The sequence below is a fragment of the Streptomyces sp. NPDC087422 genome (assembly GCF_044744145.1).
In the GTDB taxonomy this organism is placed as follows: Bacteria; Actinomycetota; Actinomycetes; order Streptomycetales; family Streptomycetaceae; genus Actinacidiphila.
Map to the genome: position 1 here is coordinate 226151 of NZ_JBIUXT010000005.1, position 226958 is coordinate 453108.

The window sequence follows — 226958 nt, forward strand, 5'->3', positions numbered from 1 at the left end:
GAACAGGCCACGGTGGACGCGCTGTTCGCCGAGCCCGCCCACCCGTACACCCGCGGGCTGCTCGACTCGCTGCCCCGGCTGGACGACGCGGACGACGCGCCGCTGCGTACCGTCCCGGGCTCACCGCCCTCGCTGCTCAGCCTGTCCGAGGGCTGCGCCTTCCTGCCCCGCTGCCCCCGGGCGGCGGTCGCGTCCGAGCCGGAGCGGGAGCGGTGTGCCACCCGGCGCCCGGCCCTGGAGGCGGTGCGCGGCGCGGGGTCGGCCCCGCCGGGGAAGGGCGGCGGGGGAGCCGCCGGGGTCCCACGGGTCCCCGGCGACGGGGGAGAGGCCGTCGCCGCCCCGCCCGGCCCGGCGCATCTGACCGCCTGTCATCTGACGACGGCGGCGCGGTCCGCCGCCGATCCGCCCGCGGACGCCCGGAGCGGGCCGCCCCTCACCGTCAAGGAAACGCGATGAAGCGCACGGACCGAGCACGACCGGCGACGGGATCAGGCCCCGGTACGGGGGCGGCCGTCGCCGATACGAACGGACAGCGCGCCGGGACCGCCCCCGACCGGCGACGGCACCTCGAACCCGTCGCCGCCGCGGACGGCGGACCGCCGCCCGCCCTGGAACCGGGCGGCGACCCGCCCTTGCTGTCGGTCCGCGGCCTGGTCAAGACCTTCCCCGGACGACGGCGGCTGGGCAGGGCGACGGCCCCGGTGCGCGCGGTGGACGGGGTCGGCTTCGACCTGGCGGCCGGTGAGACGCTGGGGCTGGTCGGCGAGTCGGGATGCGGCAAGTCCACCACCGGACGGATGGTGGTGCGGCTGCTCGAACCCACGGCCGGCAGTATCCGGTTCGCGGGACAGGACATCACGCATCTGGGCCAGCGGCGGCTCCGGCCGCTGCGGCGGCACATCCAGATGGTCTTCCAGGACCCGTACTCCTCGCTCAACCCCCGGCAGACCGTGGCCCGTATCGTCACCGACCCGCTCCTGGCGCAGGGCACGTCGGCAGGCCGGGCCAGGATCCGCGCCGCCGAACTGCTCGACCTCGTCGGCCTGTTGCCCGAACACCTCGACCGGTATCCGCACGAGTTCTCCGGCGGGCAGGCGCAGCGGATCGGCATCGCCCGCGCCCTGGCCACCGAACCGCGGCTGGTCATCGCGGACGAACCCGTCTCGGCGCTCGACGTCTCGGTGCAGGCGCAGATCGTCAACCTGATGGAACGTCTCCAGGACGAACTCGGCCTGGCCTACGTGTTCGTGGCCCACGACCTCTCGGTCGTCAAGCGGGTCTGCGACCGGGTGGCGGTGATGTACCTCGGCCGTGTCGTCGAGATCGGTGACAAGTCCCAGGTGTACGAGCGCCCCGCGCACCCGTACACCGCGGCGCTGCTGTCGGCGGTGCCGGTACCCGACCCGGCGGTGGAACGCGTGCGGAAGCGGATCGTGCTGCGCGGCGATCCGCCCAGTCCCGCGGCGCCGCCGTCGGGCTGCGCCTTTCACCCGCGCTGCCACAAGGCACAGGAGATCTGCGGCGTCACCCGCCCCGAACTGGCCGGTCCGCCGCGCCGACAGGTCGCCTGCCACTTCCCGGACGCCGATTGAGGGAGCCGATTGACGGGGCCGCCTGACCGGAAGCACGGGTCCGGTCGGCAGGGCTGCTCCGTGCGCCGGACAGCGGGGTCGAGCGGCTCCGCCGCGTCCGCCTGCGCGCGGTCCGGGCGCGGTCCGGGCGCGGGGAATTCCCGGGCGCGGGGGAGCGGGGAAACGGCCTGGGGCCACCGGAATTCCGGTGGCCCCAGGCCGTTTTCGCGAGTTCCCCACTCTGGGTTCCCAAGCGATGTGACATGTGCAATGGTACATGGCGCACAACCTGAAAGCCGTGCTCATGCCAAAAGTTGAGGCACGGCTCGCGGTCCGTCCGGGACCGCACCGCCCACTCCCCACAGTGCCGGGCGGTCCCGGACGGGTGCACCGCGAATCCCCCCTCGCCGCGCAACGGAGCGCGGCACACACCGCTGGGAGGCGGCACGTGAACACCCAACCGGTACGACGAAGTCTCACCGGGTTCCTGATACTCGCCCTGGCCATGTGCCTGGGCATCGGCATGCTGATCCACCCGGAACGGGCCGCGGCAGCGCAGCCGAAGCCCGCCGGGACCGCGGCCACCCGCCCCGGCCCGGCGGCCCAGCCCGCCACGGTCGCCGCGGCGAAGTCCGACCACACCGGAGCCGGTTCGCTCAGCGCGGCCGACCGGGCGCCGCTGCCCGCGTCCAAGGACGCACTCAAGCAGGACTACGACGCGCCGACGGCGCCGGTGGTCAGCCACTCCGCGCCGTCCATGAAGGCCGCGGCGCGGGCCAAGGCCAGGGCCAACGGCCTGACCGCGGCGGCGACATGCAACGCCTCGGACTTCACCGGCCGGACCGGCAGCGCCCTCGTCGCCCAGATCAAGGCGTCCACCACGGACTGCGTCAACACGCTGTTCAACCTGACCGGCACCGACGCCTACAACGCCTTCCGCGAGGCGCAGATGACCACCGTCGCCTACGCCATGCGCGACGGCTCAGCCGCCTACCCCGGTGACAGCAGCACCGGCATGCCGCAGCTCGTGCTCTACCTGCGGGCGGGCTACTACGTCCAGTACTACAACTCCTCGGCGGTGGGCAGTTACGGCACCGCCATGGTCACGGCCATCCGCAGCGCCCTGGACGCCTTCTTCGCCAGCGCCCACTCCGGCGACGTCACCGACGCCAACGGCGAAGCCCTCGCCGAGGCCGTCACCCTGATCGACAGCTCCGAGCAGGACGCCCGCTACCTGTACGTCGTCAAGCGGCTGCTGAACGGCTACAACAGCTCGTACGACGCGTCCTGGTACATGCTCAACGCCGTCAACAACGTCTACACCGTGCTGTTCCGCGGCCACCAGTTCCCGGACTTCGTCGCGGCCGTCGTGGCCGACCCGAGCGTGCTGGACACGCTGTACAACTTCGCCGGCTCGCACCTGGCGCTGCTGAGCACCGACCAGGCGTACCTGACGTCCAACGCCGGGCGTGAACTGGGCCGGTTCCTCCAGGAGTCGGCCCTGCGCGCCAAGGCCAGCCCGCTGGTGGCCGCGCTGCTGAGCCGGACCGCCATCACCGGACCCACCGCTGCCCTGTGGGTCGGCCTGGCCGAGATGACCAGCTACTACGACGCGTCGAACTGCTCGTACTACGACACGTGCAACCTCGCCGACCGGCTCAAGAGCTCGGTGCTCACGTCCAACTACACGTGCAGTTCCAGCATCCGCATCCTCGCCCAGGACATGACGGCCGCTCAGCTCAGCTCCTCCTGCGCCAGCCTGCGCGCCCAGGACGCGTACTTCCACGGCCTCGTCCACGACAGCGGGCCCGTCGCCAACGACAACAACTCCACCATCGAGGTGGTGGTCTTCAACTCCAGCACCGACTACCAGACATACGCCGGGGCCATGTACGGCATCGACACCAACAACGGCGGCATGTACCTGGAGGGCGACCCGGCCGCGGCCGGCAACCAGCCGCGCTTCATCGCCTACGAGGCCGAGTGGGTGCGCCCGGACTTCCAGATCTGGAACCTGAACCACGAGTACACGCACTACCTCGACGGCCGGTTCGACACCTACGGCGACTTCACCGCGAGCACCGCCACGCCGACCACCATCTGGTGGATCGAGGGCTTCGCCGAGTACGTCTCCTACTCCTACCGCAACGTGGTCTACACCGACGCGCAGAACCAGGCCGCGACGCACGGCTACACCCTGCGGTCGATCTTCGGCAACACCTACGACTCGGGCCAGACCCTGGTCTACAACTGGGGCTACCTCGCGGTGCGTTACATGCTCCAGTCGCACCCGGCAGACGTCACCGCGCTGCTCGCCGACTACCGCAGCGGCAACTACGCCGCCGCGCAGACCCTGCTCACCAGCACCATCGGCACGCGCTACAACAGTGACTGGGACGCCTGGCTGACCAAGTGCGCGGTGGGGAACTGCGGCAGCATCGGCGGCGGCAACCCGCCCGGCAACCAGGCGCCCACGGCCGCCTTCACCTCGGCCGTCAGCAATCTGACCGCCGCCTTCACCGACAGGTCGACGGACAGCGACGGCACCATCGCCTCCCGCGCCTGGAACTTCGGTGACGGCACCACCTCCACCGCCGCCAACCCGTCCAGGACGTACACGGCCGCGGGCACGTACACCGTGACACTGACCGTCACCGACAACGGCGGCGCCACCAACACCACGTCGCAGACGGTCACGGTCGGCAGCGGCGGCGGCACGGCGCCCGAGTGCACCGGCGCCGACGTCAACCAGCTCGGCAAGAACTGCAAGCGCGGCAATCTGTCGGCGCCCACCGGCGACTACGCCTACCTGTACCTCTACCTGCCCGCGGGCACCACGACCCTGAAGATCACCTCGGCCGGCGGGACCGGCAACGCCGACCTCTACTACAGCAACACCGGGTGGGCCACGACCGCCAGCTACACCAGCAAGGCCACCGGCAGCGGCAACGCCCACACCCTGACCGTCACCAACCCGACGGCCGGTTACGTCTACGTCAGCCTCTACGCCGTCCAGGGCTTCAGCGGAGCCTCGGTCACCACGTCCTACTGATCCCGGCCGCCTGCCGGTAGCGGGCGCACGGAACAGGAGGCACCACGGTCCGAAGGGGCGGACAGCGGTCACCACCGCTGTCCGCCCTCCGGGCCGCCCGTACCCCGGAAGCGGGGCGACCCCTCGCTTCCGGCCGGTCGGTCAGTGGGTAAGTCGGTCGACAAGGCGGTCGTTCAGCCGGTCAGTCGTCGACGGCGCACCGGAAGCCGCCGTGCGCCGTGGTGCTGTCCGGAGTGTTGGAGGTACGGGCGGCGACCCGGTAGCGGTTGCAGTAGGAGTGGTGGCACAGATACGAACCGCCGCGCAGCACCCGGTTGTCGCCGTCGGGAGGACCCACCGGGTCGACCCGCGTCTCGGGCCGGGGCGCGGCGTGCCAGTCGGGGGAGAACCGGTCCGCGCACCACTCCCAGACATTGCCCGAGGCGTTGTGGAGCCCGTAGCCGTTGGGAGTGAAGGCGTTGGCGGGCGCGGTGCCCAGATATCCGTCCTCGCGGGTGTTGCGGACCGGGAAGTCGCCGCGCCAGATGTTGCAGCGGTGCCGCCCGTTGGGGGTCAGCTCGTCCCCCCAGGGGAAGCGGGCCCGTACCAGTCCGCCGCGTGCGGCCTTCTCCCATTCCGCCTCGGTGGGCAGCCGCTTGCCCGCCCAGGCCGCGTAGGCGACGGCGTCGTGCCAGGAGATGTGCACCACGGGGTGGTTGCCGCGCTCCCCGATCGAGGTGCCGGGGCCTTCGGGCGAGCGCCAGCAGGCGCCCGAGACCGCTCGCCACCACGGCGCGCCCGGCACGCGGCCGGGAAGCACCGCGTGCCGCGCCCGCGGAGGCACGAAGCCGCCGAAGACGTAGGACCAGCCGCTCAGTTCGGCCTGGGTGCGGTAGCCGGTGGCCTTGACGAACACGGCGAAGCGGGAGTTGGTGACGCATGTCGCGTCGATGCGGAAGGCGCTGACCGTCACCTCGCGCACCGGCCCCTCGCCGTCGTCGGGGAACGCGTCCTCGTCGTCGCCGCCCATCAGATAGGGGCCGGTGGGCACGGCGACCATGCCGCGCAGCACCTCCGCGCGCGGGCGGTCGGGAACGGCGAAGTCCCGTGGCGGAGGCGCGAGTTCGCTTCCCGTCCCGGCTCCGGCCTCGGCCGTTCCGCCGTGACCGCCGGGGCCGCAGCACGCCGTCACCGGGCACCACCGGCGTCACCCGTGCCAGCGGCCGGATCACCGCGGCGTCCCGGCGGCGGCGCACCGCCGTCCACGAGGACGTCGACCCGCTCGCCCGCCGCGTGCAGCAGCATCGCGACGGCGCCCTGGGCCGCGGCGTCGTCGCCGAGCGTGGAGGCCCTGACGGGGATGGTCCGCGCGGCGGCCGGCAGGGAGAACGCCGTGAGCTGCTCGCGGACCGTGTCGAGGACCGGAGCGCCGAGGGCGGCGAGTTCACCGGCGATCACCACGCACGCGGGGTCCGTCTGGGCGGCGAGCGCGGCGAGCACACGGCCCGCCGCCGTCGCGGCCCCGGCCACGACGTCGGCCGCCAGTCGCTCGCCGGACGCGGCCCGCGCCACCAGTTCGCGCGCGTCCCGGACTCTCGCCCCCCTGGCGCGGCACTCGGCCAGCAGCGCGGGGATGCCGATCACGCCCTCCAGGCAGCCGCGGCCCCCGCAGTAGCAGTCCGCTCCGCGCGGGTCGCAACTGGTGTGGCCGATCTCGCCCGCCGCGCCGTGCGCGCCGCGTACCAGTCGGCCGTCCACCACGAGCCCGCCGCCGACCCCCTGCGACCAGTGCAGGTACACGATGTCGGACAGGCCGCGCGCCGCGCCCCAGGTGATCTCGGCCAGCGCGGCCAGCCGCGTGTTGTTGTCCGTGACCACCGGCGCCTCGAAGTGGTCGCCGAGCCCGGCGACGATCCGGGCCGCGGAGGCCGCCCGGTCCGCGGGGTCCGGCGGACGCTCGTCGTCCGGGCGCCGCACCGGCCCCGGCAGGCCGAGGCCGACGCCGGTCACCGGGGCGAGGCTCACCCCGCGCTCCGCGACCAGTTCGCCGACGGCGGCGACGACCGCGGCCACCCGCTCGTCGGGTCCGGCCTCCGCCCGCAGCGCGGTGCTGGACCGGGCGACGACCTCGTGGGCGTGGTTGGCGATCACGATCTGCAAGCGGGTCGGAAGCAGCCCGATGCCGATGAGCTGCGCGCCGCGCGGGTTGAGGGAGACCGCCATGGCCGGGCGGCCGGGACCCCTCGGCGGCCTGGTGCCGGTGCGGGCGCCCGTGTCGGCGGTCGGGTCCGGGGCGCCGTCCGCCGCGGATGCGGTCGCGGCGGCCGTCCCCGTACCGCCGCCGGAGCCCGCCGCCCAGGTGCCGTCCGGCGCGGTCATCGGCCGCTCGACGACGGCCTCACGGGCGAGCAGGTCCGAGACGATCGTGAACAAGGTGGTGCGGGAGAGCCCCAGCCGCTCGATCAGCTCCGCGCGGCTCAGCGCTCCCGCGCGCCGCAATTCGCCGAGCACCGCCGCCTCGTGGGCGGCGCGCAGTCGGTGCAGTGCGGCTCCGCGTCGGTCTGGCATGTCCGCATGATCGGACCGCGCCGTGGATTCTGTCAAGTTTCGGGACTAATCCATCCGTGCTGGTCAGTGCCTTCGGCGGGAATGTGCTTGCCGGATTCGGGGACCATCGGCAGTGATTAGTCCCGAGGGTTGACCAAAATACCGGGCCGTCCTTACGGTGCACGGGAGCCGACCAAGCGACGACAGCGCCGCCAGCGGCGGGAGCGGAGGGGCGGCGGCCGGTGAGCCCGCACAACATCCTTTTTCTGATGACCGACCAGCACCGGGTGGACACCCTCGGCGCGTACGGCAACACCGTCGTCGAGACCCCGGCCCTGGACGGACTCGCGGCGCGGGGGACGCGGTTCGACCGGTTCTACACCCCGACGGCGATCTGCACACCGGCACGCGCGTCGCTGGCCACCGGCCTGCACCCGTTCCGGCACGGCCTGCTCGCCAACCCCGAGCGCGCCGCCGGCGGCCAGGACGAGCTGAACGAGAGCCAGCCACTGCTCTGGCCCCAACTGCGGGCGGCCGGTTACCAGGTCGGCCACGTCGGCAAGTGGCACATCGGCCGCGAGCACGGCCCCGAGCACCACGGCCTGGACGGCGAGCACCTGCCCGGCGCGCTCAACCCCGTACGCCACCCGTCGTACCAGCGATGGCTGGCGGACCGCGGCCTGCCGCCGTTCGCGGTGACCGACCCCGTCTTCGGCACCGCCGCCAACGGCGTCGGCCGGGGCCACCTCATCGCGGGTCGGCTGTGGCAGCCCGTCGAGGCCACCGTCGAGGCGTTCCTCACCGACCGGACCCTCGCGCTGCTGGAGCGGTACGCCACCGGCCGGCGTACGTCAGGGCGGCCGTTCATGCTGTCCTGCCACTGGTTCGGACCGCATCTGCCCTATCTCGTGCCCGACCACTACTACGACCTCTACGACCCGGACGATGTCGTGCTGCCCGAGTCGATGGCCGAGACCTTCGCGGGCAAGCCCGACGTACAGCGCCGCTACAGCGAATACTGGTCGGCCGACGCCTTCGACGCGGACGCCTGGCGCAAGCTGATCGCCGTCTACTGGGGCTACGTCACCATGATCGACCACCAGATCGGCCGGATTCTGCGCGCCCTGGAGGAGTACGGCCTGGGCGACGACACCGCCGTGTTCTTCACCGCGGACCACGGCGAGTTCACCGGCGGCCACCGGCTGAACGACAAGGGCCCGGCGATGTACGAGGACATCTACCGCGTCCCCGCCATCGCGCGGGTGCCGGGCGGGCCCGCCCAGGTCTCGGACGCCTTCGCCACGCTCACCGACCTCAACCCCACCCTGCTGGACATCGCGGGCCTGCCCGCCCCCGAACCCTGCGACGGAGACAGCCTGTTGCCGCTGCTGACCGGCGACACCGGGGGAGCGCGCGCGGTCCTGGACCGGACCGAGGTCGTCGCCGAATTCCACGGCCACCACTTCCCGTACTCCCAGCGCATGATCCGGGACCGCCGGTACAAGCTCGTCCACAACCCGGAGAGCGTGCACGAGCTGTACGACCTGGACCGCGATCCGCACGAGTTGCGCAATGTCCACGGGTCCCCGGCGTACGCCGACGTCAGGCGGGAGCTGACCGGGCGGCTCTACCGAGAACTGCTGCGCCGCGGCGACCCCGCCCACAGTTGGATGGGCTACACGGCCGACATCGGCGGCCACCGCGCACCGGACCTCGACGGCGTGGCCGACGACCTCGGCTGAACCGGCCGGTCACCCGGGCCCGGCCCTCCCGCACCGGCCCGCCCCCGACCGCCGGGCCCGTCCGCCCGCGCCCCACCTCACCTCACCTCACCTCACCATCAGCCCACCAGGGAGACCCACCATGGCAAGCCACGACCCGCGGCGCCCGAACGTCCTGCTCATCCTCAGTGACGACCAGGGCCACTGGGCCCTCGGCTGCGCGGGCAACGACGAGATCCTCACCCCGTCCCTCGACGCGCTCGCCGAGAGCGGCACCCGGCTGGAGAACTTCTTCTGCACCTCCCCGGTCTGCTCACCGGCCAGGGCCAGCCTCTTCACCGGCCAGATCCCGTCCCGCCACGGGGTGCACGACTGGCTCTCCGGCGGCCACGCGGGCCCGGACGGCCAGGACTTCCTCGCCGGACAGCGGCTGTTCACCGACGAGTTCGCCGACGCCGGCTACCGGCTGGGCCTGTCCGGCAAATGGCACCTCGGCGCCAACGACCGGCCGCGCCCCGGCTTCACGCACTGGTACGCGCACGAGAGCGGCGGCAGCGCCTACCACGACGCACCGATGTACCGGCACGGCACGAGGGAACCGGCCGCCGGATACCTCACCGACGTCCTGGCCGACGACGCGGTGGACTTCCTGAACGGCGAGGCCGGACGGGAAGAGCCCTTCTACCTCTCGCTGCACTTCACCGCCCCGCACAAGCCCTGGAAGGGCCAGCACCCGCCGCAGGTCGAACGCCTCTACGCGGACTGCGCGTTCGACACCTGCCCGCAGGAGGAACCGCACCCGTGGCAGCCGCTGGTCGACGGCGTACCGGTCGGCGGCGAGGCCGACGTCCGGGCCGCCCTCGTCGGTTACTTCGCCTCCGTCACCGCCATGGACACCGCCGTCGGACAGGTCCTGCGGACCCTCGCGGACCTGGGCCTCACCGACAGCACGCTGGTGGTGTTCTCCAGCGACAACGGCTTCAACTGCGGCCACCACGGCATCTGGGGCAAGGGCAACGGCACCTTTCCGCAGAACATGTACGACAGTTCGGTCAAGGTCCCGGCGATCATCGCGCAGCCCGGCCGGATCAGCGCGGGCTCGGTGCGCCACGAACTGCTGTCGGCGTACGACTTCGCCGCCACGCTGCTGGAGTGCGCCGGGCTGGACGCGGAACCGTTCGAGACCGGACCCGGCAGATCCTTCGCGCCACTGCTGCTGACCGGCCGGCCGAGCCAGCCGCCGCCGCCCCGGCCCGTGGTCGTCTACGACGAGTACGGTCCCGTCCGGATGATCAGGACCGCCGAGTGGAAGTACGTCCACCGGTACCCGCACGGTCCGCACGAGCTGTACGACCTGGCCGCCGATCCGGGCGAGCGCGTCAACCTCGTCGCCGACCCGGCGCACCGCGAACGCGTCGGCGACCTGCGGCGCCGGCTCGACGCGTGGTTCACGGAACACGGGGACCCGGCGCGGGACGGCAGCCGCCTGCCGGTCACCGGAGCCGGGCAGCGCGCACCGCTGGACGCCGGACGGGGCGGCGCCGACGCTCCGGACGCGGACCCGCTCGGCGCCTTCGACGACCCCGAGTGGCAACCGCCGTATCCGCCGTTCAGTCCTTCTTGAATCGTTCTGTCCCCGGCCGCTGTGATGCAGGCGAACCCCTCCCCTCACGGGAACCCGGCGAGGGAGTACCGGAGGACAGACCATGCCAGAGCAGCCCCAAGGATTCACGCGACGCAAGGCGCTGATCGGCGCCGCACTCGGATCGGCCGCCGCCGCGCTGCCCGTCGCGGCCGCACCGGCGGCGGCCGACAGCCCGGCGGCGAACGGCGCCGCGGCCGGCCCCCCGGGGCAGGCCGCGCACGCGCCGAGCGTCGAGGACCAGGCACTCGCCCTCGACCCGCCGGTGTTCCTCTTCGAGACCCGGATACCCGAGCACCTGCGCACCGGGCCCGGTTCGCGGGTGAGCATCAGCGCCGCCACCGCCCGGATCGGCCCGCACTCCCTGCGCTGGGACTACCGGCCGGGCGCCGAACTGGAGATCCGTACCCCGCTGCGCTACGCACCCGACGCGTATCGCGACGGCGACGACCAGGCGACCATGGGGACGGTCGACACCTTCGCCGTGTGGATCCACAACGACCGGGCCCTCGACGACGTGCTCCGGGTGGAGTTCGGGCGCGGCCGGCGCGCCGACGCGTGGTGCGAGATCCACCTCGGCTTCACCGGCTGGCGGACCGTGTGGATCCGCTACGGGTACGACCTGTCGGGAAAGCCGCGCGCGGGCATGGACACCCTGCGGTTCGTCGCGCCCCGGCGCTCCGGCGCGGGCACCTTCCACCTCGACCAGCTCATCGTCAACACCGAGCTGCGCCCCGACCACCCCACCCGTGACCGGCAGGTGCCGTTCGTCAACCGCGAGGGCGACCGGGCCGCCAACGCCCATTGGCTGGCCCTGCTCTCGTACGCCGACCGGCTCGCCGCGCACCCGCTGCCGGAACCCGAGCCCACAGCGGGGGAGAGCGCCTCGCTCGCCGAGGTGACCCGGCGCTATCACGCGGTCCTGCGCAAGTCCCTCACGGTGGACGACGCGGCGGTCGCGGCGCTGGCCGCCGCGACCGACGGCCTCGGTGTGCCGTACCCCGGTGAGCGGGTGCCGGGCCGGGCCGTCGACTCCTACCAGACGGAGATCTACCCGCCGCGGATCGCCGCCGCGCTCAACGCGTTCGTCGCCGGCAGCCCGCTGCGCCAGGTCACCGACCTGATGTACCAGATCGCCTGCGCGTACGACGCCGCGTCGTACGACGCGCACCGGACCCGGCTCACCGATCTGTACGTACGGATCCTGGACCACCTCCGCGAACAGGGCTGGGCGGCGGGGAGCTGCCAGGGCACGATCCACCACCTCGGCTACCAGTTCCGCGGTTTCTACGACTCCGTCCACCTGATCCGTGACGCCCTGGCCGAGCGGGGGCTGCTGGACGGTGTCCGGGAGGACCTGGCCTGGTTCACCGGACTCGGCCGACTGCTCCAGGACTTCGGCGACGCCGAGTCCTACGGCGGCATCTTCGACATCCTCAACACCAACCTCCAGGGCATGCTCGGCACCGCCCTGCTCATGCCGACCCCGGCCGGGCAAGTGGCGCACCTGCACGCGCTGCGGCGCTGGCTGGACGCCGCCCTGACCGTCTCGCCCGGCATCATGGACGGCTTCAAGGCCGACGGCTCCGTCTTCCACCACCTGGGCATGTACCCGGACTACGCCCGCGACGGCTACAAGGGGTCGGCCCCGACCGTCGACATCCTCAGCGGCACCGCCTTCCGGGTGGGGGAGGCGGCACACGGCCGCTACAAGGACGCGTTGCTGCGGATGCGCGTCTACGCCAACGCCTCCGACTGGCCGCTGTCGCTGGCCGCCCGCCACCCCACCGGTCTGACCGCGCTCGCCCTGCCGCCCTACCAGTCGCTCACCACCGCCGGGTCCCCGGACGGCTCGCGGGAGCTGGACCCCGAGGTGGGCGCGGCGTTCCTGCGCCTGCTGCCCGCCAAGCCGAGTTCCGTGCAGAAGGCGCTGGCCCAGCGGTTGGCCGCCGCGGGCGTCACGGCGGAAGCCGCGCCGACGGGCAGTTGGGCGATGAACCACAGCGCGCTGGCCCTCCACCGACGCGACAAGTGGCTGGTCGCGGTCCGCGGCCACAGCCGCTACCTGTGGAGCACCGAGATCTACGCCACCGACAACCTCTACGGGCGGTACACCACCTACGGCCAGATCCAGGTCCTCGGCCGCGGCGACCCGGTCGACAACCTGGCCAGCGGATTCCGGCAGCCCGGCTGGGACTGGAACCAGTGGCCGGGCACCACGGCCATCCGCCTGCCCTACGAAGAGCTGCGGTCCAACCTCGCGGGCGCGATCGAGCAGATGCCGCTCACCGAGTCGCGGTTCGGCGGCGCGGGCACCATCGACGACCGGCACGCCGTCTTCGCGATCGACCTGCGCGAACACCCCGTCTTCAACCCCTCGCACCGGGCACGCAAATCGGTGTTCCTCTTCGACGAGCGGGTCATCGCCCTCGGCTCCGGCATCCGCAACGACGACTCCGTCCACCCGACGCGGACCACGCTCTTCCAGTGCCACCTGGCCGAGCCCTCGGAGCCGGTGATCCACAGCGCCCTGGGCGCGGTCGCCGACTTCCCCTACGCCGTCGACCGCACGCCGTCCGACCCGACGTGGCTGATCGACCCGGTCGGCAACGGCTACTGGATACCGCCGGGCCAGCGGCTCGCCCTGACCCGCGCCTCCCAGACCGCTCCCGACCAGAGCACGGGCACACCCGGTACCGCCGACTTCGCCACCGCGTGGCTCGACCACGGGAGCGCGCCGCGCGGCGGCCGTTACGCGTACGCCCTGATCGTGGACGCCACACCGGAGGACATGAGGGACTTCGCGGCGCGGATGGCCGACCCGACGATCGCGCCGTACTCGGTGCTGCGCCATGACGACGGCGCGCACGTCGTGCACGACCGGGCCACCGGGATCACCGCGTACGCCGTCTTCGAGCCGCAGCGCACCCTGGCGGCGGGCGGCCCGATCGCGGCGGTGGACACGCCCTCGCTGCTGCTCGCGCGCCCGGACTCGGGCGGCCTCGTGCTGTCCGTCACCGATCCCGACCTGCGCCTGTACGAGGGCCGGGACCGGGACCAGTACGACCGGAACGGCGCGTTCGTCGGTGTGCTCAGCCCGTTCTCCAGGCCCTGGCGGGACAGCCGGGGCGGCACCCACCGGCTGCGGCTGGTCCTGCGTGGCGCCTGGCGGACCGCCGAGCCCCACACCGAGGTCCGCACCGCCGTGCACGGCGGCCTGACCTCGGTGGACGTCCGGTGCCACCTCGGCCTGGGGGTACAGATCCGGCTGCGGTCCGCGTGAAGGCGCCGGGTGGCGGATGAGCGGGAGACGGGAAGGGCCGGTGCCCGGGGGTTTCCCCCGGGCACCGGCCCTTCCGGCCGTCGGCGTCAGACGCTCTGCGCGGCGCCCAGCCCGACCGGCTCTCCGGTCGCGGCCGAGGCGTACGACGCCAGGACGAGTTCCACGATGTGGCGGCCGTGTTCCGGGGTGACCCGGGGGGCGGCGCCGCCGACGGCCGCGACGAAGTCGGCGAGCTGCTCCCGGAAGGCGTCCGGGATGTCCGTACCACTCGGGGTGTGGATCTGCCGGGTGCGGCCGTCGATGCGCAGAAACGTTCCCGCCCGCGGGTCGGCGACCACCGAGCCGCGTTCGCACACCACGGTCAGCTCGTCGACCTTGTGGGGCGGGTCGGAGATCACCGAGACACCGGCCAGCCCGCCGTTGGCGAGCCGCAGCGCGACGGTGCCGTCGGTCTCGACGGGCGCGCCGAACCGCTCGGTGACGGCGGCGGTCAGCGAGACCGCGGGCGCGCCGCCCAGCCAGACCGACCGGTCCAGGCAGTGGGCGCCGATGTTCATCAGCGCGCCGCCGCCCGCCAGTTCACGGGAGAAGAACCAGGGGGAGCGGGTGCCGGGCCGGTAGTCCGTGCTGCGGTAGTCGTGCACGGCCAGCGGCGCGCCCAGCACACCGTCGGCGATCACCCGCTCGGCGGCGCACTTGTCGGGCAGGAAGTGCTGGATGTGCCCGACGGCCAGGGTGACCCCGGCCTGCGCGCAGGCCGCGGCCATCGCGTCGCAGTCGGCGAGGGTGGTGGCCATCGGCTTCTCCACCAGCACATGCAGGCCGTGCGCGGCGGCGTCCAGGACCATCCGGCTGTGGAGCGCGTGCGGGGTGTTGACGATGACCGCGTCGACCGAGCGGCAGGCGAGCAGGTCGCGGTAGTCGGTGAAGGTCGCGGCCCCGTGCGGGGCGGCGACCCGGCGGGCCGCCGATTCCTCCAGGTCACAGACCGCCGTCAGGCGGGTGTCCGCGATCCGGTCCGCGGCCAGGGCGTGCAGGTCCGCGACCGCGCCCGCGCCGATCAGTCCGATACGCATGGAACTCCTTGTCGGTGGGATTCAGGACATCTCGGGGAGCGGTCGCGGCTCCGCGCGGAGCGCGGCGGCCCCGCAGGAGGCGCGCACGACGATCCGCGGGCGGAGCAGCACTTGGTGCAGGGGACAGGCGTCGCCCTCGGAGAGCCGGCGCAGCAGCACCTCGGCCGCCATCCGGCCGACCCGGTACTTCGGCGGGGAGACCGCGGTGAGCGGCACCTCCGCTATGTCCGCGGTCTCGTCGTCGTACGAGACCAGGGCCAACTGCCCCGGGATCTGCGTGCCGTGACGTCGGGCGGCGGCCTCCAGCAAAATCGCCTCCCGGTCGCCGAAGACCAGGGCCGCGGTCGTCCTGGACTCCATCAGGTCGGCGATCATCCGGTCCGCCAGCGCGGCGGTCCACTGCGCCTTCTCGGCTTCGTGGCGGAAGCTCCCCGACAGCCCGAGGTCGTCCATCGCCCGCCGGAAACCCAGCGCGACGGCGACCCCGGTCGGATTGCGGCTGCGGGTGATCAGCGCGATCCGCTCGTGCCCCAGCCGGTGCAGATGCAGCACCGCGTCGTACGCGCCGCCCAGATGGTCGGAGCAGACGTGCTCGGTACGGTCACCGGGACCCGCGTCGATGAGGCGGCGCTCCAGCAGGACCGCGGGCACCGGCAGCGACATCAGCTCACCGGCCCGGACCCCGGGGTCCTCGATCCCGGTCAAGGTGGGCACCAGCAGCAGCCCGTCGACGCCGGACTCCAGCAGGAAGTCCAGGTCGCGGTCCTCCTCGGCGCGGTCGTAGTGGTACGTGGCGAGTTGCAGGCCGACACCGGCCGCGGACAGCGCCTCCTCGATGCCCTGGAGCACCCGGGGGTAGTACAGCTTGGTGTCGGGGACGAGCACGCCCACGGTCCGCCGGGTGCGCGGCGCCTGCTGCCGGGGGCTCGCCACGAAGCTGCCCGAGCCCTGCCGCCGTACCACCAGACCCTCTTCGACCAGCAGGTCGAAGGCGCGCCGCACCGTGGTCAGCGACAGGCCGGTCTCCTGGGACAGCCCGCTCTCGGTCGGCAGCTTCGCGCCGGTGGGCCAGTCGCCGGCCAGGATGCCGCGGCGCAGTTCCGCCGCGAGCGACTGGAACTTGAGGTTGCGCGCGGCGGTGTCCCGCACCGAGCCGGTCCTGCGGCGGCTGCCACCGGAACGGGATGAATCGGCCATGTCGTCCCTCTGCTGGAGTGTCGCCGAGCGTGGTCCGCTCCGATTGTCGCGCCCGGCAGGAGAGCAATAAAGGACTAATCAGGGACGGCTTCATGACGGACCGGCGGACTTCTCCGGTGACGGCGGAGCATCCGCCGACTACCAAGCGGATTCGGGACGCAATACGTCTTGAATGCTCTCTTCCGCGCTCGTGACAGTGGGCCGCACAGAGCAGTCATCCACTGCCCTCATCCAGAGGCGGGAAGTATGGGCACGCATATCTCAGGTCATCGCTGGCAGCTCCCGGTCGCGCTGGGCGCCGTGGGCGTCCTCCTGTGCGCCGCGACGGCGTGCTCGGGCGCCACCTCCTCGTCGGGCTCGTCCCGGCAGTTCACCTACTGGTCGATGTGGAAGGAGGGCGAGCCGCAGCAGAAGGTGCTCGCCCTGGCCGTCACCGACTTCGAGAAGCAGACCGGGATCAAGGTCAAGGTCCAGTGGCAGGGGCGGAACAACCTGCAGAAGCTGGTGCCCGCGCTGAACACCAACAATGTGCCCGACCTGGTCGACGGTCCCTATGTGAAGCTCGTCCCCGCGCTGGTGGCCACCCAGCAGTCGCTCGGCCTGACCTCGGCCTTCGACACCGAGGTCGACGGCTCCACCGCGGGCAAGCTGATCCCGGCCAAGTACCTCAAGACCATCGACATCGACGACGCGGCGGGCCGGCCCTGGATGGTGCCGTACAGCATCACCTCCGACGCCGTCTGGTACGACGCCGCGGCCCACCCCGAGCTGAGACGCGACCCGCCCCGCACCTGGGACGAGTTCATCGCCCTGCTCGACCGGATCAAGAAGGACGGCCGGACCCCGCTCGCCGCGGACGGCGACGTGACCGGCTACAACGCCGCGTTCCTGTCCACCCTGATCGTCCGCAACCTCGGACCCGGCGGGCTCAAGAAGGTCGCCTCCGACCGGACCGGCAAGGCGTGGCTCGACCCGGCCGTGCTGGACGCCGCCAAGAAGGTCGAGCAACTCGTCCGCGGCGGCTACCTGATCGACGGATACAAGGCGAGCAAGTGGCCCGCCGAGCAGCAGAAGTGGGCGAACGGCAAGGCCGAACTGATGTTCAACGGCTCGTGGCTGCCCACCGAGTCCGCCACCTACGCGGCCAAGGGCTTCGCGTACGCGGCCTTCCCCTTCCCGGTCACCGCCGCCGGTCACTCCAGCATGCGCGCCGACTTCGTGGGCTTCGCCGTACCGAAGAAGGCCGACGACGCCAAGGACGCGCAGCGGTTCGCCGCCTTCCTGCTCGGCAAGAAGTACCAGGACGCGATGGGCCGGCAGGCCAAGGTCATCCCGGTCCGCGCGGACGCGGCCACCTCGCCCGAGATGGCCGACGTGAAGAAGGCACTGGACCAGGCGGACTCCTTCCACCAGCAGAACGACGGCGTGGCCTTCCCCGGCTACAACGAGAAGCTGTTCTGGGCCAAGGACGACGAACTCTTCTTCGGCAAGATCTCCGCCGAGGAGTTCGTGCACCAGATGCAGGGGGCCCAGGCCACGTACTGGAAGGACCAGCCGCAGTGATCAGGACCGCACCGGCCGGTCCCGACACCGGCCCGGCCGCCGACTCCGCGACCGGCCAGGAGCCAGGACCGGTGCGGCCCGAGCGGGCCCGTCCGGGCGGCACCGCGGCGGGCGGAACGCTCGCCCGGCAGCGACGGCGGCTCTTCGTGCCGTTCGTCGGCCCGGCCCTGCTGCTCTACACCGTGGTCTTCGTGGCGCCGATCGGCGGCGCGGTCTGGATCAGCCTGCACAACTGGGCCGGCTCCGGGCCCATGACCTGGGCGGGACTGCGCAACTACACCCGGCTCCTCCACGACGACCTGTTCATGGAGTCGCTCGGCAACACCCTCAAGCTGCTCTTCCTCGTCGGCATCGCGGTCTTCGCGATCAGCTTCGCCCTGACCCTGATCCTGCGGGACATGGCGGGCCGCAAGGTCGTCCGGTCGATCATCTTCTTCCCGCACCTGGTCAACGCCCTGGTCTACGGAGTCCTGGTCGGATTCATCTTCAACCCCGACGGCCTGGCCAACTCCCTGCTCGCCCACCTCGGCATCCACTCCCCGCCGCAGTGGCTGTCCCAGGACAACATGTTCCCGCTCATCATGGTCACGATGACCTGGATGACGACCGGTTACTTCACCACCATCCTGATGGCCGGTGTCGACCGCATCCCGGTCAGTTACTACGAGGACTGCGCGCTGGCCGGCGCCGGCGCCCTCCAGCGGCTCCGCTACGTCGTCCTCCCGCTGACCTGGGACGTCTTCGGAGTCTGCGCGGTCCTGTGGACGATCTCCTCGGTGAAGATCTTCGAGATCGTCTGGATCTTCGGCGGCAGCAGCGGCAACGGCATCCCGCCCACCAAGACCTGGACCTCCGCCGTCTACACCTACGCCACCGCCTTCTCCGGCGACTCGGTGCCCTCCTACGGGGCGGCCACGGCGTCGGCGATCCTCTCCCTCCTGCTGGTCACCGTGCTCGTCGTGCTGTTGCGGCGCCTGATGCGCAGGGAAGCCGTCGAGTTCTGAAAGGCGCGTACCCCATGAGTTCCCTCTTGCAGGTCAGACGGCCGGCCGGGCCGCGCGGCCGGACACCGCTCGGCGGACGCAGCCCGCTGCGCACCGCGGGCGTGGCCGTGACCTGGCTGTTCGTCGCCGCCAACGTCGCCGGACTGGTCTGGCTGGTGCTCCAGTCGTTCCGCGACACCCGGTCCATCCTCTCCTCGCCGTGGGGTCTGCCGCACGCGCTGTCCGCGCACAATTTCGTGCACGCCTGGACGGTCAGCGGATTCGGGCGGGCGGCGTTCAACTCGGTGGTGGTCACCGGGATCTCCTCGGTGCTGACCGTCGCCGTCGCCGCGCCCGCCGGGTACTACCTGTCCCGGCAGGACACCCGACTGAGCCGCGGACTCACGCTGTTCTTCGTGCTCGGCCTCGGTGTGCCGGTGCAGGTGATCCTCATCCCGCTGTTCGTCATGCTCAACCGCGTCTACCTCACCGACAGCCTGCTCGGCCTCAATCTGGTCTACATCGGCGTCTCGCTGCCCTTCACCGTCTTCCTGCTGACCGGCTTCTTCCGTTCGCTGCCGAAGGAGTTGGAGGAGGCCGCGGCCCTGGACGGGGTCTCCCCGGCCGCCACCTTCTGGCGGATCATGCTGCCCGTCGCCCGCGGCGGCATCGTCACCGCGTTCGTTCTCCAGGTCATCGCGCACTGGAACGAGACGCTGCTCGCCCTGACCCTGCTCCAGTCCACCGACAACTACACGCTGCCGATCGCGCTGATCTCCTTCGTGCAGCAGCAGACGTACAGCGGCGCCGACTGGGGCGGCCTGTTCGCCGGGCTGTGCATCGTCGTCCTGCCCATGCTGGTCGTCTACATCTGGCTGGGACGGCGGCTCACCGAAGGTCTCACCCTGGGGATGGGCAAATGACACCGGGGGAGGACGGTTCCGTACGGCGCCCCAATCTCGTCCTGGTGATCGCCGACCAGTGGCGGGCCGGCTGCCTCGGCTTCCTGGGCGAGGACCCGGTCCGCACCCCGGCCCTCGACGAACTGGCCGAAAAATCCAGGGTGCTGACGCAGGCGGTGAGCAACTACCCGGTGTGCAGCCCCTGCCGGGCGATGCTGATGACCGGACGCTACCCGTACGGCAACGGCGTCCACCTCAACGTCAACTCCGCGACCGCCGAACTCGGCGTGGGGCTGCGGCCGGAAACACGGTGCTGGTCGGACGTCCTCGCCGACGAGGGGTACGCGCTCGGCTACATCGGCAAGTGGCATCTGGAGGCCCCGGTGCCGGCGGACGCGGCGGCCGGGGAAGGCGTCCGCGAGGACGGCCGGGTCTGGGACGCGTACACCGCGCCCGACCGCAGGCACGGCTTCGGCTTCTGGTACTCCCACGGCTGCTGCGACGACCACGCCCGGCCCCATTACTGGACCGGCGACGCGCCCCGCGAGGCCCCGGTCAGGGTCGACCAGTGGTCGGCCGAGCACGAGACCGATGTCGCCCTGTCCTTCCTCGACGGCGCGGCACGCGACTACCACCGCGGCGGCACGCCGTTCGCCCTCGTGCTGTCCTACAACCCGCCGCACCAGCCCTTCGACCAGGTGCCGCAGCGGTACCTGGACGGCTACTCGACACGGTCAGCGCGGGAACTGCTGACCCGGCCGAACGTCGACTGGGACCGTCCGGAGGCCGCCGAGGCCGCACGCGCCGCGCCCTCCTACTACGCCGCGGTCACCGGCGTGGACCACCAGATCGGCCGGGTGCTCGCCGCCCTGGACGAGCACCGGCTGACCGGCGACACATTCGTGGTGTTCACCTCGGACCACGGCATGCAACTGGGCAGCCACGGTCTGATGTACAAGAACGTGCCCTACGAGGAGTCGATGCGCGTGCCGTTCCTGGTCTCCCGGCCCGGCCACGTCCCGCCCGGCCGGGACGACCTGCTGCTGAGTTCGCCCGATGTCGCGCCCACCGTTCTGGGCCTGCTCGGCGTGGCGGACGCGATCGTCGAGGGCACGCAGGGGCGCGACCTGTCCGGGGCGCTGCTCGCCCCGCCCGGCGACCGGGGCGCCGTACGGCCAGGGGCCGCGCTGTATCTGGGACCCGCGGCCGGGCCCGGCGACCCCGACATCCGCGGCCTGCGCACCCGCACGCACAAGCTGGTGGCCGCGTACGCACCCGAAGGCACGGTCACGGTACGGCTGTTCGACCTCGCGGCGGACCCCTACGAGCGCACGGACGTCGTCGCGGACCGGTCCGCCCAGGCGGTCGCCCTCGCGGCGGCGCTGACCGGCGAACTGGACCGCACCGGCGATCCGTGGCCGGGCCGGTCGGCCCTGGCGGCGTGGACGGCGCGAGCGCGGGAGCAGACGGAGGACCACGGGCAGGCGCCCCGTGGCGCCGCGCGATGAAGGCCCCCGCCGGGGCCGAACGCCCCAACATCCTCGTGCTGCTGACCGACCAGCACGCGGCGCACATGCTCGGCTGCGCAGGCGCCGGTCATGTCTCGACACCGCACGTGGACCGCCTCGCCGCGCAGGGCACCCGTTTCGACCGTGCCTACACCACCTTCCCGCTGTGCGTCCCGGCGCGCGGCAGCCTGCTGACCGGGCGGTACCCGCACGAACTGGGCGTCAACGGCAATGCTCCGGCATCCTCCGCCCCCGGCAGCGATCCGGGCCGTCGTCCCGACAGCCTCGGCCACCTGCTCAGGGCCGCCGGTTACGACACCCTCTACGCGGGCAAGTGGCACGCGCGGACTGCGAGCGCGACGCCCGAGGACGGCTTCACCGTGCTGCGCCCCTTCGGCGACGCCGGTCTGGCCGACGCGTGCGCGCGCTGGCTCACCTCCCGCGTGCCCGGCGACCGGCCCTTCGCCCTGGTCGCCTCCTTCGACGATCCGCACACCGTCTGCGAGTACGCCAGGGACCAGCCCATGCCGTACGGGGACGTGCCCGCGGTTCCGGTACGCCGAGCCCCGCCGCTCCCGTCGAACTTCGGCCGTCATCCCTACGAACCCGAGGCCGTCCGGCACGAACAGGCCGTCCAGGCCGCGGTGTACGGGACCGCCGGCTACACCCCCGACGACTGGCGGCGGTACCGTCACACCTACGCCCGCCTGGTCGAACGGGCCGACGCGGCACTGGGCACCGTGCTCGACGCGCTGCACTCCACGGGCGCGGCCGACGACACCCTGGTGGTGTTCACCAGCGACCACGGCGACGGCGACGCGGCCCACGCGTGGAACCAGAAGACGGCGCTCTTCGAGGAAGCCGTCAGGGTCCCGCTCGTCATCCGGCCGCCGGGCGGTCGCGGCAGCGGCGGCGTGAGCGACGCGCTGGTCTCCGTCGGCCTGGACCTGCTGCCCACCCTGTGCGCCGCGGCGGGCGTCCCGGCCCCGCCCGGACTGCGCGGCAGGAACCTCCTGGCCGCCCCCGAAGTACCCTGCGGCCACGACCACATCGTGGTCGAGACGCTCTTCGAACGTCCGGACCCGCCCCTGACGCGCGGGCGCTCACTGATCACCGCACGCCACAAATACACGGTCTACAGCTGGGGCCGCTGGCGCGAACAACTCCACGATCTGCGCGCCGATCCGGGCGAGACCCGGAACCTGGCGGTGGAGGAGAGCCACGACGCCCTGCGCGAACGGCTGCGCGCGACGCTGCTCCAATGGTGCCTGGACACCGGGGACACGGACTTCCTCAAACGCCTCGTCCTCCCCGACGGCGTGGCGAGCCAGACCCGCGACCGCGTCTTCGCGATTCCCTACTGAGACCTCGCGCCCCGATCCGCCGCCGGCCCTCCGGGAAACGCCTCGCGCCGCTGGTCCAGCTCAATTGTGTGTCGTTTCAATCGGCGATGAACGTGTGTCAGGTGGTGCGGTCGCGCACCTTGGCACGGTCAAGCGCGTGCTGATCTTGTCCAAACTCTTGACATGAGACAGCCGTCACATCATTTTTGGAACGTTTCACCTCGTGGCGAGAGCCGCGAGGGCTTTCTCTTGCCACGAACTTGCCACGAAAGGCCCGTCGACATGACGCCTGCCAGACCAGTTGCCGGACTTCCCGCTCCACCCGCCGCGTCCGGAGGGCGACGCCTGATCGCTCTGCTCGCGGCGCTCGTCATGCTTGCCGTCGCCTTCCTGGCCGCCGACCCGGCGGCCGCCGCGGCGCAGGGGAACGGCCTCACGGTCGGCGCTCTTCAGACGAATGCCCGGACCAACCCGCTCGGCATCGCGGGCGACGCCCCGACGTTCAGTTGGAAGTCGACGTCGAGCGCCCGTGGCGTGGTGCAGACGGCGTACGAGGTCCGGGTCGGCACCAGCGCTGCCGCCGACGACGTGTGGTCCTCGGGGAAGGTCGCGTCGAGCGACCAGCTCGATGTGCGGTACGGCGGGCCGAAGTTGACCTCGCAGACCCGCTACTACTGGCAGGCCAGGGTCTGGGACGGAGACGGCCGGGCCAGCGACTGGAGCGCTCCCGGCTGGTTCGAGACCGGCATCCTCGACGCGGCCGAGTGGACCGGCGACTGGATCGGCAAGTCCGCCGGCGGTGAGATCGACAAGTGGAACGACTACACCACGGACATCGACTTCACCCTCGACAACCTGGCGCTGGGCGTCTACCTGCGCGCGTCGGACACCGGCAACGCGTACATGTGGCAGATCAGCACCGCGGACGGGACCGGAGTCCCGAAGTTCCGGCCGCACAAGAAGGTCAACGGCGGCTTCTCCCTGCTCGGGAACATCCCGATCACGACGCTGACGTCCGCCCAACTGCTCACCGGCACGCACCGCCTGTCGCTCACCGTGGACGGCCCGACGATCACCACGAAGCTCGACGGCGCCCAGATCGACAGCCGGACCGACACCACCTTCGCCAAGGGCTTCATCGGTTTCCGCCAGGACCTCGCCAACGAGGGACCGGAGGCCGCGCACATCCACGCCGTCAAGGTCACCTCGAAAGCCGGTGACGAACTGTTCCGGACCGACTTCTCCGGGACCGAGAACCCGTTCACCGGCGGCGCCCTGACGCCGGACGGGCTGCTCGTGGAGAAGAAGCTCGACGTGATCCTGCGGACCAGCGACAGCAATCTGCCGCTGCTGCGCAAGGAGTTCACCACCGAACCCGGCAAGACGGTCGCGCGGGCCCGGGTGTACGCCTCGGCGCACGGCACCTACGAGCTGGAGCTCAACGGCAAGAAGGTCGGCGACCAGTTCCTGGCCCCCGGCGACACCGACTACCGCAAGCGCGTCCAGTACCAGACCTATGACATCACCGACCAGGTCGGCAACGGCCGGAACGCGATCGGCGCGGAGCTCGGTGACGGCTGGTGGGCCGGCAAGGTCGGCATGTGGGGCCCCGGCATGTTCGGCAACTCCGTCGGCCTGATCGCGCAGGTGCGCATCGACTACACCGACGGAACGCACCAGATCGTCAAGACCGACAGCACGTGGAAGAGCCACTCGGGTCCCTACGCGGCCGCCGACAACATCGACGGCGAGACGTACGACGCGCGGGCCGAACAGCCCGGCTGGGACCGCCCCGACTACGACGACGCGGCGTGGAACCCCGTCACGATCGGCGCCTCCGACACCGCCAAGCTCGTGGCCCAGCCCGATGAGCCCGTGCGCGTGACCGGCGAGCTTCCGGCGCTGACGCGGACCAGTCCCGCCGCCGACACGTACATCTACGACCTCGGCCAGAACATGGTCGGCGTCGCCCGGATGCGCCTCCAGGGTGTCGCGGGACAGACCGTCAAGATCCGCTACGGCGAGGTCCTGAACAAGGACGGGAGCCTCTACACCGCCAACCTCCGCGCGGCGAAGGTCACCGACTACTACACGTTCAGCGCGACCGGCACGGTCGTCTACGAACCGAAGTTCACCCAGCACGGCTACCGCTACCTCGAGATCTCCAACATCAAGAGCGCACCCGCGCTCGGCGACGTCACCGGCGTCGTCTGGGGCTCCGACCTCAAGGCGACCGGAACGCTGACGACCTCCAACGCGATGCTCAACCAGCTCCAGAGCAACATCTCGTGGGGACAGCGCGGCAACTTCCTGTCGATCCCGACCGACACCCCGGCCCGTGACGAGCGCCTGGGCTGGACCGGAGACATCAACGTCTTCGCGCCGACCGCGAGTTATCTGCGCGACACCCGCGCCTTCCTCAACAAGTGGACGACCGACCTGCGGGACTCCGCCTACAGCGACGGCAACTACCCGGGCATCGCGCCGTCGGTGCCGACGATCGACCTCGGCAGCGGCCTCGGCTGGTCCGACTCGGCCGTCACGGTGCCGTACGCGGTGTGGCACGCGCAGGGCGACAACGCCATCGTGCGGGCCAACTACGCCTCGATGACGAAGTTCCTGGGCTTCGTGAAGAAGGGCGCGGGCGACGACCTCATCGACTCGGCGCGCGGCAACTGGAACGACTGGCTCAACCTCGACGACAACACCGGCACGGACGTCCTCGGCACCGCGTACTACGCCGAAGACGCGCGCATGCTCTCGGAGATGGCCAAGGCGATCGGTGAGGACGCCGACGCGGCGACCTACGCCAAGCTGTCCGCCGATGTGCGCGCCGCGTTCACCGCGAAGCTCGTGGCGGCCGACGGCACCGTCCAGGGCGGCAGCCAGACGGCGTACGCCATGGCGCTCGGCATGAACCTCGTGACCGATCCCGCGCTGCGCGCGAAGGTCGCCGAGAAGTTCGTCGCCAAGCTCAAGACCACCGACTACCACCTCACGACCGGCTTCCTCGGAACGCCGTGGCTGCTCCCCGCGCTCACCAGCATCGGGCGCTCCGACCTGGCCTACACGATGATCCTGAAGAAGGACTACCCGTCGTGGGGCTACGAGATCGAGCACGGCGCCACCACGATGTGGGAGCGCTGGAACTCCATCAACCCCGACGGCAGCTTCGGCGATGTCAGCATGAACTCCTTCAACCACTACGCCTACGGCGCGGTCGGTGACTGGATGTACCAGAACATCGGCGGCATCTCGGCGCTCAAGGCCGGTTACAAGGAGTCGAGGATCGCCCCGGCCGTGGGCGGCGACCTGACCAGCGGTCAGGGCACCTACGAGTCCGTGTACGGCACGATCGGGTCGAGCTGGAAGAAGACCGACCAGGGAATGTCCCTGGACATCACGGTCCCGGTCAACACGACCTCGCGCGTCAGCGTCCCGGCCCGCAACATCGAGGCCGTGACCGAGGGCGGCACGCCGATCACGAAGGCCGAGGGCGTCAGCGACGTCTCGGTGGCCGACGGCGTCGTCACGTTCACCGTCGGCTCGGGTACGTACGCGATCCACTCCGACGCCAAGCGCGCCCTGTTCGGCGACATCGTCACCGAGATCCACAAGACCGACGCGCACGCCGGTGACCTGGCGGCGGCGGGCGACCTCGGCGCGGACGACCGCGCCCGTGTCGGCGCCGCGCTCGACACCGCGAGCGGCAAGGTCGAGGACGCCGTCGCGGCGGACGTCGCGGGCGACTCCGGTCAGGCGTCGCAGCGTCTGAGCGAGGGCGTCGCGCCGATCCGTACCCTCAGGACCTGGCTGGCCGGCTCGTCGGTCGACGGACCGGTCAAGAACGACCTGACGGCGCGCCTGGACGCGATCGAGGCGCTGTTCGGCAAGGCGGTCGCCGCGAATCTCGGAATCTCGGTGGTCGTCCCGCCCGTCGCCGAGCCCGGCGGCCCCGGCGCGAACATCCCCGGAACGGTCGAGATCGCGAACGCCGGTACGGCCGCGATCCGCGACCTGAAGGCCGTCGTGACGGTCGACGACTGGAATGTCGACCCGACCGCTTCGGCCAAGGACACGCTGGGAGCGGGCGACCGCGTCCAACTGCCGTTCACGGTCCGCGTGCCGAAGCACCAGAAGCCCGGCACGTACAACGCGTCGGTCAAGCTGACCTTCACCAGCCAGTACGGCACCTTCACCCTGAACGACTCGACGCCGTGGGTCTCGGTGACGTCGGGGGTCGAGATCACCACCGTGACGTCGGCCGGTCCGGTCGACGGCTCGGACGAGAAGGCGACCCTGACCGCGACGGTCAGGAACAACGGCGGCTCGGCGGTGTCGGGCCAGCTCACGGCGGCCGTGCCGGACGGGTGGAAGACCCCGCCCGCCTCCGACCGGGTCACGATCGAGCCCGGGGCGACCAAGACCGTCGTCCTGCCGCTGTTCCCCGGACTGGAGACCGTCGCGGGTGACCAGGCCGCCGAGGTCGACTTCGTCGACCAGGGTGTGACGCTCGCCGACAAGGCCGCGAAGATCACGGTCAACCTCCCGGCGCCGCCGACCCAGGAAGTCCTCGACTACATCGACTTCGGCAACGCGGCCTCGGAGAAGGCCCACGCGATCATGGCCGCACCGGCCAGCGGGACGAACACCGAAGCCGGTTTCGACCGACGCTACGCGAACTCGGCCAACCCGGGCTCCTGGTACTCGGCCGTGGCCCACGTGACGCCGGGCAAGCCGTTCATGCTCCGCAACCGGGAGACGTTCGACGGCGCCAGGACGAAGAAGTACAACATCTACGTCAACGACACCCTGGTGAAGACGTACACGCTCAAGCGCACCGAGACCGGTATGGGCACGAAGACCTACCAGACGGTCATCGACACCCCCGCCGCGCTCGCCAACGACGGCACCGTACGCATCAAGTACGAGTTCCCGCTCGACGCCTCGGGCTACTTCGACCCGTCGATCGCCGACAGCTGGGTGCTGCCGGTGCCCGCCGACAGCCTGGCTCCGCTGGCCTCCGCGACGGTGACCAGTGCCGCCGCGCCCGGCGACAACGGCTGGTACCGGGGCGACGCCTCGGTGGCCGTCACCGCCGTCGACAACCGGGACGCCGCTCCCACGGTCGAGGTCGGCGGGTCCGCCGGCTGGCAGGCGTACGTCGCTCCCGTCCTGGTCAGCGGGGACGGCAAGCACGCGGTCTCCTACCGGGCGAAGGACGCGGCCGGCAACTCCACCGGTCAGCGGACGGCGTCGGTGTGGATCGACGGGACCGCTCCCGTCACCAAGGTCGCGGTGACCCGCAAGTCCGGGACGGCGGAGGCGGACCGGGCCACGGTCGGCCTCACCGCCCAGGACGCGCTCAGCGGCGTCGCGTCGACGACCTACCGGATCGACGGGAGCGCCTGGAAGGTGCTGGCCGGGGAGACCCCCTCGGTCAAGGGATTCGGCCGGCACACGGTCGACTTCTTCTCCACCGATGTGGCCGGCAACCCTGAGCCGGTGCACTCGGTGGTGGTCGACCTGGCGGACGTGGACACCATCAAGGCCCTGGTCGCGCCCCAGATCGGCGGGACGCCGAAGTACGGTTCGGCGCTGACCGCGACCACCGGTTCGTGGAACACCACGGGCCTGTCCTTCCGCTACCAGTGGCGGCGCGACGGCCGGCTGATCGGCGGCGCGACCGCGTCGGCCTACCGGCCGGTCAAGGCCGACATCGGGCACCGGCTGTCGGTGACGGTGACCGCGTCCAAGTCGGGCAAGGCATCCGCGTCGTCGACCTCGCCGCAGACCGCCAAGGTCACCGCGGCGAAGTCGCGGGTCGCCGTCGGGCTCTCCGCGACATCGCTGAAGAAGAACCAGTCGGTGACGCTCAAGGTCACGGTCTCGTCCACGGCGGGCACGCCCGGCGGGAACGTAGTGGTCTACGAGAACGGGCGCCGGGTCAAGACCCTCAAACTCACGGCCCGAGGCACCGCCTCGGCTTCGCTGAAGATGACCACCCGGGGCCTGCGCACCCTGAAGGTGGTCTACGTCGGCAACTCGTCGATCGAGGGCTCCTCCACCCAGACGCACATCCGCGTGCGCTGACCCGCCGTCGGCCACCGGCCGACCAACCCCCATGAAGACCGCCCCGCGCCCACGGCCCGCCACCTCAGCTCTGGCACCGGCCGTCGGCGCGGGGCACTCTTGTGCGCCGGTCCGACCCCAGGCCAGGCGTCAGGGCGCCCGCTCATCGCGACGACCTCGACGGGCGGCGCCGACCGCTCAGGCGCGCAGGCCCATCTCGGTGGAGAGCTTCGCCAGGGCGTCCAGGCGGCGTTCCAGGCTGGGGTGGGTGGAGAAGACCGAGGCGAGGGCCGAGCCCTCCTTCAGGGCCGGGGTGAAGAAGAAGGCGTTGAAGGCCCGGACGGTGCGCAGGTCCTCGGTGGGGATACGGGCGATGGTGCCGCTCACCTTGACCAGCGCGGACGCCAGTTCGGAGGGGCGTCCGGTCAGTTCGGCCGCGCTGCGGTCGGCCGCCAGCTCGCGGTACCGGGACAGCGCCCGGATCAGCAGGAAGCTCAGCCCGTACACGACCACGGACACCGCCATGATCATCGCGAGCAGCGCCGCGGTGTTCTGGTCGCGGCGGCCCCGGCCGAACAGTTCCGAGTAGAAGACGAAGCGCACCAGCAGCCCCGCGAGCACGCCCAGGAAGGAGGCGATGGTGATCACCGCGACGTCCCGGTGGGCGACGTGGGACAGCTCGTGGGCGAGCACGCCGTCCAGCTCGCCCGGTTCCAGGCGCCGCAGCAGGCCGGTCGTCACGCAGATCACGGCGTGGTCGGCGTTGCGGCCGGTGGCGAAGGCGTTCGGCAGGTCCATCTCGGAGACGGCCACCAGCGGCTTCGGCATGTCGGCCAGGGCGCACAGCCGGTCGACCGCGCCGTGCAGTTCGGGCTGCTGCTGCGGGGTGACCTCATGGGCCCGCATCGCGAACAGCGCGATCCGGTCGGAGAACCAGTACTGCGCCGCCAGCACGCCGGCCGCGATGACCACCACGACCACCACGGACTTCAGCAGCGCGACCAGCACGGCGATGAAGGCCACGAACACCAGGCCCAGCAGGAACATCACCGTCACCATGCGGACCGTGAGCCGCCAGTCGGGCGCGAACCGGGAGCGCACCACCGCTCACCACCTCATCTCAAGCGAGCCGGACCCGGCCCGCCGACCCGCCGTGTGCGGCGGTCGGCCGCCGTGGTCCACTACCTCCCAGTATGCTCCGCGAGGTCGCCCGCGAGACGGTGCCGGGCAGCCGGGCCCCGGCCCCGGGGGGTGCCCGTCGGCGCAGGTCAGCGCGCTCCGGACCCGGACCCGGACCCGGACCCGGCTGCGGACTCGGACCCGGCTGCGGGCTCGGACTCGGGCTCGGAACCGTTCCGGTGGACGGTGAGGATCGACAGCAGGTCCGCGACGGTCGGGCCCATGTCGGCGGGGTGGCGCAACACCGTGCCGGCCGGGATCTCGTAGAGGTTGGAGCGTCCGACCCGGGTGTGCGTGAGATACCCCTCGCTCTCCAGGTCGGCGATGATCTTCTGTACGGCGCGCTCGGTGAGCAGGCAGCGCGCCGCTATGTCCCGCACCCGGCTCCCGGGGTCGCGGGCGATGACGGCCAGGACACGTGCGTGATTGGTCAGGAACGTCCATCCGGTGGCGGGGCGCGGCTCAGAATCGTCCATCGCCCTATCGTAGGATCTCCGATTCACGATCTGCAAAGCATGAACACAGATTCACGTTTTGCTTGACGCCTCTGCTGCCCGCCCACACACTTGGTGTGGCCACCGGATCGGGAAGGCGAGGGCCCTCGACATGTCCGAATGGGATCGCGGACTCTCCGCGCACGACGACGACGCAGGCGCGGCGGTCCACACCTCCCGGATGATCACCCATCCGACCGACGCCCTGGCCGTACGGGTGAGCCAGCGCGCCGGCCACACGGTCGTCACGGTCAGCGGCGAGATCGACTTCACCGGCGCGGACACCTTCGCCCGCGTCCTCATCGACCATCTGCTGTGCGAGAGCGACAGCCTGAGCCTGGAACTGAGCGGCGTCGCCTTCTTCGACTGCGGCGGGCTCAACGCGCTGCTCCGGGCCCGGCGCGTGGCCGAGTGCACCGGAGCGGTACTCCGGCTGACCGCCGTCAGCCCGGCCGTCCAGCGGGTGCTGGGCCTGACCGGCGCCGACGGGCTCTTCGACTACGCCGAGGGCGAGGGGCCGCCGCCGGATCCGGGCCGCCCGCCGGAAGCGGTCCGTTCCGCCGGCGAAAGGCCGCTCCGTATGACGCGGGCGGAGACGTCATTGCCCGGATGGCAGGCCCCCACCCACGAGGATGGGGGCCATGCACCCACTCCTGCACGCGTTGTCCATCACCGGGTCGATGACGTGGGAGATCACGTGGGCGCTGATCCTGGGATTCGCGTTGTCCGCGGTGGTCCAGGCGGTCGTGCGCAAGTCCACGGTCGTACGACTGCTCGGTGACGACCGGCCGCGTACGCTCCTGCGGGCCTCGGCGCTCGGGGCGGCGTCCTCGTCGTGTTCGTACGCGGCCGTCGCGCTGGCACGCTCGCTCTTCCGCAAGGGCGCGGACTTCACCGCGGCCATGGCCTTCGAGATCGCCTCCACGAATCTGGTGGTCGAGCTCGGCGTGATCCTCGCCCTCTTGATGGGCTGGCAGTTCACCGCCGCCGAATTCACCGGCGGCCCGGTCATGATCCTGGTACTCGCGGTCGTCTTCCGGCTCACCCTGCGCGAGCCGCTGGTGCGGCAGGCCCGTGAGCAGGCCGGGCGCGGGCTGGCGGGTTCGATGGAGGGGCATGCGGCGATGGACATGTCCGTGCGGCGGCAGGGCTCCTTCGCCCGGCGGCTGCTGTCGGGCGAGGGCCTCACCTCCGTGGCGCACGTCTTCGTCATGGAATGGGCGGCGATCGCGCGCGACCTGGCGATCGGTCTGTTCGTCGCGGGGGCCGTGGCGGCCTGGGTACCCGACGCCTTCTGGGGCGCGTTCTTCTTCGACGGCCACCCGCTGGCGTCCAAGCTGTGGGGCCCGCTGATCGGTCCCGTGGTGGCGTTGCTGTCCTTCGTCTGCTCGATCGGGAACGTGCCGCTGGCGGTGGTGCTGTGGAAGGGCGGCATCAGCTTCGGCGGGGTCGTGGCCTTCCTCTTCGCCGACCTGCTGATCCTGCCCGTCCTGAACATCTACCGGCGGTACTACGGCGCCCGCATGGCGCTGTACCTGCTCGGCGCCTTCTACGCGGCCATGGTCGTCGCCGGATACGCCGTCGAGTTCGTCTTCGGCGGGCTCGGCCTGATTCCCGATCAGGCCGACGCGAGGATTCCCACCGCCGGGATCTCCTGGGACTACACGACCTGGCTCAACATCGTCTTCCTCCTGGTCGGCGCCGCACTGGTGATCCGCTTCTGGCGGACCGGCGGGATGCCCATGCTCCGCATGATGGGAGGGGCGCCCGAGGGCCCGGACGGTCAGGGCGGCGTCCGGGGGCCCGACGGCGGACCGGCCCGCTGACGCCGAATCGGCCCGCTGGCGGCGGAACGGATCACCCTCCGCAGACCCACCGACGCGACATCCCGCGCGGTGGACGTCGTATCGTCCATATAACGGATGATGTGCGATCAGTGGCCGGCGCCGCCGGAGAGCGAGGGACATGCCGAAAGCAGAACTGCCGATCCTCCAGGAACGCCGGGACGACGAGGCGGTGGCCCGCCCCCGGCGCGGCAGCGCGAAAGGCCGCTGGCTCCGGCGCGGCCGGAACAGCCTCCTGGCCGTCGTCGCGCTGCTCGCGGTCTGCGTCGCGTCCATCTGGCTGGCGGTACGTCTCACCCCGATGCAGTCCGTCACCGCGGCGGGCCAGACCGTCGAAGTGGGCGCCGTCGCGCCCGACCTCAGCCTGTCAGGACCCGGCGAACTCGACCTGTTCGGAGAAGCGCTGGCGACCGAGCCGCACTTCCAGGGACCGATCCGGCCGCGCCTGAAGCTCGCGGACATCAGCATCAACTCGCAGGTCAACCAGATCGTCCGGTCCGACGACCACGACACACTCCAGCTGACCCTCAGCCGGCAGCTGGCCGCCGGGTGGATCCGCTACTGCGTCTGGGAGCTCCTCATCGCGGCCGGCTGCGCGGCCGTCGTCGCGGTGGCCGTGGCCGGAATCCGGCGCGCCCCGCGCCGTACCACGCTGACGATGGTCGGTGTGTGCGTCCTGACCGTGAGCGCCGTCAACGCGCTCGGCGTGTACCTCATGGCGTCCGGCACTCCTCAGGCGCTCCGGCAGGTGCGTACGCTCGACGACCTGGTGGGGCGCGCGCCGACGGAGCCGGTCGCCCCGGCCAAGGGACCGCAGCTGACCGGCGTGCACGCCGTGGTGCTGGGCGACTCCACCGCCGCGGGAATCGGCAATCAGCCGGTCAAGGACCCCAGCGCGCTGGACAAGACCTGCGGGCGCAGTTCCGACGCGTTCGCCGCCGTTCTCGGCCGGGTCAACGACTGGAACGTGCTGAACCTCGCCTGCCAGGGCGCGACCGTGACCGACGGCCTCCTCGGCGTACAGCTCCGCGGCGACCAGGCCGTACCGCCGCAGCTCGCGGTGGCGCAGCGCGCGTCGAGCGCGTCGGTGATCATCGTCAGCGTCGGGGCCAACGACATGAACTGGGCCGTGCTGACGGGCCTGTGCGCCAAAGCGCCCGTCTGCGACGACAAGGCGTCCACGGCGTACTTCAAGGAGCAGCTCTCGACGTTCTCGCAGAACTACCTCGATCTGCTCCAGCAGCTCTCCGACCTCCCTCACCACCCCGACGTGCTCATCAACCAGTACTACGAGCCCTTCGGCGCCGACATCAGGTGCCTCGAAAAGGACGGCCTCACCGAGGCGAAGGTGAAGGTCCTCAAATCCCGCCTGGCCAACCTCAACGCCGTGCTCCAGCAGGGCGCGGACGCCTTCCACTTCGCCACCGCCCAGCCGGACTTCGAAGGCCACCGGCTGTGCAGCGAGCAGCCCTTCGTCCAGAACGCCGCCGACCAGGCTCCGCTGCACCCCACCGCCGCCGGTGAACTGGCCATCGCCCTCGCCGACCAGCAGGCACTCGCCGAGCTCCGCAATACACCGAGCGACGCGCCCACGGACGGCACGTCACCCGGTACCACGGACAGTTCCTCGCCCTCGGCTCCGGTGCGGTGAGGCGATCGGCCGCCGGGCGTCGGGATCGTGGCGGTAGCGGGCGGGGGTCGCTCCGAGGGCGGCGGTGAACGCCTCGATGAAGCTGGTCGGGTTGGCCCATCCGCACGCCGCCGCGGTGTGGGTGACCGTGTGTCCAGCGGCGAGGAGGGTGAGGGCGTGGTGGAGGCGCAGTTGGGTACGCCACTGCCGGAAGCTCATGCCGAGCTCGTCGTGGAAGAGCCGGGTCAGGGTCCGTTGGCCGGCGCCGACCCGCGTGCCGAGTTCGGTCAAGGTGGCGTTGTCGGCGGGGTCGTCGTGCAGGAGGCGGCTGAGCGCGCGGAGCCGGTCGTCACGTGGCTCGGGCAGGTGCAACGGTTCCTCGGAGGCGGGCACGAGCTCGTCGATGACGACGGCGCGCAGCCGGTCGAGGGCCGTCGGTGACCGGGGCGTGTCGGTGTCGTCGGTCAGGGCGAGCAGGACCTCGCGGACCAGGGCCGAGACGGCGAACACCGCGGGGCGGTCCGGGAGGCGGGCGGCGAGGGCGGCCGGGAGGAAGATGACCCGCATGTCGGTGAACCCGTAGGCCCGGTGATGGTGCTCGAAGCCGCCGGGCGTCCAGGCCAGCCGGGTCGCGGGTGCGATCCAGGTGCCTTCCCTGGTCGTGACCGACAGCACACCGGTGGCGGGGTACACGAGATGGCCCTGCCCGTGGCGGTGCGACGGGACACGGTCGCCGTGCAGGAGCGGCAGGCTGCCCATCTCCAGCGCGTTGTCGACGATGTGGCTACTTTCCGGCATCACCTGGCACTATACCGGTGGTAGGTCGGGCGGGGAATGACGATCTTGGACTCATGACCGTTTCCACCACCGGGCAACCCGTCGCCTCACTACGACCGGTGCCCTCTCCGCGCCATCACCATTTCGGCTTCTGGGCCGCGACCTGGGTCTTCCTGGCGGTGCTCGCCTTCTCCACCGCGCCGAGCCCGCTCTACGTGCTCTACGCCGACCGGGATCACTTCTCGTCGCTGATGGTGACGATCGTGTTCGCCGCCTACGCGGTGGGCGTGGTCGCGAGCCTGTCCCTCGCCAGTCACCTCTCCGACGTCCACGGCCGCCGCGTCCACCTGCTCGCCGCCGTGTGCCTGTCGAGCGTCAGCGCGGTGGTGTTCATCTTCTGGCCCGGCCTGGCCGGGCTGTTCGTCGCGCGCGTCCTGACCGGGGTGGCCGTGGGTCTCACCGTCTCCACCGCCACCGCCTACCTCAACGAATTGCACACGGGACACCGCCCCGGGACCGAGACCGTCCGGCGACCCCAACTGGCCGCCGCGGGCGCCAACTTCGGCGGGCTCGGCCTCGGCGGACTGTGCGCGGGCCTGCTGGCCCAGTACGCGCCGCACCCGCTCGTCCTGCCCTACCTGGTGCTGCTCGCCGCTCTGGTCGTCGGGGCGATCGCCCTGATCGCGTCACCCGAGACCCGCCACCGGCCGCGCCCCCTGCCGCCGTACCGCCCCCAGCGGGTCTCGGTCCCGATCCATGCCAGGCCCCGGTACTTCGGGCTGCTGGTCGAGGTGTTCGTGGCCTACGCCGGAGTCGCCATCTTCCTGGGCCTGGCCGGAACGTTCCTGGCCACGGTGATCGGCGACACGTCACTGGCGATGGCCGGGCTGGCGATCTTCATCGCGTGCGCCGTCGGCATCGTGGCCCTGGTCGCCACCGGCACGTGGCCGGTCAGGCGACTGCTCGTCGTCGGCCTCCCGATCGACCTCGCCGGCCTGGCGATGGTCGTCGTGGCGGCCTGGCTGCCCACTCCCAGCCTCGGTCTGTTCCTGGCCGGCGGCGGCGTGATCGGCGCCGGGGCCGCGATCCTGTACAAGGGGACCCTCGGCAGCGTCGTCGCCCTCTCGCCTCCCGACAAGCTCGGCGAGAGCCTTTCCGGGTTCTTCCTCGCCGGCTACGTCGGGCTCTCGCTACCGGCGGTGGCGGGCGGCATCGCGCTCCAGTACCTCACCCCTCGGACCACGCTGCTCGTCCTCGGCGCGGCGGCCGGGGCCGGGGTCCTCGCCTCTTCCTGGCTGGTCCTGCGCAAGCGTGCGTAGGCGAGCGCAGGAGCGGGGTTCGGCTGTTCTGCCCCGCAGGGAGCCGCACCGCGCCGCACCGCTGGGGAAGCGGGTCAGCGGCGCGGCGCGCGGGGCTCAGTCGAAGTGGCGGACTTCCGTGCGCGGTTCGGTCCGCGCCTCCGCCGGTGCTTCCACCGGCGGTTCGCTGAGCGCTTCGGCCCGGGCTTTCGTCGCCTTGTGGCGGCGGATCCAGAGGAGTCCCGCGCCTCCGGCGCCCAGGACGAGGGCGGCCCAGGCGACGGTCCACACGGCGGCGCGGGCCGTGGGGTGGGCCGTCAGGAGGGCAATGGTGATTCCCGCGACGTAGACGAGGGCGCCCAGCACGTACAGGCGCTGGCCCCATCGGCGGGTGCCGCGGTCGGGCTCGGCGGCGGGCGTGAAGGGGGCGGGGGAGAGCGGGGAAGGGCTCGTGTGGTCGGCAGGCTGCGTCATACGGGGGCGTCTACCCGGTGCGGGGAGCGCGACTCCGCGCGGGCGCGGGGCGGCCGAGGGGATGATCAGGATCGCCAGACCCAGCAGAGCGCAGCCCACGGCGCAGTCGAGCCAGTAGTGGTTGGCCGTGCTGACCACCACCAGGAGAGTGATCAGGGGGTGGAGCAACCACAGCCAGCGCGCCCGGGAGCGGTGGGCGGCGATCATGCCGACCGCGATGGCCAGGGCCCAGCCGACGTGCAGGGACGGCATCGCCGCGAACTGGTTGGACATGGAGTGGTTCTGCGGGGTGCCGTGGTAGACGGCGGGACCGTAGCGGGCCGCGGTGTCGACCATGCCCGAGCCGGTGAGCATCCGGGGCGGGGCGAGCGGGTAGAGCAGGTGGCCCACGAGCGCCAGCGCGGTCTGGACGACGATCGCGCGGCGGATCCACACGTAATGCGTCGGGCGGCGCAGGAACATGTAGCCGAGGAAGAGCGCCATCGCCGGGAAGTGCACCGTCGCGTAGAAGTAGTTCGCGGCGTGGATCACCGTTTCCCAGTGCATGGCGGCGCGTTGGACGAGCCGTTCGCTCGGCAGGTGCAGGGCGCGCTCCAGGCCCCACACCGAGTGCGCGTGGGGAAACGCGTCGTCCGTATGGCCGTTGGCGATTTTGCGGCCGTATTTGTAGCCCGCGTACACCGCCGCCAGCAGGGCCGCCTCGGGCAGCGCGCGGGCCAGTCGGCCGGGCCCTGGTCGGTTGACGGTCGCGATCGGCAGAGCGACGTTCCCGAACACGTTCTCCCCTGTCTCCCGGTGGCGACGTCGTACGTGACGCGTACGAGTTCGTCTGCCCTCGGTCGGCGGGTTCAGTGGCACCGGGTGGGGCCGCGGCGCGGCTACGTATCGCGGCCGGGCCACCGCCGGGCCACCGCCGGGCCGCCGTGCCGGTGATCTACCAGATCGATGACCTCGACGAGCACGGGGAGTACCTGACGGCGTCCTCGCACGTCCTCGCATGCCCTCACCGACCGGATCGGCCTGCGGCTGCTGGACGGTCGGCCGGATCGTCGTCGTAGGCGACCTGTGTGCGGTGTCAGGGCTGGTCGGTCGGCGCGGCGGCCTCCAGGTCGGCGACGGTCCCCGACATGATTGTCCGTACCTGCCCGGTGATGTGCCGCACCGGCCAGTCCCACCACGCCACGGCGAGGAGCCGGGCGATGTCGGCGGCGTCGTAGCGGGTGCGGATGAGCCGGGCGGGGTTGCCGCCGACGATGCCGTAGTCGGGGACGTCGCGGGTGACCAGGGAGCCCGCGGCGACGATCGCGCCGTGACCGATGCGTACGCCGGGCATCACCGTGGCGCCGTGCCCGAACCACACGTCGTTGCCGACGACCGTGTCGCCCCGGCCGGGCAGGTCGGTGATCAGGTCGAAGTGCTCCGCCCAGGAGCCTCCCATGGTGGGGAACGGGAAGGTGGAAGGGCCGTCCATACGGTGGTTGGCGCCGTTCATGATGAACCGGGTGCCCGTCCCCAGCGCGCAGTACTTGCCGATGACGAGCCGCTCGGGACCGTAGTGGTAGAGAACGTTGCGCGTCTCGAACGCGGTCGGGTCGTCCGGATCGTCGTAGTAGGAGAAGTCGCCGACCTCGATCAGCGGCGACTTCACCAACGGCTTGAGCAGCACCACGCGGGGGTGCTCGGGCATCGGGTGGAGCACGGTGGGGTCGGCGGGAACGGGCGGCATCGTGGAGGCGGTTCCTCTCCGGCGGTTAGAGCGACAAGCGTCGCGTTAAGATGCTGGCACGGCCCTGCCGCCTGGATCAACCGGATAATGACTGCCGATGACAGACCCGCTGAACACGACATCGGACCGCCGTCCCGGCGGTCGCACCGCCCGCGTCCGCGCCCAGGTTCTCGACGCGGTGCGAGCCGAACTGGCCGAGAGCGGCCACGAAGGACTCACGATCGAGGGCGTCGCGACGCGGGCCGGAGTGCACCGCGCCACGGTCTACCGGCGGTGGCGCGATGTCGGCGGCCTGCTCGTCGACGTCATCGGCGCCGCCGGCGAGATCGACTGGATACCGCCGGACACCGGCTCGCTGCTCGGCGATCTGACCACCCTCAACCAGGAGATCCAGGAGTCCCTGGTCGTACAGCCGTCGTTCGCCGTCGCCCTGATGGCCGCCTCGTTCCACTCCGAACAGGCCGCGCTGGCCCAGCGGCAACTGTGGGCCGACCGGTACGCCCAGTGCGAGATCCTCGTCGAGCGCGCCGTCGAGCGCGGCGAACTCCCCACCCCGCAGACAGACGCGCGGAGCCTGCTGATCGTCGCCACGGCGCCCGTCTACCACGAGCTGGTACTCCTGCGCGCCGACCCGGACCCCCGACTCCCCGAACGCGCCGCGCACACCGCGGCCCTGGCCGCCGCCGCAGGGGCCTTCTCCACCCGCCGAGCCCCGACCGCGCCACCCCACCCGCCCCCCGCCGCCACGCCATGAACCGCGCGGCACCGGCGGCGGGGCCCCTTCCGTCCGGCCTTCCGGCCGACGCGCGCAGGAAGTTGCCATCGGGGGCGTCTGGAACCGGGCGGGTGGGCCTTCCCACAATGTCGGTGACGGCCGACGCGCGTTCGGCCGCAGCAGGGGGAAGCCATGAAGCACACGCAGCGCGCCACCGCCCTCGCGGTGGCCGTGGGATCCGCCGCCGTCCTTGCCCTGGCCGCCGTGCCGTCGGCGGATGCCGCGACCGCCGTCAACTGTTCGGGCGGTTCGGTGAGGGCCGCGGGCAACCCCAACAACATCACCTCGCCGCTGACGACCACGACCACAGCCTGCCCCGGCTGGGCGGACTCCGGTCCCACGTACGTCTTCCACCTGGCCAAATTCGTGGAAGAGGTGCTCATTTCCGGGCGCTGGGTGCCCTTCAACGCCTCCAACGTCATCGCGACCTGCTCGCTGGCAGCGGTGTCCGGCACCACGATCACCGCGGGCGGCTGCGCCTACGCCGCCGGCTGACGCAGCGTCATGTCCGGTGCGCGCGGGCGCGGAAGGGTCCGACGCGGCGGAACCGCACGCCCGTCACGCGGATCCGTGATCAGAACCAGGAAGGTCCGGCGTTGACGTAGGGGGCCTCCAGCGCGGCGGCTTCCTCGTCCGACAGGCTCAAGTCGAGCGCGTCCACGGCCTGTTGAAGGTGGTGGGGTTGCGTCGCGCCGACGATGGGCGCGGAGACGAGCGGGTTGCGGAGGACCCAGGCGAGTGCGACGTGGGCCATGGGCACGCCGCGGGATGCGGCGACCTGCTGGACGGCGTCGATGACGGGTCCGTCGTGGGGGCTGTCGAAGGCCCGCACGACGTGGTCGGTACGGGAACGGGCGCTCTGTTCCCCCGCGGGGCGGGCGAGGCGGCCCTTGCCGTTCGGGGAGTAGGGAACGAGCCCGACGCCCATGTCGCCGCACATGGCCATGAGTTCGGGTTCGTCCTGGCGCCGCAGCAGGTTGTACTGGTTCTGCATGGACCCGAAACGGGTCCATCCGCCGAGGTCGGCGGCGTGCTGGAGCTTGGCGAACTGCCAGGCGTACATCGACGACGCGCCGAGGTAGCGGACCTTCCCGGCCTTCACGATGTCGTGCAGCGCCTCCATCGTCTCCTCGACCGGGGTGTCGTCGTCGAAGCGGTGGATCTGGTACAGGTCGATGTAGTCGGTGCCCAGCCGGGTCAGGGAGGCGTCGACCTGTTCGAGGACGGCCTTGCGGGACAGGCCCTCGCCGCCGGGACCGTCGTGCATCCTGCCGCGGACCTTGGTGGCGAGCACGATGTCCTCGCGCCGCGCGTACTCGCGGATCGCGCGGCCGGTGATCTCCTCGGACGTGCCCGCCTGGTAGACGTTGGCGGTGTCCCAGAAGGTGATGCCCAGGTCGACGGCCTGCCGGAAGAACGGTCCCGCCTTGTCCTCGGTCAGGGCCCACGGGTGGGCGCCGGGCACGGCCGGGTCGCCGTAGCTCATGCAGCCCAGCGCGAGCCGGCTGACCTTCAGGCCGGTGGCGCCGAGGCGGACGTACTCCATGGTGAGGCTCCCTTTCGTGCTGGACGTCCGTGGACGGATCAGTGCTGCCCGGCGCCGCCGGATTCGGCGTGCTGGTCGATGAGGGCACCGAGGGCCTCGGGGTCGTTGGCGGTGCGGTCGCGCTGGGCGGAGCCGAAAGGGCCGTAGGGGTACGGGGCCGGGTCCGGGTCGCTCGCGGTGTCCAGCGCGGTGACGGAGTCCGGGTCCAGGCGCAGGTCCGCGGCGGCGAGGTTGCCGGTGAGCTGCCGCACGGTGCGGGCGCCGACGATGGCGGAGGTGACGCCGGGGCGGTTGACGACCCAGCTCAGGGCGGCCTGGGCGGGCGTGACGCCGTTGTCCCGGGCGACCTCGCGCAGCGCGTCCACGGCGTCCCATGTGCGGTCGGAGTGCTCGTAGTTGGAGGAGGTGTACTGGTAGAGGGCGTGGTCCTGACCGGCCCTGGTGTCGGCGGCCCGCCGCGCGCCGCGCTCGTACTTTCCGGTGAGGAAGCCGCTCGCGAGAGGGGACCAGGCCAGGATGCCGAGTCCGTTGTACCGGGCCGCGGCGGTCATCTCCCACTCGGTCTGGCGGGTGGCGAGGTTGTACTGGGCCTGGAGGGTCACCGGCACCGGGAGGCCGTACGCCCGCGCGGTGGAGACCGCGAGCTGGAGCTGCCATCCGGTGAAGTTGGACAGACCGACGTAGCGGATCTTCCCCGCGCGGACGGCGGAGTCGAGGAAGGCCAGCGTCTCCTCGATCGGTGTCAGGGGGTCCCAGGCGTGGAGCTGGTAGAGGTCGACGGTGTCGACTCCCAGCCTGCGCAGGGACGTGGTGAGCGCCCGGTCCAGGTGGCGGCGCGAGGTTCCGGCCTCGTTGGGGTCGGTGCCGGTGCGCGTGCGGCCCTTGGTGGCGAGGACGACGCGGTCGGTGACCTCGTCCGGGCGCGCGGCGAGCCACCGGCCGACGGTCTCCTCGGCCACTCCGCCGTTGTAGACGTCGGCGGTGTCGAGCAGATTGCCCCCGGCGTCGAGGAAGGCGTCCATCTGCGCGAACGCCTCGTCCTCCGGCGTCTGCGGGGTGCCGAAGTTCATCGTGCCGAGGGACAGGTTGGACACCAGCGTTCCGCTGGTGCCGAGACGGCGGTACTCCATGACGTGGGCTCCTTACGTGGCGCGGGGGCGGGCGGCTGCGCGGCGCCGCCGCGTCGGACGGCGGTTGTCAGTGGGTGGTGAAGCCGCCGTCGACGGGCAGAGCGGCGCCGATGACGAAGCTGGCGCCGGGGCTGCACAGCCACAGAACGGCTTGCGCGACCTCCTCGGCGCGGCCGAGCCGTCCGATGGGCTGCTGCTTGAGGATCTCGGCCATGGCGTCCGCCTGGCTTTCGAGCATGCCGGAGACCATCGGGGTGTCGATGGTGCCGGGGCAGACGGCGTTGATACGGATGCCGCGGGGCGCGTATTCGACGGCGGCGCTCTTGGTGAGGCCGATGACGCCGTGCTTGGAGGCGTGGTACGCGGCGCGCTCGGGCAGGCCCACCAGGCCGCCGAGCGAGGAGCAGTTGACGATCGCGCCGGAGCCCTGGGTGCGCATGTGGCGCAGTTCGTGCTTCTGGGCGGCCCAGACGCCGCGCAGATTGACGGCGTTGACGCGGTCGAAGTTCTCGGCGCTCTCGTCGGCGGCGTCCGTGGGCGGGGCCTGGATGCCGGCGTTGTTGAAGGCCATGTCCAGGCGGCCGTAGGCGTCCACCGCGCGGTCGACAGCGGCGGCGGCCTGGGCCTCGTCGGTGACGTCGCAGACCACGCCGAGGGCTTGGTGACCGGCGTCGGTGAGTTCCTTGGCCGCCTTGTCCACGGCGTCCTTGTCGACGTCGGCCAGGACGACCGCGGCGCCCGACCGGGCGAAGGCGCGGGCGGTGGCCAGGCCCATGCCGGAGGCGGCGCCGGTGACCAGGGCGACCTGCCCCTCGAAGCTGTACTGGGGGTTCACGGGAGGGTTTCCAATCTCCGGGCCGGTGTCATTCGCGACCCGTATGGCGCGGGGGAGGAGGGCGGTGTGCGGAGCAGGGCGGTCCGGGGGCCGGTGTACTCGGCGTCGCCGACGTGTTCCAGCCAGTCGACGTCGTCGCCCTCCCACAGCGCGATGTGCGCCATGAAGCGGTCCGGCGCGGCGCCGTGCCAGTGCACCTCGTCGGCGGGGGTGACGATGACGTCCCCGGGGCGGGCCTCGACGATGTCGCCGCCGCGGGACTGGACCAGGGCGATGCCCTCCACGATCCAGAGGGTCTGGCCCAGGCCGTGCGAGTGCCAGGCGGTACGGGCGCCGGGCGCGAAGCGCACCATGTTCATCCGCACGCGGGACGGGTCCTGGCCGCGGTGGATCACGTCCGCCCACGCGTCTCCGGTGAACATCTCCGGCGGCAGCTTCGCCGTCGCGGGAGGCTGGATGATCTCCATGGTCGTCTCTCCTTGTGTCCGTGAAGCGGCGGCCGACTCACGCACGGCGGGTGACGGCCGCGCGCGGAGCGAAGCCGGGCCGGGCGGTGTCGGCGAGTGCCTGGCGGGCCCTGCGTCAGGCGGTGTCGGCGAGTGCCTGCCGGGCGGCGGGTCACGCGGTGTCGGCGAGTGTCTGGCGGGCCCTGCGTCAGGTGCCGTCGGCGAATACCTGGCGGGCGACCGTGAGCGCGGACATGGCCTTGGGCCATCCGGCGTAGAACGCCAGGTGCGTGACCGTCGCGATCAGCTCCTTGTCGCTCAGCCCGTTCTCCCTCGCCCTGCCGAGGTGGAACGCGAGCTGCTCGGTGCTGCCGCTGCTGATCAGACTGGCCACGGTCACCAGGCTGCGGTCGCGCGGGGACAAGTCCGGGTCTTCCCACACCTGCCCGAACAGCACGTCCTCGGTGTATCCGGCCAGTGCCGGGGCGATGTCCCCGAACTGCTGACGCGGTCCTCCGGGCTGCTGGTCCTCCGGCATCACGGTCTCCTTCCACGGGGGCCCGGCGCCTTCTCATGCGACGGCGCGGGTGCCTTCTCGAACGACGGCGCGGGCGTCTGTCCGCTTCCATTCCGCCCTGCCCTCACCGGGGGTGCCAGCGCAGCGGCGGACGGCCGTCAACCGGCCTGTCAACGATGAAACGGCAGGCCGCAGGCGTGCGGAAGGACCCGTTGATACGTGTACTGGCAGTACACCCCTCACCGCTCGGGATCGTCGTAGCCTCGAAGGCATGGACAACCGCAGCGAGGTCCGCGAGTTCCTCACCAGCCGCCGCGCCAGGATCACCCCCCAGCAGGCCGGTCTGCCCGCCGCAGGCCACCGCCGGGTCACCGGGCTGCGCCGCGAGGAGGTCGCGTTGCTCGCCGGGGTCAGCGCCGAGTACTACGCCCGCATGGAACGCGGCAACCTCTCCGGCACGTCGGAAGCCGTCCTGGACGCCCTCGCCCGCGCCCTCCAACTGGACGAGTCCGAGCGTGCCCACCTGATGGACCTGGCCCGTACCGCCAGCTCCACCCGGCGCCCCGCACGCCGCCGGACGGCACAGCCCGTCCGGCCCGGTCTGCGGCAACTGCTGGACGCGATGACCGATGCACCCGCGTTCATCCGCAACGGCCGCCTCGACATGCTCGCCACCAACCGCCTCGGCAAAGCCCTGTACTGGCCCCTCTTCCAGGACCCCGCCCGCCCGGTCAACATGGCCCGCTACCAGTTCCTCAATCCGGGCGCCGACCAGTACATGACCGAACTCGACACGCAGCGCGCCTCCGCCGCGGCCCTGCTCCGCACCGAAGCGGGAAGGGACCCCTACAACCGCGAACTGAGCAACCTGATCGGCGAGTTGTCCACCCGTAGCGAGGCATTCCGTACGCTGTGGGCCGCGCACAACGTCCGCCTGCACCACACCGGCGTCAAACGCTTCCACCACCCCGTCGTCGGCGACCTCGACCTCGCCTTCGAGGCCCTGCCCGTCCCCACGGACCCCGGCCTCACCCTCACCGCGCTCAGCGCCGAGCCCGGCAGCCCCGCCCACGACGCGCTGAAACTGCTCGCCACCTGGTTCGCCACCCTCGAACCCACCGGACCCGACCCTCGGCCCTCCGTCGGCGCCGAGCACCATTCCCCCGGCGGCGCGGAGCATGGCGGCCACCTGCACCAGTGAGCCCCGGCGCCACCTGACACCGGCCGACGACCCGGCCCGGCGCCCCCGCTCATGAACGCGTGATGACGTCCGCGATGGCAGGCTGGCGGGTGTGGCCGTGCCCACAAGGCCGCCGCCGCTGGTCGGCCTCCTGGCCACTGGCGCCAAGCCAAGGGCGGCGGGCCGTGACCTGGTCGTCCGAAGTCCCGACGTACATACGCGAGGAGCCCTATGAGCACGCCCGCCCCCGATCCAACCCCCGCACCCGCCAGGCCAGTTGTGGTCCTGCGCCCCGCCCCGCAGCGCACGGACCGCATCTTCACCCCCGCCGCCCTGGGGTCGCTCCGCGACCGCTTCACCGTGGTGGACCTGGAGAAGGAGCCCTCCGAGGAAGCGCTGGAGGAGGTCCTGCCCGACGCCTTCGCGATCGTCGGACAGCCCGACCTTCCGGCCCAACGGCTCTCCCGCGCGGGCAGGTTGCGGGCTCTGCTCAATGTCGAAGGCAACTTCTTCCCCAACGTCGACTACGCGACCTGCTTCGAGCGCGGCATCCACGTCCTGGGCTGCGGCCCCGCCTACGCCCCGGCCGTCGCCGAGTACGCGCTCGCCCTCGCGCTCGACCTCGCCCGGGGCATCAGCCGGGAGGACCGCGCCTTCCGCGCGGGACAGGAGCGGTACGTCTCCGACGGCAACGCGGACGCCGTACTGCTGCAAGGCTCCGACGTGGGCCTGGTCGGTTTCGGCAACCTCGGCCGCGGCCTCAACCGCCTCCTCGCCCCCTTCCGGCCCACCATCCGTGTGTACGATCCCTGGCTGCCGCCCGGTGTCCTGCGCGAACACGGTGTACTGCCCGCCTCGTTGGACGAGACCTTGTCCCGCAGCCGCTTCGTGTTCGTGCTGGCCACCGTCACCGACGAAAGCCGCCACCTCATCGGCGAGCGCGAGCTCCACCTGCTCCCGGACGGCGCCCGGCTCGTCCTGGTCAGCCGCGCCCCGGTCGTCGACTACCCGGCGCTCCTCTCCCACGTCGCGCGCGGGCGCCTCATGGCCGGCATCGACGTCTGGCCGGACGAACCGGTCGCCCCCGACGCCCCGGCCCGCTCCCTCGACGGTCTCGTCCTGTCCGCACACCGCGCGGGCGGCATCCCGGCGGCCTTCGAGACCATCGGCGACATGGTTCTCGACGACCTCACCCTCATCGCCCAGGGACTTCCGCCCGCCCGGATGCAGACCGCCGCCCGTGAACTGGTCGGCCGCTACCGCAACCGCCCCGTGACCTGAGGGACCGTCCATGACCGCACAGCCCTACCCGGCCTCCGCGCTCGACATCCCCTGCGACGGCCTGCTCTTCGACAACGACGGGGTCCTGGTCGACTCCGATCACGGCGTCGACCGGGCATGGAGCCAATGGGCCCGTGACCGCGGCCTGCCGCCGGAACAGGTGACCGCCATGGTGCACGGCCGCCGGTCGGCCGACACCGTCGCCCTCCTGGTGACCGACCCGGACGAACGGCCGGCGGCACTCGCCGCGATCGACCGTATGGAGGTCGAGGCCGCAGGCACCACCACAGCGCTCCCCGGCGCCCTCGACCTCCTCACGAGCCTGCCGCGCGAGCGGTGGGCGGTGGTCACCTCCGGAGTCACCCTCCTGGCACGGGCCCGCCTCGCGGCGGCGGGACTGCCCACTCCGCCCGTGCTCATCACCGCGGACGACGTCAGCCACGGCAAACCAGCCCCTGACGGCTACCGCGCCGCGGCCCGGAAGCTGGGCTTCGCCCCGGCCCGGACGGTCGTCTTCGAGGACAGCGCCGCGGGGGCGGCGGCCGGCGCCGCGGCAGGCGCGGTCGTCGTCGGGGTCGGGCGGCGCGCACTGGCCACCCACGCCCCCGTCGTCGTCCGCGACCTGCGCGGCCTCGCCTGGCACGACGGCGTACTCAGTCTCGCCGCCGCGGACCTGCTGCGCCGGTGAGCGGCGTGATGGACGGGACCGCGCCTCAGTACCCGCCTCCGCCGCTGGCGGAGCCGGTCGACGGTGAGGCCGACGTGGAGGCCGCGGTGGTGACCGCGTTGCCGCTGGGGCTGACCACGTACCACAGCGCGCCGAATTCGTTGAGGCCCTGGCCGTTGGTCTCTCCGGGCTTGGTGTCCTTGGCGAAGTAGTACAGCGGGTGGCCGTTGTAGGTCACTTGGGTCGAGTGGTCCGACCGGGTGCTCGTTCCGACCATTGAGGCGGTCACGCCGCTGTTGTGGGGCTTTCCGGTCGTGGTCTGCGGGGGCCAGGCCCGCGTGCAGGATCCGTTGCAGGTCGACGTCTTCCCGGTGTCGGCCTTGAACAGGTACAGGGTCCTGCCGGAGGCGTCGACCAGGATCTGACCGAGCGGCGAGTTGGCTGTCTTCACCGTGGCGGCGCCGCCGGTCGACGCGGAGGCGCTGGCGCTCGCGGTGGTGGCGCCGGCGCTGGAATGGGGGGTGAGGGACGTCGTGGAACTGGAGCTGCCGCATCCTGAGGCAGTGGCCACAACGGCGGCCACGCCAACGGCGAGGGAGATGACGCGCTTCATGACAGACCCCTTGACCTGGGGGGATGTGGTGACACCGACGCGCCGACGGCGGGCCGCGGCACCAAGTTACGCACCGGCGCCCCGCCCCCTTGCCCGGTCGAACCGCCCCACGCCGAACCTCACCCGCGCGGGTGACCGAAGGGCCGCGACGGCGTCCCGTTGACCTCACAGGCAGGTCCGTGGACATCAGCCGATCGGAGTCCTTCGGCGCCGAGGTGCGGAGTGCCCGTCAGCCGTTGTGTCCCGACGGGTGCTTGTCGTAGTTGTCGTTCCAGGACGCCTTCGCGCCGGAATCACCGATGCGGTACACGTCGACGACCGCGCCGGCGGACACGATCACCGCCACTACGGCGGCGGTCGCGCGCACAGCCGTCGGCAGGCTCCGCCGCGCGCCGGCGGACGGAACGCTCTCGGCGGCCGGCTCCCCGGACCGTGCGGTCCGGCGCCCCAGCCACCAGACCCCGAGCGTCACGAGAAAGAGCCCTATCGCCCACGGCAGCAGACCGTCGCCCAGTTCCGCGTGCTTACGCACCAGAGGATCGTCGCCCACACGGGCCTTGAGCCACTCCCCGGCATGCGTCGTGACCGGCACCAGCGCCAGGGTCACCAGCCCCAGCAGCGGAAGCGACAGCCCCATGCGCCGGGCATACCGGGGCTGGACCGCGCAGACCACCGCGGCCAGGGCCGTCAGCGGCACCAGCACCACCACGAAGTGCACGAACAGGACGTGCGCCGGAAGGCCGTTGATATGCGTAAGACTCATGGGGGCTTCTCCACGGACGAGGACGTGCGCAGCGGGCCCACCGGGCAACCCGGCCGCCGCTGCTCGGAAGGAGATCGCAGCCTTCCACGCCAACTTCTCAAGTCCTTCTGAAATACGGCCCGCCGGCAGCCGTCCGCCCAGCGGAGTCCCCGGCTCAGCGGCCGGTCAGGCTGAGCGCGACATCGACGATCGTCGCTGTGTCGATCCCGTGAATCCTGTAGGCGTCTTGGAGGGCGGACGACTGGCCGAACTCGGTGACGCCGAGGTTTTTGGTCCGGTCACCGCGCAGCCCCGCGAGGAAGGCAAGCGTGTGGGGGTGGCCGTCCATGACGGTGAGCAAGGGGGCAGGGCTCTCCGAGGGAAAGAGAGCCGAGGCGATATCGCTCCCCTTGCCTTGCGCGGACCGGAAGATGAGGTCCGGGCTCGTCAGGCACACGATGCCGGCGGTCACACCGAGCCCGGTCAGGGCATCGGCCGCCGCCACGACCTCAGGCATGATCGCTCCCACCCCGACCAGGGTGACCCGCTCGTCCGCGACGGGATGATCGGTCAGGCGGTAGCCGCCGGCAACGGCATGGCGTCGGCGGCGCTCCAGCAGGAGAGGGTCCTCGGGCAAGCGGGCAAGCGCTTGGTCCATCGGGCGGGTCGAGAGCCGGAAGTACGCCGACGTCCCGCCGGGGACCCCCACGTGGTCGATCGCGTTCAGGAAGCACCACTCGAGGTCCTGGGCGAACGCCGGCTCCCACGCGACGCAGCCCGGCTGCTGCAAGCCGATCGACGGAGTCGTGATCGACTGGTGCGCTCCTCCCTCGGGAGCGAGGGTGACGCCCGACGGCGTGCCGACGATGATCGACTGACCACCGGCGTAGATGCCGTAGGACCAGGGTTCCAGGGCTCGTGAGAGAAACGGGTCGTAGATGGTGGCGATCGGGACCAGCCGCTCGGCCCACCGCGACCAGGTCGAACCGAGCTCGCTGAGCAGGCTCACCAGGTTGACCTCGGCGATACCGAGCTCGATGTGCTGACCACCGGCGCCCTCGGACCATTTGAGAACCCGTTCGGGGTCATCGGCGAACCAGTCCGGTCGGTCCGCGACCGACCAGACCCCCGTCTTGTTGATCCAGCCGCCGAGGTTGGTCGAGGACGCGACGTCCGGACTACAGGTCACCACGCGGCGTGCCACTTCTGGTGCCTCGCGGGTCAGATCGGTGAGAAAACGACCCAGAGCCGCCTGGGTCGAGATCGGAGCGCGGTGCTTCCGGGACAAGGCGGCGGGAACGGCATCGGGCCGAGGATTCGTGACAGCGGCGCGCCGCCGCAGGGCGTGCCCGCGCTCCGCGCACAGCGTCGCCGCGAAGGACCCGTCCTGGAACCGTCGCCACGGGTCGGCCGGGTTCGCGCCGACCGACTCGGCGAGCGCCACCATCTGGACGTCGGTGAGCAAGGCAGAGTGGTTGTTCGGATGCCCTTCCGTAGGCAGGCCGCGCCCCTTCACCGTGTAGGCGAAGACGACCGTCGGCCGATCCGGATCCACGTGGGCGAAGGTGTCGAGCAACAGGCCGATGTCGTGCCCGCCCAGGTCCCGCAGGGCCACCGCGAGATGGTCGGAGGGTACCGACCGCAGTAGCTCGCGCAGCGCTTCGGACCCGTCGTCGCCGACGATCCGGTCGGCGATCTGCTCGGCGTCGACACGCAGGAGGCGCTGGTACTCCTCGTTGGGCATCGTCTCCAGCCGCGTACGCAGGTCGTGCCCTCCGGGACGGTCGAAGAGCGCGCTGACCTTCCGCCCCCACTTGAGCGTGATCACCTGCCACCCGGCTGCCTCGAACATGCCCATGAGGCGGTGGATCTGGACGTCGGGCACGATGCGGTCGAGCGACTGGCGGTTCAGGTCGACGACCCACAGCAATTCGCCCATCTTCGCCGTGGAGGGGTCCGCGACGGCCTCCCAGACCGCGCCCTCGTCGAGCTCGGCGTCCCCGAGAAGGCTGATGAAGCGGCCTGCCTCGGGCGTGGAGTCGAAGTGCGAGGTCAGATAGCGGTGGGACATGGCCGCCCAGAGCGCGGCAGTCGCCCCGATGCCGACCGAGCCGGTGGAGAAATCCACGGTGTCGGGATCCTTGAGCCGGCTGGGGTAGGACTGCAACCCTCCCTTGGAGCGGAGTGTCGTGAGGTACTTGGCGTCAAGGTCGCCGATGAGGTAATTGATCGCGTGGAGTACGGGGGACGCGTGCGGCTTGACCGACACCCGGTCGTTCCGGGTCAGCTCGGCGAACCAGAGCGAGACCATGATGTCGACCATCGAGGCGCTGGACGATTGATGGCCCCCGACCTTGACGCCACTGGCGTTGGGACGGCCGCGGTTCGCCGCGTCGACGATCGACGTGGCGATCCAGAGCACCTTGCGGGCGATCTCTCGCAGCACCTCCTCCGCGGGAGCCGCCGATGCCACGGAAGAGGAGGTCACGGTCATCGGATTGCCTCGCAGACATGCGGTGGACGCGCGCGGTGTACGCGCCGCGACGGGGTGGGATGACACGGACGACGACCTCCGGGGCGCGCCGGACCGCCCGGCCGCCGCGCGGCCCGCGTACCGCCGGCCGTCACGGCGCAGAGGACTCCGACCGGGGCGGTCACCGCGAAGTGGCTTCCGACCGGGGAGCAACCCGCATCTGCGACGCGAGGTGGGTCGCGGGTCCGCCGGGCCCGTCCGCCCAGAGGAAGGTGGCCGCCACCGGCTCGGTCACGGGCGGCATCGACATGAGGAACGTCGTTCCGCCCGCGTAGGTCATCGGCGTCGAGAAGTCCCCGTGGAAGTCTGCCCACCGGCCGCTCGTCGTGAAGGACGCGATGAGACCCGATGCCTCCGCCCGTACGTCGATCGTCGCCTCGTCGCTCATCCGGAACCGCCCGACGTACGGCGTGACGTCGATGTCCGCCTCGACCGGGCCCGGCGTGGTCGGCAGGCCGACGCCGACCAGCTCCCGCAACAGCTCGGACACCAGCTCGTCACCCATGCCCTGGATGTCACCGCTCGCCATGACGCAGACGGCGACGCCGTGCTCGGGCGCCAGGACCAGCCGGGACTGCTGACCGCAGGTGCTCCCGATGTGGCCGACGATCCGCGGCTCGAGACGCTCGATCGACCATCCCCAGCCCCACGCGGGACCCCGGCTCGGATCCGGCTGCTCGATGTGGGGCTCCCGCATGGTCCGCGCGGTCCGCGGACTCATGAGTCGCGCGCCGGAGGGCGCCAGACCGTCCTCGAGGTGGTGCCGGGCGAATGCCAGGAGGTCGGCCGGGGTTGCCGCCAGCGTCCCCCCGCACGGCCCCGACGTCCGTGGGTCGAGCCAGGTCGAGACCGGCGTGAGATCGTACGACCCCGGCGCCGCCGGTACGTGGCCGACCACGAGCGGTCTCGTCATGGTCTCCTCGGGAAGCGTCGAGGTGCTGCCGAGCCCCAACGGTTCGATGAGGCGCGTCCGCAACGCCTCGTCCCAGGTCGATCCGGTCACGCACTCGATGAGCCGGCCCAGCACGTTGTACCCGGAGTTGGAGTAGGAGAACACCGCTCCCGGCCGGTGCAGCTGAGCCAGGCCGCTGTAGCTCTCAACGATCTTCTCGACGGCGTCGTCGCTCCGGACGTCCGGCTCGGCGGCATCGCCGAAGAACCCGCCGGAGTGCGAGAGCAGTTGCCCGACGGTGACGGTGCGCGCCACCTCCTCGTCCTCCAACCGCAGCGGCGGCGTCAGGTAGTGATTCACCGGCGAGGACAGGTCGACCAGCCCCTCGTCCACGAGCTGGAGGACGAGCGTCGCGGTCCACACCTTGGTGATGGAGGCGAGCAGGAACACCGAGTCCGTCGTCACCGGAACGGTCGTACCCAGCTTCGCGATCCCGGTGGCGACGACCGTGGTCCTCCCGTCGACCAGCACGCCGGCCGCCGCCCCCGGGACGCCGTACCGATTCGCGAGATCGTCCAGGCGCTGCTGGAACTCCCGTCGGTCCACCCTTGGTGTCGTCATATCGGACAGTGTGCCGGGCCGCTGCCCTGGATTCGTTGTCCGGCCGTACGAAGAGCGCCGCTTGTCTTCGGCGCCACTCACCAATCACGCCGTCGGAGCGGCGAGGAGGATTCGGCCATGCCCAACACCCCCTACCTGCACGTCGACCTGGATCGGCTCGACCGGAACATCCGGCGAGTCGCACAGTGGGCCGCGACGAACGACCTCGCGCTCCGCCCGCACGCCAAGTCCCACAAGTCGCCCCGGATCGCCCGGCGCCAGATCGCGGCCGGCGCCGTCGGACTGACGGTGGCGACGATCGGTGAGGCGGAAGTCTTCGCGGACAGCGGCGTGACCGACTTCTTCATCGCCTACCCCCTGCACATCGACGGCCAGGCGGCCGGCCGGCTCGGCGCTCTGGCGGACAGGGCCCGCATCGCGATCGGCGTGGACTCGGCCGAGGGCGCCGCCCGGGCGGGTCACCTGGTCGGCCGCCTCGGCGTGGAGGTGGTCATCGAAGTGGACTGCGGTCACCACCGCAGTGGTTGCCGCCCCTCGGACGCGGGCCTGGTCGCGACCGCCGCCGCGCTCTCGGGTGCCAAGGTCGCGGGAGTCTTCACGTTTCCGGGACACAGCTACGCCATGGACGCCGGGGCGACGGCCGCCGCAGACGAGGCACGAGCGCTCTCGGTCGCGCGCGCGGCCGTGGAGGACGCCGGAATCGAGGTCGCGGTGGTCAGCGGCGGATCGACGCCGAGCCTGGCCGACACCCGGCCAGAGGCGGTCACCGAGGTGCGCCCCGGCGTCTACGTCTTCGGGGACGCGCAGCAGTGGGAGCTGGGGACGACGCATCCCGATGACGTCGCGCTGACCTGTCGTGCGACGGTCGTCAGCCACGCCGGGGGCCGTGCGGTCCTGGACTCCGGCAGCAAGGTGCTCGCCGCCGACAAGGCTGCCTTCAACACCGGAGGAGGACGTCTGCTCGACCACCCGGACGCCCGGATCGTTCTCGTCTCCGAGCACCACGCCGTCGTGGACCTGGGCGGCGCCCCGTTGCCTCCGCTGGGCAGCCAGGTCGCGGTGGTGCCCAACCACTGCTGCGCGGCCGTCAACCTGGCCGAGCGGCTATGGATCGACGAGGGAGGCGGCCTGCGCCCCTGGGCCGTCGCCGCGCGAGGGCGCAACAGCTAGCAGACTTCCCGCGCCGAAGGTCCCTGTGTGGTGAACCCGCACCAATCCCCGCCCGAGGTTCGGTCTCATTCACGAAACGAGGCCGCCGGGGGAGTGACAGTTTGATCGCTCGAGGCACCTTGACGGCCTCGTCGTCGATCGCCAATCCGCGAAGGAGAACGCGCTGTGTCCATCGAGGACTTCGCCCGCCACCCGCTCACCTTCGGCCCCAGTCCGGTGCACCCGCTCCCACGTCTGAGCGCCCACCTCGGCGGTGCCTCGATCTGGATGAAGCGGGAGGACTGCAACTCCGGGCTGGCCTACGGCGGTAACAAGACCCGCAAACTGGAGTACCTCATTCCCGACGTGCTGGCCCAAGGGGCCGACACGCTGGTGTCGATCGGGGGCCACCAGTCCAACCACACCCGGCAGGTCGCCGCGGTCGCCGCCCACCTCGGGCTGGAGTGCGTCCTGGTCCAGGAGAACTGGGTGCCTTCCTGGACCGATCCGTTGAGCACCGAAGTCGGCAACATCCTGCTCAGCCGGGTGATGGGAGCAGAGGTACGACTCGACCCCGCCGGTTTCGACATCGGCTTCCGTGACTCGTGGCGGCAGGCCCTCGACGACGTGGAGAAGCGCGGCGGCAAGCCCTACGGCATCCCCGCCGGCGCGTCCGACCACCGCCTCGGCGGTCTCGGCTTCGCCAACTGGGCGTACGAGGTGGCCCGGCAGGAGCAGGAGCTCGACACCTTCTTCGACACCGTCGTGGTCTGCACCGTCACCGGTTCGACCCACGCGGGCATGATCGCGGGCTTCGCGGCACTCGAAGACGCGGGCGGCCGACCCCGCCGGGTCATCGGCATCGACGCCTCGGCCACCCTCGACAAGACGGTCGACCAGGTCGGTCGGATCGCCCGGAACACCGCGGATCTCATCGGGCTGAGGCGTGACCTGCGGGACGACGAGATCACCGTGCTCCCGGGTTGGGCCGGAGACGAGTACGGGGTCCCGGTGCGGTCGACCCTCGACGCGATCCGCCTCACCGGCAAGACGGAGGGGATCATCATCGACCCCGTCTACGAAGGCAAGTCGATGGCGGGCCTCATCGACCTGATCCGCGACGGCGACATCCCGAAGGACTCGAACGTGCTGTACGCGCATCTCGGCGGCCAGCAGGCACTGAACGCGTACGCCAAGGCGTTCTGATGCCCGCGCTGAGGGGGAGCACGAGAGAGGTCCGAGCCCTGTGGAACTGCCGGATCCCGATGCGCGACGGCGTCGAGCTGGCCGCCGACATCATGGTCCCGGCCGGTGACGGCCCGTTCCCGGCCGTGGTGACACGAACCCCGTACAACCGCAAGCCGGGAATCTGGATGCGGCGGCTCGTCGCCGCCGGTTACGCCTACGTCATGATCGACATGCGCGGACGCGGCGACTCCGGCGGTGACTTCCAGCCCTTCGTCCAGGACAGCGACGACGGCTACGACAGCATCGAGTGGGTCGCCGAGCAGACCTGGTGCACGGGCCGGGTCGGCATGGTCGGGCTCAGCTACGAAGGTCTCACCCAGTGGTGGACCGCTCGGGCCCGGCCGCCGCACCTGCGGTGCATCGCGCCGATGGCCATTGGAGTCGCCGGCCTCGGCCCGCGGCCGAGCTTCAATACCGGTGTCCCGCACCTCTACTGGAGCTGGTGGTTCCACCAGGTGACCGGACGTACCCAACAGCACTACGGCGCTCCCTCGTGGGGGCACAACATCAGGCACCTGCCGCTGCGCACCCTCCACGAGCAGGTCGGCACCGGTGGACGGTGGTGGCCGAAGTACGTGGACGGGGAGATCGACTACCTCGGCGAGGCGTTCGTGCTCAGCGACGACGACTGGGCGAACCTCGACCTGCCCGTGCTCGTCACCGTCGGCTGGTGGGACGACCAGACCACGATGGCGACGTGGGCCCGGCTGGCGCGGTCGCCCGCGGGCGCCAGGGCCCAGCTCCTGATCGGAGCCTGGGACCACGGAGGGAACCGGTCGCCGAGCCCGGTGCTGGGAGGACTGGATGTCTCCCCGTCGGTCATGGACACCGTCGGACACGTCGAGCGCTTCCTCGCACGGCACCTCAGGGACGACGACGAACCCGCTGATGCCCACCCGTGCCGGGTCTTCCGGACCGGGACGATGCGGTGGGAAGACCTGGACGAGTGGCCGTCCGCCGCGGTCGAGCCGACGAGTTGGTACCTGGCCAGCGGCGGCGACGCCCGCACACTGAGCGGAAACGGTCGGCTCACGCGGACTCCGGAGAAAGCCGCCCGCGACACGTACGTCTTCGACCCGGAGAACCCGGCCAGGGACTTCACCAACCTCGACCTGTTCGCCTGGAGCGACCCGCCCCACGACCATCGCTACCTGCTGCGCCGCCCCGACGTCCTCGTCTACCCGGGTTTGGCCCTGGACGAGCCCGTCCACGTGAGCGGCCAGGCCGAGCTGGACGTCTTCGTCTCGCTGGACGCGCCCGACGCGGACCTGAGCGTCCTGCTGCTCGACGTCCATCCCGACGGCCGGATGATGCTCGTCGGCAGCGAGCTCGGGTCGTGCGGGCTACAGCGGATCTCGATGCGGTCCGGGCCCGGCTCACCGCCCGTCAGCCCCGGGGAGATCGTCGGGCTGCGCATCCCGCTGGTCTGGCTCCACCACACCTTCCTGCCGGGGCACCGCATCGCGCTCGCGGTGACCGCAGGCGCGTTCCCCGCCTTCTCCCGCAACCTCGGCACCGGGGAGCCCTGGGCCGACGCCGTGGATTCACGCGTGGTGAGCGTGACCGTTCACCACGGCCCCGAGCACCCCTCGCGGCTCGTCCTGCCCGTCGAGAACAGCGGGGGAGCGGTATGAGGTTCACCGATGTCTCCCGTGTGCGCTCCCGCTTCGACGTACGGGTCGGGGCGAGGGACGGGGTCGACCTGTCCGTCGACGTCTACATGCCGCCTGCCCCCGGTGATCACCCGGTCCTCGTCACCCGCACGCCCTACGACAACAACCGCGCGGACCAGAAGCCTCCTGCGAGCACGGCGCCGCAGGTCCCCTCGGACCGTTTCAAGCTCCTTGCCGCGCGCGGATACATCGTGGTCGCGGGTGACGTACGGGGCCGGGGTGACTCGGACGGGGATTTCGAGCCGTTCCTCCACGAGGCCGCAGACGGCGCCGACATCGTCACGTGGGCCCGTGACCTTCCCGGGTCCAACGGCCGCCTCGGCTGCTTCGGCGCGGGCTACGCCGGGTTCGCGGCGCTCGCCGCCGCGTCGGCCGCTCCGGTGGACGCGCTCGCCGTGTGGTCCCCGTTCGCCGCGGCCGAGGGCCTGCCGTCGCGGGGCGGTGCCGTGCGACTGGACTGGTTGTTCTGGATGCACCTCGTCGGTGGCCGGGTACGAGGGCCCGTCGACGCGCCGCCCTGGAAGTCAATCTTCAGCAGCAGGCCGCTGGCCGGCATGCACGAAGCGCTGGGCAGACCGGACGCGCCGTGGCCCGACTGGCTCGCCCACCTCGACCCCCAGGACCCGTACTGGAGCAGCCTGGCTGTGGGCGGCGGGACGGATGCGAGCGCGCCGACCCTCCTGGTCTCCGGCCGGTGGGACAGCGGGCTGGGCGCCACGATGGCGCACTGGGAGACCGTCTCCTCCGCCGGAGGGGAGCACTCGCTGGTCGTCGGCCCGTGGGACTCAGCCGGAACCCGGAGACCGGTGAGCGTCGTCGGCGGGGTCGAATGGGGGCCCCGTTCCGTCGTCGACCCCGACGAATTGCTCCTCGAGTGGTTCGACCACCACCTGCGGGACGACCCGTCGTCCTGGGCTCCCGCCCCCGTGCGCGTCTTCGTCACGGGCCGCAACGCCTGGGAAGACCTCGACCGGTGGCCGGTGGCCGACGAGGTCGAGACCTTGTGGCTGACCTCCGAAGGGCGGGCGAACACCCGGATCGGGGACGGACGACTGACGCGCGACGCGACACCCCGCGAGGCGGCCGATCACTTCGTCCACGATCCCGGGAATCCCGTTCCGTGGCAGCCGGATCACGGGTCCTTCTCACGGACCGGCCCAGCGGGATTCACCCTTGAGACATCGTTCGCGACCAGCCGCGACGACACGCTCACCTACACGGCGGCGACCGTCGACGTTCCCACACTCGTCCGCGGCACGCCCGTGATCCATCTGTTCGCCGGGACCGATCGCGATGACGCGGACTGGATGGTGTCCCTCGAGGACGTGTTCCCGGGCGAGACGAGAACGGTTCACCTGGCACACGGGGTCGTGCGCGCGGGATCGGTGCCCGCGTTCCGGGCAGGTGTGCCGGTCGGCTACAGGATCGCGATGACGGACGTGGCGCACGAGCTCCAGCCGGGGCACGCCCTGCGCCTCGTGGTGACCTCCAGTCTCTTCCCGCTCTACGCGATCAACCTCGGCTCCGCCGACTACCTCGGTGCGACGGAGGCCGAACGCGGTACGCACTCCGTCTTCCACGGGCCCCGCCTGCCCAGCAGGATCGAGCTCCCCCTCCACCGAATGGAGAACCATGACCAGGCTCCGTGACCTCGGCATCGAGATCGGGATTCTTCCCTCAGGACCCCGCAACGCCATCAGCGACGTCTCCGGCGTCACCGTCGGTCACGCGACCGTCATCCGCGACGACGACGTCATCGCCCGTACCGGCGTGACCGTGATCCGTCCACGGCCGGGACACGTCCGAACACATCCGTTGTTCGCGGGCTGCGCCACGCTCAACGGCAACGGTGAGATGACAGGTCTCGAGTGGGTTCGCGAGAGCGGTCTGCTCACGACCGACCTGGCCCTCACGGGCACCCACAGCGTCGGCGTCGTCAGGGACAGCCTGGTCGCGATCGAGACGGCGCACGACACCTTCCGCAACGCCTTCTCCCTGCCGGTGGTGGGCGAGACCGCGGACCTCGCCTTCAACAGCGGGAACGCCCAGTTCGTCACCGGCGAACACGTCCGAGCGGCCTACGAGTCGGCGTCCGCCGACGTCGAGGAGGGGAGTGTCGGAGGGGGAACCGGCATGGTCTGCCACGGGTTCAAGGGCGGGATCGGAACGGCGTCGCGTCGTCTCGACGCGTCCGCGGGCGGCTGGACCGTGGGCGTGCTCGTCCAGGCGAACCACGGGACCCGCCCCGACTTCAGGGTCGACGGCCGGCCCGTGGGCCGTGACGCGCGCCTGGCACACGTCCCGCTGCCGGCCCGGACCCAGCCGGGCGGAGACCCGCCCATGCCGCCCGGCTCCGGATCGATCATCGTGATCGTGGCGACGGACGCTCCGCTGCTGCCCGGCCAGTGCCGTCGGCTGGCGACCAGGGCGAGCATCGGCATTGGCCGGGTCGGCGGCGGCATCCAGGACTCGAGCGGTGACATCATGCTCGCCTTCTCTACGGCGCCGCAGAACGTGCCCACCGAGGGCTACGCGGGCGGTCACCCGCTGGTGGCGCCCCATTCCGCGGTTCCGCACCAAGCCTTGGACGACCTGTTCCGCGCCGTCGTCGAGGCCACCGAGGAATCGATCATCAACGCGATGCTCGCCGCTCCCACGATGACCGGTGCGCGCGGCTTCACGGCGTACGGGCTCGAGCCGGACGCACTCCTCGCGGCCTTCTCATCGGCGACCTGAGGCAAACCGCCCCCGGTTCGGCTGGCAACCACCCGGTGAACGGCCGGGTCAGACCAAGGAAGAAGGGACGGTCCCATGGCCGGTTCTGTCTACATCAGCGTGGACATGGAGGGAGTCGCGGGTGTTTCTCGGCTGCACAACACCGTCCCCGGGCACCGGACCTACGCCCGCGGCCAGGAGCTCATGACCGAGGAGGCCAACGCCGCTGTGGCGGGGGCGTTCGACGCGGGAGCCACTCACGTGGTGGTGGCGGACAGCCACGGGCCGATGGACAACATCCTGCCCGCCCTGCTGGATCCGCGTGCACGTCTCGTCAACGGCAGCCCCCGTACCTGCGGCATGGTGCACGGCCTGCACGGCGACTTCGACGCGGCCCTCTTCATCGGCTACCACGCGGCGGCGGGAGCGCCCGGAGTGCTCTCACACACGTTCACCGGATTCTGGTCGGAACTCCGGCTCAACGGTCGGGCCGCGTCCGAGGCAGACGTCAACGCCCTCTACGCCGGCCGGTTCGGAGTCCCGGTGAAGCTCATCACCGGAGACGACCGGACCTGTTCGGCCGGTCTCGCCGGAGTCGAGGCGGTCCACCGCGTCGAGGTCAAGCGCTACCTCTCCTACAACTCGGCCGACGCCCTCTCCCCGGCCACCGCCAGGGCGCACATCCGGGAAGGCGCGGCGCGAGCCGTGGCGGATTCGTCGATCCGGCCGCCGGTCGTCCCTCACGACCTGGTGGTGGAGATCGACCTGAAGCTGTCGACGAGCGCTGATCTCGTCGCCATGATTCCGACGGCCGAGCGCTCGTCGGAGTACACCGTGCGGATCCGGTGCGCCACCGTGGATGAGATCTACGACTTCGTCAGCGTCGCCGGAGCACTGGCCGCGCACGTGGTCGCCACTCAGGCGACCGCTTCGCCGTGACGCGGCGAATCACTCGACGGCGGGGTTCATCAGACGCATCTGGAGCATCAACGCGAATCTCTCGTCCGGGTTCTCCAGGTCGATCTTCCCGACCTCGCTGAGCCGCTTGAGCCGGTAGCGGAACGTGTTGTGGTGCACACCGGCCGAGGCCGCGGCGGCGTGGATGTCGCCGAAGGCGTTCAGCCAGCACTTGAGAGTTGCCAGGAGGCTGCCGTTGCGCCGCTCGTCGTACTCGAGGATCAGGCTCAACGGGCCGGTCACCGGGTCATGGCGTGCCAAGGACAAGTCCTGGAGCTCCAGCACCAGCGCGTCTATGTGCACCTCTGACATCGTGGCCGCGGTGCCCGCCGTCCCTCGCGTACGCAGTACGCGCAGCGCACGGTCGGCCCGCGTCCGCGACTCGTTCAAGCGGATCGGGTCGCTGATCGCGGTGCCGATGCCGATGACGGCCGGCACCCGCGTCCCCGTCCGCTTCAGGAAGTCGGCCGCGAGCCGCTTGGCGCGCTGCTCGTTCTGGTCGGCGTCCCCGGTGAGCGAGACCAGCCCGTACGACACGTCGCCGAGCAGGGCTGTCGCCGACCGCGGCGCGACCGAGGTGAGGTGCATCGCGAACGCGTCCGCCAACTGCTGGCGTTCCCTCGCCTGCCGGGAGGGATCGGTCTGTCCGTCGCCGTGGTCGACGATGTCCATGGCGACGACATTGACGGTCTTCCCGAGCAGCCCGAGGCGGCCGAGCGCGTGCGCGGCTTTGGGCCCGCCTTCGAGGGCGGTGGCCACCAGGTCGGAGCGCAGGCGGTGGTCGACGTCGGCTCCGGCTCGTCGGCGCAGCAGGTGGAGGGCGACGAGCTTCGCGGCGTCGGCCAGGGCCTGCGACCGCTCGGTGGACGGCGGTCCGGTGACCGCCGCCCAGATCGATCCCAGGATCTCGTCACCGGCACGCACCGCGATGGCCAGGCGCGGGATCTCGTTCTCGCTGATCTTGGAGGCCTCGATGTACAGCGGCTCCTCCGTTTGGTAGAGGGCCTTGAACACCCCCCGGTCCTCGTCCTCGCGGAGGTAGACCTCGGGCACCTGGCGGTCGAGGATGGTCCGGATGCGAGCGGCGTCGGCCTCGTCCTGCCGTCCCGAGAACGCCAGCACGCGGTACCGGCGGTCCTCGATGGTGACCGGCGCGTCGATCAGTGCCGCCACGGCGTTGGCGAGGGCGAAGAGGTCGCCCGCGGCGACACCGCCCAGGGTGCTCGTCACCTCGTCCCCGACATCGTCCTGGGCCACGATGGTCCGGAGCATGTCCGCGAGCTGAAGCCAGTCCGCGTTCTCCGCCAGCGCGAGCAGGGCGACGCCCGCGTCGCGGGCGGCGTTGAGCACTTCTGGCTCGCGGTCCACGGGCGCCCGCACGATCAGGGCCGCGGCGCTCTGTGTCCCGAGAACGCGCAGCAGCTCCGCGATGTCGGACGCGCCGTACACCCCGATGCCGAGGACCAGCGCCTTGGGCAGGAGCGCGTGGTTCTGTCCGTGGTCGTGGACGACGACGGCCCCGACCTGCTCGTGGGCACTCACGTCGGCGACGACCACGTCGAGGAACGTACCGCCGAGGTCATTGAGGATCCTCGACAAGCTCGCACGCTGCGGTTTGGACGTCTCGCTCATATCCGCCGGAGTCTACGGGACGCTCCGCCGCGCGTCTTGGGAAGAACGAACGAACGCGCGGCCTCCGTTCGTTGACCGAAACCGAGGCGTGGCCGGGCCGTTGTGCGCCTTCGTTACATTGAACGATTCCAGGCGGAAAATTGGGCGGATCGTCACCAGGTCCGCGCCGTTCGACGGCCATAGCCTCATCCAAACCCGTGAGCCTGATCACACGGGCGGCACACAACCGGCTGGGGGCTGGACCTCTGGCCCGAGGAGGACGGGTCATGAAGCGTAAACGGTCCATCAGACTCGTGGCGGTCAGCGCCACCGTTGTCTGCTTGGCAGCGCTACTGGCTGCCTGCAACGGCGCCGAGAAGCCGGGAGCGACCGGCGGCAGGGCGGACCTCCTGCGGTGGGGCATCGTCGCGGACAGCCTCGACAGCATCGACCCGCTCACGCTGACCTCGGGCAACAACCTTCTCGCCACGGTCTACGACGCCCTGCTCACCGCCGACCCGAAGGGCCAGCTGGCCCCGGGGCTCGCGGAGTCGTGGGACACCCCGGACCCGCGCACGTACATCTTCCACCTGCGCAAGGGCGTCACGTTCTGGGACGGCACCGAGATGACGTCCGCTGACGTGGTCGCCTCGCTGGACTACGAGCGCCTGGCGCCGTCCCCGTACGAGTCGCTGTTCGTGAACGTGAAGGACGTGACCGCCAGGGACGCGAACACCGTCGTCGTCACGCTCAAGCAGGCTGATTCCAGCGTCCTGTCGCTCCTCGCCAGCGTGGGAGCGAGCATCTTCCAGAAGAAGTTCTACGACGAGCACAAGGCCGACTTCGGCAAGCCGGGCACGCTGACCATGGCGACCGGGCCGTACCGGCTCGACCGGCTGAACCCGACCGAAGGCGCGGACCTCACCGCCAACCCGGACTGGTGGGGAGGCAAGCCGGCGATCCAGAGGGTGTCGGTCAAGCCCTTCAAGACCGTGACGAGCGCCGCGCTCGCCTACCGGTCCGGCCAGCTCGACGCCGCGTACCCGCTCGCGGACCCGCGGGCCTTCGCCGCCAGCTCCAAGGCGAAACTGGTGAAGGTCCCCGGGTGCAAGCAGACGTTCATGTCACTGAACACCCAGGTCGCCCCGTGGGACGACGTGCACGTCCGGCGCGCCTTCGCCTACGCGTTGGACCGCAAGGGCCTCGCCGCCGCCGAAGGCGACGGCGCCGTCACCTACGACAGCCTGTTCCCGGCCCAGGTCCTGGCCAAGGTGGCCGACAAAGCGGACATCGACACCATGATCGGCTCGCTCCCGCCCTACGCGTTCGATGTGTCCAAGGCGAAGGAAGAGATCGCGAAGTCGAGCCACCCGGGCAGCGTCAAGGGAACCTTCGAGGTTCCCGACGACGGAATCCGCCCCAAGATCGCTCAGGCCATCGCCGGAATGGTGGCGAAGGCCGGCATCGAGCTGGACGTCAAGGTCCTCTCCGAGGCCCAGTACACCCAGCGCGTCGGCGAAGGAGCGGCCAAGAAGAAGATCCAGCTCACGATCCAGCGACTGGACTGCTCGGAGGAGCCGAACACCACGGCCAGCTACCTCCTCGACAGCTCGCAGGCGGACATCGCCTACGCGAACTACGCCGCGTACAGCAATCCGGACGCCGACAAGCTGGTCAACGCGGGGATCTCCACGGCCGACCGGGCGGGACGGTTCCAGGCGTACTCCGCCCTGGACAAGCTCGCCGCGCAGGACGTTCCCTACATCCCGCTCTACCTCGGTGAGAACGTCCTGGCGCTGTCGGACACCTTCACGTGGCCCGAGCTGAACCCGTTCTCCTCGGCCTACGGTCCGGCCGCGTGGGTGGCGCAGGTCAAGCCCGCGTCGTGACGGTGCCACGCGGCCGCGGTGACGCCGGCCGCGTGGGCCGCGAGCCCCAACGAGAAAAAGGCAACGATGCAAACACGAGCAATTTTCTTCCTAGTGCTGAGTCGGGTCCTGGTGTGCGCCGCGATGCTGGTCCTGATCTCGTTCGTCATCTTCTCTCTGCTGTACATCACGCCCGGCGACGCCGTGAGCAATCTGCTCGGCACCCGCAGGCGGACTCCTGAGACAGAGGAACTGCTCCGGCAGCAGTACCACCTGAACGACCCGTTCCTCACCCAGTACTGGATCTGGTTGAAGGACGCCGTCCGGTTCGATTTCGGAAACTCGTCGGTCTCGACGCTTCCGGTCACGGACGAGATCAAGGCGCGGCTGCCGAATTCCCTGCTCCTCGCGGGCGTGGCCTATCTGCTGACCATGCTCATCGGAATCCCCCTGGGGCTGGCCGCGGCGGTGAAGAAGTCGACGTTCGTCGACCGCGGGATCGTGGCGTCGGTGATCGTCGGATTCAGCACACCGGTCTTCGTGGGCGCCGTGGCCCTGCTCTACGTGTTCGGGGTCCTTTTCGGATGGTTCCCGGTCTTCGGGGCGGGAAGCGGTTTCGTCGACAAACTGTGGCACCTGACCCTTCCGGCGCTCGCGCTCGCGATCTCCGGCGTCGCGCTCATCGTCAAACACACGCGGGCCGTGATGATCAAGGTGCTCGACCAGGACTACGTGACCTTCGCCCGGGCACGCGGGATGTCGTCCCGCCGGGTGTTCCTGTTCTACGCGCTGCGCAACGGCATGATCCCCGTGATCACGGTCAGCGTGCCCCTGCTCGCGTCCTTGGCCACCGGAGCGGTCCTCGTCGAGGTCACCTTCTCGATCCCGGGGATCGGCGACCTGCTCGTGCGGTCCGCGTCGAGCCAGGACCTCCCCACACTCCAGGCCATCGCGCTGCTGGTGGCCGCGCTGATCATGTTCGCGAACCTGGCGGCAGACATGCTCTACCTGGCCGCGGATCCACGCATCAGGCACGGAAGGCCGACCGCATGAGTGCCGCAGTCCCGCAGCTCGAAGATCCCGCCAGGCCCACGCGTCGCTCGGCGCGCCCGTCCTGGACCGTACTGGCCTGCCTGGTGATCGTTGTCGGGGTCGTCGTCATGACCGTCCTGGGATCGGTCCTGGCCCCCCAGGACCCCGGCGCCCAGAACGTCTCGGACGTCCTCGCCTCGCCCAGCGCCGGGCACTGGCTCGGCACGGACGAACTCGGCCGGGACGTCTTCTCCAGACTGATCGCCGGAACACGCACCGCGTTCATCGGCCCGCTGGTCATCACCGTCGGCTCCATGCTGATCGGCAACCTGCTGGGTCTGTGGAGCGGTTACAAGAGAGGTGCCGTCGACGCGGTCGTCATGCGCTGGGTCGACTTCATGTGGGCGCTCCCCGGACTTCTCGTCATCGTGGTTGTCGCCGGTGCGTTCGGCGGCGGCTATTGGATGGCGGTGGCGCTCCTTCTCGTGCTGACGATCCCCTTCGACACACGCGTCATCCGAGGCGCGACACTGGAGCAGGCGCTCCTGCCCTACGTGGAGGCCGCGCGTGCGCTGGGCCTGTCGAACCGACGGATCATGCTCTTCCACATCTGGCCCAACGTCTCCGCGACCGCCGTCGCCAACGCGTTCCTGACCTTCGCCGGCGCCATCGTGACGCTCTCAGGACTGTCGTTCCTCGGATTCGGGGTCGACGCCGGTTCGCCGGACTGGGGTCTCATGCTCAAGGACGGAACCAGCCTGCTCTTCGAGAACCCCGCGGCGGCGCTCGGGCCCGGCGTCATGATCGTGGCGACGGCGATCTCGATGAACATCATCGGCGACTGGATGTACGAGGCGCTCTCGAGTCGTGGAGGAAGCAAGTAATGGCCCCCGAACAGTCGGACCGCATGACGCGAGGGATGACCTCGGACACGGTCCTGAAAGTGCGCGCCCTCGGCGTTGACGCGGTCGGTCCTGACGGTACCCACCCGATCGTGACGTCGTTCGGACTCGACCTGTCCGCGGGAGAGACGATCGGGATCGTGGGCGAGTCCGGAAGCGGCAAGACCATGACCGCCCGCGCCATCATGGGTCTCCTGCCCGGATCGCTCGTCGCGCGCGGCGAGGTCGAGTACGACGGCCGCAATCTGCTGGAGCTGTCGGAACGCGAGTGGAGTCACGTCAGAGGACGGGAAATCGGGCTCGTGCTCCAGGACCCGTTCACGATGCTCAACCCCGTGTTCCGCTGCGGGCGCATCATCGAGGAGTCGCTGATCTGGGAGGGCCGTCGGCGCCCGCCGCGGTCCGAACGCAGGGCGGAGGTCAACCGCCGGCTCGCCGAGGTCGGACTCACCGACCCCTCGGTAGCGGATCGGTACCCGTTCCAGCTCTCCGGAGGCATGCGTCAGCGCGTCGCTGTGGCCGCGTCGCTCGCCCGCGACCCGAAGATCCTGATCGCGGACGAACCGACGACGGCTCTGGACGTCACGACCCAGAAGGAGATGCTCACCCTCCTGCGCGGTGTCCAGAAGTCGCGCGGAATGAGCGTCGTACTGATTACGCACGATCTGCGGGTGGCCTTCGCGATGTGCGACCGCGTCTACGTGATGTACGGCGGATCGCTCATCGAGGTCGCGCCCGGCTCCGACCTGGAGGCCAAGCCCCTGCACCCCTATACCCAGGGCCTGTTGCTGGCCGAACCGTCGGTCGACCGTCGGGTCGCCGAACTCCCCTCCATCCCGGGGTCGGTCCCCAAGGCCCGGGAGACCACGGGCTGCTGTGCCTTCGCCACCCGGTGCGAGTGGGTCACGGACCAGTGCCGCCAGGGACCGCCGCCACTGATCGAGGTCGCCGACCTGCGGTATTCGGCCTGTGTCCGCCTGCCGGAGATCAGTTCCGACATGGCGGCGAAGCGGGCCAGGATCGACGTCGTGGAGGCTCCGGTGCGAGACGTACGGGCGGAGCGGCCGCTGATCGACATCCGGGACCTGCGCAAGGAGTTCCGCGTCGGACAGCGCACCGTCCACGCGCTCGCCGGGGTGTCGCTACAGGTGAACCAGGGGGAGAGCGTCGCCGTCGTCGGGGAGTCCGGTTCCGGCAAGACCACCCTCGCTCGCACGCTGCTGGGACTCGAGCGGTGCACCAGCGGCGACATCATGATCGACGGCATTCCCGCGCACGACTGGTCGCGGCTGAGCGCGGCGGATCTCCGTCGCCTTCGCGGAACCGTGCAGATGGTCTTCCAGGACCCCTACGCGAGCCTCAACCCGATGCGGAGCATCGGATCGGCCCTGTCCGAGGCGATCAGGTCGCACGAGAGCGCCACCAAGCACGCTTCGGGCGCGGTGGCCGACCTGTTGAAGACGGTCGGTCTTCCGGCCTCGTACGCGCAACGCAGGCCGTCGGCCCTCTCCGGCGGAGAGCGTCAGCGCGTCGCGATCGCCAGGGCCCTAGCCGTCAACCCACGGCTCCTGGTCTGCGACGAACCCGTCTCCGCCCTGGACGTCTCGGTGCGAGCCCAGATCATCAACCTCTTCGCGACGCTCCAGCGCGAACGCGGAGTCGGTTTCGTCTTCATCACGCACGACCTCTCGATGCTGCGGCAGATCACCGAGCGCGTCTGCATCATGTACCGCGGACGGCTCGTCGAATCCGGTCCGGTGGACCAGATCCTGGACCATCCGACCGATCCGTACACGATCAAACTGCTGCGGTCGATCCCCCGGTCGGACGCCGACTGGATCGACGCACCCGTGTCGACCGAGGTCTGACCGACCGATCCGCGCGCGATCCGCGGCGAAATCCGCCGGTTCGCCGCGGCGCGCCGCGCCCGGCCCGTCTGTCCGGGCCGACATGATCATCCGGCTTTCTGGTCCGAATGAACGAACAACGCGTCCGGAAGCCTTGGCAAAGTCCCTCCTTGAGCAACTGACGCACACGAGTGGAAGGGCTGCCGATAGTGGTGAATGGCGAGCATTGCGTGGTCGTTGGCGCCGGCGCCGCCGGCTTGTGGACGGCTTGGGCGCTGACCGAGGTCGGAATGCGCGTGACGGTGCTCGACGCCGGTGCCGCGGCGGCCGGCGCGTCCTGGGGCAACGCGGGCTGGATATGCCCCGCCCAGGCCGGGCCGGTGCCCGAGCCCGGCATCATCATGCACGGCCTCAAGGACCTGACCCGGCGTGATTCCGCGCTCCACTTCTCGCCCGCGGCCCTCCTGCGCCTCGGACCCTGGATCGCGACGTTCGCGCGCTACTGCAACGACCGGTCGTACTCCGACGGGCTGGCGGCGTTGTCCACGCTCGGGTACCCGTCCTTCAAACTCATCGAACGGCTCGGCCTCGACGAGCACTTCGACAAGACCGGTCTCCTGACCGTCTCCAAGAACCCCGCGGACATCGAGCACTTCATCGAGAAGATCGCGCCGCTGGCCAAGTTCGGGCAGGGAGCCACGACAGAGGTCCTGACGGGCGGCGCGGTCCAGGACCTGGACCCCACGGTGCCACGAGGCCAGGCGGCAGCGTTGATCGGCAACCACTGGCAGATCGTTCCCCACGCCTACATGGCGGCGCTGATCGAGAAGGTGGTCGCCGCAGGTGTCGAGATCCGCGAGCACGAGCCCGTCGAGCACCTCCACGCGCAGGGCGGACGGGTGCGAGCGGTGCGCACGAACCGCGGTATGTACGAGGCCGACCACGTGGTTCTCGCGGCGGGAGTGAACACCACCGCGCTGGCACGCTCGATCGGCCATCCCCTTCCGGTGATCGGCGGCAAGGGCTACAGCTTCGACGTCCGGCCGGGGCGGATGCCGAGGCAGGCGATCCAGACCCTCGACACGCACCTGGCGATCTCGCCGATGGGCGGCACGCTTCGCGTCGCCGGGGCGATGGACTTCACCAACTCACCGACCCGCATCCCCCCACGGCGCGTCAGGGCGATGCGGCGCTCGGCTCAGGCCCTCCTCGGGCCGTGGACCGACGAGTCGGCCGCCTGGTCGGGCCTGCGCCCCGTGGCTCCTGACGGCCTCCCCATGATCGGCAGGCTCGCGCCGGACTCGAACGTGTTCGCCGCCACCGGGTACCAGATGCTCGGCATGACGATCTCACCGGCCGCCGGAGTGCACCTCGCAGAGGCGATCGCCTCGGGGGACGACGGTCGTACCGGGCCGTTCTCGGCGCAGCGGTTCGCCCGCGGGAAGACGCGCAAGACGATGAGGGCCCAGGAGGGGAGTCGGGATGCGTAGTGATCTGGTGGTGCGCGGCGGCCTTGTCGCCGACGGCACCGGCGCACCGCTCAGGCGCGCGGACGTACTGGTCCGGGGTGACCGGATCGTTCACGTCGGCGAGGTCCCCGACACCGACGTGCCCGAGGTGGACGCCGCCGGCGCGTTGGTCGCGCCCGGCTTCATCAACGTGCTCAGCCAGGCCTACGAGTCGCTCCAGCGTGACCCCCGAGGTCTCTCCGACCTCTACCAGGGCGTCACGACCGAGGTGTTCGGCGAAGGCTACTCGCTCGGCCCCGTGGAGGGCCGGATGCGCGCCATCGCCAAGGACTACGCCGAGCGGACCCACGTCCGGCATGAATGGCCGCGGATCAACGACTTCCTGAACCACATGGCCGACGCGGGCGTCGGACCGAATGTCGCGAGCTTCGTCGGGGCGGACAACCTCCGCATGGCCTTCGCCGGTCAGCAAGACCGTCCGCTGACGCCCGACGAGCTGGCCGCCGCCCGCCGGCTCCTCGACGAAGAACTGGCGGACGGCGCGCTGGGTCTGGGCTCCGCTCTCATCTACGCCCCGGGCATGTACGCCTCGACCGACGAGCTGACCGCCTTCGCGGAAGTGCTCGCCGAGCACGACGCGCTCTACATCTCGCACATCCGCAACGAGTCCGACTCCCTGCTCGAAAGCCTGGACGAGCTCATCGGGATCGCCGAGAGGTCGGGAGCCCGGGCCGAGGTCTACCACCTGAAGGCGGCAGGCCGGGACAACTGGCCCCTGATGGCCTCCGCGATCCAGCGCATCGAGGAAGCCAGGGCCGGCGGCCTCGCCGTCACGGCCAACGTCTATCCGTACGAGGCGGGCGCTACCGGCCTGGACGCGTGCGTCCCCCCACGATTCCACGATGGCGGCCCGGACACTTTGCGCGGCAAGCTCGCGCATGAGGACTTCCGGGAAACGGTCAAGGAGGCCATCCGGGCCCCGGGCGCCGACTGGGACAACTGCTACAAGAGCGCGGGCGGCGCTGACGGAATCCTGCTCCTGGGCGGCAACACCTCCGAGTGGAACGGCATGACACTCGCGCAGGTCGCGACGCGGCGCGGTGACGCGGATCCGCTCGACACGCTTCTGAACATCGTCGTGGCGGACTCGCAGATGATCATCGCGCTGTTCGAGATGACGGAGGAGAACGTCCGTCTCGCGCTGCGGAGCCCATGGGTCTCGGTCTGTTCCGACGCCGAAGCGTGGACGGCCTCTCCGCCGTACACCGACGCCTCGACGCATCCGCGGGCCTACGGGTCCTTCGCCCGCGTTCTCGGTCCGTACGTCAGGGACGGCGTCCTGCGGATCGAGGACGCCGTCCGACGGATGACGAGCCTGCCCGCGCGGACCCTGCGTCTCACCGACCGCGGCGTCATCCGCGAGGGCGCCTTCGCGGATCTCGCGATCTTCGAGCCCGACAGGGTCCGGGACCTCGCCACCTACTCCCACCCACACCAGTACGCCGACGGGATGCGGCACGTGATCATCAACGGAGTCGTCGCGTTCCGCGGGGGAAAGCCGACCGACGAGCTCGGCGGGCGCGCGCTACGACGCGGGACCCGGCCGACGACGAGCGGCTTCCGAGCCCGGTGAACCCGTCGACGAACGACGAAGGAGAGCGATGACAACGCCGTTCAGCGGCATACTCGCGGCAGTGGTGACCCCCTTTCGCGCTGACGGTTCGACCGTCGACGCCGGGGGAGTCCGTCGCCAGGTCGAGCACATCGTCGGTGCGGGCGTGCACGGCGTGGTGCCCTTGGGAAGCACCGGCGAATTCACGACGCTCAGCAACGCGGAGCGGAAGGAGGTCGCGGACCTCTACCTGAAGGCTGTGGACGGTCGGGTGCCCGTCGTCGTGGGCACCGGAGCGTTGACCACCGGCGAGACGATCGACCTCACCCGGCACGCGGCTGACGCCGGTGCGACGGCGGTCATGATCGTGCCCCCCTACTACGGCGCTCTCGGCTGGAAGGAGGTCGTGGCGCACTACGGGGCCGTCTCCGACGCGGTGGACATCGACATCATGTTCTACAACCTGCCGGACGCCACGGGACTGGACATCTCGGCCGGGCGGTTGGCCGAGCTCGCCCGGAGCACCCGCGTGACGTCGTTCAAGGACACCGGGGGTGACGCGGTGAAGTTCGCCACGGTCCTTCACCACTACGCGGACGTCATCCAGCCGCTCAACGGCTACGACACCCTCACGTTCTCCGGCATCGCCGCCGGCGCGCGGGCGGGAGTCTGGGGAGCGGCAAGCGTCATCCCTCAACTGTGCGCGGACTTCTACGAGACCCTCGCGGTCCGCGGCGACATCGCCGAGGCACGGGAGCAGTGGACGAAGATCTTTCCGATCTGCGAATTCCTCGAGGCGCACCCGTACGCAAGCGCGATCAAGACCGGCCTCGACCTGGTCGGCGTCCCCAGCGGACCTCCCCGACTCCCGGCCCTCCCCCTCACCCCCGAGCACGCGACCACCTTCGCCCGGCTCCTGCGCGAAGCCGGGATCGACCTACCCCGCTGAGGGGTTCTTCACATCGACCTCGTACATCACCACCGGCGTGTTCGTCTCGCACCGCAAACGCCTCGGGCCGGTCACAGGTGCCCGGCGGAGCAGCAGCCGACGCCTCGGATGCGACTGCGCCGGGTCCTGAGCCGGGACCGGCCGAATTCGCTTCGCCATGACGCCACTTCATGCGCTCTTGCATCCGACGGGCTGTCAGGACAGGCTTTCCGCGGAGCCCTGTGAACGCCTGTTCAGTGGGAGGTGAGCGCGTGACCGCGCCTGCTCAAGCGGGGATCGAGATCGTGCGGGCGACTTCGGCGCATGTCCCGATGATCTTCGCGTTGGCACAGTCCAGGAATCTGGACGGAATCGACCCGGTTGAGGCCAGCCGAGACGGATTCCTGGTGTCGGAGTACACCGACGAGATGTACCAAAGGCGACTGGTGAGCGCCGAGCACTTCTACGTGGCCGTCAAGGGAACCGACGTCCTGGGATTCCTCCTGGCCTACAGCGACGCCCAGATCGAACCTGACGAGTGGCTGAACCACCGGATCAAGACCACGCTCGGCAGCTTCCTGGTGATCAAGCAGGTGTGCGTGGCCCGTGACGCGTCGCGGCAGGGCGTCGCGTCACGCCTGTACCACCATGTGCTGGAGCGCTGGACGGCCAACCCGGTGATCGCCGCGGTGGTCAACGAGCCGCTCAATGAGGCGTCGAGCCAGTTCCACCGGAAAATGGGCTTCGAGGAACTGACACGGTTACGACCGCCGGACGGCCGTCTGCGCGTCGTGTGGGTCTCGCGCAAGCCGCGTGAGTCGATGTTGCAGACCCAGTACGAGATCGCGGTCGACTTATACAAGCATGAGGACCTCCTCAACTGGAACAAGCTCAATAACTTCCTCTACATCACCGCGGGCCTCGCGGCCACCTTGGCGTTTACCCTCGGCAAAGAGGGCGCGCAGTCACAGGAAGTGGCCCGGGGCGTCGGAGCGGTCATCACGGTGATCGGGTTCGTCTCCGGGCTGGCGTTCGCCGTCATGCTGCGCTACGGACGCCGCTATTTGCAGACCCGCAAGAGCACGGTCGTGGAGCTGGAAGAGCACATGGCGTGGCACGGCGGGCAGCGGATAGTGGGACGCCGGCTGACAGAGCCGGGATCAGGGTGGCTCCAGGCGTCCCCGACCGGTCTCGTGATGGTGCTGCTTCCCGTCTTCGTCTCACTGGGCTGGCTGGCGATGCTGGTGGTCGTGCTGACGAACTGATGCTCCCTCAAATACCCCTCTCCGACGGTGCCGTGTGGGGTCAGTGCGGCTTTTGGATGCTGTCGATGATGCGGGTCCAGTTGTCGCTGCCGTGGCCGTTGTCGATGGCGCGGCGGTAGTGGGCCTGGACGGCCAGGGGGAGCGCGGGGTCGAGGCCGAGTGACGTGCTGGTTTCGACGATGTGGTCGGATGTCGCGCCCATCATGGTGACCGTGCTGAGCCCGCCGGGGTGTTCTCCGGCGTCCAGCGCGGTGCCGGGGGTCGCTTCGCCGGCCCTGAGGATGGCGCCGATCGAGTCGGCGGAGGAGAGCAACTCCGGCAGTGCTTCCTTGGCCGTCATTCCCGCGGTGCCCAGCATCGCGGTGGCGTGCATCAGTGCGGACAAGGTGGTGAGGAATACCGTGAGCTGGGCTTGGTACATCATCTGGGCGAGACCCGGATCCACGCCCAGATACTTCGGCGCGCCGAGCAGCGCCAGTGTCGGCCGGTGGCTCTCCATCGCCTCGGTGGGGCCGCTGTAGTAGACGTGGGCCGCGTCCGTGCCGACCATCGGTGCCGGGACCATGACACCACCGGTGAGGAAGGTGGCGCCGTGGGCCGACGCCCAGGATGCCGCTTCGCGTGAGCGGTCAGGGGTGTCGGAGCTCAGGTTGACCAGTGTCCGGCCGGCGAGCGACGCGGTGGCGCTGTCGAGGATGTCGTACATCGCCTGGTAGTCGGTGAGGCTGAGGATCACGAGGTCACTTGCCTCGACCGCCTCGCGGGGTGTCGGTACGAGAACCGCTCCGTCGGCGACGACGCCGTCGGCCCGGCCGGCGGTGCGGTTCCAGACGGTGACCGGGTGGCCGGCGGCGAGGAGGGTACGGGTCATCGCCTGGCCCATCGGGCCGAGTCCGATCACGGTGACAGTGCTGTGTTGCCTGGTGGTGCCGTGCTGTTGTTCGTTCACCTCTTCATGCTCGGAGAGGGCCACTAATCTGGGAAGTACCCACTATTTTCTGCGGTACTTACCTTTTAGTAAGGGGATCAGCGATGGCGAGGGCGCCGAGGTGCGGGCCTTACATCTGCGGCATCGACGCCGCGCTCGACGTGGTGAGCGGCAAGTGGAAGGGACTCATCCTCTGGGAACTTGACGCCCATCGTGTGCGCCGCTTCGCCGAGCTCCGTCGCGGCCTGCCCGGAGTGAGCGAGAAGATGCTGACGCAGCACCTGCGCGAGATGGAGGAGGACGGACTGGTGCACCGGAAGGTCTTCGCCGAGGTGCCGCCGCGGGTGGAGTACTCCCTGACCGAGCACGGGCGCACGCTCAATCAGGCGCTCGGGCCGCTCGGCGTCTGGGGGAGCGAACGGATGCGTCGCGAAGGCTCCGAAATGGTCGAGGTGGCCGAGATCTCCCACGGCTGAGGGCTGCCCGGTACAGATCATGACCTCGTCTCGGGCACGGTGAGCCGCCCTGCGGCCGTACCGCTGGTTCTTCGGCCCGGTGCGCTTCGTCGGGGCCTATGGGCCCGCGGTGCGTCCTCCCGTGCTCATTCGGGTGCGGCTGTCGGCAAGGGCCGCCCGGACCTCACGCTCGATCGGCTCGGGGTCCAGGCCGAGGGCTTTGCCGATGTGCGCCGACCACACCTCCGAGCGCAGATTCGTCTCGAACATGCCGCGTGCAGAGAGACGAAGCCCATCATGCCCGCGAACGAGGTGATGGCGTCGGCCATGCGGTCCTGCGTGCCCCGCATCCTGGCGTACACCACCCGTTCGTGCCGGAGCCGGACCGGCGGAAGATGGGGGAGCGGACGGTTTTCGGCGGGGGAGTCGAAACGGCCCATAGTGCCGGTGATCAGTCGGATGACGGCGCGGTTTCCCTGACCGAAGCGGGTGCGGGGCGGATCTGGGTTCCGGTGGTGCCGAGGAGGATGCCCAGGGCGTTGTCGACCGGGCCGATCGCCGCGACGCCGCCGGTGCGGGTGACGAAGTCGGCGGCGACCGCGGCGCGGGTGACCACGGCCTCGGGCAGACGTACGCCGGACAGTTCGTCGGGGGTCAGCCGCAGCAGCGGCCTGGGGCGGCCGTGTCCTCCCGCTGCGAACAGGTGCGTGGCGCCGGTGAGGAACAGCAGGATGTCCGCGTCCAGTTCGACGGCCAGCAGCGCCGCCGTCCGATCCGGGTCCACCGTCACCGGTACGGTCCGCAGGCGCGCGGTGCCGCGTTCCCGTAGGACGGGGATGCCGCCGCCGCAGACCACCACGGTGCCGTCGGCCAGCAGTTCCCGGACGACCTGAGCCTCGGGAACGGCCTGCGGGCGTACGCGGGGCCCGTCCGGCAGGCTCACCTGCGGGTCGTGGGCGCCGACCTGGGCGTGGGTCACGAGCGCGACCACGGTACGGCCGACGAGCACGGAGTCCAGCGCGCGTACCAAGCGCGATCCGGTGACGGCCTGGGTCTCGGCGGGAGCGCCGTGGACGATGACGACCTCGTGACCGGCCCGGAGGAGCTCGGCCAGCGACGCGGCGGCCGGATCGAGACCGTCGTCGCCGACGAAGGTGTCGGTGTCGATGCTGACGATGATGCGCATACGGACGCTCCTCGGGAGGGGCGGGACTCCCGAGGGCGCGTATCGCCGTGGCGTCCCGCCCTGTCCACGCTCCCGCGCGCAGGGCAGGGTGTCGTGGGGCCCAAGGGCCCGAGACGGGCGCCGGTCGGCCCCGCCCGGTCGGCGCCTGACGGCCCTGCGGCCGTAGCAGCGTCCGTCGGAGGAAGGCGGCAGCGCCTTGCCGGCCGGGCCCCGGTGGACAGCCGGTGCGGGACAGGTCTCAGCCGGCCGGCTGCAAAGCCCAGTAGTGCGGGTCGATGGGGGCTTGCCGCACCACGATGCGGCCGGTGACGTCGGGGCTGTCGACGAGTTTCCCCCACGAGTTGGAGTGGTCGCTGGGGGTGTGCTCGATGTCGGCCCAGACGACGCTGCCGGGTCCTGCGGAGCCGTAGGAGACGGTCCACTCGGCGTACTTGTCGGAGCAGGCGTCGGTGACCTTCACGTGGTAGTCCGTCGTCAGGCCCAGGCAGGTGCGCGGGTCGGAGTCCGGTGTGGAGACTTCCATGGTTCCGTTGGGGCGTTGCCGTACCTGCCAGTTCGCCGAGGTGGAGGCGGTGTCCGTGCAGGCGCCCAGCGCCACCATGCCGATGCGCGCCTTCGTTTTGGGCCAGGTCAGGCACATGCCGTCCTTGAGGGCCGCGAAACGGTAGACCCCGTCGACGAGCGGGGCGGCGTGGGCGGGTTGCGCGAGTGCCGCCGTGGCGGCGGCAGCGGCGGCCATGATGGCGATGACGCGTGAACGCATGGGGTGGGACTCCTCGAACAGCCGTGGTCGATCTGATCGCGCGTCACGGGCGCGCGGTCGACGCGCGGCCCGCCGGAGACGGCGGCGGCACCGATCCTGGAGCACCGGCCCGCCCGGCGGCAGCCCGCGGTGGCCGCTGTCACCCGGCTGGCTGAGCCGCGTCACCCGATGGCGTGGCGGTGAGAGGTCCCCGCGCCGTCGCGGGTGCCAGCGGTGCCGCTCGTCGGTGGTTCCGCGTACCCCTTGGCCGATACGCCGCGACGGTCAGCTCGCCGGTCAGCTCGCCGGTTCGCTGCGGGCGGTGTGTTCGGCCTGCGCGGCGAGGAAGTCCGCGAAGCCGCCGCGGGCGCGGCCGTGCAGACGGGGCGAGGTCATGACAGGGGCGGCCGAGGTGCGCAGGACGCGATGACCGCGGCCGACCAGCGCGGCGACCAGTGCGTGGTCCTCGCCGACGTCGAGCGGCGGGAACCCGCCCACATCGCGGTAGGCGCTGGCACTCAGGCCCAGGTTGGCGCCGTGGACATGGGGGTGGTGCCAGTGGGCGCCGTCGGCCGGGCGGGTGGCTTCGTAACTGAGCTGGTGCCGGACGGTGAGGGCGGTCGCCGTCGGCACGGTCACGGTGCCGACCACCGCGTCCCACCCGTCACGGGCGAGAGCGCTGTGGTGTGCCAGCCAGTGCGGGGGTACGGCGCTGTCGGCGTCGGTGGTGGCGAGCCACACCCGCTCGTGCGGGACGGCGATCTCCGCCAGCGCGTGCTCGGCGCCCGTGGCGCGCGCCCGGCCCGGACTGCGGAAGCCGACCGGCACCACGAGGGCTCCGGCCCGGTGCGCGATCCGGGCCGTGCCGTCACGGCAGGAGTCCGCGACGACGACCGTGCGAATCCGCACGGCGGCGAGTGCGGGGTGGCGCGCGGCAGCCGCGACCGCCTCCAGCGCGGCGGGCAGGAGCGCCTCCTCGTTGTGCGCCGGGATGACGACGGCGATGGCCTCGACCCTCACACCAGACCCTCGCGCTCGGCGGGACCGGGCGGGCTGCTCCCGTCGGCCAGGTCACGGCCGTGGACCTGGAGGACGAAGTCGGCCTCGCGGTGATCGGCGAGCAGTGACAGCCCGGGCAGGCCGGTCACGCGGTCCGCGATCTCGGTGCCCGTCCACAGGTGTTCGGGCACCGGGTGGTTCCAATGCACGGTGACGAGATGCCCGCCGGGCTCCAACGCCGTCCGGGCCCGGTCCAGAAGCATGTCGAGATCGGGAGCGGCGAAGTAATAGAGCACTTCGGACAGCACGACCAGATCGAAGGAGCCGTCCGGCCACTCGTCGGGCAGTGTGAGCTGACGCACCGTCACATTCTCTGCTGTGGCGGTACGTTGCCGAGTGGTCGCCACGGCGGACGCGACCCGGTCGCAGGCGAGTACCTCGTCGCAACGGGTCGCCAGTCGGCGAGTCAACTCACCGACCGAGCACGCGGGTTCGAAGGCCCGGCGGTAGCGCGGCAGGGGGAGCGCGGCCACGGTGATGTCGTACTTGCGCCGCTCGTACCAGCGTTCGGCGAGGTGCCAGGGGTCCTCGCCCCCGCCGTACATCGTCTCGAAGTAGGCGGCGGGCGTACTCGCCGCGTTCGTCCGGCTCACTGGAACATCACCTCGTGCGCGCGGAGGTGGTGGGCCACCTCGTCGGGCGGCAGGACCGCGGCGTCCTCCGGCGCGGGGCCAATGGGCTCGACCTGGGTGGCGAACCGGGCGACGGCGGCGCGCTTGCGGGCCTGGACGTCCGCGGGCAGGGTGACCCGGTGCGCGGAAGGCCACGGGACACGCGGGTCGCCGGGGCGGGCCCAGTGCCACATCCACACGGGATACATCAGGCAGGGCACGGACGCCTGCGCGGCGGCGGCGAGCGCGGCCCGTCCTGCGGCTTCATGGTCACCGTGGACGTCGCCGATCCACGGCGCGAGGCACAACGCGGCGCCCTCCAGCACCGGGACGAGTGCCTTGACGATCTCGTCCTCGTGGAAGGCCACCCGGGTGTCCGGCACTTGCAGCCGGACGACGTGGGCCGCGCCCGTGCCCAACGCCGCGAGGGCCTGGCGGAGTTCTTCGGCGCGCAGCTGTGTCAGCCGCCCGGGCGTGACGGCTTTGCTGTCGGCGTGCGACTGCTCCCCGTCGGTGACGGAGACCACGGTGAGGGCGGTCCCCGCGTCCGCCAGCATCGCCATCGTCCCGCCGGCGCCCAGCACTTCGTCATCGGGATGCGCGGCCACCACGACCACCCTTCCCGCCTCGGGCAGCCGCAGCTCGGGAAGCGCGCGCCAGCCGTCCCAGTCCCGCCAGAGCGCCTCGTCCGTGCCCGGTGCCTGGATGGGGTTGGCGTATGCGGGCGACGGGCCTGGTTGCTCGCTCACGACGGCTCCTTGCGGGCGGCGAGGCCGCCCAGTTCGGCGAGGTTGCGCTCGGCGTGGTGTTGGCGGATGTACACGGTCAGGTCGGCGGTGTTCCGGGCGTGGCGTTCGTCGTGGCACAGCGGACCGGCGCCGGTGGCCCGTCCCACGTGGGTGAGGACATCCGCGCACACGGACTCGACGAACGCGCGGGTGCGCAGGCTCCGCATCCGCGCGGTGCCGCCGGTGTCGGAAGGATCGCCGTCGATCTCCGCTGCGGCCTGCTTCAGCACGGCCGCCGCGGCATGGAGCAGCATGTCGACCGCGCCCATGTGCGCGTCGGTGTGCGGGTCGGGGCCGCGATCGGCGGCGGCGCGCAGCAGAACGTCGGCGACGGCGCGGGCCCCGCCGTACCAGCACGCGGCCACGCCGATACCGCCGTGCTGGAACCCCGGCCGCTTCAGATAGCCGCCGACGTCGCCGACCGGCACACCGGGCACATGGTCGAAGCGCACGTCAGGGGTGTCGCTCCCGGCCATCCCGACGGCCTGCCAGGTGCCCGGCACCGGGCGGCAGCCGTCGGCCACCCCCGTCCGTACCGCGAACAGCCGCTTTCCCCGCTCCGTCGCCGCGGTGACCAGCGCGTGGGTGCAGCTGTGGGCTCCCGAGCAGTACTGCTTGAGCCCGGTCAGCACCCAGCCGTCGCGGTCACGGGTGGCGTGCAGTCCTTCGCCCGGCGGTTCGGCCGCCCACACGCCCCACCGCTCTCCCGGCCGGGGCGGCGGCGCGTCCAGTTCCGCCAGGATCGCCGCCGCGTCCACGTGTCCTTCGAAGAGCCGGGCCGCGCACAGATCCCGCTCGGCCACCGAGGTGAGGACGGCGAAGCGCTCCGCCGTACGACCCGAGCCCGGCAACGGGCAGTCCAGCGCTCCCGACGTCAGAGCGGCCACCAGCTCCGCGAAACGCTCCGCCGACTCCCGGGCCGCCGCCGCGACGGGAAGACCCGTCGCCGCGTCGTGGGCCGCCGGATCAGGAGCGGTCGCCGGTGGAGCGGTGGCGGGCCCGTCCTGCCGCGTGGTGCTCCGCATGTGTGGTGGCCTCCCTCGGTGACGACTCGTACGCATTCACAGCCTCACCCGGGACAGTGGCGTACGCATCCGGATGCCCCACGGGGGCCGTCCTACACGGCTGCGCGGACAGTTCCCATGAGAACGAGCGGGAGAGCCCATGGGTGGCCGCTATCCGGGTAGGGGACCAGGTGAGGCTCCACACGCGGTGCCGGACAACGGCACCGCGTACCGAAGGAGGGTGAGCCATGTTCAAGGCCATCGCAGATGTACTCGGAAAGATCGGCAGCGCTGTCGCCACGGTGGTGTCCCTGCCGTTCCGGGCCGTGGGCCGCCTGTTCGGCGGAGCGTCCGACACAGCCCACGGTCACCACTGACACATCGGGCACCCTGGCGTCGCGCCGCGGGGGCTTGTCTCGGGTCACCGCTCCGGATGCGGGCGTCCGCCGCTTCCCGCAGGATGACAGAGTCGCCGACGTTCTCGGGACCGTCCTGAGCTGGGCTTTTCAGAGGGCGCCGCACCATGGCGGGACCGGAGCAGCGTCGCCTCGGCCGTGACCGGTGCCGGCGGGGTGCGTACGGCCCGGTGTGCGCTGGCCGCACTCGACCGTGAGGACCCGGTCGCCGCGCGCCCCGAGCACGGAGCTGGACGGTGCCGGCCGTATACCCCTCTCCGGGCGCTCGGTCGCGGCCCTCGTCGGCCTTGACGGAAGAAGGAGTCAGCCATGCAGATCACGATCGTCGGTGCGGGCAACATGGCCCGCGGCATCGCCACCCGCGCCCTCGCGGGCGGCCACCGGGTCCGTCTCGTGGACAGCAACCGGGCCAAGGCGGACGCCCTCGCCGCCGACCTCGGCGCGGACGCGAGCGGCGCGGACTTCGACGCGCTGGACGGCGCGGACATCACCGTGCTCGCCCTGCCGTTCGAAGCGGCGAAGACGGTGGCCCGTGAACACGCCCGGGCCCTCGCGGGCAAGGTCGTCGTGGACATCTGCAACCCCGTCGACTTCTCCACCTTCGACTCGCTCGTCACCCCGCCCGGCGTGGCCGCAGTCAGCCTGGTAGCGGCCGAGGCTCCGCAGGCCCGCTTCGTCAAGGCGTTCAACACGACGTTCGCGACCACGCTGGTGGCCGGCGAAGTGGCCGGTCAGCCTCTGGACGTGTTCATCGCCACGGATGACGACGACGCGCGGGCGACCGTCACCGAATTCGTCACGAGCGGCGGCCTGCGCCCCATCGACGCCGGACCGCTGCGCCGCGCCCTGGAACTGGAGGCGTTCCAGTTCCTGCACATGACGCTCCAGGACCGGCTCGGACTGAAGTGGTCCAGCGCGATCAAGATCATTCCCGAATCCTGAGGTGTCCCCATCGTGTCCGCCGCGAAGGGCTGCCCGGGTGCTCGCGTCTCAGTCGGCCGAACCAGCTCGGTTCAGGGGCGCAGGCCCCGGACGGCGTCCGGCCGCGTCCGGCTCATGTACCAGCCGTCGACGCGGGGCCCGATGAGGTCGGACGGCCAGCCCGACAGCCCGACTGCGGCGTCGTAGACGGCGTCACCGAACGTCACGATGGCCTGGTGCGGGTCGGCCGTCTCCCCGAGCCTGTCCCACGGCAGGAGAACCAGACCGGCGTCGGGATTCCAGACCGCCCCGTCGACACCCCAGGAACGGCCGTCGAGGCCGTCCGGCTGAGGCCAGATGTAGGCGTACATACCGGCGCCGGGCGCTGTGGCGTCCCCGAAGGAGAATCCCACCGCCACGTACTCCCGGAGCTGGGCGTTCTGCATGAACGCCGGACGATCGGGCGGCGGCTCGGTGGGCCGCGCCCGGTGCCGTGTCGCGGACAGGTCGAAGCCGCCCCACATCACCCCGACCCGGGGGCGGTGCCCGAGGAAGGGCGCCTGCCACGTTTCGAGTCCGCCGGCGGCGAGGTTCAGCGCTTGCCACATCAGCCGGGCGACGCCGGGATCCCAGGCGCGTTCGACGTGATCGTCCTCGAAGGTCGGCTCGCAATCCGGAATCTCGCAGATCAGCGAAGTACGCGGCCGGGTTATGCCCAGCTCGGCCGCCGCGTCGCGGAACGCCGCGTAGAACGCGGCGACTGATCCGTTCGACAAGGGCACCGTCCGCGAGCCCGCGTCGGCCTCGACGACCACGTCACCGTCGAGCAGGCGGTAGTGCACAGCGAAGGTCACCCCTCGCCGCCGGAACGTCGGCGTCCTGAGCCCGCGGGGAGTGACGTCGAGGACGACGTTTCCCCAGCCGACCTCGAAGGGCTCGTCGAGGGTGTACTTGCCCGCGACCTGCACCACCCGGTTGACGTATCCGACCATGGCCGCCATGTCCTCGTGGACCAGCGTCGGCCATCCATTGCGACGTTCGCTCACCGAGAGCCTCCCAGTGCGTCGATCGGGTCGGCAGAAGGGATGCATCGTGGATCGCGTGGGCTTGCGGATCGTGGCGCGATCGTAGGGCCATTTTCGCACGCGGGTCACCGGCCTGCCCGCTCGGTCACGGCGCTTCCCGCCCGCTCACGGTCTGATCGACGCCGAGCCGACGCGTGCGTACACGGCCGTCCGCGCGTCGTGGCGCGCCCGTGGAAGGCGGAAGGCGGCCGGTGCGGGTACGCGAGCGGCGGGCGGCCCCCGGTCGCCCGGCAGCGGTGATCACGAATGCCAGGTCAGGCAGCACGGCAGGGGCCGGGTTACCGTCGGGTCATCGAGCTGGTCGACCAGCAGGTCGACCATCCGGGCAACCCCCATCGGCGAGGAGCTGGCGGCTGTGGCGATCGACGATTCCACCGGTACGGCGGCTCCCGCGGACGTCGTCCTGGCCGGACTGCCGGAAATCCGTTCCGAGCTGGAGGACGTCTACCGGGACCTGCACGCCCATCCCGAGCTGGGCCACCAGGAGCACAGGACCGCGGCCAGGGTGGCCGAGCGCCTGACGGAGTGGGGCTACACGGTGCACGCGGGTGTCGGCGGCACCGGCGTCGTCGGCGTACTCGCCAACGGCGACGGGCCGGTCGTCCTGCTGCGGGCCGACATGGACGCGCTGCCGGTCCGGGAGGACACCGGTCTCCCCTACGCCAGTACGGCCACCGCCACGGACGCGTCCGGCCGGGACGTCCCCGTGGCCCACGCCTGCGGCCACGACATGCACGTCACCTGTCTGCTGGGCGCGGCCAGGCTGATGGCGGCCTCCCCGACGTCGTGGCAGGGCACGCTCGTCGCCCTGTTCCAGCCCGCGGAAGAACCCGGGGACGGCGCCGACCGCATGCTCGCCGACGGTCTCGCCGACCGCGTCCCCCGCCCGGACGTGGCGTTCGCCCAGCACGTACTGCCCTATCCCGCCGGGACTCTGGGCACCCGCTCCGGGTCGTTCCTCTCGGCGGCGGACAATCTGAAGATCACCGTCCACGGCCGGGGTGCCCACGGCTCCGCTCCCCAGGCCGCGATCGACCCGGTGGTCATGGCATCGATGATCGTGGTCCGCCTTCAGACGATCGTCTCCCGAGAGCTGGCCGCGACCGAGCCCGCCGTGCTGACCGTGGGTTCCGTCCACGCCGGTACGACCGGCAACGTGATCCCGGACACGGCCGAGATCCAGCTCAATGTGCGCACCTACGACGAAGGCACCCGTGAAGCCGTCCTGGCCGCCGTGCGGCGCATCGTCACAGCCGAGTGCGACGCCTCCCGCGCGACCCGGGACCCGCAGTACGAAGAGGGCGGCCGCTTCCCGCCGACCGTCAACGACGAGGCCGTCACCGCCGAAGTCTCCGCCGCGTTCACCGCCTACTTCGGCGAGCGGGCCCGTACCAGCGCGTTGCAGAGCGCCAGCGAGGACTTCAGCCGCGTCCCTGACGCCTTCGGCACCCCGTACACCTACTGGGGCATCGGCTGCACCGACCCCGACGCCTACCGTGCGGCCGAGCGGCGCGGCACCGTCGCCCAGGACATCCCCGTCAACCACAGCGCCCGCTTCGCCCCGGTCCTCCAGCCCACCTTGGACACCGGCGTGCAAGCCCTGGTCGTCGCCTCCCTGACCCGGCTCGCCCGCCCCGAGCACCGACGCGGCTGAAGCGCCGGTGGTCAGCGCTTCGCTCCGTCGTCAGGAGCGCGCGAGCCGGGCCGCGAGGTAGGGCGCGGTGGCGCTGCGGCGGGCCTTCGCCACCTTGTCCGGCGGCCCCGCCGCGACCACCCGCCCGCCCGCGTCGCCGCCGCCCGGTCCGAGGTCGATGACCCAGTCGGCGGTGGCGATCGTGTCGAGGTCGTGCTCGACGAGGACGACCGTGTTGCCGGCGTCCACGAGCCGGTGCAGCTGTCGTAGCAGCAGCGCGATGTCCGAGGGGTGCAGCCCCGCCGTCGGCTCGTCGAGCAGGTAGAGCGCGTGCCCGCGGCGGGCCCGCTGCAATTCGGTGGCCAGTTTGATGCGTTGCGCCTCGCCACCGCTGAGTTCCGTCGCGGGCTGCCCCAGCCGCAGGTACCCGAGTCCCACCTCGCGCAACGTCTCCAGACTGCGGGAGGCGGCCGGGACGGCGGACAGGAACCCGGCGGCGTCGTCGACGGACATTCCCAGCACTTGCGCGATGTTCTTGCCGCGGTAGGTGACTTCCAGCGTCTCGGCGTTGTAGCGGGCGCCCCGGCAGGTCGGGCACGGCGCGTAGGTGCCGGGCAGGAACAGCAGCTCCACCGCGACGAATCCCTCGCCCTGGCACGTCTCGCACCGCCCTTCGGGCACGTTGAAGGAGAACCGCCCGGCCGAGTAGCCGCGCGCCCTGGCCTCCTCCGTCCCCGCGTACAGCCTGCGCACCGCGTCGAACATCCCCGTGTACGTGGCCAGGTTGGACCGGGGAGTCCGGCCGATGGGCCGCTGGTCGACCCGGACCAGCCGGTCGAACGACTCGACCCCCGACGCGTCCTGGACGTCGACCTCCAGCTCCGCCTCGTCGGGCTCCTCGGGTACGAGCCCGAGGTGGCCGCGCACGACCTCGGCGAGCACCTGCGTCACCAGCGTCGACTTCCCGGAACCGGACACACCCGTCACCGCCGTCAGCACGCACAGCGGCACGTCGACCGACACATCGCGCAGATTGTGGCGTGAGACGCCGCTCAGACGCAGCCAGCCGTGCGGTGTGCGCGGGCGGTGTTCGAGCGGCTGAGCGCGCCCGAACAGGTACTGGCTCGTGGCCGACTCCGCGACCCGCTCAAGACCGGCGACCGGGCCGCTGTACAGCACGCATCCGCCGCCCTCACCCGCGCCGGGGCCGATGTCCACCACCCAGTCCGCCCGCCGCACGACGTCCATGTCGTGTTCCACGACGAACAGCGAATTGCCCGCCGCCTTGAGGCGGTCCAGCACGTCCAGCAGCGGTTCCGCGTCGGCCGGGTGCAGCCCGGCGGAGGGTTCGTCGAGGACGTAGACGACGCCGAACAGCCCCGAGCGCAGTTGGGTGGCGATCCGCAGGCGCTGCGCCTCGCCGGGCGACAGGGTCGTCGAGCGGCGCCCGAGGCTGAGATATCCCAGGCCCAGGTCGAGCAGTACGTCGATCCGCGCGACGAGATCGCCGCAGATCCGGACCGCGGCCTCGGTCGTCTCCCCGGACCGGGCGGTCGACGTGGTGGCGTCGGCCTCGGACCGCCCCACGACGGGCCGCAGCAGCGCCACGACCTCGGTGAGCGGCATCGCGTTGATCTCGGCGATGGAACGTCCGGCGAAGGTCACCGCGATTGCCTCGGGCCGCAGTCCGCTGCCGTGGCACTCGGGGCAGGGCACACTCCTGACGAACCGGAGCGCCCGTTCGCGCATCTTGTCGCTCTTGGAGTCGGCGAGGACGTGCATGACGTGCTTGCGCGCGCTCCAGAACGTGCCCTGATAGCCGTAGTCGACGCGGTCCTCCTGCGGCTGGATGTACACGGAGGGCTGCTCGTCCGTGTACAGCAGCCAGTCCCGGTCCTTCTTCCTGAGCCTGCGCCACGGCCGGTCGATGTCGATCCCCAGGCCGCTCACGACACTGCGCAGGTTGGCGCCCTGCCAGGCGCCCGGCCAGGCGGCGATCGCCCCCTCGCGGATGCTCAGCGAGGGGTCCGGGACCAGCAGGTCCTCGGCGACGTCGTGCACGACGCCCAGTCCGTGGCACTGCGGGCAGGCGCCTGCCGCGGTGTTGGGTGAGAACGACTCGGCCTCCAGCCGCGCGGCCCCCGGGGGGTAGGTGCCGGCGCGGGAGTACAGCATGCGCAGCAGATTGGACAGCGTCGTGATGGTGCCGACCGTCGAGCGCGAGCTGGGGGAGCCGCGTCGCTGCTGCAGGGCGACGGCCGGTGGCAGTCCGGTGATTTCCCGCACATGCGGAGCGCCGACCTGTTGCAACAGCCTTCGGGCGTACGGTGCCACGGACTCGAAGTAGCGCCGCTGGGCCTCCGCGTAGAGGGTGCCGAACGCGAGCGAGGACTTGCCCGAACCGGAGACGCCGGTGAAGGCGACCATCGCGTCCCGCGGAACGTCGACATCGATGTTCCGCAGATTGTTCTCACTGGCGCCCCGGACATGCACGAAGGGGTCGGTCGCGTCCTTGTCCACTGTTCCTGACTACCCGATCGCGCCCGGATCCGCGCGACAGGCGCCGCCACCGGGCCTAGGTTCTGTCCGGCGGATCACGAATGGCCCCTTCGGCGACCGCGTTCCGGGCGCCGCGCGGGCCCCCGTCCGTCCACGCGACGGGACGTCTTCCGGCGCGCCCCATGGCGCCGGAAGACGTCCCTCACCTCATCGGATGAAGTGGGGCGCGGTCAGTTGCCGGCCCATGTCCATTTCTGGTTGCTGCCGCCGGAGCAGGAGTACATCTGGATCTGGGTGCCGTTGGCGGTCCCGGTGCCGACCGCGTCCAGGCAGAGTCCCGACTGGGTGCTGGCGATGGAGCCGTCGGAGTTCAGGCGCCACTTCTGGTTGGCGCCGCCCCAGCAGGAGTAGATCTGCGCCTTGACGCCGTTGCTGGTGCCGGCCGCGTCCAGGCACTTGCCGAGGGATTTGAGTTCGCCGTCCGACGTCAAGGTCCACTTCTGGTTGCTGCCGCCGGAGCAGTCCCACAACTGGACCTGCGTGCCGTCGGTCGTCGTGGAGTTGGGCACGTCCAGGCACCGCCCCGAACCCGTCCCCTTGATCTGACCGTTGCTTCCGCCGCCCGGCGGGGTCGTGGGAGGAGTGGTCGGGGGCGTGGTCGGAGGTGTGGTGGGAGGCGTGGTCGTGCCACCTCCGGCCGCGTTGAGAGCGTTCAGGACGGCTGTGTACGCGGCCTTCTTGTTGCCGCTGTTGTCGAACAGCAACGGCGTGTCCTGGCTGCGCCACGAGTCGCTGTCCCGGACGCCCCATACCGTCATGCCGAGGCAACGCGAGACCGCCAGGCAGTCGTTGGTGATGTTGGCGTACGTGGTCGGCGACGCGCCCTGGACGTCCAGCTCGGTGATGGCCACGTCGACGCCGAGGGCGGCGAAGCTCTGGAGCGTGGTACGGAAGTTGCTGTTGTACGGGCTGCCGCTGTTGAAGTGGGACTGGAAGCCGACGCAGTCGATCGGAACGCCGCGGGCCTTGAAGTCCTTGACCATGTTGTAGACGCCCTGTGTCTTGGCGTCGTTCCAGTTCTCGATGTTGTAGTCGTTGTAACAGAGCTTCACGTTCGGATCGGCCGCCCGCGCCGTCCGGAAGGCGACCTCGATCCAGTCGTTGCCGGTGCGCTGGAGGTTGGAGTCGCGTCGTCCACCGGAACCGCCGTCGGCGAACGCCTCGTTCACCACGTCCCACTGCGCGAGCTTGCCCTTGTAGTGACCAACCACGCCGTTGATGTGGTTGATCATCGCCTGGCGCAGCGCGCTGCCGCTGAGGGACTGCATCCAGCCCGGCTGCTGACTGTGCCAGGCCAAGGTGTGGCCGCGTACCTGCTTGCCGTGTTGTACGGCCCAGTTGTAGACCTGATCGCCGCCGTTGAAGTTGAACTGGCCCTGCTGGGGCTCGGTGGCGTCGATCTTCATCTCGTTCTCGGCCGTCACCATGTTGAACTCGCGGTCGGCGATCGTCGTGTAGGCCGAGTCGCCGAGCTTGCCCGAGGCGATGGCGGTGCCGAAGTACCGCCCGCTCTGCGCGGCTGCCGCGCCGAGGGACGTCGCGGCGGCGCCCGAGGGAGCCGCCGCCACCAGGACCGCCGTGGCCGCCACGACCGAGCCGGTTGCGACGGCGACGACGGCCCGGTGGACACGGCTGAGCCGTCGTCGGGTCCCGGGCGGGGGTGGGGGTATGGCCTTTGTGCTCATCGCAGAGCCTCCGTAACCGATTCACAGAACGTGGGGGGACACGCGGGACACGCCCGCGGATTCGTAGGCGTCGACCGTTCCGGCTCCACCGAGTCGGCAGGGCCGTCGCCTCGGGGACTCAGTGTGGAAACGCCCGCGAAACGTGTCAACACTTTCGGAGAAGTTTCGGAAACTATTGCTGGTCGAGGTAATGGCTGCACGACTTCTGAGCACGTCCGAGGCACCGAAAGTTTCGATCCCATGGGTCACCTCGCCGCGCTCGCGCAGCCGCGCCAGATGTTCCGGTCCCACCGGGCCGGGTGCGCACGGCAACGAGTAGCCGCACCGCAGGCGGCAGCCCGTACACGTCGAGGCCGGTGAAGCTCCTGCGGCGCTGCCGCCCCCCGCCTCCGGCAGACAGGAGTTGGGGCTCGGGCATCCTCCGGGCCTGGGCTTCAGCAACGTCGTTCTCCCGAGCCCATGCTTTCGTGATCGAGGCGAGCTGCGCCTCGTACGTCCGCGGGTCTGACATCTGCAGGCCCCGCCCTGTTCGGGCGAACCAACGCAGATCGGCGAGCCGTCCTGGATAGTCCCGGTCACCGGGGCTGAGCCCGCGCCAGTTCGGGAGGCTGGTGCCGGTTCTGCGGCGTGCGGGCGCGGTTGATCGAGGCGGGATCACCTGCTTCCTGCGAGGTCATTCGTCGGCCGGGTCGCTGGTCGCGACCGGCTGCGGAACGACCACGACGGGGCAGGACGCGTGCTGGACGCAGTGCTGGCTGACGGAACCGAGCAGGACGCCGGCGAAGGTGCCGTGTCCCCGGGTTCCCACCACCAGCAGCCGGGCGTCGCGTGCGGCGTCAGTGAGGACTTGTGCCGGGTGCCCCTCCACCGAGTGGGTTGCCACCTGGACCATGCTGCCGTTCTGGTTCTTCACGACGCGCGCGACGGTTTCTTCCAGGCATTTCTCGGCCGAAATGGCGAAGTTTCCGCCGTCGGGCATGGACGGCAGGTAGCCCCAGGAGTATCCGTACATACTGGGGTATTGCCATGCGGCGACCGCCGAGAGCGACGCCCCCACCCGTCGGGCGTACTCCATCGCCCAGTGCAGCGCGGCCTCGGACCCGGCGGAGCCGTCCACTCCCACGACAATCCGGTCGGTCTGGTCCACGGGCAGATCTCTCATCGGAACTCCTGCTGATCGTTTGCGTGCGGATCTCAAGCTCGGATCTCAAGCTCGGATCTCAAGCTCGAATTGTGCGGGTCATGCCCTTTGTTCGGTCTCAGCCGACCGTGCGCACTTCCTTCGAGTCACCCGTCCACCGAGGCGCGTCGGCCACCGTTTCGGGAACGCGCGTCCACTTGTCCGAGCCGGTGTTCGGCGATGGTGGTCCCGGCGCTGCCGTTCAGGACCGCGGCGGCCTGGGACAGCGAGCCGATGGCCGCTTTCCGGCCGGTCGCGATGACGAATCGGGCGCAGGCGGTGAGTTTGGGGCCCATGGAGCCGTCAGGGACGGATATCCGGCTCATGTCGTCCACATTGATCCGCCTGCGCAGCATCGCCTGGGGTGTGCCGAAGTGTTCCATCACGCCCGGCACGTCCGTGAGGACGAGCAGCCGGTCGGCGTTCACCTTGATGGCGATCAGCGCCGCGGTGAAGTCCTTGTCGACGACGGCCTCCACGCCGTGGATCCGTCCGGCGTCGTCTTCGGTGACCGGTACTCCGCCGCCGCCACCGCAGATGATCACGGACTGCTGCCTGAGCAAGTGGGTGATGGTGCCCTGTTCGAGGACGCGCTGCGGGTGGGGCGAGGACACGACGCGTCGCCAGCGTCCGCCGTCGGGGGCGATGTCCCAGCCGTGGAGTTCGGCGAGCAGGCGGGCCTGTGGCTGGTCGTAGACCGGTCCGACGAACTTCGTCGGTCTGGCGAAGGCCGGGTCCTCCGCGTCCACGACCGTTTGGGTCACGATGCTGAGGATCGGCTTGGTCACCCCGGCGTTGCGCAGTTCCTGGGCCAGCCAGTAGCCGATCATTCCCTGGGTCTGGGCGACGAGTACGTCCAGCGGGTAGGGGCGCGTCAACGAGGTGTCGCTCTCGCTTTCGAGCGCGAGCATGCCGACCTGCGGTCCGTTTCCGTGGCAGACGACCAGTTCGTTCTCGGCGGCGAGCGGGGCGAGGGCCTCAGCCGCGGCGCGGATGTGACCGATCTGGAGCGCGGCATCGGGCTTCTCGCCACGACGCAGGAGCGCGTTGCCGCCGAGTGCGACGACGATGCGCACCTCAGTCACCCAGCGCGGCGACGAGGACGGCCTTGATGGTGTGCAGGCGGTTCTCCGCCTGGTCGAAGACGATCGATCGAGCGGATTCGAAGACCTCGTCGGTGACCTCGGCGCCGGTGAGCCCGTACTGGTCGTTAAGGCGCTGACCGAGTGGTGTGCTGCTGTCGTGGACCGAGGGCAGGCAGTGCAGGAATTTGGTGTCGGGCTTGCCGGAGCCGAGCAGGACCTTCTCGGTGACGCGGTACGGCAGGAGCAGCGGAATGCGCGTCTTCCACTGCTCGTCGGACTCGCCCATGCTGACCCACACATCGGTGTAGACGAAGTCGGCGCCCGCTGTGGCCTGCTCGACGTCCTCGGTCACCAGGACGCGCGCGCCACTGTTCGTGGCGAGGTTCCGGGCGGTGGCGATGACGTCGTCGGGGGGCCACAGTTCGCGCGGCGCCGCGATCCGCACATCCATGCCCAGCAGGGCGCCGGTGACGAGAAGCGAACGGGCGACGTTGTTGCGGCCGTCCCCGAGGAAGCAGTACGCGATCTGCCACATGGGGCCGGGGTGGTGCTCGGTCATGGTGAGCACGTCGGCCAGCGTCTGGGTCGGGTGCCAGGAGTCGGTGAGCCCGTTCCATACGGGGACGCCGGCATGGTCGGCGAGCTGCTCCACGGTGTCCTGGGCGAAACCGCGGAACTCTATGCCGTCGAACATCCGGCCCAGCACCCGCGCCGTGTCGCGTACCGACTCCTCACGACCGATGTGGGAGCCCTCGGGCCCGAGGTAGGTGACATGGGCGCCTTGCTGGTGTGCGGCGACCTCGAATGCGCAGCGGGTGCGGGTGGAGGTCTTCTCGAAGACCAGCGCGATGTTCCGGCCTGTCAGCGCGGGCCGTTCGGTGCCGCCGGCCCTGTCGCGCTTGAGCTGCGCCGCGCGCGTGATCAGCGCGAGGAACTGCTGCTTGTCGAGGTCGGTCTCCTTCAGGAGCGAACCGGGATGCCGAAAGGCGGTGGTCGGGGCGGTGGTCGTCGTCATGGGGCGGACCTCGTTTCTGAGCGGTACGGCGGCGTGCGGGCGGGGCGGAGGCGGTTCAGATGCCGTCGCGCTGAGTGGGACAGGTCATGCACCGGGCTCCGCCGCGGCCTCGGCCCAGCTCGTTGCCGGGGATGCTGATGACCTCGATGCCGTTGTCGCGCAGCATGCTGTTGGTGACGGTGTTGCGTTCGTAGCCGACGACGATGCCGGGGGCGATGGTGAGGAAGTTGTTGGCGTCGTCCCACTGCTCGCGCTCGGCGGCTCGCGCGTCCTCCTCGGCGGACAGGACGCGTAGTTTCTCGATGCCCAAGGCGTCGGCGATGGTGGCGAAGAGGTCGTCGCGCTGCTCCACGTGCAGCGCCGCGGTGTCGTGCTCGACGACCTCGTGCGGGTCGGCCGGCTCGATCACCCAGGTGCGCATGTCCTTCGGGTCGAGGTTGGGGTAGCGGACGAAGGTGTCCGTGTCGATCATGGTCAGGACGGTGTCCAGGTGCATGAACGCGTGGGACTTCGGGAGCTGCACGGCGATGACGGTGGTGGCCTGACCGGTCCGGAAGAGCTCTCGGGCCAGGATTTCCACGCCCATGGGGGTGGAGCGCTCTCCCATTCCGATCAGGACGGCGCCTCGCCCCAGGACGTGGATGTCACCGCCTTCCAAGGTGGCCGGCTGGTGATTGCTGTCGTCGTCTCCGTAGTAGCGGGGAAACGTGCGGTCGGCGAAGAGCGGATGGAAGTCGTACACAGCCCTGCTGTGCAGCGATTCGCGCTGCCGGGCGGACTTGGCCATCGGGTTGATGGTGACGCCGCCGTATATCCAGGCGGAGTTGTCGCGTTGGAAGAGCGTGTTGGGCAAGGGCGCCAGTACGAAGTCGTCGGGGTCCAGGGTCTGCCAGCGCAGGCTGCGTACCCGCAGCGGTGACAGGTCCGTGCGAGTGACGCCCCCGATGAGCAGCTCGGCCAGTGTCGCGGAGTCGGTCTCGTCGGCGAGCGCCCGCAACGGGGCTGCCAGGGTGGGTCCGACCTGCTCGGCCGTGCAGACGCGGTCCAGCACGAACGCCCGGGCCTCGGGGAGGGCCAGTGTTTCGGCGAGCAGTACGTCGAAATGGTGCACGGTGACGAAGCGGTCGCGGAGGGCCTGCGTGAACGCGTCGTGTTCTTCGCGGGCTCTGGCAGCCCACAGCACGTCGTCGAAGAGCAGTTGGTCGCAGTTGCCGGGAGTCAGGCGGCTGAGTTCCAGCCCGGGACGGTGGACAACGGCTTCACGCAGTTGGCCGACTTCGGAGTGGACTCCCGGCGTGCGGGTCGACCTGGTTTTCCCGGCGGCTCGGTCGGCGGGGCGCTCGGCGGCGGGAACAGCTTGTGTCGGTCGCGTCATGACGGGATCTCTCCGGTGTCGGTGGTGCGGGTGGCGGGTGCCGGGGTGAGCCGACTGCCCACCGGGGTCTCAGGGACCTCGGGAAGGGCGGCGCTGTCGAAGGGCACGACGAGGCTCTCGCCGTACTCGCCCCGCCCCGACTTCAGCCAGATGTAGACGGGCAGGCCCAGCAGGACGCAGAACAGGCCGTAGTAGACGGCCTGGTACCCGCTGCCGGCCAGCGACCAGAAGGAGAAGACGAGGGCGACCGCGGACACTCCGCAGTCGCGGACCAGGTGCTGCCAGTGGGTCTGCCGGCCGCGCGTGAGGAGCCAGTACAACTGCGCGGCCGCGCTGAACAGATAGGGGATGACGGCGGTGACCACGGAGAGCAGGACGAGCGTGGTGAAGACCTTCTCGAAGCGCGTGTAGCTGACCACGGTCAGGACCGAGGCGAGGAAGGTCGAGCTGATGATGCCGAACGCGGGTATGCCGCGTCGGCCGCGGGCGAACACCGCCGGGAACAGGCGGTCCTTCGCGGCTGCCATGGGCATTTCGCCGACGACCAGGGTCCAGCCGATCAGAGCGCCCAGGCCGGAGACGATCGCCGCGACGGCGACGGTCTGGCCGGCCCAACGGCCGCCGAAGATGGCGTCGGCCGAGTCGGTGAACGGCGCTGTGGACTTCTGCAGGGCGGCGTTGGAGACCGTGCCGAACACGGTGACCGTGCCCAGGATGTACACCACGGCGCAGCCGATGGTGCCCAGCACCGTGGCCCGTCCGACATTGCGCCGAGGGTCACGTACGCGGCCGGCCACCACCGAGGCGGTCTCGATGCCGATGTAGCTGAACAGCGCGATGGCCGCGGCGGCCGAGATCGCCGCGGTCGCCGAGGTGCCGGTGGGGTTGAGCGGCCCGAAGTTGTGGGCCTTGATGAACAGCAGCCCGACGGTGGCCATGAACAGCAGGGGAATGAATTTGAGCACGGTCGTGACGTTCTGCGTGATGGCGATGTTCCGCACCCCGGAGAGATTGATGACCGCGGGTATCCACAGACCCGCCATGGCGATCACGACGGACCAGAGCTTGGCGTGCCCGGTGTTCCAGAAGACCTCGACGTATCCGACCCACGCGACGACGATCGCGGCGTTGCCGGCCCAGGCGGTGATCCAGTAGGACCACGCGTTGAGGAAGCCGCCGAAGTCCCCGAAGGCGTCTCTGGCGTAGACATACGGGCCGCCGGAACCCGGCACTCTCTTCGACAGCGACCCGAAGGTGAACGCCAGCGCCAGAGCGCCTACGGTGACCAGGACGAACGCGACCAGACTGATCGGGCCGTACGGCGCCAAGGCACTCGGCAGCGCGAAGACTCCCGTGCCGATCACCGATCCGATGACCAGTGCGGTGGCCGTCGGCAGTCCGAACTGCCGCTTCTTCGCCGTCTTCTGCGTACTCGTCGGGTGCGAGGTTTCTCCGGACGCCTCATCGTGCACCTGCGTACTCAACTGAGTTCCTCCTCGCCTCTGTTCACGACGGCCCACGCTGGGGGCTCGGCAGCGGCAGTCCGGCGGTCCACGTCGGGCTGCCGCTACCGGTCGATCACACCGATGCGTTGGCGTTGGAGCCGTTCAGTACGGGGACGGGGACGGTCTTCACCATGCCGGTCGGCGGTACGGGGGCCGCGGCGGCTGCCTTCTCACGGGCGAGGAAGGATCCGAGCTCGCCGATGGTGCTCATGAGGGGGGCGGGGAAGACCACGGTCGTGTTCTTGTCGACGCCTATCTCGACCAGGCTCTGCAGGTTGCGGAGCTGGAGCGCCAGCGGGTGGTCCATCATGATGTCCGAGGCGTCGCCGAGCGCGGCGGCGGCCATCGACTCGCCTTCGGCGTTGATGATCTTCGCTCGCTTCTCCCGCTCGGCTTCCGCCTGGCGGGCCATCGCGCGCTTCATGCTGTCGGGCAGTTGGATGTCCTTGAGTTCGACCAGGGTGACCTCGACGCCCCATTCGGTGGTCGTCACATCGAGGATTTCGCGGATGTCCAGATTGATCCGGTCAGTTTCCGACAGCGTCTGGTCGAGGGTGTTCTGGCCGACGACCTTGCGCAGGGTCGTCTGCGCTATCTGATTGATCGCCGTGTTCACGTTCTCTATCGCGATCACCGATTTCACGGCGTCCGCCACTCGGAAATAGGCGACGGCCGACACATCGACGCTCACATTGTCCCGGGTGATGATGCCCTGGGACTGGATGGGCATGGTGACCGTCCGCAGCGACACCCGGTGCAGGACGTCGACGAACGGAACGATGAACCGCAGCCCCGGCGGACGAGCACCGACCAGCCGCCCGAACCGGAACAGAACTCCCTGCTCGTACTGCTTGATCACCTTGACCGCCATGGCGATGGCCACGATGGCCAGGATGACCACGATGACGAGAAGGAAAATCAGAAGTGCCATTGCGTTGCTCCTCAGAAAGGATGGCGGATTCCTGGTCCAGGACATACCGACCGGCAGGACCGCGGGCAGTGCGTGACGGGCGGAGAGGATGTGACCGGTGGAGGTCGTATCAGCAGCCCTCAGACGCTCCCGTTCCTCCAACTCGTCTGTGCCGTCATGTAGTTCATATCCGCATCGTCGCCGCGCCAGATCGTCGTCGGTAGGGCCGGGTGGTCCCTCCTCACCGGCTCAGCGGCCCCCTGCGTCCACCGGATTCTCCTGAGGACTGGCCGCAAATCCATTTCGGAGAGCCGGTCGGCCCTTGGCCGCCGTACTGGTGCCGCACCATCGTGGAGTTATGAGAATCCAAGAGACCAACCTGAGGGAATTTTCCGGAGCGCGGTCGATCGTCGTCGGGGTGAACGGTTCCCGTGCGTCCCTTGCTGCCTTGCGATGGGCCGTGGCGGAAGCGGAGGCACGCAAGGTGCCCCTGGTGACGGTGCACGCCTGGGAGCCGTCGGTACGTCGGCGTGCGCCGTATGCCACCGTGGCGGAGCGCCGTACACCGGCCGAGGACCGGGAGTCTGGGCAGAGGCTGGTCCAAGTCGCGGTGGCCGCAGTCCGGATGGCCCATCCGGGCGCTGACGTGCGGGCGGTGCTGGCCGAGGGGCCGCCGGTCGCGGTACTCCTTCGCTACAGCGACGACGCTCTGCTTCTGACGCTCGGGCAGAGCCTGTACAGGGACGGCTCGCCGACCGAACTCGGTCCGGTGACCCGCGCGTGCGTCAGGGAATCCCATTGCCCCGTCGTTACGGTTCCGGAGCTCCGCACCACAGCCCGGCACAGCGAACTCCCGCCCGTGGCCCCCGTGGCGACGGCCTTGGCCGGCTGACCTCCTGCGACCGCGGCGCGAGCAGTTGGGGCTGAGTCGCGAGGAGGTCGCCGGACGGGCTGGTTCCGCGGGGGGCTACCTCCAGCTTGTGGAGGAGGAGGCCACTGTGCTCGGCGTCACGTTCCTGCCGCGGTTGGCGAACGCGCTGGAGACGACGGTCGCGGAGCTGGTTGCGCAGGGCAATGTGTCGTTCAGAACCGCACCGGACGCGCTGCCCGCACAGGCGGCGGGCACGGATACCGCATTCGAGGCGGATCACCATCGTGCCCAGGCGGGTCACCGGTCGCAGAATCGCCGTGCGGCAGAATCCCGCCGCGGCGGGGCCGTCAGGAAAACCGCGGTGAGACGCGCCGTCGGGGGACCGGTTCGTCCGCTTGCGACCTCAACGCCGGACAGGGTCAATCGCGGCGGACGGGGACGGTCGGGAGACCATGGAGTACGGAGCGGACCGAATCGCCGTCGCACGGGGCGAACAGGGCCGACAACCCCGCGTTCAGGCGGACGCTGACGGAGCGTTCGGAGACTCCGAGCCGCTGCGAGGCGTCGGCGCAGCTCTGGTCACCGATCAGCATCAGCGCCAGCTCCACCCGGTCGAGCGCGACTGACGCCGTCTCGGGGCACCGGTCCCTTATGTGGGGGACGTGAGGTGGGACAGGTGAAGAGCGCGTCCGATGCGTTGTGATGACGGAGTCCGGTGCGGCGAGCACTTCGGCCATGGCGGCTTCGACCACGACCGGATCGTCCGTCATCAGGGCTGACAGGGCGTGGATGGCGATCAGGTGGCGGTCGCACCAGATGATGATCGAGCGTCGGCGGGCGAGGAGTCGCTCGGTTTCGCGGTTCCGGGTGGAAGCGGCGGCCGGCTTCGTTCTGCGCAGAGTCACTGCGGACCTCTTTTCGAAGCGCGGGTCCCGATCACCGGGCGCGGGCGCTGAATTGAGCACGAGTTGAGCGAACCTGCGGAAGGAATGCCGCGCGGTGCCGCGCTCCGGTCACGCGGTGCCCGGGCACTGGTGCGGAGCCTGTGGCGAGGCATGCGGCCCGGTTACGCGAGTGGAGGCAACCACGCCAACAGCGCAGTCCGGAGGCGACAGGGCCGGTCCGGAAGCTCGCGCGGAAGCACTCGGATGGTCGGGCGATGGATCATCGTCTCACTCGCCTCAGGTACGTCCGTATCGACTGTGCGGTATGCCGCTGGGGTCACGGACGTCACGGCAACTGTAGCGGCGTTCGACCACGTCGACCATGATCCGAGGTGATAATCCCATCGGACGCATCCATCCGCGACGGTGGATCGACGGGAACTGCCGAGCAGGGCCCTTCGGCCCCTGGAAGGGCCGTTCGGCATCTGCGCGGACCGCGGGTGCGCGGGACAGACTGCGCAGCGGGGCCGGACGTACGACGTACGCAACCGACCGCCCCGGCGCCCGCACTGATCTCACTGGGCGTCCGCACACGATGCGGAACGAGGAAAAGCCATGACACTCACGACGAGGCCCTTCACCATCGGCGCAGAAGTCTCCGACGAGGACGGCGCCTTCGGGGTCCTGCGCCGGGTGGTCGTCGACCCGGTCGCCAGGACCCTCACCCACTTGGTGATCGAGCCCAAGTACCACCACGCGGCCGGCCGCCTCGTACCTGTCGGTCTGATCGACCAGTCCGCCGCACGGATCGCACTGCACTGCACCACGGCCGAGTTCGAGGCTCTGTCGAGCGCCGACGAGAAGCATTTTGTGCCCGCACCGGACAATGAGTGGGGCTATGCGGGCGGCGAGATTTTCGCTCTCCCCTACTACGGACTCGGTATGGGAACAGGCGCGGTCGCCATGAGGCCCGTTCTCCCGGTTCCTGGGCCGCGCCTCATCACGCGGGACCGTATTCCCACCGGCGAGGTGGAGATCCGCCGGGGTGACGCCGTGCACGCGACCGACGGTGAGATCGGCCGGGTCCAGGGCCTGGCCGTGGACACGGGTGATTACCACGTCAGCCATGTGCTGCTGGACGAGGGCCACTTGTGGGGAAAGCGACGCGTCGCGATCCCCATCGACGCGGTCGTCAGCGTCACCGGCGACGTCCGGCTCAGCTTGACCAAGGACGAGGTACGCGACCTGCCGCCGGTCGACCTCGCCCATGACCCCACACCGAGCGTCGCCGACGGAGACCCTGTCTGAGCCGCAGGGGGGGAGCCTCCGCTGACCGGCACGGCACGAGCCGCGACCCTGTGTCGACGTCTCGGCTCCTGCGGTGCCCTCAGGCGTTGACGCGGGCCAATGGCTGCTCTCGCCCCTGACGGCCAGGGAACAGCAGAGCGGCCGATCCGGGCGGAACGGGATCGGAGCCCCCCTTCGCACGGCGCTCCGCCGGACGGCGGTGATGGAAGCCGGGCCGCAGTCCGCCACGGCCTCGGGTCGCTGCCCGGGGTGGGGCGGGGGGATGGGAAACTGGCGGGTATGGATATCCGTCGCAGGAACAACGTCACCGTCACCGGCTGTGCAGACGGGCCGGTGCTCCTGCTGGCGCACGGGTTCGGCTGTGACCAGAACATGTGGCGCACGGTGGTTCCCGCATTGGCTGAGAGCTACCGGGTGGTGCTCTTCGACTACGTGGGTTCCGGCCGGGCGGACCCGTCGGCCTGGGACGAGCGGCGTTACAGCTCCCTGGAGGGCTACGCGCGGGACGTACTGGAGGTCTGCGAGGAGCTGGACCTGCGGGACGTGACGTTCGTGGGGCACTCGGTCAGCGCGATGGTCGGGGTGCTCGCCGCGGCGAAGGCCCCGCGGCGTCTGTCCCGGCTGGTGATGGTCGCGCCGTCGCCCTGCTACATCGACGACGACGGTTACCGGGGCGGGTTCAGCGCCGAGGACATCGACGAGCTGCTGGAGTCGCTGGAGTCGAACTATCTGGGCTGGTCGGCGGCGATGGCCCCGGTCATCATGGGCAACGCGGACCGCCCGGAACTCGGCCAGGAGCTGACCGCCTCGTTCTGCGCGACCGACCCGGACATGGCTCGCGTCTTCGCCCGCACGACGTTCCTGTCCGACAGCCGCGAGGACCTGAAAACGGTCACGGCGCCGACGCTGGTCCTTGAATGCAGGCAGGACGTGATCGCGCCCCGGGAGGTCGGCGCCTACGTCCACGCGGCGATCCCCGGCAGCCGCCTGGTCACGCTGGAGGCGACGGGTCACTGCCCGCAGCTGAGCGCGCCGCAGGCCACCGCGGGCGCGATCATCGAGTTCGTCGGGACGAGCCGGTGATGTGCAGGACCGACCAGGCGCCCGAGCCGGGCGAGGAGCAGGACGTGGACACCACGGACGCGGTGTTCACCTCACTGCTGGAGGACAGCGCGGAGGAGCTGTACGAGCAGGCCCCGTGCGGATATCTGTCGACGCTGATGGACGGCACCATCGCGAGGATCAACACCACCCTGCTGGACTGGCTGGGCATGGACCGTGCGCAGGTGGTGGGGCGGATGCGGTTCACCGATCTGCTCACTGTGGGGGGCAAGCTCTATCACGAGACGCACTTCGCGCCGCTGTTGCAGATGAAGGGCGAGGTCAGCGGCATCGCCCTGGACATCAGGGCCGCCGGAAAGGCGCGGATGCCGGTGCTGGTCACCTCGAAGGTGAAGACCAGCGAGGACGGTGAGCCCCTGCTGATCCGCACCACCGTTTTCGACGCCCGCGACCGCCGCGCCTACGAGGCGGAGTTGCTGCGCGGCCGCGAGGCGGCTGAGGAAGCCCACCGGCAGGCCGAAGCGGCGCGCCGGCGGGCGGAGGCTGATCGCGTCCGGCTCCAGGAGGCGCTCGCCGTTCTCCAGCAGAGCCTGCTGCCCTCGCAGCTGCCCACGATCCCGGGCCTGGAGGCCGGTTCCTATTACCACACGGCATCCCCCGATCTGCTGGGCGGAGACTTCTACGACCTGTTCCCCCTGGACTGCGGCCGGTGGGCGTTCTTCCTCGGGGACGTGTGCGGCAAGGGGCCCCAAGCCGCCGCGGTCACCTCACTGGCCCGCTACACCCTGCGCGCCGCCGCCCTGCACGATGCCGACCCGGTCACCGTCCTCACCACCCTGAACACGGTGCTGCACGAGCGGTACGCCAGCGGCGAGGGCCGCTACTGCACCGCCGTCTTCGGAGTCCTGGAAACCGATGAGGGCCACGTCGGCGTGCACCTGGCTTCCGGCGGACACCCCTCCGCGGTGATCCAGCGCGCGGACGGCAGCACCGATTACGTTCCCACTCCGGGCGGCCTGCTCGTCGGCGTCCTGCCGCAGGCCCCGTTCACGGCCGCCCGCGCCGATCTGCTGCCCGGCGACACCCTGCTCCTGTACACCGACGGCCTGACCGAGGCCCGCACCGGGCCGGACCGTGAGCTGTACGGCGAGGACGCTCTGTGTGCTTTCATCGCCGCCCAGCCGCCGACGGGCCCGCAGGCTCTCATCACCGCCCTGAGCGGGCTGCTCGCCTCCTTCGGCGACGGGCTCGACGACGACACCGCCCTGCTCGCCCTCGGCATGCCCGCCCCGCTTCCCACCACCGCGAGTGACGAGCTGACATGAACCCTCTGACGATCACCGCCCGAGCCACCGCCACCGGTCCCGTCCTGGAGATCACCGGTGACCTCGACTACGCGACGGCACCCGAACTGCGCAGGGCCGTAGACGGCCTGGCGGTCGCCGCGGGGCAACTGCTGGTCCTGGACCTGGCCGGCCTGGACTTCTGCGACTCCAGCGGGATCAGCGCTCTGCTGTCGGTTCGGAGTCTGGCTATCGAACACGGCGGCGACATGACCCTCGCCGCGGTTCCCGCGAACACCGCCCGCATCCTGGGCATCATCGGCCTGGACCAGGTTTTCACCATCCACCCGGACGCCACGACGGCCACCGCCCGCGACTCCGCCGCCAGTTGATCCTGCTCCGGACAGCGTCAGCCAAGGGGGTCAGCGTCCGGGTGGCCGCGCTATGCCGCCTCCGCCAACCCCGCTGCTGCGCGCTCCATTACTTGCCGCCTGCCTGCTCCAGGGCGGCCGCGTAGGCGTACAGCGCGGCAATGACCGTGGCGCGGTCGGCGGGGTCGAGACCGCGCATGACGCGTTCCCAGGCAGAGGCACTGCCGGAGAGCCATTCGTCGATCGGTGCGGCGTAGGCGTTGGCGGTGGCCCCGGTGCGGCGGGGGAGTTGGAAGGCAATGCCGCCCACGGCACTGGCCGCGCCGGTGATCAGAACGTTGTCTGGTGGGTGCGGCCGCCAGCGGCCGGGCGGGCAGGGAGACCCGCTCGGCCCGGGTACCGCAGCTGGGACGGGGAATCAGGCGTTGATCGAGGCTTCGTGTCCGGCGTCCTTCGCCGATGTCCGTGTCCGGGGCAGGACGAGATAGGTCAGGGCCAGTCCGATCAGGCTCAGGACCGCGCCCGCCAGGCCGGTCCACCGCAGAGCACCGGCGGCGACGATCGCGCCGCCGATGACCGAGCCGGCTGCCGCACCGAGGTTGAAGGCGCCCACGTTGACGGAGACCGCCAGGCTCGGCGCGGCGCCCGCGTGGTGCAGGATCAGTCCTTGCAGCGGGGCGATGGTCGCGGTGGCGAACAGACCGAGTGCCAGGACTGCCGCCACGGCGGTGGGCTGCCACACCACGGCGAACGGGATGAGCGAGAGCGTCGCCGCGAGCCCGCCGAAGACCCCGCGTACGGTGGCGCTCATCGACTTGTCGGTCAGCTTTCCGGCGGTGAGGTTGCCGAGAAAACTACCCGCGCCGTAGGCGAGCAGCAGACCGGAGACCGCGTCGGCGGAGAAGCCGGAGACCCGGGTCAGCAGCGGCGCGATGTAGGTGAACAGTGTGGCGACCCCGGAAAAGCCCACCGCGGTGGTGGCGATGGCGAGCATGACCGGCCGACGGGTCACCACGCGTATCTCGTCACGCAACCGCGTGGACGGGGCTTCCTGACGGGGCAGTACGGCGGCCAGGAGCACGGTGCCCACCAGGGACAGAACGGTCAGCGCGGCGAATGGAGCCCGCCATCCGGCGCTTTGCCCGAGCAGTGCCCCCAGGGGCACTCCGAGGAGCGTGGCCACGGTGAAGCCGGAGGCCACGGTGGCGATGGCCGAGCCCGTCTTCTCAGCCGGGACCACCCGAACCGCCGTCACCAGCGCCAGCGCCAGGAAAGCGGCGTGACTCAGCGAGGACACCACGCGGCCCACCAGGAGCAGGCCGAACGACGGCGCCACCGCGCTCGTCGCACTGCCCGCCGCGAACAGCAGCATCAGCCCGATGGCGAGGCCCTTGCGCGGCAGACGCGAGGTCAGCAGGGCCATGAGCGGCCCTCCGACCACGACTCCGAGCGCGTATGCGGTCACTGCCTGTCCGGCGGTTCCCACGGAGACGTCCAGATCCTCGCCGACCTGGGGCAGCAACCCGGCGATCAGGTACTCCGAGGTACCCACGACGAAGACGCTTACGCACAGTGCGGCGAGCGTCGCGAAACCCTTGTTCACCTTCATGCCGCAGACGCTAAAGTCTCACATGGGTATGAGAGTCAAGCCCGAACGGGCAATGTCCGCGCGACTGTCAGGAGGTCCCTGTGCGTATCGGTGAGTTGTCCCGGCGGACCGATGTGGCCGTGTACCTGTTGCGCTACTACGAGGAGCAGGGTCTGCTCCATCCGCAGCGTCGCCCCAGCGGCTACCGGGAATACGTCGAGGAGGACGTCGCCGTGGTCCGCCGCATCCGCAGCCTGCTGGCCGCCGGCTTGGGCACCTCCACCATCACCGCGGTCCTGCCGTGCCTGCGGGATACCGGCGACCGTCTCGTCCCCACCTGCTCGGACCTGCTCGCCGACCTCCACCAGGAACGCGACCGCATCGCTCAGGCCATCAGCGACCTTCAGGCTTCCATGGACGCGCTCAACAACGTCATCGCTGCGGCCCCAGCCGATGTCACTCGCAGGGCACTGGCTTCACTCGACGTGTGAACGAATCGGCTTTCACCGCCGTACCCCGACGGCGCTGAGGTCCCCAAAGTGGCGCCCGGCCTGTCGAAAGGGTTACGGAGTTGGCCCGCACATGGCCCGGATCTTGGTGACGGACTCCCGCCAGATGCCGAGCAGTGCCCGCACCTTTACTTGTCCTCGCGGCACCCGGATTGCCACCGCGGTCCTGCCCGTGGAAGCGCACCGGCGGACAGGTGCGAGGCAGAAGCGGCCGTGCGGTATCGCGGTCACCGTCGAACAGCCGAGGTCGTGCGAACTGTCCAGGAGCCGCCGGGTCGCCGGGGTCCCTGTGAACGTCTGTCTCGGCTGCGGGCACATGCTCCATGCCGGCCCAGCAACCCCATTCTGATTGCGGAGAACGCCGTCCGTCCGCGGGGGCCGGGGTGGTCGTATGGGCTGATATGCCATACCGCCCAATAGGCGCAGACCAGCGCGTCGGCTACGAAGGGGCTTTGTACCTGTGCTATGGCAGAGTCGAGGCCGAGGTGGTCGTGCTTGTGCTGCCGCGAAGGTGTGGAAGCAGCGCGGCCAACCGCAGGCAGGCCCGATATTCTTGGTACCGGCCGTATCGGTTCGTAAACGGCGCTTTGCGCCTCAGCGGGTCCGCTCGATGACGCGGCGGCCTCGCCGGAGTTCGGTTCTCCCGGAGTGCCGTAGAAGTGAGCGTCCCAGCCGATCGGCTGTGGCTGAGCCTGGCGAACTCCGCGGCGAGATTGTGGACTTCTCCGCTGTGGATCAGGGGGAATATGACCTGGCCTCTACCGCGCTGCCCCAAAAGCCCTGTCAGCAAAGCTGTTACCAACTCGCCGACGAGTACGCCGCCGCAGACCAACTGGTTCAGCAGATCGCCGTAACTGTTCTTGGCGGGGCCAAGGGCGGCAGGAGAGGATCGGCCCTGCTGACGACCGTCGGCCTCTTGGATTTGAGGGGGCGCGCTTGAGTGGCGTCATGGAGGACGTACTCCTCTGGGGCCCAGGTGGTCGCGTTCTCATTGCGGTTACCAGAGGCACGGGATCCAGAATTGGTCATGTCTTCAATGTGGTCAACGTGGACGGTAATATCGTCTTCCTCGACTACCAGTTAGGGACGGTCCAGCCGGTAGACTGGGGGAGTGCTAACTCATGAGGATGAACTGACGAGCTGTCAATGACTGAATTGCTGGGCGCGACCTCTACTTTGTTGTTGCAGGGCGGTGCAGGCCGGGACCCGGAGACGATGAGGCTTGAGCCGGAGCACGCCTACATCGAGGACGGGCACGCAGTCATTCCCTACAACTCCCGAGCCTTTTTGACGAAGGCCGGAAAAGCGAGCGGCTGCTGGGAAATCTACCGGTCCTGGTAGATCTCTCTACTGGAGTGTGCCGATACATGACCATCCAGGAAGTACTGGCACGCCCAGAGGCTCAGGACAGCGAATGATACGGCGATGAGTTCGCCTTGCTTGGCCGGACGGCCCTGCCGTCCGACGGAGTCGTAGCGGTACTGCGCCACGGCTGTGGTTGTCGAGGTGCTCGCGCCGGCGGCGGTTGCCCACAAGTTGATGGCTGAGACTTGTCCCGTGCATCACCCGCCGGTCCTCCCGCCGCAGCAGGCAACCGGCCTCCCGCGAAGCCGAACGCGACTGATCGTTCTCAAGGGCACCACGGTCACCCTGGCACGAAGCGACCCTGACCCTGGGCCCCGAGGCCACTTTTCCATAGAGTCCGTGGACGTGACCATAGTCCTGAACCTCGCCACCATAGTGATCGCCTCTCTGGCATTGCTGCTGGCCCTGCGGCAGAACCGCCTCAGCAACGGAGGGAACCACCTGCCGGTGATCCTCGAAGCCTTCAAGTTAGTCCACGGCCCGGAGTCGACCTACCTCGAAGATGAGAAGTATGTCTTGAACGATCTAGCCCGGCACTCCGTCGACTGCGGCGTTACCGAACTTCCCGACGAAGCTCGCCCCCATGCATTGAAGATAGGGATGTTCTTCGACGACCTCGGCAGGCTCGTCGCTCACGGCATAATCGATCAGGAACTGGTTGTCGGCTCCTTCGGCATGGGAATCGTCCGCATGTGGGACGCCCTGGCCCCATACGTCTACCAACAGAGACACGTCCACAACAACCACTTCTGGATCTACTTCGAGGACCTCGCATCCCGCACCGCTGCTACACCGAACGCCCTGGTCTACGCCGCCTTGGGCCTGCGTTCACGCCCACCTCGGAGCCGGTGACACCCAGCGTCATCGCTCGCCCCACCCAGCACGGCATCCGTCACGGAACTTCAAGCAGGCCCTCAGAACCGACGAGCTCTTTGCCCGCGCGCTCGCTCAACCCGCCCCCCGCCGCGCCACGCCCGGCTGCCGTTCGAGGAGAAGGATCGAAAACAGCTTCTGACACCGTCACCCACACCACGACGCTGCGGTCGGCGCTCACGGCTGCCCGCTGGCGGCGCGGGTGAGGAAAGCGGCGAGGGCGGCGGCCTCCGGATCGGCGGCCGCGAGCCGGGCAGCGAACGCCAGTTGGTCGACGCCCGTGCCAGGATCGAGGCGGGTGAGCGCGGACAGCACGGCGTGGGTGAGCGAAGGGGTCGGCAGGAGACCGGCAGCGGCCGGTTCGACCCGAGCGAACCGGCCCGTCACGCGACTCATCAGCTGGTCGAACTTCGCCCGCCACCGGGCAGGCACTCCGCTGTGCCCCGCGGCCACCGCCTGATTTTCGTTTGTCCACACAACTCACGATGATCAACGGGGGCCGCAGCCATCTCCGCACCAGCCCCGACCAGCAAGGTCACGATCTACGACTGGAGTACTAACAACGGCCAACACAATGAGTTGACCTGCCGCAGGGTGATCAAGCAGCAGGCGAGTTTGAGGATGGCCTCGAGGATGTCAGCTCGTCGTTCCCAGTGGATGCGGAGTCGTTTGAAACCGTGGAGCCAGGCGAAGGTTCGCTCGACGACCCAGCGGTAGGTGCCCAGTCCGGTGCCGTGCCGAGTGCCACGGCGACCGACAGCACGAGCGCCGCAGCGGTGACGCACGAAGCTTCCCGCAGCGCCGGAGCCCGGCGTGGCCTACAGTCCGGCGGAGGACTACGAGACGCGTAATGAGGCCAAGGTCGGCGTCTCCGACGTTCGGCGCATCGTTCCGCTCGAACACCCGCCGGGCTGGCTGCGCCAGGACCAGCTGTGCCGTCTCAGTAACCACCAGGTGCCTTCAACGGTGTAGGAGACGTGGCACAGCGGCCCGATCAGCGTCTTCACCCGCGTCGGCGTCCACCGCTGGTCCGCCCATCCGTGGACTAGCGGACCGCGCTGCAACTCTTGCTCCAGCCGGGCGATCTGCGCGTCACTGAGGCGAGGACGGCCGGGCGAACCCTTCAAGGCCACTCCAGCCTCGCGACACTCACCGGCGGTGTGGCCTGGTGGTGGTCAGACGGCGTCGATCACCCGCCGTACTGCGGATTCGATGGCGCGTTGTCCGGCGGGCAGGGGGTGGCCGCGGTTGTCGCCGCCGTTCCGGCCGACGTCGTAGACCCATGGTGAGGCGCTGCACAGTTCGTGACCGTCGAAGCTGTTCAGGACCGAGACGTAGGTAACGTGAGCGCGGGCGGCCGCGGCCCGGGTGGCGGCATCCATCTGCGCGGCCAGGTCGTTGAGATTGGAGCGCTCAGAAGGTGTGAGCCAGCGGCACCGCCTGGTGGCCGACTGCTGCGCGGGGAACAACCGCGGATAGCCGACCACGACTACCCGGGCATGCGGAGCTGTCGTTTTGACCAGCTGATAGGCGCTCAGCAGCTTCCCCGGGAGCGTCTGGCTGATGTAGCTCCTCGCGTGGGCGACGGTGCGATCCAGGACGCAGTCGCTGAGGAAGCAGTGGGTCAGGATGCGGGAGAAGCCGACATCGTTTCCACCGATAGTGAGCGTGACCAGGCTCGGTGCAGGCCGAAGGGAACGCAGACGGGTCGTCACCTGTGCGGGTTCCCCCTTGAACGTCGAGCTGAGCGCCGAGATTTCCGCCCCTGAACACGCCAGGTGCGCTACGAGATGCACGGCCGCGTCGTCTACCGCCAGCAGCCGGGGCCACGCCTGCGGGCTACGATCGCAGGCGTGGGAAGCGGCGTCGAACGGCGGATTGCCCTCGCCAGAGGAGTAGGAGTCGCCCAGCGCGACAGTCGAGACCGGCGCCGGAAGCGCCGCACTGGATTTCAGGAGCGTGGCGCGAGGTTCGTCCATCCCCAGCCCCGGGCGCGGCATGGACACCAGCACGGTCTGCCAGGTGCCACATAGCCCGTCCGGGGCGGTGCACTGGACTTGTTCGACGTAGAGACGGCCTTCGGCCAGGGCGTACTGGCTGCTGTTTCCGCCTGCGCCGGAGTCGAGCGCGGAGGTGTCGAAGGAGTCCACCGGCGCGCCGGTGGTGTGGCTGTAGGTGTCTACCTGAAAGCTGGTGGAGGTGTACGCGTTATAGGTGACATTGCGCAGCAGCACGATGTGGCCGCGGCTGTCGGCTTGGACGGCGACCGGTGCGTAGGCGCGGTCGCGGGCGTCGTCTCTTTCGGGGACGGTACGGGTGAACAGCAGATGGCCCCTGGGATCGACAGCGATCAGGCGGTCGGTGCTGCTTCCAGCCTGAGTGACAGTCAGCAGGACCGGCACCCCCCACGAGGCAGCGGTCCAAGCGTTGATGAGTGGGTCGGCGCAGTATGGCAGGGTGTAACGGCCGGTGCGGCCACTGATGTTGAACACATCGAGGCGGTTGACCGGGTCGTACCGCCAGCAGTCGGGTTTGGAGGTGGGGCCGCTGCGGTTGGTGAGGTACGCGAACACGTAGCCGTCGGGGTTCACAGCGAGCCGCTGCGGCATCTCGGCAGCGGCGGACACCACGCGAACGCGGCCGATGTCGTTGCCGTGGTAGTCGATGTACCGCACGCCGTCTCCGGCGTAGTTCTCCACTACCAGGCCCCGCCGGTAGGCCCCGACGATGCCGGAAGCGTCCGCGGACCGGTTGGCGAACAGCAATGCCCCGGTCGTCGCGGATATGCCGAAGATCACGGCCTGCCGGCCGCAGTTGGTGTACGCGGTGCCGGCGCCGTAGATGTTGCCGTCTGCGCCCGGGACGAGCTGTCCGTATCCGATAGCGACAGGAGACTGGCCGCACGTCACGCTGATGGGGCGGGTCCACTTCAACGCCGCGCCCTGGTACGCCGCCACGACCGAAGGATCGGTGCCGTTGCCGTGCGGGCGTGGGCGGATGCCTACCGTCAGACCACTGGCACTCACCATGCTGACACAAGACGCCAGCGCTCCTGCGGGCGCGCCGTGAAGCGGAGACCCACCGGCAGTGAACCGCTGCACCATCGGCCCTGTGCTGTCGTTGCCCGTGCATCCCTGGACGCTGGAGTTCCCCTGCAAGTCCGTATGGAGCAGCCCTGAACTCTCAACGGGCTGCTGCCATGCCGCAGCCGACGGCTGCGGCATGTCCTGCGGGAGTTCGGCACGTGCCGCAGGTGCCATGAGCCCCGCCGCTAATAGCATTCCTGTCACCGCTGCGACCAGCGCACGTCGTGTCCCCGGCATGAGTCCCACCCCTCAGCTCACCTCCGCGGACCGCCGGGCGGATCACCCGGGCCAAGCGGAATCAGGCGATGTTAGCGGCCGATGTGTCCTTATGAGCCCTGTTCGCCGTTATTGCCTGTCAGACGCTCATTTGGCATCTCCTCCGATACGCACCGACAAGCACCTGCCTGTCAGCAGGCGCGTCCGCCCCACCGACTCTCCGGTGCCCTCTGCGCCGTCACAGGCCCCGGGCCCGGACGGATCCCGCTTCGAAATTCCCCGGGCCCGCTGTCACCGTGGATGACCCGTCTAACCGAACTGAGTCGATCGCATGGTGTTGACCTGTGTGGACTTGATTGAGTGAGACGGCTGCGCGTTGCGATTCCGTGGACCAGCACAACACCTAACTGTTCGTTCCCCACCAGCACACGCCCCCTGGCCCCTCGCGCGGACTGAACACGCTATCCGCCGACTCCCCCCCGGCCGCTGGCCAAGCGAAGGACCCACCTCGGCGCAGCAACCCCACTCTGAGAACGCGGCCTCATTCCGTCACCCCGCACACGCCATTTCGTCGGTGCTCCTTCGTGTTGGCAGGGACTGGAGCCGGGTGACAGCGCCTCCGGGTCAGATACCGGCCGACGTCCCGGAAACCAGAACCGCCGCTCCCTCCTCGGCAGCAGCGGCTCGATCCGCTCCTACAGCTCATCCGACACAATCCACGGCGAGGCACCAACGACCAGCCCAACGCTCAACTCATAAGCCGGACCCGGCCACCAAAACCGATCCACCTCATTGTGTTAGCCGTTGTATCAACTCGTCTACGTGTGACGCCCCGACCGTGCGGCGGTGGCCGCACGAGTCTGCCCGCCGAACGAGCAGAGCGCGACGACCAGCTGTGAAGCTGAGGGCGTACCGTCTCGCAGCCCCGGCCGTCCACGCCACCGGGTAACGCCCGGGTCTCGATTCCCTCCGATTCCAGTGTGGAATCCAGGTGGGCGCCTGGGGGCCGGCGCGCGGAGGGCATAGAGGCGGTCGGAGTCCCGGGGCGGGTTTCGCCGACTGCGGCGAGCAGTGAGATGAACTGGTCGGCGAAGTAGGGGCTGGGTACGGGCAGGCCGACGTCTTCGGCGAGCAGTTTGCCCGCCGTGCGGGATACCGCCCGCTCGATTCGGGGTGCCGGGCCGGGATGCGGCTTGTACTGGCCGAGCCATGACGCGGTTGTGGGTTCGCCGCGTGGCAGGTGACAGGTACAGGCAGTGGGAGGCTGCGCGGTCCTCACCGGCGGCGTACTGCCACCACCGGCGGGCGTCGTAGGCGGCGTCGGCGAGGTGGAGGATGCAGCCCAGGACGCGGGCCGCAGCGTTGTCGGCAGTTGCTCGGTGACCCATTCACTGAGGTTCACGGCGCCCTGGGCCACGACGGCCTCGCCCAGTTGCGTCAGCAGCGCGGCGGGGCTCTGTGGGCCTGTTTCGCTGCCGCGTGGTCCAGGCCCACCCGGTCCTCGCTGAAGCGGTCCGAGGCGACCGGGCGCAGCCCGAGCAGGGAGTCACCGAGTCGGCAGCTGACGCCGCCGTAGAGGAACGACAGTTCCTCGCGCGTCTTGTCGTCCGCGTCCGCGGGCAGCTCGAAGGCCACGGGCAGTCCGAAGAGGTCCTCGTAGAAGGCGCGGGAGCGGTCGACGCCGGTGACCGTGAGGCGGATATGGGCGAAGGCGCGCGGAGTGATCTGCATCCACCCATCATGTGGCCCGGGCGACGGAACGCCCGGTAATCGGGGAAGCGTGAGCGTTCCGGGTGTTGGTGGCGGCCCGCACGGTACGGGCTATTTTCGACGTCGGATGATGATGTAGTACCCGACGACGATTGCCAACGAGGCGAGGAACACTACGGCAACCGCCTGTCCGGCACCGGGCTCCGGCGTTGAAACGAGGCTGAGCTGACCGAATGCCTGTGTGGGATCAGGGATGCGATGACTCATTTATTGCCAGCGGCGGAGGCGCGGTGGCTGATCCACGCTATAGCCCCGATCATGCCTATACCGAAGACGAGGGGGATGACGGCCAGCGCCCCGTTGCCTTTTGTCGCCGCGCTGACACCCAGAACGATAAGAATGACCGCCGCGAAACCTGCGATCGTCAGAAGCGGTTTGACCATATGTATCTCCTCGCGAGGGTGGGTGCCGCGTGACACCCACCCTCGCCACGGTTTATTACTGAGCGGCTTCTGTGCCAGCGGTGGCCGCCGCAGCGAGGCCGGATGCCAGCACGGTGCAGCCCGTGATGCCTAGGCCGATACTTGCTCTCAGAGTAGGCGCGGCTCCGGCAGCGGCGGCTGCATCGCAAATCGCTTCTGTTCCGATTCCCACCAAAAATCCGACTTTAGCAGCGAACGCTCCGCTGTCGTCTTCGGTTATTACTTTCTTCATCAAACTGGCGAAATATCCGAACTTTAGGCTTTGCCGAAGAATGATCTTTCGTTGGGGTCGGTGTGGTTGATGGGGTCACCGGCGAGGGCGAGGTAGGGGGTTGGTTTTCTGGCCGGAGGGGTCGGTTTGGGTGAAGCGGCCGGGGGTGGGGTCGTAGTAGCGGGCGCCCGTTTTGTACGGGCCGGTGGGGTAGAGGCGTCCTGGCCGTAGGGGGTGTGGTTGTGGGTGCGGGCGGCGTTGGCCAGGCCGAGGACGGAGCCGTCGACGTCGGTGAGGTAGTAGTCCGAAGTGCCCCCGGTTTTGATGGAGTTGAGTGTGCCCTGGGGATCGCGGGTGGTGTATCCGGTGTCGGTTCCTGCGGTGGTGGAGGCGGAGAGTCGTTCGGGTCCGTTGTGGAAGGTGGTCGCGCCGAGGCGGGTGTGTTCGGCGTTGTCGGTGCCGGAGTACGCGGCGGTGTAGGCAGTGCTGCCGGCGGTGAGGGCGGTGAGCTGGTTGAAGGCGTAGGCGGTCCTGGTGTCGGGGCACGTGAAGAGGGTGTCGACGCCGGTCATGTTGCCCGCCGTGTCCAGGCAGTAGTGAACGGGGGTGGGGGTGTCCGCTTTGGTGAGCCGGTTGTCCGGACGGGGTTACCGGGCGCCGAGTCGTCGTTCATCGTCTCGCACGAGCTGCCCCTGTACGCCGACGCCTACCAGCACTTCGACGACCGCGACCGGGGATGGACGAAGGTCGTCCTGAAGCCGTGACCCGGCGCAGTGCCGCGGCCGGGCGCCGCCCAGACGGCGCCCGGCACCGGGACAGGCGCTCAGGACGAGCCCTCGGCCCGCGCTCCAGGTCAGTGGCAGGCCGGCAGGTGGGCGGCCTGGACGAAGCCCCAGCGGCCGGACGCGGGGGCGTAACCCAGGATCCAGGCACGGGTGTCGTGCTTACCGCAGTGCTCGGTGGTGAGGTAGAAGGCATCGCCGGCCCGGACGTTGCCGATGGCGAAGGACTTCCCGGCGTCGCGCAGGGTGCCGACCTGCCCGGTGCCCACGTGGACGAGCCCCCGCTTGGACTTGCCGGCGTGCGGGGCGCTCATCGCCACCGACTTGACCGCCCCGCTGCCGCCCACGGCACGACGGTCGGGGAGCTGGCGGTGGTGCGTGTCGTAGGCGTGCGGATCCGTCAGGCAGGATGTGGCGACGAAGCCCCAACTGGGCTCCCCGGCTGCTCCGTAGTCCTTCACCAGCGCGTAGCCGCGGTAGGTGTACCGGACTCCCACGTGGTAGGAGCCGCCCTTCGGCGAGCGCTGCGGCTTCGTCCATCCCCAGTCAGCGACGCCGGCCTTGGGGTAGTTGGCATGGATGAAGCAACTCGGCTGCGAAAGAGTGGTGGAGTGGGTGTACTTGTCGCCTTGCCCGTTGGCGGCGAAGGCGGGGGCCGCCAGGACGGAGGCGGACGCCGCTACTGTGGCGGCGGCGAGTGCGAAAGGCTTCCACAGACGCATGGGGGATCTCCTGATGTCGTGTCGTCGAGGTGTCGTCATGTCGTCGCGCCGGTGCGAGCCGGGGCGTCCGGCCGGGGTTCCGGGCCGGGCAGGCTACGAGCCCGGGGGCCGGGGCGGCCGGGGCGGCCGGGCGTCCGCCGGACAGCGGCGCCACTGACAGGTCTAGGTGTCCAGGGGGGTGTCCGCCCAGCTCTCCGTGTCCGCGGACGTCCGCGGACACCGGCGGACACCTGACGCGGGCAGAGCTTTCGAGGGGACGAGGAACGGGATGACACAGGCACCGGACCCGGTCGCGGCATGGCACGACCTGATGGTGGCACTCGTGCGGCGATCCGGGCTGAGCGTGCGCCAGCTCGCCGCCAGGGCGGGCTACAGCAGCACCTACTGCAACGAGGCGACCAACGGCACGCGCGTCCCGCCGTGGCCGGTGGCCGAGGCGATCATCACCGCCCTCGGGGACGGTGCCGAGGCCCGATTACCCGCCTGGCGTGCCGCTCGCCAGGCCCTGGGGATGTCCGCGGACACCGGCGAGAACGCCGACGCCGGCCCGCTCGTCCCCCCGGCCGCCACCCCGCCGGGAGTGCCGGGAGCAGCCGCGCCCCGCGGGCCGGCCGAAGTCCCGCCGACGCCCCCGGCCGAGGCTCCCCCGGGGGTGCCCGCCACCCCTGACCCGCGCCCGGCGTCCGCCGACGGGCCCGCGACCCCTGCCGCCGGGCCGACCGCACAGCCGGCGCCGCCCGGAGCCACCCCTGCGCCGCGGTCACGGCAGCGGCGGGTCCTGCTCACCGCCTCAGTGACCGCGGTCGTGATCGCGGCGCTCGGCTACGCGGCCGTCGCGTTCCACCCCACCGGACACCGGAACGGCGCCGTCCCGTCCGGTCCCGGCCGCACGCCGGGGCGGTCCCAGCCGGACGACTTCCCCTGCCGCGCCACCCGCCAGTACGTCGTCACCAGCGACGGCGACGTCCTCGACGCCCACGGCGCCCCTGTGGGCGACGGCATCCACCGCGGCGACTACTTCGACCTGGCCCCGGAACAGCCGCACAGCCACTACGCCCACCGCTACTACGGCTCCGTCGTCGGACGCGAACTCTCCGGCTACGTCGACCAGGCCAGGATCCACCTGAGCGGCACGGTATGCCTCACCCCCCGCCGCTGAGACGCCGGCAGGCCAACGGATCGCGCCGTGGCCGACCGGCCCTGCGGACGCCCAGGTGCCCCCGCGCAGGCAGAGGTCGCTGGTCTGCGCCGGGGGTGACGGGGTGACGGGGTGACGGGGCAAGCGCGTACGGGCCGACACCCCTGCTCGGGGACAAGGGCTACGACAGCAACCCCAACCGGCGACAACTGCGCCAGCGCCGGATCCTGCCGGTCATCTCCCGCAAGGGATCACGGGACATCATCGGCCTCGGCAGGCTCCGCCACGTCGTCGAGCAGACCTTCGCCCAACTCCACCAGTTCAAGCGACCTGCCGTCCGCCGGGAACGACGCCTCGACCTCCACAACGCCTTCGTCTCACTCGCCTGCGCACTCATCTGCTGGCGACGCCTCAACAACGCATCCTCATGATCGTGTTACGAGTTCTCAGGTGTCAACGCCCGCTTCGGTCGCATGTCAACGCCCGCGAACCTGCCCGCACGTTGGCGCGCGTGGCCACTCACCGGTGACGCGCGTACGGTTGGCACGATGCCCCGGTCCCCGGCAGCGGGTTTTTGATCTGTCTGGAAGAGGCGCATCGGGTGCATGTATTTCACGGAAACCCAAGGGCGCGTGGGCGCGCAACAGCGGCGCCCGGGGGCATCGACGCCCGGACGCCGCACACGGTCACTGCGGCGGCCAGCCTTCCGGCCGACCGTGTCGTCGGCGAACTGGCCTCCAGCAGGGACGGTCTTCCCGCGAAGGCGGCGGCGGAGCGGCTGCTGCGATGGGGGCCTAACGCCGTGTCGTCGCACCGCGCCCGGGCGCTTCCCGTGCTGTGGCGGCAGCTGCGGTCTCCGCTGCTGGGACTGCTGCTGGCAGCCGCGGCCGTCTCCTTCGGCGTCGGAGAGCGCAGCGCCGCCGTGATCATCGCGGTGATCGTCGCCCTCTCGGTGGGCCTCGGCTTCGTCAACGAGTTCCGGGCCGAGAAGGCCGCCGAGGCGCTGCACAGCCAGATCCGCCACCAGGCGGTCGTCTTCCGCGACGGCAAAGCGGTGAGCGTTCCGGTGACCGACCTGGTACCGGGAGACGTGGTCAGCCTCCGGCTGGGTGACATCGTGCCCGCCGACGTGCGGCTGCTGGAGGCGACCGACCTGGAATGCGACGAGTCCGTCCTCACCGGTGAGTCGCTGCCGGTGTCCAAGGCGACGGACCCGGTTCCGGCCGGGACGGCGCTGGCAGACCTGACCTGCTGCGCCCTGATGGGCACGGTCGTCCACTCCGGCAGCGGCCGCGCTCTGGTGGTCTCCACCGGTGCCGATGCCGAGTTCGGGAAGATCGCGGTCGGGCTGAGCGGCCACCAACTGGAGACGGAGTTCCAGCGCGGGCTGCGCCGATTCTCCATGCTGCTGGTCTACGTCGCGGGCTCCCTCACCGCGTCGATCCTCGTGATCAACGTGGCGCTCCACAAGCCGCTCATCGACTCGCTGCTCTTCTCGCTCGCCATCGCGGTCGGCATCACCCCCCAACTGCTCCCGGCTGTCGTCTCCACCAGCCTGGCCGCCGGGTCGCGGCGCATGAGCCGCCGCAAGGTACTGGTCAAACGCCTGGTCTGCATCGAGGACCTCGGTGACGTCAACATGCTGTTCACCGACAAGACCGGCACCCTGACCCTGGGGCGCATCGACTTCATGCGCGCCGTGCCCGCAGGCGACGACTCTCCCGAACAGGTACTGCGCTGGGGCCTGTTGAGTACCGAGAGCAATGCCGCCGACGGCTCGGCGGTGGGCAGCAATCCACTGGACACCGCCTTGTGGGACTCACCTGCGGCCCAGACCCAGCACACGGCTCTCGCCGCCTGGACGCAGGTGGCGGTACTGCCGTTCGACCACCAGCGGCGCATGGTCTCCACCGTGGTCCGCGACGGCTCCGGCACGGCGATCCTGGTCACCAAGGGCGCCCCGGAGAGCGTGCTGGAGCGCTGCGTCGACGTACCGGACACCGCCAGGAAGGCGCTGGAGGCCGAGTTCGCCGCGGGCAACCGCGTCGTGGCCGTCGCCACCCGGCCGGCTCCCGGTTTGCGGAAGCCCACCGCCCCGGACGAGAACACCCTGCACCTCAGCGGCCTGCTGGTATTCCTCGACCCGCCCAAGCCCGATGCGGCAGCGGCGCTGCTCCGGCTCGCCGGCCTGGGGATCGACGTCAAGATCGTCACCGGCGACAACCCCGCGGTGGCGGTCCGGGTCTGCCACGACCTGGGTCTGCCCGCTGCCACCGCCCTGACCGGGACAGACCTGAACACGCTCGACGACAACCAGCTCATCGAGGCGATCGAGCGCACCACGGTGTTCGCCCGCGTGAGCCCGGAGGACAAGGCACGCATCGTCCGTGTCCAGCGCACCACCGGAAACGACGTGGCGTTCCTCGGTGACGGCGTCAACGACGCCCTCGCCCTGCACGCCGCGGACGTCGGGATATCCGTCGACTCCGCCACGGACGTGGCCAAGGACGCCGCCGACGTGATCCTGCTGGAGAAGGACCTCGACGTCCTCGCCGACGGGGTCACGGAGGGACGCCGGATCTTCGCCAACACCATCAAGTACGTCCTCATGGGCACGTCCAGCAACTTCGGCAACATGTTCAGTGCGGCCGGTGCCTCGCTCTTCCTCAGCTTCCTCCCGATGCTGCCGTCGCAGATCCTGCTCAACAACCTGCTGTACGACTCCAGCCAGCTCGCCATCCCCACCGACAACGTCGATGAGGCGCAACTGCGCCGCCCCTCGCACTGGGACATCGGTTTCATCCGTCGCTTCATGATCTGCTTCGGGCCGATCAGTTCGGTCTTCGACTTCGCGACCTTCGGCGTCATGCTGTGGGTCTTCCACTCCGGTGCGACGCAGTTCAGGACCGGCTGGTTCGTCGAGTCACTCGCCACCCAGACGCTGGTGATCTTCGCCATCCGTACCCGCCGCATTCCGTTCTGGCGCAGCCACCCCAGCCTTCCCCTGGTGCTGGCGGCGTTCGGCGCGGCTGCGGTCGGCGCCGTACTGCCGTCGACTCCGCTGGCCCACACCCTCGGATTCCAGCCTTTGCCGGCAGGGTTCTTCGCGGCGCTGGCGGCCCTGACCGTCTGCTATCTCGGACTGATCGAAGCGGGCAAGTGGCTCTTCTACCGCACCTTGCCGTCGCCGGACACTGTTCCCTTGCCACACGCGGGTCACCGGCGCCTGCTGCGACGGCGGGCCGCACGCTTCAGCTCGCTGAAGCGTGCGGCAGGCGGCACGGCCCGGGTGTAGGCGTGTACTGACCCTGAATCGATGACTACGGCGTCCCGGCCCTCTGGCCTGGTGCGTTCCGGCGCCGGAACCACCGGAGCAGTTCGTCGGCTTCCCAGACGATGAAGGGGAACGGCGCGATCACGGCCAGTTGCGACGGGCCGAGCGACGCGGTGCCGAAGATGTCCTGGAGCGGGGGCGTATAGACGACGGCTGCCGTGAAGACCGGTTCGAAGGCGATGCCCCACGGCAGGCGCGGGTTGGACCGCAGGCCGATGGTGAACAGCGAGGCGTGGTCGGTCCGGGCGGCGAACGCCGTGCCGATCTGGCAGGCGACGATGCCGGCGAATGTGATGGTCGTGGCCTGCAGATAGGCGTGGTGAAGGGCCGTACCGCCGCCGGTGGGGTCGCCGGGGTGCCAGCCGGCCCGCCAGAGGGTGAAGAAGAAGCCGCCCATGACCAGGACCGCCGAGATGCTTCCCAGGAACGCCCAGGCGCGGATGAGCAGCGCCCGGTCGATGACTCCGGCGGTGCGGGGTCGCGGCGGCCGGTCCATCACTCCGGGTTCGGCGGGCTCGCGTCCCAACGCCAGCGCGGGCAGCGTTTCCGTTCCGAGGTCGATGGCGAGGATCTGCAGGACCGTCAGCGGCAGCGGCACCGCGCCACCGGACAGCGCGACCACTTCGCCGCGGGCGCGCAGGGTGTCAAGGGACAGCAGGAGTTCCCCACTCGCGGACAATTGATCTCCCCACTGACGGACGCTGGAAATCCCCGGTGGATTGCTGATCTCGCCGCTGGTTGGTCAGCCGAGCGGGGCGACGCCGCGGCCGGTGGTCGCCTCGGCGAGACGATGGCTGTCGCCCTGCGTTACGACGACGTGAGCGTGGTGCAGGAGCCGGTCGACGGTCGCGGTGGCGAGGGTCTTGGGCATGATCTCGTCGAATCCTGAGGGATGCAGGTTGCTGCTGACGGCCAGACTTCGCCGTTCGTAGGCGGCATCGACCAGCCGGTAGAAGCCTTCGGCGGCTTCCGGCGAGACCGGTAGTAGCCCGATGTCATCAACGATGATCAGATCGGTTCGGGTGATCCGGGTGATGGCCTTCGAGACGGAGTCGTCGACGCGGTGACGACGGATCAGGGCCCCGAGGTCTTCGATGGTGAACCAGGCGACCGTCATCCCGGCGTCGACCGCGTACTGGCCGAGCGCTTCGCTGAAGTGCGACTTCCCGGTCCCTGACGGGCTGACGGCGCAGAGGTTCTCGCGCCGGCCGACCCATTCCAGGGTCCGCAGCGCGGACTGCGTCGGGATGGGGCTCGAAGACGCCCCCTCGTTCCAGATGTGGAAGGTCTTGCCGGTCGGAAAGGCCGCGCGCGTGCGGCGGGTGCGGAGGTTGGCCGCATCGCGGTTGGCCGCATCCTCGGCCAGAAGGGCCCGGACGATCTCGGCGGGATCCCAGCGCTGGGCCGGCGCGGTGGGGACGATCTCGGTCGTCGCCCGGCGAATGTGGGGCAGCTTCAACCTGCGGGTCAGCGCGATCGCCTCGTCGAACGCGGTGCCGGACGTCGCGGCGACCGCCGAGGCCGGTGCCTGCATGCGGGGTCGCGTCGCGGCCGGTTGGGCGGGACTGTCCTTCAAGAAACAGGTGCTCTTTCCAGGTCAGGGGCCGACGCGGATGCCCGTCGGCCAAGATGGTGGAGTTGCTGTCATGGGGGTCAGATAGGTTGCCCGGATGACTGACACGGACCCGCTGGTGCCCGTCCTCGCCGGACTCGTGGTCGACATCGTCTGGTTCCTCGACAGCTGCGAGGACGACGAGGTCGACCCCGACTCCGCGGTGAAGATGATGGAGAGCGTCGCCTGGGTCCTGGGGCGGCTGCCCCAGGACCAGCGCGACCGGATGCTGCAGGTTCTGGTGGACCTGGCTGAGGCCGAGGAGACCCCGAGCCGGCGGGAGTTCTTGGAGAAATTCCCCGTCGCACTCGGGCTGATCGACGAGCCCGAGCACTCAGACTGAGCCGAAGCCCGACCAGGCGGAGGCGCCCGGCTGCAGGCTGTGGGTCTCGCTTCGGCGGACCGGCTCTGCGCGGTCGTGCTCGTCCTGGTGGCCCAGGATCGACAGCAGGTCACCCTCGGCGAACCGTCCGACCGTCGCCGCGGCGCCGAGCGCACGGTCGACGTCGGCCGCTCCGTAGAACTTGGCGAGCTCGACCGCGTCGGCCATCTTCGCCCTGATCCTGCGGATGCCAGTGGCGGCGGCCTCCATCAGCCAGGTCGCCGCCCCTGGCCCGATGGCCAGGAACTGGGCCTCGGCCGGGTTCTTCGGCTTCGGCGTGCGCTCGCCCCGCGGGGCGTTGGGGTAGTGCTCGTCGGCGATCCGTGGGCTTGCCGGCGCCGAGCGAAGGTGGCGGGCGACCTCGACCGCGCTGCCTCTGCTCATCGCGGTGACGATCAGCTCGTCGGAGTGGAAGCGTACCCAGACCCGCTCGTCGACGAACTGGTGCGGGACCGAGTAGCGGACCGACTCGACCGAGATCGTGGAGTCCTTGCCGACCCGGCGGGTCTCGCCGAACCCGGCGGTGAACGGCTGCTCGGGCACCGGGTGCAGCCGCAGCCGTTCCTCGGTCAGCAGCTCGGCCGGGATCCGGCGGGTCTAGCGGTGAATCCGGCCGTTCACCTCCGTCATGAAGTCAACGCATGCCTGCTGGAGTTCGGTGAAACGTCGTAGTCGGGGCGGAGATTGACCGCTGTGGGGACCAGGTCCCGCTTCGCGATCCTCACCGTCGCCTCCGTGCCGCCCTTCGAAGCCGGATCGGCCGGCATGCACGAGCGGACGACCGTGCCGTAGTAGCGGGCGATCGGCACCAACTCAGGATTGCGGACCGCGATCATGGCCACGTGCTCGACCGTGACGGTCTTCTCGTTGTCGGTCAGGCAGTAGGTCGGGACCCCGCCCAGCGTGCGGAACGTCGCGTCCAGGCAGGCCGTGACCGTGGGCAAAGTCTTGTCGAGTACCGGGATGACCACCCGGAACCGGGACCAGGCCAGCCACGCGCACCACAGACTCGTGCGTCTGCCGTCGATCCGCGGGCCTTCGCCCCAGTCCCACTGCAGCCATATCGCCGGCTCGGGTATCCACGGCCGGAAGACCCTGCGGTTCCCGGCCCGATAGGACTCCTTAGCCGCCGCGACGGCCCGCCAGGTCGTGCGGTCGGTGCCGGTGAAGCCCATCGCAGCGATCTTCTTGTGAACAGCGTCGGCGCCGACCCGGCCTCGGGACCGCTCGACGAGCTCCTCCACCTTCGGCAGGAAGTCGTCGACCAGCTTCGATCGCACCACCCGCTCGGTCGGATCGACACCCTGCCCGCGCAGCTGCACATAACGGCGCACGGTGTGGTGGTCGCAGCCAGCCAGCTCGGCCGCCTTCCGGTAACTCCCCGTGAGGTCGTGGGCCTCAAGAATCTCCATGATCTCCTCATCGCTCTTCACCCCGCCCACTCTGAGTCATGGGCTGAATGGGTCTGCGGGGAGATCAGCTGTCCATCACCGGGGAGATTTCATGTCCACCAGCAGGGAGCCCAACTGACCGCCAGCGGGGAGTCTTCCTTGTTCCTCTGACACAGGGCCTCGCAGATGCGCAGTTTCGCCTCGGGAGACGTCCTGGCGAACACGATCTCCTCGTCGCCCGAGATGAGGGCGTCGAGGCCGTCGTCACTCATCGCGTCCAGCGCCGTGCCGGCCACGACCGGGCTGCCCTTGCCGCCGATGCCGACCTGGCGGGCGATTTCAGCGGCGGTGAGTCCGTAGTCACCGGTGACGACATGGATCCGCATGCCTGCCCGGTGCGCGCCCTGCACTGCCTGGGGCGACACCTTCGCGGGGCGGGTCGGCCATCGCCACCAGACCGACCGGGGGCAGCCCGGCTTCGGCTTCCTGCCTGTTGTCCAGAGCCCCGGGTACGACGCGCCGGGCGACGCGTTTCGAGTGCGCCCTTGGTGTGCACCACGAGGTCACCGGAGGTCTGGTCCACCGTCGACATGCGCTTGAGGTGGGCGTCGAAGTGGAAGACCGCCCGGCGTGCGGCCGTACGCTGCGATGAGGTCACTCCTACCCCGAGCTCCGATGCCAGCCCCCCCGCCAGGGACATGGTGCACGACGGCCTCGACTTCGACGGTGTCTTCTGCGCGACCGGCACGGTGGCGATGGGCGTGCCGCGCGGCCTCGCCGACTCAGGGGTGCGGGTGCCCGGTGAGGTCAAGCTGATCGGCCTCGACAACGTCGAGACGAGCGCATACCACGCCCCCTCGCTGTCCACGATCGACCCGGACGACGACGCGAGGGCACAGTCCGCGGTCGGCCTCCTGGCCCGGCGGTCGCGTCGTCGGTCAAGGACCAGGAAGGGATCGTCAGCCGCGTCACTCCGGTGGCCAGGGAATCGACCTGCCGATGAGGCCAGATGGACCGCGGCAGAGTGAGCCGACCCGAAAGTGCGTCCCGCGCAGGGGATGACGGGCCCTCGTCGTACTCGCTAGGCTCAATCCAGCAGTGGGAGCGCTCCCACATACCCCGTCGCATCTGGCCCTCGCTCCCTGAGGGCCCTCTCCCCCCACGAGAGCACGGAGGAAAACTGTGACACCCCCCATCGGTACCCCACGCCCAGCCGAGGCGGTCAAGGCTCCCGCGCGCGGGTCGCGGCTGCGCAAGGCCATGGCACTCGGCGTCGCCGCAGGTCTCGCCGCCACCGGCATCGTCCTGAGCACCGAGATCACCGCGGGCGCCGCGGCGCAGGGCAGCCTCCCGACCGGGACCCAGCTCTACGCGGAGCCCAACTCCCAGGTCGTCCGCTGGGTTGCCGCCAATCCCGGTGACTCCCGCCAGCCGGTCATCGCCCGGCGGATCGCAAGCCAGCCGCAGGCGATCTGGTTCTCCAACTACCGCCCCTCCACCGTCACCGGCGACGTCCGGGCTGTCACCACGGCCGCGGCCACCGCCGGACAGGTGCCGGTGCTGGCCGTGTACGAGATCCCCAACCGTGACTGCGGCGGCGCGTCCGCAGGCGGCGCACCGGACCTGGCCTCGTACGACGCCTGGGTGCGCAACTTCGCCGCCGGGCTGGGCAGTGGCCGGTCGATCATCATCCTGGAGCCTGACTCCATCGCCCTGACCACCTGCCTGACCGCACAGCAGCAGGCCGACCGGTTCGCCTCGCTCTCCCGGGCGGGAGCCGCCATCCACGCCGCCGCACCCAACGCAAAGGTCTACCTGGACGGCGGCCACTCAGCTTGGAACAGTGCCTCGGAGCAGGCCAATCGGCTGCGCAGCGCCGGCATCCTGACGAATGCCGACGGCCTCTTCACCAACGTCTCCAACTTCAATACCACGGCCAATGAGGTCAACTTCGCCAAGAACGTGCTGGCCGCGCTCGGCAACCCGGCCAATCTGCACGCCGTGGTGGACACCAGCCGCAACGGTAACGGTCCAGCCGGCGGCGGGGCATGGTGCGACCCGTCTGGCCGGGCGATCGGCGCCTATCCCACGACCAACACCGGCGACGCGGCGATCGACGCGTTCCTCTGGGTGAAGCCGCCAGGGGAGGCGGATGGCTGCGCCGGCGCCGCAGGTACCTTCCTGCCGGACGTGGCATACGCGCTGGCATCCGCCGGAACCTCGGACCCCGTTCCGCCGACGACCCCGCCGACTACCGCCCCGCCGACCACCGTTCCGCCGACTACCGCCCCGCCGACGACCCCGCCGACCACGGCCCCGCCCACGACTCCGCCGCCGACAGGTGCGGCCTGCTCCGTCAGCTACAAGATCGTCAGCGCCTGGACGGGTGGCTTCACCACGGACGTGACCCTGCGCAACGCCGGCGGCAGCGCAGTCAACGGCTGGTCGCTCAAGTGGACTTTCCCTGCCGACCAGAAGATCACCAGCGCATGGAACGCCACGACCACCCAGTCCGGCGCCACCGTGACCGCCACCGACCTGGGCTACAACGGCGCCGTCCCCGCGGGCGGCTCCACCAGCTTTGGTTTCCAGGGAACAGGCTCCGGCACCGCCTCGCCCACCGCGTTTACGCTCAACGGCTCTGCCTGCACCGTCTCCTGACGCACCATCCGCTCTACGGCGGTGGCCGGCCCGGAATCTTCCCGGGCGCGGCCGCCGCGGTACGCCCGGCACGGGCGATTGATTGGACGAGCCCCCACGCGGGGGAAAGCGGCAATGATCGCGCCTTTGAGTCTGACTGGGGCCGGCCCTGCCGACACCGGCTGACAAGGTCAGGCGGCCGCGCACACCGTTCCGTTGACAGGGAAGCCGTGCGGCACGACGTGGTTTGTGCGATAGGTGGCGGTGAATCCGATGTCAACGGCGCCGCCGGGTGCCAGGGTGGCGTTGTATCCGCGTCCCGTGCCGTGACGGTCTGGCCACTTTGGGGCAGTACGCCGTTCCACGCGTTGCCGATCCGCTGGTCACCGCCGAAGACCCAGGTCGCGCCCCAGTCACTGGTGACGGTGTAGGCGGCGGATCAAGGTCGGGGCCCGGTACGCGGGATGGTTCCCAGAAGGTGTCTGGGGTTGGTCCACCCACGACCCAACCCTGTCAGTCCGTCACGAACATACCTTCGGGGAAGAACGTGCCCCCGACGGGAACGTCGACCTCGAAGAGCTCGTTCGTGGACAGGACGAACCGCAGACGTTCGTTCTCGCCGCAGTGTCGGGATGAGGGGCCCAGCAGCAGGAAGTGCTCGTGGGGCCTGAACTCGAACTCGCCCTTGGCCGGGATGACGACCTTGTCCAGCCTGCCGGCCTCCATCTCTTGGTCCCGGGCGATGGCCTTGTGCATCGTGACGGACATGAAGGTATCGGCGAACACCAGGTGGATCTCAATGTCCGGGCCACCATGCCTGACGACCAAGTTCGTCTGGGTCACGCCTGTCACCTCGCACGACAACCGCGCGTATGCGGTGAAGACCGCCTACACCACGTTCAGCTCGCAACTGATGCACCAGAGCGACGACGGCCGCCTGGCCAAGGACCAGTTCGTCACCGAGCTGCACGCCCGGCTCGACGACTCCAGCCGTGCGGACGTGATCGAGATTCTGTCCGAGGCCCTGTTCAACATCGCGGACACAGCGCGAATCAACGAAGTGAGCAAGGCGGAGTTCGTGGACCTCGCCAAGGCCGTCGGCGATGCCGCCCCGTCCATCGTATGGGAGGCATTCAACAGCGACGGCGTCATCCTCGGCGTGGAGTAGGCGCCGGGCAACCCGCCCGGAGTGGGCCCGAATGCGCTCCGCCTCATCGCGAGCCGGCAGGCCCGGGCCGCCCGACCGCACGGGCGGGCGGGCGCCCCGAAGATCACCCTCACGCGGTCGCGCCCTATGCCGCCGTGCGCTCGGGAACGGCGGCAAGGAGCCAGCTCCCCGGGACGCCGTCCGGTGCAGTGAAGAAGCCGTGCGCCGCCGCTTGGAGGTCGCCGAGGGTGAGGAAACCGTCATGGTCACGGTCGAGATGCTCGAACTCGTAGCCGACGGTGTCGACGGAGGCGTCGGCGTGGCGGGCCTTCAGGTACTCCTCGAACGCGGCCCTGCTGACCTTGCCGGACCTGTCGGTGTCCATGACGGCGAACACCGTGGAGACGAATTCGCGGATGTAGTCGGGAAGGGTCTCGGGAGTCGTCCCGACCATCGCCTTGTCCACGTAGTTGAGCAGTTCGATCTTGCTCACCTGACCGTCTTTGTTCGCGTCGCTGTGCCGGACGAAGCCCTGGACCAGCCTCTGGGTTCCCAGGGCCAGTGGCGTCGGCCGGGAACCCGAAATCCCTTCGACGTACGCCAGATCGCGCGGGTTGATGCCACCGCTTCCGTCCTTGTCGAGCCGCTCGAACAGTTCAAGAACCCTCTGCGTGTACGCGCCCATGATCGGCATCCTTGAGTGTGAAGGGTGCTGCTGCCAGCCTTGCTGACGAACGTAGTCCGGCGATCATCGGCGCTTTCGCAGCACTCAGCTGGTGTCCACCGATCGGGTGACACCCCGCGGGGCCGGATCCGGAGCGGGCAGCCCGACCGCGCGGTCGAGGCGATCGAGACTGCCCGGCGGCCCGTCTGAAGCGGCGTGCCGCCAACGCCACTCGGCTTGTGCCGATTCCTCCGCCGTTCGTCGTCATGCTGCGCTCGCATGTGGATCGGTTCGGCGTGGCACCGGACGGTCGGGTCTTCCGGAACGCGGCTGGCGGTTACGTCGACGCCGGGGCTTATGGCATCACGTGGGCCAGGGCGCGCGCCGGTGCGCTCACAGCCGAGGAGCAGGTCTTGATGCTGGCGGAGCGGCCGTACGACCTTCGGTACGCGGGCATCTCCTGCTGGCTGGCCTTCGGCGTTGATCCTGCCGAGGGCGCCCGAAGGGCCGGGCAGCCGGGTCATGTTCAGCTGCTGCGCCACGTTCCTTGCTGGAGCGCAGGACTACGCCGACGGTCGCATCGAGGAATCGGTGCGGCTCTGGGGGCAGATGGCGGAGACCGTCGACGGCGGGCCTTGGGCGGCCCGGTCCGGAAATAGACCGGGACAGCTGGTCAGAGGGGGGAGACCAGGGGGAGATGTCGGGAGAACACCGGGCGCCGTACCCCGACGGCGCTGAGGTCCCCGAGGCGGCGCCCGACCTGGCGAAAGGCCAGGTCAGGCGACATATTTGAGGAGTCTAGAAGAAGCCGAGCTTCTTCGGGGAGTACGAGACGAGGAGGTTCTTGGTCTGCTGGTAGTGCTCGAGCATCATCTTGTGGTTCTCGCGGCCGATGCCGGAATTCTTGTAGCCGCCGAAGGCCGCGTGGGCCGGGTAGGCGTGGTAGCAGTTGGTCCAGACGCGGCCCGCCTTGATCTCGCGGCCGAGCCGGTAGGCGGTGTTGCCGTCGCGGGTCCAGACGCCCGCGCCGAGGCCGTACAGGGTGTCGTTGGCGAGTTTGAGGGCCTCGTCGGTGGAGTCGAAGGTGGTGACCGAGACGACCGGGCCGAAGATCTCCTCCTGGAAGATCCGCATGTTGTTGGTGCCGCGGAAGATCGTCGGTTCGATGTAGAAGCCGCCCTCCAGGCCGGGGACGGTACGGCTGGTGCCGCCGGTCAGGACCTCGGCGCCCTCCTGCTTGCCGATGTCGAAGTACGACAGGATCTTCTCGTACTGGTCGTTGCTGGCCTGGGCGCCGAGCATGGTCGCCGGGTCCAGCGGGTCGCCGCCGACGATGGCGCGGGTCCGCTCCAGACACCGGGCCATGAACTCGTCGTAGATCGAGGAGTGGATCAGCGCGCGGGACGGGCAGGTGCAGACCTCGCCCTGGTTGAGAGCGAACATCACGAAGCCCTCGATCGCCTTGTCCAGGTAGTCGTCGTCCGCGGCCATCACGTCCGGCAGGAAGATGTTCGGGCTCTTGCCGCCCAGTTCCAGCGTCACCGGGATGATGTTCTCGCTGGCGTACTGCATGATCAGCCGCCCTGTGGTGGTCTCACCGGTGAAGGCCACCTTCGCCACCCGCGGGCTCGACGCGAGCGGCTTGCCCGCCTCCACGCCGAATCCGTTGACGACGTTGAGCACACCGGCGGGCAGCAGGTCGGCGATCAGCTCGATGACGACCAGCAGGCTGACCGGAGTCTGCTCGGCGGGCTTGATGACCACGCAGTTGCCCGCGGCCAGCGCCGGCGCGAGCTTCCATGTGGCCATCAGGATCGGGAAGTTCCACGGGATGATCTGGCCGACCACGCCCAACGGCTCGTGGTAGTGGTACGCGACGGTGTCGGCGTCGATCTCCGAGATGCTGCCCTCCTGGGCGCGCAGCGCGCCCGCGAAGTAGCGGAAGTGGTCCACCGCCAGCGGCAGGTCGGCGGCCAGCGTCTCGCGGACCGGCTTGCCGTTCTCCCACGTCTCGGCCACCGCCAGCCGTTCGAGGTTCTCCTCGATCCGGTCGGCGATCTTGTTGAGGATGTTCGCCCGCTCCGTGGCCGAGGTGCGGCCCCACGGACCGGCGGCCGCGTGCGCGGCGTCCAGGGCCAGCTCGATGTCCGGCGCGGTGGACCGCGCGACCTGGCAGAAGGTCTCACCGGTCACCGGGGACGGGTTGTCGAAATACTGTCCCTCGGCCGGTGCGACCCAGTCGCCCCCGATGAAGTTGTCGTACCGCTGGGCGAAGCTGACGATGCTGCCCTCGGTGCCTGGCTGCGCGTAGACCATGGCGGCGCTCCTCGGTGTACCGGTGTGCGGGTTACGGTGTCAGCACTCACTGTGGTGGCCCGAGGTTGGCAAAAGGTTGGCGGCGCGGGGCCTGTGCGGACGCCGGGGCGCGCAAGGTTGGCGCCGCGGGGCCTGTGCGGACGCCGGGGCGCGCGGGCGCCGCTTCCCGCACGGCCGGAGACCGTCGCGTCAGCTCCGCAGCGCCGCGTTCAGCCGGCTCGCCGCGATCCCGCGCCGCGCGTCGCCGGGACCGAGCAGCCGCAGCGCGTGCTCGTGCACGGCGGCGTCGTACGGCGCCCGCTCCCCGTACCGCAGTGCGTGCTCGGGGCGGGTGTCGGCGAGTACCGCCTCGCGGACCACCACTTCCAGATGCTCGCGCCAGGCCACGATGCCCGGCGCCTCCGACATCGGCAGCAGCGGCCCGCGGTAGTGGCCGACGGCCGCCGCGATGTCACCGCACTCCAGCGCCCGCAGCACCTCGGCCGCGTCGCAGCTCACCGGCACCGTCAGCGCGTACCGCCTGGTCGCCACCCCGCCGTTCAGCGCGCGCCGCAGATGCGACAGTTCGGCCTTGAACGTGGACGCGGTCACGCAGCGGTCGCCGTACAGCGACGCGCGCAACCGGTCGGGCGCGAAGCCCTCGGGCTCCAGGGCGAGCAGCGTCAGGATCTCCAGTTGGCGCGGCGGCAGATGCAGCGGCTCACCGTCGCTGCTGGCCTGCGCCGTACCGAGGCAGCGCAGTTCGAGACCGGCGGGGCGCTGCGGCTCCGGAGCGCCGTCCAGCAGCCGGGCCTCGATGGCGGAGGCCAGGGTGCGTACGGTCGGCAGGGCCAGCGGGTGCGAGCGGTCCCAGGTGGTGGAGAGGTCGAGGACGCCCAGCACCCGGCCGTCGGGGGCGTGGATGGGCGCGCAGTAACAGACCCAGCCGTGCAGGGCGGCGACCAGGTGCTCGGCGGAGAATACCGTGCTCGGGCGGCCGGTGCGCAGCGCCAGGGACAGCGCGTTGGTGCCCATCGCGCGCTCGTCCCACCGCCCGCCCGGCGCGAAATTGACCCGCTCCGCCCTGCGCCGCATCAGCCTGCCGCCGCACGTCCACAGGATCGTGCCGGACTCGTCGGTCACCGCCGCGACGAAACCCGCGTCCTCGGCGATGCTGTGCAGTTCCCCCGACAGGTCGGCGACCGGCGCGCGCAGCGGCGAACCCTTCCACCGCGGATGGACCGCGCCGTCCTCGGAGACCGGCGCGCTGTCCCGCGCGGGATCCACCGTGCCGACGCTGCGCACCCAGGAGTCGGTGACCTCACGGCGCAGCGGCGCCGGGCCCGCCGGATAGCCCCCCGCCGACCTCAACTGCGGTACGCGGCGGGCCCATTCGTTTTCCAGTACGGTCCTGCGGTGCTGGAGCGCACCCTGCTCTGCCATGGCCTTCCCGACTTCTGTGTCGTCTTCGTCGTCGACATGGATGTCCGGGCACTGCCGGGTGCCACCTCGTAGGGGAGGCGGCGTGATCCGCATCATAATCGGACACCTCGCCCGCAGGAAGGCTGTTCGCGGCAGTCCGCACCGCGTTCACGTCCGGTCGGCAGCAGAACGGCTCGGGCCGCTCGTACCGCTCGGGCCGCTCGTACCGCTCGGGCCGCTCGTACCGCTCGCGCGGCCCGTACGGCTCCCAGGACGCGACGGAGGGCGGCGCCCCCCGTGTCACGGGGGGCGCCGCCCTCACGGCATCCGAGGACCGCGGTCGGTCAGTGGCCGAACAGGTGCCGCGCGTGACGGTGCCGGGGTGCGGCCGCCGTCTCGGAACCGTCGGCGCTGTCGGCCGCCGTGGAACCGCCGTACGCGTAGTCGGTCCCGGTGTCCCCGGCCGGTGCGGCCGTGGTGTCCGCCGTCTCCAACCGGGCCGCCAGCGCGTCACGTTCCCTGGCGTTGTCCTTCGCGGCCCTGCGGGCCTCGGTGAGCTTGCGGGACTTGCGCCGGTGGCTCACTCCGCCGCCCATCGCCATCGCGGCGCCGAGGCAGAAGATCAGGGCGAGCGCCAGACCGGCGCAGAAGATCTGAAGGGTGTTCATGGTCGCGATGGAGTGCCCGAGCACCGACACGTTGTACTCGGGACCTCCCGACGTGTTGTCGGCGATGGCGAGGCCGGTGAAAGCACCGGCACCGGCCAGGAGCAGCAATCCCAGGATCAGCATTGCGGTCACCTCCGATGGTGAGCTGCGTACCCCTCGGCTACCCGCCGGACGGCATCACATACGTCCCGCCCGTATCGGCCGCCGATCGCCCGCCGCACGCGCCGCACCCGCCGCACCCGCCGCACGCGCCGCACGCGCGGCCCCGGTGACGCGGCGCGTCACCGGGGCCCGTCACCACGCGTCACCGCCCGCCACCCGGGCGTGCGCGAGACGTCAGCGCGTCGGCGGGTAGCTCACCACGTCCACCGGGACCGTCGCCGAGCCCTGCGCCGCCGCGCCGTAGTCGTTGATGACGTGGTCGATCACGCCGTCTCCGTTGAGCGAGACGGTCAGCAGGTCGTGGAACCGTACGCCCGGCCGTTCGGGCACCTCGAAGCTGTGGGCGTTGTGGATCGTCGGGTCCACGTTGAAGAAGCAGTAGCTGCCAAGACCCCAACCCTCGTGGTGCCGGACCGAATCCGCCACCTTGTACGCGGCCCAGCCCGCGACGCCGTGATGCCCGTAGGCGGCCTGATTCGGCGGGTCGTACGGCAACTCGTTCTGGAACATGACCGTCCGGCCGTGGTCGCCGTTCCAGATGACGTTGTACTTCTGGTAGTGCTCCACGAACAGGCCGGTGGCCAGGACGTGGTCACCGTTGACGACCACGCCGGTCTCCGCGGTGTTCACCGTCCAGCCGACGCCCGTACCGTGGTCCGCGCGCCAGGCCCAGATGTGGTCGAGCAGCACATTGTCACTGTTGACGACCAGGCTCGTGGTGGCCTTGCCCGCGCCCGCGCCGCCGATCCGGAAGAACACGTCCTGGAGCGAGGTCGGATCGCGCGGGTCCGTACGGCCGCCGCGCCTGCTGCCGACCTCCAGCAGGGCGGGGGAGTTGGTCTTCCCTGCGTCGAAGAGCAGCCCCGCGACGCGGACGCCCTTGACGTCCGCGACCGTCATCGGCACCGCTCCGCCGACCGGCGTGAGGGTGGGGAAGCCCAGGCCGAGCACCACCGTGCCCGACCACTTGACCTTGATGGACTCCGCCAGCCGGTAGACGCCCGGCGTCAGGAGCAGGTGCTTGCCCTGCGCCAGCGCGCGGTTGATGGCGCGCACCGAGTCCGTGGGCTTGGCGATGAAGAACCGGTCGATGGGCACCGAGGTGCCCGCGGTCGTACCGCCGGACCAGGACGCGCCGACCGCGTCGTGCCGCAGCGACGGCAGGAACACCCGGTAACGGCCCGCCGAGTCGACGTACAGGAAGGGCTTCTCGCGGCTGAGCGGGCTGGTGGCCAGCGTCGTGTACGGCGGGTCGGGGAAGGACTGCTCGGGGGCGCCGACGACACCCGCGAAGACCTGGTTCCACACGCCGTTGGACCAGGAGCCGACCGAGCTGTCCCGCGTCAGCCACTGCTGCTGCGAGGCGTTGATCACCTGCCCGTCCACCACCGAGTCGGCGATGAAGCCGCCGCTGGAGTAACCGCCCTGCCGGGGGAAGAGGAAGAGCTGGCCGCGGATGTGCACCCGGCGCAGCGGCGCGGCCTGCGACACCGCCCACCAGTTGATGCCGTCGGTCGGGTTGACCGCCAGATTCTCCGCCGAGCGCCAGAAGTTGGTGAGGGCGCTGTCGCCGCCGCCCGGCTGCGCCTGCCCCTCGACGCGCACCGCGCCGTTGATGGTCACGTCGTCGGGCGACAGCCCGAGGCCCGCGACCGAGGTGTAGTAGCCGAGTTGCGCGTCGACGTCGTACGTGCCCGGCTTGAAGAGGAAGGCGTAGCGCTGCGTGCCGAATTCGTTGGCGACCTGTACGGCGGTGGCCGCGTCCAGCGCGGCCTGGATGTCGGCGGCGGGCATGCTCGGGTCGAAGACGGTGATGTTCGGGCCGAAGTCGGGTTCCGTGGACGGCGAGTGGCCGCCGGGGGAGTGGGAGCCGGGGGAGTGCGCGCCGGCCGACCGCGCCGCGGCGGGGGTCGCGGCACCCGCCAACGGCACCACACCGGCGAAAGCGGCCGTGGCGATCAGCGAACGGCGGCTCAGACCGCCGCGCTCCCCGGATATGTGCTGCGACTGCGATGGCGCCTGCGGCTGCTGCGAGTTGGGAAGTGCACTGTCTGCGGCCCTGAACGAAGACATGAGCTACGACCACCTTCTGACGGCGAGGGGGGAATTGAGAGCGCTCTCTTGGAGACGTACCCTCGCGGGCCGCGCGACTGGGTGTCAAGCACGAAGAGAGCGCTCTCTCGCAGCGAATCGGCTGGTGACTCCACCGGGTTCACCGGCACACCACTGGCCTCAGGAGTGCCGCCGCGGCCACCGGCGGACGGGTCGTCAGACGGTCGCGAGCGAGATCTCCGTCGACTTGATCAGGGCGGTGACGGCGGTGCCCTGGGCGAGTCGGAGGTCGACGGCCGCGTCCTTGGTGATCGCGGAGGTCAACTCGCCGCCCTCGACGGAGATCTTCACCGCCGCCATCGCGCCGCCCGTGGCGATGTCCGTGACGGTGCCCGGCAGTTGATTGCGGATGCTGAGCCCCGAGACCGGGCCCGTGGCAAGGGAGACCTCGGTGGACTTCACCAGGGCGCGGACCGCCGTGCCCTCGGCGAGGCCGAGTTCGTCCGCCGCCTCCAGGGTGATCGCGGCGGTGATGTCCTGGCCGCCGTCCAGCCGTACCTTGACGGTCGCCATCACCTCGCCGGGGGTCACGGACGCGACGGTGCCGGGAAGTTGGTTGCGGATGCTCAGGCTCATGGGGATACGCCTCGATCGCCTTATGGAATGTCGGATTTGCCGGGTGCGGCTCTGGCACTCTAACCGGGCGCCGTACGCGCGCCGGGGCGCGAACCGGCACGGCGCGTCCGCCGTGTCGCCGCCGCCTGCCGCCCGCCCCCGTGCCGCCCGCCTCTGGCGTCCGCCGGAGTCCATCGAGGGGCCGCCGTGTCGCCGCCCGTGGTGTGCGGGGCCGGGTGGCGGGCTGCGCTTATTGTCTTCCCCATGCAGTCCTACACGATCGGCCAGGCCGCGCGGCTCCTGGGCGTCAGCCCCGACACGGTCCGCCGCTGGGCGGACGGCGGCCGGGTCGCCACCCACCGCGACGACAACGGCCGCAGGCTCATCGACGGCCGCGACCTGGCCGCGTTCTCCGTCGAGATCGCGCAGTCCGACAGCGCGGACGAGGACGCCTCGTACACCTCGGTCCGCAACGCCTTCCCCGGCATCGTCACCGCCGTGAAGCTCGGCGACGTCGCTGCCCAGGTGGAGATCCAGGCCGGGCCGCACCGGCTGGTGTCCCTGCTGACCCGCGAGGCCGTCGAGGAACTGGGCCTGGAGGTCGGGATGCAGGCCACCGCCCGCGTGAAGTCCACGAACGTGCACATCGACCGGGTCTGATCCGCCGCGCCTTCGTCCGCGCCACCGTCGCGCCTCAGCGTGTCGTCGCGCCCGCTGGTGTCAGCCCGCCCACCGTCCCGAGGTGAAGGCGACCGTGAGGACGGTGGCCAGCGGCGCGGCGACGCACACGTACGCCGTGGTCAGCCAGGGGCGTCGTACGCTCCAGGCGGCCAGCCCCGTCCACAGCGGCCACCACAGCAGTGAGGCGCGCGGCACGGACATGTACCAGTACGAGGTGCCCAGCGCCCACAGGCTGAGCCCGAGGTAGACGGCCTCCGGCCAGCGGCGCCGCTTGAGCAGCAGGCAGAGCAGCGCCAGACCGACCGCCATGGCGACGAGTTCGAACTGGAACAGCAGCGCGTACGGCGTGGCCTGCGTGTGGTCGAAGGCGCCGTCCCAGGTGTGCCGCCACGCCTGCCACGGCGAGTGGAACGTCCGGTACCAGCCGCGTTCCTCCGCGTGCTTCCAGGCCATCCAGTCGCCGGTGCGCGCGTGCAGATGCCAGGCGTAGACGAGCGCGGGCAGCGCGGAGAGCGCCGGCCAGTGCAGCAGCCGCAGCCGTTTGGTCAGCGGCCCCGAGGTCAGGAGCTGGACGACGAGCGCGGCGCCGAGGAACAGACCGCTGATCCGGACGGTGGTCGCGGCGGCGGCCAGCGCGGCGGCGAGCGGCCAGTTCCCGCGCTTGGCGGCCAGCCAGCAGGGCAGCGCGAAGGCGAGGAACAGCGCCTCGGTGTACCCGGCGGCGAGGAAGACCGCGCAGGGGGAGAGCAGCAGGAAGAGCACGGCGCGCGATCCGGTGCCGTTCCCGTCGTCCGGGAGCCGGTCCGCGCCGCGCCCGGCTACGGACGTACGCGCGGACCGGCCGTCCAGCGCGGCGATCCGGGCCAGCGACAGCACGGCGACGGCCCCCGCCACGAACGAGATCAGCAGCCCCGCGGCGGTCCAGTCGCGTATCAGCAGGTGCACGGCGCGCAGCAGCAGCGGGAAGCCGGGGAAGAACGCCTCGCGGTTGTCGGGCGTGGCCGCGCCGCTGCCGAGAACGGCTCCCGGCACCGGCGCCGGGAAGTAGCCGTCGCGCGCGATGTGCAGGTAGTAGCCCCAGTCCCACTGCTCCCAGCGGGACATCATCGAGGGCGCCCGCTGTGCCTTGCCGTCGCCGGTGAACAGCCGCCCCGTGCAGTACGCGGTCGTCCAGACGCCGACCCGCGTGAGCGCGTACAGCCAGAGCACGGCGCGGTCGGTGGGGCCGAGGCGGGGGAGCGGCAGACGCCCCGGGAGCCGCTGGCGGAGCGGGACGGTACGGTCCGGCGGCTCGGACGGTACGGGGCGGGGCGCGGTCGCGGGCGGGGAGAAGGCGCTCTTGGGCATGGTCGTGCTCCTGAGGGGGCTGCCACGGACCGCTCGGGCGACGGCGTGGGCGGACGACGTACGGGTGATGGTTCCGGGCATGCCGGACTGCCCGGCCGGCCGGTGCGGCCGGGGCGGGGTGCGACGGGGGGGGAGTGTTTAGCGGGCTGTCGTCATGTGGACCGTGCCGGTCGGCGGGTAGGTCCGGACCGGGTAGTCGGAGGTCGCGGTCGACGACGGGAGGCCGTTCGGGCCGGTGGTGGCGGGCCCCGGGCTCGTGGCGGGCGGGACGGCGCCGCCGTCACCGGGCAGCAGCGTGACCAGCGACGCGGTCGTACCGCCGATCAGGACGCAGGCCACCGCGGCGACCGTCGCGAGCCGCTGCCTCCGCTTGCGGTCGCCGCGGGCGCGGACGACGGTCGGGGGCGCGGGCGTCGCCGCGCGGCGACCGTCCGCCGCGGCGTTCTTGAACGCGGACCTCAAGCGCTCCTCGTGGGTATCAGGCACCAGGGGGCTCCTCTGCGTGCGGTTCCGGCAGATGCTGGGCGAGCGTGGCCCGGCCCCTGACCAGGTGCGTCTTGACGGTGCTGCTGGACACACCGGTCTCCGCGGCGATCTGGTCGACGGACAGGTCGCACACGTAGTGCAGGGTGACGCTCCGCCGCTGTCCTGGCGGCAGTTCGCGCAGCGCGGAGACCAGGGCGACCGTGCCGGGGCCCGGTTCCTCGACGGACGGCGGGCCGCCGTACCGCTGCCACGCCTCCTCCGAGCGCCGACGGCCGCGCCAGCGGCTGACCGCGAGCCGCCAGGCGACCGTACGGATCCAGCCCTCCGGGTTGCCGTCCCTCGCGAGCTGCCGCCGTCGGCTCCAGCCCCTGACGAACGCTTCCTGCACCACGTCCTGCGCCTCCGGCAGATCGCCGAGCATCACATAGAGCTGACCGGTGAGCCGTCTGACCGCGTGGGCGTAGAACTCTTCGAACTCCTCAGCGGTCAACAACAGCTCCCAGTTCTCTTCGGCCTCATCACGCATACGCCTGGGGCCGGACGTCCGGTCGACATCCACGGGAGAGAATCTGCTGTGACGGCCGCCACATGAGGTGGCGGCGCGCCGTGGCCGCTACTCCGCGGCGGGCGACTCGGCGCGTTCCTTGAGGCCGCGGGCCTCCATCTCCAGGTACCTGCGGGTCAGGCCGCCCGCCACCAGGCCGACCAGGCCGGACAGTGCGCCGCGCTGGGTGAGCACCAGGGTGAGGCGGGTGCCGTCGCCCTCCGGCTCGACCAGGTGGTCGCCGCTCGTGGTCACTCCGGGAACCGCGGACCGCCATGAGAACCGGGAACCCTCGTCCAGCGCCGTGACCGTCCACACCGCCTTGCGCAACTTGGGCTGCTCGACCGCGAACCGGCGCCCGACGGCGACGACGTGGTCCGCGCTCCCGCTCCGGCTCGCGCCGTCCGCGTCGAGCGGGCGGACGGAGATCATGGACGCTGTGAGAGCGGGCCAGTCCTCGACGGCGACGAGCACCTCCCAGACGCGTTCGACGGGAGCGTTGACGGTGATCGAGGTCTGGTAGGTCGGCACAGGGAATCCCCCTCGCGGTCGCGTGGCTCCGGCAGGAGACAGACTCCCACGCGCCCCTCGTACCGCGCCGGGTAGCATGGCGGTCTGCGGCGCTCCCCGGAGCACCGCGCGGCGGTGGGGCCCGCCGTACCCGAACCACGGCGACACGGCCGTCAACGGTCCCTACTTGCGACGCGCGCACGCCAAGCTTGGGCGTGCCCGGTGAGTAGGAGACGAAAGTGGCAGAAGTCCGGCCCGTGACGCCCGACGAACCCGTGGACCCCGACATCGATCTGCACGACCCGGCACAGCGCGAAGCGTCGCGCGAGGGCCAGGCCCCGGTCGTCGCCGTGGTCGCGGTCGGCGGCGCGATCGGCGCGTGCGCCCGCTACGGGGCCGCGCTGCTCTGGCCGACGGCCTCCGGCACCTTCCCGTGGACGACGCTGACCGTCAACGTCGTCGGCTGCGCGGTCATCGGTGTCCTCATGGTGCTGATCACCGACGTCTGGAACACGCACCGTCTGGTGCGGCCCTTCTTCGGCACCGGCGTGCTCGGCGGCTTCACCACCTTCTCCACCTACGCCACCGACATCCGGGCCCTGATCGACGGCGGGCAGGCCCGTACCGCGCTCGCGTATCTGGCGCTCACGCTGCTCGCCGCCCTCGCCGCGGTGTGGCTGGCGGCGGCCGCGACCCGGCACGTGGTGCTCGGGCGGCTCGCGGACCGGGCCGAGCGGGCCGACGAGGCGGAGGCGCGATGAACTGGCTGCTGGTCATCGTCGGGGCCATGGTCGGCGCTCCGATGCGCTACCTCACCGACCGCTCGGTCCAGAGCCGGCACGACAGCCTCTTCCCCTGGGGCACCTTCACCGTCAACGTCGTCGGCTGTCTCGTCCTCGGCGTCGTGACCGGCGCGGTCACCGAGGGCGCCGCCTCGTCCCAGGTCCAGGTGCTGCTGGGCACCGGCCTGTGCGGCGCCCTCACCACCTACTCGACCTTCTCCTACGAGACGCTGCGGCTGGCCGAGAGCGGCGCCCGCTTCTTCGCCGCGGCCAACGCGGTGGCGAGCGTGGCGGCCGGGCTCGGCGCGGCCTTCGCCGGTACGGCGCTGGCGCAGGCGTTCTGGGGCTGAGCCGCGGGGTTCGTCAGCGCGCCGACAGCACGCTCATCAAGTGACGTACGGCGCGGGGCAGTTGGGCGCCGAACCGCTTCGTGTCGACATGGGGCGGGGGTTCGGGTGAGCCGTCCGCGTCCGTCGGGCGCTCGCCCGCGCCGATCCACTCCTCGGTGGCGCCGGCCTCGATCGAGAACACGGCGCCGCCGTGCAGGACGTCCACGGTCTGGCTCGTGGAGTCACCGGTGAGAAAGGCGCGGTCGCCGAGGCCGGTGACCGGCCTGCTCGTCCGCGGGTCGTGGACCATGACCACGCCGCTGTCGGCGGCCGGCTCGGCCGGGTCGGCGTCCCGCGCCTTCAGCCCGTCCTCGAACTCCGTCCGGGGGTCGGTCTTCTTGTGCAGGTCGACGCTGACCGAGATGGTGTACGAGGTGATCCAGCCGTCGTTCTCCGACGTGTTGCCGACCAGGCGGCACGCGATGTGGTCGAGCGTCCTGCCCACGTTCGTCGGTCCGGGGATCTCGTGCATCGAGGACAGGCCGATCATGCCCACGAGGGGCTGGAGCGCCGCCACGGTGCACGGATCCGCGAGGCGGTATCCGTGCAGGTCGGGCGGGGCCGTACGGCCGTAGTCGGCACCCCGCAGCGCACCGGCCCAGGCCGCCGACGCGACGACGGCCCCGGCGAGCGCCCAGACCCAGGGCCCGCGCCGCCGGCGCACACCGGACAGCCGTCCGCCGCGCGGCTCCCGCGGCCGGTCGTCGTCGCCGATGACATCGACGGGCCGGTCGTCGCCCGACCCGTCCGTCAGCTCGGGCTCGGTGATCACGCCGCCCCCCTCGTCGCGTTGGGGCCACCCTATGGCGGGGGCACGGCGCGCGGACGGGGGACGGGCGTGATCCGGTCAGCGGTCCAGGTACGACAGGAGTTCCCGCGCGGCCGGTCCTGGCCGGTCGTCGTCGGGCAGGGCGACGGAGACCGGCCAGCCCGGGTCCTCGGCGCCGGTGATCGGCACGGCGCACAGCGACGCGGCCGACTCCTTGCGGGCGATGGGGCGCGGGACGACCGCGATGCCGAGCCCGTAGCGGACCAGGTCGATCACCGTGTGCACGTCGTACACCTCGAGGGCGACCTGGCGGGAGGCGCCGCAGGCGGCGAAGGCCCGGTCGGTGAGCTGCCGGGCGCCCCAGTCGGCGTGGAAGTCCACGAAGGTCTCGCCGTCGAGGTCCGCCCACTTCACCTGCGGCTCGCCCGCCAGCCGGTGGCCGGGGTCGCAGAGCAGCACCATCGGCTCGGTGGTCAGCGGCAGCAGGCGTACGCCCTCGGGCGGCGCTCCCGGCAGGGTCACGAAGGCGACGTCGAGATGGCCGTCGGCCACGTCGTCCGCGAGCACGGTCGAGCCCGCCTGGCGCAGCCGGACCTCGACATTGGGGTGCCGGGCGCGGAAGCGGGCCAGCAGGTCGCCGATGTCGATGGTCACGCACTGCTCGATGCCGACCGAGAGGGTGCCGCGCAGCAGCCCCTGCACCGCGGCCACGGCCTCCCGCGCGGCGCGGGCGCCGGCCAGCGTACGGGTCGCCTCCACGAGCAACGCCCGCCCGGCGCCGGTGAGTTCGACGCTGCGTGTGGTACGGACGAACAGCGGCGAGCCCAGCTCGCGCTCCAGCGCGCGCACCGAGGCGGACAGCCCGGACTGGGAGACCAGCATGCGCTGGGCGGCCCGGGTGAAGTGCCGCTCCTCGGCGACCGCCACGAAGTATTCGAGCTGGCGCAGTTCCATGATTCAGCACTCTAGCTGCTGAATCGAGCCCCATTGTTCCAAGCCCGGACGGAAGGCGGCGGTCGCGGCCTGTGGCCGCCTGGGGCGGGAGGGGCGGTCCGGCCGGGGGTGACGAATGCCACCCGCCACCCTTGACGTGCTCGGAAGGCGACGGCATTCTTCCATCATTCGGTATTCAGTTACCGAGGAGTGGAATCAAGCGGAGGAGTGCGCGATGACCGCCGTCCCGGCCGACGCGGACCGGCCCACGCCCAAGGCGCCAGGGCTCGCGGCCCGGCTGCGCGCCCGCATCGGCGCGGAGAAGGTCCTCACCGACCCCGCCCAACTGCGCACCTACGAATGCGACGGCCTGACCAACTTCCGGGTACGGCCCGCCGTCGTCGTCCTCGCCGAGCACCGCGACGACGTCGTGGCGGCGGTGCGGCTGTGCGCCGAGGCCGGAGTCCCGTTCGTCGCCCGCGGCTCCGGTACCGGGCTGTCCGGCGGCGCCGTCCCCGTCGCCGACGGCGTCCTCATCGTGCTGTCCAGGCTCCGCCGGATCGTCTCCGTCGACCCCGACAACGCCCGCGTCGTCGTCGAGCCCGGCGTGATCAACCTGTCGGTCACCCGCGAGGCCGCCCCCTACGGCCAGGCGTACGCGCCCGACCCGTCATCGCAGCAGGTCTGTTCCATCGGCGGGAACGTCGCGGAGAACGCGGGCGGCGCGCACTGCCTCAAGTACGGCTTCACCGTCAACCACGTCATGGGCGCGGAAGTCGTCCTGCCCGACGGCGAGGTGGTGCACCTGGGGGGCACCGCGCCCGAACACCCGGGCCTCGACCTGCTCGGCGCGTTCGTCGGCAGCGAGGGCACGCTCGGCGTCGCCACCGAGGTCACCGTCCGCACCATCCAGGCGCCCGAATCCGTACAGACCATGCTCGTCGGCTTCCACACCGTGGAGGACGCGGCGGGAGCCGTCAGCGACATCATCGCGGCGGGCATCCTGCCCGCGGCCATCGAGATGATGGACGCCCTCGCCATCGAGGCGGCCGAGGCCGCGGTCAACTGCGGTTACCCGCAGGGCGCGGTCGCCGTCCTCGTCATCGAACTCGACGGCCCCCACGTCGAGGTGGACGAACAATTCGTCCAGGTCGAGCAACTGGCCGCCGCGCGACACGCGTTCGAGACCCGCATCGCCCGCGACGCCGCCGAGCGCGCCCTGATGTGGAAGGGCCGCAAGTCCGCCTTCGCGGCCGTCGGCCGGATCAGTCCCGCCTACTACGTCCAGGACGGCGTCATCCCGCGCACCCGGCTGCCCGAGATCCTCACCGAGGTCGGCCGCCTCGCCGAGCGCGCCGGGATCCGCGTCGCCAACGTCTTCCACGCGGGCGACGGCAATCTGCACCCCCTCATCCTCTTCGACGACACCGTCCCCGGCGCCGCGCACGCCGCGGAGGAGCTGGGCTTCGCCATCCTCGACCTGTGCGTCGACGCGGGCGGCTCCATCACCGGGGAACACGGCGTCGGCCTGGAGAAGAAGTCGCGGATGGCCCGGCAGTTCACGGACGAGGACCTGGACACCATGCAACTCGTCCGCTGCGCCTTCGACCCCGACAACATCGCCAACCCCGGCAAGCAGTTCCCGACCCCGCGGCTGTGCGGGGAGCGCCCCGGCGTCCGCACCGCCGCCGACACGCACGACCCGGCGCTGGGCGAGGTGTTCTGACATGACCGCACCGCACCGCGCGCGTCCGGACACCGCGCAGGCGGGGGCCGTACGGTCCGAGACCGTCGAACCCGTGGCCGCCGCCGAGGTCGCCGAACCCCCGACCGCAGCGGAGACCGTCGAACCCGCGACCGCCGCCGAGGTCGCCGAGATCCTGCGGAGCACCACCGGCACCGTCGTCCCGGTCGGCGGCGGTACGAAGACCGGCTGGGCCGCCCCTGCCACCTCCTGCGACCTGCTGCTGCGCACCGCGGGACTGGGCCGGGTCGTGGAGTACGCGCCCGGCGACCTCGTGGTCGTCGCCGAGGCCGGGGTGCCACTGGCCGACCTGCAACGACAGCTCGCGGAACACGGCCAGACGCTCGCCCTCGACCCGCCGGAAGCGGGCGCCACGCTCGGCGGGATCGTCAGCGCCAACGCCTCGGGGCCCCGCCGACTGCGCTACGGCACCGCCCGCGACCTGCTCATCGGCATCACCGTCGCCCTGGCCGACGGCACGCTCGCGCGATCGGGCGGCAAGGTCGTCAAGAACGTGGCCGGATACGACCTCGGCAAGCTCTACACCGGAGCGCACGGCGGCCTCGGCGTCCTGGTCTCCACGACCTGGCGCCTCCACCCGCTGCCACCGGTCACCGGCGCGGTCACCGTGCCCGTACAGGACAGCGCCGAAGCGGGCAGGTACGCCGCGCTGCTCGCCCGCTCCACGCTCACCCCCACCGCCGTCGAACTCAACTGGTCTTCGCGGGCGGGGGAGTTGACCGTGCTCTTCGAGAGCAGCGCCGCTTCCGTACGCGCCCAGTCGCGTGCCGCGATCGCGTTGCTGGGGGCGGGGGCGCACGCGGACGAGGTCCCCGGCTGGTTCGGAGCGCGGCCGACCGGCGGCCTCGTCCTGCGGCTTGCCCACGAACCCTTCGCGCTGCCCCGCGTGCTCGACGCCCTCCCGGACGGCGCTTCGGGCACCGCGTCGGCCTGCACGGGAGTGGCGTACGTGGCGGTGCCCACCGACACCGACCTCGCGGCGCTGCGGGCGTCGATCGCCCCGTACGACGGCTCCGCGGTGGTGATCGCCGCCGACGACGCGCGCGACGCGCTCGACCACTGGGGGCCGGTCGCCGACTCGTTCGACCTGATGACGCGGGTCAAGGACCGCTTCGACCCGGAGCGGCGTCTGTCGCCCGGCCGACTGCTCGGAGGACTCTAGATGGCCGCGGACACCCCCAACGGGCCCCTTCCGCACGGGAATTCGGCGGACACGTCCAAGGACGCCTCCAAGGACGCCTTCAAGGGCTCCTCCAACGGGTCGCTCCCGGACGGGGGTTCAGCGGGCTCCTCCAACGGGTCGCTCCCGCCACGGGGCTCGGGGGAGCCCCCGGTCCCGGTGCCGCCCGTACTCGGTGTGTCCGTCGCGCCCAGCGCGGGCGCCGCCACCGTCGGCCTCGGCATGCCGGGCAGCGCGCCGCCGCCGGGCAGCGCCTTCGACGCCCACCACCCGCCGGACGCGGCGCTCGTCGGGGACTGCGTGCACTGCGGCTTCTGCCTGCCCACCTGCCCGACGTATGTGCTGTGGGGCGAGGAGATGGACAGCCCGCGCGGACGCATCGACATCATGAAGGCCGGACTCGAAGGCGACGCTTTCGACGCCGGCAGCGTGCGTCACCTCGACCAGTGCCTCGGCTGCATGGCGTGCGTGACGGCCTGCCCGTCCGGCGTGCAGTACGACAAGCTCATCGAGAGTACCCGCGCCCAGCTCGAACGGCGGGTCCAACGGCCGCGCGCCGAACGGCTGTTGCGCGCCCTGATCTACGGCCTGTTCCCCTACCCCCGCCGCCTGCGCGCCCTGCGCGGACCGCTGCGCGTCTACCAGGCGAGCGGTCTCGGGCGGCTGCTCGCCCGCGGCGGAGTGCTGCGACGGCTGCCGCGCCCCCTCCAGGCCATGGAGTCGCTGGCCCCCAGGCTCGGCCACGTCGACAAGCTGCCGGAACACACCCCCGCCGCCGGCGCCCGCCGCCGTACCGTCGGCCTGCTCACCGGCTGCGTCCAGGGGACCTTCTTCCCCGACGTGAACGCCGCGACCGTACGCGTCCTGGCCGCCGAGGGCTGCGACGTGGTCGTACCGCGACGTCAGAGCTGCTGCGGCGCGCTGTCCGCGCACGCGGGCCGGGCCCCCGAGGCGGAGCGCTTCGCCAAGTCCGTCATCGAGACGTTCGAGGCGGCCGGGGTGGAGACCGTCGTGGTGAACGCCGCGGGCTGCGGGTCCAACCTCAAGGAGTACGGCCACCAGTTGCGCGACGAGCCCGACTGGGCGCGGCGCGCGGAGGCGCTGGCCGCCAAGGTCATGGACATCACCGAACTCCTCGACGAATTGGGCCCGGTGGCCCCCAGGCACCCGCTCCCCATGACCGTCGCCTACCAGGACGCCTGCCACCTGGCGCACGCGCAGGCCGTACGCGACCAGCCGCGCCGACTGCTGCGGGCCGTTCCCGGCCTGGAGACAAGGGAGTTGGCGGAGGCCGAGATCTGCTGCGGCAGCGCGGGCACGTACAACCTGCTGCACGCGGAACCCGCACGCGAACTCGGCGAACGCAAGGCCAAGGCGGTCCTGGCGACCGGCGCGGACATCATGGTCACCGCGAACCCCGGCTGCTGGATGCAGGTCGCCACCACGTTGGCCCGCATGGGCGAGCGGCTGCCCGTCGCCCACACCGTGCAGGTGCTCGACGCCTCGATCCGGGGTGTCCCCGTCGACCGGCTCCTGGCCCGGGCACTCGAAGGACCCGGCACCGTCATCTCCTACGCCGCCCCCGGGACCCGCGCCACGCGGCGGAGCTCCGGTGAGGCGGAACCGCCTGAGCGCGCCCCGGTCGGCCGATGACGCGTTGACATGCGGTGACGCCCGGAGTTCACTGGCCAGTACGGCGTAGGGCGGTACGCGGCGCGCCTTCGGCACGCCACAGCCTTCAGCTTCCACCGATCTCATGGTGTTCGGGTGGGCGTCGGCACGACACCACGGCCCGGATCACGACCCCGCACGGCAGAGAGAAGTGGCACTTCACATGATGTATGACGCCGAACGCGCACGGCAGCCCGCGACCGGGGCGGAGAATCCGGCGTTCACCGAACGGTGGGCCAAGCGCGAGTCCCGGCCCGAGCCGCTGCTGCCGCAGAAGGAGCGCGACGACTCCGCCGCGCTCCTCCAGCGGGCCGCGGGCTCCTTCGGCGAGAGTCCGCGCCAGGCGCTGGACGAGGCCGACCAGGCCCTCGACGCGGCCAGCGGCCACCTCGCCGAGGTGCTGGCCGAGCGGCTGCGCGTCCTGCGCGCCCGCTGGCAGGACGCAGACGGCGTCCCGGACGGCGCCGTGGGCCTGCTGCGCGACTACCGTGAACTCACCGAGCGCCTGCTGCGCCTCTGACCGAGGGCCTGAGGGCCGCGCGAAGCCCGCTGGCGGAGAGCGATTCTCCGGCCCGGCGGGCTTTTGTCGTGATCCCGATCACACCTCGACGCCGGGCGTCCGGCCGGAGCACCACGCCGTTTCCGCTGATCAGACGAATATTTGCCGCACGGCAATAATCTTCGGCATATGAGGTGTGCGTGCGGGACGGGCGGGCACGCGACGGTGTGAGCAAGCGTCACTGACTATCGGATGACACAACGTCACTACCGCGAATCGGGACGGAAATTGCGATAAAGGAGCCGCGACATGAGTGACAATATCTGGGGCTACGAGCAGACCTCCGGCCACACGGCGGGAACCGACCTGATCGGATACAAGGTCGAGGCGACCGACGGCCACATCGGAAAGGTCGACAAGCACTCCGATGACGTCGACTCCGCATATCTGGTGGTCGATACGGGTGTGTGGATTTTCGGCAAGCACGTACTGCTCCCGGCCGGCACCGTGAGGTCGATCGACGCGGCGGACCAGAAGATCTTCGTCGAGCTGACGAAGGAGCAGATCAAGAACTCCCCTGAGTTCGACAAGGACAAGCACGTCGGCGACGCCGGATACCACCAGCAGGTGGGCGAGTACTACGGCAGCCACCGTAACCGCTGACACAGCGAGCGGCAGGGAAATATGGGGCCGCCCCGGCACTCGCCGGGGCGGCCTTTTCCCGTGGGCACGTGAATTCCGGGGGAGCGTGAAATGCCCCCGGGGGGTTTGTCACCGCCCGGGCATCTCACGCCGGCATGTCACGGGCATCTCACGGGCGCCTCACGACGGCGGAGCCGTCCCGCTGTAGGGCCGCAGCGGAAGCGGCCGGTCCAGCAGGAAGGCCACGAGCGCCGACTCGTAGACCGCGGGCCGGTCGATCGCGATGGCGTGCCCGGCGCCGGGCACGTACACCAGGGTCGCGTCGGGAAGTGTGCGCTTGTAGTCGTAGGTGACCTCCCACTTCTTGTAGTCGCACTCGCCGCGCATGATGAGCGTCGGTATGCGCGCCGTGCGCAGCCGGGGACGCGGGTCCGGCAGGTGCTTGGCGTCGTCGATGGTGAACTGGTTGACGTAGAAGCCCGTGCGGTTGTCCGGGAGCCGCGCCGGGGGCCGGCCGGGGCACTGGGCGGCGGGCAGTGACGTGGTGAGGATCTCCCGGAAGCGCTGGTCGGCCTCCCGGTCGCCGACCAGGTGGTGCGCCGCGTCGGGGTTGACCGACTGGAGCAGGGCCATGGCGATCATCCGGGGAGTGTTGGTCAGCTCGTCGACCCGCTTCCTGGCCTCCGGCGTCAGCCGGTCCCACAGCTCACCGGTCTCGCCGTCGGGGAAGGCCCCGTACCAGAGCACACCCGGCGAGCTGAGGACGGCCTTGGCCACCCGGTCGGGATGCGCGGCCATGTAGTGGGCGGCCAGCGAGCCGCCCCAGGACTGGCCGACCAGGATGATCTTCTCCGCGCCTATCGTCCGGCGGATGGCGTCCAGATCCGCCACCTGCCGGGCGACGGTGTACTGCGTCACGTCGCGCAGCCTGCTGGAGCGTCCCGAGCCGACCTGGTCGTACGCGTAGACGTCGAAGCCGTCGGCGGCCAGCGCGCGGCCCGCCTGCGAGATGTCGTCATTGGCGGTGCCCGGACCGCCGTGCAGGAAGATCACCGGTGCGGGCCTGGCCGTGCCCGTGGCCGCCGCCTCGCGGTACGCGATCCGGGAGCCGGTCGGCAGCGCCCAGAAACGCACGTCCGGCGGCACCTTCCCGTCCGCGGGCCGCGGCATCGGCCGCAGGACGGTCGCCCCCGACAGCGCCGCGGCCACCACGGCGAGCACGGTGGCGGAGATCACCGCGGCCCGGCGCCGACGGGCGACGCCGAACAGTACGAAGCCGGGCCACGCCACGAGGAAGGTGACGCCGAACAGGACGGCGAGGGCCGCCGCCACCAGGAGCGGGACGGAAGCGGTGGCCGCGCCCGCGCCGATGAAACCGGCCACGGCCGCGGCGAGCCCGAGAACCGCGGCCACCAGAAGGAGCAGGACGCCAGCGGTGCGGCGTAGGAGTGTCTGTGCCATGTCGGAAACGCTATGAGCGCCCCTGGCCGCGTTCCTCCTGCTCAGGGGCCGGATCGACAGGGGGGCGCGACGGCCGGACGGCGGGGACCGACCCCGCCGTCCGGCGGGGTCGGCGTACGCCCGGCCGGATCAGCCCCGACTCGTACGCGGCGATGGTGGCGTGGACGCGGTCGCGTACGCCCAACTTGCCCAGGACGACGGCGACATGGTCCTTGACGGTGGCCGCGCTGATGCCGAGCGCCTCGGCGATCTCCGCGTTCGTCCCGCCGCGCGCCACCTGGACGAGCACCTCGGTCTCCCGGGGCGTGAGCGCGGCCAGCGGCGCCGCGTCGTCGGGACCCGGCGCGGACGTGAAACGGTCGATCAGACGGCGGGTGATGCCGGGGTCCAGCAGGGCGTCCCCCGCGGCGACGACCCGGACCGCGTCGATGACGCGCTCGGGTTCGGCGTCCTTGAGCAGGAACCCCGCGGCCCCGGCCCGCAGCGCGGCGAACACGTACTCGTCCAGGCCGAAGGTCGTCAGCACCAGGATGCGGGTCTGCGGCACGTCGGCGGTGATACGCGCGGCGGCGGCGATGCCGTCGAGTCTCGGCATGCGGATGTCCACCACCGCCACGTCGGGGCGCAGTTCGGCGGCGAGGGCCACGGCGGCCTCCCCGTCGGCGCACTGGCCGACGACGCTCAGATCGGCCTCGGCGTCGAGCACCGCGGCGATACCGGCCCGCACCACGGCCTGGTCGTCCGCGACCGTCACCCGGATCATGCCGGCACCACCTCGGGAAGCCATACGCGGACCGTGCCGTCGCCAGTCGTCGCGAGCGTACCGCCGACGGCGTCGGCCATCGCGTCCAGCCGCCGCAGCGACGGTCCGGCCGGGGGTCGGCGGTGGACGACGACCTCGACCCCGTCGGCCGCGTAGTGCACGGTGACCCGCGCCTCGTCGGACATCAGCGCCTCCGCCGACCGGTAGGCGGCGACCTCCATCGCGGCCGGAAGCGACCGCACGCGCCCGGTCAGCCGGGCCGTCGCGCGGTGCCTGGCGGCCAGGGCGGCGATGCCCGCCACCGTGGGCGGCGGTACGTCGTCGTCGGCGTCGAGCGGTTCGCGGACCTCGGTCAGCAGCTCACGCAGCGCCCGCAGGCCGCCGCGCGCCTCGGCCAGCACCTGCGGCAGGTCGGCGGCGTCGGCCGCGGCCACCATGGCCGCCACCGGGCGGCGCGCCGTGGCGCGCAGTTCGGCGGACAGCCGCAGCCGTTCGGCCCGCGCCGCCTCGGCCGCCGCCCGGTTCAGCGCCGCTCGCCGGGCGCTCTCGCTGTCGGCTCCGGTGCGGCGGCGCCCGCAGGACCGGACCCCGCACGCCCAGACGGCCGCCGCGGGCACCGCTGCCAGCGCGCCGAACACCGCCCAGCCCAGCGCGACCCGCCGCACGTCCTCGCTGACCATGGCCAGCCCCGCCACCGCGGCGACGCCGAGCACCGCGGGCCAGGTCCGCCGCGCGCCCGGTGCGGTCGGCGCGCGGGCCGCGACCGAGTACAGCAGCACCAGATCGCCCCACCAGCACCACAGCAGCAAGTCCGTGGTGTGCGGCGCGGTGACGCCCAGCCGGTCGCAACCGAGCCACAGCAGCACCACGGCCGAGGCCGCCAGCAGGCCGCTTCGCGGTGCCGTACGCCGCCGGGCGAGCGGCAGCGCGTGCAGGACGAGCAGGGCGAGGAGCACGATGTGGCCGGTGGCCCCGGCGCCGCCGGGGAAGACGTCGGGGCCGCCGCCGGGCAGCAGACCGGCGCCCAGCGGAACCGCCAGGGCGAGCAGGGCGAGGGCCGCGTCCAGTGCCGCGGGGCCGCGCCGACCGGACCTGAAACGGGCGCTTTCTCGTACGGCGGTCGGCCCGGTCGCCAGCGGCAGCCGCGCGCTGACCCGCCACCCCGTGCCCACCGGGCCCGCCGTCAGCCGCCCGCCGTCGGCCGCGACCGCCTCGGCCAGCGCGGTCAGGCCGCTGCCGCTGCCGAGGTCGGCGACCGCGAGCGCGCCGCCGCTGTCCCGCACATGGACGACGAGGTCGCCGCGTTCGACGGCCAGCCGCACCTCCACCGTCGCTCCGGCCGCGTACCGGACGGTGTTCGTCAGCGCCTCACGGACGACGCGGAAGGCCAGCGAGGCCGTGGCGGGCTCCACCGCGGGCTCCAGGGCGGCGACCGTGCGGGTGTAGCGGACACCGGGGAAGGCCGCCACCAGGGCGTCGACCTCCTCCAGACGGCGGGGCACCGCGAGCGCGTCGGCCAGCGCGTCGAGTTCGAGGAGCGCCAGCCGCCCCTCGTGGCCCGCGTGCCGGGTGGCCTCCGCCATCAGGTCCTCATGTCCGAGCCTCAGCGCGGCGGCGGCCGACACCGTGACACCCGTCAGCCGGTGCGCCACCACGTCGTGCAACTCGGCCGCGAAACCCCGGCGTTCACCGCGCGCGGTGTGCCGGAGCAGGTCGGGCGCCCGCCGGGCGTACTCCTCCCGCGCGGAACCGAGAGCCCGGCGCCATCGGCGGGACCGGCCCCGTACCCATACGGCCGCCGCGCCCGCACAGGCCAGCAGGGCGCCTGCCGCCACGATCCGCGGCTGCGCGCCGTGCCACAGCACGAGGCAGCCGACGGTCAGGGCGGCGAGGAGCGCCCCGAGCGCCGACGCGCCCGCGGTACGGCGCAGGGCCAGTGAGTACAGCGCGACGAGCACCGCCGGAACGGTCACCGGCGCCCAGGCCAGGACCCGCGAGACATCCGCGCCCACCACGGCGGCGACCGCGGCGGCCAGGGCCGCGGCCGGGGCGGCACGCCGGACCGCCATCGCACCGAGGGCGACCGCGACGGCCGCCGCGGCCAGCGCCGTACGGGCCGGACCGGGCGACGCGTCCCGCCCCAGCGCGGCCACAGCCCACCAGAGCGCTTGAAGGACAGCCAGGATCCCCGGCACCAGACGCGCCGAGCGCTCGCGATGCTCTCCCATGGCCCGGAGATTACCGGCCGGGCGACGCCCAGAGCGGACGGTCAGGTGCCTGGCGCCGCAGCGGTCGCAGATGCCGCCGTCTCGGGTGCGGCTGGGCGGCCGAAGCGAGGGGCGTGCCCTCCGGCGTGTCCGGGCGTCGAGTCCGACGCGGCGCGCCCGGACGGACTCGACGGGCGGGTCCTCGAACGGCTGGCGGTCGACCCCTCGCCGCCGTGGTCGTCGGCATGGACCACACCTTCGACGGTGTCCGGGGCACCTCGGCGAATGGTCCACCGGGAAGATCGCGGGCGAGGGCGCGCCGCTGGATCCGGGGTCCGGCCGCGCGGAGCGGATCGCCGCCGGGTCGGCATCCTGCGACGGATGCTGAACGACCACGGCCCGCGCCGACGCGCCGCCGCCGTCGCCCGGATCGAGATCGCCCGACCTGGCCGCCGCCCTCAGCCGGGTCGACGTGCGCGAGGCCACGGCCCGACATCCCTGCTCTGTCGGCGGGGAGGAGGCCAACACCGGCTCCTCGTAAGGGAGTCGGGCTCGCGTCAGCGGCTCTCGTGGTGCCGGGCCAGCAGTTCGCCCGCGTGCCGGACGTGGTCGGCCATCGCCGTACGGGCCGCGTCCGGATCGTGGTCCGCCAGTGCGGTCAGGATCGCCTCGTGGTCGTGCGCGGAGGCCTCCGCCCAGCCGTCGACGCCGGAGAAGAACATCCGGGGCGCGTAACGCGACGCGGTCCGCAGGAACCACAGCAGGCGCGGGGAGCCCGCGGCGCGGTTGATCTCGCGGTGGAAGAAGTGGTTGAGCCGTTCCACCCGCGCGGCGTCACCCGCCCGGTGTGCCGCGACGAGCTCTTCCTGGAGCGCCACGAGCCCGTCCAGCGCCTCCGCGGTGAGGCGACGGCTGGCGAGCGCGGCGAGTTCACCCGAGACGAACGCGTGCACCCGGTAGATGTCCTCGATGTCCGAGCGGGACAGCGGCAGCACGACGAAGCCGCGGTTCGGCTCCAGTTCCACGAATCCCTCGCCGCGCAGCAGACCCATCGCCTCGCGTACCGGCGTGACGCTCAGCCCCAGCCGCTGGGCGAGCGGTTCGAGCCGCAGGAACTCACCCGGCGCGACCCCGCCCGAGACGATCAGATCGCGTACGTACGAGGCGACGTCGTCGGACCTCCGGCGCCCGTCCGTCACCGGCCGCACCCACTCTCTCCGCTGATCCTCTGCCGGGTTCTCCGCCGGTTTCCCCTGCTGGGACGGCGTTCACCCTACATCATGTACGATCTGGGGAAATCGTATATGAAAGGTCGGTGGCCATGGCGTCGAGCGTGCGGGGGCGCGGGCCGGTCGTGGGCAGGAGAGGCCGTTGACCGCCGCCGAATTCGAGAAGATCGCCGCCACCTGGCGACCCGAGCCCGCGCAGGCCAGCGGCGCGGTGGAGCGGGGGACCATCGACAAGCTCGCCGCGCTGTTGGACGTACCCGCCCCCGAGGACGGCGCCGAACTGCCGCCGCTCTGGCACGAGGTTCTGCTGCGCGACGCCGTCGGGATCGAGCGGATCGGCGCCGACGGACACCCCGAGGGCGGGGCGCTGCTGCCGCCGCTGGCCGACCGGCGGCGGATGTTCGGCGGCGGCACGGTGGAGGTCGTCGCGCCGCTGCGGGTCGGCGACCGCGTCGACCGCATGAGCCGCGTCGCCGACGTCCGGGTGCGCGAGGGCCGCTCCGGCGTGCTGCTGCTGGTCACCGAGGACCACGTGTGGTCGGTCGCGGGCGAGGACCGGATCAGGGAGCGGCGCGACATCGTCTACCGCCGCGCGGCCGACATCGGACCGCCCACCGCCACCACCGGAGGCGCGGTGTCCCCGGTCACCCCGTCGGCCACCCATGTCCCCGACGAGCGCTACCTGTTCGCGTACAGCGCGCTCACCTACAACCTGCACCGCATCCACTACGACGCCCCGTACGTCCGCGAGGTCGAGCACCACCCCGGCCTCGTCGTCCACGGCCCGCTGCTCGCCCTCTGGTGCGCCGAACACGCCCGGTACCGCCTCGGCGCCGCGCCGACGCACCTCACCTACCGGCTGACCTCGACCGCCTACGTCGGCCAGGAGGTCACCGTCGGCTCGGCCGGGCGGGAGGACGGCGCCCTGTCCATCGAAGCATGGTCACAAGGGCGTTGCTGCGTACGGATGACCGCGCGGGACGCCGCACCCGCCGCCGACTGAACCAGCCGAGCCGTCGCCGCCGGACACCATCGAAGGAGAGCGGATCAGCCATGGCACCTTCCGAGGACAACGACAGCGCGGGCCCGTACGGAGGAGGCGACCGTACGGGTGTCGCGGACGCGCTGGGCCGCGCCCGGTCCTTCCTGTTCGTGCCGGGCGACCGGCCCGAACGGTTCGACCGGGCGCTCGCCAGCGGTGCGGACGCGGTCGTGGTCGACCTGGAGGACGCGGTGCCGCCCGACGCGAAGGAGGCCGCGCTGGCCAACGCGACGGCGCTGCTGGGCCGCGCGCCCGGCGTGGTGATCCGCGTCAACGACCCCCGCACGCACCGTGGTTCGGCGGATCTGGCGGCGCTCGGCGCGGCGGGCGCGCCCGTCGCGGTCGTCGTCCCCAAAGCCGAGGACGCGGCCACGGTCGCGGCGGTCCTGGCCGCCCTGCCGCCCGGCTCCGCCGTGCTCCCGCTGATCGAGACGGCGGTCGGCGTCCTCGACGCCCGGCTGATCGCGGCGGCGCCCGGCGTCGTCCGGCTGGTCTTCGGACACCTCGACCTCTGCGCCCAGTTGGGGCTGCGGCCCGACGACACCGCGCGGCTCGTCCCCGCCAGATTCGCCCTGGTCGCCGCCTCGGCCGCCGCGGGACTGCCCGGTCCCGTGGACGGCGTCTGCACCGAAGTCCGCGACCGGGAAACGCTGTTGGTCCAGGCCCGTGCGTCCCTCGACAGCGGCTTCACCGGCAAGTTGTGCATTCACCCCGCCCAAGTGCCCGCCGTCCACGAGGCCCTCGCCCCCGACCCGGACGAACTCGCCTGGGCCCTGCGGGTCCTCGAACTCACCACGGAGGACGAGGTGAAGCTCGTGGACGGCCACATGGTCGACCGCCCCGTCCACCTGCGCGCCCGCTCGATCGCCGCCCGCGCCGATCGGTGACGTGTCGGCGTGGCGGCGGTCCACGGTGGTCGGCGGCGGAAGCGGAGGTCGGCACCGGGACACCGGCCACGCCCAGGCGGTCCGTGGCCGTACCGCGTGGAGTCACCCGGCGGCGCGCCACCGGGGCGGGCGGCGCTCCATGATCGCGCGGATGCCCTCCTGCGCCTCCTCGCTGGCGAACAGCCGCGCGGACAGGGCGGTGAGGTCGCTCGCGTCCGCGGCGATCCGCCGCCGCCGGTCCGCCGTCAGCAGCTTCTTCGTCTCGGCGGAACCCTGCGGTGAGGTCTCGCGGACGGCGGCGGTGAAGCGGGCGACGGCGGCGTCGATCCCGTCGGCCGGGGCCGCCGAGGTGATCAGGCCGATCTGCGCGGCGCGCGCCGCCTCGAAGGTCTCGCCGGTCAGGTAGTAGTGCGCGCCCGCGCGCGGTTCCATGACGTCCAGCGTGCACAGCGAGATGATCGCGGGCGTGACGCCGATCCGCGCCTCGGTGAAGGCGAAGGACGCGCTCTCGTCGGCCACCGCGATGTCGCACGCGCCGACGATGCCCATCCCACCGGCCCGTACATGCCCGGTGACCCGCGCGATCACCGGCTTGGGCAGCTCCACGATCAGGCCGAGCAGCGAGACGATCGCCTGCGTCGCCGCCGTCATCGAGCCGCCGCCCGCCTCCGACAGGTCGGCGCCCGCGCAGAACGTACGCCCGGTGTGGGTGAGGACGACCGCGCGCACATCGGCGTCGGCGCCCGAGGACTCCAGGGCCTCGGTCAGCTCCGCGACCAGTCGGGAGGAGAGCGCGTTGCGGTTGTGCGGCGAGTCGAGAGTGATCGTCGCGACCTGGTCGCGTACGACGTGACGGACGAGCTGCGTCATGGAGGACACCTCGGGTTGGCGGCGGTCGACGGTCCCTGCGGTCGGGACGATGCTAGGGCGTGTCCGGCGGCCCGGCCACGGAGCCGGGGAGGGGCAGGGGGAGGTCCGTGATCTGGCGCAGGGCGTCGAGGACGACGTGGACGGCCGCGCGGGGCGGGGAGCCGCGGCGGATCGCGGCGGTGATGGTACGGGATACGGGGGTCGCGAGCTCGCGGGTGGCGACGCGGTAGCGGCTGTGGGCCACGGTCAGGCCGGGGAGGAGGGTGATGGAGAGCCCGGCCTCGACGTGCTGGAGGGTCATCATGTAGTTGCTGAAGCGGCAGACCACGCGCGGTTCGAACTGGGCCTGGCGGCACAGCCGCAGGGCCAGCCCGGCCATGTACGACTGCGGCATGTCCAAGGACCACGGCTCGTCCGCGTACGCCGCGAGGTCCGCGGCGCCGCGTCCCGCCGCGGGGTGCTCCGGCGGTACGACCAGCAGGATCGGGTCCCTGGCCAGCGGGACGAGGTCGAGGTCGGGGCCCAGGGGCAGCTCGTCGAAGTCGGTGGTCGTGATGATGACGTCCGCGTCGCCGCCGCGCAGCGCCGGCATGCTCTCGTGCGGCTCCAGTTGCAGCAACTCGATGTCGAGGCGCGGGTGTTCACGGGCCAGTCGGGTCACGACCGGCACGGCCATGGTGTGGATCGCGCTCTGGAACGCGCCTAGGCGTACGAGTCCGGCCGGCTCCTCGCCGAAGCCGTGCAGCTCCGCCTCGACGCTGTCCATGTGGTCGAGGACGGCGCGCGCCCGCCGGGCGAGGATCAGCCCGGCCGAGGTCAGCCGCACCCGGCGTCCGGTGCGTTCCAGAAGCTGCGTACGGGTCTCGGTCTCCAGCACGGCGAGCTGCTGCGACACGCTCGACGGGCTCAGGCTGGCGGCCTGGGCCACGGCCCGGATGGTGCCGAGCGTGTCGAGCTGGGTGAGCAGCCGCAGCCGCCAGGGATTCATCACGGGGCCATTCTTGTGCGGATCTACCGAACAGGACAGCCGGAAATGTGCGATGGACGTGTCGCTCGCGGGCCGCCTACCGTCGAGGCCATGGCTGCTTCCCGCACTGGCACCCCCACGTCCACTACCGGCACCTCAACCGGCACCTCCACGGGCGCTTCCACCGGTACGACCGCGGGCACGACCCCCGGCGTGATCACCGGCCCCGCGACCGTCCCGTCCGCCCCGCCGTCCGCCGAGAGCTTCTGGGCCGACGCCGAACGGCATCTCGTGCGCTACGGACCCGAGTTCACCCCCGAGATCATCGAACGCGCCGCCGGAAGCTTCGTGTACACCGCCGACGGCCGGAAGATCCTGGACTTCACCTCCGGCCAGATGAGCGCGATCCTCGGGCACTCGCACCCGGCGATCGTCGCGACCGTCCGGCGGCAGGTCGCGGACCTCGACCACCTCTACAGCGGCATGCTCAGCCGGCCGGTCGTCGACCTCGCCCGGCGGCTGTCCGACACGCTGCCCGCGCCCCTGGACAAGGTGCTGCTGCTGACGACCGGCGCCGAGTCCAACGAGGCCGCGATCCGGATGGCGAAACTCGTCACCGGCAAGCACGAGATCGTCTCCTTCGCCCGCTCCTGGCACGGCATGACGCAGGCGGCGGCGTCCGCCACGTACAGCGCGGGCCGCAAGGGGTACGGGCCGGCCGCGCCCGGCAACTTCGCCATCCCCGTACCGAACGCGTACCGGCCCGACTTCACCACGCCCGACGGCGCGCTCGACTGGCGCCGCCAACTCGACTTCGCCTTCGACCTGATCGACGCGCAGTCCACCGGCAGCCTGGCCGCGTGCCTGGTCGAGCCGATCCTCAGCTCGGGCGGTGTCATCGAGCCGCCGCCCGGCTACTTCGCGGCCCTGCGCGACAAGTGCCGTGAGCGCGGGATGCTGTTGATCCTGGACGAGGCCCAGACCGGTCTGTGCCGCACCGGGACCTGGTACGCGTTCGAGCGCGACGGCATCGTCCCCGACATCCTCACCCTGTCCAAGACGCTCGGCGCGGGACTGCCGTTGGCGGCCGTCGTGACCAGCGCCGTGATCGAACAGGAGGCGTACGACCGCGGGTTCCTGTTCTTCACCACGCACGCCGCCGACCCGCTCGTGGCGGCCGTCGGCAACACCGTCCTCGACGTCCTGATCGCCGACAGGCTCGACGAACGCGCCCGCGCGCTCGGCGCGTTCCTCCGCGAGGGCCTGGCGGAGATCGCCGAACACCACGCTGTGGTCGGCGACATCAGGGGCCGTGGCCTGCTGACCGGACTCGAACTCGTCGTCGACCGCGACACGAAGCAGAGCTCCGACGAGCTGGGCGCACGCGTCACCCGCCGCTGCCTCGAACTCGGCCTGCACATGAACATCGTCCAACTCCCCGGCATGGGCGGGGTCTTCCGCATCGCCCCGCCCCTGACCGCCACCGAGGACGAACTCTCCCTGGGCCTGGCCGTCCTCGACCAGGCGATCGGCGACGCGTCCGCCACGCTCTGAGCCGCCCTCACGGCCTGAGCCGCCGTCACGCTCTGGACCAGCGCCATGCTCTGGAACCACGCCCACGCTCCGAACGACCGTCGCGCGAGCGGCTCGTGTGGCGGTCTGGCGCGGGGAAGCGCTCCCCTTCGGCGGAGTCGAGGCGTAGGGGAGCAGCGCCATCTCACGGGCGTTCTTGACGGCCTTGGTGATCTGGCGCTGCTGCCGCGCGCTGATCCGGGTGACGCGGCGGCTGCGGATCTTGCCCCGGTCGGAGATGAACCTGCGCAGCAGATCGGTGTCCTTGTAGTCGATGTATTCGATCTTCGCCGCGTCCAGCGGGTTGGGCCGGGATGTGGGGGCCTTCCGGGGATCGGGTCGGCGGGGCATGGGCGGCACTTCCTCGGTCGGTTCGGGTCCCGGCCGCTCCGGCCGGGGGAAAGGGCGGATCAGGACAGCGGGGAGAGCAGTTCGTCGAAGGCGGCCGGGAGGGTCCGCCATCCGGCGCGGCCCGCCGCGTACTCGGCGTCCGTCAACAGGCAGGAGTCCAGAAGGTCTTCGAGTCCCGACCGGTCGAGGCCGGGGGAGGTGAAGACCAGATGCTGGCAGCGGTCGCCGTGCTCCGGGTCCCAGTCGAGGGACGCGGCGGCCGTACGGACCGGGGACTCCAGCTCCCAGGCCGCGTCCGGCAGCGACGCCAGCCACGGGCCGACGCTCTCCACGCACAGGGCGCCACCGGCCGCGTCCCACGCCAGGAGCGTGTCGGGCCGGTCCGCGAGCCAGAAGCGGCCACGGCTGCGGGCGGCGGCGCAGGCCAGATCCTCCAGTGCCGCGTACAACCGGCCGGGGTGGAAGGGGCGGCGCCTGCGCCAGACCAGGGTGCCGACCCCGGCCTCCTCCGCGTCCTGCGGCAGCCGTGAGCAGGCGGGGTGCTGCGCGGCGGCGGCGCCTGCGACGTCGAAACCGGCGAAGGCCATCCTGGCCAGCTCGGTGGTGCCCGCCGCCACCTGCCGCGCTGTCGGGTGGAGTTGACGCAGCAGGGCGCGCTCCTCGTCGGTCGGCTCCTCGTCCTGGACGACCACCAGCACCGGCGGGTACTCCAACTGGCGGGCCCAGGTGTCGCCGACGGTGCGCCGGTCCTGCGGCGCCACCGCGAGGCCCGCGTCGCCGAGGTCGTCGCCGTTGGCCAGGCAGGGCAGGACGAGAGCGGGGTCGACCGCCGTCGTGACACCGGCCAACTCCAGGAAGCCGGAGCCCAGTTCGGCGATGATCTCGGCCATCCCCTGCGGCTCGACGGAGTCCCACAGCTCCACCACCGCGAGCCGCGTCAGACCGCTCGCGGCCAGCCGCTCCAGCTCCGGCACCAGGTCCTCGCGCAGAGCGCAGCACGCGCAGTCGTTGACCAGCGGTGTCTCGCCCTCGGACACGAGGCCGTCCGCGTCGCGCACCGTACGGCGCACGACACCGCGTTCCGCGGCCCGCGACAGGTCGTGGTGCAGGGCGACGCTGTCGGGGACCATCGACAGCAACTGCCCGACGACCGTGCGGCGCGCGTCGCCGTGCATACCGGCCACCACGACGACCGGCAGCCGGTCGTACCCCCGCGTCATCGCGGACCCCGCCGCGCGTACCGGCGCTCGAAGCGCTCGACGCGGCCCGCGGTGTCCAGGACGCGGGCGGTGCCGGTGTAGAAGGGGTGGCTCCGCGAGGAGATCTCCACGTCGATGACGGGGTAGGTCCTGCCGTCCTCCCACACCACCGTCGTGTCGCTGGTGGCGGTGGAGCGGGTGAGGAAGGCGAAGTCGGCGGCCTTGTCGCGGAAGACGACCGGGCCGTACGGGGGATGGATGTCGGGCTTCATGGAGGTGTCCTCGTCGTGAGTCGTCGGCTGCGGGGTCCGGTTTCTCCGGCCGCGGTGTCGGGTCAGCGCGCGGGGTCGAGCAGGCCGCGCTCGTAGGCCCTGACGAGCCGCCGGGGGACCGCGTACGCGACGCCGTCGATGGTGACGGTGACCAACCGCGGTGCGGCGGCCTTCCATCGGGCGCGGCGGTGCCGGGTGTTGCCGCGAGACATCTTGCGTTTGGGAACGGCCATGACGGTCCTCCGTGAGGTGGGCGGACGGGCGAGCCACCACACTATATGGAGATGGATATCGTTTTCAATTAGAGGTGCGTGGACGGGCGCGATCCCGGACACGCCGGTGCGCCGGGACCCTGTCAGCGGGTCCCGGCGCACCGGTCGAGCGGGTCGGACGTGGCCAGGCGCGGTCAGGCCGGTTCGGCGTAGCGGCGGCGGGCGAAGTGCCTGACGGCGGGCTCGACCTCGCCGGGCTCGCGCAGGCGGCGCACCGCCAGCAGGGCGTACGTCTCATGGCCCGTCGACCACGTGGGTGCGCGGCAGGGCGAACCTCTCCCCGGGGACCGGTCAGACCAGCAGCCACAGGTGCCTTTCCGAGGTGTACGGCCGCGGGCCGACGGTGACCGCGGCGATCTGGTCCCAGCGGAAGACGAGGTCGGTGGCGCCGAAGTCCCGCATCGCGATGCCCTCGGGGCCGATCCGCAGGCGCAGCGGACGCAGCCACCGCAAGAAGAGCCAACCGCTGCCGTACAGACCGCTGAGCCCGACAAACGGCCCGAGGGCGACGGCCTGTTGGGCGCCCCCGACGGGTCCGCCGGTCCGTAGCGCAGCCCGACCCCTTCGATCTCACCCCAGCCCAGCCGGTGCTCATCGAGGGTGATCCCGTACTCGTCCACCCGCAGCCGGAACGGCAGGCTCGCCCTCCGCAGCGACCGCGCACCCGCGAGGACGGACAACACGGCCAGGAGCAGGGCGATATAAGCCGTCTGCCGGGAATCGCCGCGCGCGAGCGCCGCCCATACGACGGCGCCGACCGCCACTAGCGCCCCCCACCCCACCCAGCGTCTGCCGCTCCGGCGAAGCCGCCCGCTCCTGGTGAACTCCACCGTGCTGCCCCCCTGTTGCCGTCCCTCGGCCGCGTCCGTCGCTACGCGTCAGGGGAGACGACGGGGCCGCGCGCGGCAGTTCCTGTCCGCGCGGGAACGGTGGGGGAGTGACAGGGAAGCGGCCGGGGGCACCGCCGTGGTCGGCGGTGCCCCTGCGGCGTACGGCGTCCGGTGTGCGGCGTGCTACGAGGGTCAGGCGCCGGTGGCCTTGGCGTAACGGGCGCTGACGTCGGTCCAGTTGACGAGGTCCCAGAGCTTGGTGACGTAGTCGGGGCGGACGTTCTTGTACTGGAGGTAGTAGGCGTGCTCCCAGGCGTCGAAGACCAGCAGCGGGGTGGCGCCGTGGCCGACGTTGCCGTGGTGGTCGTAGACCTGTTCCACGATCAGCCGCTCGCCGAGCGGCTCCCAGGCCAGGACGCCCCAGCCGGAGCCCTGGACGGACGCGGTTGCGGCGGTGAGGTGCTTCTTGAACGCCTCGAATCCGCCGAGGTGCTCCTCGATGGCGGTGGCCAGCGCGCCGTCGGGGCGGTCGCCGCCGTCGGGGGACAGATTCTCCCAGAAGATCGAGTGCAGGACGTGGCCGGAGAGGTTGAAGGCGAAGGTCTTCTCCAGGCCCACGAGCCGGGCCGGGGCGAGCTGTTCCTTCTCGCGGGCCTCGGCGATCTGCTCCAGCGTGTCGTTGGCGCCCTTGACGTAGGCGGCGTGGTGCTTGGCGTGGTGCAGCTCCAGGATTTCGCCGGTGATGGCCGGTTCCAGAGCGGAGTAGTCGTACGGCATGTCAGGAAGCGCGTAGGTGCCCATCAGGCACGGCCCCTTTCGACAGAGTGAGAATACGTGCCGCGACCCACCCTATGACCTTATTGCGAGAGAGTTGCAATAGCGGCACAGGTGCAGCAGCATGGTGTCGGGCGGGGTCGGCCCGACAGCATCCCGGGAGAGTCGCTTCCTCGACGCTGATCGTCTTTCCAACCGGCAACCCGCCGGCCCGCCGGTCCCGCCCGCCGACGTACTGCTGTGCCCGCCGCCCGCGCTCCGATGCCGCCGACCTGGGCGGGCGGGGGGCCGGGAACGCCGGAGCCCCCTTCGGCGCGGATCTCCGCGTCGAAGGGGGCTCGGCCGCGCGTGCCGGAAGCCGGCCGCCTACTGCTTCTTGCGCCGCCCCGCCGCCTTGGGTTCGTCCAGGCAGAGCCGCGCCGCGGTCCTGGTCAGGTGCTCGCGCATGATCCGCTGCCCGGTCTCCACGTCGTCCGCCCGGATGGCCGCGATGATCGCCCGGTGCTCCTCCATGCCGCGCTTGCCCCTCTCGGGCGCCGTCCGCTGCGCGGTCGCCGGCGATATCAACTGCGGCCCGTGGAAGGAGTGGATCAGCATCTCGAACGCGGTGTTGTGCGTGCTCGCCGCCAGCCGCGTATGGAATTCGGCGGACAGCGACACGTCGTAGTCGCCGCCCGCGACCGCCTCCTCCTGCCGGTCGCAGATCGCCTGGAGCGCGGCGATGTCCTCGTCGTCCGCGGTCGCGCACAGCAGCGGCATGATGCCGACCTCCAGGACCAGCCGGACCTGGGTCACATCGGCCGCCGACACCGAGGAGAGCGTGAGCAGATCGGTGATGCTCGCCCCGATCCGGTCACTGGTCGGCGTGGTGACGAACGCCCCGCCGTGCGCGCCCACCCGGATCTCGACCAGTCCGCCCGCCTCGAGCACCCGCAGCGCCTCGCGCACGGTCACCCGGCTGACCCCGAACCGCTCGCACATCTCGCGTTCCGGAGGGAGCCGGTCGCCCGGCGTCAACTTGCCCTCATGGATGAGCGAGCGCACCTGGTCGACGATCAGCGCGGAGATCCGGCGGTCGTTCACGGGGCTGAGGAGCCGGCCGGACTGACCGTCCTCGGTCCTCGCTGTCGGACGGCGAGCGGCCATAAGGGTTCCTTCCCTAGACGCGGACGACCCCATAGTAACTGATTAAGGTATGACCAATAGGCCCTGGTCGGGGCCCGGCGCGTGCTCCCCCGTGAGGTCGGCCTCCGGGCCTTACCGACTCCGTGTGCCCCGGTATTGAGCCTTTCCCGCCTCCCGGCGCGCGGATGTTCTCCCGGTGTGTTCGATCGCGCCGCCCGGCCCCCTCCCCGGTCTCCTGGCGATGGCGGGCGCCCTGCCGCCGGCCTGGGCGCTGACGGCCTGCGCGGGCGACGCGGCCCGTTCACAGCCCGAGATGGACCCGCCGCACCCGGCGGGTCAGCGCGGGGGAGGGAAGGACTGGGTGGCGCCCGGTCGCGCGGGCATGGGCTGGGTGGAGGCCGCGGTCTGGGCGGCGAGGTGGGCGGCCGTCGTGGCGGGGGCGAATTCCGGGCTGGTCGGAGCGGGTTTGCGGTCCTGGAGGCGGAGGGCGCCGGTGAAGTCGCCGAAGGTGCGGCGACGCCACTTGCTGATCGGGGTGAAGGTCACCGGACCGTGGCCGGACAGGCCGCCCGCCGCGGTGATGGTCTCGATGAACCGGAGCGCCGAGGTGTGGTCGGAGACCTCGGAGAAGATCCGGCCGCCCACGGTCCAGGGGGAGACGATGACGCACGGCACGCGGAAGCCCGCGCCGACCGGCAGCCCCCCGCCCGGAGTGCCCTTCGGCGACGTCAGGTGGACGAACTCCTCCGGGTACGTACGGGGGTTGGGGACGGGCGGCGGGACGTGGTCGAAGAAGCCGTCGTTCTCGTCGTAGTTCAGGACGAAGACGGTCGAGTTCCACAGCTCGTCGTTGGAGGCCAGCGCCTCCAGCTTGGACGCCAGGTACTGCGCGCCGGCCGCCGGGAGATTCGGCGGGTGCTCGTCGGCCTCGCTCGGCATGTAGAGCCAGGACACGTCCGCGAGGACCCCGTTGGCGCAGTCCTCCTCGAAACCGAGCGCCGGGTCGGACGCCGGGGACGGGTGGGTGGGATCGCCGACCCGTCCCGGTGTGCCGTCGCCGTAGAGCGTGCCGCCGGTCATGACGGCGTTGTGGAGGGCGACGGGCAGGGTCGCCTTGTTCTTGAAGCTGGCGAACCAGGCGAAGACGTTGAACCCGCTGGTCGCGCCGGAGAAGTACGTCTTGACGCTGTACCCCGCGTCGTGGAGGATCTCCGCCGCCGACGGGTGGGTCATCGGGTTCGGCGTGACCGTCTCCAGCACGGGGCCGCCGAATTTGCCCTCCGGGTCGTTGGTGCCGGACATCCACACCAGCCGGTTCGGGTCGGTCGGGCCCAGGACGGAGCAGTGGTAGTTGTCCAGCAGCGTGAAGGACTCGGCGAGCGCCCAGTGGAACGGGATGTCCTCGCGGGTGAAGTAGCCCATCGTGTACGCGCCGTTGACCTCGCCGTCCGAGGCGATGTGCGCGGACAGCCAGCCGTCCATCGCGCCCTGGTTCCACGAGGCGTGCTGGTCGCGCCAGTCGTGGGAGAGCGACGGGATCGCGGCGGCGCCGGTGCTGAGCGTGGACATGTGGAACGGTTCGAGATACCCGTCGGGGTTGGCCGGATCGGGCTGCCGGAAGACCGACTCGCCGTTGGGCAGCTTGATCGCCGTCTTGTCGTTGAAGCCGCGGGCACCGGGAAAGGTGCCGAAGTAGTGGTCGAACGACCGGTTCTCCATCATCACGTACACGACGTGCTTGATCTGGGACAGGTCCCCCTTGGCCGGCCCCGCGGTCGCGGCCCGCGCGAGGTTCTCGGGCAGCACGCCCGCCACCCCGGCGGCACCCGCCAGCGCGGCGGCGCTGGCGACGAAGCGGCGCCGGGAGATCCCCGAGCGGCCTGAAGCGGTGTTGCTCATCGTCTGTCTTCTCTCCGTCTCGTGGGACCCGGTCAGGACTTCTGCGGGGCGGGACCGCGCGGGGCGGCGCCGTGACCGCGCGGAGCCGTCGGCCCCGCCGCGTCACCGGACCGGGCGACACCGAGCACCTGGGCGACCGCGCTGTTGCGTGTGTCGGCGAGGTACAGCAGGTCCGAGGACCGGTCGATCGGAGGTCGCCGCGCCGCCGTCGCCGGAGAACGCGCCGAGGCCGTCGTCCGCCTTGTCGGCAGTATGGTCGCCCGCCACGGTCGTGATGGTCCCGGTCCGCGCGTCGACCCGGCGGATCACGTTGTTGGCCGAGTCCGCGATGTAGTCGCGGAAGGCGCCGTCGCGGTCGTCGGCGCGGCGGCGTGCGGCGGCTCGGGGCGGGGCACGCGTGCACCGCGAGCGGGTCTCCTGTCGTTCTCCCAGCGTTCAACTCGTAGTCCATGACGGCGCATTGTGCTGTCCCTAGGGTCCCTGAGGGCTGTGAAAGAAGGGACTCATGGACACTCTCCTTGCTGTCCGGGCTCGTGGGATCACCAAGTGCTTCGGTGACGTCGTCGCCCTCGACGGCGTGGATCTGGATGTCGCGCAGGGGCGGATCCACGGCCTGGTCGGACCGAACGGCGCAGGCAAGACCACGTTGTTGGGCCTGCTCCTGGGCCTGGCCGTCGCCGACGCCGGGCACCTCGACATCCTGTGCACGCCGATCGGCCGGCTGCTCGCCGCTCCCGAGGGGGTGGCCGGATTCGTGGACGGGCCGGGGCTGTACCCCTCGCTCACCGCCCGGCAGAATCTGGCCGCGCTGGCCGCCCTGCGCGGACGCGACGCGCGGACGGCGGGGATCGACGACGTACTCGACCAGGTCGGCCTCACGGACGTCGCCGACGACAAGGCGCGCGGGTTCTCCCTCGGCATGCGGCAGCGCCTCGGACTCGCCGCGGCCCTGCTCACCAAACCCCGGCTGCTCGTCCTCGACGAACCGTCCAACGGCCTCGACCCGGCGGGGAAGAAGCACGTCCACGGTGTCCTCACCCGGCTCGCCGCCGAGGGCGCCACGGTCGTGCTCTCCAGCCACCGCATGGACGACCTCGAAGCGCTGTGCTCCGACGTCACCATCCTCGCCACCGGAAGGACCGTCTTCTCCGGCCCGCTGGGCAAGCTGGCCGCCGAGAGCCGCGAACTCGACTACCGGCTGCTGACCTCGGACCAGCGGGCCGCCAGCCGGCTGGCCCATGACACGGCCGGTGTGCGTGTCGTGGACGAGGCCGCGACATGGCGCGGCGCCGACGTCCTCGTCGTCCGCGCGCCGACGCCGGCCCTGGACGACCTGGTGGCGCGGATCGTCCGCGACGGCGTCGCCGTACGAGAGGTGGGCCCGGTGCAATCGCCCCTCGAAGCCGCGTTCCTCGCCCTCACCGAGCAGGAGGCGGCCCGATGACCGCGACCGTGTCCGCGACCGACCGCCCGGCTGACGGCCATGACGCCCATGACGGCCACGACGACGAGGCCGGAGTCCGCCGCGTCTCGGTGGCCCGCGCCTACCGCTTCGAACTGGTCAAGCTGGTGTCGCAGTGGCGCATCCGCCTGCTGGTGCTCGCCTGCTGGATCGCGCCCGCGCTCTTCGTCGCCGCGGTGAGCCAGCAGAGCACGCTCCCCTCCGACACCCTCTTCGGCCGCTGGATGCATGCCACCGGGTGGGCCGGATCGCTGGTGGTGCTCGGCTTCTCCGGCACCTGGGCGCTCCCGCTGCTGACCTCGCTGGTCGCCGGGGACGTCTTCGCCTCCGAGGACCGGCTCGGCACCTGGCGGCACCTGCTGGTGGCGGTCAGGTCGCCCGGGCGGATCTTCGCCGCGAAGGCACTGGCCAGCGTCACGGTCATCCTGCTGCTCGTGGCCGGGCTGGCCGCCTCCGGCGTGGTCGGCGGGCTGCTGTCGGTCGGCAACCACCCGCTGGTCGGCCTCGACGGCCACCTGCTGGCGCCTTCCGACGCCGCGCGTGACGTCCTCCTCGCCTGGGCCTGTGTCGTCGCGCCGACCCTCGCCCTGGCCGCGATCGGACTCCTCGGGTCGATCGCGCTGGGACGGTCCCCGATGGGTCTGCTCCTGCCCGCGCTCGTCGCGCTCGCGATGCAGCTCGCCCAGATGCTGCCGCTGCCCGTAGCTCTGCGCCTGGCCCTGCCCGGCTACGCCTTCCTCTCGTGGAACGGTCTGTTCACCAGTCCGGGACAGCTCGAACCGCTGCTGATCGGCATCGCGGTGAGCGTGGTGTGGGCCGTGGTCGCGACCGGACTCGCGTGTCTGCTCTTCCTGCGCCGCGATTTCACCGACCTCACCTCCGACGGTTCGGGGCGCCGTGCCGTCACCGCCGGACTCCTGCCGCTGACCGGCCTGTTGGCCGCGACCTTCGCGGTCATCGCCGTGGCGACCCCGTCGACGGGCTCCGGAATCGACCAGGACAAGATCCAGCGGTCGGTGGCCACCGCGTTCGCCCACCTCTACCGCGTCCAGGCCGGCGACCTGAACCGCCCCGACGTGACGGAGGAGCACCTGCGCGTCACCGCGGCGTGCAACAGGGGCGGGGGCCAGGTCGCCGCCGAGGGTCCGGGCAACGACTGGCGCTGCGTCGTCACCTGGCATCTCCCCGACGTCACAGCCGCGGGGACGGCTGTCTACCAGCTCGACGTCACCGCGGACGGGCGGTTCGTGGCCGACGGCGACGGGCCGAAGGAAGTCAACGGCTACTTCCTCGTGCGCACCCCCGTCGGGGACGCGCCGAACCCGCTCTGGCAGTTCGACGGCAACGTCGAACTGCTCCACTCCTCGAAGGGATGACTCCATGCAGGTAGCTCGCCGCCGAAGGCGTACCGAGAAACCGGAGTTCAGCATTTTCGGCAAACGCGTCGGACGCCGGGCGGTCCTGGTGACGTCGGGCGTCAGCGCCCTCGCCCTCGCCGCCACCGGCACCGCGTTCGCCCAGACGCACCAGTTCGGCACCCAGCAGGTCGGGCAGACCACCGACCGGGGCCAGGTCATCTCCAGCGACCAGTACATCGCCCCGTACGGCGACCGCCTCGTCGTCAACAACGGCAAGATCATGTCGTCCACCGTCAGCCCGGACGGCACCCACCTGGCGGCCGCGGTCACCGACGGCGGGATGGCGCTGTCCGTCGTGGACCTGAAGAGCTGGAAGGTGCAGCAGCTCATCGGCAACTCCGCCGCGGCCGACCTGCGGATCAGCGGCAATGACGTGGGACAGGAAGGCCCCGCGTACTCGCCCGACGGCTCGCAGTTGTGGCTCGGCCAGACCGACGGATACACCAAGTTCACCGTGAACGCGGACGGCAGCCTCGCCCACCCGACGGCCGTCAAGATCCCCGCCGACGGTCCCCGGCACGCGCTGGCGAGCGCGGCGGTCTTCTCGCCCGACGGCGCCACCGTGTACAGCGTGGTCAACGGCCAGAACCGCGTGGTCGCCATCAACGCCGCGACCGGATCCGTCCAGCGGAGCTGGCCCGTCGGCAACGCCCCGCGCGGCATCGCCCAGGTCGGCGACAAGCTGTACGTCAGCAACGAGGGCGGACGTCCGGCGCGTCCCGGCGAGACCACCATCAACTCGTACAACACCCAGGTGGCCGCCGACCCGGTGACCGCCGCCACCACGACCGGCACGGTCAGTGTCATCAACCTGGCCAAGCCCGACGCCGCGCCGGCCAGCATCACCGTCGGGCTGCACCCGACCGCGGTCTACGCCAAGAAGGGAGCGGTGTTCGTCACCAACACCGCGACCAACGACGTGTCGGTGATCAGGACGGCCAATGACAAGGTCGTGCAGACCATCGCCACCCGGCCGTGGCCCGAGGCGTCGGTGGGCTACGAACCCGACGCCGTGACCCTCACCGACGACGGGCACCTCCTGGTGACGCTCGGCCGCGCCAACGCCGTCGCCGTCTACCGCTACACGACCCCGCAGGAGCCGGTCAGCTACGTCGGACTGCTCCCGACGGACTACTTCCCGGCCGAGATCGCCACCGTCGGCAAGCAGGTCGTCGTCTCCAACACCCGTGGCGTGGACGCCCGTCGGCCCACCACCGCCGCCGGGCACGGTACCCACGACACCACGTCGAGCGTGCAGCACTTCACGCTGCCGAACGACCGTGTCATCGCGTCCCAGACGGCCAAGGTCTTCCGGCAGAACGGCTGGACCAACGGCTCGCTCAAGGAGGCCGCTTCCAAGGGCCACGCGAAGCCGGTGCCGGTCCCCGCGCGGCTCGGCGACCCCTCGACGATCAAGCACGTCTTCCTGATCGTCAAGGAGAACCGGACCTACGACCAGATCCTCGGCGACCTCCCGCAGGGCGACGGCGACCCGTCGCTGACCCAGTTCGGCGAGAACGTGACACCCAACCAGCACGCGCTGGCGCGCCAGTTCGGGCTGTACGACAACACGTACGACATCGGCACCAACTCCGCCGAGGGCCACAACTGGCTGATGCAGGCGGACAATCCGGAGTACACCGAGTCCTCCGCCGGTGAGTACCTGCGCAGTTACGACACCGAGGACGACGCGCTCGGCCACCAGCGAAGCGGGTTCCTGTGGACCGGCGCGCAGGCGGCGGGGAAGTCGGTGCGGGACTTCGGCGAGTTCCAGCAGTTCCTGACCAAACCCGCCGACGCGAGCTGGCAGAACCTGTACTGCGACGCCAAGACCATGGACGCCACCGGGAAGGACACCGCCTACCCGCTGGACTCCTCCTCGCCGATCCCGTCGCTCAACGCCGTGTCCGTGCCGGGCTTCCCGAAGTTCGACACCAGCGTCCCCGACGTCTACCGGTACCAGATCTGGAAGCAGGACTTCGAGAGGAACGGTCCGGCGAACCTGAACATGTTCTGGCTCTCCAGCGACCACACCGGCGGTCCCGCGAGCCCGGCCGCGCAGGTCGCCGACAACGACCTCGCGGTCGGCAAGATGGTCGACGAGATCTCGCACAGCAGGTACTGGAAGGACTCCGCCATCTTCGTGGTCGAGGACGACTCCCAGGCCGGTCTCGACCACATCGACGGCCACCGCGCGCCGATCCAGATCATCAGTCCGTACGCCCGGCACGGCGTCGTCGACAACCACTACTACTCGCAGATCACGATGATCCGCACGATCGAGCAGATCCTCGGGGTCCACCCGATGAACCAGAAGGACACGGCGGCCAGCCCGATGACCGCGGCCTTCACCAAGAAGCCCGACCTCGCGCCGTTCAACGCTCTGGCCAATCGCACCTCGCTCACCGACGGTCTGTCCACCCCGCCCTCCTGCGGCGTCGACACCCCGGCGGCGCAGGACCCCAACGCGGCGGCGGTGCCGGCGGCGGCGGTCCCGGCGGCCGAGAAGCGGCTCGCGGACCAGTGGGACACCTGGAAGTCCCAGCAGCGCCTGACCGGCCCCAACGCCGTGCCCGACTACGCCAACCCGGCGCAGATGAACCACCTCACCTGGTACCAGACGCACAACTGGACCAAGCCGTACCCCGGCGAGGCCAGGATCTTCGCGCCGAACGACGTACCGGGCGCGTACATCCCGTCGTCGGAGAACGACGGCTGACGGTCCGAGCCGGATCGATCGCGAGAGGGCCCCTGGCCGGTGTCACCGCCGCCCAGGGGCTCTCCAGTCGTCCTGCCGTCTTTCCGTCAGCGGGAACGCGAGATCCGCTCCTCGGCGCCGTAGCGGTGCTCCTGGTCGCCGTCCATCGCCTCGTAGATGGTCCTCTTCAGACCCTCGGGGTCGGGAATGTGCTTCAGGGTCAGCAGGCCCTGCTCGGAGGCCGACTCGATCTTGAGCGTGCCGCACCGGATGATCCGCTCCCACAGGGAGGCGGCGAACGAGATGTCGTTGATCCGGGCCAGCGGGATGCTGCGCCCGGTCTTGTTCACGAAGCCGACCCGCGTGTGGACCCGCTTGGTGGTCAGGATGTAGAGGGTGCCGCGCCACTTCATGAGCGGGATCAGCCAGAACCACAGCGACACGAGCGCGGCCACACCGAGCACCACGTACCTGGCGGCGTCCGTCCAGCTCTTGCCGGAGGGCAGCACCCACAGCAGCGCGCCCGCCGCCGCCCATGTCACACACAACACCACGAACTCGCCGACGAGTTGAGTCCAGTGCTGCCGGGTGACGTATATGAGTTCTTCGTCATCGGTGAGATAGCGGTCCACGGAAGGCATGCTGCGCATATTGGCATACGGCTCTGACGTCGAACACCGCGGCCGGAAGCCCGGTACAGCCCCGTTACGTTTCCGCCCCCCGCCGGCCACGTCGCGGTGCGGTCGGTGCCGCCGTGCTGTGTGTCGAACCCGCCGTCCATCGCCGTTGGTACCGGCAGGTGCGGACGGAATCCGGCTGGGCGGGCCGCTGGTTGGCAGGTGGCCGGTCGCGAACGGGCAGATCGGGGACCGTACAGTGGGCGATCCGAACAGTGGTACGAACAGCGCAACGCGTGTCGGCACGGGAAAGGCCCGATCATGACGTCCCCTCTGAGCCCGCAGGTCCGCCCGAATCTCGTTCCGGACGACGGCGTCGTGCTCTTCATCGGCGACAGCATCACCGACTGCGGTCGTGACCTGGACGCGCCCGACTCCCTCGGCGACGGCTACGCGGCGATGGTGGCCGAGCGGTACGCGGCCGAGCACCCCGGCTCGGGGGTCCGCTTCGTCAACCGGGGCATCAGCGGCAACCGCGCGGTCGACCTGCGGGGCCGCTGGGACCGGGACTGCCTGGCGGTCGGCGCCGACGTGGTGTCCGTGCTGGTCGGGATCAACGAGGTGTGGCGCCGCTTCGACAGCGACGACCCCACCTCCGACGAGGAGTACGAGGACCACTACCGCACCGTGCTCGGCCAGGCCGCCGACCGGGGCAGCGCGCTGGTGCTGATCGAGCCGTTCGTGATGCCCGTCAGCGAGGACCAACTGGCGTTCCGCGACGACCTGGACGGCAAGCTGGCGGTGGTACGGCGACTGGCCGCCGACTTCTCCGCCACCCTCGTCCCCGCCGACGCGCTGATGACGCGGGCCGCCGCCGACGCCGGTCCCCGCAAGTGGACCGACGACGGCATCCACCTGACCCCGGACGGTCACGCCCTGCTCGCCGACGCCTGGCTCACCGCGGTCGGAGCGGCGCTCCCCGAGCGGGCCTGACCCCCGCGCCCCGGCCGCTTGCCGGTCGCCAGGTCCGCCGGCTCACAGCCGGGTGGCCGTGCGGACCAGGGCGGCGAGGGGGAGGGAACGGCTGTGGGCGGGCCAGGCGATGTGGGTGACGACGGGCGGAGCGTCGCTGAGCGGGACGGCGGTGTGCTCGGCCCACAGCCAGGCGCGGGCGGAGTCGGGGAAGACGGCCATGGTGCGGCCGAGGGCGATGAGCTGGGCCAGTTGCGTCTGGTCGTGGATCTCGGGGCCAGGGCCTGGGGGATACGTGCCGTCGTGGGCCCAGCGGGCGAGCGGGAGATCGGGGAGGTCGGTGACGTCGGCCAGCGACAGGACCTCGCGCGTGGCCAAGGGGTGCCCTGCGGGCAGGATGGCGATCTGGCCCTCGGTCATCAGTTCCTCGCTGTCGAATCCGGCGAGGGAGTTGAACGGCTTGTGCATGAGCGCCACGTCGGCGCGGCCGTCGCGCAGCATCTCGCCCTGCTCGCACGTGCCGCTCGGCAGCACCTCGATCTCGGCGGCGTCCGGCTCGGCCGCGTAGGCGTCCAGGAGCTTGTGCAGCAGCTCGTGGGACGCGGCGGCCTTCACCGCCAGGACCAGACGGTCGCGGGCCCCGTCCGCGCGGTCGGCGTCACCGGCCCGGCGGGTACGGCGCGCGGCGGCGGCCGTCGCGTCCAGGGCCGCGCGGCCCTCGTGCAGCAGCACCTGACCGGCGCCGGTCAGAGCGACCCCGCGGCGGTCGCGGATCAGCAGCGTGACGCCGAGCCGCCGTTCGAGCTGCTGGATCGCGCGGGACAGCGGTGGCTGGGCCATGCCGAGGCGCTCGGCGGCGCGGCCGAAGTGCAGTTCCTCGGCGACCGCCGTGAAGTACCGAAGCTCGCGGATCTCCAAGGTGTCCATGACCCCAGCGTACGTGTGATACCTGCCGGGTATGACAGAGCACCGTATCGGTGTTGGATGCGCGGCCCGGCCGCGGGCGAGCATCGACGGCATGAGCGAAACGAAGATCGCGCTGGTGACCGGCGCGAACAAGGGAATCGGCTACGAGATCGCGAGCGGCCTCGGCGCCCTCGGCTACCGGGTGGGCGTGGGAGCGCGTGACGGGGGCCGCCTCGAAGCCGCCGTCGACAAGTTGCGCGCCGCCGGGGTGGACGCCTTCGGGGTGCCGCTGGACGTGACCGGCGACCGCAGCGTCACCGACGCCGCGGAACTCGTCGAGCGGCGGGAGGGCCGCCTGGACGCCCTGGTCAACAACGCCGGTATCTCAGGACCGACGGGGCCGGGGTGGACGCAGGACCCGACGACGCTCGACCTCGACCTGGTCCGCACGGTCGTGGAGACCAACGTCCTCGGCGTCATCCGCGTGACCAACGCGATGCTGCCCCTTCTGCGGCGCTCCGCGTCGCCGCGCGTCGTCAACGTCTCCAGCAGCGTCGCCTCCCTGACCCGGCAGGCGGACCCGGACGTCGAGATCGGCCCGGTCATGGCGGCCTACTCGCCGACGAAGACGTTCCTCAACGCCGTCACCGTGCACTACGCCCGGCAGTTCGCCGGTACGAACATCCTGATCAACGCCGCCTGCCCCGGCCTGGTCGCGACCGACTTCACCGGCTTCCTCGGCCCCCGCACCCCCCAGCAGGGCGCGGCCACCCCCATCCGCCTCGCCACCCTGCCCGACGACGGCCCGACCGGCGGGTTCTTCGAGGACGCCGGCGTCGTCCCCTGGTAACGGCTTCCAGCGCCGAGTCCCGAGGGCGCGCCGGGTCAGCCGGTGACGGCCTCGGCCGCGAGGGCGTCCTGCGCCGTGCCGCGCATGCCCGCGACGATCATGTCGACACCGCGCCGGTAGTACGCGTCGTTGCTCGCGCACGACAAGAGCGCGTCGGCGGCCGCCACGACGTGCGGGTACCGGTCGGGGGAGAGGTCGAGCAGGCTCGCCTTCTTCGCGCTGACGGCCTCCTCGCGGGACTCGGGGTCCAGGGCCGGATTGCTGCGGCCGGGCTCGGTGATGACCAGGGTCACCAGCGAGCACAGCGCCTGACCGGCGGTCTGCGCGCCCTGCTCGACCGGCAGACCGGCCGCGGAGAGCAGCGCGAGGGTGCGTTCGGTGACGACGAGACCGGGCTCCGAGGCGAAGATCCGGGTGATCACCAGACCGGCGGCGTTGGGGTGCGGGCGCAGCGCCGCGAGGAAACCGCTCAGCAGGTCGTTCATCTGCTCGTGCCACGGCCGCTCGTCCGGCTCCGGGACCCGGACGTCGGTCAGCAGCCGCTCGGTGACCGCGTCGAACAGCCCGTCCTTGTCCGGGAAGTGCCGGTACAGCGCCATCGGCGTCACGTCGTGCTGCTGGGCGACCCGCCGGATGGTGACGGCTTCGAGACCTTCGCTGTCGGCCACGGCGAGCGCGGTGGAAATCAGCTCGTCCCTGTTCAAGCGTTTGTGAGCCGCCACGGGTCCCGCCACCTCCTGGTCGACAGCCTGAGCGACACCGGATTCCTCGCCGCCGCCACTACGCAGCGTACTGCGTATACACCCGCGAACGGTTCCGCCGAGGATCAAGGTATACGCCGTACGCTAACGGGGTGCGACTCCGGGACTGTCCCGGAAACGGCGGCCGGTCCGCGCCTCGGCCGGTGGCCGTATTGCCGGAATTTGCTATGGTCGGATGAGTACCCGACGAGCGCGTCGTACCGGGACCCTGCAAAGACGGCGCACCCCCGTAAGCACGAAACCCACGGAGGTGCCCTCATGGCATGGGTCCTTGTTGTTGTCGCAGGTCTGCTCGAAGTGGCCTGGTCGATCGGAATGAAGTACACCGACGGCTTCACCCGTCCCGTCCCGAGTCTGCTGACCGGCGCGGGCATCGTGGCGAGCATGCTGATGCTCTCCCAGGCGGCGAAGACGCTGCCGATCGGTACGGCGTACGGCGTCTGGGTCGGCATCGGCGCGGCCGGTGCGGCCGTGGTCGGCATGGCGGTGCTCGGCGAGCCCACGACCGCCGCCCGGATCTTCTTCGTCTCGCTGCTGCTGGTCGCCGTGGTCGGTCTGAAGGCGACCTCCGGCCACTGACCGGCGCTGCCGACGGGTCAGCTCGGCTGTCCCGTCGGCATGACGGTGACCTGCTGGATGTTGACCCGCGGCGGCAGCGTCGCGATGAAACCGACGGTCCTGGCGATGTCCCCGGCCTCCAGGAACTCCATCGACCGCCGGGCGCCGTCCAGCCACTCCAGCGCGCCCGCGTCCGTGACGTGGGTCTGGAGTTCGGTGCCGACGATGCCCGGCTCCAGGGAGGTGACGCGCACGTTCTTCGGGCCGAGTTCGACCCGCAGATTCGTGGACAGATGCGTCACGAACGCCTTCGTCCCGCAGTAGACGGCGAAGGTCGGGAAGATGTTCCGCGCGCCGATGGACGAGGTGTTGATCAGGTCGGCGACGCCGCGCTCGGCCGCGGCGGCGATCAACTGCGGGGTGAAGGCGCCGATCGCGTTCATCAGGCCCTTGACGTTGAGGTCGATCTGCCGCTGCCACAGGTCGGTGCGCAGCTCCTCGATCGGCGAGGGCAGCATCACGCCCGCGTTGTTGAACAGCAGGTCGGTGCCGCCCAGTTCGGCCGCGACCCGGTCGGCGGCGGCCAGCAGGGCTTCCGGGTCGGTGACGTCGACCGGCAGGGCCAGCGCGGCGCCGCCGTTCTTGGCGATCCGGGCGACCAGGTCGTCCAGCCGGTCGGTGCGGCGGGCCAGCACCGCGACCTTCGCGCCGAGTTCCGCCAGGTGCTCCGCCGACGCCTCGCCGAGACCGCTGGAGGCGCCGGTGACGACCGCCACCCGGCCGGTGAGGGGCTTGCTGATGTCGTGCGCGGACATGGCTGTCCACCTTTCGTGTTCGGTGTGATCCGGCGGCGGACCCTCGGTCCGCCTGCCGTCCAGCAGACCACCCGGGCAGCCGCCGCGGAGCGCCGAAAAGTGCCCTGAGCAGGCAGGTAACGGCCTGACCCGCACCGGCGAGGCAGGTACTGACAGGGCCAGTCACGACGCGCGCGGCCCGCGCGCCGCCCGCCACACTGGGGGTATGGACCGCAGCACCGACACCGCCGACTTCCTGCGCTCGCGCCGGGCCCGTATCACCCCCGACGAGGCGGGACTGCCCGCCGACGGCCGGGTCCGCCGGGTGCCGGGGCTGCGCCGCGACGAGGTGGCCCGGCTGGCCGGGGTGAGCGCCGAGTACTACACCCGGCTCGAACAGGGGCGCGGCGGGAACCCGTCGCCCGAGGTGCTCGACGCGCTCGCCCGAGCTCTGCGGCTCGACACCGCCGAGCGCGAGCACCTGACCGACCTGCTGACCCGCAGGCCCGCAGGGTCCCGGCACGCGCCGAGCGGACCGCAGCGGGTTCGGCCGGGACTCCATCTGCTGCTCCAGACGCTGGAGCACGTGCCCGCCTTCGTCCTCGGCCGCCGCACCGACGTGCTGGCGTCCAACCGGCTGGCCCGCGCGCTGCTCGTCGACTTCGACGCGCTGCCCGCGACCCGCCGGAACATGGCCCGCTACTACCTGCTGGACCCCGAGGCGCGCGAGCGCGTCGTCGACTGGGAGCAGCTCGCCGCCGAGACCGTCGCCATGCTCCGGCTGGAGGCCGGCCGCTACCCGAACGACCGCCAGCTCGCCGACCTGGTCGGTGAACTCACCCTGCGCTCACCGGAGTTCACCACGTGGTGGAACGACCACCGGGTGCTGCGCCGCACCCACGGGATCAAGCGCTACCGCCATCCCGTCGCGGGGGACCTGGAGTTCTCCTACGAGTCGCTGCAACCGCCCGGCGATCAGGACCAGACGCTGTGCGTCTACACCGTCGAGCCGGGCTCGCCGAGCGCCCAGGCGCTCCAGCTCCTCGGCAACTGGACGGCGCCCGCTCCGGAAGGGCGCGACGGCGGTCGGGGAAGCGGCCAGGACAGCGACCCGGAGCTGCAAATTTAAGTTAATTAGTAATTATCGTTGACAGGGTTCGGGACCGCCGCCACAGTCTTCGTCGTGGCGGCGGTCCCCGGTGTTCCGGGAGGCGGCCGTCCGCGTATCCCCAACTCTCGGGAGACCCTTCATGACTTCGCATCGTTCAGGGACGGCGCGTGCCCGGCGCGCCGTGGCGACGGCGGGAGCGGGCGTACTGCTCGCGGTCGCGGTGCCGGGGGCGGCGCATGCCGACGCCCCGGCACGTACCGCCGCCGACGGCGCCCCCGCCTTCTACGACAGCGGCCTCGCGCCGACGCCGTACATGGGCTGGAACACCTACTACGGCCTCGGCGCCCCCACCGAGGCCCAGGTCAGAAGCGTCGCCGACCACCTCGTCAGCAGCGGTCTGCGCGACAGCGGCTACGACATCGTGTGGCTCGACGGCGGCTGGCAGGCCGACACGCCCCGCGACAGCGCCGGACGCCTGACCGCCAACCGGGACCGATTCCCCTCCGGCATACCGGCGTTGGTGACCTATCTGCACCAGCGCGGACTCAAGGCCGGCATCTACACCGACGCGGGCGACTACGACCCGGCGAACTGCGGGCTCGGCAGCCGCGGCCACTACCGGCAGGACGCCGACCAGTTCGCCGCCTGGAAGATCGACGCGGTCAAGGTCGACTTCCTGTGCGGCATCGCGGAAAAGCTCGATCCCGGCCCGGCCTTCAAGGAGTTCAGCGACGCCGTCGCGAAGTCCGGCCGCCCGATGATCCTCAACCTGTGCAACCCGCTCACCGACGACTGGGGTCTGCCGCACACCCCGGCGCAGGACGCGCACAACGCGTACGTGTACGGGCCGACCGCCGCCGACTCCTGGCGCAGTGGCACCGACATCGCCTACGGCACGCCGACCGCGGACGAGTGGCCCAATGTGCTGCGCAACATGGATGCCAACGCCTGGCACCCCGAGGCGCAGGGCCCCGGCCACTACAACGACCCCGATTATCTGATCCCGATGCGGAAGATGCCCGACGGCTCGTACGAGCTGACGCAGGAGGAGTCCACCACGCAGCTCGTGATGTGGGCGGAGATGGCCTCCCCGCTGGTCATCGGCTCCGACCCGCGCACCCTGCCCAAGGCGATGCTCGACACGCTGCGCAATCCGGAGATCCTCGCCGTCGACCAGGACCCGCTGGCGATCCAGGGCGTACGGGTGGCCACGGACGCGACCGGCGACGTCTACAGCAAGGTCCTCCAGGGCGCGGGCCGCCGCGCGGTCGTCCTGCTCAACCGCTCGGACCGGCCCGCCGCGCGCACGGTCGACTTCGCCGCCGCCGGGCTGACCGGCGACGTGGCCGTACGCGACCTGCGGGCGCGCGCCGACCGGGGCACGCGCAGCGGCTCGTACACCGTCACCGTCCCGGCCCACGGCACCGCCTTCCTGAAGCTCACCGGGCGCGACGACGCGCCCGGCGTCACGCTCGGCGGCCGGTCCACGGCGAGCCCCGCGCTGGTGCGCGACGGCGCCACGCTGACCGCGTTCACCCGCGGCGACGGCGGCGAACTGCGGGCGCGCACCGGCCGGGACGGTCACTGGCCGGCGCGCACCACCGACCTCGGCGGCCCCACCCGCGGCCGGTTCCTCGGCGACCCCGCCGCGTACGGCAGCGCGGGCGGCCGGATCGACGTGTTCGTGCGCGGCACGGACGGCGCCGCGTACCGGCGGACCTACGAACACGGCCGCTGGGGCGGCTGGCAGAGCCTGGGCGGGCGGCTCGCGGACGCGCCGACCGTCGCCTTCGACGGCCCCGACCGGTGGACGCTGTTCGCCACCGGGAGCGACGGCACGGTCCGCAGCCGCGGCCCGCGCACCGGCTGGACCTCGATCGGCGCGCCGGACGGACTGGCGCTGTATGGACGGCCGTCGGCCGTCGCCGACGCCGCGGGCCGGATCCATGTGGCGGTGCGGGCCGCGGACGACGCGGTGTGGACGCGGGTGCGCGACACTTCGGGCGCCTGGTCGGGCTGGTCGTCGCTGGGCGGCACCATCAGTGCCGCGCCCACGCTGGTCACGGCGGGCGGCACCGTCCAACTGCTCGCGCGGGCCTCGGACTACACGCTCTGGCAGCGGGGGTACGACGCCGCGAGCGACACCTGGTCGGGGTGGTACCCGCGCACGGCGTTCGTGAGCGGGGCGCTCGACGGGTCGGCCGGGGCCACGGCCGCGGCGGACGGGAGCGTGCTGGTGGTCTTCCGCGGGGTGGGCGGAGCCGTCCGCCAGAGCACGCTCTGACAGGTCGGGTACGGCGTCCGGTGCGGGATCGCGCAGGGGCCACGGACGTGCCTAAGTAAATAAATTAGGAATTAATCTTGACGGCGCTCCGCCGTCACGACAGTCTGTACCAGCCGAACGAGGGCCCGGTCGTCAGGGGGCCGGGCCCCGTTCCGTGGGCGTAAGGGAGTCCCATGAACACCTCGCAACCCAGCCGCCGCCGGTTCCTCGCCGGTGCGGGCGCCGTCGGCGCCGCGGCGATGATGAGTAGCTGCGTCACCTCCGGCTCGTCCGGTGCCAAGACTCAGTCGGGCAAGGGCCCGGTCACCCTTCAGTCCAACCTGTCGTCCCCGCAGGCGAAGGCCGCGATGCAGGACCTCGTGGCCGCGTACAACAAGCAGGGCGACGGCAAGGCCAAGCTGAACACGGTCGCCTCTGAGACCTTCCGCACCCAGCTCCCGACGTACCTCACCTCCGGCAACCCGCCGGATCTGCTCACCTGGTACCCCGGCTCGGTCGCGGACTCGTACGCCAAGAGGAATCTGCTGCTCGACGTCGGCGACATCTGGGCCGAGCCGGAGCTGTCCGGCTACTCCAAGGCGCTCCAGACGCTGTGCACCTCCTCGTCGGGCCAGAAGGTGTTCGTGCCCGCCACGTACTACTGGTGGGGCGTGTTCTACCGGAAGTCGAACTTCGCGAAGTGGGGCGTCCAGGAGCCCAAGACCTGGGACGAGTTCATGGCCCTGTGCGAGACGCTCAAGTCCAAGGGCGTCGCGCCGATCGGCCTCGGCGCGGGCGGCGGCACCGCGTGGGTCGCGTCGTCCTGGTTCGACTACCTCAACATCCGTATCAACGGCGCCCAGTACCACCGCGACCTGCTCGCGGGGAAGCACCGCTTCGACGACCCCGAGGTCCGCAAGGTCTTCGACAAGTGGGCCGAGGCGCTGCCGTACTTCGACCCCAACGGCACCGCGCTCGCCTTCCAGGACGCCACCACGGCGCTGCTCCAGGGCCGCACCGGGATGATGCTGATCGGCACCTTCTTCGCCGACTCCGCCCCGAAGGGCGAACTGGACGACATCGACTTCTTCCGCTTCCCGGTGATCGACGCCAAGATCCCGATGGCCGAGGAGGGCCCCACCGACGGCTACTTCGCCAGCGCCCGCACCGGCCACCGGGACGAGGTCAAGGACTTCATGCGGTATCTGGCCACCGCCCCGGCGCAGGAGACCTACATCAAGGGCTCCTCCGGCACCGCGCTGCCGACCAACCCCAAGGCCAAGGACAGCGGCACCCCGCTGGTGAAGAAGGGCCGCGCGCTGATCGAGAGCGCCGCCGAGGTCACGCAGTTCTTCAACCGCGACTCCAGCGACGCCCTCCAGCCGACCGCCGACACCGCGCTGACGAAGTTCCTGGCCAAGCCCAAGGAGATCGACTCGATCCTCACCACCTGGCAGCGGGACGCGCAGAAGATCTGGAGCCAGTGAGATGGCGGTGCTCACCGCGACCCGCGCGGACCCGGGCAAGAAGCCGGGGAAGCCGAAGAAGCGCAAGCAGGCGACCCGGGTCCCGCCCGTCGTCCTCGCCTTCGTCCTGGTCCCGCTGCTCGCCGAGGGCTTCTGGGTCTTCTGGCCCGCCCTCCAGGGCTTCTACCTCTCGCTGACCAAGTGGGACGGCGTCTCGGCGCCGTCGTTCATCGGCCTGGGCAACTACCGGGAGATGGTGCACGACAGCGTCTTCCACACCGCCGTGCTCGACACCGTGCTGTGGCTGGTGCTCTTCGGCGGCCTGTCCGCCGCACTCGGCCTCGGCGCGGCCCTGCTGCTCCAGCAGGAGCGGCGCGGGGTCGGCTTCTACCGGGCCGCGATCTTCCTGCCCGTGGTGTTCTCGCTGACCGCGACCGCCCTGGTCTGGCAGGCGATGTACCAGCCGGACGGCCTGATCAACCACACCCTGTCCGGCCTCGGACTCGGCAGCCTCACCCACCCCTGGCTCGCCGACCAGGACACCGCGTTCTACGCCGTGATCGTGCCCGCCCTGTGGCGGCAGATCGGCTACGTGATGGTGCTCTACCTGGCCGGGCTCAAGGGCATCGACCCGATGCTCTACGAGGCCGCCAAGGTCGACGGCGCCTCCCGCTGGCAGCAGTTCCGGCACATCACGCTGCCGCAGCTCAGCAGCGTCAACGCGGTCGTGCTGTCGGTCATCATCATCGACTCGCTGCGCTCCTTCGACGTGGTGTGGGCGCTCACCCGCGGCGGCCCGTACCACTCCTCCGAACTGCTCAGCACGTACATGTACTCCACCGCCTTCCAGTCCCTGCGGCTCGGCTACGGTTCCGCGCTCGCCGTCGTGATCTTCGTGCTGGCGTTCGGCGTGATCGCGTCGTACCTGGTGCGCGCCTTCAAGGAGGCCGACTCATGACCGTCACGCACGCGGGCGCCGACGCGGCGCCGACCGCGGACCGTACCGGCGAGGACGCGGGTGCCGCTACGAAGGCCGCGCGCGGCGGGAGCCGTCGGCCCGACCGGCGCCGGGCGTGGGGGACCGCCGCCTTCCACACCGGCGCGGGACTGCTGTCGCTGATCTGGCTGATCCCCATCGTCGTCGTACTGGTCACCAGCACCCGCTCGTTCGACGACATCGCCGCCAACGGCCTCGGCGGCCTGCCGCACTCCTTCACCCTCGACGGCTTCCGCCAGGCGTGGGTCGACGGCGGACAGCAGCGCGCGCTGATCAACAGCATGCTGGTGTCCGTCCCCACCGTGCTGATCTCGCTGCTGCTCGCCTCGATGGCCGCCTTCGCGCTCAGCCGCTACGACGTGCCGCTGCGCCGCGTACTGCTGCTGGTGATGCTCAGCGGCAATCTGCTGCCGCCGCAGATCCTGCTGATCCCGGTCTCCAAGCTCAGCGAGCAACTGGGCTTCTACGACTCGCTGTACGCCCTCATCGGCGTCCAGGTCGGCTTCGGCGTCGGCTTCTACGTCTTCGTGCTGCACGGCTTCATGCGGTCCATCCCGCCGGAGATCCAGCAGGCCGCCGTCATCGACGGAGCGGGCCCCTGGCAGATCTACACGCGGATCATCCTGCCGCTCGCCAGGCCCGCGCTCGCCGCGCTCACCGCGCTGTCGTTCACGTGGATCTTCAACGACCTGCTGTGGGCCATCACCGTGCTGCGCACCGACAGCAAGATGCCGATCACCGCGTCGCTGATCGGCCTCCAGGGCCAGTACGTCTCCATGTGGAACGTCATCGCGGCCGGTTCCGTGATCGCCGCCGCCCCGACCGTCATCGTCTTCCTCCGATTCCAGCGGCACTTCGTGGCCGGACTCAACCTGGGAGCAGTCAAGTGACCCCGTCCGCAACGCCGTCGGCCGCACCGTGGCTGCTGCGCACCGACACCACCACCTACGCCGTCCGCCTCGGCGGCGACGGGCGGTGGGCCGAGGTCGCCGCCTGGGGCCCGCACGGCGCCGAGACCGGCCCGTCCCCGCTGGACTGGTCGCGCCGCACCCACTACATCACCCCCGCCGACGCCGCCCCGGCCGAATACCTGCCCCAGGGCATGCGTCCCTTCGGCGGCGCCGACCTCGTCGTACGCCGCCCCGACGGCGAACGCGGCGTGTGGTGGACCTTCGAGCGCGCCACACAGGACGACGACCGGTCGCTGCGCCTGGACTTCACCGACGACCACCTCGGACTGCGGGTCGCCCTGCGCTACGAGACCGTGCCCGGCACCGACGTACTGCTGCGCTGGACCGAGCTGACCTGCACGGGACCGGACGAACTGCGCCTGGAACGCCTGGACTCCGCCGCGATCAGCGTCCCCGTCACCGACGGCGGGGGCGCCCGGCTCACCTACCTCACGGGCCAGTGGTCGCAGGAGTTCCAGCGCACCCAACTCGACCTCGTCAGGGGCCGGTTCGAGATGGCCTCCACCCAGGCAGTGCCGGGCCACGCCTACGCGCCCTGGCTCGCGGTCCAGGACGCCGCCGCCCCGCAGGAGGGCGACACCCCCACCTACGGCATCGCGTTGGAGTGGTCGGGCAACTGGCACATCACCGCGGACGCGGAACCCGGCGGGATCGTCCGCGTACGCGCCGGACGGCTGCCGCACGAGGAGTCCGTCCGCCTCGCGCCCGGCGCCACGCTCACCACCCCGCGCGTCGCCTGCGCCTTCAGCCCGGAAGGGCTCGACGGACTGACGCGGATCTGGCACGCGTACGAGCGCGCGCTGAGCGGCGAGCGGCTGCACCGTACCCGCAAGGTGCAGTACAACTCCTGGGAGGCCACCGGCTTCGACATCGAGGCCGACGCGCAGCTCGAACTGGCCGCCGTCGCCGCCGACATGGGCGTCGAACTCTTCGTCGTGGACGACGGCTGGTTCCGCGGGCGGCAGGACGAGACCGGGGGACTGGGCGACTGGACCCCGGACCCGGCCAACTTCCCCGAGGGATTCGACGGCTTCATCGAGCGGGTCCGCGCCACCGGCATGGACTTCGGCCTGTGGGTCGAACCCGAGGCGATCAGCCCGCGGTCCGAGCTGTACGCCAAGCACCCCGAGTGGGCGTACCGGATCGACGGCCGCCCGGCGACCCTCGTCCGCGAGCAACTGCTGCTCGACCTCGGCCGGGTGGACGTGCAGGACTTCGTGATCGCCACCTTGGACCGGCTGCTCGGCGAACACGCCGTCAGCTACCTCAAGTGGGACATGAACCGCCCGCCGACCGAGCGCGGCAGGCCCGACACGGGACCGGCCGCGGGCCAGGACCTCGACGCCGACCACGTCGCCGGATACCTGCGGGTCCTCGACCACCTGCGCGCCCACCACCCGCACGTCACCGTCGAGGGCTGCGCGGGCGGCGGCGCCCGCATCGAACACGCCACGCTGGCCCGTACCGACGTGGTCTGGCCCAGCGACAACACCGCGCCGCTCGACCGGCTCGCCATCCAGTACGGCTATCTGCACGCGCACGCCCCGCACACCATGAGCTCCTGGGTCACCGACGCGCCCGGCGTCTTCGACCCGCGGCCCCGCTCCCTGGCCTTCCGCTTCGTCCTCGCCATCGCGGGCGTGCTCGGCATCGGCGCCGACATCCGCGCCTGGACGCCGGAGCAGCGCACCGAGGCGGCGGGCTGGATCGCCCGCTACAAGGAGATCCGCGACGTCGTCCACCACGGCACGGCCCGGCTGCTGAACGGCCCCGCCGATCCGACCTGCGGTGTCCAGTACGAGGAGCGCGGCGGCGCGCGGGTCGTGGTCACCGCGTGGAGCACCGGACGGCTCGACGGCGCGCCGCTGGTCCCCGGACGCGCCTCGCGGCTGCGGCTGCGCGGCCTGGACCCCGCCGCCCGCTACACCGACACGGCGGACGGGACGGTGTACAGCGGGGCGTATCTGCTCCACAGCGGCCTGCCGTTCGGCTGGACCGGTCGACACGACGCCGAACTCGTCGTGCTGGCGCGGCAGGAGGCCGCCGACGGCTCCGGGCGTCACTAAAGTCGCGGGAGGCCCGGACCGGTCCGACCGCACCGAGCGACCCGACCGCACCGACCGTACCGACCAGCCCCACCGTACCGAGGAGCAGGACCAGCACATGAACGCAGCACTCCGCTTCGCCGACAAGGTGGCCGTGGTCACCGGAGCCGCTTCCGGGATCGGCGCGGCCACCGCAGAACGGCTCGCGGCCGAGGGCGCCGCCGTGGTCCTCGCCGACATCGCGGCCGACCGCGCCGAGGGCGTCGCCGCGGGCATCCGCGAGGAGGGCGGCCGGGCGGTGTCCGTACGGGCGGACGTGTCCGACCCCGAGGACTGGGAGCGGATCGTCGCGGTGGCGCACGCCTACGGCCCCGTGGCGGCCCTGGTCTCCAACGCCTACACCGTCGACGTGGCCCCGGCCCACGAGATGTCCGTCGCCTCCTGGGAGCGTCAGCTCGCGGTCAACCTCACCGGCGGCTTCCTCGGCTTCCGGGCGCTGCTGCCCGACCTGCGCACCGCCCGCGGCGCCGCCGTCCTCACCTCCTCCGTCCACGCGCACAAGGGCATCCCCGGCCACCCCGCCTACGCGGCGGCCAAGGGCGCGCTGCTGTCGCTGAGCGGCCAACTGGCCGTCGAGTACGGGCCCGAAGTCCGGGTCAACGCGGTGCTCCCCGGTCCGATCCTCACCGCGGCCTGGGACCGGGTGCCCGAGGAGGACCGGGCCCGCAGCGTCGCGGAGACCGCGGCGCGCCGCTTCGGCCGCCCGGAGGAGGTCGCCGCGGCCATCGCCTTCCTCGCCTCGGACGACGCCTCGTACATCACCGGTTCGAGCCTGCTGGTGGACGGCGGCTGGAGTGTCACCAAGGCCTCGGCCTGACCGCCGCCGACCACCATCGCCGTACCTCACCCGGGATACCCCACCCGACCTGGAGAAAGGCAGAACGACATGACGCCATACGCGCGCCGCGGAGTGCACGGGCAGACCGTGGAGACTCTCGCGCGCCGGGTGCTCAGCGGCGAGATCCCCGAAGGGGCGACACTCGATCTCGTGGCGTTGCAGAGCGAGTTGGACGTCAGTCTCACCGCGCTGCGCGAATCGCTGAAGGTGCTGGCGGCCAAGGGGATGGTCGACGCGCGGCAGAAACGCGGCACCTTCGTCAGAGCCCGCGCCGACTGGAATCTGCTGGACGCCGACGTGCTGCGCTGGCAGTTCGCGGGCGGCACCGGCACCGGGGCCGACCTGGGGCTGCTGCGCAGCCTCGGCGAGGTCCGCGGGATCGTCGAACCGGCCGCCGTACGGCTGGCGGCGGTGCGCCGTACCGACGGCGACCTGGTCGCGCTGGACGCCGCGCTCACCGCGATGGGTGAGGACGAGGGCGGCGCCGCGCACGCGGTCGAGGCCGACCTCGCCTTCCACCGCGCCCTGCTCGCCGCAACCCACAACGAACTGCTGGAGCGGATGGAGATGGTGATCGAGTCCGGTCTCGCGCACCGCGACGAGATCGTGCACAGCTCCCCGCACGGCCAGGACCCGGTGCCCAGCCACCGGGCCGTCCTCGACGCGGTACGCGACCAGGACCCGGACGCCGCCGAGCGCGCCATGCGGGCCCTGCTCGACCAGGCCGTCCGCGACCTGGACCTGGTGCACGGCTCGGGCGCCGAGGCGGTCGAGGGGTCCGGCGGGTCCGGCGGGTCCGGGACAACCGGGGCATCCGAAAGGGCGCAGGCATCCGAAACGGCGCGGGCAACCAAGGAATCCCAGACCTCCACGGCTTCAGAGGCGGCGAAGTGAAGATAGTGCGCGTCGAGACCTTCCTCGTACCGCCCCGGTGGCTGTTCTGCCGGATCGAGACGGACGAGGGCGTCGTCGGCTGGGGCGAACCCGTGGTCGAGGGGCGCGCCGAGGTGGTGCGCGCCGCCGTCGACGTGCTGGCCGAGTATCTGATCGGCCAGGACCCGCTGCGGATCCAGGACCACTGGCAGGTGCTCACCAAGGGCGGCTTCTACCGCGGCGGCCCGGTGCTCTCCAGCGCCGTCGCCGGTCTCGACCACGCGCTGTGGGACATCGCGGGCAAGACGTACGGCGCCCCCGTGTACGGCCTGCTCGGCGGTCCGGTCAGGGACGCGGTCCGGGTCTACGCCTGGGTCGGCGGCGACGAGCCCGCGCGGCTCGCGGAGGACGTCGGCGCGCAGGTCGAGGCGGGCTTCACCGCCGTCAAGATGAACGCGGCCGGCCGCACGTCGGCGCTCACCACGCCCGCCGAGACCGCCGCCGTCGTGGAGCGGGTGGCCGCCGCGCGCCAGGCGCTCGGCCCCGGACGCGATGTCGCCGTCGACTTCCACGGCCGCTTCACCGCCGCGGGCGCCCGGCGCGTCCTGCGTGAAATCGCGCCGCTGCACCCGCTGTTCGTCGAGGAGCCGCTGCTGCCGGAGCTGGGACATCTGCTCGGCGGCCTGGTGGCCTCCACCGAAGTGCCGATCGCGACCGGTGAACGCCTGTACGGGCGCGCGGAGTTCCTGCCCGCGCTCACCGCGGGCATAGCCGTGGCGCAGCCGGACCTCTCGCACGCCGGGGGCATCACCGAGGTGACGCGGATCGCGTCGCTCGCCGAGACGTACGGCGCCCAACTCGCCCCGCACTGCCCGCTCGGGCCGATCTCGCTCGCCGCCAGCCTCCAAGTCGCCTTCTGCACGCCGAACTTCCTCATCCAGGAGCAGAGCCGCGGCATCCACTACAACAAGGACGCCGACCTGCTGTCGTATCTGGTGGACACCGAGCCGTTCCGCTTCGTGGACGGCCAGGCGCTGCGCACCGGGCTGCCGGGGCTCGGGATCACCGTGGACGAGGCGGCGGTACGCGCCGCCGACCGCGGTGGGCACGCCTGGCGCAATCCGGTGTGGCGGCACGCCGACGGGTCGTTCGCGGAATGGTGACAGCGCTGACCGGGGTGGCGCTTCCCGTACGGATCGTCACCGACCTTGCGCACGGCGGCCGTTGGACGTCGCTGCGGGCCGGGGACCGCGAATGGCTCTGGCACCGGGACGAGCCGCGCCGCGCGGGCGTCGCGCCCGGTGACGCCTTCGCCGACGCGGGCGGTGTGGAGGAGTGCCTGCCCACCGTCCGGGGCGTCCCCGACCACGGCGACGTGTGGTCGCGCCCCTGGCGGCGCGAGAACGGCGGGGACGGCGCGGACGGCGCGGATGGCGCGGACCGGGTCGACCACCCCGACTTCCGGCTCACCCGGCGGATCGGGGGCGGCCCCGGCGGCGGCGCGGTGGTCGACTACCGGCTGACCGCCGCGCCCGGCTACCGCTTCCTGTGGGCCGCCCACGCGCTCCTCGACGTGTCGCGGGACGGCCGGATCGAACTGCCGCCCGGCGCACAGGCCCTGCACTACCCGGACGGGGGTGCGCGGCGCGAGTCGTTCACCTGGCCGTCCGCCGGGGGCACGGGCGACGGGACGCGTACCCGCTTCGACCTGCTCGGGCCCGACGACGGAACGGCGAGCGGCGCGGTCGTCGAGGCCGCGACGGCGACCGTGCACGACAGGACCGACCGGCTGCGGTTCGCGCTCGACGTGGCCGGTCAGCCCGCGTCCATCGCCCTGTGGCGGAATCTGGGCGGCTTTCCCGAGGGCGCGCCGTACCGCTCGATCGGCGTGGAGCCGATGCTGGGCCGGGTCTTCGACCTGGCGACAGCGGGGGAGGGGGACGCGGCCCGCGTTCCTGCGAGCGGCGAGGTCCGCTGGCGGCTCACGGTCACGGCCGCCGGTGCTTCCGCCGCCACCGCCGCCGCGTCCGCCCCGGACCGCTGAACCCTCGACGGGATCGGCGCACCGCGACCGGCTCACCCCGACCCCACCGCCCGCCCCGGACCCACGCCGTCCGAATCACCGCAACAGGAAAGGAACATCACCCGTGGACCTGCTCACCGCGCTGCGCGCCCACCGCCTCGTCGCCATCGTGCGCGGCGACGACGAGGACGCGTCGCTGCGCACCGTACTGACCCTGGTCGAGGAGGGCGTCGCGCTGGTCGAGGTCTCGCTCAGCGGCCGGAACGCGCTCGGCGTCATCGCCGCGGCCCGGGCCGCCCTCGGCCCCGACGCGCCGCTCGGCGCGGGCACCGTCCTCACCGAGCAGGACGCCAAGGACGCGCACCGCGCCGGGGCCGACTTCGTCGTCACGCCCGCGGTCGGCGAAGGCGTCAGCGCCGCACGGGAGTTGGGCCTGCCCGTGCTGGCCGGAGTGATGACGCCCACCGATATCGTCACCGCGCGGCGGCTCGGCGCCACCGCGCTCAAGCTCTTCCCCGCCGAGCAAGCGGGCGGCCCCGGCTACCTCCGCGCCCTGCGCGGCCCCTTCCCCGACCTGCCCTTCGTGCCCGTCGGCGGCGTCGACATCCCGGCCGCCCGCGCCTACTTCGCCGCCGGAGCCCTCGCGGTCGGCGTCGGCTCGCCCCTCATCGGCGACGCGGCGAGCGGCGGCAGCCGGACCGCACTCCGCGCGCGAGCCAGGGACTTCCTCGCCGCCGTCGCGGAGACGGACGCGCCGAGCGCGCGGGCCGCGCGATGACCGGGAGTACGACCGAACGGGGGCAGCGCCTGGCGCCGTCACTCGCCATGACCGGACGGGGCCTGCGCCGTACCCCCGCGAGGAGACTGCCGTGATCCGGATCGGCGGCCCCGTCGCCTGCCTCGGGGAGACGATGGTCGCGATGGTGCCGGAGACCGGTGAAACGCTCGCGGAGGCACGGCGGTTGCGGGTGGAGGTCGCCGGGGCGGAGTCGAACGCGGCGATGTATCTGGCCGACCACGGGGTGGAGGCCCGGTGGGTGTCGGCGGTCGGTGACGATCCGTTCGGGCGGCGGATCGTGGCCGAGGTCGCGGCGTGCGGGGTGGACGTCGGCGGCGTCAGGACCGACACGGGGCGGCCGACCGGGGTGATGGTGAAGAGCCCCGGCGGGCAGGGCACCCGCGTGCACTACTACCGGCGGGGGTCGGCCGCGTCCGCGCTCGGGCCGCGATCGCTGGCGGCCGAGGCCGTACGCACCGCGGGGCTGCTGCACCTGACCGGCGTCACGGCGGCGCTGTCGGACTCCTGCCGCGACCTGGTGGACTCGGCGCTGAGCGGCCCGCTGCCGGTCAGCTTCGACGTCAACCACCGGCCCGCGCTCTGGCCGGACGGCGCGGCGCCCGGCGTCCTGCGCGACTTCGCCGACCGCGCGGACATCACCTTCGTCGGCCTGGACGAGGCCCAGGAGCTGTGGGGCGCGCACCTCGCCGACGCCGCCGACGTACGCGCCCTGCTGCCGGGCCCGCGTGTGCTGGTGGTCAAGGACGGCGCCCGCGCCGCGACCGCCTTCGACGGCGCGACGGCGCACACCGTGCCCGCCCGCGCCGTCGAGGTCGTGGAACCCGTCGGCGCGGGCGACGCCTTCGCCGCCGGATTCCTCACCGGCCTGCTCCGCGGCGAGCCGCCCGTCCGCGCGCTGCGCCTTGGCCATGTCACCGCGGGCGCGGCCCTGCGGGTCCCCGGCGATCACGGCCCGCTGCCGGACCCCGCCCGTATCGCACACCTGCTGGACGCCACCGAGGCGCGGTGGGCCTCGGCGGCGTCCCCGGGCGGCGTCACCGATAGGTGACGGTGACCTGCTGACGCACGGACCTCTGCGGAACGGTGACGGTCACCTTCCCGGCGGCGGCGTCCCACGCCCAGGCGCTCCTGGCCACCGGGACGCCGTCCACGGTCACGGACTTCGGCGCGGTGGCGTTGGTCACCGGCACACCGGGCCTCCTCGGCCAGAATTTACGTGTACGGCAACAGCGCCTCGCTCGAGCGGGTGTCACCCGTGAAGTGCACGGTGGTGCGCTTGTCGGCCCGCGGCCCGGTCGCGAGCCCGGCCCTGCCGCCGTAACCGCCGGTCGGGAGTGAGCCGTACGCGCGCGAGAACCCGCTGGGTGAACGGGGCGCCGCCGAAGCCGTCACGGCTGACGGTGTCGAAGGTCGGCGCGTCCAGGAACGCGGTGTCGCCCGCGTACGCGGTGCGGATCAGCGTGGGGGAGAGGACCTCGAACCGCGCCCGAGACCACGGCGTCGGAGCGACGTCGGGTCATGTCTGGTTGCGGGTCCGCTGGTGCGCATTTCTGTTCGTGCGCTGACAAGTCGACGATGACAGATCCGGCGCCGCGAGGGGAGTGTGCCGACTGGTGCGAATGGGGTTAGTGCAGAGAGCTGATGCGAGTGGGTGTGCCCGGCGGGGCGCACCGGCTGGTGAGCCGTCAGGGGGCGGTCTGCTCGCGCAGCGGGCCGGTGTCCTTCGCGGGGTCGGCCGCCGGGGCCGGGGCGCCGGAGTCGTAGCGCCAGAAGGAGCGGGCCAGCGGGGCGGCGAGTGCCACGACCGCCACGCAGGCGAGGCCGCCGATCGTCCAGGACAGCCCGGCGCCGAGCGCGGCGGCCATGGTACCGGCGCGAAGGTCGCCCAGCCGGGGGCCGCCGGCGACGACGACGGTGTGGACGCCCTGCATACGGCCTCGCATCTCGTCGGGGGCGTAGGTCTGGAGGAGTGTCTGGCGCAGGACCGCGCTGATCAGGTCGGCCGCGCCGGCCACGGCGAGGAGCAGGACGACCAGCCAGAGCTGGCGGGCCAGGCCGGAGACGGCGACGGCGGCGCCCCACACCAGCACGGCGCCGGTGAGCACCACGCCCTGCCGCCGGATCCGGCCGATCCATCCGCTGGCGAACCCGGCCAGGACGGAGCCGATCGGGATGGCGGAGTAGAGCAGTCCGACCGAGCCGCCGAAGCGGGCGTCCGCGACGGCGGGGAACAGCGACCGCGGCATCGCCAGCGTCATGGCGCAGATGTCCACGAAGAAGCTCATCACCAGCACCGGCCGCCCGCCGATGAAGGACAGCCCGTCCCGTACCGACCGCAGACCCAGGCGGCCCGCGGAGCCGTCCGGCGGAAGTCGGGGCAGCCGCAGCGTGGAGTGCAGCGCGGCCGTGAACAGCACGGCGTCCGCGCCGTACGCGTACGCGAAGCCGTGCGGGACGGTGACGAGGACACCGGCGATCAGCGGGCCGACGACCTCGCCGACCGTGCCGATCACGTAGTTGAGGGTGTTCGCGGCGGGGATCAGGCCGGGCTCGACGATGCGCGGCACGATCGCGCCGCGCGCGGAACTGGCCATCGCGAACCCGGCCGACTGCGTCGCGACCAGGGCGAGGATCAGCCCGACATTGCGCAGGTCGAGCAGCGTCTGCGCGAGCAGCGCCAGCGTCACCGTCCAGGTGCCGAGCGAGGACCACAGATACAGCGTCCTGCGGTCGACGGCGTCGGCGACGGCCCCGCCGTAGAGGCCGAAGACGATCAGCGGCACCAGACCGGCGAAGCCGACCATGCCGACGGCCAGCGACGAGTGCGAGATCCGGAAGACCTGGACCGGCACCGCGATCTGGGTGAGCATCGAGCCGACGAACGACGTGCCCTGGCCGATGAAGAGCCGCCGGAAGGCGGGCAGGGCCAGCGGGCGGGTGTCGATGGCGTGGTCGGCGAGCAGCCGCCGCGCTCCGCGAGGGCTCGGCTGCTCCGCGCGCTCCACGGCGTCGCCTTTCATCCGCCTCTGCTTTCCGGGCCGCCGCGGCCCTCTTCCCGTTGCCGTCCGCCGGGGGCCCCTGCCCGGCCGTTCGTCCTGCCGGGCCCCTTGCCGCCGCGGCTCACAGACGGCAGCTGATCTCCATGCCGTCCTCGACCGGGAAGGTGACGCTCTCGTAGCCGTTGCGCGGATCGCGGACGTAGTCGAGATACGGCGCCAGGTCCGTGAGGTCCACGTCGTCGGCCACGACGAGGGTGCCCGGCGCGAGGCGCGGTTCGAGCAGCCGCAGGACGGGCAGACAGAGGTCCTTCCAGCCGTCGAGCAGCAGGAAGTCCACCGGACCTGACAGCTCGGCGAGGGTGTCGCGGGCGTCGCCTTCTAGGACGGTGACCAGTCCGTCGAGACCCGTCTCGGCGAAGGTCACGCGGGCCGCGGCGGCCTTGTCCGCGTTCAGTTCGGTGCTGATCACCCGCCCCGCGCCGTTGTCGCGCACCGCGGCGGCCAGGTGGAGCGTGGAGATCCCGAAGGAGGTGCCGAATTCGACGACGGTGGCCGGGCGGACGGCCCGGACCAGGCTGTACAGGAGTTTTCCGCCGTCGGCCGAGATCGGCATGTACACCTCGGCGTTGGCGTCGGCCAACTCCCGCGGCGTCGCCGGGGCGAAGCCGTCGGGCCACGCGGCCCGGATACGGCGGCGGGTCGCGTCGTCCTGCGCGGCCCGGTCGAACATCGCGGTCAGGGCGGAGACGACCCGGGGGTCGCGGAGGGTGCTGGTCGCTGTCATGAGCCCTAGAGTAGACGCACCGTTGCGTTGCGTCTAGAAGTTGCCGACCTACCCCGGGACCCGGAGGATGCAGACATGGAGCGAGGGAGTTCGGTCGCCGACGGCGCCAGGGGCGCCGAAAGCGCGGGGGGCGCCGAGAGTGCGGGCGGCACGGAGGGTGCGGGGGGCGCCGAAAGCGCGGGGGGCGCTGAGGGTGCGGGGGGCGCCGGGGCTGACGCCGACCGGACGGCGCGGCACCACGGCAACCGGCACGGGCGCAGCGAGCAGGCGCGGATGGCCGTACTGGAAGCCGCCGACGACCTCCTGGTCGAGAAGGGCTTCGCCGGTGTCACCGTCGAAGGCATCGCGGCGCGGGCCGGGGTCGCCAAACAGACCATCTACCGCCGCTGGAACACCAAGACCGACGTCCTTCTGGACGCCTTCCTCCAGGACGCCGCCGAAGCCCTCGCCCCGGCCGACCACGGCGATCTCGGCGCCGATCTCCGCGAGCACCTGGGCCTGCTGGCCGGCTTCCTCACCGCGTCAGACGCGGGCGCGGTCTTCCGGGCCCTGCTCGGGCACGCGCAGCACGACCCGGAGTTCGCGGCCGTGCTGCGCGCCCGCTATCTCGACGAGCAGCGCCGCCGCGACCGGCTCCCGCTGGAGAACGCGGTGGGCCGCGGCGAACTCCCCGCCGGTCTCGACCTGACGGCCGAGGTCGACCGGCTCGTGGGGCCGATCTACCACCGCGTCCTGGTGACCGGGGACCCGGTCGACCGGGACTTCACCGACCGTCTCGTGGACGACTTCCTGCGCCGCCACCCCCGTGCCCGTCCCGCGTCGGACGGCACTTCCTAGCGGCGCGTGGTACGTCCTCCCGTCGGCGTCCCTCAGGCTCCGGTGCCGTCGGCGGCGGCCTTGAGCGCCGCCAGGTCGATCTTCTTCATGCCGAGCATCGCCTTCATCGCGCGCTGGCCGCGCTCCGCGTCGGGGTCGTTCAGCATCGCCACCATGCCGGTGGGGACGACCTGCCAGGACAGCCCGTACTTGTCCTTGAGCCATCCGCACGGGCCCTCGGAGCCGCCGCCCTCGGTGAGCCGGGCCCAGTAGTGGTCGACCTCGGCCTGGTCCTCACAGGTGATCAGCAGCGAGACGGCCTCGGTGAAGGGGAACTCGGGGCCGCCGTTGATCGCGATGTACGGCTGGCCGTCCAGCTCGAACGCCACGGTCAGTACGGTGCCCGCCTCGCGCGGGCCGGCCTCGCCGTAGTAGGTGGTGTCGGTGATCCGCGAGTTCGGGAAGACCGAGACGTAGAACTCGGCGGCTTCCTGGCTCTCGGTGTCGAACCAGAGGTTGGGGGTGATCCGGGGCATCGCGGTCTCCTCGCGTCAGGCTGTCGTCGGCGCCCGAGCGCCGCCGTTCACCTTTATGACCGGCCGCCCGCCGAAAACTCATCGGCGACACAGCACCCGCGCGGCTCAGTCCCCCAGCCGGTCGATCTGCCGGATCTTGTTGGTGACGTCGAGCGCCGCGACCTTGTAGGACTCGGCGAGCGTCGGGTAATTGAAGACGGCGTCCACGAGGTAGTCGACGGTGCCGCCGCAGCCCATCACGGCGTGGCCGATGTGGATCAGCTCGGTGGCGCCGGTGCCGAAGCAGTGCACGCCGAGCAGCTTGCGGTCCTCCGGCGAGACCAGCAGTTTCAGCATGCCGTGCGCGTCACCGATGATCTGGCCGCGGGCCAGCTCGCGGTAGCGGGAGACACCGACCTCGAACGGCACCAGTTCGTCGGTGAGCTGGTCCTCGGTGCGGCCGATGAAGCTGACCTCGGGAATGGTGTAGATGCCGATCGGCTGGCCGTCCCGCATCGCGTGCACCGGTTCGCCGCAGGCGTGGTACGCGGCGGTCCTGCCCTGCTCCATCGAGGTCGCGGCCAGCGCGGGGAAGCCGATGACGTCACCGACGGCGTAGATGTGCGGGACCGCGGTGCGGAAGTGCTCGTCCACCGATATCCGGCCGCGCTTGTCGGCTTGCAGACCGGCCTTGTCGAGGTCCAGTTCGTCGGTCAGACCCTGCCGTCCCGCCGAGTACATCACCGCGTCCGCGGCGATCTTCTTGCCGCTCTCCAGCACGGTCAGGGTGCCGCGCTCGTGCCGCGAGACCGCCGCGACCGTCTCGCCGAAGCGGAAGGTGACCGCGAGATCCCGCAGGTGGTACTTGAGCGCCTCGACGATCTCGGCGTCGCAGAAGTCCAGCATTCCCTCGCGCTGCTCCACCACGGTGATCTTGCTGCCGAGGGCGGCGAACATCGACGCGTACTCCATGCCGATGACCCCGGCGCCGACGATCACCATGGACCGCGGCACCCGCTCCATGCTGAGGACGCTGTCGGAGTCCAGCACCGTACGGTCGTCGAACTCGACGCTCGCCGGGCGCGCGGGCCGGGTGCCGGTGGCGATCACGATGTGCTCGGCCGTCACCAGCCGGTCCTGGCCGACCGCGTCGCGCACCGCGACGGTGTGCTGGTCGACGAAGCGCCCGGTGCCGGAGAGCAGCGCGACCTGGTTCCTGGAGAGCTGACTGCGGATCACATCGACCTCGCGGCCGACCACATGCTGCGTCCTCGCGGTCAGGTCCGCGACGGTGATGTCCTCCTTGAGCCGGTAGCTCTGGCCGTACAGATCCCGCTGGTTGAGGCCGGTGAGGTAGAGCACCGCCTCCCGCAGCGTCTTGGACGGGATCGTGCCGGTGTGGATCGACACCCCGCCCAGCGAGTCCGCGCGGTCCACCACCGCCGCCCGCCGTCCGAGCTTGGCCGCCGCGATGGCCGCCTTCTGACCACCAGGACCTGAACCGATCACCAACACGTCGAAGTCGGGCACACCAGCGAGTGTGACAGTCGGCGGGCCGCCCCGGAAGGCTTTGCCGAACAGGGCCGCCCGCGGCCGTGGTCGCGCTGCCGCCGGTCCGCTACGTGACCGGCCGCCCCGCCCGCTGCCCGACCCGTTCCCCGAACCGCTGCTCGCCCGGTTACCCGACCCGTAACCCGACCGGCTACGTGACCGGCGCGAAGAGGTGCTGCGCCGCCACGGCCGCGCCGCCGCGCGCCCACTCCTCGAACGGCAGCGGGCGCAGCAGCAGATCGCACTCGGCGGCGGCGCCGAACGCCTGGGCGGCGAAGGTCTCGCGGATCTGGTCGGCGAACAGGTCGTAGGTCGCCACGCCCTCGCCGGAGATGATGATCCGCTCGGGGCCGATCAGGTTGGCGACCGAGGCGATGGCGAGGCCGAGCGCGTGCCCGGCGCGGGAGAACACGGCGCGGACCGCCTCGTCCCCGGCGTGCGCCAGCCGTACCGCTTCGGTCATCGTCAGCCCCGGATTCCCCGTGGCCTGCCTGGCCTGCTCGGTGATGGCGTGCGTGGACGCGACGGCCTCCACACAGCCGGTGTTGCCGCAGGTGCAGGTCCGCTCGGTGCCGCCGACCGGCAGGTGGCCGACCTCCCCCGACACGCCGTGCGCCCCCGACACCACGCGCCCGCGGATGGAGAGTCCGCAGCCGATCCCGGCGCCGACGGTGATCAGCGCGAACGAGTCCAGGCCCGCGCCCGCGCCGAACCACTGCTCGGTGACGGTCAGCGCGCGTACGTCGTTCTCGATCACCGTCGGTGTGCCGGTGGCGGTCTCGACGAGCCGGGCCAGCGCGACCCGGCGCCAGTTGAGGAACGGCGAGTACTGCACGATGCCGGTCTGCCCGTCGACGTCACCGGAGATGGTCACGCCGATGCTGTGCACGTCCTCGCCGTGCTCGGGCCCGGCCGCCGCGCGCAGCCGCTTGACCAGCCGGGCGATGGCCAGCACCACGGTGCCGACGTCCCGCGAGTCGAGGGTGACCCGGCGTGCGACGAGCGGCTTGGCCGTGAGATCGGCCAGTACGCCGATCAGCTCGTCCGCGGTCACCTTGACGCCGATGAAGCGGGCCCGCTCCGGGCGTACCGCGATCAGCGTGGCGGGTCTGCCGGTCGCCCGCTTCGGGGCCGGGGTGCTCAGCTCGGTGATCCAGCCGTCGCTCAGCAGCGGCGCCGTCACCTTGGTGACGGCCCCCGCGGACAGGCCGGTACGTCGGCCGGCCTCGGCCCGGGTGAGCGGCCCGTGGGCGAGCAGGGTCTGGAACACCAGGGCGGCGGCGGGCGGCTGATCGGCGGGAGTCACGTCTCCGACCCTACCTTTCCGCCGGAAGGTAAGGGAAGGTGATGGCGTCGCGAGAGGTGCACAGATTTCACAGAATCCGCCGGGAAACCAGGTGGTGACTATGTTGACGCTGGAAGGAAACTCTGGCTACAGTCGCCGCACTCCACAGCCGAACGGGGTCCGGGACGGCCTCGAACGGCAGGAGCGCGACCGGCGTTCCTCCCCTCCGGCCGCGGCCTGCGCACGGGGCGGCGTCCCCCCGGACCGCCCCGCGGGCGCAGGCGTCCACGCCAACCAACCCTCCTCGTCACCCGGCCCCGCCGTGCCCGCGCACGGTGCCGAGATGGAGCAGTCATGGCACCTTCCGATGGACCCGTACGCCTCAGCGCCCGTGCCGCCCGCGCCAGGGGCGGCGCCCGGAACGCCGTCCTCCCCGCCCTGCTGGCGGCCGGAGCGCTGATCGCGGCCTTCGCCGTACCGGCGTCCGCGTCGGCGCCCGGCTCCGCACCCGAGTCCGTACAAGCCGCCGTCTCCCGAGCCGCCCCCGCCCCCGCCCCGTCCCCGGTCCTGGCCGCCAAGCCGTACATGGGCTGGAGCAGTTGGAGCCTGGAGTCGACCAACTTCCCCGGCTACGGCGGAATGAGCTGGCTGACCGAGGCGCATGTGAAGCAGCAGGCCGACGTGGTGGCCAAGAAGCTCAAGTCCCATGGCTACGAGTACATCAACATCGACTCGGGCTGGGTCGGCGGCTTCGACCACTACGGCCGTCCGATGCCCAATGCCACGACGTTCCCCGACGGACTGAAGGGCCTGGCGGACTACGTGCACGCCAAGGGCCTGAAATTCGGCGCCTATCTGGCCGTCGGGCTCTACTTCGACGCGTACAACGACGGGAAGTCGCCGGTCTACGGCGCGCCGGGCTGTACGACCAAGGACATCGTCTACCCGGACCTGCGCAAGACCAGCGGCTGGGACGACGTCTCCTACCAGATGGACTTCTCCAGCCCGTGCGCCGCGAAGTACATCGACTCCGTCGCGGCCGAACTGGCGGGCTGGGGCGTGGACTTCCTCAAGGTCGACGGCGTCGGCCCCGGCTCCAACCAGGGCGACGCGGCCCACGACAACATCCCCGACGTCCAGGCATGGCACGCCGCGCTCCAGAAGACCGGCCGTCCGATGCAGTTCACGGTGTCCTGGTCGTTGAGTCATGACCGGGCGGCCGTGTGGAAGCGGAACTCCAACGGGTGGCGGGTCGACACCGACGTGGAGTGCTACTGCGACACGCTGGTGACCTGGGACAACTCCGTCAAGCAGCGGTGGAACGACGTCGTCCAGTGGATCGACGACGCAGGCCCCGGCCACTGGAACAACCTCGACTCGCTCGACGTCGGCGCAGGCGCGATGGACGGCCTCACCGACGCCGAACGGCAGACCTACATGACGCTGTGGGCGGTCGAGTCCGCACCGCTGTACTCCGGCGACGACCTCACCCGACTCGACCCCTACGGCCTGAAACTCCTCACCAACGACGAGGTGATCGCGGTCGACCAGGCGGGCAACCCCGCCAGGCCCGTCAGCCAGGCCACCGACCAGCAGGTCTGGTACGCCCGCAACACCGACGGAACGTACACCGTCGCCCTGTTCAACCTCGGCAGCGCACCCGCCGACGTCACCGCGGACTTCGCCGACCTCGGCATCACCGGCAAGACCGCCGTCCGCGACCTGTGGAGCCGCACCGGCCTCGGCAGCGCCTCGGGCCACCTGACGAAGAACCTGCCTCCGCACGGCTCCCGCCTGTTCACCCTCACCCCCGCCAAGAAGACCCCCGGCCCCGGCACGCCCCTCGGCGTCCACGGCACCGCCTCCACCGCCACCACCGTCTCCCTGGCCTGGAACCCGGTGAACACCGGCCCCGCCACCACGGGATACGACGTGTACGTCAACGGCCGCAAGGCCACCTCGACCGGCCGCACCTCCGCCACCGTCACCGGCCTCACCCCCGCCACCGGCTACACCTTCACCGTCACCGCCCACGACGCCAAGGGACGCCACTCCGCGCCCGGCAAACCGGTTCCGGTCACCACCCCCGCCCCCGGCGGACGCGTCACCTACGAGGCGGAAGCCCCCGCCAACACCCTCACCGGAAACGCGAGCATCACCGACTGCGCCGCCTGCTCCGGCGGAAAGAAAGTCGGCAACCTCGGCGGGGACAGCGCGGTCGCCATCAACCACGTGACAGCGCCGAAGGACGGCACCTACCTGCTCACGCTCGGCTACGCGGACGGGTCCTCCGGCCGCACCGCCGTGGTCACCGCGGGCGGCTCGTCGTTCCAGCTCCCGCTGCCCGGCGGCAACGACAACAACTGGGGCGTGGCGCGGTCCGTGACCGTGCCGGTCCACCTGAAGGCGGGCGACAACACCGTCACCTTCGGCAACCCGGCCGACTACGCCTCGGACGTCGACCGCGTCACCGTCTGACCCCGGTCGCCGTCCCGCGGTTGGGGTGCGGCAGCCGCCACGGCTGCCGCACCCCACCGGCGGCGCCCTGGTGCCCGATGACGATGATGGTCACCGGACCTGCGGAAAGGACTCATTCATGACCACCATCCCCGCGCGGATCGTCACCCTGCGCGCGGCAGGCGCCGCCCTCGTCGTGGAGCTCGGCGAGCCGGTGCCCAGAGTCCTGCACTGGGGCGCCGACCTCGGCGATCTCTCGGACGCCGACCTCGCCGCGCTGAGCCTGACCGCCGAGGGCGCGGTGCTCAACAACTCCCTCGACGTCCCGCGCCGGTTCACCGTCTGGCCCACCGAGGCCGACGGCTGGTCCGGCAGCCCCGCCCAGCAGGGCCACCGGGCGGGCACCGCGACCACCCCGCGGCCGTCCCTGACCGGCGCCGAGCAGTGCGAAGTGCCCGGCGGCGGCGGTGAGTTGGTGATCCACCTGCGGGACGAGGTCAGCGACCTGGCCGTCACCGTCACCTACCGCCTGGAGCCGTCGGGCGTGCTCGGGGTGCACGCCGAGCTGACCGCGGGGCAGGCGGCGGGCTCCAACACGGACCCGGCGCCGTACGACCTGTCCGCGCTCGGCCTGCTGCTGCCGCTGCCCGAACGCGCCGGTGAGGTACTGGACTTCACCGGCAAGTGGAGCAGGGAACGCTCCCCGCAGCGCCGCCCGCTGCACTACGGCTCGTACGTCCGCGAGGTCCGGCGCGGCAAGCCCGGCGTCGACTCGCCGTACCTGCTGACCGTCGGCGTGCCCGGCTTCGGCTTCCGGGACGGCGAGGTGTGGGGCCTGCACGTCGGCTGGAGCGGCGACCAGCGGTATCTCGTCGAGCGGCTGCCGGAAGGCGCGGGCAGCGACCACGCCGTGGTGCTCGGCGGCGGCGAACTGCTGCGCGCGGGCGAGGTACGGCTGGCACCGGGGGAGTCGTACACCTCCCCGGTCTGCTGGTTCGCCTGGTCCGACGCGGGCCTCGACGGGCTCGCCGACCGCTTCCACACCCTGCTGCGCGCCCGCCCCACCCACCCGGCCACCCCGCGCCCGCTGATCCTCAACAGCTGGGAGGCGGTCTACTTCGACCACGACCTGGACCGGCTGCTGCGGCTGGTCGACCGGGCCGCCGAGGTCGGCGTCGAGCGCTTCGTCCTGGACGACGGCTGGTTCAAGGGCCGCCGCGACGACACCGCGGGCCTCGGCGACTGGACGGTGGACGCGACCGTCTGGCCCGACGGCCTGACCCCGCTGGCCGACCACGTCCGCTCCCTCGGCATGGAATTCGGCCTGTGGGTCGAGCCGGAGATGGTCAACCTCGACTCCGACCTCGCCCGCGAGCACCCGGGCTGGATCCTCGGCCCCTCGGCGGGCCTCGGACCCAGCTCCCGGCACCAGTACACGCTCGACCTCGCCAACGAGGACGCCTGGCAGTACCTGCTCACCTCGCTCGACACCCTCGTCGGCCGGTACGGGATCGGCTACCTGAAGTGGGACCACAACCGCGAACTGCACGAGGCGGTCGAGCGCGGCCCCGGCGGCGTCGACCGGCCCGGAAGCCGCGCCCAGGTCCTCGCGCTGTACCGGCTGATCGACGCGCTCAAGGCCCGCCACCCGGGCCTGGAGATCGAGAGCTGCGCCAGCGGCGGCGGCCGGATCGACCTCGGCATCCTCGCCCGTACCGACCGGGTGTGGGCCTCGGACTGCAACGACCCGGTGGAACGGCAGACCATCCAGCGCTGGACCGGCCAGCTGCTGCCGCCGGAACTCTTCGGCGCGCACGTCGGCCCCACCCCCAGCCACACCACGAGCCGTCCCGGCACCGACACCTTCCGGATGGCCACCGCCCTGTTCGGCCACGCGGGCATCGAACAGGACCTCAGCCGCTGCACCCCCGAGGAGCTGGCCCGGCTCACCCACTGGTCCGCGCTCTACCGCGAGCAGCGCCCGCTGCTGCACTCGGGACGGGTGGTCCGCGCCGACCTCGCGGGCGGTGCCGTCCTGCTGCACGGCGTCGTCGCCGCCGACGGCTCGGCCGCGCTGTACGCGTGGGCCAGGATCGCCACCTCGCCCGAGGGCCAGTCGGGCCGCGTCCGGCTGCCGGGCCTCGACCCCGCCACCGCCTACCAGGTCCGCGTCCGCACCGAGATCGGCCTGCCCTCCTTCCACCAGACGACCGCACCGCCGTGGCTGGCCCGCGCCCTCGAGGGCTGGCTGCCGCTGCCCGGCGCCGTCCTGGCCACGGCGGGAATCCCCATGCCCACGCTCGACCCGGAGCACGCGATGCTCATCGAGGTGCGCACGGCACCTTGACCCGGCGGACCGGCGGACCGGCGGACCGGCAGACCGGCAGACCGGCAGACCGGCCGGCCGACGGGCGTACGGACCGGGGGAGCCCATTGGGGGAGGCATTCGTACCCCAGGTGTACGAATGTCGAATCCACCGGCGCAGGCGGCACGGCGAACCGCCCTCGAACGGGTCACGGACCCGCACGGAGGCGGTTCGCCCTGTTAGGCAGGAGTCGATGCCCGCCATCGAACCCTGGAGTCCCCTTGTCCTTCGCCACCGCCGCCCGCGAGGAGCCGACCGCCTGCCTGCCCGGCCCGGTGCCCGCCCAGAGCGACGGCGCCACGGCGCGGCCATTCGCCCGGATCAGTGAGTGGCATCTGGAGTACGAGGGCTTCCGTTACACCTGCCGAATCAGGCACCACGAACGGCCGGTCGACGCCCCCCTGCTGATCCTCGGCGGCTCCTCCCAGGACCGGCACTCGTGGATGCGGCACGAGCAGCGGATCGGCACCGCGGCCGACGTGATCACCGTCGACCTGCCGGGCTACGGCACCGCCGACTTCCTCCCGGCGTTCTACGGCATCGACTTCCTGGCCGCCGTCGTCCGGCATCTGCTGGACGAGCTGGTTGTGCCCGCAGTCAACCTCGTCGCGGCCTGCTTCGGCGGCGCCGTCGGCCTGCGCTTCGCCCAGCACTACCCGGCGCGGGTCGAGCGGCTGTTCTTCGTCGGCATGACGACCCGGATCCCGCCGGACTACGCGGCGGCCATGGAACGCTGGGACGGCATGATCGACCGCGGCGAGACCGACCGGATCGCCCGCGAGCTCACCGACCGTTTCATGTCCCCGCCCGGCACCGGCCGGGTACGCAAGCACGCGGCCGTCGCCCGCCTGGTGTACGGCGGTCTGATCGGCCAGGACGCCGAGCAGTTGCGGAAGTCCGCCGAGCACAACAAGCGGCTGATGCGGCACGAGTGGTACCGGCCGGAGCCCGTACCCGCGGTGCCCAGCCTGGTCGTCACCGGCGAGTACGACACGCTGTGCACCCCGGAGATGGGCCGCGAGGTCGCCGCGGTGCTGCGCGCGGCCACCTTCCTGACCATCGATGAGACCGACCACCTCGCGCCGGTCGAGCGGATCGCGGACTTCGCCGACCTCGTCACCCGCTTCTGCGCCGGCCACCCGCTGGACGACCTGCCGTACTGCAGCGCCCCCGAGTCGGCCGCGGCCGGCACGCTCCGGGAACCGGCCGTGGCCTGGCGCGGCCGACCGTAAGACCGGCGGTACGAGCGACTGTGAAGCCCGGCGGTGATGACCGGCGGTGACGGGAGTCCGCAAGGGCAGGGGACACGCGCTACGGGGTCGGGATGCCCGCGGGCTTGTTCGGCAGGCCGAAGCGGACCGGGACGCCGGGGGAGTACAGCACGCTGACCGGGTCCCCCAGCGGCCGGGCCAGACCGGCGGCCGTCACCACGTCCTCGTCCAGGGACAGCAGCTCGGCGCGGTGCAGCGGCCAGCGCGGATGGGCGTTGGGCAGATACACCGGCCGCCCGAAGAAGGCGTTGTGCATGCCCCAGCGGGCGGTGAGGAAGTGTTCGAGTTCCGTGGGCTCCGCCACCGGCTCACCGATCCGTACGCTCAGCGAGGCCCGCGCGCCGCGCGGCCCCGGCCAGCGGCGGGAACTGGTGTACGTGATGGTGTCGGCGTCCCGGCGCACCGACATCCGCGACCACAGATAGGGCAGCCGGAAGACGCCCCGGCCCACGACGACCGGTATCAGCCGGGACGCGTCCAGCGACCGGAACACCACACCGCGCCGCCCCCGCTCGTCCACCGAGTACAGCCGCACATTCGTCTCGGGGAAGGTGCCCAGGTACGGCACACCGGGCAGCCGGAACCAGCCGACCCGGTGCATGCGGAAGGCGACCAGACCCACGTACGTGACGCCGTGCAGGGTGTCGGGCCGTACGCCCGGCGGCAGCAGCGGTGCCACCAGCCCAGGCTCCACCGGCCAGTGCACGAAGGCCAGGTCCAGCCACCACTGCGTCATCAGCGGCTCGGCCGCGGCGCCGGGCGGCGCCTCGGCCACGATCGGCTCCGCGTCGGCGGGGATGGTGGACACGCCGTCCAGCATGCCACCGCCGCGTCACCCGCCCGGCTCCGGGGGACGGCCGGTCAGCTCGGGCGCGGGCGGTAGCGGATCTCCAGCATCAGACAGCCCGGGCCCGTGCGGTACGGGCCGTGCGGCATGCCGGGAGGGCGGGAGGCGAAGTGGCCGCTGGCGAAGGTCTTCCCCAGGGTCAGATCCTCCAGCTCGCCCTCCAGGAGATAGACCTCCTCGTAGTAGGCATGCCTGATCACCCCGGCGGCTGAGGTGTCGAGCCCCGGCTCCCAGCGCGCGAGCCGGGTCAGCTCCGCTCCGTCGGCGGCCGGGTCGGCGGACAGCACGCGCTCGCTGACGCCCGGCGAGCCCTCCGCCGGGGTCCACGGGATGTCCGCGGCGGCGAGGAATTCGTGTTCGTCCTTCACGGGGAGACCTCTTTCAGCACGGGTACGGGGGTGCGGGCGCCGGCCTCGAATTCGGTTGACCGACGCATGCGGCCGGTATAGCAATGCCGGGTGATAGAAGGCGAGAAAATCCAGCTCAGGGCCAGGATCGAGAGCGATGTCCCGGTGCTCCACGCCGAGTTGCAGGACGACGTGGTGGGCAGGTCCCGCTCCGACTCCCGCCCTTGGCGCCCCATATCGCCGGGCACGGCGGACTCACCGTACGCGGTGAACGGGCTTCCTCCGGAGGTGGTCGTCTTCTCCGTGGTGGAGACCCGGACGCGGGAGCTGGCGGGCGCGGCCTCGATGTGGGGAATCGACACCCACAACCGGCTCGCCCACCTCGGGATCGGTCTGCGCCCCGCCTACCGCGGTCGCGGCCTCGGCACCGACGTCGTGCGCGCGCTGTGCCACTACGGCTTCGTCGTGCGCGGTCTGCACCGGATCCAGCTCGAAACCCTCGCCGACAACACCGGGATGATCACCGCGGCCACGCGCGCCGGATTCCGCGTCGAGGGAACGCTGCGCCGGGCGGCCTGGGTGTACGGCTCCTTCCTCGACGAGGTGGTCCTCGGGCTGCTCGCCGACGAGTGGACCCCGTAGGGCGGACTCACCGCGTCCGGCTCATGGACGTACAGTCGGTCAGCCGTCAGCCGTCAGCCGTCAGCCGTCAGCCGGTCGGCCGGGGAGACCGGCGGACGGCCGCGCGGCGCGGTTCACGTGCCCTCGCGTACGCGGCAGGAAGCGGCCGACCCGCCTGGCCGGGAAGACGTATTGTCCGATATGCACCGTTATGCTCGACGGTGTGAAGACGATCCGATCCCGCTGGCGCTCCTGGTGGCCGGACGTCCGATGGGATCCCGTCCTCCTGACCCCGCTCCTGCTGACCGTGATGATCATTGTGGTGGCGCTGGTCACTCCGACCGACTTCGCGATCAGCCGCCTGCTGCCCGCCGCTCCCGCGCTCGCCGCCTCCATGTGGCCGGTGCGCCCGACCGTCGCGCTGGGCGTGGTGGCGACCGCCGTGGTGGTCGGTGACTCGCTCATCATCGACTCCCCGAACATGCTGTTCACGGCCGGGGCGATCGCCGTGGTCACCGCCGCGGCCGGATACGCGGCGCACAGCCGGCTGCACCGCGAGGAGACCCTCACCCAGGTCAGATCGGTGGCCGACACCGCACAGGCGGTCGTCCTGCGGCCGGTGCCGCCCCGTGTCGGGAACGTGGACGTCGAGACGCTGTACGTGGCCGCCGCCGCGGAGGCCCGGATCGGCGGCGACTTCTACGCGGCGGCCGACACCCCGCACGGCGTACGCCTGCTCATCGGCGACGTCCGCGGCAAAGGGCTGAACGCGGCGGGCGCGGCCGGGGCGATCGCCAACAGCTTCCGCGACGCCGCCCACGACGAACCCGACCTCGCGGCGGTCGCGCGCAGGCTGGACAGGAGTGTGGTCCGCTACAGCGCGTCGATCCCCGGCGGCGACGCGCCCGAGCGCTTCGCCACCGCCCTGTTCGTCGAGATCCCGGCCGACGGCGGCCACGCCGTCCTCCTCAACTGCGGCCACCCGCCGCCGCTGCTGCTGCGCGGCGACCAGGCCACGTCCCTCGACCCGAGCGCCCCGTCACCGCCCCTGAACATGGCCGTGCTGATCGGATCCGACTACCGCATGGACACCGTCCCGCTGGTCCGCGGCGACCGGCTGCTGCTCTACACCGACGGCGTCATCGAGACCCGCGACGACACGGGCGCGTTCTTCTCGCTGCGCCGATGGGTGAGCGGCAGACCGCCCGTGGAGCCCAGGGAACTGCTCGACCAGCTCCGCGCCGAGCTGCTGCGCTTCAGCGACGGACAGCTCGACGACGACATCGCCGCCGTGCTCGTGCGCTCCCGCGCGGGAGCATACGATTCGCGCGGTTCGGGCAGCGCGGACGGCTCGTCCGGCTCAGGCGGCGGCTCACCCGGTTCACGCGGCGCGGGTGAAGACGTGTGAGCGGCCGATCGGGGTGAAGCCCCGCCGCGCGTACCAGGTGCGCGGCCAGTCGTCCGCGTCCGCGATCAGGAACAGCAGCGGGCACCCGGCCGCCAGGTGCACGGCGGTGGCGAGATTGACGTCCGCGTAGCCGCGCCGCTGATGCGTGGTCGCGGTGACGACCTCCTCGATCTGCGCGATGCCCTCCGCCGGGTCGAGGTAGAGGTCGGTCCACGCGCCGACCGCCCCCTGCTCGTCCCTGACCGCCAGGAAACGCACCTGCTCCGCGCCCCGCAGCCGGGCGGCGCGGCGGTCGGTGAGCTGGCGCAGCACCTCGTCGTCGGCCTTCGGCAGCCACTGCCGCGTCTGGCGCAGCACGGCGGACCGCAGGGCCCGCGGCGTGACGGTCTCGGCGGCCGGGTCCGGCGCGGGCGCGGGACCCGAGTGCCGCATCACCAGTTCCGTCTCGTGCTCGTAACCGGCCGCGAGCAGCGTCGGCGCGCACAGCACACCGAACTCGTCGTCCAGCACCGAGATCCGGCGGTGCGGCAGATGGGCGAGTACGGCGTCGGCGAACGCGGGCAGCTCGTCCACCGCCACCGGTCCCTCCACGACGATCTGATTGTGCTCGTGGGAGGCGGCGTACGCGCCGTTGAGGACCGCCGCGCCGCCGGGGAACTCGACGACGCACCGGGCCTGCCGCCGCTGGAAGGCGGCGCGGAAGGACGCGATGCGGTGCAGATCGACGGCGGAGACCTCGACGGCGGGCATACCGCCCAGTCTAGGAACACCTGGTCACGGCGCCGCAAGCGCATTTCCCGCCGCCCGCGCGCCGTACCGCTGCCTCGGGGAGGCGCGACCGGCCGGCCGTCACTCCCCGATGTCCTCGTACCAGAGCTCGGGCCGGGCCGCGATGAAATCCCGCATGAGCGCGACGCAGTCGGGGTCGTCCAGCAGCGTGATCCGCACGCCGTGCTCCGCGAGCCAGTCGTGGCCGCCGGAGAAGGTGCGCGCCTCGCCGATCACCACATGGCCGATGCCGAACTGCCGGATCAGCCCCGAGCAGTACCAGCACGGGGACAGCGTCGTCACCATCGTCGTGCGCCCGTATCCGCGCAGCCGTCCGGCGGCCCGGAAGGCCGAGGTCTCGCCGTGCGCCGACGGGTCGCCGTCCTGCACCCGGCGGTTGTGCCCGCGGCCCAGCACGTGCCCGTCCTGGCCGAAGAGGGCCGCGCCGATCGGGATGCCGCCCTCGGCGAGCCCGGCGCGGGCCTCCTCCAGGGCCGTGGCCAGCATCGTTGTCGGGTCCGGGGCCGCCGCGTCAGTCATGTGCCCACTGTGGCCGCGGGGGAGCGCCGCCGCAATGCCGTCGGCGGCGGACGGCCCGAGGCGCGGAACCGGTCCCTTCCCCCGTGGCCCGGCGCGGACGCCGTGCAAGGGTAGTGACAGGCGTGGCCCGCGTTGCTTCAATGCAGCAAGCGCTTTCCGTCCCCGTTTCCCTGGAGCCGCCGCCGTGCCGATATCCCGTCGTGTCCTGCTCTCCTCGGTCCCGGCGGCGAGCCTGACGGCCCTGGTCGCACCCTTGCGCGCGCGAGCCGCGGACGGCCCGGTCCCGGCGGGCGGCGCGCACAGCGCGAGCGCGGACCAGGCGGCGCTCGTCGCCAACACGGTGGCGGTCTTCGCCGGTACCGCCGAGTCCAACGTTCGCCCCGAGGTCGCCGCGAAGCTCACCGCGATCGAGGCGACCGCCCGCGCCAGGCTGGCCGCGCTGGGCACGGCAGGAGCGCATCAGCTCTTCGGCGGCCTGACGCTCGGCACCAGCGACACCAACCTGACGACGTCGTTCCAGTACCTGTACGAGACGGCGCTCGCGACCCGCGTACCCGGCGCGCCCGGCGGTCCGGGCTCCGGGCTGCGCGACGACGTGGCCGTGCAGCGGCGCGTCATCGACGGCCTGGCCTTCCTCTACGACGGCTACTACGGCGACCAGGCGAAGGGCTACTACGGCAACTGGTTCAACTGGGAGATCGGCATCTCCACCCACGTCACCAAGACGCTGCTGCTCCTCCAGGACGCCCTCGCCGCCTACCGGCCCGACCTCACCGCCGCGTTCGTGTCCGCCATGGACGCCTATCTGCGCAATGGCGAGGACGGCGACGTCGACCTCGACTCGCGCTTCCACACCGGCGCGAACCTCGCCGACATCACCACCAACCGCATCCTGCAAGGCGCGGTCCTCGGCGACGACGCCCGCACGTCCAAGGCCGTCGCCGACCAGTTGACGGTCTTCGCCACGATCGACCCGTACGGTCTGCGGCACGGCGTCACCGACGGCTTCTACGCGGACGGCTCCTTCATCCAGCACGCCTCCGTCGCCTACACCGGCTCGTACGGCACCGGGCTGCTGAGCCGCGTCGTGCAGACGGTCCGGATGCTCGACGGCACCAGCCATGTGCAGGGCGACGACCTGATCGGCGTCGTGCAGGGCTGGATCGCCGAGGGCTTCGCGCCGCTGATCTTCGAGGGGTGGATGACCGAGATCGTCAAGGGCCGCGCGATCTCCAGGACCACCACCGGATACGCGGACGTCGCCACCGTCGTCGAGGCCGTCACCGGAATATCCGCCTACGCCTCCGCGAGCGACGCGGCGGCGCTGGCCGGTTACGTCCGCTACGTACGGCAGACCTCGCGGGCCGCCCTCGACCCGGTCAGCTTCGTCTCCCCGACGACCGTCGTCCGCTACGCCGACATCCTCGCCGACACCTCGGCCCCGGCGCGCGACCTCGTCCCGGCCGCGCACCACGCGGCCCTCAACTCCATGGACAGGACCGTCCACCGCCGCCCCGGCTACGCCTTCGCGCTGGCCCGCAGCTCGGCCAGGATCAGCAAGTACGAGTACATGAGCGGCGAGAATCTGCTGCCGTGGTTCCAGGGCGACGGCGCCCACTACCTGTATCTCACCGGCCAGGACCAGACCCGCGCCTACGGCATCGACTACCTCACCGCCGTGTCGCCCTACGGCCTCGCGGGCGTCACCGCCCCCGTCGAGACCCGGCGCAGCGTGCCCGAGCTGTACGGCACCGCCTGGTACGACAACCCGGACCAGGGCTTCACCGCCTCCTCCGAGTCGCAGAACACCTACGTCTACTTCCCGCGCGCCACCAACGCCCTCTCCGGCGGCGCCACCCTCGGCGCGTACGGGACGGCCGCCTTCGTGCAGTCCGACGACGCCGCCTACGCCGCCGAGCGGGCCGGGCTCCTGCCGGACGACTTCGTCGTCTACCGCAACGCGGACGCCACGAAGTCCTGGTTCATGCTCGACGACGAGATCGTGGTCCTCGCCGCCGGAGTCGGCGACGGCGCGGGCCGCGCGGTGACCACGACGCTCGACACCCGGATCGCCGACCCGGCGGACCCGGTCACCCTCACCGGGCGGCTGCGCGACGGCGCCCCGTGGTCCGGCACCGGCACCGCGCCGCTGGCCTGGCTGCGCTACGCCGACGCGGGCCAGGGCACGGCCGTGGGGTACGTCTTCCTCGACGGCTTCGAGGACCGGCGACAACCGGACCGGGGACACGGGCGGTCCGGACCGCGCACCACCGTCGCGCTGGACACCGTCGCCCGCAGCCGCCGCGTCGTCCGTACCTCCAACCCCGACACCACCGTGACCAAGCAGGTCTTCGCCGTCCGCGTCGAGCAGGCCGCCGGAGCGCGGCCGGTCTCCGTGGCGTACGCCCTGGTCCCGCACGCCACCGAGGCGCGTCTGCGGTCGTACGCCCGCGGCCCGCTGTCGGTGGTCGCCAACTCCACGGCGGCGCAGGCGATACGCCACCGCGACCTGGGCCTGCTCGCCGTCAACACCTTCACCGCGGGTTCGCACCACGCCGAGCGGCTCTCCGTCGAAGGGCCCGCGTCCGTCCTGCTGCGCGAGGACCGGCGCGGCGTGGTCTCCCTCGCCGTCGCCGACCCCACCACGCGGCGCGACCGGATCACGCTCCTCCTCCGGGGCCGTCCGCTGCGCGCGGTCACCGCCGACGACGGCGTGCGCGTCTCCCGTGTGCCCGGCGGCACCCGCGTCGAGGTGACCACCCGGCACGCGTACGGCCGCAGCTTCACGGCCACGCTGCGCTGACCGCCTGGCCCGGCCGGTCCCCGGGAACCGCGGCGACCGCCGTGGGCGCTGTCCGTCGCGGGTCCCGGTAAGGGGTCGGCAAAGGATCGGCGCGGACCGCCCGCGTGTCCGATTCGCCCGCATGCCGTTCGTCTACAGTCGTGTAGTCGTCGGCCTGTCGGGGCTCGCCGCCCTGGTCGGCGCGTGCTCGGGGCCGTGCTGTGCGGAGAGCGGAATCGGCCTGCGCGCCGGGAGAGTTGCGGTCCTGTGGAACAACCTGTGGAGCAGCGGTCCGCGCGTGCGCGGACGGTCGGAGCGATGCCGTACGAGTCGGCGGGCGCCGGTCCCGTACGGCACCGGCGGACGGGGCGGAGCGGCCTCGCGGCCGGCGGCGCCCTGAGCAAGGTGCCGGAGGTGACCGCCTGGTTCTGGCTGACCAAAGTGCTCACCACCGGCATGGGCGAGACGACCTCGGACTTCCTGGCCCGCGCGCTCGGCCCGGTCGTCGCGGGCGGCCTCGGCCTGATCGGCCTGGTGGCGCTGCTGGTCGCCCAGTTCCGCGCGCCGCGCCACTCGCCGTGGATCTACTGGTCGGCGATCGTCATGGTCAGCGTCTTCGGCACCATGGCCGCCGACGTCGTGCACGTGGTGGCCGGGGTACCGTACGCGGTCTCCACGGTGGCCTTCTCGCTGATCCTCGCGGCCGTGCTCACCGCCTGGTACGCCAGTGAGGGGACGCTGTCCATCCACAGCGTCCGCACCCCGCGCCGCGAGGCGTTCTACTGGGCGACCGTCCTGACCACCTTCGCGCTCGGCACCGCGGCCGGCGACCTCACCGCGGGCAGCCTGCACCTGGGCTACTTCTCCTCCGGCGTCGTCTTCGCCGTCCTGATCGCCGTACCGGCGCTCGCGGGCCGCTTCCTCGGGCTCAACGTGGTGGCCGCCTTCTGGTGGGCGTACATCCTCACCCGCCCGCTCGGCGCGTCCTTCGCCGACTGGATGGGCGTACCCCTCCACCGCGGCGGCCTCGGCTGGGGCACGGGACCGGTCAGCCTGGTGCTCACCGTCCTGATCGCCGCGCTGGTGGGCTTCCTGGCGGTCAGTCACCGCGACCTGCCCGCGAACGCGGGCGCGTAGCACCGGACGTGACGCGCGGTCGCCCGCGCCGCCGCCGGGATCCGGCGGCGGCGCGGGGGCCGAGGAAGCTGTCCACCGCCCCCGCGCCGAATTTCTGCACGATGCTGTACGCCAGCACCGGCATCAACACCTGCGGATGCGCGGGGAGATGAGTCGCCGCGAGCACCGCGCTCGCGCTGCTGTTGTTCATCCCCGACGCCAGCGTGATCGCGACCGTGTCGGCCCGGTCACTGCGCAGACCGCGCGCCAGACCCCAGCCGACGGCCAGCGCCGCGAGGCACGCCAGGGCCGCCACACCGACCGACGCGGCGATGAACGCCACCTGCGGGTGCCGCAGTTGACCGCCCAGCGCGCCGCACGCGTTGGCGTACGTCAACAGCAGTGACGCCAGCAGCGCGGCCAGCTTCAGACCGGGAAGCGCGCGGTCCCGCCGCTCCCGCGACGTCATCCGCTGCGCCAACAGCCCGGCCAGGCACGGCGTGACGACCCCGGCCAGCGCGAAGGCGCCGCTGCTGGCACCGGCCATCCGCCCCAGATCGTGGGCGTAGTGGCCGTGCGCGAAGACGGCGGCCATGGAGAGCGTCAGCGGGGTGGTCAACGGGCTGAGCAGCGTGGAGGCGAGCACGATGCCGACCACCAGTGCGTGGTTGCCGCCCGCCCGGCCGCCCCAGACCGTCGCGCCCCCGGCCACCGGCATGGCGCCGACGAGCGCGATCCCGGTCAGCAGCCCGCTGCCGCCGTCGGTGTCGGGCGAGAACCGCAACAGTCCCGCCAGCAAGGGCAGGACGAGCAGCGGCCCGGCCGCGTTCACCGCCGTACCGGTCATCAGCGCCCCCGGGCGCCTGGCCAGCGCGGGCAGCCGCCGCACCGGCACCTGAAGGGCCGCCGTGAACAGCACGAACGCCAGCAGCGCCGCGGGCGGCGACAGCGCGGCGGCCGGTACGCCGACCCCGCGCGGCACGCTCCACCGCAGGTGCCGCAGCCACAGACCGGCGGCGGGAGCGACCGTCGCGACGGCGTAGGCCAGGGCCATCAGCCAGGTCAGGGACCGTTGGACGCGCGCGAGGGCGCGGGGGACGAAGGGAGCACGCACGGGCTGTCGTTCCTGTCTGCTGCGATACGGCACGGGGGACCGGTGGACGCCGGTGACCGGCGCGGGCCGCGTATCAGCGCAGACAGGACGGTGGCAGCCTCGTACGTCATCAGGCGGTTTCCGCCGCCCGCCGGTCCTGCTGGGCGTGCTCGTCCAGCGGCGTGTGCGGTGCGGGCCGCTGGTCCTTGCGGGTCCGGGTCAGGTAGACGACCAGCGCCAGGATCGTGGCCAGGAACAGCGCGCTGGTGCCCACCGTGCCGAGGCCGAGACCGCCGTCCGCGCGCGGCTGCGAGAGGTAGTCGCCCAGGGACGCGCCCAGCGGCCGGGTCAGGATGTACGCCAGCCAGAACGCGAGCACGGCGTTCAGCCGCAGCCGGAAGTGCGCCAGCGCGACCACCGCGATGACCGCGCCGAAGGCGAGCGCGGACAGCCAGTAGCCGAGGTTCATCCGCTCCGCGACCAGGTCGCCCGCCGCCGTGCCCAGGGCGAAGGTGAACAGGATCGCCGCCCAGTAGAACGCCTCACGGCGCGGGGTGCGGATGCTGTGGATCGACAGCGTCCGCTCGACGGCGAACCAGAGCGCGAAGGTCGCCGCCAGGACGACCGCGAAGACCGCGGTCGTGGTGGTCAGCGCCACCCCGAGGTTGTCGGTCAGATTGTCCGTGACCAAGGTGCCCACCACGCTGATCAGCACCACCGCGAGCCAGTACACGCCCGGCACGTACCGCCGTACCCGGAACTGCGCCACCAGGGCCGCCACCAGCAGCACCGACATCACGTACGTCGTGTTCGTCAGGCCCATGTGGAGACTGGTGTTGAGATAGTCCGCCGCGGTCTCGCCGACCGTGGTGCACAAGACCTTGATCAGCCAGAAGTAGACGGTGACTTCCGGCACCTTGTTGAGCATCGTGCGCACCCCGGGCGCGGAGCCCGAGCGTTCCATGGTCGTTGTCATGCCGCGCAGGCTGGCACGCGGCGCCTGAACACAACCTGAGCGCCGCCCCGCCTCCGGCCGCCCGGCCCTTCCCCGACGTGCCCGGTCGTCGATACTGGGCCTCATGACCGCTCACTGCGTCCTGATCGTCGAGGACGACCACGGACTGCGCGACGTCCTCGCCCGCGGCCTGCGCGAAGAGGACTTCGAGGTGCTCACCGCCGCCGACGGCGCGAGCGCGCTGCGTACGGTCGGCCCGCGCGTGGACGCGGTCGTCCTCGACGTCGGCCTTCCCGACTCCGACGGGCGGGACGTCTGCCAGGCCATGCGCGCCGTCGGCATCGAGGCCGCCGTGCTCTTCCTCACCGCGCACGACGCCCTGCACGACCGGCTGTCGGGCTTCTCCTCCGGCGGCGACGACTACCTCGCCAAGCCCTTCCACCTGGCCGAGCTGACCGCCCGCCTGCACGCGGCGCTCCGCCGCGGCAACCGCGTGGCGGCCCGCGAGGTCAAGGGACTGCGCCTGGACCCCGTCACGCACGCGCTGTCCGCGGACGGCGGCGCGGCCGTACCCCTGACCCCCACCGAATTCCGCATCCTGGCCTGCCTGATGGCCGCGCCCGGCGCCGCCGTACGACGGCACAGCCTGGTACGGGCGGCGTGGCCGCACGGCGCCCAGGTCAGTGACAACACTCTCGACCAGTACGTGTCGCGGCTGCGCCGCAAGCTCCGCGAGACGGGCAGCACGCGCGGCATCGACACCGTGCGCGGCATCGGATACCGGTTCGCGTGAGGCCGCCCGCCCGCGTGCGACGTCCGGGCCGGGCGGAACGCCCGAGCCGCGCCGGGCAGCAGCCGCGCGCGGGGCGCCCGCGCCGCCGGGGTCTGTCCGGCACGCTGCCCGCGACCCTGCGCGGCCGACTGGCGCTGCTCGCCCTCGTCACCACCGTGCTGTGGGTGGCGCTGCTCACCGCCGCGTTCAACGTCGCGCTGCACGAGATACTGCGCCGCCAGGCCGACGACCTGCTGCGCACCCGCGCCGCAGCCGTCGCCGCGACCGTCGACATCCGCGCCGACGGGACCATCGCCGTCCGGGAACCGGGCGACGACGGCGCGCTCGACAGCGGAATCTGGATCTACCGCGGCGCCCACGTCGTCGAACGCCCCGCCGCTCCCGAACCGCTCCAGCGCCGCGCGGACGCCCTCGCGGGCAAGGGGACCCGATTCGCCGACACCTCCACCCCGCGCTCGACCCGGCTGTACGCGATGCCGCTGGGCAGCGGGGGAGTTCAGGTCGCCACCGTCGTGGCCGCCGCGAGCCTGGAGCCGTATCTGCTCACCGCCCGTTCGGCGCTGGCCGGTTCGCTCGGCCTCGCCCTGCTGCTGGTCGGCGGCGTCTACCTCGTCACCCGCATGGTGATCGGCCGCGCCCTGCGCCCGGTCAGCACCATGAGCGACCAGGCGTCCCGCTGGAGCCGGTACGGCGCGGCGCAGCGCTTCGGCGCGCGGGAGGCCAGGCCCGCGGAACTGGCCGCGCTGGCCGCCAATCTGGACCAGCTCCTCGACCGCCAGGCGGCCGTCCTGCGGCACGAACAGCAGCTCACCGCCGAGCTCTCCCACGAACTGCGCAATCCGCTGGCCCGGATCACCGCGGAGACGGACTGGCTCACCGCCCGCCCCCGCACCGCGGACCAGTCCCGCTCCTCCCACCAGGCCATCGCCGCCGCGGCCACCCAGATGGCGCAGATCTGCCGGACACTGCTCAGCGAGGCCCGGCAGCCGTCCGCGGCGGCGGGCCGCTGCGCCGCCCTCGACGTCGCCCGCGCGGTCGCCGACCGCAGCCGCGCCGAACACCCCGAGGCGCCCCCGGTCACGGCGTCCGGCGAGCCGGTGGACGTCGGCGTCACCCCCGAACTCCTCGAACGCGTCCTCGCCCCGCTGCTCGACAACGCCCGCCGCTACGCCGCCCGCGCGATCGCCCTCGAATGCGTCCGACTCCCCGACGGCGCGCGGGTGTTCGTCGCCGACGACGGCCCCGGCGTCCCCGCCGAACACGCCGAGGCCGTCTTCGAGGCGGGCCGCCGCTTCGGCTCGGAGACGGACGCCCACGACGGCGCCGGGCTCGGCCTCCCCCTGGCCCGCCGCCTCGCCCGCGCGGCAGGCGGCGACATCACCCTGGTCCCCGCACCGCGCGGAGCCCGCTTCCAGGTGACACTCCCGCCTGGCTAGGGTCCGTTTCGCGGATCACGAACAGCCCCTCGGCCCCGGCCCCTTCGGCCCTGGCACGCACGCCCGTGCCCGACGTCGTCAGGACCGGCGGCCGCGCGGGCGCCGCGCCGGGCGGGTGCCGGGAGCGGCGCCGGTGGCCTGCCCCGAGGCGTGATCGCGCAGCAACCTCTCCAGCAACCTCTCGTCCTCCGCTGGCAGTTCGGAGACGAAGCGGGCCAGGACGGCCGCGCGGTCGCCGCCGGCTTCCAGCAGGTCGCGCATGCCGGCCGCCGCGTGGCCCGCCTCGTCGCGCACGGGGGAGTAGAGGTAGCCGCGTCCGGCGCGCTCGCGGGTGACCAGGCCCTTGTCGTGGAGGCGGGTGAGGATCGTCAGGACGGTGGTGTAGGCGGGTTCGCCCGCGACCTGTTCGCGTACGGCGCCCGCCCCGGCCGGCTCACCGACGGCCCACAGCGCCGCGAGGACTTCGCTCTCCAGCTCGCCCGGCGCGCGTCGCCCGGCGGCCGGGCCTTCCTGCTCGGCCACGCTTCCCGCTCCTTCGTAGAAATCCTCACGGTACTACGGCACGACCTGGCCGCCCCGGCCCCGGCCGCCCGACCAACCGGCCACCGCGAGACCCCCGTGATCGCGCAACGGGCCGACCGTCAGGCCGCGTTCCTGACAGAAGTCGAGAAGGCGGGGGAGCGCCCCGAGCGTGTTGCGCCACGACCCGGTGGCCGAGGCGCAGTCGGAGTCGTGGAGCAGGACGGTGCCGCCGCCGCGCAGGTCGCGGGTGACGGTGTCGAGGACGGTCCGGGGCGTCGCGCGCCCGCGCCAGTCCTCGCCCCAGGCGGTCCACAGCACCGGCGTGAGTCCGAGGCGGCGGCAGGCCAGATGCGTACCGGCGGTCATGACGCCGTACGGCGGCCGGTAGAGCGTCGGCGCGCCGCCGGTGAGGCCGCCGACGAGGTCGCGGGCGCGGGCCAGGTCCTCGTACGTGGTCCAGGGGCCGCGCAGCAGCGCGGGCCGGTGGGTCCAGCCGTGGATCGCGACCTCGTGGCCCGCCTCGTACATCTCCGTGACGAGGCCGGGGGAGCGGACGGCCATCGAGCCGAGCAGGAAGAAGGTGGCCCGCACGCGGCGGGTGTCGAGCAGTCGCAGGAAGTGCGGGGTGGACAGGTGGTCGGGGCCGTCGTCGAAGGTGAGCGCCACGCTGTCGGGCCGTCCGCGTCCCGACAGCCGCGGCATGAGCCGGTTGCGCAGCGGGCCGAAGGTCGACAGCGCGGGCCCGGCGTAGGCGGCAGCGAGCGCGGACGCGGCCACCGCACCCGTGCGCAGGACGGTACGGGCGACGATCCGCCGGTCGGAATGAGGAGTCACGGTGATCGGCCTCCTTGCGGGCGTGGGCAGCGGGAGCCGGGCATGCCGGACCCGCGCCCCGCGGTGACCTCGGCGGACGGCCCCGGCCGGGGGCTGCCCGCGAATCTACTACACGTTGTAGAAGGTGGACGAGGTGCCCGTCGATCGGAGGGCGCACGGGGCGAGCGGCGGCGGTCTCCCGAATCCATGGACGGGCAACATTGGATCTTGCGAGAGAAAGTAGAGATTGAGCAAAGATAAGTTCGTATATTGCGCTGCCGTGTCCACGACATTACGGTTCCCCTTGCGCCGTCACCCCCCACCCGCCAACCGCTTCAGCGCAACGCCCCAGTCGCCATCCCCTTCACCGCCACCGCGACGAGCCATGTCCCAGGCCCGCTCCGGCGTCGGCGGCCCAGCTCCGCGTCACCTCGCTTCCCCATGCCCTCGTACGGCTGTCCGCACGGCGCAGGTCCGGCATTCCGTGTCGAAAAGGAGCAGACGTTGTTCCAGCCCATCAGATCCCTGAGGCGCACCATCGCCGTGGGAGGCACCACCGCGCTGATCGCCGCCGCGGGCGTCATCGCCCTCGCGGCCCCACCGGCATCGGCCGCCGCAGCCACCGGCGGCAGCGGCGCGAGCCTTCCCTACGTCGAGGTGCAGGCGGAGAACTCCGCCACCAACGGCACGGCCATCGGCCCGAGTTTCGCCGCGGGACAGCTCGCCGACGAGGCGTCGTACCGCAAGGCGGTGACCCTCTCGGGCAGCGGCAAGTACGTCACCTTCACCACCCCGGTCGCCACCAACTCGATCGACTTCCGCTACAGCATCCCCGACGGCTCGGGCGGCTCGGTCTACACCGCCCCGCTGTCGTTCGCGATCAACGGCGCCGCACAGCCCGACTTCACCCTCACCAACGCCTATAGCTGGTACTACGGCAGCTACCCGTTCACCAACACACCGGGCAGCAACCCGCACCACTTCTACGACGAGGTCCACCGGCTGCTCCCGCAGACCTATCCGGCCGGCACCACCTTCACCCTCCAGACCAGCGGCTCCAGCGCCGCCACCACCATCGACTTCGCCGACTTCGAGCAGGTCGGCGCCGCCCTCCCGCAGCCGTCCGGCTCGGTCTCGGTGACCAGCCAGGGCGCCGACGCGACCGGCGCCGCCGACAGCACGGCCGCCTTCAACGCGGCGATCAACGCGGCGGGCCCCGGCGGCACGGTGTGGATCCCGCCGGGCACCTTCAAGATCCCCCGGCACATCACGGTCAACAACGTCACCGTCACCGGCGCGGGCATGTGGTACTCGACGGTGACCGGCGCGGCGCCCGGCTTCTACGGGCTCGGCGAGCCCGACAGTTGCGGAGTCGGCGGCAACCGCGGGGTGAGCAGCAACGTCCACCTCTCCAACTTCGCGATCTTCGGCCAGGTCGGCGAGCGCAACGACTGCGACCAGGTCAACGGCATCGGCGGCGCGATGAGCAACTCCACCGTCTCCAGCCTCTGGATCGACCACCTGAAGGTCGGCGCCTGGATGGACGGGCCGATGGACAAGCTGACCCTCAGCGGTCTGCGGATCCGTGACACCACCGCCGACGGCGTCAACTTCCACGGGGGAGTGACCAATTCGACCGTCACCAACAGCGAGATCCGCAACACCGGCGACGACGGCATCGCCACCTGGGCCGACGCCGCGCTCGGCGCCGACGCCAACGACACCATCTCCAACAACACCGTGGAGACCCAGATCCTGGCCAACGCCATCGCGATCTACGGCGGCCACGACAACACCGTCAGCGGCAACCTCGTACGGGACACCGGACTCGCCCAGGGCGGCGGCATCCACGTCGGCCAGCGCTTCACCTCCACCCCGGTCGGCACCACCACGATCTCCAACAACACCCTGATCAGGGCGGGCAGTCTCGACCCGAACTGGCAGTTCGGCGTCGGCGCGCTGTGGTTCGACGGCAGCCAGGGCGCCATCACCGGCCCGATCAACGTGACCAACGCGCTGATCCAGCAGAGCCCCTACGAGGCGGTGCAGTGGGTCGAGGGCACCGTCAGCGGGGTCAGCCTCAACAACGTGACCATCGCGGGCGCCGGCACCTTCGCCCTCCAGGAACAGACCGGCGGCGCCGCGAAGTTCACCAACGTCACGGCCACCGGCATCGGCGCCAGCTCACCGATCTATAGCTGCGAGGGCAACAACTTCACCGTCACCGACGGCGGCGGCAACTCCGGCATCAGCGGCACCCCGTTCTGCGGCGGCTTCCCCACCCCCGTCTTCCCGCCCTACCCGGCGGAAGGCGTGACCGCCAGCCCGAGCGCGCTCAACTTCGGCTCGGTCGCCACCGGTTCGACCAGCGCCGCCCAGACCGCGACGGTCACCAACCCGACCGGCTCGGCCGCCTCCGTCTCCGCCATCACCACCAGCGGTGACTTCTCGCAGACCAACACCTGCGGCACCTCCATCCCGGCCAACGGCTCCTGCACCGTCAGCGTGAAATTCGCGCCGACGGCGACCGGCGCGCGTGCCGGGACACTGACCGTCGGCGCGGGCGGCAACACCAGCACCGTCGCCCTGTCCGGCACCGGCACCGCGCCCGGCCCGATCCTGGGCACCAACCCGGCGAGCCTGTCCTTCGGCGGCACGGTCGTCGGCGCGACGGCCGCCCCGCAGACCGTCACCGTCACCAACTCCGGCACCACCACGGCCACCGTCTCGGCCGTCGCGGCGACCGGCGACTTCACACAGACCAACAACTGCTCGTCGCTCGCGGTCGGTTCGTCCTGCGCGGTGACCGTCACCTTCAAGCCGACGGCCGGCGGCACCCGTAACGGCACGCTGACACTGACCAGCAACGCCAACAACAGCCCGACCACGGTCGCGCTCAGCGGCGCCGGAATCGACAGCAGCACCGACATCGCCGCAGGCCGCCCGGCCACGGCGAGTTCCGCCAACGGCACCTTCGTCGCGGGCAATGTCACCGACGCGGACGCGTCCACGTACTGGGAGAGCGCCAACGGCGCCTTCCCGCAGTGGGTCCAGGTCGACCTCGGGCAGAACTACGCCGTCGGCAAGGTGACCTTGCGGCTCCCGCCGTCCACGGCGTGGGCCACCCGTACCGAGACCCTGTCCGTACAGGGCTCCACGGACGGCACCTCGTTCAGCACCCTGTCGCCCTCCGCCGCGCAGACCTTCGACCCGAGCGCCAACAACAACACGGTGACCCTCACCTTCCCCGCGGCCACCGCCCGCTACGTACGGATCAACGTCACCGCCAACTCGGGCTGGAGCGCCGCCCAGTTGTCCGGCCTCCAGGTCTACCCGAGCGGCGGCACCAACCCGTCGTCCGCGACCTTGTCCGTCACTCCGACCTCGCTCACCTTCGCCTCCCAGGCGCCCGGCACCACCAGCGGCGCGCAGAACGTGACGGTGACCAACACCGGTACGGCCGCCGCGTCGATCAGCTCGGTCACCGCCTCCGGGGACTTCTCGCAGACCAACACCTGCGGCACGTCGCTCGCGGCCAACGCCAGTTGCTCGGTCGCGGTGAAGTTCACCCCCACCGCCTCCGGCACCCGCACCGGCACCCTGACGATCAGCGGGAACGCCTCCAACAGCCCCACCACCGTGGCGCTGACCGGCACCGGCAGCGGCACGGTGAGCACCAACCTGGCGGCGGGCAAGGCCACCAGCGAGTCCAGCCACTCCGACGTCTACGGGTCCTCCAACGTCACCGACGGCAGCCAGAACAGCTACTGGGAGAGCGCCAACAACGCCTTCCCGCAGTGGGTCCAGGTCGACCTCGGCTCCGCGCAGAGCGCGAGCAAGGTCGTCCTCCAGCTCCCCGCGGGCTGGGGCGCCCGGAACCAGACGCTGTCCCTGTCGGGCAGCACCGACGGCAGCACCTTCACCACTCTCAAGTCGTCGGCCTCCTACTCCTTCGACCCCGCCTCCAACAACACGGTCACCCTCACCTTCACCGCGGCCACCGCGCGGTACTTCCGGGTGACGGTCACCGCCAACTCCGGCTGGCCCGCCGGGCAGATCTCCGAATTCCAGGTCTGGAACACCTGACCCGGACTGACCTCCTCCGGCCCGACCCGACCTCCTCCGGCCCGGCCCGACCCGGCCGGCGTCCCTGAGTACAACCGGCCCGGCCCCTCGCGTGCGATACGCGAGGGGCCGGTGGCGCTCCGGGGACGGCGACCAAGCGCGGACGGCCGGACGGAGGGGGAGCATTTTATGCCCAGTGCGGTCATGTACCGCTGGAAATTGCCAGAAGTCCTTCGCGCGAGTGCCACCGTGCGTAACGTGACGGTCACTGCCGATCCGTCGGCGGGCCAACAGCGGCCTCACGCAGGGGAGTCGGGTGTCCGGGATAGACGAGTGCCTGCGCGAGGCCATGACGCTGCCGGGAGCCCGGGGCGCCGCTCTCGTGGAGTGGATCAGCGGGCTCTCCCTCGGACAGGTCGGAGACGCGCCGGGCGGTGACCCCGAGACGGCGGCGGCCGAGACCGCGGAATTCGCGCGCATGGCCGTGGAGCACTCGGCGTTCGAACCGGCGGAACCCCTCGGCTCACCGCGCGGCGGGACCACGGGACCCGCCGCGCCCGCCGCTGCCTCAGGACCCGCAGACACCGCCAAGGGACTGCCGGTCGAGGACGTCATCGTCGTCACCCGCACCGGCTACCACCTGCTGCGCTTCGTCGAAGCGCCCTTCGACGGCGGGGTGTTCCTGCACCTGTGGCTCGACCGCGAGCACGCCAACCTCGCCCTCGCCATGATGCGCGTACGCGACCTCGCCGAACGGCTGGTGCTGGCATGACCGGGCCGCTGTCACCGATGCTGCTGCGCCTGGCCGAGGAGGGCGCGACCGGCGCGCTGCTCCGGGACAGCGGGGCGCTCTACCTCGCGGACGGCGTCGTGGTGCACGCCGAGAGCCCGGCCACCCCCGGCATCGACGTCCTGCTGACCGCCGGCGGCCGACTTCCCGTCGAGGTGTGGCAGGAGGCGGTGGACGCCGCCGGAGCCCGCTGCCGGACCGCCCGCCACCTCCTGGAACACCGCAGGATCTCCGCCGCGGAACTGGAGATCAGCCACCTCGGCGCGCTCTACGACGCCGCCTTCTTCGTCCTCGCCGCGGGCAGCGGCCCCACGCGCTTCCGGCACGGTGTCGTCCACTGGTTCGGCCCCGTGCGCCCGGTGCGGGTGGCCGAGGTGGAGCGCGAGACCCGCCGCCGCCGCGGACTCCTCGACGCCCTGTGGCCGTATCCGCAGCTCGACACCGCCCCCGTCGTCCGCCGCAGGGCCGCGTGCCTGCCGCCCGTACCGCGTCGGCAGCGGGCCCTGCTGGACCTCGTGGACGGGGTACGCACCCCGTCCGCCATCGCCACCGTGCTCGGCAGGCCCACCTTCCACGCGCTGGTCGACGTACGGCGGCTGGCCGCCGCCGGGCACTGCGAGACCCCGCGGCGCGCGGCACCGCCACCAGGGCAGGGGCGGCCACCGGGACGGGCACAGGAAGCCGCATCCGCACCGGCCACCGCGGACCGCGCCGGGTACCTGCCGGGACCTCCCGACGTCGGCACGCTCCGCAGGGTCCTCGACGCCTTGGAGGCACGACCGTGAAGCGCACTCCCGCCCGCAGGACCGGGACCGCACAGATATGAGGCGCGTCGTGCGACAACGCGCCGACAAGAAGGTCGGAAGGAGAGAGGAGAGAAGGAATCTGATGGCGCAGGAGGCCGAGATACGCGAGGAACTGCGGCGGCTGCGGGCCCGGCTGCCGCACGCCACGGGCGCGCTCGCCGCGGGCGTCGACGGCATGGTGCTCGCCCAGGAGGCGGATACCGTGGAGGCCGAGGGAGTGGCGGCCCTCACCGCCGCGGCGCTGGGCGTCGGCCTGCGGCTGACCGACACCGCGTCCCACGGCCCCTTCCGGGAACTGCTGGTCCGCGGCGAGCAGGGATACGTCGCCATCTACGCCGCGGGCACCGCCTGCGTGCTCACCGTCCTGGCCGGACCGCAGGTCAACGTGGGCCGGCTGCACATGGAGGCCCGCCGCTCCGGCGCGCACATCGCGCACCTGGTCGACGGCGACCCCGAGCCACGGGAGGACGCCCCCACACCATGACCACCCGACCCACCCGGACCGGCGGCGCCCGCCACCGCGCGCCCACCGCCCCCGACGCGGCAACGGCATCGACCGTATCCACCCCGTCCACCCCATCCACCCCATCGACCGCATCCACCGCGTCCACCGCATCCACGTCAGCACCGCACATGAACCGACCGGAAGGAAGCCCAGCCATCATGGCCAACACCGAAACCGCCCTCAAGGACGCGATGACCTCGATCGACGGCGTCATAGGCGTCGCACTCGTCGACTACACCAGCGGAATGGCGCTGGGCACCCTCGGCGGGGGCAAGGAACTCGACCTCAACGTCGCGGCGGCCGGCAACACCGACGTCGTCCGTGCCAAGGCGCGCACCATGGAACTGCTCGGCCTCAAGGACGAGATCGAGGACATCCTCATCACCCTGGGCTCGCAGTACCACCTGATCCGGCTGCTCAAGGGCCGGGGCAAGAACGGCCTCTTCCTGTACCTGGCGCTGGACAAGTCGCGCGCCAACCTGGCGATGGCCCGGCACCAGTTGAAGCGGATCGAGAACGACCTGGAGCTGTGACCGGGCCGTCGCGCCCGTACGCCGTCGGCCGTGCCCACCGGGCCGCGCGGAGACGGCCGTCCTGCCGGGCGGCCGTCTCCGCGCGACATCCGTTCACGGCCCGCTCACTACCTGCCCGTTCCCCGAGCGCGCCGCCCGTCCGAGGCCCGCGTCCGGCCCGGAAGGAGAAGCCGAAAAAAAGATGGGTGTGAAGCGATTGGGGTGGGGCAGAAGCCCTGACGGTTGTGCCGGACAACCGGACAGGGGCAAGAACATGCGTTCCAGCGCGATGGCCGTGAACGGCCCGCATCAGCAGGCCGGGCAGGACATCTGGGCGGGAGCCGCGTACGACGGCGAGACCGGATCGATCGCGGCGGCCCGCGCCTTCACCGCCGACTTCCTGGCCGGTGTGACGGGCGGGCGCGCCCAGCCGATCCCCGCGGTCGTCGTCGCCGACGCGCAACTCGTGGTGAGCGAGCTGGTGACCAACGCGTGCAAATTCGCGCCGGGTCCCTGCGCGCTGAACCTGGAGATCCAGGGCACGGATCTGGTGATCACTGTGTGGGACACCGACTCGTCGATGCCGCTCGCGCGCGCGGCGGAGCCCGGCAGGATCGGCCAGCACGGCCTGGAGATCATCCTCGCGGTCTGCGAGGGCTTCGACGTCCGGCGCGAGCCGGTGGGCAAGCGGATCAAGGTGCGCGTCGCCCTCGGAGCGTGAGCGCCTGACCCGGTCAGGGGGCGTGGGCTGACGCGTTACGCGCCGCCCGCGCTTCTGCACGCTCCTGTTCGCGAGCCGCGCGGTGATCTTCACTGGGTACAGAGCGAGCTGCCCGCCTGAACTCTCGGCCGGATCTCGCCGAGCCACCAGGAGCACCGTGACCACCGGCCAGGACGCGGCTCAGCCGCCCGCTCAGCAACCGACCCCTCATGACCCGCCGCAGGCCTCGCCCCACGGTCCGCCGCCGCCCCGGCGCCCCCGGCGCGTGGTCTTCGACGCGCCCTTCACCGACCGCACGGCCTGGGCGGCGGGCCGCACCTCCGCCTACCCGGAGAGCGGCCGCAATCCCGGCGACAACAAACTCGACCAGATCGGCCCGGCCTACGCCCCCACCGCCGGGGGTGTCTTCCGCGCTCGGCGGGCGGCGGGCGGCGTCTGGCACACCGACCTGGTGTCGACCGAGTACGCCCCCGGCGGCTTCGAGCTGCTGCCGGGCGACGAACTCACCGCCACGTGCGTGGTGCACGCCCCGCAGGGCGCCTGGCCCGCGATCTGGACCTGGGGCCGCGACAGCGATGCGGGCCGCCCCCAGCCGGGCCACGGCGAGATCGACCTCTTCGAGTACCACCCCACCAACCCGCGGCTGCTCGAACTGTCCAACCACGTACGCCCCGGCGGGTTCGAGGCGGCCGACGTGATCGCGCCGGGCCGCCCCTTCGCACTCCGGGTCCGCTTCGACGCCGACGACGTCTGCTGGTCCATCGACGACGAGGTCGTCTTCCGCGACGGCCACGGCGTCGGCCCCGCCTGGCGCGCCTGGCCGGTGGTGAACATCAGCGTGTCCGCGGGCGCGTACGGGCACACCCCGCCCGACGCGCGCACGAGCCTGCTGCACTGGGAGTGCGCCGGACTCACCGTCACCCGCTGATCCGGACCCGGTGGCTCACGCCGTCGCCCGCAGTGCCTCCTCCGCCGTCGAGTACACCTTGAGGACGCGGTCCACGCCGACGATACGGAGCAGCCGCGCCAACTGCGGCGGCACGGCGGCGACTCGCAGGTCACCGTGCTGGTGGATGCTCAGCAGCAGATTGAGGAAGCTGGAATCGGCGAAGGTGATCCCGCTGGCGTCGAGCACCAGCACCCGGCCGGCCTCGGCCGCCTCGGTCAGCTCCTGCCGCAACGGCCCCAGCGTGTCCGCGTCGAGGTCGCCGTGCGGGGTGACAATGCGCGGGAGGTCGCCGACGACCGGATCCCTATGCGCGTCGTGGTGTGTCGACATATGACAAGTATGTCCAGCGTCACGGGGGAGAGGAAAGAGCGGATCAGGGCGAACCCGAGTGCGCCCCCGTCGACGCGCGCCGGTGGAGCCCGATCCCAGGTCAGAAACTGATCGCAAGCGGTCGGAACCAGTCGCAAACCGATGGGCCCGCGGCGGCGGACCGTCCGCTAGGCGGAGCGGGCGTGGATCCCCATGCCGCCGGAGACGATCAGATTGTCGCCCGTGATGTAACCGGCGGCGTCGGAGGCGAGGAAGGCGACCGCCTCGGCGACATCGGCGGGGGCTCCGACGCGGCCGAGGGGAACGTCCTCGCCCCACGCGGCGACCGTCTCCCGGCCGATGCCCAGCTTGCCGTACGCGGGAGTGTCGATCAGGCCGGGGCTCACCGCGTTGACCCGGATACGGCGCGGGGCCAGTTCGATGGCGAGCGAGCGCATCAGAGGCAGCAGCGCTCCCTTGGCGGCGGTCATGGCCGCGCCGAGCCCCTCGCCCGCGCCGATGGTGAACACCACGGACGCGCCCTCGTTCAGCAGCGGGAGCGCCTTTCGCAGGGTGAAGAAGTTCCCCTTGACGTTGATGTCGAACAGGGCGTCGAAGGCGGCCTCGTCGGTGGACTCGATCGGTCCGGGCCGGGAGATGCCCGCGTTGAGATGGAGCAGGTCGAGGGAGCCCAGGTGCCCGCGCGCCCGCTCCACCGCCTGGTCGATGTCGGTGAGCGAACCGGCGTCCGCCCGGACGGCGACCACGTCGTGCGGCAGGCCGGAGCTGTCGACGCTGCCGAGGCCGGTGACCATGACGCGGTAGCCGCGCGCGTGGAGCAGTTCCGCGGTGGCCTTGCCGATCCCGCTGGTGCCGCCGGTGACGAGTGCTGTCTTCGCTGCCACGGTCGCTCTCCTTGTCGACGCGTGGGGCGCGTGGACGGCCCCACTGATTGTCACCGTACGCCCGTATGGCAGTGACTGCCAAATGTCGTGTGAATGCCATGATGGCAGGCCGCGCTAAGGTGATGTCATGACGCAGGGAACAACGGGCGAGGGGCCGGCCGCGCCCACACTGTGGGACCGGACGCGGCAGCTCGCGGCCCGGGAGATCCTCGACACCGCCCTGCGGCTGTTCACACGGCAGGGGTACGACGAGACGACCATCGCGCAGATCGCCCGCGAGGCCGGTGTCTCGCAGCGCACCCTCTTCCGCTACTTCGGCACCAAGGAAGACCTCATCGGCGGCAGCCAGGAGCAGTTCGTCACCCTCCTGACGGAGACCGTCCGCGAGCAGCCCGCCGACGCCGACGCCTGGCAGACCCTGCGCGCCGCCCTCAAGGCCGCGCTCTCCGTCCACACCGGTCCCGAACAGGCCCTGGAGCGCTTCCGCCTGATCCACCGCACCGACTCGCTGCGCGCCGCCTACCTCGGAAAGCGCGTGCGCTGCCAGGAGGAACTGCTCCCGCTCCTCGAAGCCAGGCTGGCAGCCTCGGGCGCCGACCGAGTACAGGTCCGCGCCGTCCTCGCCACGGCCTTCGGCTGCTTCGACGCCGCCACCGCGACCTGGATCGAGGGTGACGGCGAGGGCGACATCCTCGACCTCTACGACCGCGGCCTGGCCGCGGTCCGCGACGTCCGCTGACCGGCTCGCGGGCGTACCGCCGCGACTCCCGGCGGGGGCTCAGTCGTCGATGCCGGAGCGTTCGATGCCCGCCACGATGTGCCGCTGGAGGAGCAGGAAGACCAGCAGCAGGGGCAGGATCGACACCGCCGCCGCGACGAACAGCTCGTGGATGTTGACCACTTGGGCGGTGGTGAAGGTGGACAGCGCCACCTGCACCGTCCAGGACGACGTGTCCTGGCCGATGACCAGAGGCCACAGGAAGGCGTTCCAGGCGCCGATGAAGACGATCGTGGACACGGCCGCGAAGACCGGCCGGGAGTTGGGCACCACGATCCGCCAATAGGTGCGCCAGTAGCCGAGTCCGTCGACCTTCGCCGCGTCCTCCAACTCACCGGGAAAGCCCAGGAAGTACTGCCGGAAGATGAAGCAGGCGAACGCCGAGAAGATCGTCGGGATGATCAGGCCGCGCAGCGTGGAGATCCAGCCGAGCGAGGACACCAGCACGAAGCTCGGCACGAAGGTGACCGCGGCGGGCACCATCAGCGTGCCGAGAATCGCGTAGAACACCTGGTTGGACCAGCGGTACGGGATACGGGCCAGTCCGTATCCCGCCAGCGACGCCAGCACCACCGTGCCCACCGTCGTGGTGACCGCGATCATGGCCGAGTTGAGCAGCGACCGGGCCATCGGCACCGCCGGGTCGTCGAACAGCTCGCGGATGTTGGACCACTGGAGGTGGGTGGGGAAGAACGTCCACTCGGGCGAGGTGATGTCCTGCTCGGCCGACAGGCCGTTGCGCACCAGCAGGTAGAACGGGATCAGGAACAGCAGCGCGAGTACCACGAGCAGCACCAGGCGCACCGCGCGCCCGAACCTGAGCAGGGCCTGCTCCATGTCAGTCCTCCCTCCTGCCGAGCCCGAACCAGCGGGCCTGGACGACGGTGACCACCGCGATGATCAGCGCGAGGACGACGGCGCCCGCGCTGCCCACGCCCAGGTTCTGCCCCCGCCCGAGCGCGGTGGTGTACAGGTACACCAACGGCGGCCGGGCGTACGGCGGATAGCCGCGGGAGTCGCTGAGCAGGTTGTAGAACTCGTCGAACGCCTGAAAGGCGTTGATGACCAGCAGCAGCGCCACCGCCACCGAGGTGGCCCGCAGTTGGGGCAACGTGATGTGGCGGAAGACCTGCCAGCCGGGCCGCGCGCCGTCCACCGCCGCCGCCTCGTACAACTGCGCCGGGATGCGCTGGAGTCCGGCGAGGAAGAGGATCATGTAGAACCCGGCCTGCAACCACAGCCGTACGGTCACGATCACCAGCCAGTACCACGGCGGGTGGGTGGTGGACAGCCACGCCGTCTGGTCGGCGCCGAACCAGCCCAGGACGGTGTTCGCCAGGCCGAACCGCACACCGTTGAAGATCGACAGCTTCCAGATCAGCGCCGCCACCACGTAGGAGCAGGCGGCCGGCAGGAAGAACACCGAACGGAAGAACGCCTGCGCGTACCGCAGCCGGTTCACCATCAGCGCCAGGGCGAGCGAGAGCGCGTAGGTGGCGGGCACGATGAACAGCGCGAACACCCCGAAGGTGCGCAGGCTGTCGGTGAACGCCTGGTCGCCGAGGACGTCCGCGTAGTTGCCCAGGCCCACGAAGCGGTGCGGGGACACCGTGTTGTGCGCGTCGAAGAAGCTCAGATAGACGCTCCACAACAGCGGCACGTACGTGAACAGCGCGAGCCCGGCGGCGAATGGTCCGACGAAGACCCAGAACCACAGCGTGCGGTGTCTCACGACTTCTTCCGGACCCGCTGCAATTCGGAACTGGTCTTGCGCACGACCGACTTGAGCTCCGTGTCGGGGTTCGCGCCGTCCTTGATGATGCGGCTCAGCGCGTCCTGGTACGCGGTCTGGCTGGCCGGTGTCCACAACAGCGGCTGCGAGAAGCCGTGGTCGGTGGCGTACGAGACGGCGTCGGCCGCCGCGCCCTCCCGCAGCTTGGCCGCCTTCTTCGCCAGCGAGATCCGGGCCGGGATGTGGAAGCCGTAGGAGAGCGCGAAGTCCTCCTGGTACTCGGTCCTGTCGATCCACAGCCACTTGATGTACGCCTTGGCCTCGGCTTGGTGCTTGCTGCGGGAGTTGACGGCCGAGCTGTACGCGCCGACCGGCACCGTGGGCTTGCCCGCCGCGCCGTCCTTCGGGAACGGCAGCACTCCGAAGTCGTCCCCCAGGGCCTTCTTGACCGCGGGCAGCGCCCAGAGTCCGGACCACTGGAGCGCGGTGAGCCCCTGGATGAACGCCGAGGGGTCGGACCAGTCGGTCGGCGCGCCCAACAGCAGCGACTTGTCGGCGTAGAGCCGGTGGAACTTGGCCAGGGTGCGGGCGGCGGCCGGGTCGTCGAAGCCGACGGTGCCCTCCGGGGTCACCAGGCTGAGCCCGGCGGCGTAGAGCGGTGTACCGCCGAGCACCCCGGCGCCGCCGTCGTTGCCCAGGAACAGCCCCTTGACCTTCTTGGTGGTCAACTTCGCCGCCGCGTCGACCAGTTCGTCAAGCGTGGTCGGCGGCGCGATGTTCGCGGCAGTGAGCAGGCTCTTGCGGTAGTACAGGAGCTGCATGTCGATGACCTGCGGGACACCCCAGATCCTGTCCCCGTACGTCGTCACCACGGCCGGGTTGAAGTCGGCCTTCACCGGGCCGACCAGGTCGGTGACGTCGACCACTTGGCCGCCTTGGATCTGGTCCAGCGTCGGGCCGCCTTCGAAGACGTCCGGTCCCGACGAGGTGAGCAGCGCCGCGGCGGTCTGCTGATCGTAGTCCCCGGGCCGCCACTGCACCTTGACGTTCGCCGCGGTGTACGCGTCGGCGTACCGGCGCACCGCCTGCTCCGTACCCGCCTCGCCGTACTGGTGGTACCACTGCTGCAAGGTGACCTTGCCGCCCTTGCCACCCCCGTCGTCCCGGCCGCTGTTCGACCCGCAGGCGGCGGCCAGCGCACCGGTCAGGGCCAGGCTGCCTCCGGTACCGAGCAGTTGTCTGCGGCTGAGCGTCACTGCGTATCCCCCTAGTCAGAGTGGGTCCCGGCGATCTTCGCGCTGGACCATGCACCAACCATGCAGGGGAATTACGACAGCGACATTGCGCCAACGTGGCGGCACCCTGGGTGGCAGGGCGGGCACTCTGCGCGGTCGTCCGCGTGACGCGTGGGTGCCCCCGTCGCACCCTGGAATCGCGCCAGGCCGCTTGTCAGTCGGCGGGCGATGGGGGGATGAAGAGTGCCACCGCGGGACCGGCGC

At 71.4% G+C, this 226958-nt stretch carries 205 protein-coding genes, 3 pseudogenes and 1 riboswitch (1 of these 209 cut by a window edge); of the genes and pseudogenes, 104 read left to right on the top strand and 104 right to left on the bottom strand.

Annotated features, from left to right (window positions below):
* From ACIO6U_RS18085 to ACIO6U_RS18095, 3 genes are all read left to right on the top strand, one after another.
* Positions 1–456, top strand: partial view of an ABC transporter ATP-binding protein gene (locus ACIO6U_RS18085; RefSeq protein WP_401720113.1) — the 3' end only. It extends 723 nt beyond the left edge of the window; 456 of the gene's 1179 nt are visible here — the last part of the coding sequence; its start codon lies beyond the left edge, outside the window; its stop codon occupies positions 454–456.
* Entirely contained in the window at positions 453–1592 is a 1140-nt protein-coding gene (locus ACIO6U_RS18090; RefSeq protein WP_401720116.1) for an ABC transporter ATP-binding protein, read from the top strand. Before ACIO6U_RS18085 ends, ACIO6U_RS18090 begins: the two co-directional genes overlap by 4 nt.
* Positions 1593–2076: 484 nt before the next feature.
* A complete protein-coding gene (locus ACIO6U_RS18095) occupies positions 2077–4623 on the top strand; it encodes a collagenase (protein ID WP_391048228.1) in 2547 nt (848 codons plus the stop codon).
* Positions 4624–4804: 181 nt separating this feature from the next.
* On the opposite strand, the gene ACIO6U_RS18100 is transcribed toward ACIO6U_RS18095, so the two are convergent.
* Together ACIO6U_RS18100 and ACIO6U_RS18105 are read right to left on the bottom strand one after the other, a co-directional pair.
* On the bottom strand, positions 4805–5794 hold the full coding sequence (locus ACIO6U_RS18100; RefSeq protein ID WP_391048099.1) for an SUMF1/EgtB/PvdO family nonheme iron enzyme: 990 nt from the start codon (positions 5792–5794) through the stop codon (positions 4805–4807).
* The gene (locus ACIO6U_RS18105) at positions 5791–7170 is read right to left on the bottom strand and encodes an ROK family transcriptional regulator (protein ID WP_401720120.1); all 1380 of its coding nucleotides are present in this window, start codon (positions 7168–7170) and stop codon (positions 5791–5793) included. Before ACIO6U_RS18105 ends, ACIO6U_RS18100 begins: the two co-directional genes overlap by 4 nt.
* A 221-nt stretch (positions 7171–7391) precedes the next feature.
* Between ACIO6U_RS18105 and ACIO6U_RS18110 the strand changes: the two genes are divergently transcribed.
* The 3 genes from ACIO6U_RS18110 (at position 7392) to ACIO6U_RS18120 (ending at position 13795) form a co-directional block, all read left to right on the top strand.
* Complete coding sequence (locus tag ACIO6U_RS18110) at positions 7392–8891, top strand: sulfatase-like hydrolase/transferase (protein ID WP_401720122.1); 1500 nt, start codon at positions 7392–7394, stop codon at positions 8889–8891.
* Between the two features lie 121 nt (positions 8892–9012).
* Positions 9013–10494, top strand: a complete 1482-nt coding sequence (locus ACIO6U_RS18115) for a sulfatase-like hydrolase/transferase (RefSeq protein WP_401720124.1) — start codon at positions 9013–9015, stop codon at positions 10492–10494.
* Between the two features lie 82 nt (positions 10495–10576).
* Positions 10577–13795: a chondroitinase family polysaccharide lyase gene (locus ACIO6U_RS18120; RefSeq protein ID WP_401720127.1), complete on the top strand. Its 3219-nt coding sequence runs from the start codon at positions 10577–10579 to the stop codon at positions 13793–13795.
* A gap of 86 nt (positions 13796–13881) precedes the next feature.
* On the opposite strand, the gene ACIO6U_RS18125 is transcribed toward ACIO6U_RS18120, so the two are convergent.
* Together ACIO6U_RS18125 and ACIO6U_RS18130 are read right to left on the bottom strand one after the other, a co-directional pair.
* The gene (locus ACIO6U_RS18125; protein ID WP_401720130.1) at positions 13882–14871 is read right to left on the bottom strand and encodes a Gfo/Idh/MocA family protein; all 990 of its coding nucleotides are present in this window, start codon (positions 14869–14871) and stop codon (positions 13882–13884) included.
* A 21-nt stretch (positions 14872–14892) separates the two neighbouring features.
* Entirely contained in the window at positions 14893–16068 is a 1176-nt protein-coding gene (locus tag ACIO6U_RS18130; protein WP_355335259.1) for a substrate-binding domain-containing protein, read from the bottom strand.
* Between the two features lie 246 nt (positions 16069–16314).
* Between ACIO6U_RS18130 and ACIO6U_RS18135 the strand changes: the two genes are divergently transcribed.
* From ACIO6U_RS18135 to ACIO6U_RS18160, 6 genes are all read left to right on the top strand, one after another.
* Positions 16315–17631 carry an ABC transporter substrate-binding protein gene (locus ACIO6U_RS18135; RefSeq protein WP_401720134.1) on the top strand — a complete coding sequence of 439 codons (1317 nt, stop codon included), beginning with the start codon at positions 16315–16317 and terminating at the stop codon, positions 17629–17631.
* Entirely contained in the window at positions 17628–18635 is a 1008-nt protein-coding gene (locus ACIO6U_RS18140; RefSeq protein ID WP_391162796.1) for an ABC transporter permease subunit, read from the top strand. The genes ACIO6U_RS18135 and ACIO6U_RS18140 overlap by 4 nt, the downstream gene beginning before the upstream one ends.
* A 14-nt stretch (positions 18636–18649) precedes the next feature.
* Positions 18650–19537: a carbohydrate ABC transporter permease gene (locus ACIO6U_RS18145; RefSeq protein ID WP_401720137.1), complete on the top strand. Its 888-nt coding sequence runs from the start codon at positions 18650–18652 to the stop codon at positions 19535–19537.
* Positions 19534–21024 (top strand): sulfatase, encoded by a 1491-nt coding sequence (locus ACIO6U_RS18150; protein ID WP_401720143.1) that lies wholly within the window; start codon positions 19534–19536, stop codon positions 21022–21024. The genes ACIO6U_RS18145 and ACIO6U_RS18150 overlap by 4 nt, the downstream gene beginning before the upstream one ends.
* Complete coding sequence (locus ACIO6U_RS18155; protein WP_401720146.1) at positions 21021–22388, top strand: sulfatase; 1368 nt, start codon at positions 21021–21023, stop codon at positions 22386–22388. Before ACIO6U_RS18150 ends, ACIO6U_RS18155 begins: the two co-directional genes overlap by 4 nt.
* Positions 22389–22739: 351 nt before the next feature.
* On the top strand, positions 22740–28460 hold the full coding sequence (locus tag ACIO6U_RS18160) for a family 78 glycoside hydrolase catalytic domain (protein ID WP_401720149.1): 5721 nt from the start codon (positions 22740–22742) through the stop codon (positions 28458–28460).
* Between the two features lie 177 nt (positions 28461–28637).
* Here ACIO6U_RS18160 and htpX read toward each other — a convergent pair whose 3' ends face one another.
* Together htpX and ACIO6U_RS18170 are read right to left on the bottom strand one after the other, a co-directional pair.
* A complete protein-coding gene (gene htpX / locus ACIO6U_RS18165) occupies positions 28638–29540 on the bottom strand; it encodes a zinc metalloprotease HtpX (protein WP_391048225.1) in 903 nt (300 codons plus the stop codon).
* Between the two features lie 167 nt (positions 29541–29707).
* Positions 29708–30094 (bottom strand): helix-turn-helix transcriptional regulator, encoded by a 387-nt coding sequence (locus ACIO6U_RS18170; protein WP_401720152.1) that lies wholly within the window; start codon positions 30092–30094, stop codon positions 29708–29710.
* Positions 30095–30224: 130 nt separating this feature from the next.
* Between ACIO6U_RS18170 and ACIO6U_RS18175 the strand changes: the two genes are divergently transcribed.
* The 3 genes from ACIO6U_RS18175 (at position 30225) to ACIO6U_RS18185 (ending at position 33607) form a co-directional block, all read left to right on the top strand.
* On the top strand, positions 30225–30893 hold the full coding sequence (locus ACIO6U_RS18175) for an STAS domain-containing protein (RefSeq protein ID WP_401720154.1): 669 nt from the start codon (positions 30225–30227) through the stop codon (positions 30891–30893).
* The gene (locus ACIO6U_RS18180) at positions 30793–31938 is read left to right on the top strand and encodes a permease (protein ID WP_401720157.1); all 1146 of its coding nucleotides are present in this window, start codon (positions 30793–30795) and stop codon (positions 31936–31938) included. Before ACIO6U_RS18175 ends, ACIO6U_RS18180 begins: the two co-directional genes overlap by 101 nt.
* A 139-nt stretch (positions 31939–32077) precedes the next feature.
* A complete protein-coding gene (locus tag ACIO6U_RS18185; protein WP_401720159.1) occupies positions 32078–33607 on the top strand; it encodes a GDSL-type esterase/lipase family protein in 1530 nt (509 codons plus the stop codon).
* Here ACIO6U_RS18185 and ACIO6U_RS18190 read toward each other — a convergent pair.
* Complete coding sequence (locus ACIO6U_RS18190) at positions 33560–34384, bottom strand: helix-turn-helix domain-containing protein (protein ID WP_391048064.1); 825 nt, start codon at positions 34382–34384, stop codon at positions 33560–33562. The genes ACIO6U_RS18185 and ACIO6U_RS18190 overlap by 48 nt on opposite strands.
* A 53-nt stretch (positions 34385–34437) precedes the next feature.
* On the opposite strand from ACIO6U_RS18190, the gene ACIO6U_RS18195 reads away from it, so the two are divergent.
* Positions 34438–35682 (top strand): MFS transporter, encoded by a 1245-nt coding sequence (locus ACIO6U_RS18195; protein WP_355335231.1) that lies wholly within the window; start codon positions 34438–34440, stop codon positions 35680–35682.
* Positions 35683–35778: 96 nt separating this feature from the next.
* On the opposite strand, the gene ACIO6U_RS18200 is transcribed toward ACIO6U_RS18195, so the two are convergent.
* The gene (locus tag ACIO6U_RS18200) at positions 35779–36912 is read right to left on the bottom strand and encodes a phosphatase PAP2 family protein (protein ID WP_401720163.1); all 1134 of its coding nucleotides are present in this window, start codon (positions 36910–36912) and stop codon (positions 35779–35781) included.
* A 298-nt stretch (positions 36913–37210) separates the two neighbouring features.
* Entirely contained in the window at positions 37211–37861 is a 651-nt protein-coding gene (locus tag ACIO6U_RS18205) for a CatB-related O-acetyltransferase (protein WP_391048058.1), read from the bottom strand.
* A gap of 97 nt (positions 37862–37958) precedes the next feature.
* Between ACIO6U_RS18205 and ACIO6U_RS18210 the strand changes: the two genes are divergently transcribed.
* Both ACIO6U_RS18210 and ACIO6U_RS18215 read left to right on the top strand, forming a co-directional pair.
* Positions 37959–38615, top strand: a complete 657-nt coding sequence (locus ACIO6U_RS18210; RefSeq protein WP_401720166.1) for a TetR/AcrR family transcriptional regulator — start codon at positions 37959–37961, stop codon at positions 38613–38615.
* Between the two features lie 153 nt (positions 38616–38768).
* Positions 38769–39131, top strand: coding sequence for a hypothetical protein (locus ACIO6U_RS18215; protein ID WP_401720169.1), 363 nt, complete (start codon positions 38769–38771; stop codon positions 39129–39131).
* 79 nt (positions 39132–39210) lie between these two features.
* Here the strand turns inward: ACIO6U_RS18215 and ACIO6U_RS18220 are convergent, their stop codons facing one another.
* The 5 genes from ACIO6U_RS18220 to ACIO6U_RS18240 all read right to left on the bottom strand — a co-directional run bounded on the left by ACIO6U_RS18220 (position 39211) and on the right by ACIO6U_RS18240 (position 43131).
* Entirely contained in the window at positions 39211–40182 is a 972-nt protein-coding gene (locus tag ACIO6U_RS18220; RefSeq protein ID WP_401720172.1) for an aldo/keto reductase, read from the bottom strand.
* Positions 40183–40220: 38 nt separating this feature from the next.
* On the bottom strand, positions 40221–41312 hold the full coding sequence (locus tag ACIO6U_RS18225) for an aldo/keto reductase (RefSeq protein ID WP_401720174.1): 1092 nt from the start codon (positions 41310–41312) through the stop codon (positions 40221–40223).
* 67 nt (positions 41313–41379) lie between these two features.
* Entirely contained in the window at positions 41380–42147 is a 768-nt protein-coding gene (locus ACIO6U_RS18230; RefSeq protein ID WP_401720177.1) for a glucose 1-dehydrogenase, read from the bottom strand.
* On the bottom strand, positions 42144–42614 hold the full coding sequence (locus ACIO6U_RS18235; protein WP_401720180.1) for a cupin domain-containing protein: 471 nt from the start codon (positions 42612–42614) through the stop codon (positions 42144–42146). Before ACIO6U_RS18235 ends, ACIO6U_RS18230 begins: the two co-directional genes overlap by 4 nt.
* Before the next feature lie 187 nt (positions 42615–42801).
* A complete protein-coding gene (locus ACIO6U_RS18240) occupies positions 42802–43131 on the bottom strand; it encodes a carboxymuconolactone decarboxylase family protein (protein WP_401307706.1) in 330 nt (109 codons plus the stop codon).
* A 250-nt stretch (positions 43132–43381) separates the two neighbouring features.
* On the opposite strand from ACIO6U_RS18240, the gene ACIO6U_RS18245 reads away from it, so the two are divergent.
* From ACIO6U_RS18245 to ACIO6U_RS18255, 3 genes are all read left to right on the top strand, one after another.
* Positions 43382–44311, top strand: coding sequence for a helix-turn-helix transcriptional regulator (locus ACIO6U_RS18245; protein ID WP_401720183.1), 930 nt, complete (start codon positions 43382–43384; stop codon positions 44309–44311).
* 210 nt (positions 44312–44521) lie between these two features.
* On the top strand, positions 44522–45571 hold the full coding sequence (locus tag ACIO6U_RS18250; protein ID WP_401720186.1) for an NAD(P)-dependent oxidoreductase: 1050 nt from the start codon (positions 44522–44524) through the stop codon (positions 45569–45571).
* Positions 45572–45581: 10 nt separating this feature from the next.
* On the top strand, positions 45582–46259 hold the full coding sequence (locus ACIO6U_RS18255) for an HAD-IA family hydrolase (protein WP_401720189.1): 678 nt from the start codon (positions 45582–45584) through the stop codon (positions 46257–46259).
* A 25-nt stretch (positions 46260–46284) separates the two neighbouring features.
* Here ACIO6U_RS18255 and ACIO6U_RS18260 read toward each other — a convergent pair whose 3' ends face one another.
* The 4 genes from ACIO6U_RS18260 to ACIO6U_RS18275 all read right to left on the bottom strand — a co-directional run bounded on the left by ACIO6U_RS18260 (position 46285) and on the right by ACIO6U_RS18275 (position 51639).
* Positions 46285–46851, bottom strand: coding sequence for a hypothetical protein (locus tag ACIO6U_RS18260; RefSeq protein WP_401720192.1), 567 nt, complete (start codon positions 46849–46851; stop codon positions 46285–46287).
* Between the two features lie 229 nt (positions 46852–47080).
* Positions 47081–47614 (bottom strand): DUF2231 domain-containing protein, encoded by a 534-nt coding sequence (locus ACIO6U_RS18265; protein WP_355335199.1) that lies wholly within the window; start codon positions 47612–47614, stop codon positions 47081–47083.
* Between the two features lie 154 nt (positions 47615–47768).
* Positions 47769–50087 carry a transketolase-like TK C-terminal-containing protein gene (locus ACIO6U_RS18270; protein ID WP_401720195.1) on the bottom strand — a complete coding sequence of 773 codons (2319 nt, stop codon included), beginning with the start codon at positions 50085–50087 and terminating at the stop codon, positions 47769–47771.
* Between the two features lie 160 nt (positions 50088–50247).
* Positions 50248–51639 carry a serine hydrolase domain-containing protein gene (locus ACIO6U_RS18275; protein ID WP_401720197.1) on the bottom strand — a complete coding sequence of 464 codons (1392 nt, stop codon included), beginning with the start codon at positions 51637–51639 and terminating at the stop codon, positions 50248–50250.
* A 117-nt stretch (positions 51640–51756) separates the two neighbouring features.
* Between ACIO6U_RS18275 and ACIO6U_RS18280 the strand changes: the two genes are divergently transcribed.
* The 6 genes from ACIO6U_RS18280 (at position 51757) to ACIO6U_RS18305 (ending at position 59363) form a co-directional block, all read left to right on the top strand.
* Entirely contained in the window at positions 51757–52809 is a 1053-nt protein-coding gene (locus ACIO6U_RS18280; RefSeq protein ID WP_391162765.1) for an alanine racemase, read from the top strand.
* 165 nt (positions 52810–52974) lie between these two features.
* Positions 52975–53994, top strand: coding sequence for a 1-aminocyclopropane-1-carboxylate deaminase (locus ACIO6U_RS18285; protein ID WP_355335188.1), 1020 nt, complete (start codon positions 52975–52977; stop codon positions 53992–53994).
* On the top strand, positions 53994–55670 hold the full coding sequence (locus ACIO6U_RS18290; RefSeq protein WP_401720201.1) for a CocE/NonD family hydrolase: 1677 nt from the start codon (positions 53994–53996) through the stop codon (positions 55668–55670). The genes ACIO6U_RS18285 and ACIO6U_RS18290 overlap by 1 nt, the downstream gene beginning before the upstream one ends.
* Entirely contained in the window at positions 55667–57358 is a 1692-nt protein-coding gene (locus ACIO6U_RS18295) for a CocE/NonD family hydrolase (RefSeq protein WP_401720204.1), read from the top strand. Before ACIO6U_RS18290 ends, ACIO6U_RS18295 begins: the two co-directional genes overlap by 4 nt.
* Positions 57342–58445 carry a P1 family peptidase gene (locus ACIO6U_RS18300; protein ID WP_401720207.1) on the top strand — a complete coding sequence of 368 codons (1104 nt, stop codon included), beginning with the start codon at positions 57342–57344 and terminating at the stop codon, positions 58443–58445. Before ACIO6U_RS18295 ends, ACIO6U_RS18300 begins: the two co-directional genes overlap by 17 nt.
* Positions 58446–58520: 75 nt before the next feature.
* Positions 58521–59363 carry a M55 family metallopeptidase gene (locus tag ACIO6U_RS18305; RefSeq protein ID WP_355335179.1) on the top strand — a complete coding sequence of 281 codons (843 nt, stop codon included), beginning with the start codon at positions 58521–58523 and terminating at the stop codon, positions 59361–59363.
* Between the two features lie 9 nt (positions 59364–59372).
* On the opposite strand, the gene ACIO6U_RS18310 is transcribed toward ACIO6U_RS18305, so the two are convergent.
* The gene (locus tag ACIO6U_RS18310) at positions 59373–61013 is read right to left on the bottom strand and encodes a PucR family transcriptional regulator (RefSeq protein WP_401720210.1); all 1641 of its coding nucleotides are present in this window, start codon (positions 61011–61013) and stop codon (positions 59373–59375) included.
* 320 nt (positions 61014–61333) lie between these two features.
* Here ACIO6U_RS18310 and ACIO6U_RS18315 point away from each other — a divergent pair, with 320 nt between their 5' ends.
* From ACIO6U_RS18315 to ACIO6U_RS18350, 8 genes are all read left to right on the top strand, one after another.
* The gene (locus ACIO6U_RS18315; protein ID WP_401720213.1) at positions 61334–62881 is read left to right on the top strand and encodes an ABC transporter substrate-binding protein; all 1548 of its coding nucleotides are present in this window, start codon (positions 61334–61336) and stop codon (positions 62879–62881) included.
* Positions 62882–62899: 18 nt separating this feature from the next.
* The gene (locus ACIO6U_RS18320; protein WP_391048013.1) at positions 62900–63913 is read left to right on the top strand and encodes an ABC transporter permease subunit; all 1014 of its coding nucleotides are present in this window, start codon (positions 62900–62902) and stop codon (positions 63911–63913) included.
* Complete coding sequence (locus tag ACIO6U_RS18325) at positions 63910–64776, top strand: ABC transporter permease (RefSeq protein WP_355335169.1); 867 nt, start codon at positions 63910–63912, stop codon at positions 64774–64776. The genes ACIO6U_RS18320 and ACIO6U_RS18325 overlap by 4 nt, the downstream gene beginning before the upstream one ends.
* A gap of 110 nt (positions 64777–64886) precedes the next feature.
* The gene (locus ACIO6U_RS18330) at positions 64887–66662 is read left to right on the top strand and encodes a dipeptide ABC transporter ATP-binding protein (RefSeq protein ID WP_391048008.1); all 1776 of its coding nucleotides are present in this window, start codon (positions 64887–64889) and stop codon (positions 66660–66662) included.
* A 209-nt stretch (positions 66663–66871) separates the two neighbouring features.
* Positions 66872–68131, top strand: coding sequence for an NAD(P)/FAD-dependent oxidoreductase (locus ACIO6U_RS18335; RefSeq protein ID WP_401720216.1), 1260 nt, complete (start codon positions 66872–66874; stop codon positions 68129–68131).
* Positions 68124–69743: an amidohydrolase family protein gene (locus ACIO6U_RS18340; protein WP_401720219.1), complete on the top strand. Its 1620-nt coding sequence runs from the start codon at positions 68124–68126 to the stop codon at positions 69741–69743. The genes ACIO6U_RS18335 and ACIO6U_RS18340 overlap by 8 nt, the downstream gene beginning before the upstream one ends.
* Before the next feature lie 28 nt (positions 69744–69771).
* A complete protein-coding gene (locus ACIO6U_RS18345; RefSeq protein WP_401720222.1) occupies positions 69772–70671 on the top strand; it encodes a dihydrodipicolinate synthase family protein in 900 nt (299 codons plus the stop codon).
* Between the two features lie 251 nt (positions 70672–70922).
* Entirely contained in the window at positions 70923–71915 is a 993-nt protein-coding gene (locus tag ACIO6U_RS18350) for a GNAT family N-acetyltransferase (RefSeq protein ID WP_401720225.1), read from the top strand.
* A 40-nt stretch (positions 71916–71955) separates the two neighbouring features.
* On the opposite strand, the gene ACIO6U_RS18355 is transcribed toward ACIO6U_RS18350, so the two are convergent.
* The gene (locus ACIO6U_RS18355) at positions 71956–72864 is read right to left on the bottom strand and encodes an NAD(P)-dependent oxidoreductase (RefSeq protein ID WP_401720228.1); all 909 of its coding nucleotides are present in this window, start codon (positions 72862–72864) and stop codon (positions 71956–71958) included.
* Between the two features lie 83 nt (positions 72865–72947).
* Here ACIO6U_RS18355 and ACIO6U_RS18360 point away from each other — a divergent pair, with 83 nt between their 5' ends.
* The gene (locus ACIO6U_RS18360) at positions 72948–73319 is read left to right on the top strand and encodes a winged helix-turn-helix transcriptional regulator (RefSeq protein ID WP_401720230.1); all 372 of its coding nucleotides are present in this window, start codon (positions 72948–72950) and stop codon (positions 73317–73319) included.
* Between the two features lie 96 nt (positions 73320–73415).
* Here ACIO6U_RS18360 and ACIO6U_RS18365 read toward each other — a convergent pair whose 3' ends face one another.
* The 7 genes from ACIO6U_RS18365 to ACIO6U_RS18395 form a co-directional block, all read right to left on the bottom strand.
* The gene (locus ACIO6U_RS18365; RefSeq protein ID WP_401720233.1) at positions 73416–73568 is read right to left on the bottom strand and encodes a hypothetical protein; all 153 of its coding nucleotides are present in this window, start codon (positions 73566–73568) and stop codon (positions 73416–73418) included.
* A gap of 181 nt (positions 73569–73749) precedes the next feature.
* Positions 73750–74484, bottom strand: coding sequence for a hypothetical protein (locus ACIO6U_RS18370; protein WP_401720236.1), 735 nt, complete (start codon positions 74482–74484; stop codon positions 73750–73752).
* A 238-nt stretch (positions 74485–74722) separates the two neighbouring features.
* Complete coding sequence (locus tag ACIO6U_RS18375) at positions 74723–75247, bottom strand: hypothetical protein (protein WP_355335148.1); 525 nt, start codon at positions 75245–75247, stop codon at positions 74723–74725.
* 276 nt (positions 75248–75523) lie between these two features.
* Complete coding sequence (locus tag ACIO6U_RS18380) at positions 75524–76246, bottom strand: glycosyltransferase (RefSeq protein WP_401720239.1); 723 nt, start codon at positions 76244–76246, stop codon at positions 75524–75526.
* Positions 76243–76830, bottom strand: a complete 588-nt coding sequence (locus ACIO6U_RS18385) for a class I SAM-dependent methyltransferase (protein ID WP_401720909.1) — start codon at positions 76828–76830, stop codon at positions 76243–76245. The genes ACIO6U_RS18380 and ACIO6U_RS18385 overlap by 4 nt, the downstream gene beginning before the upstream one ends.
* 44 nt (positions 76831–76874) lie before the next feature.
* A complete protein-coding gene (locus tag ACIO6U_RS18390) occupies positions 76875–77645 on the bottom strand; it encodes a PIG-L deacetylase family protein (RefSeq protein WP_401720242.1) in 771 nt (256 codons plus the stop codon).
* Positions 77642–78709 (bottom strand): acyl-CoA dehydrogenase, encoded by a 1068-nt coding sequence (locus ACIO6U_RS18395; protein ID WP_391162734.1) that lies wholly within the window; start codon positions 78707–78709, stop codon positions 77642–77644. Before ACIO6U_RS18395 ends, ACIO6U_RS18390 begins: the two co-directional genes overlap by 4 nt.
* A gap of 227 nt (positions 78710–78936) precedes the next feature.
* Here ACIO6U_RS18395 and ACIO6U_RS18400 point away from each other — a divergent pair, with 227 nt between their 5' ends.
* Both ACIO6U_RS18400 and ACIO6U_RS18405 read left to right on the top strand, forming a co-directional pair.
* A complete protein-coding gene (locus ACIO6U_RS18400) occupies positions 78937–79065 on the top strand; it encodes an LPFR motif small protein (protein WP_355335140.1) in 129 nt (42 codons plus the stop codon).
* Positions 79066–79413: 348 nt separating this feature from the next.
* Positions 79414–80046, top strand: coding sequence for an NADPH-dependent F420 reductase (locus ACIO6U_RS18405; protein WP_401720246.1), 633 nt, complete (start codon positions 79414–79416; stop codon positions 80044–80046).
* 71 nt (positions 80047–80117) lie between these two features.
* On the opposite strand, the gene ACIO6U_RS18410 is transcribed toward ACIO6U_RS18405, so the two are convergent.
* Positions 80118–81071, bottom strand: a complete 954-nt coding sequence (locus ACIO6U_RS18410; protein ID WP_401720249.1) for a DUF5996 family protein — start codon at positions 81069–81071, stop codon at positions 80118–80120.
* Positions 81072–81465: 394 nt separating this feature from the next.
* Between ACIO6U_RS18410 and ACIO6U_RS18415 the strand changes: the two genes are divergently transcribed.
* Positions 81466–82764, top strand: coding sequence for an amidohydrolase (locus ACIO6U_RS18415; protein ID WP_401720253.1), 1299 nt, complete (start codon positions 81466–81468; stop codon positions 82762–82764).
* A 30-nt stretch (positions 82765–82794) separates the two neighbouring features.
* Here ACIO6U_RS18415 and uvrA read toward each other — a convergent pair whose 3' ends face one another.
* From uvrA to ACIO6U_RS18455, 8 genes are all read right to left on the bottom strand, one after another.
* Positions 82795–85263, bottom strand: coding sequence for an excinuclease ABC subunit UvrA (gene uvrA / locus ACIO6U_RS18420; RefSeq protein ID WP_401720256.1), 2469 nt, complete (start codon positions 85261–85263; stop codon positions 82795–82797).
* Between the two features lie 209 nt (positions 85264–85472).
* Positions 85473–86987, bottom strand: a complete 1515-nt coding sequence (locus ACIO6U_RS18425; RefSeq protein ID WP_401720259.1) for an endo-1,4-beta-xylanase — start codon at positions 86985–86987, stop codon at positions 85473–85475.
* A gap of 673 nt (positions 86988–87660) precedes the next feature.
* Positions 87661–88149, bottom strand: a complete 489-nt coding sequence (locus ACIO6U_RS18430) for a universal stress protein (RefSeq protein ID WP_401720262.1) — start codon at positions 88147–88149, stop codon at positions 87661–87663.
* 125 nt (positions 88150–88274) lie between these two features.
* Complete coding sequence (locus ACIO6U_RS18435; protein WP_401720265.1) at positions 88275–89243, bottom strand: carbamate kinase; 969 nt, start codon at positions 89241–89243, stop codon at positions 88275–88277.
* 1 nt (position 89244) lies between these two features.
* Complete coding sequence (gene argF, locus ACIO6U_RS18440; protein ID WP_401720268.1) at positions 89245–90267, bottom strand: ornithine carbamoyltransferase; 1023 nt, start codon at positions 90265–90267, stop codon at positions 89245–89247.
* 55 nt (positions 90268–90322) lie between these two features.
* Positions 90323–91642, bottom strand: a complete 1320-nt coding sequence (locus ACIO6U_RS18445) for an arginine deiminase (protein ID WP_401720271.1) — start codon at positions 91640–91642, stop codon at positions 90323–90325.
* Complete coding sequence (locus ACIO6U_RS18450; protein WP_391047956.1) at positions 91639–93126, bottom strand: amino acid permease; 1488 nt, start codon at positions 93124–93126, stop codon at positions 91639–91641. The genes ACIO6U_RS18445 and ACIO6U_RS18450 overlap by 4 nt, the downstream gene beginning before the upstream one ends.
* A gap of 94 nt (positions 93127–93220) precedes the next feature.
* Positions 93221–94078, bottom strand: coding sequence for an SPFH domain-containing protein (locus ACIO6U_RS18455; protein WP_391047955.1), 858 nt, complete (start codon positions 94076–94078; stop codon positions 93221–93223).
* A gap of 337 nt (positions 94079–94415) precedes the next feature.
* Here ACIO6U_RS18455 and ACIO6U_RS18460 point away from each other — a divergent pair, with 337 nt between their 5' ends.
* Both ACIO6U_RS18460 and ACIO6U_RS18465 read left to right on the top strand, forming a co-directional pair.
* Positions 94416–94949, top strand: a complete 534-nt coding sequence (locus ACIO6U_RS18460) for a universal stress protein (RefSeq protein WP_401720275.1) — start codon at positions 94416–94418, stop codon at positions 94947–94949.
* A gap of 4 nt (positions 94950–94953) precedes the next feature.
* Complete coding sequence (locus ACIO6U_RS18465) at positions 94954–95457, top strand: helix-turn-helix domain-containing protein (protein ID WP_401720912.1); 504 nt, start codon at positions 94954–94956, stop codon at positions 95455–95457.
* Here ACIO6U_RS18465 and ACIO6U_RS18470 read toward each other — a convergent pair.
* The gene (locus ACIO6U_RS18470) at positions 95348–95833 is read right to left on the bottom strand and encodes a hypothetical protein (RefSeq protein ID WP_401720278.1); all 486 of its coding nucleotides are present in this window, start codon (positions 95831–95833) and stop codon (positions 95348–95350) included. The two genes, ACIO6U_RS18465 and ACIO6U_RS18470, sit on opposite strands and share 110 nt — an antisense overlap.
* 594 nt (positions 95834–96427) lie before the next feature.
* Here ACIO6U_RS18470 and ACIO6U_RS18475 point away from each other — a divergent pair.
* From ACIO6U_RS18475 to ACIO6U_RS18490, 4 genes are all read left to right on the top strand, one after another.
* The gene (locus ACIO6U_RS18475; protein WP_401720281.1) at positions 96428–97120 is read left to right on the top strand and encodes a PRC-barrel domain-containing protein; all 693 of its coding nucleotides are present in this window, start codon (positions 96428–96430) and stop codon (positions 97118–97120) included.
* A 279-nt stretch (positions 97121–97399) separates the two neighbouring features.
* Positions 97400–98203, top strand: a complete 804-nt coding sequence (locus ACIO6U_RS18480) for an alpha/beta fold hydrolase (RefSeq protein ID WP_401307606.1) — start codon at positions 97400–97402, stop codon at positions 98201–98203.
* Positions 98203–99507, top strand: a complete 1305-nt coding sequence (locus ACIO6U_RS18485; RefSeq protein WP_401720284.1) for a PP2C family protein-serine/threonine phosphatase — start codon at positions 98203–98205, stop codon at positions 99505–99507. The genes ACIO6U_RS18480 and ACIO6U_RS18485 overlap by 1 nt, the downstream gene beginning before the upstream one ends.
* Positions 99504–99857 carry an anti-sigma factor antagonist gene (locus ACIO6U_RS18490; protein WP_391047940.1) on the top strand — a complete coding sequence of 118 codons (354 nt, stop codon included), beginning with the start codon at positions 99504–99506 and terminating at the stop codon, positions 99855–99857. Before ACIO6U_RS18485 ends, ACIO6U_RS18490 begins: the two co-directional genes overlap by 4 nt.
* 88 nt (positions 99858–99945) lie before the next feature.
* Here ACIO6U_RS18490 and ACIO6U_RS18495 read toward each other — a convergent pair whose 3' ends face one another.
* Positions 99946–100146 (bottom strand): hypothetical protein, encoded by a 201-nt coding sequence (locus ACIO6U_RS18495; RefSeq protein WP_401720288.1) that lies wholly within the window; start codon positions 100144–100146, stop codon positions 99946–99948.
* Positions 100147–100254: 108 nt separating this feature from the next.
* Positions 100255–101445 (bottom strand): MFS transporter, encoded by a 1191-nt coding sequence (locus tag ACIO6U_RS18500; protein WP_401720291.1) that lies wholly within the window; start codon positions 101443–101445, stop codon positions 100255–100257.
* Between the two features lie 80 nt (positions 101446–101525).
* Here ACIO6U_RS18500 and ACIO6U_RS18505 point away from each other — a divergent pair, with 80 nt between their 5' ends.
* From ACIO6U_RS18505 to ACIO6U_RS18525, 5 genes are all read left to right on the top strand, one after another.
* Positions 101526–101915 carry a MerR family transcriptional regulator gene (locus ACIO6U_RS18505; RefSeq protein WP_266608394.1) on the top strand — a complete coding sequence of 130 codons (390 nt, stop codon included), beginning with the start codon at positions 101526–101528 and terminating at the stop codon, positions 101913–101915.
* A 700-nt stretch (positions 101916–102615) separates the two neighbouring features.
* Positions 102616–102873, top strand: coding sequence for a hypothetical protein (locus ACIO6U_RS18510; protein ID WP_401720294.1), 258 nt, complete (start codon positions 102616–102618; stop codon positions 102871–102873).
* 8 nt (positions 102874–102881) lie between these two features.
* Positions 102882–103058 carry a toxin glutamine deamidase domain-containing protein gene (locus ACIO6U_RS18515; protein WP_401720297.1) on the top strand — a complete coding sequence of 59 codons (177 nt, stop codon included), beginning with the start codon at positions 102882–102884 and terminating at the stop codon, positions 103056–103058.
* A 21-nt stretch (positions 103059–103079) separates the two neighbouring features.
* Positions 103080–103274 carry a hypothetical protein gene (locus ACIO6U_RS18520; RefSeq protein ID WP_401720300.1) on the top strand — a complete coding sequence of 65 codons (195 nt, stop codon included), beginning with the start codon at positions 103080–103082 and terminating at the stop codon, positions 103272–103274.
* Between the two features lie 363 nt (positions 103275–103637).
* Positions 103638–104150, top strand: coding sequence for a hypothetical protein (locus tag ACIO6U_RS18525; protein WP_401720302.1), 513 nt, complete (start codon positions 103638–103640; stop codon positions 104148–104150).
* A gap of 198 nt (positions 104151–104348) precedes the next feature.
* Here the strand turns inward: ACIO6U_RS18525 and ACIO6U_RS18530 are convergent, their stop codons facing one another.
* The 8 genes and pseudogenes from ACIO6U_RS18530 to ACIO6U_RS18565 form a co-directional block, all read right to left on the bottom strand.
* On the bottom strand, positions 104349–104567 hold the full coding sequence (locus tag ACIO6U_RS18530) for a hypothetical protein (protein WP_401720305.1): 219 nt from the start codon (positions 104565–104567) through the stop codon (positions 104349–104351).
* A gap of 146 nt (positions 104568–104713) precedes the next feature.
* Positions 104714–104932: pseudogene (locus ACIO6U_RS18535) on the bottom strand (transposase); the annotation flags it as partial.
* Positions 104933–105007: 75 nt separating this feature from the next.
* Entirely contained in the window at positions 105008–105304 is a 297-nt protein-coding gene (locus tag ACIO6U_RS18540) for a winged helix-turn-helix domain-containing protein (RefSeq protein ID WP_401720308.1), read from the bottom strand.
* A 42-nt stretch (positions 105305–105346) separates the two neighbouring features.
* Complete coding sequence (locus tag ACIO6U_RS18545; protein WP_401720311.1) at positions 105347–107200, bottom strand: SGNH/GDSL hydrolase family protein; 1854 nt, start codon at positions 107198–107200, stop codon at positions 105347–105349.
* A gap of 1710 nt (positions 107201–108910) precedes the next feature.
* The gene (locus ACIO6U_RS18550; protein ID WP_401720314.1) at positions 108911–109204 is read right to left on the bottom strand and encodes a VOC family protein; all 294 of its coding nucleotides are present in this window, start codon (positions 109202–109204) and stop codon (positions 108911–108913) included.
* Between the two features lie 242 nt (positions 109205–109446).
* A complete protein-coding gene (locus ACIO6U_RS18555) occupies positions 109447–109626 on the bottom strand; it encodes a hypothetical protein (RefSeq protein ID WP_401720317.1) in 180 nt (59 codons plus the stop codon).
* A gap of 294 nt (positions 109627–109920) precedes the next feature.
* Entirely contained in the window at positions 109921–110448 is a 528-nt protein-coding gene (locus ACIO6U_RS18560; RefSeq protein WP_401720320.1) for a hypothetical protein, read from the bottom strand.
* Positions 110449–110729: 281 nt separating this feature from the next.
* Entirely contained in the window at positions 110730–111380 is a 651-nt protein-coding gene (locus ACIO6U_RS18565) for a hypothetical protein (RefSeq protein ID WP_391047918.1), read from the bottom strand.
* Positions 111381–111648: 268 nt separating this feature from the next.
* Here ACIO6U_RS18565 and ACIO6U_RS18570 point away from each other — a divergent pair, with 268 nt between their 5' ends.
* From ACIO6U_RS18570 to mgtA, 3 genes are all read left to right on the top strand, one after another.
* Positions 111649–112539, top strand: a complete 891-nt coding sequence (locus tag ACIO6U_RS18570) for a helix-turn-helix domain-containing protein (RefSeq protein ID WP_401720323.1) — start codon at positions 111649–111651, stop codon at positions 112537–112539.
* 188 nt (positions 112540–112727) lie between these two features.
* Complete coding sequence (locus tag ACIO6U_RS18575) at positions 112728–112949, top strand: hypothetical protein (RefSeq protein ID WP_401720915.1); 222 nt, start codon at positions 112728–112730, stop codon at positions 112947–112949.
* 170 nt (positions 112950–113119) lie between these two features.
* A complete protein-coding gene (gene mgtA / locus ACIO6U_RS18580) occupies positions 113120–115813 on the top strand; it encodes a magnesium-translocating P-type ATPase (protein WP_401720325.1) in 2694 nt (897 codons plus the stop codon).
* Positions 115814–115838: 25 nt separating this feature from the next.
* Here the strand turns inward: mgtA and ACIO6U_RS18585 are convergent, their stop codons facing one another.
* Together ACIO6U_RS18585 and istB are read right to left on the bottom strand one after the other, a co-directional pair.
* The gene (locus ACIO6U_RS18585; protein ID WP_401720328.1) at positions 115839–116531 is read right to left on the bottom strand and encodes a cation transporting ATPase C-terminal domain-containing protein; all 693 of its coding nucleotides are present in this window, start codon (positions 116529–116531) and stop codon (positions 115839–115841) included.
* A gap of 63 nt (positions 116532–116594) precedes the next feature.
* A complete protein-coding gene (gene istB, locus ACIO6U_RS18590; protein WP_401720917.1) occupies positions 116595–117386 on the bottom strand; it encodes an IS21-like element helper ATPase IstB in 792 nt (263 codons plus the stop codon).
* 136 nt (positions 117387–117522) lie between these two features.
* On the opposite strand from istB, the gene ACIO6U_RS18595 reads away from it, so the two are divergent.
* A complete protein-coding gene (locus ACIO6U_RS18595; protein WP_401720330.1) occupies positions 117523–117807 on the top strand; it encodes a hypothetical protein in 285 nt (94 codons plus the stop codon).
* Here ACIO6U_RS18595 and ACIO6U_RS18600 read toward each other — a convergent pair.
* From ACIO6U_RS18600 to ACIO6U_RS18610, 3 genes and pseudogenes are all read right to left on the bottom strand, one after another.
* A pseudogene (locus ACIO6U_RS18600) lies at positions 117799–119279 on the bottom strand (transposase). The gene ACIO6U_RS18595 and the pseudogene ACIO6U_RS18600 overlap by 9 nt on opposite strands.
* Before the next feature lie 68 nt (positions 119280–119347).
* A complete protein-coding gene (locus tag ACIO6U_RS18605) occupies positions 119348–119623 on the bottom strand; it encodes a hypothetical protein (RefSeq protein ID WP_401720950.1) in 276 nt (91 codons plus the stop codon).
* Entirely contained in the window at positions 119506–119937 is a 432-nt protein-coding gene (locus ACIO6U_RS18610; RefSeq protein ID WP_401720333.1) for a hypothetical protein, read from the bottom strand. Before ACIO6U_RS18610 ends, ACIO6U_RS18605 begins: the two co-directional genes overlap by 118 nt.
* Here ACIO6U_RS18610 and ACIO6U_RS18615 point away from each other — a divergent pair.
* Positions 119828–120265 (top strand): substrate-binding domain-containing protein, encoded by a 438-nt coding sequence (locus ACIO6U_RS18615; protein WP_401720335.1) that lies wholly within the window; start codon positions 119828–119830, stop codon positions 120263–120265. The two genes, ACIO6U_RS18610 and ACIO6U_RS18615, sit on opposite strands and share 110 nt — an antisense overlap.
* 154 nt (positions 120266–120419) lie before the next feature.
* Positions 120420–121898 (top strand): glycoside hydrolase family 6 protein, encoded by a 1479-nt coding sequence (locus tag ACIO6U_RS18620; RefSeq protein ID WP_401720338.1) that lies wholly within the window; start codon positions 120420–120422, stop codon positions 121896–121898.
* Between the two features lie 170 nt (positions 121899–122068).
* Here ACIO6U_RS18620 and ACIO6U_RS18625 read toward each other — a convergent pair whose 3' ends face one another.
* Positions 122069–122242 carry a cellulose binding domain-containing protein gene (locus ACIO6U_RS18625; protein WP_391047900.1) on the bottom strand — a complete coding sequence of 58 codons (174 nt, stop codon included), beginning with the start codon at positions 122240–122242 and terminating at the stop codon, positions 122069–122071.
* A gap of 148 nt (positions 122243–122390) precedes the next feature.
* Positions 122391–122663 carry a hypothetical protein gene (locus ACIO6U_RS18630; RefSeq protein WP_401720343.1) on the bottom strand — a complete coding sequence of 91 codons (273 nt, stop codon included), beginning with the start codon at positions 122661–122663 and terminating at the stop codon, positions 122391–122393.
* Between the two features lie 13 nt (positions 122664–122676).
* On the opposite strand from ACIO6U_RS18630, the gene ACIO6U_RS18635 reads away from it, so the two are divergent.
* Positions 122677–123045 (top strand): hypothetical protein, encoded by a 369-nt coding sequence (locus ACIO6U_RS18635; RefSeq protein ID WP_401720346.1) that lies wholly within the window; start codon positions 122677–122679, stop codon positions 123043–123045.
* A 124-nt stretch (positions 123046–123169) separates the two neighbouring features.
* Here the strand turns inward: ACIO6U_RS18635 and ACIO6U_RS18640 are convergent, their stop codons facing one another.
* The 6 genes from ACIO6U_RS18640 to ACIO6U_RS18665 all read right to left on the bottom strand — a co-directional run bounded on the left by ACIO6U_RS18640 (position 123170) and on the right by ACIO6U_RS18665 (position 130923).
* Entirely contained in the window at positions 123170–123709 is a 540-nt protein-coding gene (locus ACIO6U_RS18640) for an EF-hand domain-containing protein (protein WP_401720349.1), read from the bottom strand.
* 777 nt (positions 123710–124486) lie between these two features.
* A complete protein-coding gene (gene adh, locus ACIO6U_RS18645) occupies positions 124487–126004 on the bottom strand; it encodes an aldehyde dehydrogenase (RefSeq protein WP_188283206.1) in 1518 nt (505 codons plus the stop codon).
* 189 nt (positions 126005–126193) lie between these two features.
* The gene (locus ACIO6U_RS18650; RefSeq protein ID WP_355335078.1) at positions 126194–127426 is read right to left on the bottom strand and encodes a GAF domain-containing protein; all 1233 of its coding nucleotides are present in this window, start codon (positions 127424–127426) and stop codon (positions 126194–126196) included.
* Between the two features lie 323 nt (positions 127427–127749).
* Positions 127750–128196, bottom strand: coding sequence for a hypothetical protein (locus ACIO6U_RS18655; RefSeq protein WP_391047891.1), 447 nt, complete (start codon positions 128194–128196; stop codon positions 127750–127752).
* Positions 128197–128409: 213 nt separating this feature from the next.
* Positions 128410–130308, bottom strand: a complete 1899-nt coding sequence (locus ACIO6U_RS18660; protein ID WP_401720353.1) for a coagulation factor 5/8 type domain-containing protein — start codon at positions 130306–130308, stop codon at positions 128410–128412.
* A 195-nt stretch (positions 130309–130503) separates the two neighbouring features.
* Positions 130504–130923 carry a TOBE domain-containing protein gene (locus ACIO6U_RS18665; protein ID WP_355335071.1) on the bottom strand — a complete coding sequence of 140 codons (420 nt, stop codon included), beginning with the start codon at positions 130921–130923 and terminating at the stop codon, positions 130504–130506.
* A 243-nt stretch (positions 130924–131166) separates the two neighbouring features.
* On the opposite strand from ACIO6U_RS18665, the gene ACIO6U_RS18670 reads away from it, so the two are divergent.
* Positions 131167–131562, top strand: a complete 396-nt coding sequence (locus ACIO6U_RS18670; RefSeq protein WP_188283203.1) for a molybdopterin-binding protein — start codon at positions 131167–131169, stop codon at positions 131560–131562.
* 60 nt (positions 131563–131622) lie between these two features.
* Here ACIO6U_RS18670 and ACIO6U_RS18675 read toward each other — a convergent pair whose 3' ends face one another.
* The 4 genes from ACIO6U_RS18675 to ACIO6U_RS18690 all read right to left on the bottom strand — a co-directional run bounded on the left by ACIO6U_RS18675 (position 131623) and on the right by ACIO6U_RS18690 (position 134491).
* Positions 131623–132930, bottom strand: a complete 1308-nt coding sequence (locus tag ACIO6U_RS18675) for a hypothetical protein (protein WP_401720357.1) — start codon at positions 132928–132930, stop codon at positions 131623–131625.
* Between the two features lie 138 nt (positions 132931–133068).
* Complete coding sequence (locus ACIO6U_RS18680) at positions 133069–133416, bottom strand: hypothetical protein (protein ID WP_391047884.1); 348 nt, start codon at positions 133414–133416, stop codon at positions 133069–133071.
* On the bottom strand, positions 133409–133942 hold the full coding sequence (locus tag ACIO6U_RS18685; RefSeq protein WP_355335065.1) for a SigE family RNA polymerase sigma factor: 534 nt from the start codon (positions 133940–133942) through the stop codon (positions 133409–133411). Before ACIO6U_RS18685 ends, ACIO6U_RS18680 begins: the two co-directional genes overlap by 8 nt.
* A gap of 87 nt (positions 133943–134029) precedes the next feature.
* Entirely contained in the window at positions 134030–134491 is a 462-nt protein-coding gene (locus ACIO6U_RS18690) for an SRPBCC family protein (RefSeq protein ID WP_401720360.1), read from the bottom strand.
* 218 nt (positions 134492–134709) lie between these two features.
* On the opposite strand from ACIO6U_RS18690, the gene crcB (ACIO6U_RS18695) reads away from it, so the two are divergent.
* Together crcB (ACIO6U_RS18695) and crcB (ACIO6U_RS18700) are read left to right on the top strand one after the other, a co-directional pair.
* A complete protein-coding gene (crcB, locus tag ACIO6U_RS18695; protein WP_401720363.1) occupies positions 134710–135231 on the top strand; it encodes a fluoride efflux transporter CrcB in 522 nt (173 codons plus the stop codon).
* The gene (gene crcB / locus ACIO6U_RS18700) at positions 135228–135602 is read left to right on the top strand and encodes a fluoride efflux transporter CrcB (RefSeq protein WP_355335058.1); all 375 of its coding nucleotides are present in this window, start codon (positions 135228–135230) and stop codon (positions 135600–135602) included. The genes crcB (ACIO6U_RS18695) and crcB (ACIO6U_RS18700) overlap by 4 nt, the downstream gene beginning before the upstream one ends.
* Positions 135603–135615: 13 nt before the next feature.
* Here the strand turns inward: crcB (ACIO6U_RS18700) and ACIO6U_RS18705 are convergent, their stop codons facing one another.
* Both ACIO6U_RS18705 and ACIO6U_RS18710 read right to left on the bottom strand, forming a co-directional pair.
* Positions 135616–136413, bottom strand: coding sequence for a hypothetical protein (locus ACIO6U_RS18705; protein WP_401720365.1), 798 nt, complete (start codon positions 136411–136413; stop codon positions 135616–135618).
* A 75-nt stretch (positions 136414–136488) separates the two neighbouring features.
* On the bottom strand, positions 136489–137364 hold the full coding sequence (locus ACIO6U_RS18710) for a LysR family transcriptional regulator (RefSeq protein ID WP_401720368.1): 876 nt from the start codon (positions 137362–137364) through the stop codon (positions 136489–136491).
* Between the two features lie 214 nt (positions 137365–137578).
* On the opposite strand from ACIO6U_RS18710, the gene ACIO6U_RS18715 reads away from it, so the two are divergent.
* The 5 genes from ACIO6U_RS18715 (at position 137579) to ACIO6U_RS18735 (ending at position 143121) form a co-directional block, all read left to right on the top strand.
* Entirely contained in the window at positions 137579–139069 is a 1491-nt protein-coding gene (locus tag ACIO6U_RS18715; RefSeq protein ID WP_401720371.1) for an FAD-linked oxidase C-terminal domain-containing protein, read from the top strand.
* Position 139070: 1 nt separating this feature from the next.
* Entirely contained in the window at positions 139071–140270 is a 1200-nt protein-coding gene (locus ACIO6U_RS18720; protein ID WP_401720374.1) for an FAD-binding oxidoreductase, read from the top strand.
* Positions 140271–141941 (top strand): (Fe-S)-binding protein, encoded by a 1671-nt coding sequence (locus ACIO6U_RS18725; RefSeq protein WP_401720376.1) that lies wholly within the window; start codon positions 140271–140273, stop codon positions 141939–141941.
* A 181-nt stretch (positions 141942–142122) separates the two neighbouring features.
* The gene (locus ACIO6U_RS18730; protein ID WP_355335042.1) at positions 142123–142479 is read left to right on the top strand and encodes a hypothetical protein; all 357 of its coding nucleotides are present in this window, start codon (positions 142123–142125) and stop codon (positions 142477–142479) included.
* A 288-nt stretch (positions 142480–142767) separates the two neighbouring features.
* Positions 142768–143121, top strand: a complete 354-nt coding sequence (locus tag ACIO6U_RS18735; RefSeq protein WP_355335039.1) for a PRC-barrel domain-containing protein — start codon at positions 142768–142770, stop codon at positions 143119–143121.
* 159 nt (positions 143122–143280) lie between these two features.
* On the opposite strand, the gene ACIO6U_RS18740 is transcribed toward ACIO6U_RS18735, so the two are convergent.
* The 4 genes from ACIO6U_RS18740 to ACIO6U_RS18755 form a co-directional block, all read right to left on the bottom strand.
* Positions 143281–144561: an alpha/beta hydrolase gene (locus tag ACIO6U_RS18740; RefSeq protein ID WP_401720380.1), complete on the bottom strand. Its 1281-nt coding sequence runs from the start codon at positions 144559–144561 to the stop codon at positions 143281–143283.
* Positions 144562–144571: 10 nt separating this feature from the next.
* On the bottom strand, positions 144572–145324 hold the full coding sequence (locus tag ACIO6U_RS18745) for a response regulator (RefSeq protein WP_401720383.1): 753 nt from the start codon (positions 145322–145324) through the stop codon (positions 144572–144574).
* The gene (locus tag ACIO6U_RS18750) at positions 145321–147552 is read right to left on the bottom strand and encodes an ATP-binding protein (RefSeq protein ID WP_401720386.1); all 2232 of its coding nucleotides are present in this window, start codon (positions 147550–147552) and stop codon (positions 145321–145323) included. The genes ACIO6U_RS18745 and ACIO6U_RS18750 overlap by 4 nt, the downstream gene beginning before the upstream one ends.
* Positions 147553–148088: 536 nt before the next feature.
* On the bottom strand, positions 148089–148730 hold the full coding sequence (locus ACIO6U_RS18755; protein WP_391047856.1) for an FCD domain-containing protein: 642 nt from the start codon (positions 148728–148730) through the stop codon (positions 148089–148091).
* A 172-nt stretch (positions 148731–148902) separates the two neighbouring features.
* On the opposite strand from ACIO6U_RS18755, the gene ACIO6U_RS18760 reads away from it, so the two are divergent.
* Complete coding sequence (locus ACIO6U_RS18760) at positions 148903–149763, top strand: MaoC family dehydratase N-terminal domain-containing protein (RefSeq protein WP_401720389.1); 861 nt, start codon at positions 148903–148905, stop codon at positions 149761–149763.
* Positions 149764–149813: 50 nt separating this feature from the next.
* Positions 149814–150689 carry an HpcH/HpaI aldolase/citrate lyase family protein gene (locus tag ACIO6U_RS18765; RefSeq protein ID WP_401720392.1) on the top strand — a complete coding sequence of 292 codons (876 nt, stop codon included), beginning with the start codon at positions 149814–149816 and terminating at the stop codon, positions 150687–150689.
* Between the two features lie 102 nt (positions 150690–150791).
* Here ACIO6U_RS18765 and ACIO6U_RS18770 read toward each other — a convergent pair whose 3' ends face one another.
* Both ACIO6U_RS18770 and ACIO6U_RS18775 read right to left on the bottom strand, forming a co-directional pair.
* Complete coding sequence (locus ACIO6U_RS18770; protein WP_401720394.1) at positions 150792–151559, bottom strand: enoyl-CoA hydratase family protein; 768 nt, start codon at positions 151557–151559, stop codon at positions 150792–150794.
* A 52-nt stretch (positions 151560–151611) separates the two neighbouring features.
* Entirely contained in the window at positions 151612–152547 is a 936-nt protein-coding gene (locus tag ACIO6U_RS18775; RefSeq protein WP_401720920.1) for a LysR substrate-binding domain-containing protein, read from the bottom strand.
* A gap of 90 nt (positions 152548–152637) precedes the next feature.
* Between ACIO6U_RS18775 and ACIO6U_RS18780 the strand changes: the two genes are divergently transcribed.
* A complete protein-coding gene (locus tag ACIO6U_RS18780) occupies positions 152638–154080 on the top strand; it encodes an aspartate aminotransferase family protein (RefSeq protein WP_401720397.1) in 1443 nt (480 codons plus the stop codon).
* Positions 154081–154218: 138 nt separating this feature from the next.
* Here ACIO6U_RS18780 and rpsR read toward each other — a convergent pair.
* From rpsR to ACIO6U_RS18820, 8 genes and pseudogenes are all read right to left on the bottom strand, one after another.
* A pseudogene (gene rpsR, locus ACIO6U_RS18785) lies at positions 154219–154449 on the bottom strand (30S ribosomal protein S18); the annotation flags it as partial.
* A gap of 59 nt (positions 154450–154508) precedes the next feature.
* Positions 154509–155669 (bottom strand): CobW family GTP-binding protein, encoded by a 1161-nt coding sequence (locus tag ACIO6U_RS18790; protein ID WP_401720400.1) that lies wholly within the window; start codon positions 155667–155669, stop codon positions 154509–154511.
* Positions 155666–155920, bottom strand: a complete 255-nt coding sequence (locus ACIO6U_RS18795; protein ID WP_355335009.1) for a type B 50S ribosomal protein L31 — start codon at positions 155918–155920, stop codon at positions 155666–155668. The genes ACIO6U_RS18790 and ACIO6U_RS18795 overlap by 4 nt, the downstream gene beginning before the upstream one ends.
* 62 nt (positions 155921–155982) lie before the next feature.
* Entirely contained in the window at positions 155983–156153 is a 171-nt protein-coding gene (rpmF, locus tag ACIO6U_RS18800) for a 50S ribosomal protein L32 (RefSeq protein ID WP_401720403.1), read from the bottom strand.
* Between the two features lie 330 nt (positions 156154–156483).
* Positions 156484–156645: a hypothetical protein gene (locus ACIO6U_RS18805; protein ID WP_401720406.1), complete on the bottom strand. Its 162-nt coding sequence runs from the start codon at positions 156643–156645 to the stop codon at positions 156484–156486.
* 569 nt (positions 156646–157214) lie between these two features.
* Positions 157215–157823, bottom strand: a complete 609-nt coding sequence (locus ACIO6U_RS18810) for a superoxide dismutase (RefSeq protein ID WP_401720409.1) — start codon at positions 157821–157823, stop codon at positions 157215–157217.
* 339 nt (positions 157824–158162) lie between these two features.
* Entirely contained in the window at positions 158163–158942 is a 780-nt protein-coding gene (locus tag ACIO6U_RS18815) for a FadR/GntR family transcriptional regulator (RefSeq protein WP_401720412.1), read from the bottom strand.
* A gap of 315 nt (positions 158943–159257) precedes the next feature.
* Positions 159258–160820, bottom strand: coding sequence for a phospholipase C (locus ACIO6U_RS18820; RefSeq protein ID WP_401720414.1), 1563 nt, complete (start codon positions 160818–160820; stop codon positions 159258–159260).
* A gap of 505 nt (positions 160821–161325) precedes the next feature.
* Between ACIO6U_RS18820 and ACIO6U_RS18825 the strand changes: the two genes are divergently transcribed.
* The 3 genes from ACIO6U_RS18825 to ACIO6U_RS18835 are packed head-to-tail and all read left to right on the top strand — an operon-like array spanning position 161326 to position 166419.
* A complete protein-coding gene (locus ACIO6U_RS18825) occupies positions 161326–162264 on the top strand; it encodes an ABC transporter ATP-binding protein (protein WP_401720416.1) in 939 nt (312 codons plus the stop codon).
* Positions 162261–163658 carry an ABC transporter permease gene (locus tag ACIO6U_RS18830; protein ID WP_401307476.1) on the top strand — a complete coding sequence of 466 codons (1398 nt, stop codon included), beginning with the start codon at positions 162261–162263 and terminating at the stop codon, positions 163656–163658. Before ACIO6U_RS18825 ends, ACIO6U_RS18830 begins: the two co-directional genes overlap by 4 nt.
* Positions 163659–163662: 4 nt before the next feature.
* Positions 163663–166419 carry an alkaline phosphatase family protein gene (locus tag ACIO6U_RS18835; RefSeq protein WP_401720420.1) on the top strand — a complete coding sequence of 919 codons (2757 nt, stop codon included), beginning with the start codon at positions 163663–163665 and terminating at the stop codon, positions 166417–166419.
* A gap of 86 nt (positions 166420–166505) precedes the next feature.
* Here the strand turns inward: ACIO6U_RS18835 and ACIO6U_RS18840 are convergent, their stop codons facing one another.
* A complete protein-coding gene (locus tag ACIO6U_RS18840) occupies positions 166506–167039 on the bottom strand; it encodes a PH domain-containing protein (RefSeq protein ID WP_401720423.1) in 534 nt (177 codons plus the stop codon).
* A gap of 297 nt (positions 167040–167336) precedes the next feature.
* On the opposite strand from ACIO6U_RS18840, the gene ACIO6U_RS18845 reads away from it, so the two are divergent.
* Positions 167337–168008, top strand: a complete 672-nt coding sequence (locus tag ACIO6U_RS18845; RefSeq protein WP_391047819.1) for a GDSL-type esterase/lipase family protein — start codon at positions 167337–167339, stop codon at positions 168006–168008.
* A 42-nt stretch (positions 168009–168050) separates the two neighbouring features.
* Here ACIO6U_RS18845 and ACIO6U_RS18850 read toward each other — a convergent pair whose 3' ends face one another.
* On the bottom strand, positions 168051–168914 hold the full coding sequence (locus ACIO6U_RS18850; protein ID WP_401720426.1) for a LysR family transcriptional regulator: 864 nt from the start codon (positions 168912–168914) through the stop codon (positions 168051–168053).
* A gap of 91 nt (positions 168915–169005) precedes the next feature.
* Here ACIO6U_RS18850 and ACIO6U_RS18855 point away from each other — a divergent pair, with 91 nt between their 5' ends.
* Complete coding sequence (locus ACIO6U_RS18855; protein ID WP_391047814.1) at positions 169006–169743, top strand: SDR family NAD(P)-dependent oxidoreductase; 738 nt, start codon at positions 169006–169008, stop codon at positions 169741–169743.
* Between the two features lie 35 nt (positions 169744–169778).
* Here ACIO6U_RS18855 and ACIO6U_RS18860 read toward each other — a convergent pair whose 3' ends face one another.
* Positions 169779–170465, bottom strand: a complete 687-nt coding sequence (locus tag ACIO6U_RS18860) for a TetR/AcrR family transcriptional regulator (RefSeq protein WP_355334974.1) — start codon at positions 170463–170465, stop codon at positions 169779–169781.
* Positions 170466–170659: 194 nt separating this feature from the next.
* A riboswitch (guanidine-III (ykkC-III) riboswitch) is annotated at positions 170660–170730 on the top strand.
* A gap of 32 nt (positions 170731–170762) precedes the next feature.
* Between ACIO6U_RS18860 and ACIO6U_RS18865 the strand changes: the two genes are divergently transcribed.
* On the top strand, positions 170763–171083 hold the full coding sequence (locus ACIO6U_RS18865; RefSeq protein ID WP_188280976.1) for a multidrug efflux SMR transporter: 321 nt from the start codon (positions 170763–170765) through the stop codon (positions 171081–171083).
* A gap of 17 nt (positions 171084–171100) precedes the next feature.
* Here ACIO6U_RS18865 and ACIO6U_RS18870 read toward each other — a convergent pair whose 3' ends face one another.
* Positions 171101–171877, bottom strand: coding sequence for an SDR family oxidoreductase (locus ACIO6U_RS18870; RefSeq protein ID WP_401720430.1), 777 nt, complete (start codon positions 171875–171877; stop codon positions 171101–171103).
* Positions 171878–172082: 205 nt separating this feature from the next.
* On the opposite strand from ACIO6U_RS18870, the gene ACIO6U_RS18875 reads away from it, so the two are divergent.
* The 12 genes from ACIO6U_RS18875 to ACIO6U_RS18930 all read left to right on the top strand — a co-directional run bounded on the left by ACIO6U_RS18875 (position 172083) and on the right by ACIO6U_RS18930 (position 186350).
* Positions 172083–172985 (top strand): helix-turn-helix transcriptional regulator, encoded by a 903-nt coding sequence (locus ACIO6U_RS18875; protein WP_401720432.1) that lies wholly within the window; start codon positions 172083–172085, stop codon positions 172983–172985.
* A gap of 121 nt (positions 172986–173106) precedes the next feature.
* Complete coding sequence (locus ACIO6U_RS18880) at positions 173107–175251, top strand: glycoside hydrolase family 27 protein (protein ID WP_401720435.1); 2145 nt, start codon at positions 173107–173109, stop codon at positions 175249–175251.
* Between the two features lie 173 nt (positions 175252–175424).
* Positions 175425–176717: an ABC transporter substrate-binding protein gene (locus tag ACIO6U_RS18885; protein WP_355334962.1), complete on the top strand. Its 1293-nt coding sequence runs from the start codon at positions 175425–175427 to the stop codon at positions 176715–176717.
* A 1-nt stretch (position 176718) separates the two neighbouring features.
* Positions 176719–177654: a carbohydrate ABC transporter permease gene (locus ACIO6U_RS18890; RefSeq protein WP_401720438.1), complete on the top strand. Its 936-nt coding sequence runs from the start codon at positions 176719–176721 to the stop codon at positions 177652–177654.
* Positions 177651–178583, top strand: a complete 933-nt coding sequence (locus ACIO6U_RS18895) for a carbohydrate ABC transporter permease (protein ID WP_401720441.1) — start codon at positions 177651–177653, stop codon at positions 178581–178583. The genes ACIO6U_RS18890 and ACIO6U_RS18895 overlap by 4 nt, the downstream gene beginning before the upstream one ends.
* Positions 178580–180730, top strand: a complete 2151-nt coding sequence (locus ACIO6U_RS18900) for an alpha-galactosidase (RefSeq protein ID WP_401720444.1) — start codon at positions 178580–178582, stop codon at positions 180728–180730. Before ACIO6U_RS18895 ends, ACIO6U_RS18900 begins: the two co-directional genes overlap by 4 nt.
* 97 nt (positions 180731–180827) lie before the next feature.
* Entirely contained in the window at positions 180828–181586 is a 759-nt protein-coding gene (locus tag ACIO6U_RS18905) for an SDR family NAD(P)-dependent oxidoreductase (protein WP_355334955.1), read from the top strand.
* A gap of 69 nt (positions 181587–181655) precedes the next feature.
* On the top strand, positions 181656–182501 hold the full coding sequence (locus ACIO6U_RS18910) for a FadR/GntR family transcriptional regulator (RefSeq protein WP_401720447.1): 846 nt from the start codon (positions 181656–181658) through the stop codon (positions 182499–182501).
* A complete protein-coding gene (gene dgoD, locus ACIO6U_RS18915) occupies positions 182498–183643 on the top strand; it encodes a galactonate dehydratase (RefSeq protein ID WP_391047794.1) in 1146 nt (381 codons plus the stop codon). The genes ACIO6U_RS18910 and dgoD overlap by 4 nt, the downstream gene beginning before the upstream one ends.
* Positions 183637–184524 carry a hypothetical protein gene (locus ACIO6U_RS18920; RefSeq protein ID WP_401720450.1) on the top strand — a complete coding sequence of 296 codons (888 nt, stop codon included), beginning with the start codon at positions 183637–183639 and terminating at the stop codon, positions 184522–184524. Before dgoD ends, ACIO6U_RS18920 begins: the two co-directional genes overlap by 7 nt.
* A gap of 103 nt (positions 184525–184627) precedes the next feature.
* Entirely contained in the window at positions 184628–185281 is a 654-nt protein-coding gene (locus ACIO6U_RS18925) for a bifunctional 4-hydroxy-2-oxoglutarate aldolase/2-dehydro-3-deoxy-phosphogluconate aldolase (RefSeq protein WP_391047789.1), read from the top strand.
* A gap of 91 nt (positions 185282–185372) precedes the next feature.
* Positions 185373–186350, top strand: coding sequence for a sugar kinase (locus ACIO6U_RS18930; RefSeq protein ID WP_401720452.1), 978 nt, complete (start codon positions 185373–185375; stop codon positions 186348–186350).
* On the opposite strand, the gene ACIO6U_RS18935 is transcribed toward ACIO6U_RS18930, so the two are convergent.
* From ACIO6U_RS18935 to ACIO6U_RS18950, 4 genes are all read right to left on the bottom strand, one after another.
* Positions 186337–186492 (bottom strand): hypothetical protein, encoded by a 156-nt coding sequence (locus tag ACIO6U_RS18935; protein WP_401720455.1) that lies wholly within the window; start codon positions 186490–186492, stop codon positions 186337–186339. The two genes, ACIO6U_RS18930 and ACIO6U_RS18935, sit on opposite strands and share 14 nt — an antisense overlap.
* Before the next feature lie 22 nt (positions 186493–186514).
* On the bottom strand, positions 186515–186694 hold the full coding sequence (locus tag ACIO6U_RS18940; RefSeq protein WP_401307433.1) for a hypothetical protein: 180 nt from the start codon (positions 186692–186694) through the stop codon (positions 186515–186517).
* Positions 186695–186987: 293 nt separating this feature from the next.
* Positions 186988–188322 (bottom strand): MFS transporter, encoded by a 1335-nt coding sequence (locus ACIO6U_RS18945; protein WP_401720458.1) that lies wholly within the window; start codon positions 188320–188322, stop codon positions 186988–186990.
* A gap of 100 nt (positions 188323–188422) precedes the next feature.
* Positions 188423–189085 carry an O-methyltransferase gene (locus ACIO6U_RS18950; protein ID WP_401720461.1) on the bottom strand — a complete coding sequence of 221 codons (663 nt, stop codon included), beginning with the start codon at positions 189083–189085 and terminating at the stop codon, positions 188423–188425.
* A 273-nt stretch (positions 189086–189358) separates the two neighbouring features.
* Between ACIO6U_RS18950 and ACIO6U_RS18955 the strand changes: the two genes are divergently transcribed.
* Positions 189359–189922, top strand: coding sequence for a TetR/AcrR family transcriptional regulator (locus tag ACIO6U_RS18955; protein WP_401720464.1), 564 nt, complete (start codon positions 189359–189361; stop codon positions 189920–189922).
* Between the two features lie 32 nt (positions 189923–189954).
* Here ACIO6U_RS18955 and ACIO6U_RS18960 read toward each other — a convergent pair whose 3' ends face one another.
* The 3 genes from ACIO6U_RS18960 to ACIO6U_RS18970 form a co-directional block, all read right to left on the bottom strand.
* Entirely contained in the window at positions 189955–190437 is a 483-nt protein-coding gene (locus tag ACIO6U_RS18960; RefSeq protein ID WP_355334929.1) for a VOC family protein, read from the bottom strand.
* 105 nt (positions 190438–190542) lie between these two features.
* On the bottom strand, positions 190543–191946 hold the full coding sequence (gene sthA / locus ACIO6U_RS18965) for a Si-specific NAD(P)(+) transhydrogenase (RefSeq protein ID WP_355334926.1): 1404 nt from the start codon (positions 191944–191946) through the stop codon (positions 190543–190545).
* 172 nt (positions 191947–192118) lie between these two features.
* A complete protein-coding gene (locus ACIO6U_RS18970) occupies positions 192119–193273 on the bottom strand; it encodes an ROK family transcriptional regulator (protein WP_355334923.1) in 1155 nt (384 codons plus the stop codon).
* A gap of 333 nt (positions 193274–193606) precedes the next feature.
* On the opposite strand from ACIO6U_RS18970, the gene ACIO6U_RS18975 reads away from it, so the two are divergent.
* The 3 genes from ACIO6U_RS18975 (at position 193607) to ACIO6U_RS18985 (ending at position 199307) form a co-directional block, all read left to right on the top strand.
* Positions 193607–195730, top strand: coding sequence for a fibronectin type III domain-containing protein (locus ACIO6U_RS18975; protein WP_401720469.1), 2124 nt, complete (start codon positions 193607–193609; stop codon positions 195728–195730).
* 118 nt (positions 195731–195848) lie between these two features.
* Positions 195849–198056 (top strand): alpha-galactosidase, encoded by a 2208-nt coding sequence (locus tag ACIO6U_RS18980; protein WP_401720471.1) that lies wholly within the window; start codon positions 195849–195851, stop codon positions 198054–198056.
* A gap of 240 nt (positions 198057–198296) precedes the next feature.
* A complete protein-coding gene (locus tag ACIO6U_RS18985) occupies positions 198297–199307 on the top strand; it encodes an alpha/beta hydrolase (protein ID WP_355334916.1) in 1011 nt (336 codons plus the stop codon).
* A gap of 79 nt (positions 199308–199386) precedes the next feature.
* Here ACIO6U_RS18985 and ACIO6U_RS18990 read toward each other — a convergent pair whose 3' ends face one another.
* The gene (locus ACIO6U_RS18990) at positions 199387–200082 is read right to left on the bottom strand and encodes a DUF2071 domain-containing protein (RefSeq protein WP_391048219.1); all 696 of its coding nucleotides are present in this window, start codon (positions 200080–200082) and stop codon (positions 199387–199389) included.
* A gap of 125 nt (positions 200083–200207) precedes the next feature.
* Positions 200208–200561 (bottom strand): cupin domain-containing protein, encoded by a 354-nt coding sequence (locus tag ACIO6U_RS18995; protein WP_401720474.1) that lies wholly within the window; start codon positions 200559–200561, stop codon positions 200208–200210.
* Between the two features lie 90 nt (positions 200562–200651).
* On the opposite strand from ACIO6U_RS18995, the gene ACIO6U_RS19000 reads away from it, so the two are divergent.
* The gene (locus ACIO6U_RS19000; RefSeq protein ID WP_391047761.1) at positions 200652–201182 is read left to right on the top strand and encodes a GNAT family N-acetyltransferase; all 531 of its coding nucleotides are present in this window, start codon (positions 200652–200654) and stop codon (positions 201180–201182) included.
* A 202-nt stretch (positions 201183–201384) separates the two neighbouring features.
* Positions 201385–202569: a SpoIIE family protein phosphatase gene (locus ACIO6U_RS19005; RefSeq protein ID WP_391047759.1), complete on the top strand. Its 1185-nt coding sequence runs from the start codon at positions 201385–201387 to the stop codon at positions 202567–202569.
* Here ACIO6U_RS19005 and ACIO6U_RS19010 read toward each other — a convergent pair.
* Positions 202543–203319: a GNAT family N-acetyltransferase gene (locus ACIO6U_RS19010; protein WP_355334907.1), complete on the bottom strand. Its 777-nt coding sequence runs from the start codon at positions 203317–203319 to the stop codon at positions 202543–202545. The genes ACIO6U_RS19005 and ACIO6U_RS19010 overlap by 27 nt on opposite strands.
* Positions 203320–203418: 99 nt before the next feature.
* Positions 203419–203877: a nucleoside deaminase gene (locus tag ACIO6U_RS19015; RefSeq protein WP_401307403.1), complete on the bottom strand. Its 459-nt coding sequence runs from the start codon at positions 203875–203877 to the stop codon at positions 203419–203421.
* A 184-nt stretch (positions 203878–204061) separates the two neighbouring features.
* Here ACIO6U_RS19015 and ACIO6U_RS19020 point away from each other — a divergent pair, with 184 nt between their 5' ends.
* Positions 204062–206680 carry a polysaccharide lyase family 8 super-sandwich domain-containing protein gene (locus tag ACIO6U_RS19020; RefSeq protein ID WP_401720479.1) on the top strand — a complete coding sequence of 873 codons (2619 nt, stop codon included), beginning with the start codon at positions 204062–204064 and terminating at the stop codon, positions 206678–206680.
* Between the two features lie 297 nt (positions 206681–206977).
* Positions 206978–207796, top strand: a complete 819-nt coding sequence (locus tag ACIO6U_RS19025; RefSeq protein ID WP_401720482.1) for a hypothetical protein — start codon at positions 206978–206980, stop codon at positions 207794–207796.
* Here the strand turns inward: ACIO6U_RS19025 and ACIO6U_RS19030 are convergent.
* The gene (locus ACIO6U_RS19030) at positions 207759–208889 is read right to left on the bottom strand and encodes a sodium-dependent transporter (RefSeq protein ID WP_401720485.1); all 1131 of its coding nucleotides are present in this window, start codon (positions 208887–208889) and stop codon (positions 207759–207761) included. The genes ACIO6U_RS19025 and ACIO6U_RS19030 overlap by 38 nt on opposite strands.
* A 109-nt stretch (positions 208890–208998) precedes the next feature.
* The gene (locus tag ACIO6U_RS19035) at positions 208999–209844 is read right to left on the bottom strand and encodes a hypothetical protein (protein ID WP_391047751.1); all 846 of its coding nucleotides are present in this window, start codon (positions 209842–209844) and stop codon (positions 208999–209001) included.
* A gap of 103 nt (positions 209845–209947) precedes the next feature.
* On the opposite strand from ACIO6U_RS19035, the gene ACIO6U_RS19040 reads away from it, so the two are divergent.
* Both ACIO6U_RS19040 and ACIO6U_RS19045 read left to right on the top strand, forming a co-directional pair.
* On the top strand, positions 209948–210616 hold the full coding sequence (locus ACIO6U_RS19040) for a winged helix-turn-helix domain-containing protein (protein ID WP_391047749.1): 669 nt from the start codon (positions 209948–209950) through the stop codon (positions 210614–210616).
* Between the two features lie 14 nt (positions 210617–210630).
* Positions 210631–212052, top strand: coding sequence for a sensor histidine kinase (locus ACIO6U_RS19045; protein WP_401720490.1), 1422 nt, complete (start codon positions 210631–210633; stop codon positions 212050–212052).
* A gap of 78 nt (positions 212053–212130) precedes the next feature.
* Here ACIO6U_RS19045 and ACIO6U_RS19050 read toward each other — a convergent pair whose 3' ends face one another.
* Positions 212131–212574 carry a BlaI/MecI/CopY family transcriptional regulator gene (locus tag ACIO6U_RS19050; RefSeq protein WP_355334889.1) on the bottom strand — a complete coding sequence of 148 codons (444 nt, stop codon included), beginning with the start codon at positions 212572–212574 and terminating at the stop codon, positions 212131–212133.
* Positions 212575–212607: 33 nt separating this feature from the next.
* Positions 212608–213384, bottom strand: a complete 777-nt coding sequence (locus ACIO6U_RS19055) for a polysaccharide deacetylase family protein (protein ID WP_355335760.1) — start codon at positions 213382–213384, stop codon at positions 212608–212610.
* Positions 213385–213891: 507 nt separating this feature from the next.
* Here ACIO6U_RS19055 and ACIO6U_RS19060 point away from each other — a divergent pair.
* The 7 genes from ACIO6U_RS19060 (at position 213892) to ACIO6U_RS19090 (ending at position 221714) form a co-directional block, all read left to right on the top strand.
* Positions 213892–217473 (top strand): choice-of-anchor D domain-containing protein, encoded by a 3582-nt coding sequence (locus ACIO6U_RS19060; RefSeq protein ID WP_401720493.1) that lies wholly within the window; start codon positions 213892–213894, stop codon positions 217471–217473.
* A 328-nt stretch (positions 217474–217801) separates the two neighbouring features.
* Positions 217802–218224, top strand: coding sequence for a hypothetical protein (locus tag ACIO6U_RS19065; RefSeq protein ID WP_391162934.1), 423 nt, complete (start codon positions 217802–217804; stop codon positions 218222–218224).
* Positions 218221–219027, top strand: a complete 807-nt coding sequence (locus ACIO6U_RS19070) for a transcriptional regulator (protein ID WP_391162630.1) — start codon at positions 218221–218223, stop codon at positions 219025–219027. The genes ACIO6U_RS19065 and ACIO6U_RS19070 overlap by 4 nt, the downstream gene beginning before the upstream one ends.
* 103 nt (positions 219028–219130) lie before the next feature.
* Positions 219131–219532, top strand: coding sequence for a roadblock/LC7 domain-containing protein (locus ACIO6U_RS19075; RefSeq protein WP_391047738.1), 402 nt, complete (start codon positions 219131–219133; stop codon positions 219530–219532).
* Positions 219533–219711: 179 nt separating this feature from the next.
* Positions 219712–220086, top strand: a complete 375-nt coding sequence (locus ACIO6U_RS19080; protein WP_355334877.1) for a hypothetical protein — start codon at positions 219712–219714, stop codon at positions 220084–220086.
* Positions 220087–220339: 253 nt separating this feature from the next.
* A complete protein-coding gene (locus tag ACIO6U_RS19085; RefSeq protein ID WP_355334874.1) occupies positions 220340–220786 on the top strand; it encodes an ATP-binding protein in 447 nt (148 codons plus the stop codon).
* Between the two features lie 265 nt (positions 220787–221051).
* Positions 221052–221714, top strand: coding sequence for a beta-glucanase (locus ACIO6U_RS19090; protein WP_391047733.1), 663 nt, complete (start codon positions 221052–221054; stop codon positions 221712–221714).
* 15 nt (positions 221715–221729) lie between these two features.
* Here ACIO6U_RS19090 and ACIO6U_RS19095 read toward each other — a convergent pair whose 3' ends face one another.
* Entirely contained in the window at positions 221730–222065 is a 336-nt protein-coding gene (locus ACIO6U_RS19095; RefSeq protein WP_355334871.1) for an STAS domain-containing protein, read from the bottom strand.
* A 167-nt stretch (positions 222066–222232) separates the two neighbouring features.
* Positions 222233–222949, bottom strand: a complete 717-nt coding sequence (locus ACIO6U_RS19100; protein WP_401307379.1) for an SDR family oxidoreductase — start codon at positions 222947–222949, stop codon at positions 222233–222235.
* Positions 222950–223076: 127 nt separating this feature from the next.
* Between ACIO6U_RS19100 and ACIO6U_RS19105 the strand changes: the two genes are divergently transcribed.
* Entirely contained in the window at positions 223077–223688 is a 612-nt protein-coding gene (locus ACIO6U_RS19105) for a TetR/AcrR family transcriptional regulator (RefSeq protein WP_401720499.1), read from the top strand.
* Positions 223689–223727: 39 nt separating this feature from the next.
* Here ACIO6U_RS19105 and ACIO6U_RS19110 read toward each other — a convergent pair whose 3' ends face one another.
* From ACIO6U_RS19110 to ACIO6U_RS19120, 3 genes are read right to left on the bottom strand one after another with little or no spacing between them, the layout of a single operon-like run.
* A complete protein-coding gene (locus ACIO6U_RS19110; protein WP_401720502.1) occupies positions 223728–224564 on the bottom strand; it encodes a carbohydrate ABC transporter permease in 837 nt (278 codons plus the stop codon).
* 1 nt (position 224565) lies between these two features.
* Positions 224566–225459, bottom strand: coding sequence for a sugar ABC transporter permease (locus ACIO6U_RS19115; RefSeq protein WP_355334860.1), 894 nt, complete (start codon positions 225457–225459; stop codon positions 224566–224568).
* On the bottom strand, positions 225456–226715 hold the full coding sequence (locus ACIO6U_RS19120; RefSeq protein ID WP_401720505.1) for an ABC transporter substrate-binding protein: 1260 nt from the start codon (positions 226713–226715) through the stop codon (positions 225456–225458). The genes ACIO6U_RS19115 and ACIO6U_RS19120 overlap by 4 nt, the downstream gene beginning before the upstream one ends.
* Positions 226716–226958 lie beyond the last annotated feature (243 nt).

Coding starts and splice junctions, on each gene's coding strand:
- ACIO6U_RS19010 (WP_355334907.1), bottom strand. CDS start 203,319: ATGCCCGCCGTCGAGGTCTCCGCCGTCGATCTGCACCGCATCGCGTCC.
- ACIO6U_RS18610 (WP_401720333.1), bottom strand. CDS start 119,937: ATGTCCCTGGCGGGGGGGCTGGCATCGGAGCTCGGGGTAGGAGTGACC.
- ACIO6U_RS18880 (WP_401720435.1), top strand. CDS start 173,107: ATGACTTCGCATCGTTCAGGGACGGCGCGTGCCCGGCGCGCCGTGGCG.
- ACIO6U_RS18775 (WP_401720920.1), bottom strand. CDS start 152,547: ATGAATCCCTGGCGGCTGCGGCTGCTCACCCAGCTCGACACGCTCGGC.
- ACIO6U_RS18115 (WP_401720124.1), top strand. CDS start 9,013: ATGGCAAGCCACGACCCGCGGCGCCCGAACGTCCTGCTCATCCTCAGT.
- ACIO6U_RS18720 (WP_401720374.1), top strand. CDS start 139,071: ATGACCGCACCGCACCGCGCGCGTCCGGACACCGCGCAGGCGGGGGCC.
- ACIO6U_RS18365 (WP_401720233.1), bottom strand. CDS start 73,568: ATGTTCGAGACGAATCTGCGCTCGGAGGTGTGGTCGGCGCACATCGGC.
- ACIO6U_RS18770 (WP_401720394.1), bottom strand. CDS start 151,559: ATGACGCAGCTCGTCCGTCACGTCGTACGCGACCAGGTCGCGACGATC.
- adh (WP_188283206.1), bottom strand. CDS start 126,004: ATGGTCTACGCGCAGCCAGGCACCGAGGGCAGCATCGTCAGCTTCGCC.
- ACIO6U_RS18305 (WP_355335179.1), top strand. CDS start 58,521: ATGGCCGGTTCTGTCTACATCAGCGTGGACATGGAGGGAGTCGCGGGT.
- ACIO6U_RS19070 (WP_391162630.1), top strand. CDS start 218,221: ATGACCGGGCCGCTGTCACCGATGCTGCTGCGCCTGGCCGAGGAGGGC.
- ACIO6U_RS18145 (WP_401720137.1), top strand. CDS start 18,650: ATGAGTTCCCTCTTGCAGGTCAGACGGCCGGCCGGGCCGCGCGGCCGG.
- ACIO6U_RS18560 (WP_401720320.1), bottom strand. CDS start 110,448: ATGACCGGCGTCGACACCCTCTTCACGTGCCCCGACACCAGGACCGCC.
- ACIO6U_RS18895 (WP_401720441.1), top strand. CDS start 177,651: ATGACCGTCACGCACGCGGGCGCCGACGCGGCGCCGACCGCGGACCGT.
- ACIO6U_RS18270 (WP_401720195.1), bottom strand. CDS start 50,087: ATGACCGTGACCTCCTCTTCCGTGGCATCGGCGGCTCCCGCGGAGGAG.
- ACIO6U_RS18190 (WP_391048064.1), bottom strand. CDS start 34,384: ATGCCGGAAAGTAGCCACATCGTCGACAACGCGCTGGAGATGGGCAGC.
- ACIO6U_RS18545 (WP_401720311.1), bottom strand. CDS start 107,200: ATGGTGAGTGCCAGTGGTCTGACGGTAGGCATCCGCCCACGCCCGCAC.
- ACIO6U_RS18650 (WP_355335078.1), bottom strand. CDS start 127,426: ATGGCAGAGCAGGGTGCGCTCCAGCACCGCAGGACCGTACTGGAAAAC.
- ACIO6U_RS18905 (WP_355334955.1), top strand. CDS start 180,828: ATGAACGCAGCACTCCGCTTCGCCGACAAGGTGGCCGTGGTCACCGGA.
- ACIO6U_RS18430 (WP_401720262.1), bottom strand. CDS start 88,149: ATGAGAGATCTGCCCGTGGACCAGACCGACCGGATTGTCGTGGGAGTG.
- ACIO6U_RS18340 (WP_401720219.1), top strand. CDS start 68,124: ATGCGTAGTGATCTGGTGGTGCGCGGCGGCCTTGTCGCCGACGGCACC.
- ACIO6U_RS18120 (WP_401720127.1), top strand. CDS start 10,577: ATGCCAGAGCAGCCCCAAGGATTCACGCGACGCAAGGCGCTGATCGGC.
- ACIO6U_RS19065 (WP_391162934.1), top strand. CDS start 217,802: ATGACGCTGCCGGGAGCCCGGGGCGCCGCTCTCGTGGAGTGGATCAGC.
- ACIO6U_RS18945 (WP_401720458.1), bottom strand. CDS start 188,322: ATGAAAGGCGACGCCGTGGAGCGCGCGGAGCAGCCGAGCCCTCGCGGA.
- istB (WP_401720917.1), bottom strand. CDS start 117,386: ATGCAGGCACCGGCCTCGGCGGTCGCCGCGACGTCCGGCACCGCGTTC.
- ACIO6U_RS18300 (WP_401720207.1), top strand. CDS start 57,342: ATGACCAGGCTCCGTGACCTCGGCATCGAGATCGGGATTCTTCCCTCA.
- ACIO6U_RS18910 (WP_401720447.1), top strand. CDS start 181,656: ATGACGCCATACGCGCGCCGCGGAGTGCACGGGCAGACCGTGGAGACT.
- ACIO6U_RS18730 (WP_355335042.1), top strand. CDS start 142,123: ATGATGTATGACGCCGAACGCGCACGGCAGCCCGCGACCGGGGCGGAG.
- ACIO6U_RS18550 (WP_401720314.1), bottom strand. CDS start 109,204: ATGCAGATCACTCCGCGCGCCTTCGCCCATATCCGCCTCACGGTCACC.
- ACIO6U_RS18485 (WP_401720284.1), top strand. CDS start 98,203: ATGTGCAGGACCGACCAGGCGCCCGAGCCGGGCGAGGAGCAGGACGTG.
- ACIO6U_RS18725 (WP_401720376.1), top strand. CDS start 140,271: ATGGCCGCGGACACCCCCAACGGGCCCCTTCCGCACGGGAATTCGGCG.
- ACIO6U_RS18515 (WP_401720297.1), top strand. CDS start 102,882: ATGGAGGACGTACTCCTCTGGGGCCCAGGTGGTCGCGTTCTCATTGCG.
- ACIO6U_RS18615 (WP_401720335.1), top strand. CDS start 119,828: ATGCGCTTGAGGTGGGCGTCGAAGTGGAAGACCGCCCGGCGTGCGGCC.
- ACIO6U_RS18640 (WP_401720349.1), bottom strand. CDS start 123,709: ATGGGCGCGTACACGCAGAGGGTTCTTGAACTGTTCGAGCGGCTCGAC.
- ACIO6U_RS18655 (WP_391047891.1), bottom strand. CDS start 128,196: ATGCTGATCCTGGGATTGCTGCTCCTGGCCGGTGCCGGTGCTTTCACC.
- ACIO6U_RS18130 (WP_355335259.1), bottom strand. CDS start 16,068: ATGGCCGATTCATCCCGTTCCGGTGGCAGCCGCCGCAGGACCGGCTCG.
- ACIO6U_RS18215 (WP_401720169.1), top strand. CDS start 38,769: ATGAAGCACACGCAGCGCGCCACCGCCCTCGCGGTGGCCGTGGGATCC.
- ACIO6U_RS18455 (WP_391047955.1), bottom strand. CDS start 94,078: ATGGCACTTCTGATTTTCCTTCTCGTCATCGTGGTCATCCTGGCCATC.
- ACIO6U_RS18845 (WP_391047819.1), top strand. CDS start 167,337: ATGACGTCCCCTCTGAGCCCGCAGGTCCGCCCGAATCTCGTTCCGGAC.
- ACIO6U_RS18185 (WP_401720159.1), top strand. CDS start 32,078: ATGCCGAAAGCAGAACTGCCGATCCTCCAGGAACGCCGGGACGACGAG.
- ACIO6U_RS18890 (WP_401720438.1), top strand. CDS start 176,719: ATGGCGGTGCTCACCGCGACCCGCGCGGACCCGGGCAAGAAGCCGGGG.
- ACIO6U_RS18310 (WP_401720210.1), bottom strand. CDS start 61,013: ATGAGCGAGACGTCCAAACCGCAGCGTGCGAGCTTGTCGAGGATCCTC.
- ACIO6U_RS19040 (WP_391047749.1), top strand. CDS start 209,948: ATGACCGCTCACTGCGTCCTGATCGTCGAGGACGACCACGGACTGCGC.
- ACIO6U_RS18990 (WP_391048219.1), bottom strand. CDS start 200,082: ATGACGCAGTGGTGGCTGGACCTGGCCTTCGTGCACTGGCCGGTGGAG.
- ACIO6U_RS18395 (WP_391162734.1), bottom strand. CDS start 78,709: ATGCGGAGCACCACGCGGCAGGACGGGCCCGCCACCGCTCCACCGGCG.
- ACIO6U_RS18150 (WP_401720143.1), top strand. CDS start 19,534: ATGACACCGGGGGAGGACGGTTCCGTACGGCGCCCCAATCTCGTCCTG.
- ACIO6U_RS18460 (WP_401720275.1), top strand. CDS start 94,416: ATGAGAATCCAAGAGACCAACCTGAGGGAATTTTCCGGAGCGCGGTCG.
- ACIO6U_RS18865 (WP_188280976.1), top strand. CDS start 170,763: ATGGCATGGGTCCTTGTTGTTGTCGCAGGTCTGCTCGAAGTGGCCTGG.
- ACIO6U_RS18360 (WP_401720230.1), top strand. CDS start 72,948: ATGGCGAGGGCGCCGAGGTGCGGGCCTTACATCTGCGGCATCGACGCC.
- ACIO6U_RS18765 (WP_401720392.1), top strand. CDS start 149,814: ATGGCACCTTCCGAGGACAACGACAGCGCGGGCCCGTACGGAGGAGGC.
- ACIO6U_RS19085 (WP_355334874.1), top strand. CDS start 220,340: ATGCGTTCCAGCGCGATGGCCGTGAACGGCCCGCATCAGCAGGCCGGG.
- ACIO6U_RS18095 (WP_391048228.1), top strand. CDS start 2,077: ATGTGCCTGGGCATCGGCATGCTGATCCACCCGGAACGGGCCGCGGCA.
- ACIO6U_RS18825 (WP_401720416.1), top strand. CDS start 161,326: ATGGACACTCTCCTTGCTGTCCGGGCTCGTGGGATCACCAAGTGCTTC.
- ACIO6U_RS18950 (WP_401720461.1), bottom strand. CDS start 189,085: ATGACAGCGACCAGCACCCTCCGCGACCCCCGGGTCGTCTCCGCCCTG.
- ACIO6U_RS18490 (WP_391047940.1), top strand. CDS start 99,504: ATGAACCCTCTGACGATCACCGCCCGAGCCACCGCCACCGGTCCCGTC.
- ACIO6U_RS18090 (WP_401720116.1), top strand. CDS start 453: ATGAAGCGCACGGACCGAGCACGACCGGCGACGGGATCAGGCCCCGGT.
- ACIO6U_RS18530 (WP_401720305.1), bottom strand. CDS start 104,567: ATGAGTCGCGTGACGGGCCGGTTCGCTCGGGTCGAACCGGCCGCTGCC.
- ACIO6U_RS18105 (WP_401720120.1), bottom strand. CDS start 7,170: ATGCCAGACCGACGCGGAGCCGCACTGCACCGACTGCGCGCCGCCCAC.
- ACIO6U_RS19035 (WP_391047751.1), bottom strand. CDS start 209,844: ATGACAACGACCATGGAACGCTCGGGCTCCGCGCCCGGGGTGCGCACG.
- ACIO6U_RS18425 (WP_401720259.1), bottom strand. CDS start 86,987: ATGAGCACAAAGGCCATACCCCCACCCCCGCCCGGGACCCGACGACGG.
- ACIO6U_RS18815 (WP_401720412.1), bottom strand. CDS start 158,942: ATGGCCGCTCGCCGTCCGACAGCGAGGACCGAGGACGGTCAGTCCGGC.
- ACIO6U_RS18205 (WP_391048058.1), bottom strand. CDS start 37,861: ATGCCGCCCGTTCCCGCCGACCCCACCGTGCTCCACCCGATGCCCGAG.
- ACIO6U_RS18745 (WP_401720383.1), bottom strand. CDS start 145,324: ATGATCCGGGTGACGGTCGCGGACGACCAGGCCGTGGTGCGGGCCGGT.
- ACIO6U_RS18795 (WP_355335009.1), bottom strand. CDS start 155,920: ATGAAGCCCGACATCCATCCCCCGTACGGCCCGGTCGTCTTCCGCGAC.
- ACIO6U_RS18885 (WP_355334962.1), top strand. CDS start 175,425: ATGAACACCTCGCAACCCAGCCGCCGCCGGTTCCTCGCCGGTGCGGGC.
- ACIO6U_RS18195 (WP_355335231.1), top strand. CDS start 34,438: ATGACCGTTTCCACCACCGGGCAACCCGTCGCCTCACTACGACCGGTG.
- ACIO6U_RS18280 (WP_391162765.1), top strand. CDS start 51,757: ATGCCCAACACCCCCTACCTGCACGTCGACCTGGATCGGCTCGACCGG.
- ACIO6U_RS19110 (WP_401720502.1), bottom strand. CDS start 224,564: ATGGAGCAGGCCCTGCTCAGGTTCGGGCGCGCGGTGCGCCTGGTGCTG.
- crcB (WP_355335058.1), top strand. CDS start 135,228: ATGAACTGGCTGCTGGTCATCGTCGGGGCCATGGTCGGCGCTCCGATG.
- ACIO6U_RS18665 (WP_355335071.1), bottom strand. CDS start 130,923: ATGAGCCTGAGCATCCGCAACCAACTTCCCGGCACCGTCGCGTCCGTG.
- ACIO6U_RS18850 (WP_401720426.1), bottom strand. CDS start 168,914: ATGGACACCTTGGAGATCCGCGAGCTTCGGTACTTCACGGCGGTCGCC.
- ACIO6U_RS18555 (WP_401720317.1), bottom strand. CDS start 109,626: ATGGTCAAACCGCTTCTGACGATCGCAGGTTTCGCGGCGGTCATTCTT.
- ACIO6U_RS18400 (WP_355335140.1), top strand. CDS start 78,937: ATGTTCAAGGCCATCGCAGATGTACTCGGAAAGATCGGCAGCGCTGTC.
- ACIO6U_RS18290 (WP_401720201.1), top strand. CDS start 53,994: ATGCCCGCGCTGAGGGGGAGCACGAGAGAGGTCCGAGCCCTGTGGAAC.
- ACIO6U_RS18635 (WP_401720346.1), top strand. CDS start 122,677: ATGTCCGGGCCACCATGCCTGACGACCAAGTTCGTCTGGGTCACGCCT.
- ACIO6U_RS18855 (WP_391047814.1), top strand. CDS start 169,006: ATGAGCGAAACGAAGATCGCGCTGGTGACCGGCGCGAACAAGGGAATC.
- ACIO6U_RS18480 (WP_401307606.1), top strand. CDS start 97,400: ATGGATATCCGTCGCAGGAACAACGTCACCGTCACCGGCTGTGCAGAC.
- ACIO6U_RS18500 (WP_401720291.1), bottom strand. CDS start 101,445: ATGAAGGTGAACAAGGGTTTCGCGACGCTCGCCGCACTGTGCGTAAGC.
- ACIO6U_RS18375 (WP_355335148.1), bottom strand. CDS start 75,247: ATGCGTTCACGCGTCATCGCCATCATGGCCGCCGCTGCCGCCGCCACG.
- ACIO6U_RS18830 (WP_401307476.1), top strand. CDS start 162,261: ATGACCGCGACCGTGTCCGCGACCGACCGCCCGGCTGACGGCCATGAC.
- ACIO6U_RS18840 (WP_401720423.1), bottom strand. CDS start 167,039: ATGCCTTCCGTGGACCGCTATCTCACCGATGACGAAGAACTCATATAC.
- ACIO6U_RS18810 (WP_401720409.1), bottom strand. CDS start 157,823: ATGGGCACCTACGCGCTTCCTGACATGCCGTACGACTACTCCGCTCTG.
- ACIO6U_RS18660 (WP_401720353.1), bottom strand. CDS start 130,308: ATGTCTTCGTTCAGGGCCGCAGACAGTGCACTTCCCAACTCGCAGCAG.
- ACIO6U_RS18740 (WP_401720380.1), bottom strand. CDS start 144,561: ATGGCACAGACACTCCTACGCCGCACCGCTGGCGTCCTGCTCCTTCTG.
- ACIO6U_RS18295 (WP_401720204.1), top strand. CDS start 55,667: ATGAGGTTCACCGATGTCTCCCGTGTGCGCTCCCGCTTCGACGTACGG.
- ACIO6U_RS18220 (WP_401720172.1), bottom strand. CDS start 40,182: ATGGAGTACGTCCGCCTCGGCGCCACCGGCCTGAAGGTCAGCCGGCTC.
- ACIO6U_RS18520 (WP_401720300.1), top strand. CDS start 103,080: ATGACTGAATTGCTGGGCGCGACCTCTACTTTGTTGTTGCAGGGCGGT.
- ACIO6U_RS18565 (WP_391047918.1), bottom strand. CDS start 111,380: ATGCGTCTGTGGAAGCCTTTCGCACTCGCCGCCGCCACAGTAGCGGCG.
- ACIO6U_RS18975 (WP_401720469.1), top strand. CDS start 193,607: ATGGCACCTTCCGATGGACCCGTACGCCTCAGCGCCCGTGCCGCCCGC.
- ACIO6U_RS18685 (WP_355335065.1), bottom strand. CDS start 133,942: ATGCGTGATGAGGCCGAAGAGAACTGGGAGCTGTTGTTGACCGCTGAG.
- ACIO6U_RS19015 (WP_401307403.1), bottom strand. CDS start 203,877: ATGACTGACGCGGCGGCCCCGGACCCGACAACGATGCTGGCCACGGCC.
- ACIO6U_RS18820 (WP_401720414.1), bottom strand. CDS start 160,820: ATGAGCAACACCGCTTCAGGCCGCTCGGGGATCTCCCGGCGCCGCTTC.
- ACIO6U_RS18670 (WP_188283203.1), top strand. CDS start 131,167: ATGCAGTCCTACACGATCGGCCAGGCCGCGCGGCTCCTGGGCGTCAGC.
- ACIO6U_RS18385 (WP_401720909.1), bottom strand. CDS start 76,830: ATGTACGGCGGGGGCGAGGACCCCTGGCACCTCGCCGAACGCTGGTAC.
- ACIO6U_RS18250 (WP_401720186.1), top strand. CDS start 44,522: ATGAGCACGCCCGCCCCCGATCCAACCCCCGCACCCGCCAGGCCAGTT.
- ACIO6U_RS18260 (WP_401720192.1), bottom strand. CDS start 46,851: ATGAAGCGCGTCATCTCCCTCGCCGTTGGCGTGGCCGCCGTTGTGGCC.
- ACIO6U_RS18265 (WP_355335199.1), bottom strand. CDS start 47,614: ATGAGTCTTACGCATATCAACGGCCTTCCGGCGCACGTCCTGTTCGTG.
- rpmF (WP_401720403.1), bottom strand. CDS start 156,153: ATGGCCGTTCCCAAACGCAAGATGTCTCGCGGCAACACCCGGCACCGC.
- ACIO6U_RS18245 (WP_401720183.1), top strand. CDS start 43,382: ATGGACAACCGCAGCGAGGTCCGCGAGTTCCTCACCAGCCGCCGCGCC.
- ACIO6U_RS18445 (WP_401720271.1), bottom strand. CDS start 91,642: ATGACGCGACCGACACAAGCTGTTCCCGCCGCCGAGCGCCCCGCCGAC.
- ACIO6U_RS18275 (WP_401720197.1), bottom strand. CDS start 51,639: ATGACGACACCAAGGGTGGACCGACGGGAGTTCCAGCAGCGCCTGGAC.
- ACIO6U_RS18955 (WP_401720464.1), top strand. CDS start 189,359: ATGGCCGTACTGGAAGCCGCCGACGACCTCCTGGTCGAGAAGGGCTTC.
- ACIO6U_RS18370 (WP_401720236.1), bottom strand. CDS start 74,484: ATGCGCATCATCGTCAGCATCGACACCGACACCTTCGTCGGCGACGAC.
- ACIO6U_RS18870 (WP_401720430.1), bottom strand. CDS start 171,877: ATGTCCGCGCACGACATCAGCAAGCCCCTCACCGGCCGGGTGGCGGTC.
- ACIO6U_RS18875 (WP_401720432.1), top strand. CDS start 172,083: ATGGACCGCAGCACCGACACCGCCGACTTCCTGCGCTCGCGCCGGGCC.
- ACIO6U_RS18675 (WP_401720357.1), bottom strand. CDS start 132,930: ATGCCCAAGAGCGCCTTCTCCCCGCCCGCGACCGCGCCCCGCCCCGTA.
- ACIO6U_RS18735 (WP_355335039.1), top strand. CDS start 142,768: ATGAGTGACAATATCTGGGGCTACGAGCAGACCTCCGGCCACACGGCG.
- ACIO6U_RS18960 (WP_355334929.1), bottom strand. CDS start 190,437: ATGCCCCGGATCACCCCCAACCTCTGGTTCGACACCGAGAGCCAGGAA.
- ACIO6U_RS18780 (WP_401720397.1), top strand. CDS start 152,638: ATGGCTGCTTCCCGCACTGGCACCCCCACGTCCACTACCGGCACCTCA.
- ACIO6U_RS18835 (WP_401720420.1), top strand. CDS start 163,663: ATGCAGGTAGCTCGCCGCCGAAGGCGTACCGAGAAACCGGAGTTCAGC.
- ACIO6U_RS18135 (WP_401720134.1), top strand. CDS start 16,315: ATGGGCACGCATATCTCAGGTCATCGCTGGCAGCTCCCGGTCGCGCTG.
- ACIO6U_RS18210 (WP_401720166.1), top strand. CDS start 37,959: ATGACAGACCCGCTGAACACGACATCGGACCGCCGTCCCGGCGGTCGC.
- ACIO6U_RS18240 (WP_401307706.1), bottom strand. CDS start 43,131: ATGCCGGAGGACCAGCAGCCCGGAGGACCGCGTCAGCAGTTCGGGGAC.
- ACIO6U_RS19080 (WP_355334877.1), top strand. CDS start 219,712: ATGGCCAACACCGAAACCGCCCTCAAGGACGCGATGACCTCGATCGAC.
- ACIO6U_RS18405 (WP_401720246.1), top strand. CDS start 79,414: ATGCAGATCACGATCGTCGGTGCGGGCAACATGGCCCGCGGCATCGCC.
- ACIO6U_RS18125 (WP_401720130.1), bottom strand. CDS start 14,871: ATGCGTATCGGACTGATCGGCGCGGGCGCGGTCGCGGACCTGCACGCC.
- ACIO6U_RS18160 (WP_401720149.1), top strand. CDS start 22,740: ATGCTTGCCGTCGCCTTCCTGGCCGCCGACCCGGCGGCCGCCGCGGCG.
- ACIO6U_RS18155 (WP_401720146.1), top strand. CDS start 21,021: ATGAAGGCCCCCGCCGGGGCCGAACGCCCCAACATCCTCGTGCTGCTG.
- ACIO6U_RS19025 (WP_401720482.1), top strand. CDS start 206,978: ATGCCGTACGAGTCGGCGGGCGCCGGTCCCGTACGGCACCGGCGGACG.
- ACIO6U_RS18225 (WP_401720174.1), bottom strand. CDS start 41,312: ATGGAGTACCGCCGTCTCGGCACCAGCGGAACGCTGGTGTCCAACCTG.
- argF (WP_401720268.1), bottom strand. CDS start 90,267: ATGACGACGACCACCGCCCCGACCACCGCCTTTCGGCATCCCGGTTCG.
- ACIO6U_RS18980 (WP_401720471.1), top strand. CDS start 195,849: ATGACCACCATCCCCGCGCGGATCGTCACCCTGCGCGCGGCAGGCGCC.
- ACIO6U_RS18570 (WP_401720323.1), top strand. CDS start 111,649: ATGACACAGGCACCGGACCCGGTCGCGGCATGGCACGACCTGATGGTG.
- ACIO6U_RS18750 (WP_401720386.1), bottom strand. CDS start 147,552: ATGGGAGAGCATCGCGAGCGCTCGGCGCGTCTGGTGCCGGGGATCCTG.
- ACIO6U_RS18715 (WP_401720371.1), top strand. CDS start 137,579: ATGACCGCCGTCCCGGCCGACGCGGACCGGCCCACGCCCAAGGCGCCA.
- ACIO6U_RS18710 (WP_401720368.1), bottom strand. CDS start 137,364: ATGGAACTGCGCCAGCTCGAATACTTCGTGGCGGTCGCCGAGGAGCGG.
- ACIO6U_RS18475 (WP_401720281.1), top strand. CDS start 96,428: ATGACACTCACGACGAGGCCCTTCACCATCGGCGCAGAAGTCTCCGAC.
- ACIO6U_RS18170 (WP_401720152.1), bottom strand. CDS start 30,094: ATGGACGATTCTGAGCCGCGCCCCGCCACCGGATGGACGTTCCTGACC.
- ACIO6U_RS18235 (WP_401720180.1), bottom strand. CDS start 42,614: ATGGAGATCATCCAGCCTCCCGCGACGGCGAAGCTGCCGCCGGAGATG.
- ACIO6U_RS18175 (WP_401720154.1), top strand. CDS start 30,225: ATGTCCGAATGGGATCGCGGACTCTCCGCGCACGACGACGACGCAGGC.
- ACIO6U_RS18605 (WP_401720950.1), bottom strand. CDS start 119,623: ATGCGGATCCATGTCGTCACCGGTGACTACGGACTCACCGCCGCTGAA.
- ACIO6U_RS18920 (WP_401720450.1), top strand. CDS start 183,637: ATGGTGACAGCGCTGACCGGGGTGGCGCTTCCCGTACGGATCGTCACC.
- ACIO6U_RS18255 (WP_401720189.1), top strand. CDS start 45,582: ATGACCGCACAGCCCTACCCGGCCTCCGCGCTCGACATCCCCTGCGAC.
- ACIO6U_RS18345 (WP_401720222.1), top strand. CDS start 69,772: ATGACAACGCCGTTCAGCGGCATACTCGCGGCAGTGGTGACCCCCTTT.
- ACIO6U_RS19095 (WP_355334871.1), bottom strand. CDS start 222,065: ATGTCGACACACCACGACGCGCATAGGGATCCGGTCGTCGGCGACCTC.
- ACIO6U_RS19105 (WP_401720499.1), top strand. CDS start 223,077: ATGACGCAGGGAACAACGGGCGAGGGGCCGGCCGCGCCCACACTGTGG.
- ACIO6U_RS19075 (WP_391047738.1), top strand. CDS start 219,131: ATGGCGCAGGAGGCCGAGATACGCGAGGAACTGCGGCGGCTGCGGGCC.
- ACIO6U_RS18595 (WP_401720330.1), top strand. CDS start 117,523: ATGACTGACACGGACCCGCTGGTGCCCGTCCTCGCCGGACTCGTGGTC.
- ACIO6U_RS18790 (WP_401720400.1), bottom strand. CDS start 155,669: ATGACGCGGGGGTACGACCGGCTGCCGGTCGTCGTGGTGGCCGGTATG.
- ACIO6U_RS18325 (WP_355335169.1), top strand. CDS start 63,910: ATGAGTGCCGCAGTCCCGCAGCTCGAAGATCCCGCCAGGCCCACGCGT.
- ACIO6U_RS18180 (WP_401720157.1), top strand. CDS start 30,793: ATGACGTGGGAGATCACGTGGGCGCTGATCCTGGGATTCGCGTTGTCC.